Here is a 230,686-nt window from a genome sequence, read left to right on the forward strand (position 1 = left end):
ATCATCTGCTCGGACAAAACCGGAACCCTAACCCAGAATAAAATGACGGTCGTCAAGCATTTTACCGCGGAGCCCTTGGGCGACGAGGCGCCGATCGAAATGATCAAGACGTTCGTGTTGTGTTCCGATGCCACTTACGAGAACGGCCAAGGGACCGGCGACCCGACGGAGATTGCCTTAGTCGCTTTCGGCGAACAGCACGGACTTTCGAAGAAATCGCTGGAGGCCGAATACAAACGGATCTCCGAGAAGCCGTTTGATTCGGACCGCAAGCTGATGTCCACGCTTAACCAGACGCGGGAGGGCTATCGCGTCCATACGAAAGGGGCAATTGACCAGCTGCTGCGGATTTCGAACAGCGCCGTGGTGAACGGGGAGGTCGTGCCGCTGACGGAGGAGCTGAAGCAACGCTTCATTGCAGCCGCCGAAGCGATGTCGGACGACGCGCTCCGGGTGCTGGGCGCTGCCTATAAGGATACGGACCGCATTCTGCCGCCGGAGGAAATGGAGCAGGATCTGACGATCCTTGGTTTCGTTGGCATGATCGATCCGCCGCGGTCCGAAGTGAAGGATTCGATCCGCGAGGCGAAAGCGGCGGGCATCACTCCGGTGATGATCACGGGCGACCATCGCAACACCGCTGTGGCCATCGCCAAAGAGCTGGAGATTGCCAGCTCCCTCGAGCAGAGCATGACCGGGGCGGAAATCGACGAGCTGTCGGAAGAGGCGTTTGCTGAGAAAATCAACGGCATCCGCGTATTTGCCCGCGTCTCGCCCGAGCATAAGGTGAAGATCGTCAAGGCCTTTAAGGCGAAGGGCAACATCGTCTCGATGACTGGGGATGGCGTCAACGACGCCCCTTCGCTGAAGACGGCGGACATCGGCGTGGCCATGGGGATTACCGGCACCGATGTGTCGAAGGGCGCCAGCGACATGATTCTGACCGACGATAATTTTACCACGATCGTCCAGGCGATTCGGGAAGGGCGGAACATCTACGCGAATATTCGCAAGACGGTGACGTTTCTACTGGCCTGCAATTTCGGGGAGATCGTGGCAATACTCGCTTCGATTCTGTTCTTCTGGCCGTTGCCGCTCCTAGCGACCCAGATCCTCTGGATCAATCTGGTCACCGATACGTTACCGGCGATTGCGCTGGGCGTTGATCCTGGCGAGAAGGACGTGATGAAGCGCAAGCCGCGCGATCCGAAGGAGAGCTTCTTTGCCGGGGGCGCGGCGTGGCAGGCGGTGCTTGGCGGGCTCTTGATCGGGTCGCTGACCTTGCTTGCATTTTACATAGGACTTCGCGAGCATGGGTATGGTTTGCGCTCCTTCGGCATTCCTGAGGATGTGATAACTTACGCGCGAACGATGGCCTTCGTCGTGCTGGCAGCGTCACAGTTGTTCTACGCTTTCTCGAAGCGTAGTGCGACCAAGTCGATCTTTACGATTGGTCTGTTCTCCAACCTGTTGCTCGTCGGAGCGGTTATCGCCGGATTGCTGCTGCAGTTCCTGTCGATCTCGATTCCGTTCCTGGCCGCAGCGTTTAAGGTGCAATATCTCAGCTTATCCGATTGGGGGCTCGTGATCCTATTGGCGTTAATCCCGCTGCTCTTGAATGAGATCATTAAGATCTTTATGCGGGCAGGTAAGGCGAGAGAGACCGCATAAATCTTCGGCTAAGTCTTAGATATGAGAATTTTGATAGAACAGAGGAGAATTTTGAATTCCCCTCCTGCCACGGTTTGATAGATGATACAAGTGAATAGACAAGAAGAACATAGGCCGCAGATGATTTGTCTGGCGGCCCTTGTTCGTTAGATCCAACCAAGGGGGGACAAAGATGGAGAATCAGGGGAAATCCTATGGAAAAGGAGCTAGAGGGCACGCGTTTTCGCTCGGCCGGAAGCTGACGGCGGCTTTTATCACGGTATCGCTGCTGGTGGGGGTCATTGCTGGAGTGGCCTACGTGTTCTTGAACCGGATGGATCAGAACTATTCCGAGCTGCTTGAGCAAAATACGGCGGCACGGGATCAAGCGGCCAAGCTGGAGATGGAGACGCAGCGTCAGAACAGTCTCTTGTTTAGTTATATCGTGGAGCCTTCGTCCGAGAAGGAACAGCTATTGACGGGAGCCAATGATGAATTGAATAGGATCATCGGCCAAATCGTAAGCGCTTCCGAAGGTGAAGAGCAGGGGGCGGTTGCTTCCTCGTTATCGGAATCCAATGCGACGTTTGCTCGCTTGCTGACGAAGGTTCGCGATTACGTACAATCGGGAAAGCCGGATTTGGCGAAAGCGGAAGCGTTGATGTGGGCGATTCCGACATCGGATACGATGATTCAAGGGGCGAGTGAATTGCGGACGCTGCAGGAGAGCGCGCTTCAGGGGAAATTGGCCGAGTTCAAGAAAGAATCGGCGATCACTTTGTGGATTTTAGTGATATGCGGGGCCATCGCGATCCTCTTCGCCGTCTTGACCGGTGTCCTGTTGTCCCGGCAAATCGTCAAACCGATGCGAGTGATGGTGAAGGGGGCCCGCGAGCTGGCAGACGGCGATTTAACCCTTGCAGAGATCGCTGTGAGAAACCGCGATGAGATTGGGGAATTGGCGGCTGCGTTTAACCATATGAGACGAAGCTGGCAGGAGATGATCCGCAATCTGGGGCGGCATGCCGGACGCGTTGCAACATCGGCGGATCAGCTGCGGCACCAGTCGGAGCAGTTCCGTGCCTCCTCCGGGGAAATTTCGGACATCATGGGCCAAATTTCGTCCGGAAGCGAGGAGCAGGTGCAAAGTGTCGAGCTGGGCGTGGCCCAAGTGACGATGATGGCTGCCGGAGCCCGGGAGATGGCAGGCCTCGCGGATGACGCCCGCCAGGAATCGGAGGCGGCGGTGCAAGAAACGCGGGCCGGCGAGGACATCGTCGCGTCAGCAGCGGCGCAGATGGCGTCGATCCAGCGGCAGATGGACGAGCTGCGCGCCTTCATCGAGCGGCTGGGCGTTCGCTCCGGCCAAATTGCGGAGGCTGCTGAGCTGATTGCCGGGATCGCCAAGCAGACGCAGATGCTGTCGCTGAACGCCTCCATCGAGGCGGCGCGGGCCGGGGAAGCCGGTAAAGGGTTCGCCGTGGTCGCCGGCGAGGTGCGCAAGCTGTCGGCGGAGACCGGGGCGGCGGCTGCAGGTGTAGCCGAGATGCTCGAAGGCGTGCGCAGCGAGATGGAGCTTGTGATTGAGGCGGGGCAAGCTGGTTCGCAGGAGGTCGCGGCCGGTATTGCCACAGTTCAGCAGGCCGGCGAGGTGTTCACGAGCATCCGTCAGGCGGTCGAGCAGGTGGCCGGCCGAATCAGCCGGGTGACCGGGCAGGCCGAGCAATTGTACTCCCAATCGGATGCTGTGGTTCAGGCGATCGCCACGATCGATCGGGTTGCGCAGCAGACCGCCAGCGGCTCCCGCGAGGTCTACGCGCACACCGAGGAGCAATACGCCGGCGTTGAAGAAATGATGGCTTCGATGGAGGGGCTCAGTCAGTTGTCTGAGGAATTGCAGGCGATGATCGGCAAGTTTAAAGTGTAAGCAGCGATATACGTACGGAGAGTGGGACACCGCCGTATCTAGGGGAAATGAAAGACATCCCGCGGCCTACCGCGGGATGTTAATGGTTAGATCGTATAGCTCACCGCTTCGATCGTCTCTGCCTTGGCGACGGCTTCCTCCAGCGTCAGGCCGGTGAAGCTTTGCGCGGGGAAATAACGCCCGCTCTTCTGGTCGTCAACAAAAGCGCCCACCACGATGCCCGGAAGTACGCTTTCCACCGAATTCGGGGCATGCGGGCCGCCCAGATCGGTCCGGCACCAGCCCGGATCGCTTAAATTAATCATCACGTCCGTGCCTTCGAGACGGGAGGCGAGATCTTTGGTGAACTTGTCGAGCGCGGCTTTGCTTGCGGCGTAGCCGGCTTGCTCCGGTTCGTTTTTGATCCCGCTGGTTGTGTTGATGACCCGGCCGAAACCGCGTTCGATCATCTTGGGAATCAATCGGTTGCAGATCGTGACGATGGAGATGAAATTAATTTGGAAGCTCTGCTCGAAATCGGAGACTGGAGTCTGCCAATAATCGGTCCGGTAAGCGATTTGAACGGCGGCGTTATTAAATACGATGTCAACCGGCGTGCCTTTGGCTTCGATTTCATCCAGCATGGCGACAACTTCCTGTTGGTTTGACAGCTCAGCTTGTACAGAGTAGACCTGGACGCCCGATGCCCGGACTTCCTGCTCCAATTGCCGGGTATGCTCCAGCTCGCGGCTATGCAGAATCAAGTTGCAGCCTTGCTCGGCCATAAACTTCGCGATTTGATACCCTATCCCGCGGCTTGCTCCGGTAATGAGCGCCCATTTGCCTTTCACATCAACCATTCGGATCCCCTCCTGTGTGCTAAAAGATGCTCGGCTGATTTCCTAACCTATTTATTTTACTAGACTTGTAAGCGGTTTACTACCATTTAACATGAATTTGACTATGGTCAATTTGGACTATATATTGGACTATATAACGAAAATCACATGCAAGATTTGGAACTCAATGCCTATCTCGAGAATGGGAGGAGATACCTGGAGCGGATAAAAAAATGTGCCAGAGGATTTTGATTTTTACCATACTACGAATAAACCAGGTGATACTAAGATGAATCGAATTCGCAATATTTCTATCCGGACCCGAATCATGGTGCTTGTCTTCTTGGCCATGTTCGTCTCCAACACCGCTCTTATTGTAACCTTATCCTATAGCCAGAGTAATGATTTCTTTAAACTGATTACCCCCTCTTTGGTATTAAAGGCATTGATCATTTTTCTTATTTTCCAAGTGGTGTCTGCGTTTATCTCCGAAGCTTTTCTAGTTCGTCCGCTCAAAGAAGGCGCGAAGCTCGCTAATTCCATGGCCGAAAATGATTTATCCACCAAAATACATACGTTTCAGCAAGGGGAAGCCGGGCAAATGATCCGCTCGATTCAGAAGGCCAGAGATAACCTGAAGCATTTGATCGCATCCATCCAATCCTCCTCCGAACGAGTGACGCTGTCTTCGGAAGAGTTAAACCGCATCATTGAGCAGGCGAATGGGCAGGTGCACGAAATTAACGAAGGCATCAAGCATTTGTTATCCGTATTTACCCAAAATGCAGAAAGCATGAAGCAAACGGCGGTTGCGATCTCCGAAATTACGAACCATTCGCAGACGACGGCAGAACTGACAAGCCGCATTGCGGAGCAAGCCCAATCGGTTATGCATTCCGCCGAAGGCGGGAAGCGTTCGGTGGAATCGATCGTGGAGGCGATTAACGAGCTCGCAGCGAATACGAAGCACGTTAACAGCGAGGTGCTTGGGCTTGAGGAACAAAGCCAGAAAATTACCGAGGTTATCAGCATCATTAAACAAATTTCCGAACAGACCCACCTGTTAGCCCTTAACGCGGCGATTGAAGCGGCCCGGGCCGGGGAAGAGGGAAGAGGGTTCGCAGTGGTAGCCGGACAAATCCGGAAATTAGCCGAGGATACGAACCGCTCCCTTCAGGAAATCAGCAGCTTAGTCGAAGATATGACGGTTCGCACTGGCAGCGTTGTGTCTGCGGTTGCCCAAACGGAAGAGAAGGTTCAGCAGGGTGTAACGCAATCGGAAAACGTGAAGCTCAATATCGAGCAAATCATCGACAATGTAGAGAACACCTTCGCCATGTTGAACGATATTTCCGATGGGGTCACCACGCAAGCAGCTGCGCTGGAGGAAATGACCGCAACGCTGGAGGATGTGAACACCACGATCGAGTCTGGCCTGCAAGTGTCCGGCGATATCCAAGATCAGCTTGGTACGCAGGAACGGATCTTCGGTGATATCGAGAAGACCTCCTGTAAGTTGGTAGAACTGTCCGAGAATATGAACGATTTGACGAAAGTGTTCAAACTATAAGAAATTAATAAAGTTTTTGATGAAAAAGAGCGTCTAATATAAGAGCCCTGCAAAACACCCTCATTTTGGGTTGAGGGCATAAGACGCTGGGGCTTCCGACTAAAATGTGGCGTAAAACAAATAAATGCAGTCCGTTTTCTCCTTTAAGAGGCGGGCTGCATTTGTTCTTTCAGCTTTACCATTCGCTTCACATTTACCACGAAAGCGGTAAGTACGGCTTGTATTCGCATGCGAAATAGACCACGGTATTTGGCCTTGGTCATCCCATGAAATCTTTTCAGTTCGGCATTCTTATGTTCAATGATCGGTCGGCGGCGAATGCGTTCTTTAAACGTATCACTGTTCTCAAATTCGATTTGTTCCTTGAAGTGCTCTGCCACGATCCGAATGGAATAGGTCTTGCTTTTCGCTCCCGGTTTCAAGCAACCTTCTCTAAGCGGGCAAGTCTTGCACCTCTCCGTATCGAAGTAAAAGACAAGTGAACGGCTTTCGCCACTTTTCTTGCTTCCTTGTACAGCTTTACGAATACTGTGCTCACCTGCCGGGCAAATCACGAAATCCGCATCCTTGTTGTATTCAAAGCCCTCTTGCCTTAGGCCCCCGTTATGTACAACTGGATTTAGTGGGACAACAGGCCGGATCTCTTTGGATTTCATCTCGGCTCAGTTATCTTTACCTGAATACGCGGTATCGACAATGACTTCATCGACTTCAATTCCGGTTGCTAGCGATTGGTTCAAGAGCTCTTTGAATTGCTTTCCGTCCTCCGAGCTTCCTCCGGTAACGGTTACGGCAGTGATCATTTCCTCTTCGGTCATGGCAATGTGTTCTTTATAGCCGAAAAAGGACTTCGTAGTGCTCTTCCAACCGAAACGCGCATCGGGGTCAATAGCCGACAAAATGCCTTTTTGGAACCAGTATTACAACTAAAGTTAAGCCGATTGAACAGGTAAGGGTTGGCGATCTGGTTCTTGCCAAGGATACAGAAACGGGAATCCAAGCTTACCAACCAGTTGAGAAACTCTTCAACAGCGAGTCTGAGGAAATATTTATTATAAAAATCGGCGATACACAGATTGATACTACTGGGAATCATCCTTTCTGGGTAAAAGGAAAAGGCTGGGTGCCAGCAGAGGATCTGCAACCGGGCGATCAATTGGAAACTGAGGACGGGGGACTTGTTTCGGTCGATGCCTTAAAGGTAAATTATAAAGACACGAAAGTTTATAACTTTACTGTAAGTGGTTTCCATACTTACTATATATCCGATTTGGGCATACTAACGCACAATCTTTTAGAAGTTTGCGAGATTCAAAATTATGCTAAAGTAAGCCCGAAAAGATTAACGACTAGAACCAGTGGTGGATCTTCCGCAATACTAGAGGCAGAAATTAAAAAGGCAACGGGGATGGACAAGCCAAACGGTTGGGCTAGTCATCATATTGTACCTCATGGAGCGACGAATAGTTTTGCCAGAGACTTGCAGAGTATTTTGAAGAAACATGACATTGACCTAAACTCCTCTGCTAACGGTGTTTACTTACCTAGGGAAAGGGGAGTTTCAACTACGGTAATAGATGGGCAGACAATGACAACCCATAATGGTGGTCATGCAATTAGTTACTATGAGTTTGTTTGGCGGAGAATTGACCCAGTACGAAATGATAAGGATAAAGTTCTCAAAGAAATAAATTATATTCGTGAGGAACTACTTAATGGTAGGTTGAAATTGGGGAATTTAAACAATTGAAAAGGTGGCTTAAAATGCGGGTTTATGAATGGAATTATAATTATAGCAAATCAATGGTGATCACTTCTGATAACGACGAGAACCATCCGATTACAGATAGTTTTGATGGAGAACCAAAACTCGATTTATGGACTCCAATAAAAGTGAGAACTGTAAGTAAGAAAAGTTACAGGGATTTTCCAGTTTATTTAAGCTCAAAACCTGTAATTTCTGCTCGTGTCAAAGAAGTCATCGAACCTTTTGTAAAAGATGAAGTTGAGTTTTTACCATTGTTACATGATGAGTTGGATTTATACATGATCAATGTGACGAAGGTATTGGACTGCGTCGATTGGAAGCGATCTGATATTAGAACATATGAAGACGGATCTTTAGCAGGATTCAATAAGTTAGTATTTGATTTTACAAAAATACCTGCAGAGACGTATATTTTTAAATTTGTTGAGCGAGCTTCTACGCTAGTATATGTCACCGAAGCCTTCAAAGACTTAATAGAAAGTCATAAGTTCAAAGGCCTGGACTTTTCTGTCGTATTCGATTCGGAATTCACCGAGGAGAAGGAGCAGGAACAGAAGCGGAATTATGAGTTGGCTCTAGAAGAAATTGAACGCAAAAAAGGAGTGGAATTCTCATACGAAGAAGCCAGAGAGCGAGTTGATAAAGGACAGGCTGTTGCTAGTGGAAAATGGAAAATGCAGCTAGATGAGAAAGGGCGATTTTGGCTTGGTGAGTTGACTTTAGATTTGACTTACCAATGGATCATGCCTATCTATACTCCTCCTATATTGCTTAGTTATTTATGGCATGAAGTAGAGAAGTCCGAGATTAAATAATTTTATGTGGAGGATTTCTATGAAACGATATTTGAGCATTTCTATATGTTTTGCACTATTTTTGTCCATCTTCTCCCCATGTACGGGGGGGATGGACGATAGCAACAGCAACAGCATCAGATTCTCCAATTACGACCCATTCACTAATTGGGAATCGACATGTAAGTGGCATATATTATGGGAATAATGGCCAGAGTTGGTTAACTTATACAACCCCAGTTATTTCCTCGGAGAAAAGGGTTTATCACGTTCTTTATCAATCGATCGATAATATGGGTAACATCGAAGATCCTAAAGAAGTTAATTTTACGATTAAGCAGGATTATTTTCCACCTGAGACGAGCGTTGAAGTGATAGGTACAAAGGGCGAGAACTCTTATTACATTAGCCCGGTGACTATCGGTTTGAATGCAGTTGACGAGCACTCCGCGATTGACTATTCGGAGTACAGTCTTGATGGAGGACAGACATGGAATCGCTATGTTCAACCCTTTCCGATAAATGATCAAGATAAGACAATCATTTATTATCGTTCTAGAGATATTGACGGTAATATTGAAAAAACGCAGAAATACAAGGTTAATATAGATTTGCTTCCGCCTTCAGCTCCTGAATTCGCAATAAGTCCGGAACTTTGGAGCAATTCTAGTTTTGTAGTAACTATTTTTGATGGGGTTGATGATCAAAGTGGTACATGGAAATCACAGTATCGGATTGAAGGTTCGGAAACCTGGCTGGACTATACAGTGTCAGTTACGGTTAGCGGTAGTAGCTTCAAGAAAATCTATGTTAGAACGGTTGATTTAAAAAGACTATACTGTATGGACTGTTAGAGCGGTTGATGAGGAGGGGAACTTTTCGGATCAAAGTATCCCGGCTTCATTGTAAATGAATTACATTAGTTGAAATTGAAATAGTTAATCAGAAAATTGTGTAGTAAAACTGGGTTGTATTCATATCATTTTGAAGAACGCTTGTATTTACAGGCGTTCTTTCTTTTATAAAAATGGTAAAAAAGTATTCAGTTAGTCATCGATTCTAGTTAGGGAGAGTGATACTGTAAATGGAGGATTCGACTTCTATTGGAGTGCTAATGAAGATAGATAAAAACCGTGCCTTGCTCACTGTTAGGTTCTCTTCAGTAGCTAGACAAAATTAGGCTTCCACAGAGGATTCTTCTTGGTCTATCGAGTTCGCTCTGGAGATCAAGGAGAGCGCATTGTTTTCGCTCGAAATGATTCACTAAGTGGAAAACTTCAAAGTGGAGTAAGTAGTAACAAATCCACTCGTTACTGATAATCGATTCCTGCTTCAAATGGCGCTATAATAAGCATGATCATACAAACTAGACAGACAGCATGGGAGAGGAGCGGCGAGGAGCATGTATGGAAATGATGGGGTACTGGATAGGCGGACACTGAAGGCGGCCTTTGACCGGACGGTTTATCAAGTGGTGGGCCACGGAAAACGGAATGTAGAGGTGCTGAAGCAGGCTTTTGCCGAGATCAGCGGCGGGGTAGACAGCGACATGTACGGTACAGGACAAGCGCTGGAAGCCTTCGAAAGGAAAATGGCTGCGGTGCTCGGCAAGGAGTCGGCTGTATTTTTTCCGAGCGGCACGATGGCGCAGCAAATTGCTTTACGGATTTGGTGCGACCGTAAGGGATCGAAACGTGTGGCCTATCATCCTTTATGCCATTTGGAAATTCATGAGGAAGACGGATTAAAGGAACTGCACGGGCTGGAGCCGATTCTCCTGGCGGATAAGGATCGGCTGATTGAGATGGAGGACGTTCGGCAACTGCCGGAGGATGTCTCGTGCCTGCTGCTGGAGCTGCCGCAGCGCGAAATCGGCGGTCAGCTGCCGCCGTTCGCGGAGCTTGAAGCCATTTCCGCCTACTGCCAGGAGCGGGGCATTAAGCTACATCTGGACGGAGCCCGACTGTTCGAAGTGTTGCCTTACTACGAAAAAACCGCCGCAGAGGTTTGCGCCCTGTTCGACAGCGTCTATATCTCGTTCTACAAAGGCATCGGCGGAATCGCCGGAGCCATATTGGCAGGGGATCCGGAGCTGACGAAGGAATCTAAGGTGTGGAAAAGACGCCATGGCGGGGATCTCATCAGCTTGTATCCTTATTTTCTGAGTGCGGATTACTACTATGAGCAGCGCATAGGAAAGATGGGGATGTATTATCGGCAAGCGCAGGAGCTCTCCAGTCTGTTTAATCAATGTCATCGGATGAAGACCGTCCCGGCGATCCCGGTGTCGAACATGTTCCATGTTCATTCGGACGTTCCCAAGGATCGATTGGAGCCCGTGCTGATTGAGGTATATCGGGAAACCGGGGTTGGCTTAACCTCTTTCGTCAAGGAGAAGGCAGATGGGGGAAGTACCTTTGAAATCAGTATCGGAGATCGCTATAGCGAGGTGCCGGAAGATCGGCTGCAGCTGGCGTTCGAGCTGCTGGATAAGAAGTTGAGAGGACTCTCGTTTTAAACCTGTATCGGTTTGAGATCAGAACACCGTAGGAAGCGACTGGATGTCGCTCCTTACGGTGTTTTTTGCATGTATGCTTCGATAATTCAAGCCTGCCCTCAAAAATGAATGCAAGAGGATGATGTATGCGCTTCCTCGAACAAGGTCGATCCCATTTTCCGACCCATTCGCCTTTTCCTCATCTTTACACTTCTTGAGGCGGGGAGTATGATTCATCCGTAGCAATTTGATATGGCGAAAATACCTGATCGCTGAGTTCTTTCTTTATTTCAGAAAGAAACGGGGGAACCAATGAAACGCGTCCAAAAGGGCGGGTTTCCGGGGTGAATCGCTTGATTTGGCCAACTTGGCCAAACTGCGTAGGGCTGCTTTCGTGCCCGAATCCGTCAGCTAACTCCGTAAGCGTCCGAAAGAGGGAATTGTCGCAGTGATCTGCTTGAACTTTTTAAAGCGGCTGCGGGAAGGTCCAACTTTCCTGCGGCCTTTTTGTGTTGTTCGCTGCAGGAATGGGAAGCCTAAAGGACTACGAGCGGATCAGGATTGAAGGCTATTTTGAGAATGAAAAGAGGATTTCATCATGGTAAGCAAACTGAAGCGGGTACTGATCGGCAGACCGATGAAAAGTACCGAAATTGAAGGAGAAAAGCTAAGCAAACTTAAGGCATTGGCCGTATTGTCGTCGGACGCGTTGTCCTCCGTGGCATACGGTACGGAGCAGATTTTGATCGTCCTGATGGCGGCGGGATTTTCCGCGCTCTGGTATTCGATCCCGATCTCGTTTGCGGTACTTGGGCTTCTGTTGATTCTGATTCTGTCGTACCGCCAGACGATTTTCTCCTATCCGACCGGGGGCGGGGCCTATATCGTGGCGATGGATAACCTGGGGCGGTCAACCGGACTGCTGGCCGGCGGCTCGCTGCTTGTTGATTATATACTGACGGTAGCTGTAAGTTCGTCAGCCGGTACAGATGCCATAACATCCGCATTCCCTATGCTGCATGATCAGCGGGTGCTGATCGCCCTCCTGATGATTACTATACTGACCATCATGAACCTGCGTGGGGTCACGGAATCGGCTTCAATGCTGGCGGTTCCGGTATATCTATTTGTGGCCTCCATCTTCGTCCTGATTGTGTCGGGACTCTACAAGTATTGGACTGGCGGGATTCATGCCAGCGCACCGGAGTTCGGGACGGCCGTATCCAACGTCAGCTTGTTCCTGCTGCTCAAGGCGTTCAGTTCGGGGTGCTCGGCCTTAACCGGGGTTGAGGCGGTGTCCAACGCCATTCCGAACTTCAAGCCGCCGGCGGAGCGGAATGCCGCAACCACGCTGGTGATGATGGGTGTCATTCTCTGCACCATGTTTATCGGTATTAGTGCGCTGGCCTATTGGTACGGAATTGCTCCGGATCCGAAGGCCACCGTAATATCTCAAATCGCTGAATCGACCTTTGGGCGCGGGATCTTGTACTACTTGATCCAGGGCATTACAGCGTTAATCCTGTTTCTGGCAGCCAATACGGCTTATTCGGCCTTCCCGCTGCTGGCGTTTATGCTCGCCAAAGATAAATACATGCCGCATGCGTTTATGGTGCGCGGTGACCGGCTTGGCTTTTCAAACGGAATTATCTTCCTGGGCGTAGCCTCGGCGCTGCTGGTTCTTGGATTCCACGGCGACACGGAAAGCCTGATTCCGCTCTATGCGGTTGGGGTATTTATTCCGTTCACCTTGTCCCAGCTGGGGATGATGGTGCGCTGGATCAAGCGCAAGCCGCAAGGTTGGGTGTTCCGGTTTACGATTAACACGATTGGCATGCTGACGACGCTGGGCATTACGCTCATCTTCATTATCACGAAGTTTTCACATGTCTGGTTCGTATTCATCTTCTTGCCGCTCGTGATGTTTATTTTCTACCAGATCCATCGACATTATATCAATATCGCCGACCAGCTTCGGATTGACATCGATAAAGACAAACCTTGCATAAAGGGCAGCACGATCGTCGTGCCGGTGGCGGGCGTTACCCGTGTCGTGATGAACTCGTTAAGCTACGCCAAATCGCTGACGGATAACGTTGTTGCGGTGTATGTCGGATTTGATGATGAGGACATCGAACGGATGGAGAAGAAGTGGGAGGAATGGAATCCGGGGGTTCGGCTCATTACGCTGCGCTCCAGCTTCCGCAGCATTATCCGGCCGCTGATGAAGTTCATTGATACCGTGGAATGGAAAACGGCGGAGACCGATCACATTACCGTCCTGATTCCTCAGTTTATTCCTCGGCACTGGTGGCAGAATATTTTGCATAATCAGTCGAGCTTGTTGCTTAGAGCTTATTTGTTTAACAAGAAAGATATCGTCATTGCGACTGTACCTTATCATTTGCAAAAATAAGCAAATTCCCCCGAAGCCGTCGCAACGGCTCGGGGGACCTTAGTTTAATTATTGAATTTGATCCAGCAGCTGATAAGCTTCCTGTTTGGTTTTCACCTGCAGCAGCTGTTCGCGGAATGCGTCATCCATCAGCTTGCGGGACAGCATTTGCAGAATTTTTAAATGCTCATTGCCTTTGTTTTCGGCAGGGACAGCGATCATAAAGATCAACTTAGCGGGCGTTCCGTCCGCGCTGCTCCAATCCACGCCTTCCGGCTTGATCCCGAATACGACTCTTGGCTTCAGCACCGCCACCGACTTCCCGTGCGGTACGGCGACGTTCATGCCGATGCCGGTAGAGCTTTCTTGCTCGCGCTTCAGAATCGCCTGCTTGAACTCAGCAGAGGAGGTCAGCACACCTTCAGCGTTCAGCTTTGCAATCATTTCGTCGATGATCCCGTCCCGTGTTGACGCGGACAGGGAAGGCTCAATCAGATCCAAACTGATGATATCCGTCAGCTTGCGAACTGTGCTTTGAGCTTCGGCAGCCGGCACGCTTACCGGGCGGACGTTCTCCGCACGTGGCGTTTCCATGGCTGGAGCCGCCTCGTCCGCAGCGCTCGCTTCGGCGAGCTGAGGCTCGACCTGTTCTTTCTTCAGCAATTTGATCATTAAGGCCGTAACGATGGAACCCGCGATGACGGCCACGAAGAACATGAGGACATTGTCAACGGCGCCAAGTACGGCAACGATTGGACCGCCGTGAGCTACGCGGTCGCCGACGCCGCCCAGCATGGCGATGACGGAACCTGTCATCGAGCCGACCATGATGCTGGGAATAACGCGCAGTGGGTCTTGCGATGCGAACGGAATCGCACCTTCGGTGATCCCGAACAAGCCCATCGTAAAGGCGGCTTTGCCGGATTCCCGTTCGGCATTATGGAACTTGCGTTTGAACAAGAACGTTGCCAGGCCCAGACCGATCGGCGGAATACAGATCGCAACGGCGATCGGACCCATGATTTGATAGTTCCCCTCCGCGATCATCGCGGAGCCGAACATGAACGCTACCTTGTTAACCGGACCACCCATGTCGAAGGAGATCATGGCGCCCAGAATCAAGGCCAGCAGAATCGAGCTGGCTCCTTGCATGCTGGCAAGCCAGTTGGTCAGCCATTCAAACACTTGGGCGATCGGGCCGCCAAGCAGGTAAATGAAGGCGAGACCTACGATCAGCGAAGAGAGAACCGGGATGATGATGATTGGCATGATTGGATTGATCGCTTTCGGCACCTTCCACTTCTTGATCCAAAGTGCAACGTAACCCGCCAGGAAACCGGCGATGATCCCGCCGATGAAGCCGGCACCGGCTTCACTTCCGTAGAAGCTGCCATTGGCGGCGATGTAACCGCCGATGATCCCGGGAGCGAGACCCGGCCGGTCGGCGATACTAAACGCGATGAACCCGGCTAGCACCGGTACCATAAACGTAAAGGACGCAGATCCCAGCTTCTCGATGGTTTTCCAGAACGAGTCTTCTGGAATTTGCAGGCCGCCCGGAGTAGGTACGCCGCCGATCGAGAGAGCGATGGCGATCAAGAGACCGCCCACGACGATAAACGGAATCATATACGAGACACCGCTCATCAGGTGGCGATAAAAGGCGTTTTGCTGCTTGGCGCCGGTCTGTTTGGCCGGCGTACCTTCATTGTTATCCTGTCCTTGGTATACCGGCACTTCTCCGCGAATCATCTGTTGGATCAGCGCCTCGGGGTTCCGTATGCCTTCCTGCACACCAACAACGAGCAGCTTCTTGCCGACGAACCGGCGTTTGTCTACCGTTTTGTCGGCCGCGATGATGATGCCGTCCGCTTGGCGGATATCTTCCTCCGTGAATTCGTTTTCCACTCCGATCGAGCCTTGGGTCTCGACCTTCATGGCAATACCTAGCTTGTCGGCGGCTTTTTGCAGATTTTCCGCCGCCATGTACGTATGGGCAATCCCGTTGGGACATGAGGTAATCGCCAGTAGTTTCATGGATGTTTCCTCCTGTAATCAAAGATCGAAATCGTTTACATGACTCATCTTATCGCAAAAGGAACGGCGGAAAAGAACTTTATATTACCGGAAGTTGCGGAAAAACTGATTTTTTTCCCTATAAGCAATTGAGCAGCTCCTCGGGAGTCCGTGCCTGCACGAGCCGCTCAACGGTTGAAGGCTGTTCGCTTAGCAAGGACAGGCGCTGGAACAGTTTTTTCGTCATCTCTTGCTCCTGCGGGGCAAGCGCCAGCATAAATACGACGGACACCTTCTCTTCCTGCCATTCCAACGGCTCTTCCAGGGTGGCAACAGCGATCCGCGAGGTGCGAATCAGCTTCGGATCGCCATGGGGGATTGCGATGCCGCCGCCGATGGTCGTGGACGAGAGCCGTTCCCGCAGCAAAGCCTGATGCGCGTAATCCGGCTCAACGAACCCCTGCTTGGCGAGCTCGTTCCCTAACAGCTCGATCAGCTCGAATCGATGGCCGATGGTCAGGCGCGGGAAGATGAGCGAAGGCTGCGTGTACATGCCCAGAATCGAGCCAGCGTGTTCGGCGTGACCGGATTCTTGGTCCAACTTGCCGATGAAGTCGGCGATCTTCTGCGTTTCGCCAGTCTCCAGCAGCGGGGATACCGTGATATAGGGGACGTTCACATTCTCCAAAGGAATTGTGGAGATGATAAAGTCAACCGAATGGTGAGCCAAATACCCGGGGAGATCGGCTTTCCGAACGGAATCCAATACATGCAGTTCGGGGAACTTCCGCTCCAGCTTGCTGCGCAAGATCTGCGACATGCCCACCCCCATATGGCAGACAGTCACGATTCGCTTCCTTCCCTCAGCCGGCTGGCTCAGCCGTTCCACAGCGGCCTGAAAATGCAGCGTCAAATAAGCGACCTCCTCTTCAGGAATGGTGAAGGGGTACCCTTCACTTAACTCTCTCGTCGCATAAATCACCATATCAAACATGTAGGGATACATTCTCTTGATATCCTGCAGCATCGGGTTCGATACGGTGAGCCCGTAGCTTAACCGGTTCAACGTTGAATATAAATGAATGCGCAGCCCTTCCATCAAAGCCTCGTCTTGGCCAAAATCCACCCAGGTCAAAGCGGACATCTTCCGGACGAGCGTCTCTGCTAAACCGCGGACCTCCGCCGTTTCCGCGGATGGATCTGCTCCGGGCTCCGCCGTTTCGATCCGCGCCCGGGATCGGATCTTCCCGCCCAGAATATGAGCGGTCAGATAAGCTACTTCATCCTCCGGGAAGCGCACGGCGAAGAAGCGCTCCAGCTTCCGGATGAAGGCTCCCGTCCAGCGGAACTCCGGCTTCCCGCGGACAAAGACCTTCTCTTGCTCGGAGAAGGTAATCGGCTGTTTCAGTTTCGTTCGTCGAATCATCAGCAACGTATGAATCAGCAGATTGTCGAACGCTTCATCCGTAAAAGCAAGCTGCGCATCAAGCTCGAGCTGCTTGAGCTCCCGAGTGACGATATCGAGCTCATGGGGAGCAAATCGATCCTTGATGAAGGCTTGGCCTGCTTCGCCGGTGAGTTGGGACAGCTTGGACAACGCCGCGCGCTTATCCCGTTCTTTCCCTTCGATCAAGACGCCGACCTTTTGCTTGGAAACGACGATCAGGTCCCATTTCGCGAGCCAATCCCGCAAAGCGTCCAAGTCTTTTTTGATCACGGTCTTACTGGTGTAGTGCTTGTCGGCCAGCTCTTGGATCGTTACCGGCTTCGTCTCCATCAAGAGCCGGTAGGCCACGGCGATCAGCCGTTCCTCCTCCGTTTCCTGTTCCTTTGGCTTGATGGACCGGGATCGGAGCAGTTCTGCGGTGATTTGGGCTTTGTCCGGCTCGGAAATGTCCAAGGCGACCCCGTATCCGGGCTTGCGGACCAGACGGGCATTTGACGATTGGGTTAAATACTGATCGATTTCATCCAGATCGTTGCGTATAGTTTTCTCCGAACAGCCAAAGTGCAAGGCAATATCCCGGATCACCAAGTGGGGCCGGGCATCGGTAAGCAGCATATGTAAAATATCCTTCTGACGGTCGTTCATCGTTTCGCGTCACCCCCTTCATATAAATTATGGGATTAGCATTTCTGGAACAGGTAGATTCGATACGGCCGGGCACCAATCCAGACATCCGCACGTACACTAACCTAGATTCACCTGAATATTGACAAGGAGGGGAATAGGTTTGATCCTACTGCCGCCACAAGATAAGAGTCAACTTGCTCAAATGACGCTGCCTCCGCTTCAAAGGGAAATCGTGCAGGCTCAAGAACGAAGCCCGGTGCCCTATCGTTACGGTTCTTTAGATGAATTGCTGTTCGAACTGGCTCTCCGCAACTCGATCGTCGATTCGGCCTTGGCGCTGAATGGAAGTGGGGCCCAATTTGCCGTCTACCGTAAATCCCGATGCAATGAGCTGTATTGGAACCGCACGGAGGAGGGAGGGTTTCGGCTAAGAAACGGAGTAGCGCCGGCGGATGCCATTCTCGACATTTACCGGAACGGTCCGCTTTATGGCTTCGAATGCTCGATGGCGATGATGATCGTGATGTATAAGGCTGTACTGGATCAGATCGGCAGTCGGGCGTTTAATACGTATTTTACCAACCTGCTTCTTTACGATTGGCAGTATGACAGTGATCTGGGTTTTCGTCAAGGAAGTTTGCGTCTGGGGCCCTATCCCGGAGATATTCTCTATTTCAAAAATCCGGACCATAATCCCGAAACCCCGGAATGGCAAGGGGAGAACGTCATTATGCTGGGCGAAGACCGCTATTATGGCCATGGCATCGGCATCCATTCTTCCGCCGGAATCATCGACGCACTTAATCGGAGAAGAATACCCGGCAGCCGGCGATCGGCGTACTTGCTTGATTTGATCATTTATCCCAATTACGATCATATCCGATCCCTGCGGGGCGTGTATGCCCGGATCGGCAGCACCGTCTATCGCCGTCGCGGCTCCCACAACGAAGCGCATCACACCAATTCCAGCCAAGCCTAAGAACAACAAGGCCTCCCGCAAATTGCAGGAGGCCTTGTTGTTTTTTGCGTTTAAGTTTAGAAGAAAAACGGGAAGAAAAATCTTCTGAAGAAGAAAAACGGATACGGCTGGCGGATAAAGCGGCGGAAGCGGCGCGGATAGCCGTAACCGTAACCAAAGCCACCGTAGGGAGGGTAACCGCCATAAGGGGAACCGAACGCGCGATCATCCATATCTCCCACCGGAACGAGCAGGTACACGTGGTCGTCGTCCATTCCGTCGATGATCCCTTCATACATTCTGCCGTCGTTGCCTTCCATTTGCATGAGGTGGTGATGATATTTTTTACACATTTCCATCATTTGTTTCTTGTGATTGTAGCCCATCGGTTCTTGGCTCGTCGGGCTTACTTGGCTTGGCGTACCGCCGTAAGGTGAATACATATTAGGCATTTCCATCCATTCCTCCTTTGTTCTTGCTGCAGTATATTCGCGGAGATGGGCATTTGTGCCGCAGGTTCGTGTCCTTCATTTTACTAGTGATCTGCTTTGTACCGGAATGCGCGCGAATATGCTAAGATGGGGATGCATTGGACCATGGACTCATCAGCACTTAGAAATGTAAACGGATTCATAGCAACCAAAGGAGGCAAGGTTGAACGATGAAACTGATCGTAACAGGAGCGGGGAAGGGACTTGGATTGGAAATCGTCGGGGAAGCATTGCGGCGCGGCCATGAGGTGGCTGCCGGCATGCGCTCGCTGGATACGAACGTGGAAGCGTTGAAGGCACGGCAGGAGGGGGCGCCAGGGAAGCTGACGCTGCTTGAGCTGGATGTCGACGAGGAAGATTCGATTGCTCAAGCGAAGGAGGCCATGGCTGCCAGATGGGGAACGGTGGACGCGCTGATCAACAACGCGGGGATCTTGCTGGCACGGGAGCAGCCGATCGAGCGATTGGAATTCGCGGCGGTGGAGAATACGTTCCGCACCAATCTGTACGGCCCGATGAAGATGGTGAAGCATTTCCTGCCGCTGCTGAAAGAGAGTGATCGGCCCTTGATTCTGAACGTATCCTCGGAGGCCGGATGTTTTGCCGGGGCATATGGCGGCGATTATCCGTATGCGTTGTCCAAGGCCGCACTCAACTATTTTACCGCTCAGCTGCGCAAGGAGCTGGTGCCGCAGGGGTTCAGCGTGTACGCCATGCATCCAGGCTGGATACGGACCCCGATGGGCGGCAGTCAGGCGCCCGGCGATCCGCGGGATTCGGCGCGGGCGATTCTCGACTTGGCCGAAGGGAAGCTGGACGCGGATACCCACGCCGTGATGATTGGTATCGACGGGAAAGCGATGCCGCTGTAATTTCAATGCGCTATAGGCCAAGAAAGGGGCTGCTCCTCCATCATCCACGATGACGGTTGGGTTAGCCCCTTCCTTGCTCCACGGGTTCTTCTTAATCCGTTTCAATCCGAATCGCTTGCGCCTGCGCCTCAATGCATAAAGCCGCCGCTTTAAAGGCATGCTCCTGTGTCATGGCAGTTTCCGTTCCGTTGAGGATATCCAAAATAAATGCGCCGAAATAAGGGTATCCCACTTTCCCGGAGCAGTCATAGTGGAATTCGCCTTCATGATTCACTAAATAGAGATGATTGCCGGAAGCTTCCCGGGCGATGTCGATGTATTTGCGAATTTCGATGTAGCCATCCGTCCCCAAGATGAGGGTGCGGCCGTCGCCCCACGTCCCCAAACCGTCGGGAGTCAGCCAATCCACCCGGAAGTAGAAGGTCGCCCCGTTATCCGCTACCAGCGTTGCATCGCCAAAGTCCTCAAATCGCGGGTATTCCTTGAACTTGTAGTTGGCCACCTTGCTATGCAGCACTTTCGCATCCTTAGCGCCTGCGTAATGCAGGAATTGCTCGATCTGATGGGACCCGATATCGCATAATATCCCGCCGTAACAGTCGGGGTCAAAGAACCATTCCGGCCGGGCCTTGGGATTAGCGCGATGCGGCCCTGTGCCAATGACCTGGACGACCCGCCCGATGGCGCCTTCCTCGATTAGCTGGCCGGCAAACACAGCGCTCTCAACATGCAGGCGTTCCCCGTAATAGATCCCCCATTTAAGACCGGTCTGTTCCGTTTTCCGTCGCGCCTGTTCGACCTGCTCCAACGTCGTAAACGCCGGTTTATCCGCAAAATAATGCTTGCCGTGCTCCATCGCCCGAAGCCCGAGTGCGCATCGTTCCGAAGGAATACAGGCTGCGGCGATCAACCGGATCTGCGGATCCTCCCAAATCTCTTCCTCGGACGCCGCTGCCTTCGCTTGCGGAAACGTATCGACAAACCGCTTCACCTTTTCCGGATCCGGGTCATACACCGCGGCGAGCTCCGCCCCGGCCTCGATCAACCCGTTGCACATTCCGTAGATATGCCCATGATCCAATCCGATCGCCGCAAAGCGAAATTCGCCTGTTCCAACTACCGGATTGGGTTTTCCTTTCGGCGCATAATTCATGCCATCTTGCTTCTTCGTCATGGCGTCTGCCCCTTTCGTGAATTAGCTGTTGCCCCCCGAGGTGATCGTATTGTCGCTGAAGTTTTCGATGCTGGTCTTCTTCTCGTAAAAATAAGTCGCGTTCTGCAATATCCCTTGCCGTGTATAAAAGGGACTATCCGGACCCAACGGCAGTTTCACCGTCTGGCCGGTACTTGCGGATTGGTAAATCGCCGTAATCAGCTCCAGCGTTCTGCGGCCTTGAATGCCATCCACCAGCACGGGTGTCCCATGCTCAATCGCATTCAGCACGTCTTGAATTTGGCCGCGATGACCTTCATACCGAAGCTCAGGTTGCTCATCGTAAGCCTGCTGAATCTTCGCTTCCAGCTCTACGTCCGGCTCAGGGAATCCGTTTGGCTTGGAAACAGAAGCCGCTACTTTCCACGGTGCAGACACACGCGCGTGCTTCCCCTGGAAAATTAACTGCTGCTCCTGGCCGTGATGCACAACGGAGCTGGTGAGCTGGGCCAGCGCCCCGTTGTCGTAGCGGGCGATGGCGATCGAGATGTCCTCCACCTCGGCATTGTCATGGGAGGTGTTGCTCATCACTGCAGTGACCTCCGCCGGCATGCCGTTCATCCATTGAAAAATATCGATATGGTGCACCGCATGGTTCAGCGTGCAGCCGCCGCCTTCCTTCTCCCAGGTGCCTCGCCACCACAGATCATAGTAACAGTGGCCTCTCCACCAATAAGAGTCGACTTGCGCGTGCACGATCGGCCCCATCAGCTTCGTGTCCAACACCTTCTTCAGCTTCATCATAGGGGTCGTGAACCGGTTCTGGGCCACGACGGATAATATTTTTCCGCTCTGCTCCGCGGCTTCGTTCATCCGATCGCATTCCTCCAGCGAGGAGGCCATCGGCTTCTCGACAATCACATGCTTGCCCGCGTTCAAAAAAGCGATCGCCGTCTCCGCGTGAGTATACGGCGGGGTGCACACGGAGACCAGGTCGATGTCGCTGCGCTGGAGCAATTCGGAATAGTTGGCATAGATGTCCGCATCCAACTGAAACTCCTCCGCCCTTTGCCGAGCTTTCTCCGGATAAATATCGCAGATCGCCACGATCCGGCACCGCTCCGGGAATTGCAAATACGCTTGAATATGGGCCGGGGATATCGCACCGGCTCCGATCACTGCTACATGGATCACTCGGGTTCCCTCCTTAGCTTGGATGTGAATCGGGCCTCTCCGAAGAACAACTCCGAAAGGCCCGATCCGTTATCTGTTACTTCTTGTAAAACTCGTCGTAAGCCGCCTGTTTCCCTTCCATGACAGCTTTGCCGCCCATGGCCATGTATTCCTCGACCTTCTGGTCATAGACCTTGTCGAATTGATCCGGTTTGGCCGTGACGATCTTCGCGAGCATTTCTTTTTCGAAATCCTCCAGAATTTTGGCATATTTGATCTCGGCATCCACCGCGATATCTACGCGAGGCAGGGTATACCCGTCATTCGTTCCGACTTGGATGCTCTTGACGGTGAAATCTTTGAAGTCGGGATCGAAGGCGTTGGCGGCAATGTTCTTGTTTGGATCCTCGGTGGAAATGTATTTGCCGTTCAGGATGATGCAGTAATCGTAATAGTTGTACAGCAGGTTCTGAGCTTCCGGCGTATTCAGCAGCACCGGCAGCCCGTCTTCGCTCATTTCGTACGAGACGCCTTCCTCGCCGTTTTGCAGCACGAGAATGTTGCTTGGGTCAGCCATCCAGTTCAAATATTTCACAGCCGCCTCTGCGTTTTTGCTTGTTGCCGGAACCATGATGTATGCGCCAATCGGGTCATACACCGGCTTTGGATGCTTCCCGTCCGGGGTAGAGAACGGATCGATCGCCTCCAGTACCGCGTCCGGATTGTTCGCTTTCAGGTTGGCATAGTACCCGTTATAAACCGGTTCATTGGTGTTTGGCGTGCCTGCCCCGGCAATGCTGTTCACAACCTGTTGGGCAAAAGCTTGGCTGAAGTCGTCGCTGAGCGCGAAGTCCGGATCGATCAGTCCTTCATTGTACATCTGGTTGAGCAGCCGGTAACCGTCCTTACTCCCCGGTTGCAGCCATCTCGGAACCGAGTACAGATCTCTATCCGTGATTTCATCCCATTTCCAGAAGGAATTGACCAACGGCATCATATGGAACACGTCGATGTAGCTGTAGGGGATGACCTTGCCACCCGTCTTGCCGGGATCCTTCTCTTTAAAAGCACGCATGGCATTCACAAATTCCTCCGTCGTTTGCGGAAGCGGAAGGTTCAGTTGATCGAGCCAGTCCTTGCGAATGAAGGTCGTGCTTTGGGCTTGAATCACGCGCAGTGCCGGGATGACGTATTGCTTCCCGTCAAATACGCCGTAGGGCAGGGAAGGCTCCAGCACCTTCTTCAAATTGGGGCCGTATTGATCGATGAGCGGTCCCAGGTCGGTTAAGCCTCCGCTTTTTACATAGTTTTGCACGGTAGGCTTGCTGTACGTGAACACAATGTCCGGAGCAGAGCCTGAGGCCATCAGGACGTTCAGCTTATCGACCTCTTCGGCGCGCGGCACCGTCACGAATTCAACGTCGATGTTGTTCGGGTCGCCAAAGCTTTTCTGGATATACTGGGTCATGAAGTTATCCGTAATTGGCGGTTCCCCAGCCGGCGTATTGTTCCGGTCAAACAGCTCCACCTTTAAGGTAATGCGTTCCCCCTTCGGTGCGGATTCCTTGGCATTGTTCGTAGCTGTGGTGTTCCCGCCGCTGTCCTTTCCGTTTCCGCTGGATGAGCTGTTGCTTCCTCCGCCGCCGCAGCCCGCCAAAGCGAAGCTTGCGGCCATGACCAGCGCCACTAAGGCGAACATCGAGGAGCGAAATGGTTTGCGCATGGTGTTGCCTCCCTTTTGATTTGGTTTAAATATAGTGACCTTCGGTATCGAGACCGAAGAGCAGCTATCAACATCGGGCTGCTTCCCGCCAGGCTAGGGCCTATCCTTTAATGGCCCCCTGCAGCATGCCGGAAATGAAATATTTCTGCAGCCAGGGGTAGACCAGCAAAATCGGCACGGTAGCAAACATAATGCTGGCTGACTGAATGCCTTGGGGAATCGGCGTCGCGGCGTTAAAGCCTTCCTGCGCCGTGGCATCGTTCACCTGGCTGTTGATGACCATCTGATAAAGTTTGAGCTGGAGCGGGTACAAATTTTTATCGTTGATGTAAAACAAAGCGTCCTGAAACATGTTCCAACGGTCCACGGCCGAATAAAGCCCGATGGTCGCAAGGATCGGCAGCTGAAGCGGCAGCACGACCTGGAGCAGAAAGCGGAAATGGCCGCAGCCATCCATCCAGGCTGAATCCTCCAGCTCATGAGGAACGCCGGAGAAGGAAGTTCTCATAATGATCAGCAGGAACGCATTAATCATCAGGGGCAAAATGAGCGACAGCGGCGAATTGAGCAGGCCCAGCTCTTTGATCAGCAAGTAATTGGGGATGATCCCCGGGTTAAAAAACATTGTGACGATGATGAGCCCAAACATCACGTTCCGGCCACTGAAGTTTCTGCGGCTTAACGCATACGCGGCCATAATGGTCATCACCAAAGCGACCGCGGTATAGACGACGACCAGAATCACCGTCAGCAACAGGGACCGCATCATGGAGATGTCCCCGAATACGGCGGAATAGGAATGGAAGTTCCAGTCGACCGGCCACAGGAACACCTCCCCGGACATAATGGCCCGGTTGCCGCTGAAGGATAAGGCAAAGATATGGATCATCGGCACGACGCAAAACAAGGCAAATAAACCGATGACCACGATGACGATTGTATCGATCACTTTATCAACCGGATTCCGGATCACGTGAGCTCCCTCCTTAGCTAGAAGATGCCTTGCTGGTTTACTTTTCGGGATATGAGTTCGGCCGTGAGCAGCAGAATCAGCCCGATGACCGATTGGAACAATCCCACGGCGGTTGCCAGCGCGAATTGCGCTGATTGAATGCCCACCGTGTACACATAGGTGCTGATCACCTGAGCGACATCCATGACGTAGCCGTTCTGCAGGGCATAAGGCTGCTCGAAGCTGATATCCGCCATATGGCCGATTTGGATAATAAACAGCACCACGATCGTGGGCTTAATCCCGGGAAGCGTAATATGCCAGATTCGTCGTAGCCGACTGGCCCCATCTACTTCAGCGGCTTCATACAGCTCTTTATTGATGCTTGTAAGCGCTGCTAAATAAAGGATCGTTCCCCAGCCCGCATAGTGCCAAACCCCGGCTCCTGTGTAGGTCAGAATCCAAAGCACCGTGTCCTCGAGGAACGGAATCGGCCGGCCGCCGAGGCTCTTGATCAACTCGTTGACACTGCCCGTATTGGTCGCGAGTAATTGAAGCACCATCCCGCCGACAATGACCCAAGAGATGAAGTGGGGTAGATACAGCAAGGTTTGGCTTACGCGTTTGTACCAATGGACCCGCAGCTCGTTCAGCATAATCGCCAGGATGATCGGAACCGGGAACGTCAGCAGAGAGAAGACGTTTAACATCAAGGTGTTGCGCAGCGCCTTATAGAACTGCGGCATCCCAAAGATCTCGCGAAATACGTCCCATCCGACCCACTCGCTGGCCCAGATCCCCTGAAAAATGTTGTAGTCCTTGAAAGCAACTACGACGCCCGCCATTGGAATGTACTTAAATACGATAAAGAACGTCATCGGCAAGAGCATCAGCAGATACAATGGCCATTGCCGCTTGAAGGCCGCCATGCTGTTCCGTCGTTTAACGGGGAGCGGGGCACGGGCCTGCCTGACTTCCGTTTGCATCGGCATCCTCCTTTCGGGTGGTAAGTTCATGGCTTGGTTGCTGCTTACTATACAACAGGGGCGGATGGCAGGAAATTCTCCTTTTTTGGGGGCTTCTTCTCTTTTTCCTGCGGGGGTTTTCACTTTTTTTATATGACTATCCTTTGTTTATTCAGGGGGGCGGAAGGAGGGTTAAGCGCCTAAAAAAATCATCCCAGAAAGGGATAACCCCTCTCTGGGATGATTGGATTTCTAAAGTGGCAGCAGCTTATGGTGTTCCGCCGTTTTGCATTTGATACGCTCGATGCTTCTCCTCGCGAACTTGCTGTCCGCCCATGGCGAGATACTCTGCGACCTCCTCGTCGTAAACGGTATCAAAGGCTTGCGGAGACGCCGTAATGACCTTTACGAAAATTTCGTCGTTCTTCTCATTTAAAGCAGCGGCATACCGAATTTCGGAAGGCAAAATCGCATGAATGCGCGGGGTTTCGATCCCGTCATTCATTCCGTACTCCACGCTCTTGCGCGTAAACTCTTCAAAGCGTTTGTTGGTCGCATTCGCTTTTAGATTCAAGCGTTCGTCCTGGCTGCTGACATATTTTCCATTTAAAATGATGCAGTAGTCAAAAAAATTAAATAACAATCGATTTACATCCTCGTTCTCCAGGGTTACCGGCACACCGTCCTCCATCCGGTAGGTCACGCCCTCCACGCCGTTCTGCAGCGTGATAATGTTCTCCGGCTGCGCCATCCAATTCAAATATTTAATCGCTGCTTCGGCGTTTTTGCTCGTTTTCGGAACCATGATGTACATGCCCGTGTTTTCCAGGATCGGCTTCCACTTCTTGCCGCTGGCGCTTGTGAAGGGATCGATTGGCGTTAGGATGGCATCGGGGTCGTTCTTTAACAGTTCAGCCAGATATCCCATATAAACCGGCTCATTCGTATTGGGGGATGCGGCTCCAACCCGGCCGTTCACCAGATCCTTCTGAAATTGCTGGGCGAATCGGTCCAAATGAAAATCGGGATCAATCAGCCCCTCGTGATACAGGCGGTTCAGGAACCGGAACGCCTCCTTGTTCCCGGGCATCGTCCAACCCGGCTCGGCGTATAAGTCCTCCTCGGTGATCTGGTCCCAATCCCAGAACGAGTATTGCAGCGGGGCGGTATGGTAATAATCGATTTGACCGTAAGGATAGATGACCTCTCCGGTCTTTTGCAACCGATTCTTTTTAAACATTTGGAGCGCCTGGTAAAACTCCTCCGTCGTCTCCGGCAGGGAGAGTCCGGCCTCCCGGAGCCAATCCTCCCGGATCAAGGTCGTCGTTCGGGCCGTCAACACCCGCCTTGCGGGAATTGCAAACTGTGTTCCTTGCCTCCGCCCATAACTCAACACCTCTTCCCCGAGGAGCTCCTTCAACCTTGAACCGTATTGGTCCAACAGAGGCGACAAATCGGTTAATTTCCCTTGGGTGTAGAAATTGTAGACGGTAGGCAGGTCATAGGTGAACACGATATCCGGCGCTTGATTTGCGGCCATTAACACCTGCAGCCTCCGGACTTCTTCCGCCCGGGGGACGGTGACAAATTCGATCTTGATCCGCTCCGGATTTCCGAAATGCTCCTGAATGTACTGCGTCATCGTATTATCGGTAATTGTGGGGGCGCCGATCGGTTTGTTGCTTCGCTCAAACAGCTCAATGCGAAGCGTTGTCCAGCCGTCATGATTGGCAGTGAATCCGTCCGAATCAAAATTTGGGAGAGGGCCGTCAGCCCAGCCCAACCGATCCGTATCCCCAAATCCGCTGCAGCCTGTCAGGACGCACAGAATAGCGATGACCGCCAGCTTCGATAACCACGACCTCAAAAGGGGCATGCGAACTCTCCTTCCTCGTTGGGAACACAGATTATAGATCTTTTACGTTGCACGGTACATATTGCGGTATTCCCCCGGCGGAATGTCCTGAAATTTCTTGAATGCGCGGTAGAAGGAATTCACGTTCTGATAACCGCTGTTGATCGCCACCGACTGGATCGAATCCTCCGTTTCCAGCAGGAGTTGCTTGGCTTGCTGCATCCGAACCTTCAAGACATAATCCACAAATTTCTCCCCAATTTCCTCTTTGAAAATAACGCTTAGCGCACTGGGCTGAAGGTTCAAATAGTCGCTGACCTGAACCAAGGAGAGACCCGGATCGGTGAAATGCGCATCGATGTAATGTTTGGCCTGCATCGCCAAGCTATGATGCCTGCGGGCTTGCCGGTCTTCCTCCACGCAGGCTTCGAACTGATTCATGAGGCTCATGAACTGTTCTTGAAATTCTGCCAGCGTCTCCGCCGTTTCGGTCAGGCTGGCGAACCGGTCTTGATAATCGCTTTTCCAGCGCGTTTGAATAGGGGAGGACATGGCCAATACAGCCTGTTCCATCCGTTTAAGGAACGCCTGTGCAAACTCCGCCATATCCCGCTTGCGAAACCGCATTTTACTAAGTTCACCAAAGACTTGGGTTAGTTTCTCCCGCCATTCGCTTTCATTCATGCGGAAGGACTGGGCGGCATAATCCAAAGCTTGCAGGTATGCATATCGGTCCAGATTCATAATGCCGGCGCTTTTCCGATTATCGATGATGGAATGGATGCCAAGCACCGTCTTCAGCTCCACATTCTCCACCGCGTTCCGATAGGAATCCGCGAGGGTATCAATCGAAGTCGAATCGGCTCCGATGCCGATCGTTAGCGTCAGCTCCAGATGCTGATGAATCCATTTTTTAAATTCCTCTGCATAAGTGATGGTCGCCTGGGTATTGTGCGGATCGGCGGTGTGATGCACGACAAAGGCGATGCGATGCGGCTCCATCCAGGCATGCCAGACAAAGGCATGATGGCTTTGTCCCAGATCGCGGAAGGCGCTTTCAATAATAAACTTCAGCAAATGCTGGTCTTTGACCTTATATTTATCCGTAAACTCGGCGTATCGGTCCAATTCGGCAACCATCACGCCTAACCGGTCATAGGGGGCGGACAGATTAAACTCGGCCAGCCGTTGCTGGAATTCTTCATCCGTAAGCACGAGATGCCCGGCTAACAGATCGTGAAACAGCCGCTGCTGCCGCAGCAAGCTGTCTTCCTTGTGCAGGTTCTCGTAGTCCAGCGACCGCTTCAAGAGATGGTCCAGCGCTATTTCGATGAAGGTGAACTCATTGTTCGCTCCTTTAATGCCCAATTCCTCGCTTTTTCGGTTCGAAAACTGGCTGACCTTTTCCATAATCGATTGAATCGGCTTGTAATGGATGTGGGTGATGATCGTAAACCCGATCAGCGCCAGCAGGATCAAGATGACCCAAATGACCATCCACGCGTTGGAGAAAAGGGCCAACCAGTTGTAGCCTTGATCATGGACCCCCTCCGAAACATAGGTCCAGCCGGTATAATCAGACTGAACTTGAATCGGGTTCATCGTCGGCGCCTTGTCCGGGGATTCCGAAGCGGCAGCGGCATCAATTAATCGAACATGGTTGTAATCGCTTTCATCAAAAGAATTAAGATATTCCATAAAAGAGCGTTGATACACGTTGACCACAAGTGCCCCGCGCATATCGTCTCCGGTATAAACAAATTTCACCAAGGAGACCACCTGCTGCGCTTCCTCTCCTTGCGGCGAATAAGCGAAAGAGCGTGGATTAAACCAGCCTGCGGATTCCTTCCTGCCGTAGTTGGCTGTCAGGAAGTCTGCATCCCCAAACGCCCGCAGCGAATAGGACCCCAAATCCGAAATGATCCGTCGTTCGGCTTCATTGTAAATGTAAATGGTGTTGGCAAAAGGCAAAGTTAAGCTTAGGTCAATCAGTTTTTTCTGCAGCAAGAAGTCACCCAATGCATCTTGTGAGGCGTTCGCGAAGTAGTCCTGAATCTCGCCGTCCATCAACACCTTGCTGACGACGTTGCGCTCGATTAGCATGAGATTCGCATCCGCGTTAAAGACGATCCGATCGAGGATCGCCTTGTTGGTTTCCAAGTATTTTCGCTCGGAAGCGTTGTTGAGGGCTAAGAAAATCACGAAGATCATGGAAGAAATGATCACGAAGAGGATCGGAGCATAGGAAAGAATCGTACGGTAATACCAGTTCATTCGCATATCCAACTCTCCTAAACCGTTTCATTTATTATAAGAGATCCCATTCATGTTGTTAATTCACAATTTATTCGAAATTCTCATTTTTTATTTGGCGCAGGTTGCACACTTCGTCGAACATTTCTGCAAACCCGCGCCGCTGCGCGGTTCTGCGAGGGACAAGCCGGGAAAATTGTACGCTCAGCTACCCAGGAGTACCTATCCAAGCGAGGCGAACCTCGATATGCTTGGATTGAAGGGGCGCTCCATGCCGCTGGACAGAATGAAATGGCTATATAGATATAATGATGAAACGAAAAAAGCGGACGGCTCGGCTGTAAATGAGAGCGCTACCAATAAAGATGGGGGGGCATCCCATGCTTCGGCATTCCCGGGTTTTCCGCAGCTTTCTGATTTCGTATGTCGCTATCCTGCTCATTCCCTGCATCGGCGGGTATATCTCGTACCGGACTTCCATCTCGGTGACGGAGTCGATCTCCATCGAGAACAGCGTCATTCAGCTGGAGAGAAGCCAAGAGCTGCTCGAGCACCGGATGGCGGAAGTGGAGGGCATGACTCGGCAGTTGGCAATCAGCCAGGAGATTAACGCCCTGATGAACGACCGAGGTACGGAGAGGGATGTGTACGGCATCTGGAAGGCGATGCGCAACGTTCTGACGTTTGGGCAAACCAACGATTTTTTGCGTAACTATTTTATATATCTGGCGAACTATAACTTAATTATCACCTCCGGATCGTCTTACCGGCCGGAGCATTATTATGAGTATTTTCATTATGATAATCTGTCGTTTGAGGAATGGGAGCAGCAGGTGTTGGGCACAACCCACCGCAGCGAAATCAAACCGCTGACTCCGTTTAGCGAACGGGACATGAAAACTTCCGTGATCACCTACATGCAATCGCTGCCTCTGGATAGTTTTAACGATACCTCACCAGCGATCGTCGTTGTGTTAATAGATCAGAAGACGATTGCCGGACTGTTATCCGGTTTAACGGAACAAAGCGGCGGGTGGGTTCATATCTACGATGCGGAGGGCAATACGATCTTCCTTCAGGGGGAAACGGTACCGGATATCGCCAAGCTGCACTCTGATCCGAAGTTTGACGAGAGCAAGACGAGCCAATTTTATGGCAGCGATCTCGTGATCACGACGCGATCCGATAAGAACGGCTGGGTTTACCAAGCCGGCATCCCACGAAGCACTCTCATGGAGAAACCCAACCAGATCAAACGGATCTCCTGGATGATTACGGGCGGCGCGATGTTAATCGGATTGCTGGTGGGCTTGTTCCTGGCTTACCGGAACAGTCTCCCCATCAACCGATTAATCGGCGTGATGAAGGAGCAGTTCGGTAAGGATGACGATACGGGGCACAACGAGTTTGATTTCCTAAGCGGGAACATTGCCGGCATGATTACGAAGAACAAACTGCTGGAGGCGGAGCTTCATCGCCAGCTTCCGCTGGTGCGCGACGCTTTCCTGAAGCGGCTGATTGCCGGGGAATTTGAATCGCGGGAGGAGATCGTCTCTGCGGCGGCGCAGGCCGACATTCCGCTCCGGCAAGGCGAAGGCTATGTTGGTATTTTGCAAATCAACGGATACGCCGGCATGGATACCGTAGAGGTGCTGAATGAGCTAAACGCCGCAAGGCTGCTGATGAAGCAGGCGATCACCGAGCTTGCAGGGCCGGTGCCGATGACCGATTTGGGGTCGGACAAAATCGTACTGCTGTTCTTCTGCGAAGCGGATCAGCTGCCAGGGCCGGCGGAGGAAGAGCGGATTACCACACTGATGGAGGAGCTTGCCCAGCATGTGTTCGCCGAATACAAAATCTCGATGCAAGCCGGATTTGGCGAAGCCTTTGCCAGCGTCACGGAGGTCGGCCAATCCTTCGATCAGGCGAAGCAGGCCCTGGAATATGCGGTTTACTTGAACAAGAAAGGCATCCTGTGGAGCCATGAAACGCAAAGCACAAACACGACCTACTATTACCCCCTCGATACGGAGCATCGCCTGATCAGCACGATCCGGGCCGGGGAGCTGGAAGAAGCCCAGAAGATTATCGATTCGATCATCGCGCAGAATTTGGAGCAACGCGAGCTGTCGGTGGAAATGAAAAACCAGCTCGTCGGGGAAATCAAGGGGACGTTCCTCAAGCTGCTGGATCAGAAAATCTTCCTGGAATCCCCGTTGTTCGAGAGCGTCAAGCAGCGAATCATTGACATCAGCCCTACTGTGCCGCTGGAGACGATTCAGCAGGATATCCATGGGATTATGGAAGAATTGTGCGGTTTTATCGCCAAGAAGAAGAAGGATTCACACGCCCAGCTGATCAAACAGATCTATCAGTATACAGCCGAATCCTATGCCGACCCGGACCTGACGCTATATCGGGTTGCGGAGTACGTGGAGCGGCCGGAGAAATACATCTCCCAGCTGTTTAAAGAAGTGACCGGGGTGAATTATTCCGATCATCTGATTAAAGTGCGGATGGACCAGGCCGCATTGCTGCTGAAGGAGAGCAACTATACCGTTGACGAAATCGCCGCCCGGGTGGGGTACAACAGCTCCCACTCGTTCCGGCGGGCATTCAAACGGTTAACGGGAGTTTCGCCCAGCGCTTACAGGCAGTCCTTTCAGGATTGATCGGGATCGGCCAGACGATTCATCCATGTTAAGTCCATAACGTACAACCGCCTAGCAGCGGCCGTACCTTCCGAATGAGGAAGGGTGCGGCCGCTGTTTTTTATTTGCGGAATCGTGGCTCCCGTACCGAAGGATGTTCCCTGAAAAACGGGAGAACTGTACGCCAAAAGACGGAAGTGTACCTGTTCAACGCCGCCAAACATGCCCTATGATCGACTCGAGAAGAAAACGCTATCATCCATCAAGGCGCTTACAAAACTTATAGGGGGAATTATTCTGGAAAAACAACTTGCTTTCCAACCGGATTACGTCCCGGACGCCAAGCGCAAGGCCAGTTACTGGCGTACCGCGCGCAGAAATATCAAGAAGCACTGGCAGCTGCATTTGCTGGTCATTCCTCCCATTTTGTTTTTTCTGATTTTTAAATACTACCCGATGCTGAATGCGGTGCTGGCGTTCAAGGACTACAACGTGATCAAAGGGATCTGGGGAAGTCCGTGGGTAGGGTTCAAGCATTTCCGACTGTTTTTTGAAAATCCGCAGTTTTGGACGCTGGTGAAGAACACGATTTTTCTCAGCGGGTATCTCATCCTCGCCGGATTTCCGATTCCGATTATTCTGGCGCTGATGATCAACGAAATTCGCGCCGGCCGCTTCAAGAAGTTCGTGCAGCTGGTTTCCTTTGCGCCGTATTTCATTTCGACGGTCGTCATGGTGTCGATGATTATGCTGTTTCTTGCGCCCCGGCTCGGCTTTGCCAATATCGCACTGAATTACTTCGGGTTTGAGTCCATCAATTTCCTGGGGGAACCGGGCATGTTCCGTTCGATTTATGTCTGGTCGGACATTTGGCAAACCGCGGGTTATAACGCCGTGATCTACTTGGCAGCTTTGGCGGGCGTCGATCCGACGTTGTACGAAGCGGCGAAGGTGGACGGGGCCTCGCGGTTCCAGAAAATTCGCCACGTCGACCTGCCGGGCATCGTACCGACCATCGTGATCATCCTGATCCTGAACGTCGGCAACGTCATGGCACTGGGCTTCGAGAAGGTGTACCTGCTGCAGAATCCGCTAAACCTGGTCAATTCCGAAATCATTGCAACCTACGTTTACCGGATCGGCCTGCTGAATGCCAACTACAGCTTCGCCACCGCGGTCGGCTTGTTTAATTCCATCATCAATCTCGTTCTGCTGCTGACCGTTAACGGTTTGGCCAAGCGGCTGACGAAGAGCAGCATCTGGTAGGAAAGGAGTTAGGGTATGGCAGCTACAGCAACCCCTAAGAGAAGAATCAAAGAATCGGCGGGAGACCGGATATTTATCGGCTTCATCTACGTGATCCTGACCCTGCTCGTCATCATTGTGCTTTATCCGCTCATCTATATCATCAGCAGCTCCATCAGCTCTCCGGCGGCCGTCACCTCGGGCCGGGTCTGGTTGTGGCCGGTGGACCTGTCGTTTAGAGGCTTTGAAGAGCTGTTCCGAAGAGGTGAGGTAATCACCGGCTATCTCAACTCGATCTTTTATACGACGGCCGGGACCCTCATCAGTGTCACGTTGACCATCATGATTGCTTATCCCTTGTCGCGCCGGTCGTTCTTCGGCCGGAACGCGCTAATGATGGTCATTACCTTTACGATGATTTTTAGCGGGGGCCTGATTCCCACCTATATGGTCGTGAAGGGGCTGGATCTGATCGATACGCGCTGGGCCCTTTTGATCCCGAATGCGATATGGGTATGGCAGGTGATCATCGCCCGTTCGTTTTTCCAGACTTCTATTCCCGAGGAGCTGCTGGAAGCGAGTGAAATCGACGGCTGCAGCGATTTGAGGTTCATCTGGAGCGTCGTACTGCCGCTGTCCAAACCCATCATTGCCGTGCTCGTGCTAATGTATGCGGTTGGGCAGTGGAACGCTTATTTCGATGCGTTGATTTACTTGAAATCGGCAGACCTGTTCCCGCTGCAGCTCATCTTGCGAAGCATCATTATCCAGAACAACAGCGGCAGCAACATGGATGCGATCGCCATGGTCGAGAAGCAGCAACTGGCTGAGTTGCTGAAATACTCACTGATTGTGGTGGCTACGCTGCCGGTATTGATTATTTATCCGTTCGTGCAGCGCTATTTTGTTCAGGGGATGCTGGTCGGTTCGGTGAAAGGCTGATCCTTGCACCTCCGAAAGTGGCAGTTGCGCCTGAAGGCGGCTGACTTCATGATAGAAGGAGGTGATGCTCTCGATAGGCACCAAGAGAGTTGCAGAAGGGAAGCGAATGACATCTATACAAAAAGGGAGCGATCAAATTTGAAAAAAATCCTGCTTAGCATGTTCATGCTGGTTCTAGCGATTACGCTGGTCCTCAGCGGCTGTTCGGGTAAAAATACAGAGAGCTCGAACAGCGCCCAAGGCAACGGCTCGCCCGGCGGCGCCGAATCTTCGAAGCCGGTGGAAATCAGCGTTTTCGCGGTTCAGGAATCGGGCATCGATATTCCGACCAACAAATTTACGAAGTATATGGAAGAGAAGTTTAACATTAAATTTAATTGGCAGATTAACCCCTCTGACGGCGCGAAGGAGAAACGCCAAATCTCGCTGGCGAGCGGCGACTATCCGGAAGCCTATCTGCTGACCCATTACATCGATGAGTTCTCCCAAGCGGACGTACTTAAATACGGACAGCAAGGGGTGTTCATTCCGCTGAATGATTTGATTGATAAATACGCCCCTAACATTAAGAAAGCCATGGAAGAAACGCCGGAAATGAAAGCGCTGTATACCGCCCCGGACGGAAACATCTACGGACTTGGCGCTTACACGGAGTGCTTCCACTGCTCTTATCCGAATAAAATGTGGGTGAATACCGAGTGGCTGAAGAAGCTGAACCTGGAGGAGCCTAAAACAACGGAAGAATTCAAAGCCATGCTGCAGGCGTTCAAAACGCAAGATCCAAACGGCAACGGCAAAGCCGACGAAGTGCCGCTCAGCGGTTCCATAGAAGATTTCGGCGTACGTATCGTGCCGTATCTGATGAACGCCTTCGTTTATGATGATGACCGTAACTACTTGAACCTGGAAAATGGGAAAGTGGTCTCGGCAGCGATCAAGCCGGAATGGAGAGAAGGTCTGGCTTACATCAAATCGCTGTATGATGAAGGGCTGATTGATCCGGGGGCCTTTACGCAAAACGCCGAAGCCTACAAGAAAATCGGGGAAAATGCGGATGCGGAAATTCTCGGTGCTGGCGCAGGGATGCATCCCGCGATTTTCGTCAACATCGATCCGGGCAACACCCGTTCCGCGCACTATAACCCGCTGGCGCCTTTGACCGGACCAAACGGGGTTTCGTACGCCACGCATGATAACGGCGGCGTCACCTCGGGAGCCAAGTTCGTCATCACAAACAAGGCGAGCGAAGAAGTTCAAATCGCATTAATCAAAGCAATCGACTACTTGTACACGCCGGAAGGGCAAACCAATGCCGCTTCCGGGTTGAAAGGCATCGACTGGACCGATCCGGAGCCTGGGGATAAGGCGCTGGGTGAAGGCGTAACCCCGATGGTCAAACAAATTCCGATGAAGGAAGGCGAAGCGCCGCGTAACGCAGGCTGGAGCGGTATGGGCCATTTCTACATGCCGAAGGAATACCGCGACACCTGGGTGCAAGGTGAAGATATCTATGCTTCGGACGGGTATGAACGCAGATTGTACAACGCCTCGCTGCTCTATCAGGGACATGAACCGAAGGAGATCTTCCCAATCTGGGCAATCTGGATTGATCCAAGCGTGATCGACGAAGCCAGCATGCTGCAAACGAACCTGAAAAATTACATCGAGCAAAGCCAGCTGCAGTTCATCACTGGCAACAAGGATCTGGACAAGGATTGGGACGCTTATGTGAAAGGTCTGAAGGATCTGAAGCTGGACCGCTATCTGGAGATCTTGCAGAAGGCTTATGATCAGTTGGCGAAATAATTGGATCCCCTCATGTCGCATGATCGCGGCTTGAATCCAGGCCGGCCTGTTGGGCCGGCGTTCCTTTTTTCTAGCTCAAAAGGGGCGTTTTCCGGCATTTTTCTTCCAAAACAGCGATAGATGGAGAGGAGCAGATGTGTTATGTTGGGCGAAGATAGGATAACGCCAGGACTAGCTTCTGAACACATGTTGGGTACGCTCCGTTCGGAGGTACCCGTGGAGGATGAACCACCTGTGACTGTGATCTCCTTAGGTTATTATGGGGCCCGGCCGGATACGCAAGAGGATACGCAGCCAGCCATGCAGATGGCGTTGGAGGAAGCCGCGCGAACGGAAGGGCCGGTTGTGCTGGAGGTGCCTTATGGCCGATATCATTTTTACCCGCAATCGGCGATCCGAGCTCCTTATCATGTCACCAATACAGCAAGTGAAGAGGAGCATTTCGATATCACGAAAACGATCGGGATACTGCTGAAAGAACAAAAGCGGTTGACCATTAGGGGGAACGGGTCCCTGTTCTTGTTCCACGGCAAGCAGACGATGCTGTTGATCGACGGCAGCGCAAATATCGTCATCCATGACCTTCACTTTGATTACGCCGTACCGACAGTGACGGAGATGACCGTGGTGCATTGCGAGCCTGAAGCGTGTTGGATGGAGGCGGTGGTGCATCCGGATTCGAGGTATGACATTCAGGAAGGCCGGCTGGCATGGGTTGGCGAGGGCTGGCGCTTTCAGTCCGGACCCATGCAGCTATGTGACCCGGCCGAAAATACAACCTGGCGGGTGGACAACTGGCTGGAGCAGGCGACGACCTCTGCGGAGGAAGTTGGCCCTGGACGGGTAAGGTTTTATTTTGACCGCACCATCCCTGAGGGGCTGGCCCCCGGCCGCGTGGTTCAGATGCGGGATGGAATCCGCGATCAAGTGGGGGTCCTTGTCCATGAAAGTGCGGATATCACGTTCTCCGGCTGCGGGTTTCATTTTATGCATGGGCTTGGGATGGTGGGGCAATTCAGCGAAAACCTCGTTTTCGAGCGTTTGGACCTGTCGCCACGGGCCGAAAGCGGCCGGACGGTGGCCGGCTTTGCGGATTTCATCCATGTGTCGGGCTGCCGGGGGCGAGTGGCAATCCGGAATTGCCGGTTTGCCGGCGCGCATGACGATGCGATCAACGTCCACGGGACATACTTGCGAATCGTCGGCCGTCCGGCGCCCAATCAGCTGCTGGTGAGGTTTATGCATCCTCAAACGTATGGGATATCCGCCTTCCGCGCCGGAGACGAGGTCGGCTTCGTTCATGCGGATACGCTGGTGACCTATGGAAGCGGCAGGGTGAGCGACGTTCTTCGGTTAAACCCCCGCGAGCTGCTGATTACGCTGGAGCAGCCTGCCCCGAGGGAGATGAGGGCGCAAGATGTGGTCGAGAACATCACCTGGTCCCCGGAGGTGGAGATCACGGGCAACCACTTCGCCCGTATTCCGACGCGCGGGGTGCTGGCTTCCACGCGGCGGCGAACCGTAATTCGCGGCAACGTATTTGAAAGAATCCGGATGAGTGCCATTCTTGTTGCTGCTGATGCGCATTCCTGGTACGAGTCGGGCGCGGTAGAGGAGATGGTCCTCGAGGACAATCGATTGATCGATTGCGGCGGTGAAGCGCATGCGGTGATCACCATTGCGCCGGAGAATCGGGAGGTGCACCCGGAGAGATCGGTTCATCGCCGGATTGCCATCGTGAACAATCGTTTCGAATCGGTGCGCGGCTTGCTGCTGTCCGCGCGCTGCGTACAGGATTTGGTGTTTCAAGGGAACACGATATCGCTGGCGTTCTCTGGGGGAATCGACCAAGGAAGTGCTATCCGGCTGGAGGCATGCCCGGATGCGGTGATCGCGGAGAATGTATTCCTCGGCGGTGACGAGCAGGCGAGAGAAACTAAGATCTGGTAGGGGAGGAAGAAAAGATGGAGCGAAACACAAAGCTGCAGTACGACAGGCCGGCCACGGTCTGGACCGAAGCGCTGCCGGTCGGAAACGGGCGCCTTGGCGCGATGATTTACGGCGGGGTGGAACGGGAAACGATCAGTCTGAACGAAGATACTTTATGGTCCGGGTATCCGCGTGATTGGAACAATCCCTCCGCCCGGCAGGTATTGCCTGAGGTGCGGAAGCTGGTCCGGGAAGGCCGTTATGAGGAGGCGGATCAACTGGGACGTCAAATGCTGGGGCCGTACACGGAATCCTATTTGCCGTTTGGCGATTTACAGCTGACGTTCGAGCACGGGGCCGCCTGCCGGAGTTACCGGCGCACGCTGGATCTGGCGGACGCCATCCACGTGACGGAATACACCGTCGGGAAAGTGAGCTATAAGCGCGAAATCTTCGCATCCCATCCCGATCGGATCATCGCCATGCGGCTGACGTGCAGCCAGCCGGGAGCACTTGCTTTTCATGCACGGCTCGACAGTCCGCTCCGCCATATTGCCGCCGTGGAAGACGGGATATTCGTGATGCGGGGGACAGCGCCGGAACGGGTGGAGCCGAACTACGTGAACGCGGATCGCCCGATCCGCTACGGCGATCCGGCCGTCTCCCCGGCGATGGCCTTTGAGGGGCGGCTGGCGGTAACGGAAACCGACGGCCGGGTCAGCGTCGACGGGGACGGTATCCGCGTTCTGGACGCCACGGAGGCCGTATTGTATTTCAGCGCCGCGACGAGCTTTGACCGGTTCGACCAAATCCCCGGGGCGGGGCGACCGGAATCGGTACCGGCGGACGTGGCGGCGGCTCGGGCCAGAGCGGACTTGACTGGTGCATTAGCCAACCGGTACCTGGAGATTCGGGCCCGGCATATCGAGGACTACCAAGCCCTGTTTAGCCGCGTCAGCTTGCGGTTAGGGGAGACGGCGGCCCCGGAAGGGTTGGACACGGAGCGGCGGATCGTAGAATACGGGGCCGCTGATCCGGGGCTGGTTGAGCTGCTGTTCCATTACGGCCGGTATTTGCTGATCGCCAGCTCCCGGCCTGGCACGCAGGCGGCTAACCTGCAGGGAATCTGGAATGCGATGACTCGGCCGCCGTGGAGCAGCAACTGGACGCTAAATATCAACGCGGAAATGAACTATTGGCCGGCCGAGGTGTGTAACCTGGCGGAATGCCACTGGCCGCTGCTGGAGATGATCGGCAACCTGGCCGAGAATGGGGCCAAAACGGCCGCCGTCAACTACGGTACCCGGGGGTGGGTCGCCCATCACAACTCGGACATCTGGGGTCAAACCGCACCCGTGGGCGATTTCGGCGGCGGCGATCCGGTCTGGGCGCTGTGGCCGATGGGCGGTGTCTGGTTGACCCAACATCTATGGGAGCATTACGTCTTTGGCGGGGACGTCGCATATTTACATGATTTTGCATACCCCATCTTGAAGGATGCTGCCTTGTTTGCTCTGGATTGGCTCATTGAAGACGAATCGGGCCATCTCGTAACTTCGCCTTCGACTTCGCCGGAGCATAAATTCCGTACGGCGAATGGAGTTGCAGCGATTAGTGAAGGATCGACGATGGACCTGTCGCTCATCTGGGAGCTGTTTACGAACTGCATCGAAGCGGCAGGTGTGCTTGGCATTGACGAGGCGTTTCGTGAGGAACTGCGGCAGGCCCGTGAGCGACTCTTGCCGCTGCAGGTTGGGAAGTACGGACAGCTGCAGGAGTGGAGCCGGGATTTCGAGGACGAGGATGTCCACCATCGGCACACGTCCCATCTGGTGGGCGTCTATCCTGGCCGCCAGCTCTCGGCAGAGGAGACGCCGGAGCTGTTCGCCGCAGCGCGGCAAGTGCTGGAGCGGCGGGGCGATGAAAGCACCGGCTGGAGCCTGGGCTGGCGGGTCGCCCTGTGGAGCCGGTTCGGCGACGGCGATCGGGCGCTGCGGCTGCTCGGCAATATGCTGCGGCTGGTGAAGGACGGCGAAACGGAGCGCTATAACCACGGCGGCGTATACGCCAGCCTGTTGGGCGCGCATCCGCCGTTCCAGATTGACGGCAACTTTGCCGCTTCGGCGGGCATCGCCGAGATGTTGCTGCAGTCGCACCTCCCTGCGCTGGTGCTGCTGCCCGCTCTGCCGCAGGCCTGGCCGGACGGCGAGGTCCGCGGCCTTCGTGCCCGCGGCGGCTTCGAGGTAAGCCTGCGCTGGGCGAACGGCAAGCTGACCGAGGCGGAGATCGTGTCGACGCTGGGCCATGCCTGCCGCGTTCGCGTGGGGCTCAGCGGGGGCGAGCCGCTGACCGTATACCACGGTGGCGTGGAGGTAGCCGTGGAACGGATCGCGGAAGGCGATATCCGATTTGAGACGGAAGCCGGGGAAACGTATCGGCTGGTCCCGGATGACCGGACGTCCTCCGGCAAGGTGGAGGGAAGGCAATGAAGGTGAACGCAGCGGAGCTTGGCGCAACCAAGCTCTGGTATGACAAGCCGGCTGCGGGTTGGTCGGAGGGCCTGCCCGTGGGCAACGGACGGATCGGCGCCATCGTCATGGCCGCGCCGGAGCGCGAGGTCTGGAACCTGACCGAGTCGACCTACTGGTCCGGCCAAGCGGATGAGACGGCATCCGCGGCGTCCGGAGGCAAAGCGGCGCTGGCCGCGATCCGCGAGCGGCTGTTCGCCGGCGACTACGCGGGCGGCGACCGGCTGGCGAAGCAAGCGCTGCAGCCGCCGAAGCGGAATTTTGGCACCCATCTGGCGATGTGCGATGTGGTGATCGAATTCGCTCCGTCCGGCGAACCCAGCGAGACCGAGACCGGGGCAGTCAACGGAGCGTGCTCCCCTTTCCGACGCGAGTTGGACTTGTCGACGGCCCTGCTGACGACAACTTCCGGCCAGCCCGGATCAACGCTGGTGCGCGAGCTGTTCGCTTCTCATGTTGACGATGTTCTCGTCTCGCGGATCTGGAGCGAAGCGGCGGGCGGCGTCTCGTTTACGCTTGGCCTTGCGGGACTGACGCCAGAGTTTGAGGTTTCGGCGTCCGGTATGGCCGCGCTGGAATTCCGCGGCAAGGCAACGGAGACGGTGCATAGCGACGGGGCTTGCGGCGTCCGGTGCCGCGGCCGCATCGAGCTCGACACCCGGGGCGGCAGCCTTTATGTTCAGAACGACCGACTGGTGGTCCGCGGCGCGGACGAAGCATGCATTTATCTGACCGTCGCCACGGATTACCGCTGCGAGTCGAGGTCATGGGAGCTGGCGCCCCGATTACAGGCTTCCTTGGCGTTATCTAAGGGTTACGATCAGCTAAAAGCAGATCATTTGGCCGATTACGAGCCGTTGTTCCGGCGGGTGTCCATCGAGCTGGGTCCGTCCGAAGAAGCGGCGAAACTGCTAACGGACCAGCGGATTCGCCTGCTGCGGCAAGGCTATAGCGATCCCCAGCTGTTCGCATTGTTCTTGCAATACGGCCGGTATTTGACGCTGGCCGGTTCGCGGGAGGATTCGCCGCTGCCCTTGCATTTGCAAGGCATTTGGAATGACGGCGAGGCATGCCGCATGGGCTGGAGCTGTGATTACCACCTCGACGTGAACACGGAGATGAACTATTATCCGACCGAGGTGGTACATCTTGGCGAGAGCCAGCAGCCTTTGACGCGTTATCTGGAGGATTTGGCCCGCGCTGGCCAAAAGACAGCTCGCGATGTATACGGTTCGCCGGGATGGGTGGCCCATGTCTTTTCCAATGTGTGGGGGTTTACCGATCCGGGCTGGGATACTTCATGGGGACTTAACGTAACTGGCGGGCTATGGCTGGCCATGCAAATGATTGAGCATTACCGGTTCGGGTTGGACCGTGTATTCCTGGAGAAGCAGGCGTATCCGGTGCTGCGCGAGGCGGCGTTGTTTTTCCTCGATTACATGACGGTGCATCCCAAATACGGCTGGCTGGTGACGGGGCCGTCGAATTCCCCGGAGAACCACTTCTACCCGGGGCGTCCGGAGGAAGGATGCTGGCAGTTGTCGATGGGCTCCACGATGGATCAGGCACTCGTACGGGAGCTGTTTACGTTCTGTTTGGAAGCGGCGGAGCTGCTGGAGGAGGATGTGGAGCTGCGCTCACGCCTGAGCTCTGCAATCCCGCTGCTGCCCCCGCTGCAGATCGGCAAAAAGGGACAGCTGCAAGAATGGCTCGAGGACTACGAGGAAGCACAGCCGGAGCATCGCCATTTGTCACACCTGTTTGCGCTGTACCCGGCGCATCAGATCACGCCGGAGGAGACGCCGGAGCTGGCAGCCGCAGCCCGGGTGACGCTGGAAAACCGCATGCAGCAGGATGAACTGGAGGATATCGAGTTTACGGCGGCGTTGTTTGGGTTGTTTTTTGCCCGGTTGTATAATGGGGACCGCGCTTTGAAGCATATTTCCCACCTGATTGGGGAGCTGTGCTTCGACAATTTGCTCAGCTATTCTAAGGCGGGGATCGCCGGGGCAGAGACGAACATTTTTGTCATCGACGGTAACTTTGGCGGTACGGCGGCGATTGCGGAAATGCTGCTGCAAAGCCGGCCGGGCGGCAACATCCGCCTTCTTCCGGCGCTTCCGGCGGCTTGGCCGACGGGACGGGTGACGGGACTGCGGGCGAAGGGCAACGCCGAGGTTGATCTCGCTTGGGAAGCGGGCCGGTTGAGCAGCGCAGTCGTGCGCACGTATTCCCCGGGTACGTTTACCTTAAGTCTTGGCGACCGCCGCGTAACCTTTGAGGCCAAAGCTGGCGGGGAGTATCGGTTTGATGGGGCGTTGACGCTTCAAAACGGATAGCTCTGGCTCTGCAACACAATCGGGGTCAATTCGGAAACGGAAAGCGGCTTTTCCTCCCGTGGCCTGCATGATATAGTTACACCATAAGCAAGCCTATGAGGGGGAAGGGTCGTGTACCGTAAGCTGGTAGCGTATTGTTTGTCCAAAAAAGGGGCCGTCGAGGAGTATCCTTTTGGCCCGGAGACGACGGTCATCAAGGTCGGGGGAAAAATGTTCGCCTTGCTGCCTGTCACGGCCGACGATGAGACCGCGAGCATCTCGCTAAAATGCGATCCCGTGATCGCCGCCAATCTCCGGGAGCAGCATGAATGCGTGAAGCCGGGGTATCATCTGAATAAAAAGCACTGGAATACGGTCACCGTGGACGGCAGCTTGTCGATGGACGAATTGCGGGCCATGATCGACCACTCGTACGATCTGGTGCTTGGCGGTTTGACGAAAGCCGCCCGCGAGGCGGTCCTGATGCGCATCGGCAAGTAATGTCGGCGCAGGAAGGCTTCGGCCGCTCCGGGGCTTATCCCTTCGGAATACGGCGGTATTCGGTTGGGGAGTACCCCATGATTTTCTTAAATAATCGCGAAAAATAATACGGGTCGGACAAGCCGACCGCACCGGCGATCTCTTTGACGCTTAAGCCGGTGAGGTCAAGGAGCTGTCCGGCCCGTTGCATTTTCAGCCGCAGAAAATATTCGATTGGCGGAAGCCCCGCCTCCCGGTTAAACAAGTAGACGAGATGCTGCTTGGACAGCCCAACCTGCTTCGCCAGTTCGGACAGCGTGAGGCTCTCTGTCAGCCGCTCGGTCATGTAGCGGACCGCTTCATCGAAATAGCGTTCGCGTTTGCGGTCCTGCGCCGACCGTTCGGCGCTGAGCCCGATGCTGCTAAGCAAGTGGCGCATGGTCTGGGCGACATGGATCTGCACGGGCAGAGAGTAGTGCTTGTCATGAAGCAGGCGGTAACACTGCTCAAAATGCTCCAACAGCTGGGCATGTACGCTCAGCGGCAGCCGGACAGGGCCGCCCTGGTCCAGGCCGTAGGTGTGAATCAACGCGTTGGTATCCTCGCCCTGCAGGTGAAACCAGTAGATACTCCAGGGTTTATCGGTCGAAGCCCCATATCGGTGCGGCTTATGCGCCGGGATCACTGCCAGCTGGCGCTCGGTCAGCGGGTAGCTTTGTTGCATTTTGCTCGCCGTCGTTCCTGAGCGGTCTGGTCTGCCATCCGTGGGTTCCTCGCTCCATTCCACCCATCCTTCGCCTTCCACACAATAGATGAAGATATGAGCGTCCGCCCCTTCCGGGCGCTCCCGATAATGATGCCGGGCATTCGGGAAAAAACCGATGTCGCTGACGAACAGCGGCCGAGTCAACGTGGAGTTGTTCAGTTCTTTCAGCATATAGTCCGGTTGAACGAACAGCTTTTGCGCCTCAAAACCGTCCGGCTTGCGAATTTGATGATCCACAGAAACGCCTCCTCATAAGAATATAGTCCATCATTCCCCGTATTTCGTCAATTGGAATTCCTTCAGCTCCGGGGTACATTGGGGTTACAACCGATTCAACCAATGAAGGGGAGGATTTGAGATGAACGTTCAACAGCGGGAGGCGTCTCCAAAGGCTGCGGTTCGAGTCTGGGAAGAAGATAAGCTGATCCCGACGTATGGGGTTGGAGAGCCGGACAAGAACCCGATGTTTTTGGAAAAACGCGTATATCAAGGCAGCTCCGGACGGGTATATCCCTATCCGGTCATCGATAAGATTTACGATGAGAAGCGGGAGGTCAGCTATCGGCTGGCGATTTTGGAAAATGAGTACGTGCGGATCGAAATCATGCCGGAACTCGGCGGACGGATCTACCGTGCGCTCGACAAGACGAACAACTACGATTTCGTTTATTGCAACCGCGTGATCAAACCAGCGCTAGTTGGCCTGGCCGGGCCGTGGATTTCCGGCGGCATCGAGTTCAACTGGCCGCAGCATCACCGGCCGAACACTTTTGGCCCGGTTGAGTACCGGCTGGAGCAGGGAGAGGACGGCAGCGCCACCGTTTGGGTCAGCGAAATTGACCGCATGTATGGCACGAAGATGACCGCCGGGTTTACACTGTACCCAGGCAAGGCGTATCTGGAGATATCCGCGCAGCTGTACAACCGGACGCCGGAGCCGCAAACGTTCCTGTGGTGGGCTAACCCGGCCGTGGCGGTAAATGATCATACGCAGTCCGTGTTTCCGCCGGACGTTACCGCCGTATTCGATCATGGCAAGCGCGACGTCTCACGGTTTCCGATTGCCACCGGCACGTACTACAAGATGGATTATTCGGAGGGCGTAGATATTTCTCGTTACAAAAACATCCCGGTCCCCACGTCCTACATGGCTTACAAATCCGACTTCAACTTCGTCGGCGGGTACGATCACGGCGTGCAAGCCGGCCTGCTGCATGTCGCCAATCACCACATTTCCCCGGGGAAGAAGCAATGGACTTGGGGGAACGGCGAATTTGGTCAGGCTTGGGACCGCAACCTGACGGACGAGGATGGCCCGTACATCGAGCTGATGACCGGGGTGTATACCGACAACCAGCCGGACTTCACCTGGCTCCAGCCGTATGAGGAGAAGTCGTTTAAGCAGTATTTTATGCCTTACAAGGACATCGGTGTTGTAAAAAATGCTTCCATCGAAGCGGCCGTTAACCTCGAAGTCGACGAGACGGCGCGGACGGCAACGGTGCTGGCGTATGCGACCTCCGATTATGCAGGGGCGGTTGTGGAGCTCAAAGGCGCACGCCGGACCTACGTATCCGACACCGTGCGGCTGTCGCCGGTTTCGACCTACAAAACCGTTGTCCCGTTGGATGAAGGCGACCAGCCTCATGACTTGCTTGTGACGGTGCGCGACAGTGAAGGGCGGCTGCTGATTTCGTATCGCCCGGCCAAGCCGTCGATTGAACAGGTGCCGGAAGCCGCCAAGCCGCTGCCGAAGCCGCAGGAGCTGAAGACAAACGAGCAGCTGTATCTGGCCGGTCTGCATCTGGAGCAGTATCGCCATGCTACGTTTGAGCCAGAGGCGTATTATTTGGAAGGCCTGAAGCGGGACGCCAGCGATATCCGCATCAACGTCGCTTATGGCACGTTGCTGCTGCGACGGGGCCGGTTTGCCGAGGCGGAGGCGCATTTCCGCACAGCGGTGAAGTCGCTGACCTGGCGCAACCCGAACCCGTACGACAGCGAAGCGCTGTACCAGCTTGGGTTGGCGCTGCAGCTGCAAGGGCGGGACGAAGAGGCGTTCGCCGCCTTCTACAAAGCCGTCTGGTCCGCCGCCTGGCAGGACAGCGGCTACTATTCACTGGCCGCGATTGCCTGCGGCCGCGGCGAATATGCGGAAGCGCTCGAGCTGGCCACGCGCTCGCTGATCCGAAACAGCCGCAACTATAAGGCGCGGCATTTGAAGGCGGCGCTGCTGCGGAAGCTCGGTCGGCCGGCGGAAGCGCTCGCCTACACGGGCGAGACGCTGGCGCTTGACCCGGCCGACTTCGGCGCCGCCAACGAGCGCTGGGCCGCGCTGCGCGCCTTGGGCGATGCGGCTGAGGCGGACGCGGTCTTGGCCGAGCTCCAGCGGTTGATGCGCGGTGACGCGCACAACGCCCTGCAGCTGGCCGCGGATTACCTCGGCTTCGGCCTGTATGACGAAGCCGTGCAGGTGCTGCAGCGGATCGTGCCGGACGCAGACACGCCGGCTTACCCGATGCTGCACTACACCTTGGCCTATGCGCATGAGCGGGCCGGCCGCAGCGAACTGGCCGCGCGTCATCGGCAGGCAGGCGCCGCCGCGCCGGCGGACTACTGCTTCCCGAACAGCCTGACGGATCTGCTCGTGCTGCAAAGCGCGATCGAGGCGAACCCGGGCGATGCGAAGGCGCATTATTACCTCGGCAACTGGATGTATGACAAAAAACGCCCGGACGAAGCGATCGCTCACTGGGAGGCGTCCCGGAAGGTGGACCCCGGGTTCCCGACCGTGCACCGCAATTTGGCGCTGGCTTATTACAATAAGCGCCAGGATGCCGACGCGGCGCGGGAAGCGCTGGAGACAGCGTTCGCACTGAACCCGGAAGATGCCCGCGTGTTTTACGAGCTGGATCAGCTCTATAAGAAGCTGGGCCGTCCGGCGGCGGAGCGGTTTGCGGCGCTGGAACGCCATCTTGCGCTCGTGGAGAAGCGCGACGATTTGTATTTAGAGTACGTCACGCTGCTAAATACGCTGAACCGCCACGACGAAGCTTTGCGGGCGCTGGAGGCCCGGAAGTTCCACCCTTGGGAAGGCGGCGAAGGCAAAGTGACCGGGCAGTACCGGTTCGCCCTCGTCGAGCTTGGGAAGCAAGCGCTGGCGGCCGGGAACGCCGAGCAGGCGATCGAGCTGCTGGAGCGTGCGCTCGTTTACCCGGAGAATCTCGGGGAAGGCAAGCTCACCGGAGCGCAGGAGAACGACATCCTGTATTACCTGGGCTGCGCGTACGAGGGGCTGGGCCGGCTTGAGGAAGCAACACCGTATTGGCAGGCCGCCTCGCAAGGGCTGGAGGAGCCGGCCGGCGCGATGTACTATAATGATCAGCCGCCGGAGATGATTTTTTATCAAGGGCTGGCTTGGCGGAAGTTAGGCGTGGAGAAGGAAGCGAAACGCCGGTTCAATAAGCTGGTGGACTATGCCGAGAAGCATTTGTTTGATGAGGTGGAATTCGACTATTTTGCCGTATCCCTCCCGGACTTTCTCGTGTTCGAGGACGACTTGAACCGGCGCAACGTCATCCACTGCCGCTTCATGCGGGGACTGGGGAAACTGGGCCTTGGCCGGCCGGAAGAAGCCGCCGAGCAGTTCGATGAGGTGCTAGCCCTAGAGCCAAGCCATCAGGGGGCGATGATCCATCGGCGGATGTGCCGAGGTAAGCAGACGTAGAAGTAGTAGATGTAGTAGATATAGAAGTAGTAGATATAGAAGTAGTAGATATAGAAGTAGTAGATGTTGCAGTAAACGTAGGAGTAGAAGTAAAAGTAAATGTAAATGTGATGTAGAAGGAGATATTGAAGTGGACGTAGAGGTAGACGTTGATGTGGGCATTAAGTAGGATTTGCAGAGGCACTTCAGTCGCTCTTCAGTCGCTCTTCAGTGGCTCTGCGCTAACGCTTGCCACAACGCTTATTTGACTTAAAATGGCGGTTTTTATTTTCTAACGCTGATCAGCGTGCTTATGGGGGCGATTGAGCCCCTTTTTACTCTAAAATGAGCAAATAAGGTGTCTGGTAAGCGTTAGATCCAACCCCCCCTTTTTTTTGCACGAATAGTGTCGGTCACAAGCGTTAGACGATCCTGCCCCCGCGTGGTAAGAGGGCAACCAGTTGCAAGAGGGCAAACTAGCTGTGGAAAGTGGACGCGAATTACGAATCACGAATAACAAATCACGCAACGCACATCGCAAGTAACAAATAACAAGCCACAAGCCCCAAGTAACAAATCACAACTAACAAGTAACAAATCACAAGTAACAAATCACAAGTAACAAATCACAAGTAACAAATCACAAGTAACAAGTAACCAATTACCAGTCAGCAGTCAAACTAATCGCAAGTAACAAATCCCGAATCACAATTCTCAAGCGAAGCAAGTCACCAGTAACAAATCAACGTTTTTACCTTGCAGCGATCCGGTTGGAGGAGGAGTAGGCGAATGAACCAATGGCGAAAGACGGCGGTGGAAGGCTGGGAAGCTTGGATAGGGGAGACCGACAGGATAGCGGTGACCGTTGTTCCGGAGCTGGGCAGCAAGGCTGTTTCGCTGCAGAATCGCAAGACGGGGCGAGAATGGCTGTGGCGGAGCGATAAACCATTGGGGAACGAAGGCTATGGCACGTTCTTTGCCTCCGGCGACGAAAGCGGCTGGGACGAAATGTTCCCGGCCATCAACGCCGGTGCTTATCCGCAGGCGCCTTGGCAAGGCCGGGCGATCCCCGATCACGGAGAGGTGTGGTCCCGGGCTTGGGAGCATCAGGCCACAAGCTCGGCCCTGACCTGTCGCATCGGCGGCGTGCAATTTCCCTATGTCCTGAAGAAAACGTATACGTTCCCGGCCGTAGACACACTTCGTATCGATTACGCCGTGACGAACCTGTCGGGTGCCCCGTTTTCCTTTCTGTGGGCGGCCCATCCCTTGCTGCAGGTACGGGAAGGCATGCAGCTGCATGTTCCGGCCGATTTAACGAACATCGAGGTCTCCTATTCCGCGGAAGGAAGGCTAGGTGCATTTGGCGACAAGCAGTCTTGGCCGCTGGCGCGCAGCGCAGCCGGAGGGCCGGTTGACCTGAGCACCGTGGAGCCCAACGCTGGCCGATTCGCGGAGAAATATTATTTCTCCGGCCGGCTCAGCACCGGGTACGCCGGCATCAGCGACCCGGCGACCGGCGAGGCGCTGATGTTCCACTTCCCAGCCGACCGAGTGCCGTATTTAGCCGTTTGGGCCAACTACGGCGGCTTCGGCGGCAACTATCACGTTGCCCTGGAACCGGCCACAGGCCGCATGGACGAACTCGCCCATGCTGTCCGCGAAGGAGAAGCCGCCGTTGTTCCGGCTCGCGGCGTGTATCGTTGGCATTTGGACATTAGCATGAAGTAATTAAGAAATTTTTTAGACTATATTCAGGACCGCAGGGGGAGCCTATATGATCAAACGTCTGTTCATGAACCAAAGTATCCGCGCCAAAATCGTCTGGAGCACCGTGTTGATATCACTTGTCCCCTTGCTGGTCCTGTCCTATCTCTTTTACCAGAACAGCACACGCTCCTTGGAGCAAGCGATGGTGCGCAGCTCAGACCAGAATGCGGAGTACTTATCCGATTACCTGAACGAGTATTTTCGCAGCTTCTCTACATCCGCCCTTCAGGTCTACGGCTTTAAGCGGGTCATCGACCTCATGGAATACGGCACCAATTACAACGTCGCCGACATCATCGACGTCCGGGAATCGCTGGCCAGCTATTACCGGCTGGCGGTGAGCAACAATGCGGACATCATCAAAATCATGGTGTACGGCAGCGATAATACGCTGCGGGACAGCTGGTCCCGTGCCGACAGTTACAACGCGATCGCCCTGAACCAGACTACGCCCCATTATGGTGACATTGTAAAGCTGCCGTTTCAACATTCCCTCATGTTTACGTATCAGGATCCCGCGATCAAGCAGGATCTTTTTGTCTATGCGTTGCCAATTTATGACCCGTTTTACCGCGAGAAATTCGGGACGTTGTTGTTCTATTGTGCTGGGCAAAGACCTGGCCAAGAAAGTCGAAACCTACAACCGGGCCCCGAACGTGATCGTGCTGCAAAACGGCAAGGGAGAAGCCTTCTATCGGACGAACCCGAATTACGACGCCGAGATCCAGCCGTATCGGCTTCCCGACGAGCTCAGCGACAGCAACGAACAGGTACTCCAGTTCACGGAGGGCCGGGAACTATTAATCAGTACATCCCTCTTGGACCATGGGAACATTGGGCTGAGTATCGTATATCCCAGCACCGAACTTGCCCATAACCGGAAAACCACGCTGAGCATTACAATCGCCGCACTTGCCCTGGTAATGCTGGTGATTGCGGCATTTTCCCTGTTGGCTCAGCAGTTCATCACAAGGCCGATTCAATATCTCGGAAAGGCGATGAAGGCCGTACGCAAGGGGAATTTCGACGTTGTCCTGCCTACGAATCGCTGGCATGATGACCTGTCCGAGCTTACCGCAAGCTTTAACTTCATGACCCGGACGATTCAGGAATTGATCGAGAAGGAGTACAAGCTGCAGCTGCGCAACAAGGAAGCGCAGTTCTTGGCCTTGCAGATGCAAATCAACCCGCATTTTCTCTACAACACGCTGCAGACGATCGGCGGCAAGGCGGTGCTGGCCGGGGATTATGAAATCCATGAGATGTGCCGGGCCTTGGGGGATATCTTCCGCTACAGCTTTTATGAGGGGAACATGGAATCGACGATTGGGGCCGAGCTGGCCCATCTAAACAATTACTTGTACATTCAGCAGTTCCGGTTCGAGGAATCCCTAAAAACCCGATTTGACGTGCAATCCGAGTTGATGGACGCCCCCATCATCCGTTTCGTGCTGCAGCCGATTCTCGAAAATATCATGGTGCATGCTTTGGGCAAAGATAGACGGAGTGCGGTTCAGATCGAGGTATCCGCGCAACGGGAAGACGGCCATATCCGGATTTCCATTTCCGACGACGGTCCCGGCATGGAACCGGACAAGCTGAAGGCCCTGCGGGCAGTCTTAGCTCGCCCCGCTTCCAAGGTGTTCTCAGGGGTATCCATCGGTCTTCGGAATGTCCATGAGCGGATCCGCCTCTTTTACGGACCCCCTTACGGTCTTGAAATTGACAGCAGCCTGGGGAAGGGGACGACGGTAAGCTTAACGATTCCTTATCCTGCAGATGTTGAACAACCTCTAAGAACAGGGGGAGACAAATGATGTATAAAGTCATGGTCGTAGATGACGAGACGCTGGGGCGTAAATCCATACGTAAAATGATCAGTGAGCTGTCGCTGGACGTCGAAGTGATTGCTGAGGCCCAAAACGGGGAAGAGGCGCTGGAGCTGATCGAAATCAGCAAGCCGCACATTGTGGTCACGGATATGAATATGCCGGTCATGGACGGTCAGCGTTTTTTGGAGGCGCTGCACGACCGGTTTGGTGATATTCGGGTCATCGTCATCAGCGGGTATTCGCAATTCGAGTATTTGAAGGCGGCGATCCGCTATCAGGCGTGTGAGTATTTGCTTAAGCCGGTATCTGTCCCGGAGCTGCGCGAATCGATGGTACAGGCCATCGAGGCGATCCGACGATACATGAGCCTGCAGCAGCAACAGAGGGAAACGCGGGAAATGCGACGGATGAAGCGCGGGGCTTTCCTGATAAATGTAACGGTGCAGCGTATCACCAATCGGGCAGATATCCTGCAGCAGGCAAGAGAGCTGCAGATGGACGCTGGCATCCGCTATCGGCTGGTCCTGATCCGGTTTCGCCAATTTTCCGAGGTGGCCCGAACTAACTTCCATGGGAATGCCGAGCTGCTCATGTTCAGCATCGATAATATTTTGCGCGAAATTCTTGGCGACGATCAAATCCCCGCTTTTATCTCGGAGGATGGCATGGGGTATTGCCTGATTGTACCGGCAAGCTCCATCGAAGGGCAAGCCTTCGCAGCATCTGAGGCAGGAGGCGACTCCGTAAGGTTCGAATGGCTGGAAGCCCTTCACGAAGCCGTTCAGCGCACGCTTAGGCTGGAGGTGCTGGCCGGGGTCAGCGGCTTATGCGAAGGGTTCGCGGAGCTGCCCGAAGCGTATCGTACCGCCGAGCGTACGCTTTTACGTCTAACGTTGCATGGGTCGGGGTTGACCGTGTCTCTGGCTGATAATCCGGAACAGCCGCGAAAAACCGAGGCCTTGCCGTCGTTTGTCGCGCAGGAGATCCGTCAGGCCTTTGCTTCCGGCAATGCCAAGGATCTTCGCAGGCTGCTGGACGAATACCAGGCGAGGGTAGACCGATCCGTCGACATCACGATCAGCCAGGTTCATCGAGAACTTGCCATCATCCGGGAGGCGGCGGTGTCGGAGATGAGAGGCATCGCTGCGGCGCATCCGCCCTTATATGATGCCGCCGCCATTACTGAAGTTACCGATCCCGCCGAGCTTCGCCGGCTTTTAACCGGATGGGCGGATGCGGCCGAGGAATATGGGGCGGACCGTCGCGAAACGGACTCCTCACAGCTGATCTGGCACATCGTCGACTACCTGGACGCTCATTACTTTGAGGACATCAGCTTGATTGATGTGGCAACCCGGTTCCACTTGGATCCCAGCTATCTCAGCAAGCTGTTCAAATCGGTAACTTCTGAGAACTTCATTGAGTACGTGACGCGCAAACGGATCGAGAAGGCCTGTGAGCTGCTTCGTTCCTCCGAACGAAAAATCAGTGAAATCTCCGAATTGATTGGATACGAAAACCAGCGTTATTTTAGTCAGGTGTTCAAAAAAAGCACCGGGCAAACCCCCTCCGAATACCGTGAAGCCCAACAATCGGGTGAAGCCGGAAACCCAAAAAATTGAACATCAGACGCACAATATATTTTATTCCGGCGCAAGCAGTGGACCGATACGATAAAAGCAGGACGAAGGGCATCGGGGCAAAAATGCGGATGCTGGCAGCGCGGCCATTCGCTCCGACTTTAATGTTATACACGAGGGGGAAGAAAATTGAAAAAGTGGATGTCGATCAGTCTCAGCATATTGATGTTAAGTTTTTTGCTCGCGGCTTGCGGCGGAGGGAATAACTCGGCTTCATCAACCGCGGAGAACGGCAGCGGAACTACGAACGCCGCTCAAGGTTCCGGCAACTCGACAGATTCCGGTGAGCCGGTGACGATCAAATTTATGCACTTCAAGAGCGATTTCACCGATCAGATTAACCAAATCGTGGAACAGTTTGAAAGTCAAAACCCAAATATCAAAGTCGAAGTGCAACCGGTAAAATACGATGACTACTATACTTTGCTGAAAACGAAGCTGGCAGGCGGGGACATCATCGACGTGTTTACCCTGAACGCCGGATTCAACACCCAGTTGTTTGCCGACGGCGGTTACTTGATGGATTTAACCGGTCAACCGTTCCTAAGCAACTTCGACGAGAATGTGGTGAAAGGCCAAGCGACGGACGGGAAAAATTACATCATGCCGCTGAACGCCAACCCGATCGCCGTGTTCTACAATAAAAAGATTTTCCGCGACCTCGGTCTTGAGGTACCCAGAACTTGGGATGCGATGATCGCCGCTGCGGAGAAAATCAAAGCTGCGGGCAAAACGCCGTTCGCTTTGGGGTGGAAGGATGCTTGGACGCTAACAATGTGGGATACCCGCGACATGCCAAGCAATTCGGCGCTGATCGGCCAACCGGACTTCTTCGAGAAGATCGAAACCGGCGAAGCCAAATTCGCCGATAATCCGGCTGTAAAAACGACGATGGAGCACGCGCTCAAGCTGTATGAGCTGGGCAACAAGGACCAGCTTGGCGTCGACTACAACGGGGCCGTGGATCTTTTTGCCAAAGGGGATGTCGGCATGATGTATATGGGTACTTGGCCGCTGCCGGACATCGAGAAGAAGAATCCGGAGCTGTACAACAATGACCTCGGCTACTTCCCGTACCCGTTCAGCAATGATGAGAATGCCAACAAGCTGGATTTCAACGCGGATGCTTCGCTGGCGATCGGCAGTAAGACGAAACATAAGGAAGCCGCTTTAAAATTCCTGGAGTTCATGAGCAGCAAGGAAGGCGGGGACGCCTGGGTGGAGAACATCAAATCGCTTAGCTACGTGAAGGGTACGTCGACGGATATCGCGCCGGCATTAAAAGACCTGCAACCGTACTTCGATAACGGTCAAACCTACGACTCCCAGCTCTATTTGGCAAAAACGACGATCGACTGGCGCTCCCAGTTCGACCAAAATCTGCAGAAATTGTTCTTTAACAAAACGACGATGGATCAAATCTTAGCCGATATGGACGATTGGGTTAGCAAAAACCACAAATAGAGCGAACTTCACGGAAGGCATGGGCGGGGGCCTGTGCCTTTCGTTGGTTTAGGAGAGGGTGAACCGATGGGAACTTTAAAACGCATGGCAAAAAATGAAATGTGGTACGTCTTGTTTATGCTGCCGGGGATCGCGCTGTTCGTGCTGGCGGTCGTGATTCCGCTGGTGATGGGTGCCCGGTATTCGTTCACGAATTGGGACGGGGTATCCGATTCCTTTGCTTCCGTAGGCTTTGAGAATTACGTGCAAGCGTTTGGCGATCCAAGCTTTTGGGATGCGCTGTGGAACACGTTTAAATATGCGATCATCCTAACGATTCTAGTAAACATCCTATCCCTGCTGTTAGCGTTGGTGCTGGATACCTTCCTGCCATTGCGCAACCTGTTTCGGACGGTCTTTTTCCTGCCAAGCGTCATCTCGATCGTGCTGGCGGGCTTCGTTTGGAGCTATAACTACAGCACGGGAATTCCGAACCTGCTCAGTCATCTGGGTCTGGAGGTGTCCAGTCCGCTGGGCAATCCGGATTACGCCCTGTTTGGCTTGATCCTGATCGCTTTGTGGCAGGGCGTCGGCTCTCCCATGATTATTTACATCGCCGGCCTGCAGGGCATACCGGGGGAACTGTTCGAAAGCGCCCGCATCGATGGAGCGGGAACCTGGAAAACGTTCCGGCATATCACACTGCCCTTGCTGGCGCCTTCCGTGACGATCAACCTGCTGCTGGTGCTCACCGGCTCGCTGAAAGTGTTTGACCTCGTTTACGTCACGACAAACGGAGGTCCCGGTTTTGCGACGGAAGTGATGTCCACTTACATCTACCGGACGTCGTTCGCCTCATTTAAGGGGGGATATGGAATGGCGCTGTCGATGATGTTTTTCCTGATACTCGTCCTCGTGACGGTCGTGCAGATGTCCATTTCCAGAAGACGGGAGGTCGAGCTGTAATGAAAGCGAACAAAGTTATCACATTCCTCCTGTTTTTGGTGCTGGCGCTCGTCTTTCTTTTCCCTCTGTATGTGGCTCTGTTGATGTCGTTTAAAACGGCGAAGCAAACGTTCGATAACTTCTACGCCTTGCCTTCCAGTCTCGATTTCGCCAATTACGTCCATGCCTGGGAGACATCGAAATTTCCTTTAGCGATTATGAACAGCTTGATCGTCACGGGGGTTTCCGTCGTACTGATCGTGCTGGTATCTGCGTTAGCCGGCTATTCCATTGCGAGAAGGAATAAGCCGTTTTACAACATCATGTTCATGGTGTTTCTGTCCGGCATGATGATTCCGTTCCAGGTCACCATGCTGCCGTTGTACAAACTCGGCAAAACCCTTGAGATGCTGAACACGCATTGGGGGATCATTCTCATCTACGGCGGGTTCGGAATTCAGACGGGCGTGCTGTTCTACGCTGCGTTCATCCGCCAAATTTCCCGCGAGATCGAGGAGGCGGCCAAAATCGACGGCTGCAGTACGCCGGGCATTTTTGCCCGAATTATTATCCCGTTGCTCAAACCGGTGACGGCGACGGTTGTCGTCTTAAACGCCTTGTACATCTGGAACGACTTCCTGCTGCCGCTATTGTATTTGCAGGATAACCAGTACCGTACGATCCCGTTGCAGCAGTATTTCTTCTTCGGACAATACAGCAGTGACTTGAACCTGGCGTTTGCTTATGCCGTCATGGGCATGATTCCGGTCATCGCGTTCTTCCTGCTGATGCAGAAGTTTATCATTAAAGGGATCGCGGCTGGCGCGGTCAAAGGCTGAGGTTACGGGACAAAGCGGGAAGAGGAGGTTATTCGTTTGGCGATTCAGGTTTTGGAAGCGGGGAAAATATTTGATATCCGCATGAAAAGCTCGTCTTATGTATTTGGCATTAACGAAAACGGGACGGTGCAGCACCTTTATTGGGGGGAGCCCGTGGAGGCTGCGGAATGCGCCGATTTGCTTCACCTCCGTCACCACAGTTCCTTCGATGCCGAGGTGAATCGGGAACGAGAGGAGTATGGAGGTTGGGGCGGTACTTTATATGCAGAGCCCTGCCTGAAGGTGAGGTTCCAAAACGGCGTCCGCGATTTGCGGCTGCGTTATGAAGGATACGAGATTGGAAGTAGCGAGCGGGGCGACCAATTGATGGTCCGCCTGAGCGACGAGTATTATCACTTGCGGGTGGAGCTGCATTACCGGGTCATTGAGGAATATGATTTAATTGAACGCTCGGCCAAGGTAGTGAACGAGGAGGGGAGGCCGATTCGCATCGATCAAGTCATGGCGGCGGCCTGGTCTGTCCCAGCCGAGCCGTCCGTCCGGCTGACGCATGTGACCGGCCGCTGGGCCGGTGAATACCAACTCCGGCGGGCCCCGCTCACCGAAGGCAAAAAGGTGCTGGAATCGCGGCAGGGCTTCACCGGTGCGCATGCCAATCCTTGGTTTGCGCTGGATGGCGGCAAGGCGGACGAGATATCCGGGAACGTTTGGTTCGGCGCGTTAAGTTGGAGCGGCAACTGGAAAATCGTCCTGGAATCCACCACCTTTGGCCATGTCCGCGTTGTCGGCGGGGTCAATGACTTCGATGGGGCGTTTACCTTGGGCCCCGGGGAGAGCTACACCTCCCCCGTGTTTACGGGGGGCTTTGTCTCCGGCGGCTTCGGAGAGATGAGCCGGAATTTGCACAACTATCAACGGGACTACGTGCTTCCCGGATCACGGGAACGAAAAGTGTTGTACAACTCCTGGGAAGCGACGGAATTCGCGGTGAACGTCCGGGAGCAAATCGAGTTGGCTAAACAGGCGGCCCGGATCGGCGCGGAGCGGTTTGTCGTCGACGATGGTTGGTTTGGCGCGCGCCACAGCGACCGGGCCGGTCTCGGCGACTGGCAGGTGAACCCTCAGAAATTCCCGAACGGACTGCAGGAGTTGATCGACGAGGTGAAACGGCTTGGCATGGATTTCGGGCTGTGGGTTGAACCCGAATCGGTCAATCCGGACAGCGAGTTGTACCGGAACCATCCCGATTGGGTCTATCAATTCCCAACGCGTGAAGGAACGCTGCTGCGCAATCAATTGATGCTGAACTTGGGCAAGCCGGAGGTCAAGGCGTTTGTGCTTGAGTTTATGACGGATCTGCTCAGTACCTACGACATCGCCTTCGTCAAATGGGATATGAACCGCACGATCACGGAGCCGGGCGCAATCCCGCTGCACGAGCACGCCGAGGAGTCGGTATGGATCAAGCACGTCAACCACTTGTACGAGATTTGGGCCGAGCTCCGGCGCCGTTTCCCGCGGGTGGAGTTCGAGACCTGCGCCGGAGGCGGTTCGCGGATCGATCTCGGCATGCTGCGGTTTGCGGACCAGGCTTGGATCAGCGACAATACGGATGCCCGGGACCGGCTGACGATCCAGGAGGGCTTCTCCTACGCCTACAGCCCCTCCGTCATGATGTGCTGGGTCACGGAGTCCCCGCACGGTATGAACGGCCGGCGGCTGCCGCTGTCGTTCCGCTTCCACAGCGCCATGCTGGGCGGGCTGGGCATCGGCGCGAACATCGCCCGCTGGTCCGAGGCGGAAATAGCCGAAGCCAGCCGTTATGTGGCGCTGTATAAAAAGGTGCGTCATCTGGTGGCTGAGGGCGATTTGTATCGGCTGGCCTCTTTTGCGGAAGGTGATGTTGCCGCATGGCAGTATGTGGCCCGAGACCGGGATGAAATCGCCGTGTTTGCCTTTCGCCAGGCACAATATTTTGGCGACGCGGAGCTGCGGCTGCGCCTGCGGGGGTTAGAGCCGGATGCACGGTATCGGGTTGCAGTGCCGGGGGAGGCACTACCCGCGGAGGCGGACAACACCGCCGATCAACGCGCGGCCCAACCCGTCGGCTCCGCCTCCGACTTGGCCGAAGACAACGTCTGGCACGGCTCCACCTTGATGCGCCTCGGCCTGCCGCTGACCTTGGCCGGCGATTACGCCAGCCGGTTTGTATACTTGCGGCGGTTATAACAGAATGATAACCGTATTTCTATAGAGTGCATAAACGCCTCCAAAGACTCGAACAACAAATCGAGGAGTTGAAGAAGCAGCACTCTGTGACCTAAATTACGTCCCTTGCCGTGGGCCATACGCTAGAATGGGGACGAAACGAATCCATATGGAGGTAGGATAGCGGATGGCCCATAACAAGGGAAGCAATCGGAGCGGCGGCGGGAAACCGGCTCCGAACAACAAGACGGCGTACAACAGGACAACCCAAGGCAAGAAGATCGCCGGTAAGGGGACGGCAGGCAAATCTGCGGGCGGAAAAGGAACAGACCGGGGGACCGCGAAATCCGGTCTGATTTTTGTGATATCGTTGATTTTGATCGGGGCCCTAGTGATCACGTTGGCTATCGTTTTCCTCAAAGATTCGGATGGTTCCGGTTTGAAGGATCTCCCGAACTACACGGAAATCAAAGGCGATTACACCGCCGAAGGCTTGAAGTATGAGAAACAGCCGCATTTGGGCGATCCGAACGCCAAGGTCAAAGTCATCGAGTTCGCTGATTTCAAATGCCCGGCCTGCAAGAAGTGGGAAGAAACTTATATGGACCAGCTGCAGCAGGACTTCATCGATACCGGTAAAATCGAGTTATTTTTCATTAATTATGCGTTTATTGACCGGGATTCGATCATGGCGGCCAGCGCGGGCGAGGCGATCGCGGCGCAGAGCAATGAGAAGTTCTGGGAGTTCAAGCGTAAGCTGTATGAACACCAAGGCGATGAGACGAAAATTTGGGCGACACCTGACTTTTTGCTGGACTTCGTGAAGAAGAATATCGAGGGGATCGACTATGATCGGTTCGCGAAGGATTTAAAAGAATATACCTACATGCTGCCGGTCAAAGAAGATTTCAAAACAGGTGGTTACTACGGGGTCAACGGAACCCCTCAATTCATGGTGAACGGGGAGCTGCTGCCAAGCGCTTCCTACGAGGAGTTGGCGGCGGCGATTGAGGCGGAGCTGGCGGAAACCGACTAATTCACGGACATAATAGGATATTCATATTAAGTCTTATGAAAAGCGACGTTGAAGTCGCTTTTTTTCGTAGCCTTCGAGTTTTTAGATAGCCAAATCGATGGATTTCCCTTAGACCCTTCGCATTGCAAAGTATAAAAGTACCAATACCGATGAAAAGAAGATACATTAATACGTTTGGGATGATCCAGGCGATGCGAAGTTTGATGGTTTTGTTCAAGAACTCCACCTCCATGTAAAAACCATTAGTCCGGGCATGTAAACAGTAAGGATATAAATTCGTTATCTTACTTTTACCATGAATAGGTTGCGATGTCTCGAGGTATCTTAACGATAGCGTTACTTCCACATCCAAAGGGCAGCAGGACAGAAAATCTTTATGAGGAAATTTGGTGAAGATCAAAGGTCAAAGAAGGTCAAATCAAAAGTCAAGCCCTAAGCGACGAGGAAAAATTCGCGAAAATCGCCCGATACAAGGCTGTTTGGGCTAAAATCACTTTTGTCACTTTGGTCGTGGAAGCATATAATGAGGATGTAAGGTCAAATAAGGTCAAACTAAAGAAAGGGGAATGAATAATCATGTTTGATTTGATTCCTTTTGGCAGACACAGGGAAGATGCGTTTGGACAGTTGGCTAAAACGTTTAATGATGTGTTCAATGATGACTTTTTTGCACCGTTTAAAAATTCGCCGCTTTCTTTCAGAACGGACATCCGTGAAACGGATCAAGCGTATCTGGTTGAAGCGGAATTGCCTGGTTTCCGAAAAGAGGACATCGAGATCGACTATGCCGCACCTTACTTGACAATCAAAGCGGTTCGTAATGAAGACCACAACATGGAGGATACGAACCATCAAATCGTTCGGAAGGAACGCCGGCACGGCGAATACGTACGCAGATTCTACGTGCAGGACATTGCTGAAGAAGATATTCGCGCGTCCTTGAAGGATGGCGTTCTGAAGCTGGAGGTGCCGAAACGGCAACCGACCCGCTCCAAACGCATCCAAATTCAAGACGGCGATTAATATAAACAGGGGCTATCCCTCCAGCAAATTTGCTGGAGAGGATAGCCTCCTTTGTGTTACATAAATCATCAGCTTCGCTCATGACGAGATGCCACAAGAGCGGCGGGATCAGCGGTGCGCTCGGCGGTGTGTTGCACAGCAGTGTACTTGGCCTCCCCGTCGTCCCGGGCGCTGCCCCAAGAAGCGCCGTCAGCACTTGTGTCTGCGCCGGAACCAGTGTCCCCCGCTTCCACGCTTTCCGCCCTAACGGCGGAGATCTTAAACTCCGGCATTCGGCTGACGGGGTGCAGGGCGTCGTTCGTCAGCCGGTTCACAGCTAAGTCGCCGCCCCAATGGAACGGGACAAACATCGTGCGCGGATGGATGTCCGCCGTCACCTTGGCGGCGACCTCCAGCGACCCGCGCCGCGTGGTCAAGCGGGCCCAGCCGTTCGGCGAGGGCGCACAGCACACCCGGGGCCGGCAGAACACCCGGCCCTCGAGGTTCGTCATCGTCTCTTCCACTTCGAGGAAGGACGTGCCGGGCAGCAGCCAATCCGCGTAGGCGGACGTCTCCGTCTCGAACAGGTCGACGACGACATGTACTGCAGCGTATGCTCCACGCCGTTCACCTGCTGCTCCAACCCCCGCGCGGTAAGAACCATTCCGCGCTTTGCCCCGGCGAATCCCCGAGCCACTTGACGGATCGTGTCCTAGGGGATCCCGGTACGTAGTCTGTGTGATGTTACGTCCAAAGCTGTCTTCTGCAAAAGCGGACTGCAGCACCTGAGCATCCTTCACTTGCACATCTGCCACGTAATAGGTGAGTTACAACCACTTCCACATGCTCGATCAAATAGCGGTCCACCAAACCATATAAAATCCCGCCAATGCCCCTAAAGAGGCACGAGGAAATAAATGGCCAGCTTCTTTTTCGAAGTGCGACGGCCGGCCCTCTTGAGATTTTCGCTCATGGGTCTTTCACTCCATTCCGTGTTGCATTGAGGTTCGCCTCAAGCCAAGATAGATAGGGCTTGGCAGCAGGCAAGACCATCATACGCCGCTAACCTGAATTGAAGCTTAATGTCCAAAGATGCCCAGCTCCCCCATTTCGGGTTACAATAGAAGAGACAGACAAGAATGACATTGATTATTCGGGAAAAAGAGGGAACCGCCTTGAGTCAAATTGCAAATTCTACCCAAGCTCCAACCGAACCGCAACCGGCGCAAACCTTAGAGCAAACTATTTCGGAGGTCGTCCGCGCGCAGCAGCAATTCGTCCGATCCGGTGCCACGCGGCCCGTAGAATTCAGGCTGCGTCAGATGGAACGTCTGAAGACCGCGATTAAACGTTATGAAACGCGCATTTTGGAAGCGCTGCAGCGAGATTTGCGCAAGCCTGAATTTGAAGGCTACAGCACGGAAGTGGGTTATGCTTACGACAGCATCCGCTACGTGATGAAGCATCTGAGGCGTTGGGCCAAGCCGGAGCGGGTTCGAACTCCGCTGGCCCATATCGGCTCCAGCAGCTACATCTATCGGGAGCCTTACGGCTCGACCTTGATCATCGGCCCGTTTAACTATCCGTTTATGCTGGTGATCGACCCGTTGATCGGAGCGATCTCTGCGGGAAACGCCGCGATCGTGAAGCCTTCGGAGTATACCCCTCATGTCTCCAGGGTGATCGCCGAGATGCTTGGCGAATATTTTGAACCCGATTACATACGAGTCATAGAGGGAGGGCCGGAGGCGACGTCTGCGCTGATCCATGCGCCGCTGGATTTTATTTTTTTCACCGGAAGTATTCGGGTTGGAAAGATCGTCATGGCGGCCGCTGCGGAGCATTTGGTGCCGGTTATCCTGGAGCTTGGCGGGAAGAGTCCTTGCATCGTGGATCAAGAGGCGGACCTCGATCTGGCTGCGCAGCGTATCGTTTGGGGCAAGTTCCTAAATACAGGTCAGACCTGCGTGGCTCCGGACTATGTACTCGTTCACGAGTCGGTGCGAGCGGAGCTGGTTGCCAAAATGAAGGCGCAGATCAAAGCCTTCTACGGTGAGGATCCAAGGCAAAGCCCTGACTACGGGCGGATCGTGAATGAGCAGCAGTGGAGCCGACTGATGGGATTGCTTGAGCCGTCCAAAGTTGTGGTTGGCGGGGACGGAGACCGTGAGGATCTGTATTTGGGGCCAACGATTATGGACAACGTCAGCTGGGAAGACTCCGTGATGCAGGAAGAGATTTTTGGACCGATTTTGCCGGTGCTGGACTATCGAGACCTAGATGTGGCGCTCCGGGAGATTGGTGAGCGGCCCAAGCCGCTGGCGTTGTACTTGTTTACGAGCAATGCCGCCACGGAACGGAAGGCGATGGAGTCCGTTTCATTTGGCGGAGGGTGCGTGAACGATACGGTCATGCATCTGGTGAGCCCGTATTTGCCCTTTGGCGGTGTCGGCTCTTCGGGGATGGGAGCCTACCACGGCCGTTACAGCTATGAAACCTTCTCTCATCGGAAAAGCGTGCTGAAAAAGTCAACGCGGGTGAACTTGAGCTTCATCTATCCGCCTTATACGGCTGGCAAGCTGAAGCTGATTCGACGTTTTTTCAAGTAGTATGCAATGGTATGAAAATTTCATGGGAGGGATGATCATGGAAATCAGTCCAAGCCGGAAATTTGCCTGGACCTGGCGGGTGAAGGAAGATCAACTGGAGGCTTATGTAGAGATGCATTTGAACCCATGGCCCGAGGTGCTGGAGGAGCATCGCAAAGCCGGGATTCGCAATTATTCGATTTTTCAGCAGGGGAATCAGTTCTTCTATTGCTTTGAATGCGATGATCCGGACGCGGCGTTCAAGTACATTGCGGCCAGCGAGGTGTGTCAGCGGTGGAATGCAATTACGTCGGGCATGGTGGAGGGTTCGTTTGACTTTAATGAGCCGCAGCCGATCGTGCCGATGCGCGAGGTATTTTACTTGAAATAGAGACGAATCGGAGGGATTCTTGAACATGAAATATCGGACATTAGGAAAAACCGGTCTCAACGTTTCCGTGGTCGGCATTGGAACTTGGCAATTCGGCGGGGAGTGGGGTTTAAACTACACGCAAGCGGAAGTGGATGCGATCTTGGATCGGGGCCGGGAGCTGGGCATCAATCTGATCGATACGGCAGAATGTTATGGCGACCATCTGTCCGAATCGTTTATCGGGGATTATCTGAGCCGGCGCAACCGGGAGGACTGGCTGATCGCCACGAAATTTGGGCATCAATTTCATGAACGGTTTACGCGGACGGACCGCTTTGATGCTGCGGCGGTACTACAACAGCTTGATGCTTCGCTGAAAGCGTTGAAGACGGACTATATCGATCTGTATCAGTTTCATTCCGGCCCGGATGCGGCGTTTGATAATGATGAACTTTGGACGCTGCTGGATAAGCAAAAACAAGCCGGGAAAATCCTCCATCTGGGCACGTCGATCGGCAGCAACGACAACCTGCATCAGACCGAAGCTTCAACGAAGGTAGGGGTGGAGGCGATTCAGGTGGTTTATAACCGGCTCGACCGCGTGCCGGAGAATCGGGTGTTCCCGTCCTGCGAGCGCCAGCAACTCGGTGTGCTTGCAAGAGTTCCTCTGGCGAGCGGTTATCTGAGCGGCAAGTATAAACCGGGCGCGGTGTTCAGCGAAACCGATGTACGCCATCGTCATGATCCGGAAAGCACCCGGCGCAAGCTGGAGGAAGTGGAAGAGATTCGGCGGAATGAAGTGCCGGAGGGTGTGGACATGGCTCAGTGGGCCTTGGCCTGGTGCCTGAAGAATCCTGTTGTCAGCACGGTGATTCCGGGCTGCAAGAACCCTGCGCAAGTGGAGGCTAATGCGGCTGCGGCGGAGCTGGAAATCTAAGAACCCCCATAAAGATCGATAAGCAGACAAAAAGTTTGCTTATCGGTCTTTTTTCATATTGACGATTGTCAAATTTAGGATTATTATGTAAACATATATTGGAAGTTTAGTAGGATATGGTGTTGCTTGATGTCATTGGATGTCGTTTGACTCCTCTGTTAGCCGAGAATCCTTTGGCTCGCAGAAGGTCGCGGAATTGGGGGGTGATAATTTTTTGATATCTACAACCACGATTCGCGCAGAACTGGAAGATTACATCAAGAGCGAAGGGACAACCCTGCACCGTTTCTCGGAATCCGCCGGGGTGAACGTCGGAACGTTAAGCGGAATTATTAACGGGAACCGGCCGATTGCCATCGGACAATTGGATCGGATTACGGCTGCGATGGGGTTGCCTGAAGGACACTTTTACGATTTATACGCAGATGAATGTTTTACTTCAACGGCTCCGCATTGGAGGAGGCTGCGGCCGTTCCTGCTGAGATGCGCCGAGTTGCAGAAGCATGACTGCATTAAACAGGTTCTAAACCGTTTGTTAGAGGATTTGAAACAAATCGCGGGCATTTTCGATACAGCCGAAATGATGTATGAACAAGGTTGGAAAGAGGCTGCGGTTATACTCTATGAAAGCGTTATCGAAAGTGAGCGATCTAGCCACTCCGAACGCTTGGCGATGAGTTACTATCGGATATTTCAAATATTTCAAACTGATACGAGAAGAGGCTTTAAAGCTGCATTGCAATTTTTACCTTACAGATATCGGTTGCCTGAAGCCTATGCTCTCGATGGTTTACTGATGCTAACTGAGATTTACGCACTGAGATTTAATTGGTCTGAAGTTGAGAATTATGCGGATGAGCTCTGTCAATTCACCGAAGCCCTTTACAACAGACGCATCTGGATGGATGAAGACTTCAAACCTAAACGTCCATTGGTCTACTATTATGGAAGAGCTTATTTAATTAAATCTAGCTCTTATGAGTACCGTGGAATGTTTGAAGAATCCAAGAAGTGGATTCCGAAGTATGCAGATTTGAGCTGGTTTGAGGGTCTCGATGAAGCGGGGAAAGCCGAAGTAGAGCAACTTAAGATGTTTGCATACGCTAACTGGATGTGCATGGATATCAAATCAGGAAATCGAGAGTTGATAGGGGAGTATGTAAAATTCCTTGAAGAGCATCCAGGTGAAATTGTTGAAGGGCTAACCACGTTAATTGAGGCGTCTAATCGACATAATTACTTTATCGATGAAATTTTAAATAAATTCTCCGATGATATTGATGATTATAGAAAAATCAAACAGACATCAAAATCGAATTACAAAGAGCCATCACTTATATTTAGACGTGCAGTTTTTTTTCAGAACTACGCACTCTATTATTTTCGAAAAGCTCTATATGAAGAAGGGATATATCATCTCTTATTCAGTATGGAGTTAAGTATATTGTTAAACAGCAAAGATCTGATAGTTAATAATATGGCATTATTTGAGTTGCATCGGAAGCACGCCTCTTTGAAACAATGCAATACTTATTCTGAGTTATGTAGAAAGGTGTGGGAAAATGAAAAAGAAAGCATTTTGGGCGGTTTCGGCTATAATTATGGTTAGCTTTTATCCGGTAGCTATGACGTTATTTTCTCACGGATGGGGTTAATTCATTTACTAATAGAAATCTATAATAAGGCTTGGCTAGATCCTACTGGCCCTATTTTAAAATTCCATTTCAAAAAATGGAATTTTTTTTGTTTCTTGCATTAGGTCTCATTATGCAATATTTGGCAACCTCTTCTAATATGTTCCTAGGGTGATAGTGATGAACAATTCTGAAAAAATCAGATTTCGGATCGAATTGGAAAGACAAGAATTAAATCGGCTCGCACAGAGATACGGAATGCGCCATGCACGGGTTCTCCATCAGTCGGTTGTTCTTGACCGCTTGTTAAATAAATATAGCCAAGTCATATATTCCAATTACCGAAGAAGGAAGCCGATCGCGTAGATGCGGCTTCTTTTCTTTGTCCGTTGGCTAATTCCTTAATTCATAATCTTTTTGATTTCCTCGATAGACAATTGGGTCATATCCGCAATTTCTTCCAGAGTGAAGCCCTTGGATAACAACCTGCGCGCGATTTGCCGGCGTTCTATGAGGGTGCCTTGTTCGATCCCTTTTTCAAATCCTTTTTCGATCCCTTGTTCTATACCTTTCTCCAGGCCTTCTTCCAACCCTTTCTCATATCCTTGACGCATCCATGCGGGCATTAATTCCATGATCACTTCACTCTCCTTTGCATATTGTTTCGCCAGCTCCCGAAGCATTTCTTCATCCTGCCGGGGATCCGGCTCGAAATATAAATCGGCGATAGACATCACTAGCGCTAGACGGGCTTGATCCAGTCTTTGGCTGAGCTGCAGCAGCATGCGCAGATAGGCTAGACGGAGCTCCCGTTCCTCCCCTTTATTGTAGCCCATTTTAGCGAGTAATGCAGCAGCCACGGGGTTGTTGGAATCAATGAATCTGCGCCAGGGTTGGTTGATGAGCTCGACTTTCAGAAACCGAAATTGGAGGATATCCTCTCCCAGAATCGACATGTTTAAGGAATTTCGCTCATTTTTACTCTCTGCGGATGTAAAGATGGCGATAGGGATGATGAGCTGGTGCTCTTTCCGGTGCCGCTCAAAGAGCCGGCTGAAGTAGATAAACATCCGTTCGTGGAAGTCTGCTTGTCGGTACGATTGAGGCTCCAGATGGATGAGGATGAAGGCATCCGTACCGATATATTTGGTTTCCAGCAGGAGATCGAGCGTACGCGCTTCTTCTCCCACCACATCCACAAGCTGCTCTTGCATAAGGAAACGGGTTTGGCTGAAGTCCAGCTGCGATTCAAGTGCAGGAAAAAACAATGCGATAAATTCCGCGAAAAACGTATGCAACAGCTTTTTAAACGCTTCGTCATGAGGGATGATTTTCTTCCCATAGTTCCCGCTTTGCGATTCCTCACCGACTTGTTGGACTAAAGATGATGTTGATACCAACAACAGGTCACACTTCCTTTCCAAACGCAAAAAAGCACACTACGCGCGCCAAGATGGACAGATGCGTAAGTGTGCTTCACTTTGCTTAAGATTCAATTAAGCCTAGTTTATCCGAAATGGGTCGTTTTGGCAATTTTTATCACCCCTGTCCATTCTTAGCGGAAGGAAGTGACCAAGCTTTGCAGCAACGTACGTACATCGTACTGGTACTGATTGATAGGGACAATCGGCTTGTTCAGTCCCAACAGGCCATACACGGCCATACGGGCCGTCCGAACAGAGTATTCTTCAGTGAAGACAACGTCGTCCGGGATTTCGCAGAATTGACCGATAAACGCTAAGTTGGTGGAGCCGTCCGGGATGACCTTTGGCCGATCGCCGATCGCTCTAGGCATGAACTGCGAGGTGATGAACGGCATCATACATGGAATACAGTTGGCGGTGGAGAGATCGCTTCCATGTCTTCTTGGAAGTGGAGATGGTGCAGCAACTCGGTGAGAATCTCCTCACCGGTACATTCGGACATTTTCTTAGGCACGTAATCGCCGGCTCGATCCGGGAATAATCCGTACCCCCAGAAGACCTTCACATGCTCCGGTTGATTGCGGAAATGCGGCTGATGGGCCAGCACGATGGACATGAACCAGCTCGAATCCTTGAAGGTAACCAGTGCGCCGGTGCCCGCCTTGTTGCGGGAGAAAGCTTCCATCCGGTCAAAAAAACGCGAGTCCTGACAAGTCACCGTAAACGACTCCCATTTGGACTCTTCGATATGGTCGGCGAAGACGGAAGGACGTCCAAGGCCCGGTTTCTTGGCGGCTATCCGCTCCCATAACTGCCAAGAGCTGCCCTTGCCGTTCAGCTTCGGCGCTGTGCTCATAGAGCCTAGGCTGTAGCTCTCCGTCATCGAGCCGTTGGTGACGATCACCAGATCGTCTTCGCCCAAATCGAGGACTTGCGGCTCGCCGTCTTTCAGATAGTGTATCCGCGTCACGGTGATCTCATCGCCTTCTCGGAAGTCCAGATCCGTAACGGTGCATTTCAGCGAAAAGTCTACGCCGTGCTTCTCCAAATACTTTTGCAGCGGGAGAATGAGGGAATCGTATTGGTTATAAGGTGTGCGGGTGACTCCTTCCAGCGTATGGATTCGCGGGAATTCATGCATAAACCGAAGCATGTATCTTTTAAACTCCACAGCGCTGTGCCAAGGCTGGAAGGCAAAGGTGGTTGCCCACATGTACCAGAAATTTGTCTTGAGAAAATGCGGGCCAAACCAGTCATTGATCCGCGCAGTGCCCAGGCTCTCTTCAGGGGCCATAATCAGCTTAACCATGGCCATCCGGTCCGTCATATCAAAGCCCATAGAGGTCACGTCTACAACCTGGCCGTCCCGGTTGACTAACCGAGCGTTGGAATGCGTCTGGTGGGCGGTATCGAAAGCGATGATCTCATCCCGCACCGAAAGTCCCGGGTGGTCTATCGAAGGGATGGAGCGCAGCAAATCCCATGTATTTTCATAAGTCTCATCATTCAGCATCCGGCCGCCGCGGATCACATATCCGCGTTCACCGTCTCCGGCACCATCGTTGCTGCCGCCTAGCACCTTCATTTCCTCCAACACATGAATATGTTGGCCGGGAAAATCGCAGTCCCGAACCAGGAACGCGGCCCCCGCCAGTGAAGCGATCCCTCCGCCAACAAAATAAACGTGATGGGTGTGACGATCTGCAGACATAACTTTCACCTCCAAAGAATGTGATGAATGGAACAATCTTAATGTAATCTGTCTTTGGAGCAAACGAAATCAACAATGAAGGGCGACTGTATAAAAAAACGACACTCCCCAAGGAGTGTCTAGGATTCCGACGGAAAAAGCCAGATTTCGCCTTGGTCAGATGGGAGCTAGACAAGGGAATCACCTGCTTTGTGGAAAAAATAGGTAGATCATCCTGTCTTTCATTATACTCCCGCTCAAGCTAGCCTTCAAAAAAATAACCTCCGCCAAATCGATAGCGGAGGTTTAGGAACATCAAGGTCCTGGGGTTAAGTCGTCTTCGACTTATTGTAAATATCGAAAGCGACGGCGAGAAGCAGGACCAGCCCTTTGATGCCTTGCTGCCAATCCACCCCAAGCCCGATCAGCGACATGCCATTGTTCATCACGCCCATGACCAGGCCGCCGATAATCGCGCCGATGACGGTACCGATGCCGCCGGAGGCAGAGGCGCCACCGATGAAGCAGGCCGCGATCGCGTCGAGCTCAAAGTTCGTCCCGGCCTTCGGCGTAGCCGAGTTGAGGCGGGCGGCGAAGATCAGGCCGGACAGTGCAGCCAGGGCGCCCATGTTGACGAAGACCCAGAACGTCACCTTTTTGGTTTTGACGCCGGAGAGTTTGGCGGCCTTCTCATTGCCTCCAAGCGCATAGATATGGCGGCCCGCCACCATTCGGTTCATAACGAACGAATAAATGACGATCAGGAAGAACAGGATGATCAAGATGTTCGGCAGCCCGTTGTAGGTTGCCAGCACAAAGGTAAATATGTTGATGATGGCAACGAGCAGTACGAGCTTCGTGACGAACACCCAAATCGGCGCGACCTCAAACTGATATTTGAGCTGGGTTCGCCGCTCCTTCCATTCCTGCCAAATGAGGAGAAGGGAGAGCGCCAGACCAAGCAGAATCGTCAGGATATGAAGGCTGCTGCCGCCAAACCAGTCGGGAATGAAGCCGGAACTGATGCGTTGGAACGATTTCGGGAATGGTGCGATCGACTGGCCGCCAAGCACGATCATCGTCAAGCCCCGGAACAGCAGCATCCCGGCTAATGTGACGATAAAGGCGGGGATTTTTACGTAAGCGACCCAAAATCCTTGCCAGGCACCGATCAGCCCGCCGATCACCAGTGAAATGATAATGGTAAGGAACGTTGGCAACTGAAAATCCACCAACATGATGGCAGCCAAAGCCCCGATAAAGGCGGCGATGGAGCCGACGGACAAATCGATATGTCCAGTGATGATCACAAGCACCATCCCGATGGCCAGCACCAAAATGTAGCTGTTTTGCAAGATCAGATTCGTAATGTTGAGCGGTTTGAGTAAGATGCCGCCCGTCAAAATTTGAAACAAGATGGTGATGAAGATTAAGGCGATAATCATGCCGTACTGACGTATGTTTTTTCGAAAAAGTTCGCTAACCGCTTGCATCGGTCTACCCCCTGCCTCGAGTCATGGATTTCATCAATACTTCCTGGGTGGCGTCCTCGCGTAGCACTTCCCCGGTGATCCGGCCTTCGCTCATGACGTAGATGCGGTCGCACATCCCGAGAATCTCCGGGAGCTCCGAGGAGATGAACAAAATGCCTTTGCCCTCGTCCGCCAGTTGATTGACGATCGAATAGATTTCATATTTGGCTCCGACATCAATGCCGCGTGTTGGCTCATCGAGAATCAAAATTTCCGGCTGGGCGAAGATCCACTTGCTGAGGACGACCTTCTGCTGATTGCCGCCGCTCAGGTTGACCGTTTGTTGCAAAATGCTGGGCGTTTTAATGTTCAGCTTGCTCCGGTACTCCTCCGCGACCAACACTTCCTCCCGTTCATTGATCACGCCGCGGCGGGACAGCTTCTTTAACGAAGCCAGCGAAATGTTGCGTTTGATGTCGTCGATCAAAATTAAGCCATACTGCTTACGGTCTTCGGTGACATAAGCGACGCCATGCTTAATCGCCTGGCTGATGTCGTTAAATCGGACCTCTTTGCCATGCAGGAACAGCTGACCTTTAATATGCCGCCCATAGGATCGGCCGAATAAGCTCATCGCCAGTTCGGTCCGGCCGGCTCCCATCAAGCCAGCGATCCCAACGATTTCTCCGCGGCGAATATTGAGGTTAATATTGTCCAGCACTTTACGATCCTCTTGTTGCGGGTGGGTTACCTCCCAACCCCGTACTTCAAAGATCACTTCACCGATCCGGGGAACCCGCTCCGGATAGCGGTGGGTGAGATCGCGGCCAACCATGCCCTTGATGATGAGATCCTCGGTCACCTGATCGGCCTTCATATCTAAGGTCTGAATCGTCCGGCCATCCCGGAGAATGGTAATCGAATCGGCAACTTTACTGATTTCGTTCAATTTGTGGGAAATGATGATGGAGGTGATGCCTTGTTTCTTCAGCTCCAGGATCAACTCCAGCAGGTTTTCGCTGTCATTTTCGTTTAGGGCGGCCGTGGGTTCGTCCAAAATTAACAGCTTGACCTGTTTGGATAAGGCTTTGGCGATTTCCACCAGCTGTTGCTTGCCGACGCCCAGCTCCAATACGCGTGTGGCCGGGGATTCGTTTAAGCCCACCCGTTTCAGCAACGCTTTGGTTTTGACCGTCGTTTCGTTCCAGTCGATCAGTCCGTGTTTGCTTTGCTCATTGCCAAGAAAAATGTTCTCCGCGATGGAGAGATAGGGGATCAGCGCCAGCTCCTGATGGATAATAACGATCCCCAGCTGCTCGCTTTCTTTGATATCTTTAAATTCGCAGACCTTGCCTTCGAACAAGATCTCGCCTTCATAAGAGCCATGCGGATAGACGCCGCTTAACACCTTCATCAATGTCGATTTGCCAGCCCCGTTCTCCCCACACAGAGCATGGATTTCCCCGGATCTGACCTTGAAGTTGACATTGCTGAGCGCCTTAACCCCCGGGAACGTCTTCGTAATGCCCCGCATTTCCAAAATCGTATTGCTCACATGCGTCACCTGGCCTTTCGCTCACGGTAAGTGCATAGCGACGGTCGCCCGAATCCGCGTCCGCCGCTATGCCGGTCACCACAAGTTAATGATGTTTAGAGTCCCAGATCTTCCTTGGAGTAGTAGCCGGTGTCGACGAGCGCCTGTTCAACATTATCCTTGTCGACCGAGACCGGTTCGAGCAGGTAAGAAGGAACAACCTTCACGCCGTTATCGTAGGTTTTCGTGTCGTTGACTTCGGCTTCCGTGCCTTCCAGAATGCTTTGGACCATGGAGACAACCTTTTTCGCCAACTCGCGCGTATCCTTGAAGACGGTTTGCGTTTGCTCCCCGGCAAGAATCGATTTGACCGATGCCAGCTCGGCATCCTGGCCAGTTACGATCGGCATCGGTTTGCTTCCGGAGCCGTAACCCACACCTTTGAGCGAGGAGAGGATGCCGATGCTGATTCCGTCATAAGGGGAAAGCACGGCGTCGATATTCTCCGTGGTATAGTGAGCGCTCAGCAAATTGTCCATGCGAGCCTGGGCGGTGGCGCCGTCCCAGCGCAGCGTGGCGATTTGTTCCATTTCGGTTTGTCCGCTGCGTACGATCAGCTTGCCGGAATCGATGTACGGCTGCAGTACGGACATAGCGCCGTCATAGAAGAAGTAGGCATTGTTGTCGTCTGGAGAGCCCCCGAACAGCTCGATATTGAAAGGGCCTTTGCCGTCCTTGAGTCCCAGCTTTTCTTCAATATAGGAAGCCTGCTGCACGCCAACCTTGAAATTATCGAAGGTTGCGTAGTAGTCGACGTACTCGCTGTTCATGATCAGCCGGTCGTAGGCGACGACTTGAATGCCTTGATCGTGGGCTTTTTGCAGTACGTCGGTTAAGGAACCACCGTCAATCGCGGCGATGACGAGGACCTTCACGCCCTTGGTAATCATATTTTCGATTTGCGACACCTGGTTTTCGATGACGTCTTCTCCGTATTGCAGATCCGTGCCATAGCCAAGAGCCTTAAACTCCTTGACCATATTGTTTCCGTCGTTCACCCAGCGTTCGGACGATTTCGTTGGCATGGCAATGCCGATCGTTCCCTTCTCACTGTTGCCCGATCCGCTGCCGCCGCCGTTTCCGCCGTTGGCGCAAGCCGCGAGGGTGAATACCATCACCAAAGCAAGTAAAATGGCCGTTACCTTCTTCAAAGTCGATTCCCCCTATACTTGAAATGAATGCGTTTACAGTTCGGAGTATAGCAAGCGAAGGGGGAGGTCGTATTTACAGTGGTTTGACTCTTTTTATAAAAATCGAACCTTTATGGAGGGGCATGACTCCAAAATAGGAGGCTGAGAGGGGGGAGATTTACTCCCCCTGAGCATCTTCATGTTCAAATGCGCCTTTGCGGTATTGCAGTGGGGAAAGGCCGGTCGCGCGCTTGAACGCCGTGCTGAAATAGTGTTGAGTTTCGTAGCCGACTTGCTCGGCGATTTCGGCTATTGTCAGCTCGGTGGCGATTAATAGGCGGCTCGCCCGACGGATGCGGAGCTGCGTCAAATAGCTGTTAAACGTGGTGCCCAGCTCCTGCTTGATCATGCGGCTTAAATAAGCCGGAGAAGTTTGCAAGGCATGCGCCATCGCTTCCAGCGTCAGCCTGCTGTCACCGAAATGCTCTAGCATATATTGCTTGGCCCGGCGAACCAGCGGGGAAATGGCGTTTTCCTTGTTTACGGCGGACTTCGCTTTCCGGTATACGGAAGGAAGCTCCAAGACGTCCCCAGCGCCCTCAGCCAAGTAAACCTCGGCAGCGATTTTTAAGTGGGTCCGCACCAAGGTTTCAATGCGGTGAAAATCGGCTTCAGCTTCCACTCCCCACAGCAGGACAACGATCAGGCCGAAGGGATCACGGAAGATCGTCTTGGGGTAGGGGGCGAGCACTTCGGCGGCGATATTCTCTACCGCAAATCCATACAGCTGCCGTTCGTCCTCTTTGAACAAAGCGGGGGAGGCGGCGGGTTCAGGCAATCGGATGACGCCCAGCCAATCCGGACAGGCGTCCGGCAGCTGCAAGAACCGCAGCTGCTCGGAGATTTCAGCGGCTGTCATGCCCCCGTCCAGCCATTGCTGGCAAAATCGCTCCCTCAGGAGCGGATAACTGCGGGAAAGCTGCCGCGAGGCCTGCTGCCATTGCTGCTGTTTGGATGCTTCTTCCTCCAGCTCTCCGCGCACCTGTCGCAGGACTTTCTCCAACTGCACGGGATTGGCGGGCTTCAGGATGTAATCCTTGACCTGAAGGCGGATCGCCTTTTGCGCGTACGCAAACTCGTCATGGCCCGTGATGATGACGATTTTACAATCCGGCAGCCGCTCACGTACCTGCTTCATTAATTCGATCCCGTCCATGATCGGCATGTTGAGATCAACCAGCATGATGTGAACGTCGTGCTGGATCGCCTTCTCTAGAGCTTCCTCGCCATCCTCCGCTTCGGCCACTACCGTAAGGCGTAAGCTCTCCCAGTCCACGCTATCACGTATTCCTTCGCGAATAATGCATTCATCATCGGCGATGAGCACCCTCCAACGAGTTTCTGAGTAGGTTCCGCTCATGATTCAATCCTCTCCCAACGGGTTTGTTCATCCCGAATGATCGGGTGGGTGACGGTTACTACGGTTCCTCGGCCTTCCTCACTTTGGATCGTCAGGCCATATTTCGGACCAAAGGTTAATGCGATCCGAGCTTGCACATTCAGCATCCCATATCCCTGTCCGCCTTCGCCTGCATTGGATGCCCCTGCCGGTTCGGAGCCCTTTTCCCGGCCATCCGCGGTGCCTGCGGACTGCAGTTCTTTTTGCAGCCGGGCCAGCTTATCCGGCGGAATGCCTTTCCCATCATCCCGGATGTTGATCACCAACATGCCGGCATCCTCGGCGGCTTCGATGACCACGCGGCCCGGCCCCCGGCGTTCCTTGATTCCATGGTAGATGGCATTTTCCACAATCGGCTGAAGGATCAGCTTCAACACATAGACACCGCGAATTTCCGGAGCGATGTGCAGCGAGTAATCGAGTTTGCTTTGATAACGGACGTGTTGAATATGCAAGTAACTGCGAACATGCTCGATTTCATCGTTCAGGGGGATGATGTCATTCCCCTTGCTAAGGCCGATTCGGAACAGCTTCGACAAGGACTCCGCCATTTCCGCGATATCCTCCGAGCCGTTGCGGCGGGCCATCCAATGAATCGTATCCAGGGTATTGTACAAAAAATGCGGCTTGATATGCGCCTGCAGGCTTCTTAGCTCCGCCTCCCGCTTCTGACGCTCCTGCAGTTCAGTCAGGGAGAGCAGTCGGTGGATCTGCTGCAGCATGGCGTTGAAACGGCGGCCAAGCAGGCCGATTTCATCGGTTCGGTCGCTCCAGTGGCGAATGGTCAGATCGCCGGACTGGGCTTTTTGCATAAAGGACGCCAGCTGCCCGATTGGCCTGGAAATCGTGTGAGCCAGATAGAAAGAGGCCGTCATCCCCAGCAAACAGACGATAAAAACAAAGCTAACCACGTAAAAACGAATTTCCTGCATTTCCGTAGCGGACTCCGCCATGGAAAAGACGCCGACCGTCGTCCAGTTTGTAAACGGCGAATGTCGGTAGATGAACTGTAAATCGCGGCCGCCCACCCGTTCTGCGTAGGTTCCTGAGCCGTCCTGACCGAGCCGCTCCAGCGGAACGCGGTTGATATAGGGGGCTGGCGGGGCATAGATCAGTTCCCCGTTGCCGTCCACCACCGTTAGATAGCCCGTTTTCCCCAAACGAACGTCCTGAGCGGTCTCGGCAATGACCCGCAGTTTGAGGTCGATTAAGACGACGCCTTTGACCTGCTGGGTTTCGGGGTCGAGAATCGCCCTTACGGCAGAGACGACTTCACTGTCCTTGTAGTTGACATGCGTAGTGACGTTGCGATCTCGCGGATGACCGATGATCTTAAAGATTCCTTTATTGCGGACCGCTTCTTGGTACCACTCTTCCCGGGTCAGGTTTTCTGCGGTGCGGGCATACATTTCGTTGCTGATATATTCGCCGCGGCTGTTGACGATTAGAATGCCCGCGACTTCCGAATACAAGGTGGTGAAGCCCTGCAGGAACTTGCGAATTTCGTAGTGATCGGTATCTACCGGTGTTGTTGTTCGTGGAGGTGTTTTGACTGACGGTGCCGATAGAACGAGTTCCGCCTCGTTGTTGTTCTCGAGAAACTGCAGCACGTCCGGGTTAAAGGAGATGAGGAACGTCATGTTTTGCAAATTCTCCACATACGTCTCCAACGACCGGTTCACTTTGCCAATTAACTGCAGCGTGTTGTTCGTAATCTGGCGTTCGATAATGCGGTCGACCGTCCAATTCGTCAGCACGCCCAGCCCGATCGAAGGAAGGATGCTGATCAACATAAAGTGGACGATTAATTTGTAGCGGATGGGCAAGTTATTCAGCGAAAAACGACGGATTTCCCAGGACCGCTTTCCATATCTATTTCGCATAGTAATCATTCACATTCTGCCGTGTGACGACGGTGATGCCGGTATCCAAACGCTGGGGAACGCGAGGGCCGGGGGGCGAAGATCCATCGGAATCGTGCTTCAACGAAAAGAGCAGCTGCAGCGACCAATATCCCATGTTCCAGGTGCCCTGGGCCATCGTGGCGGCGATATCTCCGCTTTTGACCAAGTCCAAGGTGCCCTTATCGGTGTCGAAGCTGATGATCTTCGGACTGGAGGAGGTCGGGCCAAAGGCCTTTACGGCCTCCGCAACGCCGATACCGCCGTTGGCTTCGGTGGTGAAAATGCCTGCGATTTCGGGGAAGTCGTGCAGGATTTCCTCCGCCGCTTGCCGCGAGTACAGCTCATCGCCTTTGCCGTTTTTGGTGGCGACAATGTGCATGTTGGGGAATTCCTGGGTAATGGTATCGGAAAAACCTTCGGTGCGTTCTTGATGATTTTGTTGATCCGGCACGGTGACGACGGCGACCTCCCCGCGTTCGCCGGTGAGCTCGGCCATTTTCCGCGCGGCCTCAACGCCGGCGGAATAGTTGTCGGTGCCAAGGAAGGAAAAAGCGCGGCTGCCGGGGGCGTCGGAATCGAACAAGACGACCGGAATGCCGGCGTCGACCGCTTTGTTAATCGTGGCGGTGAGTTCGGTTGGATGAATCGCGGAGATCGCGATGCCGGCCGGTTTTTTAGCAATGGCTTGCTCCAACACCGTGATTTGCTCATGAATATCGCGCTGGGTGGAGCCGCGGTATTCTACGGAGACGTTTAGCGCCTGGGCGGCGTCTTCGAAGCCTTTCAGCCCGCTTTTCCAATAGTCGATTCCCATTTGAAACGTCACCATCACGTATTTCTCATCGATGGAACCTCGGAGGCCCCCGGAATTCCATTCGTCGTTCAAACGAATCTGGGAGCGGTAATCGAGCACGTATAGCGCAAAGCAAGCGAAGAGCAGCAAGTACACCATCCAAATCTTCTTCATATGAAACCCCTTTCATAAGAAGAGTTGCCAAGTGATTCACTTTCGACAACATCATACTATCGAAATTGATAATTAGTAATTTTACAATTATAGCTCACCTTTAATCCCAAAGAAAGATCATATAAAAATTTGATCTGCAAAATCACTAACAAATATATAACAAATCATAACGGAATTAGTATATAATGAACGGTAACTTACAACTTGATGGAGGACATATGAACAAACATAGTTATCGAATCCAGCATTGGAGCTTCAAAGCGAGTGATGAGACAGAGTGGAAGCCGGCCCGCGTGCCGGGCACCGTGCATACGGATCTGCACCGCAACGGGTTGATCCCTGACCCGTTCTATGGAACTAACGAGCATGACCTGCAGTGGATTGATCGAAAAGATTGGGAATACGAAGCCTCCTTCGAATTGGATGAGGCTTGGTCCGCTTTGCCGCGGTTGGAGCTTGTCTTCGACGGCTTGGATACGTATGCCGATGTCACGGTGAACGGGACGCACGTCTTGTCGGCCGACAATATGTTCCGCGTTTGGCGAATCGATGTGAAGCCGCTGCTGCGCGAAGGCGACAATACGGTTGCCGTACGCTTCCGCTCTCCCATCGCGGAGGATTTGCCTAAGCTCGAGAAGCTGGGGTATGGCCTGCCGGCGGCGAACGACCAATCGGAGCTGGGCGGGTTAGGCGACCGCCGGGTCAGCGTGTTTGCCCGCAAAGCGCCGTATCATTACGGCTGGGATTGGGGGCCGCGCTTTGTGACCAGCGGGATTTGGCGCGAGGTGCGTCTTGAGGGCTGGAGCGGCCCGGTTATTCGCGACCTGTTTATTCGCCAAGACCGGGTCAACGTCTCGGTTGCGGTGCTTACCGCCTTGGCGGAAATTGAAACCGCTGAGCGCTGGGAAGGTCAGCTGCAGCTCACTGACGGCGAGTTGACCTGGGAACGTCCTGTGGTATTAGAGCCGGGAACGAATGTAGTAGAGGTGCCGGCGGTCATTGCGGAGCCGAAGCTGTGGTGGTGCCGGGGGCTGGGCGAACCGGCGATGTATAACTTCCATGCCAAGCTTGTGACGGACGGCGGGCAGGAAGCGGTCGCCGAAGCGTCTGTTCGAACCGGGCTGCGCGACATCCGGCTGGTTCGTGAGAAGGACGATGCAGGGGCTTGCTTCCGCTTCGAGTTAAACGGCGTGCCGGTTTTCGCCAAAGGGGCGAACCATATCCCGAACGACAGCTTTTTGACTGAAGTGACGGAGGAGCGTTATCGCCATGAAATCGCCACGGCAGCCGAAAGCGGCATGAATATGCTTCGCGTCTGGGGCGGCGGCCTTTATGAGCAGGATATTTTCTACGAGCTGTGCGATGAATACGGAATCATGGTCTGGCAGGACTTCATGTTTGCGTGCAGTATGTACCCGGGGGATTCGGAGTTTCTGGACAGCGTTACGCGGGAAGCGGAGGACAACCTCAAGCGGTTGCGGAATCATCCCTGTATCGCATTGTGGTGCGGAAACAATGAAATCGATTCGGCTTGGGCCCACTATGTCGAGGATGGGGGCTGGGGGTGGAAAAAGGATTACACCGCAGAGCAGCGTGAACAGATTTGGGCGGATTACGAGGCGATCTTCCATCGAATTCTTCCTCAGGCCGTGGAACGTCATGGCGGCGGCGTCGCCTACTTGCCGTCTTCGCCGATCCGTAAATTGACGGGGGACGCCGATCAACATGCACTTCAAGTCACCGGTGAAGGGGACGTCCATTACTGGGGGGTCTGGCATGCGGTTGAGCCGTTTGATAACTATAACCTCCGGGTAGGCCGTTTTATGAGCGAATACGGCTTTCAATCCTTTCCGGAGCTGAAATCGGTGCTGACTTACGCGCCGGAGAGCGAGCTGGCGCTGGAGTCCGAGATCATGCTGGCCCATCAGAAGAATGGCCGAGGGAACCAGTTGATCAAGGAGTACATGGACCTTTATCTGCCGGAGCCGAAGGATTTCCCTTCGTTCCTGTACATGAGTCAGGTGCTGCAGGCCGAGGCGATCCGTACGGCAATTGAAGCACATCGCCGCAACAAGCCTTACTGCATGGGGACGCTATACTGGCAGATGAACGATTGCTGGCCGGTGGCGTCCTGGGCGGGGATGGACTATTACGGACGTTGGAAGGCGCTGCAGTATGCGGTACGCCGCAGCTTCCGCGAGGTCATGCTGGCGATTTACGAGCCGGAGAATGGCCCGATCTCGGTTAGCGTGGTGTCTGATCTGCAGAAGCCGGTTACGGGCCGCTTGCGGTTGTCGCTGTATGACTTCCAGGGGGCCTTGTTGAAAGAACAGGCGTTGGAGGTTCACGCCGCTGCAGATGCGGTTGTTGAAGCTGCGGTGTTCAGTCGGGCGGAATGGTTGGAAGGCCATGATCCGCGCCAGGTCGTGCTGCATGCGGTCCTGGAGATCGAGGGGCAGGCCGTGGACAGCAAGCCTTTTTACTTCGCTTCGGCTAGAGAACTTTCGTTGCCGCAGGCGAACATTACGCTTCAAGAAGAGGCAGGCAGCGGCGGAAGCCGTTATACCCTGGTCAGCGATGTCTTGGCGCGCCAGGTATGGATTTCGGCGGAAGAAGAAGGGATTTTCTCCGATAATTACTTCGATCTAATTCCTGGCATTCCGGTAACGGTGGAGTTCCGGCGGCGGGGCGGCACAGGCAGCGCAGAGCCCTTTGTCGCGGTCCATCCCGGCAAGCTGACCGTCCGCTCCATGGCTGATTTCGTCTAAATTCGACTCTGGATTTTACCGTGTTATAATAAACAAATAGAAATTGCGTGCTATGTAAAAACACGGTAAATTCCGGAGAAAAGAGATGGAGATCATACGTAACTCAAGTAACTCAAGTCGAATTCATTTCGTCGTAACGTTCGTGCTAATTGGCATGAAGCTGTTGTTGCTGCGATATTTTTTCTATGGGAGCCTTGGGGTTCAGGGATTGCCCGGTGAATGGCTATCGGTGCTGGCGCTGATGTGTTTGGTTGAGCTGTTGACGCCGGCTAAGGTCAAATGGGGAGTGTACCTCGGATTGAACTTGATTATCTCCGTGACCCTGTTTGCGGCGACGGTATATAACGCCTACTTTGGCACGGTACCAACGTATGCGGTGCTGAGCGGGCTCAACCAGGTTCCTGAGGTCAAAGCCAGCGTTGCTTCGCTGCTAAGGCCTGAACAATTTCTATATTTCATCGATCTGCCAGTGCTGATTGCGGTTCGCATCTTTCGTACGGCTCGCAGGCGCCGGGCTTCCCGGGGATTCTATCTGGCGGGGAGCCTCAGCTTCCGTAACGACCGGCCGCGCGGCTCGTTGGCGTGGAAGGTGGGGGTGGCTTTCGTCCTGATCGTCAGCCTCATGCTGTCCGGCCTTTATATCCGCTGGGGAAAAGACATCGACAACGAGCTGGTGCGCGCCGAAAGCGTAGGTTTCTTTAACTTCCAGGTCGATGCGGCGATCCGCAAACAGGAGGAAGAGCGGATGATCGCGGAAGGTAATCTGCAGGAGACGGCGGCCAAAGTCCGGCAGCTTGAGAGCAGCTATCCTTACAAAATGGATGTTACAGGGGTACCGGCTTATTTTGGCGCAGCCCGAGGGATGAACTTGATCATCGTGCAGATGGAGTCGTTCCAGAACTTCCCGTTGAACCTGAAAATTAACGGTCAAGAAATTACGCCCGTACTTAACGGTTTAGCGAAGGAAGGCTTCTATTTCCCGCACGTGTTCCAGCAGATCGGCCCCGGCAATACGTCCGATGCCGAGTTTATGTCCAATACGTCGATCTATCCGACAGCTGCGGAGGCGATGTCGACCGGCTATGGTGATCGGGAGCTTCCCAGTCTGCCGCGCCTGCTGCAAAAATACGGGTACACGGCGAATACGTTCCACATCAATAAGGTGACATTTTGGGATCGGAACAAAATGTACCCGGCGCTGAACTTCGATAAATATTACGATAAGCCGTATTATACAAACGATCATTTTAACGATTTTGGCGCGTCCGATGAGGAAATGTACCGGGTTGGCGTCGAAAAGCTGGCCGAGCTAAAGGCGCAAGGCAATCCGTTTTACGCCCAATTCGTCACCACCTCAAGCCATAATCCGTTTGTCGTGCCGAAGGATCGCCGCCAAATCGAACTGCCGGCCGATCTAGAAGGCACGATGCTCGGGAATTATATCGAGGCGGTCAACTACACGGATTATGCGATCGGCAAGCTGATTGACGGGTTGAAGCAAACGGGTCTGTGGGACCATACGATGCTGGTGTTCTATGGGGATCACTTTGGCCTTCAGGAGAAGGACGTTCCCGCTAAGCAAATCAGTGAGAAGCTGGGGATCGCTTACGACGAGCGGATCAGCCGGTTCAACATCCCGCTGATCATTCACATCCCTGGCCAAGAACAAGGTCAAGTCGTCGAGCGCACCGGAGGCCAGGTCGATATTTTGCCGACCGTAGCCAATCTTCTCGGAATCTCGCTGGAGAATGAGGGATTTACCGTCTTCGGGCACGACTTGTTGAATTTGGACCGTAATGTGGTGGGGATGCGGTATTATCTGCCGACAGGCTCGTTCTTTAACGATGAAGTCATGTTCGTGCCGGGCGCTGGCTTTGACGACGGCACCGCGGTTTCACTGGACACACTGCAGCCTGTCACCGATATTGCGCCGTACCGCAGCGACTACGATTACATTTTGCAGCTGATGAAGCTCTCCGATGAATATGTCAAGCTCCTCCCGAAACGGGGAAAATAAACGCAACAAGGCCCTGCTGGATACCGCAAGCAATAAGCGGTGCCATAGCAGGGCCTTCGTTTTAATAAATTAGCCGAGAATTGTATACCTCGTTTTCGCGCTCTCGGCAACCAGCTCCGGCAGCTCTTGCAGCTGAAGCTCATAAACTTCACGGGTGATGCTGCCTTCGTCTAACCGTTTCTGCAGCTGTTCCTGCAGTTGGGCAATTTGCAGCTGGACAACCTGGTTCGCATCTTGGCCGTGGGATTCGGCAATATCCGCCAGCGACTGGCCTTCAAGCAAAGCGTCGTAAACCTCCCGGTCGGAGGAAGCGCCAAGCACCCGGTTCAGCTCGTCCTCCGGACGCTCCGCCTTATTGCTGAGGCTGGATTGCTTGGAGGGGTGAGCCGCATAGGTCAGGCTGGTTACAAAACTGGACATGCTGGGGTTTATCGTAATGACAAGGGCCATCGTGCCAAGAATAACGACTTTTTTAAGCTTAAATTTCATAGATTTAATTCCTCTCTTTGGTGCAAGGGATAGTATTCATCGTAATAAATGATTGTCGTGAGATCATTGATGCCTATTAGTAATACGGTTCAGGTGCCCGGCAAGTTTCAATCGTCCGGCAGCTCCCTTGGAATATAAGGTGGTGCTGGATGAAGTTGTCCCTTATAATGGAATTTATTTCACGCTGAATTTCGGAACAGAGGGGGCTGAGAGGAATGGGCGATCATATGACGGTTCGTTCGCTCAACGTGGGAAAGCCGATCGAGGTGGAGCATCAAGGCAAAACAATACGAACAGGCATATTCAAAATGCCGGTGACGGAAGCGAGGTATTTATCGTCGGTGAATTTTGCCGGTGATGAGCAAGCGGACCTTAAATTTCACGGGGGACCGGACAAGGCGGTCTGCGTTTATCCGTACGAGCGCTATGCTTATTGGGAGGAGAAGTTCGGGATCACCTTGGAACTTGGGGCATTTGGGGAAAATATCACGACCGAAGGGATGCTCGAAGACGAGATCTGCATCGGTGACCGGTTTCGTATGGGCGGCACGATGGTTCAGGTCAGCCAACCACGGCAGCCTTGCTTCAAGCTGGGCGTTAAGCATGGTTTGCCCGAGCTGCCGCAGGCGATCCAGCAAACCGGATACACCGGATATTATTTCCGGGTGCTCCAGGAAGGAGAGGTTCGGCCCTGGGATCAACTGGAGCTTGTCGAGAGGCACCCCGCAGGAGTCACGCTGGCGTTTGCCAACCGCGTAATGCACGTCGACAAAGAGGATGCCGAAGGGATCCGGCGTATTTTAGCCGTGGAGGAGTTGTCAGCCAGCTGGCGTGAACAGTTGACGGCCCGGTTGAATCGATTGGCCGGCAAATAGCGTCTTCCATTAAATCCGCTGCCCGTGATGGGAAGCGGATTTTTTTGTTCGGGGATAGGCATCCGGGAGTGAAATTTTTTTACAAGCGGCAAACATAGAAACTTTTGCTTGGCATAACACGTCAAATGGGAAGAGTTACTTTTTCTTTAGCTGTTCATTAGCATGGGGAGGATGAGATTTTTGAAAAAAATTTGGGCTTCGCTCTTAGCCGCATTGTTAATCATACCAATCTTTCAACAGACGACGGCGCAAGCGGCTACGCCAATCAGCATCTACATTGATGGCAACCGGCTGACTACAGACCAGGCCCCGGTCATCATTAGCGGACGGGTGATGTTGCCGCTCCGGGCGATTTTTGAAGCGCTGGATGCCAAGGTGAATTACAACCAGACGCTGAAAACCGTTACCGCCTACAAAGACGGCACGACCATCACGCTGAAGCTGATGTCGCGTTCGGCAACCATCAACAATGAGACGGTCTTGCTCGACGTGCCGGCGCAAAGCATCAAAGGCAGAACGATGGTGCCCGTTCGCTTCGTCAGTGAGGCGTTAGGGCAGCAAGTGGGGTGGAGCAACTCCGCCAAAATCGTTACCATCAACTCCGGCTTCGGCTCGGGCGGATCGGGTGGCTCGGATAGCGGGAGTGATCCTAGTCCGGTGGCCTACGTCACTGCCCGTGATGTGGGAAATTACGGGGATGGACGGGATTTGCAGATCAGCTTCTCGAAATCCTCGAACGAATCGCGCGTTGAACAGTATCGCGTGATGATCGTGAAAGCATCAAATGCTTCCAGCTTTAATCTGGCAGCAGCCCAAAAAGTCGGATCGGCCAATTACACGTCGTTGTCTCCGTCGGGATCCGATCTGTCCTTAACGCTGTCGGCCAGCGCACGGGACGTTGACGGGGCTGCCATTCGTGAGGATCAATCTTACGTTGCTTATGTATTGGTGATTGGCAAAGGCAACAGCGCCAATACGTTGTCGAATCCATCACCGGCCTTTACGTTGACCAATACCGTTTCCGTAGCGGCTCCATCGAACGTTAAGGTCAGCGACGTGAGCGATTACGGCGATGGCCGCGACCTGAGCGTCACCTTTACAAGAGCGCAAAATGAAAGCAACATCGCTAACTATCGCGTGTTCGTCGTTAAGACGAAGGACGCTAGCAGCTTTACACTGAGCACGGCGAACAACTTGCCGAGCTCCTACTCTACGCTCGTGTCCAAATCAGGGAGCGGTTCGACATTAACCGGCCAGCTGGCCTCTTCCGCTCGGGATACGTCCGGAGAACTGATCAAGAATGGCGTGTCCTACACGGTGTTTGTGTTATCGGTGAGCAATAATACGGGATATTCGAACAAATTGTCGTCCGGCTCCTCCGCGATCACGCTCGCGCAAGGCTCGATTATCGCACCGGTCATCACGAAGGTGGAAGACTGGAACGATTATGGCGACGGCCGTGACCTGCGGGTGAGCTTCAACCGGATCTCAGATGAAACGCGGATTAGCTCGTACCGGATCTTCGTTGTGAAAGCCAGCGACTATGCCAACTTCAGCCTGGCAAAAGCGAACCTGGTATCCAGCGCAAACTATACGCAGGTTAATAAGACTGGTTCGAATATTACGTCATATGCCTTGTCCTCCAATGCGCAGGATGTAGATGGGGCAACGATTCGCAACGGTGTCAGCTATCGGGTATTCGTTATGGCCGTGGGCACCGGAGCTTACGCAGGGACCAATACGCTGTCGTCCGCTTCGGCTGCGATTACGTTAACGAATGGCAGCGCGGTGGATATGGTATCGAACGTTACTGTCGAAGATGTGAGCGATTATGGGGACGGCCGTGACCTGCGGGTGACCTTTACCCGTGCTGCGAATGAAACGTATATTAGCAACTATCGGATCCTGGTGGTCAAAACCTCGGATGCGAATAACTTTACATTAGCCAAGGCCAACAATGTCGGCAGCGCAAACTATACGACGGTGAGTAAGAGCGGCTATACGCTCTCCACGGTTCTGAAATCGGGGGCGAGAGATGTTGACGGAGCGACGATCCGTAACGGCGTCAGCTATCGGGTGTTTGTCCTGTCGGTAGCCAGCAGCGGATATAACCTGAGCAACGCCTTGTCTTCTTACTCCTCGCCGATTACATTGTCGAACAATATGGTTAGCGCGGTTTCGAACTTGAGTGCGGCGGACGTCAGCGATTATGGGGACGGCCGTGATCTGCGGGTAACCTTTACCCGTGCTGTGAATGAAACGTATATTAGCTATTACAAGGTGTTTGTGGTGAAAGCGTCGAAGACCGGAAGCTTTAATCTGAACGCAGCCAATTCGTCGAACTACTATACGACCGTCAACAAAAACGGGGCTACCTTAAGCGTAAACCTTAACGGCGCGAAGGACACCGATGGAGAAGCGATTCGCAACGGAGTCCCTTACCGGGTGTACGTCCTGTCGGTTGCCGCAAGCGGCGGCGGATCGAACGTCCTGTCGGGATATTCCAACGAGGTTACGCTGGTGAACAGCACAGCGCTTCAGCCATTAAGCGTTTCGGCTGATGTCACAGGTAGCGGTTATTCCTACAGCGATATCGTGGTAAGCTTCAACAAACAGCCGAATGAAAGCAACGTTGAGGAATACCGCATTATGGTTGTTCCGGCAGCGAATGTGAGCAGCTTTAATCTGGAATATGCCAATACGGTGACTCTGGAAGATAACTATACGGCTGTGAAACCGAACGGACGGAACATTCAGGTTTCTTTAGGCAAGCCGAATACAGCATATGGCGTACCGTTGGATGCCAACACGACCTATCAAGTATTTGTGCTGACGGTAGCAAAATCCGGTTCAGGTATGACGAATCTGTTGTCCGGTCCTTCCGGTCAAGTGAAGCTAAAGGTTGATCCAAGCACCGTACCTGTATCTGCTGCAACGGATGTGAGCGCTGTGGTGAATGGCTCCGGCATTGAGGTGGTTTTCAGCAAACCAAGCAATGATCAAAGCATCAGCAGATATCTTGTCATTGCAGTCCCAACCTCGGGGGCTTCAGGTATCGTAGCATCCGAAAGTTACCAAGGGGCAGCTATTTCGAAGTCAGGACCTTATTCGGCTGTTTTGGATAAAGATTATCAAGGTAATCTGCTGGATTTGGAGAACAACACCTACAACGTTTACGTCATTACCGTTCCGGATATGAGCAGTTCCACCAACTATGCCATTACCGGACCCATTTCAGTAACAACGCCAGCCACACCATAAGCTATTTGTAAATAGAAAAATATTCAGAAAAGAGCGGTTCGCTTAAGGCGCCGCTCTTTTTTGCCTGCAATTTGCTATACGCCGGCGGCGGATTGACAATCTTTTCAAAATTTATGTAACATTAAGGTCAAACTAGGGAGCGGGAAGGAAACCAAATGCAGAACATCGATGAAGTGGTCAAAGCGGACGGAACGCTGGATGAAGGCAAGATCTGGCGCCGGGAACCGGTGTACCAAGGCATGAACGGCCAGTGGGTGGAGCGGATCTATATCGCCCCGGGGCAGAGCTATATTTTCAAGCCGCTGACGAACGGTGAATCGGCAGACCGGGAGGCGTGGGTGTACCGGAACGTACTGGCGGAGCTGCCTGAGATCACCGCACCGATGCTGCTTGCCGCCTCGCCGGAGGGGAGCGGCGCCAAGAGCTGGGCGATCTTCGAGAACCTCGGGCCGCTGGACCATGTCTATCGGCTGGTGTACGCCCAGGCGGCAGCCAAGCAGCTGGCCCGCTTGCACGCGGCTCCCGCGGAACAATGGCCGGGCTTGCTTGCCCAAGGCCCGAAGCCCGGCATCGCAGCCATCGCCGCAGATGTGCTGAAGCGGCGGGAAGAGGCGTCGGCTGTCCTTAGCGGACGGGGACTGCCGGATCAATGGTTGGATTCGGCAGTCGTCTCAGCGGTCCGGGACGGTCGCGGCTTCACAGCCCAACGGCAAGTGCTGTCGCACGGCGATCTGCATCAGGGCAACTACGCCGTGACAGAGGCGGGGCGCGTGGTGTTGCTCGATTGGGAGCATGCGCACCGGAGCCTCCCGTATTGGGATTTGTATCATCTGATCGACATGTCGCATCCCCGGTTTCCGAAGAGGATGTCGGCAGAGGATCGGATGCATCTGCTTGAAACCTATCTTACGGAAGCGGATAAACAGGGCACGCCATGGGTCAAGGATGTGATGATCCGGGAGTACGCTTGGTTTGCTGCGATCTTTTCGATATGGATGCTCTTGTTAATCGAAGGAGATCTGCACCGAGGCGGCGGCGTGTGGACGACGGAAGGGCTGCTGCGACAGCGGGAAGAGACGTTGGACGGCTTGGACGGATGCCTTGAACTGCTGGAGAACCATGGGTAGCATATGAACACTTACGATCTGCTAACGGACTGTAGTGACCTTATCAGCTCATTTTCGGAATATTTCCCGCTTTAACGGACCTGAAAGCCGCTATTTGGGCTATAAAGAGGTGTTTCTATCGGATTTGCCTACAATAAGGTCTCTCAAGTCCGTTGCTATGAACGTTTTTGTCAAGCCCTCGGTTTTAAATCTGCCTGAGCACGTGGCGCGAGAGCAAAAATGCGAGCGACGGTCGGCACGCTGCTATCCGTGGGTTGGTTACCACATGTTATGCCTTCGTCAGGGAGAGCCCTTGCAAGCTAGAAACGCACGTTCAGTTTCTTTCAAAACCTAGTGCAAACGGACTACGCAAATTCTCTCCTGAACCTTCGTTTGCTCCCGGGCCTCGTGCTCCGGCGTGAGCTTGTCAAGCGTCTTCCTTGACAAGCGGTGGGGTACAATTCAACACTTTTCCAAATCCTCATCGAAGATGAGGAACGCCACACGGCGAGTGTGGGGGTGCAGGGGGCAACGTCCCCTGCGTCCTTCATCGTCCAAAGGCGTTAGGAGGCTGCTGGCTGCTCCACGGTTCGAGCAACCGCCCATATGAACCCAATCAATTCCCGGGCCACCGCACCGACGGCCACATTCTTGTGCTTGTTCTTTCCAAACACAAGATGACGGTATTTGTAATGCAATCTTTCTTGCGCCTTCCAGGATAACAGCTGTACGTCGGCGGGCATACCATCTAATCGCTTAGCGAGATCCCCTTTTACGGCAGGACGGTGACGGTAACTCCAAGCGGACTCCACCAAAGTCCGTCGTAAGCGGCCATTTCCGGCTTTGGTCATGCTGCCGCGTCGAGTACTTAGGCCCGTGGAATACTCACGAGGGACCAGTCCCAAGTACGCCATCAGTTGCGCAGGGGAGCGAAAACGCGCAAAGGTTCCGATTTCAGCCGCAAGGGTAATGGCTGTAAGCAATCCAATCCCCCGTAGGGACTGAAGAGCTTGGATCAGAGAAGCCTTAGAACCGGTCGCAGCTTGCTGGACCAGTGCTTTTTCTAGGCGCCCCATGCGTTGCTCGATCTCATCCAAAGTATGAAGCATTTCGCTGAATGCCACGTGCATGGACTCATACGGGAACGTAAGCTGCCCTAACCAGACGCGATACTTCTTGGTCCAGCGACGCTTTATGGTGGCGGGTGGTTCAATCTGGTGACGAAGCAGGAATTTCAAGATCCGCTGACGAGCCCGGTGGGCATCTTCCTTGGCAGCTTCACGGGCGCGAACCAATTCCCGTAGAGCCTCATCTTCCCGTTCGGGGACGTAAACGGGAGTGAGCTCTCCTGCACGATACAAACGCGCGAGTTGCTCGGCATCCCGTCGATCTGTTTTCACTTGGTCGCCGGGGCGTTTGGGAATGAGCGATGGAGCAATGACGACACAGTGGGCCCCCATGGAGGTGATCCAGCGATAGGTTTCGTAACCTGTGGGTCCTGCCTCGTAGCAAAACGATAGCGTTTCGGCCGCTCCCAGCTCTTTGATAAGCTTGCGTAACGCTGCCGGTGTGTGGGGAATGGTTCCGTAATAGCGTGGAGCTTCCCCGCTCACATCTGCAATCGCAACCGAAATTTTTTCTTTGGATACATCTAAACCGACGAATTTTGTGGTAGACTGCATAGTATCAGCTCTCCTTTGCTATGTAGCTCTGAAATGGTTTGGGTTACACTTTCCATTTTAACCTACGAGATGTAGCAATTTGGAGGGCTGTCTTTGTTTTACGTTCATCTTAGCTAAAACCTCGTAGTCCCGAATTCGTAGCGATTAACGTCCCTCAGGTCCGTTAGCGGTTGACGAAGCAAGACATGACGTGGCAAGCACATATTACTATAACAACTAGAGGCGGGGTTAAATGAAGAAAGTCGGTTTAGTCATGCGAAAAATCCAGTTTGCGGAAGCCCAAGGCCCGCGCGTGTTTGCGGAGCGGCTGCGCGACATCGGCCGGGAGCTAGGCGTGGAGGTTGTATTTATCTCGCCGGAGCGCCATGTCAGCGGACACGATTGGCTTCCCGGCTATGAGCACGAGAAAGGCGATCTGGTCAATTACGATATCGTGCTGGACCAAATTTATTCGCAGAACATCGAGCACGTGATTTATACGGTATCCGGGTTTACTTTTCTCAAAATGTTCCTCCCCAAGAGCGTACTGTTCCCACACAGTTTCCCTGACCCGGCGTTGACTGGGTATGAGATGATGAAGCCGTTTTACGGGATCGTGGACAAGGCGATCGTACAGACGGAGTTTTTGCGGAAGCAAATGAACGACGTGTTCGGTGTGACGGATGTGGACGTGATTCCCATCGGATTTAACGAAGCGTTGGCGGAGCGGTTTTTTGACCCCTCGGCTATCGTGGAGAATCGGGTACTCTGGATCGGACGGGACGAGGAGAACCGGCGGCCGGACCTGGTGCTGGAATATGCGCGGCAAAATCCGGACAAGGACGTCGTGATGGTGTTTGGCGGGGAGCGTTATAAGGAAAGTGTGAAAAAATACAACATCCCCCACAACGTCACCCTGCGGTTTGCGTTAAGCCAGGATGAAGTGTTTTCGCTGATGAACTCGGCCAAGGTGTACTGGAGCTGCTCCCGGTTTGATACCTTTGCAATGCCGCTGACCGAAGCGCTGGCGATGGGCAAAATCGTCGTCAAGCCGGAGCATCCCTGCTATGGTCACATTAGCTCCCGTCACGCCTTTGCCGGCAACGAGAACAACTGGTTTGAACTGGTCAACATGGCGGCAGCCTCACCGCTGAAGTATTCCAGGGACAACCGGGATTACGCCTTTGAGAAGTTTTCGGCGACAGTGATGAAGAGAGGATACGAGCGGTTCTTTGGAGAGTGGCTCAAATGAGCGGGCGGACGGAAGAAACCGAGGTAGCTGATCGATTGGAGCAATTGGCCGCAAGTGGGTGGCCTCCGCGCGAGTTGGAATGGCTTGGCACTTGGCGGCTTCGGGCAAACGACGGCGTCACAACAAGAGCGAACAGTGTGCTGGCAGCCGGACCTTTTCCAGAGGGCGATTGGCTTGCCATCGTGGAGCACTTTTACCGGGAACGTGGACTGAGACCCTGCTTTCACGTCAGTGAATCTTCACCTCAAGAGTTGGATGGGCTGCTGGCCGCGGCGGGGTATGAGATCTCGATGAACTGCCTGCTGCTGGCGGCTTCTAGCCAGGATGTACTTCAGCGATCCACCGTTTACGAGGCTGACGATGTGGAGTTGGTTTATAAAGCGGGACCGGTCGAGTCATGGATGGACGCATTTCTAGGGATGGAGGGATTTCCGGAGGAACGCCGGGCCGGATATACGTCGATCTTTACAGCAATGCCCACACCTAAGGCGTTTGCGGCAATCTATGAAGCGGGTGAGCCGGTGGGCTTAGCTACCGTGGTCATTGAGGAGGGCCGGGCCGGGATCAGCAATGTTGTTGTCGATGCACGCCACCGCCGCAAGGGGATCGCCGGCCGCCTCCTGCGTGCGCTAGCGTCTTGGGCGATAGAGAACGGCGCGGAAGGTATGCACCTGCAAGTGCTGGCGAACAACGCACCGGCGTTGGAGCTCTATAATAAGCTTGGCTTTACGGTCGTGTCGGAATATCATTACAGAGTTCTCAATAGCTGATAACGGAAAGGGCAGTCGGATACCGATTGCCCTTATTTTTTTGCCTGAGCAGGAATTATCAGGGTGTAAGCGAAATTACAAACTTATGAACTATAGGCTTAGGTTCCAACATACACTTGGTATATAAATTCATCGGCCCCAAAAAGGGCTGAGATCTGTGATACGTTCGTCATCAATCGGGATTCGCAGTTTTATCCATAACCGAAGGTACACTTCGGTTATTTTCACCATTTATGTAAGCGTTTTAATTATCAAGCTCATTGAAATTAGAGCAGAAACGGAGGAGAAGGCAAATGACATTGGCAGAGCGATTGGGGTACGGGCGGGAAGCCAAACTGTTGATTGTGAATGCGGACGATTTTGGAATGTGCCATGCGGAAAATACGGCGATAACCCAACTGCTACAGGAACGGGCGGTCTCCTCGGCGACGGTCATGATCCCTTGCTCCTGGGCCAAGGAGGCGGTGGCGTGGAGCGTTGCCAATCCGGAATTCGATGTGGGGGTCCATCTGACGTTCACCAGCGAATGGAACGGATATAAGTGGGGGCCGGTCACCCGGGATGGGGACGTGCGGACATTGGTGACAGAGGAAGGTTATTTTCCCGAGGACGTTGCTCGCTTCGAATTGCAAGCCAGCCGGCCGCAAGTGCGCCTTGAGATGATTAACCAGGTGGAGACGGCGCTGGCGTTAGGCTTAGCACCTACACACCTCGATAACCACATGGGCAGTTTGTATGGATTGGCAACCGGCCATCATTTCCTTGATGTGGCGTTTGAGATTTGTGCGGATTACGGCCTGCCCTTCCGTTTGCCGCGTTCGTTGCCGCAGGTAGGGAAATTGCCGCCGGAGGCGAACGCCCTGATTCATCAGGTCACCGAGCTCGCCGATCGGATGGGCGTGATCCTCCTCGGTGATCTCATCGGTTTGCCCTTTGGCAAGCAGCCGGGCGAAACGTACGAAAGCTACAAACGCGATATGATCACCGTCCTTAAAGCGCTCCGTCCCGGTGTCTCGGAGATTATCATCCATCCGGCGCTCGCGACGGAAGAACTGAAGGCCATCCACAACGAATGGGAAAAAAGACAATGGGATTATCAACTGTTCCGTGATCCGGACATTAAGGCGGTTCTTGCGGAGGAAGGCATCGAGATGATCCGCTGGAAGGACTTGCAGGACCTTCAGAAGTCACAGCAGCGGCCCTAAGGCCGGCCGGCGGATCGAATAAAGGAGGCAGGGCGGATGATGCGAACCGCAAATCCGGGAAACCGGACGGAGCTTCAAAAGGTAGCCTACAGCTCGGGCAATCTGGCGGTAAATTTGATGTCGCAAGCTTTTGCAACCTATCTCGTCTATTATTACGTCGACGTGCTGGGCGTAAGGCCCGCCTGGATCAGCTTGGCGATGATATTTCACGGCGTGCTGAATGCCGTGCTGAACCCGCTGTTTGGCCATCTGTCCGACCGGACCCGCACCCGGTTCGGCAGACGCCTTCCCTATATCGGTTTTGGCCTGGTTCCGCTGGCCGCAGCGTTTGCGTTGCTGTGGACGCCGCCGGCGGCGGAAGGGGCGGCCTTTCCTTATTTTATAGGAACCGTAATCCTGTACGATGCTTTATTCGTCTTGGTTGTTCTGAATTACTCGGCCTTGTTCCCGGAGATGTTTCAGAGCATCAAGGACCGAGCGTATGTCTCTTCGTGGCGGCAAATGATGGGGATCGTGGGCATGATTGTAGGTGTCGCCATTCCGCCGCTCCTCTATTCACAGATCGGTTGGGGCTCCATGGGGGTTATATTTGCTGTATTGTCGGCCGTATTCCTAGCGTTATCCCTTTGGGGCAGCCGGGAACATCACGATACGGTACGTGCCACCTTCCGTTTGACCACAGCGGTTCGACATACTCTGGGAAACCGAGCGTTTGTCCTGTACGTGACCGGAAGTTTCCTGGTGCAGTTTACATTTGCGCTGCTGCCCGCCGGGATTCCGTTCTACACCAAATACGTTCTGGGCCGCGAGGAAAGCTACAACACCTTGCTGCTAGGGGGGATCTTTCTCACCGCCATTCCTTGCGTATTCCTGTGGGGACGGATCACAGCGAAATACGGCGCCCGGCAGGGGATCCTCATTGCGATGGGCTGCTATACAGCGGCGTTGCTGCCGTTCGGCTGGGTGACACAGGCAGGAGGGGCGATTGCCACCGCCGCTGCCGTCGGCATCGGATTGGCAGGGTTGCTGGTGCTGCTCGACGTCCTGTTGTCTGAGGTGATCGATGAGGATGAGCGGCGTACCGGCGCAAGACGGGAGGGCATGTACTTCGGCATGAACGGATTTATCGTGAGATGGGGAGTTTCGCTGCAGGCTGCTTGCATGGGGCTCATCCTGGAGGCGAGCGGTTACGACGCCGCATTAAACGAACAGCCGGCATCGGCCGCGATCGGCATCCGATGGATGCTTAGCGGGATACCGGCTGGAGCCTTGCTGCTGGCATGGTTATTTTTTTACTTATTCCCTTTGGGGAAGAGAACGTCGTGACCGGAGTGTATCGAGAGCCATGACGCGCATTAACTCGATTTCAGCAATCCCTCTATGGCTTCCGCGTTAAGCGGACGGCTGTAATAGTAGCCTTGAATTTGATCGCAGCCGTTTTGCTGCAGGAATTCGAACTGAGCTTTCGTCTCGACGCCCTCGGCCAGCACCGTCATGCCCAGCGATTTGCCTAACTGGATGATGGAGCGCAGCAGAGAGTTGTCGCGTTCAGAGCACGGGGTCTCCTGCACGAAGGTGCGGTCGATTTTCAGTACCTGAACCGGGAGCGATTTTAAGTAATGAATCGAGGAGTAGCCTGTCCCAAAATCGTCTACAGAGAGCGAGATGCCTTTTTGCTGCAAGGCAGTTAAGGTATCCTTGATCATCACATGATCGTTTAATAACGATTCGGTTACCTCCAGCTCCAAATACTGCGGGGCCAAACCCGTCTCGTTCAGCACTTGTTCAACGGTACGCAAGAATTGCGGATGCCGGAACTGCACTGCCGAGACATTCACCGATACCGGCAGCTTCGGATGCCCGGCATCTTGCCATCGTTTGTTCGCTTTGCACGCTTCCCGCAGGACCCATTCGCCCAATTCAACGATAAACCCATTCTCCTCGGCGATCGGAATAAAAGAGTTTGGCGGAATGTATCCCTGCACCGGATCCTTCCAACGGATCAGCGCTTCAAAGCCGGTCAGCTCTTTGGTTGAGGCATTCACCTTGGGCTGGAAGTGCAGCTCGAACTCCCCTTCCGCCAGTGCGCGGATCATTTTTTTCTCTAACGTGATTTGGGTCTTCAGCCGGTCCATCAGGTATTGATCATAGTAATGCGGGCCTTCCAGCGCTTCCTTCTTGGCTTCTTTCATCGCCATTTCCGCATGCTGCAGCAGTTGATGGATGTCGGAGCCGTCGTCCGGGTAGAGGCTGATCCCCATTCCGAAACCGACCTGGAACGCTTCGCCGGATAGGGTGTAAGGCTCTCTGAGCGCTTGGTTCAAATCTAGTGCAAGTGTATGTATGTATAATGGATCCGTTATGTTCGACACCAACACGAAAAATTCATCCGCAAAATTCCGACACATCGGGGTTCCATCCGGGAAAGAACGGCGCAGTCTTTCTGCGACTTGACGCAGCAGCTCATTGCCTTTGCTCTCGCCATGGCTTTCATTAATCAGCCGGAAACGGTTTAGGTTGATGCAAATGACGGCGGCCGTGGTATGCTCGGCTTGGGCCGAAAGCAGCTCGGCGTACATCAGTTCCTTAAAATAGTTCGAACTCATCAGGTGGGTCGCCGGATCGAAATGGGACAACTGGCGGAGCTGTTCCGTTGAAGCCTGCTGCTTCTCCACTTCCCGGGTCACGTCGAACTGAAGCCCGATGAAATAGAGAAGATGCCCCTCCGCATCCAAAATGGGACTGATGACAAATTGGTTCCAGAAGGTGCTGCCGTCCTTTTTATAGTTCTTGATCGTTACTGTAGCGGCTCCAATTTCCTTGATCGCTTTCCGAATGACGGCGAGATGTTCCTTGTTGGTCTCTTTCCCCTGAAGGAAACGGAGATTTCGGTTGAGAACTTCTTCTCGCTTGTATCCGGTAATCTTCTCAAACCCTTGATTGACATAGACCAACGGATTGTCCGGAAGATTCGGATTTGTAATGGCCAAGCCAACGCCCATCCTGTCAATGGCCTGAAGCAAGGCCGAAGCGGTGAGCATGAATTCTGGCCGGAATAGGGAGCTTATCTGGTCGTCTTCCACAATACAAAGCCTCCTCGAAATGATCCGCTGAAGAAGTAGAATAACCGACGATGTGCGTCATACGGGAGAATCCAATAAAACTTTAGCTTATGACTCCATCATACATGCGGCATGGCACCGATGGCAATCGATTTTTCCAATAAGCTGCGACGATAGACGCACATCCTTCCACCTAACTGCCAGGATTCGTAATGATAGAGAACTTGTCATTTCGAACCGGTCGGAACAGAGATTAACAGCTTAAGCAGTTGTGTCCGGTTGCTGGCCCCCACTTTTTGAAAAATGGAGCGCATATGCTTCTTAATTGTGACTTCGCTGAGAAAAAGGCGGGAGGCGATGTCACGGTTGGTCAGCCCCTCGGAGGCGAGAGCGGCAACCTCCTTCTCGCGATGGGTCAAATCCGTCCGGGCGTAAATGGCCGCCTCCGGCTTCAACTTCGGCAGACTCTCCGGGGCCGGGGATCCATCCAAGACCATCGCTTCACAGCCTCTCGGGCGTGCCTCGTCACGCAGGCCTGGAAGGGCCGGTTCGCCGTCGTTGGCGTTGTGCTCACCGAGCAGCGAAGTGAGCATCACAGGCAAGCCGTCCGTTTGCTTCCAGATGCGCTGAATTTGGTCCGGTTCAACGATTCCGCGTCCCCGCAAAAAAGCGACAACGCTGTGATAGTCCAGGTTCTTGAGCGGCATCCGATAGATGGTATATTTCCACAGCGGGCATCCCGTCCACTTGCTGGACAACGGATTCCGGCCGGTGATGATGCTGAGGCAACGGTCCTTAATTTGCGGAATAAAAAAATCACGAAACCAATCATCCATCGTCTCCAGCAGTTCATACGTATCAATAAATAAAAGCACAGCCCCCAAATTAGCTCGTTTATTGACGGCCTCGATGGCAGCTCTGATGATAAAGTCGGGATCGGATAATGAGGGGAGGGTGTCCAACAAACCGAGCTGGAACAGGATTTGCCGGCAGATTTCTTCGGGTGTGGTTTTGATTTTCGCGGCATCAAGTGTGATTACGGCTGCGCCTTGTTTTGCGGCTTGCTTCTGAAATTCCTCAGCTAGAAAGCTTTTTCCTACACCGGAGGAGCCGTAGATATTGATGATTCGCTCCATACTAGAATAGTGCTTTAGATATAACGAAAAGACCTCCAACTCCCACTCACGACCTACGATCCGGGATGGCCAACCAGGGTCCTGGTGCTCATGTTGTGTTAGCCTCATCGTTCTTCACCCCCCTCGCCATTTTATCATTTATGTTATCATAGTTCAGAATATCGCTGAATTTAAAGTTGGAATAGTGACTTTTTGTATAATTATGTCGAACTATGCTTTTCCAAAGTATACTTTGGGGTAATGTCTCATTTTCTGTCGTCATGATAAATTCGATCTTGGAGAATAAGAATTTCTTCTAGGCCAAAAGGCTTAGTGAATAAACATAGATGCGCAAGCGTTCTTCATTGATAGTTGAATTTTTTCATATAAAGAGGTGATGTCATGAGACAGGTTGATGTCAGATTGCTCGAACCCGGTGATGTCTTGGCCGAGCCAATAGTGAATCAATACGGGATGACGATGCTTGGGGCGGGAACTGCATTAACGGAGAACCTTATTGCTCGTCTGAAGAAGCTGGGGATTCAAACCGCGATCGTCCGCAACAAGGAATTGGATGGTTCCTTCCAAGAGGTCGATGTGAAGAAGCAATCTTCGATGTTGAAGTTCCAAGACCTCAAGGAGAAACGCGAGGCACGAAAGGAAATCCGGCAAATGCTGGTCCGTTTGGCTGACTCCGATCTGGGATTGGGGCGCCTGTCCACTCCTCACGTGGATGAGCAGTTTCGCCGGATGTTCCGCAACATCCTGTACGATATCACCAGTCATGAGCAAGTGCTCGACGGCTTGATTCGTCTGCAGCAAAACGATCCTTACCTGCTTGATCATTCCTTTCATGTCACGGCGTATTCCGCTATTCTTGGCATCGCGGGTCAATACTCCGGTGCGGAAATGATCGACCTTTGTGTAGGTGCGTTGCTGTTTGATATCGGAATGACGGAACTGCCGTCCCACATCATCCGGCGTCCCGGCAGCTTGACCGGAGCCGATCGTGAGGCGTTGCGGCGTCATCCGGAGGCAGGCTTCCAGATCATGTGCGAGATGGAAGGTGTATCGAGGCGTTCGGCCTTATGTGCGCTGCAGCATCATGAGCGATATAACGGGACAGGCTATCCTTCCCGCCTCAAGCATCATGAAATCGATGAATACGCCCAGATCGTGGCGATTGCCGACACTTATCACGCGTTGATCTCTCGCCGGAACTACCGACTGGCCTATACTCCCGGCGAAGCGATTGAATATTTGCTCGCTGCAGGGGATCGTTATTTCAGCCTCGAATTAATTCAGAAGTATTTACGTCATATCAGTATTTACCCCCTTTCCTCCATCGTAAAACTTAGCAGCGGCCAGTTAGGCGTCGTAACCTCTTTGGATTCCAACTTGGTACACCGACCGACGGTGAAGATCATTCGGGAAGCGGACGGTTCAGAAGTAAAATCACCTTATGAAATTGATCTCATGCGCAAAACGGACTTGGTGATTACGGAAATCATGGAGAATGACGAGGCAGGGCTGCAGTTGTCCGCAAGAGCTTAACTCTTGACAAGATGCAAAAAAAAAGCGAGCTTAGGTGGTCCCTAAGCTCGCACTTATTTTAATAGGGTTGACTACTTGACGTCGGTTACCTCGGACTGCATCATTTCCAGCTTGCGGATTATCTCCTTTTGCCACTGGCGGTCGCCCAAATGGGCGGCAAGATTGAGCAGATCCAAGTAGTCATCGATGTCCAGCCTTGTCTTTCTGCGGGCGGCTAACAATCTCATGGGCATTCTCTCCTCTTACGCTGTTGTTCGTTGGATAAACCAGGCCAGCTCCGAATTAATAATGATAATCATTATCACATAATCCTAATTTTTATTATGCACAAATCCGTATCGCTTGTAAATAGCAGTAATACCGTTTATTTTAGATTTAAACGAAAATGGTGTATGATGGATGGCCGTAACCAAAGAGGGATAAGCTAACCTCAAACGAACACCAAGCATGAATAAACGGGGGGCGTTATGGAGACAGAATCGCTGTTAAAAGTTGAGGAATTGGCAATCAAGAAATATAAAATCTTTATGCAAAGCCATCTCCGGTATATTGCTAGAGCGATGCTGGCGAGCATGTTTATCGGGTTTGGGGTGATCGTTGCGTTCAAGAGCGGGAACTTCCTCTACCTGGAGCATTCGCCGCTGACCTATCCGATGGCCGCCGCGACCTTTGGCGCTGCGATTATCCTCATCGCATACGGGGGCGGGGATCTATTTACCGGAAATACGTTCTATTATACATACGCGGCTTTAAGAAAACGGCTGAAATGGCTGGATGTCACCAAGTTATGGGTATTCAGCTACCTCGGCAATATCCTGGGCGCAGCCGCATTCGCCTTATTGATTTACTTGACCGGCTTATTTGCCGACGCTTCGGTGAATAGTTTCCTGCTGAGCGTGGTCGAACATAAAATGACTACCCCAATCACGGAATTGTTCTTCCGCGCAATTCTTTGTAACTGGCTGGTATGTCTGGCTTTTTTCATTCCGATGGCGCTCCAAGGGGATGGGGCGAAGATGTTTGCGATGATGCTGTTCGTCTTCTGCTTCTTTATCTCCGGCTACGAACATAGTATTGCGAATATGTGCACCTTTGCCATCGCTTTGGTGCTGGACCATCCCGCCACGATCTCGTTTGGCGGCGTTCTCCACAACCTGATTCCCGTGACGCTTGGCAATTTGGTTGGCGGGGTGCTGCTGATGGGCTTTATGTACTATTTTGCCAACAAGCCGTATTTGGATGCGGAGGATGCTTCCGGTACGTCGAAATAAGTACAGGTTCAGTCAGACATCTTCTCATAGGGAGGTGTCTATGGCTGCAGGTCATTGCCGAAGGCGTGGAGACGGAGCAGCAAATGGAGCATGTGCGCCGCGCGAAATGCGATATCATTCAGGGGTACTATATCAGCAAGCCGCTTCCGGAGGCGGGGGGTGCGCGATTTGCTGCGAAGCTTCCGGCCTGATCAGATGACATAAAAATAACCCGCAGACTCGTGGAATAGAGACACGATGCTGCGGGTTATTGCTTTTTGGATCAAAGACCGGCCGTTGAGCTGCTTTCTTGCACAGGAACGGGATCCGGTTCACTCAGAAACGCAGTAATCGGCATGGAGGCGGCGCCGAGTGCTGTCGATCGGATGCCTAAGTTGGCGAAGGCGACTCCGGACTTCTTCCGGTGGTAGGATAAGCTGCGGTTCTCGATGGTGCGCAGCATCGCATCCTGGATGAGGTCACCGGCTAGCGACAGACGGTTGCCGATAACGATCAGCTCCGGATTGAGGATGTTGACCAAATTGGCCAATCCAACGCCAAGCTGGGCACCGATTTCATTCAGGAGCTCTATCGCCCGGGAATCGCCGCTGTGGGCCAGTTGAATCATCTCCTCCAAGTCGGGGTGCTTATCCCCCCACAGCTTGGCGGCCCGGTCAAGCAACGCCTTCTCCGAGGCGAGCGTCTCCCAGCAGCCGCGGTTGCCACAGCGGCAGAGCGGGCCGTTCTCGGCGATGGTCATATGACCAACCTCGCCGGAGAAATTCGACGTGCCGCGGTACAGCTCGCCGCCGACGATAATGCCGGAACCGATGCCGATGCCGATGCTGAGGTAGATCAAATTTTGGGCCTCGCGTCCGGCCCCAAAGAGCTTCTCGCCAATCGCGCCGGCATTGGCCTCGTTATCAATATGAAGATTGGCCCCGAACTCGGAGGCCAGCGGTTCGTATAAATCGACCTGGTTCCAGTCCAGGTTGGGCGCGGAGATCACCCGGCTCTTGTCGTCGACGAGCCCTGGTACGCCAATGCCGATCCCAACGATCCCGTACGGGGATTCGGGCAGCTGCTCTTTAAACTGGCGGATCGTTTGGCGAATCTGTTCCAGCACGTGTTCCGGACTGAAGTCGCTAAGCGGCACCAGTTTTTCCTGAAGCACGTGGCCCTCCAGATCAACCAGCACAGCCAGTAAATCATTGACGCGGATGTCGATGCCAATGGCATACCCGGCACTACGGTTGAAGAGCAGTAATGTCGGCTTCCGCCCGCCGCTGGATTCGCCGGGGCCGATCTCGGTAACCAGATGACTGTCGATCAACTCGGAGACGAGGGACGATACGGTCGCCTTGTTCAAGCCAATCGCAGCGGAGATATCCGCACGAGACAAGGGTTGACGCTGACGAATCGTATCCAGGACGATCGTTTTATTCATTTTTTTGATCAGCTGTTGGTCGCCTGTGATTTTCATATAAACTCCCTCGTTCTACCCAAGCCTCTCGGCATGGCAAAATTGTGTCTATACGCATCATAACATAAACGTCCCAGGTAAAATCAACAACTTTGTTAGTTTACTAGACAAACTAAGTGGAACGTGATACGATCTAGGTGTAGACGGCATGCTCGCATTAGTAAATGGGCATGCTACTTAAAATCGACAGGATGTAAAGGCTTACTTAAATTAAATCTCTGGTGGGAGGAATTCGTGGTGAGTTATTTCAAGAACATTAGCAAAATTCAGTATGAAGGCGCAGGTTCCGACAATCCGCTGGCATTTAAACATTATAACGAGAATGAAGTTGTACTCGGCAAAACAATGAAGGAGCATCTGCGTTTCGCAGTAGCTTACTGGCACACGTTGACAATGAACGGCAGCGACCCTTTTGGTCAAGGCAACATGATTCGTCCTTGGGAAACGGTAAGCGGTATGGATCTGGCGAAAGCCCGTGTAGAAGTTAACTTTGAATTCCTGGAGAAACTCGGCGCTCCGTATTTTTGCTTCCATGACGTGGACGTTGCTCCAGAAGGTGCGACCCTGAAAGAATCCAATGAAAATCTGGACGTCATCGTCGCTAAAATCAAAGAAGGCATGAAGCAAACCGGCGTGAAGCTGCTTTGGAACACAGCTAACATGTTCTCCAACCCGCGTTACGTACATGGAGCTGCAACGACTTCCAATGCTGACGTCTTCGCTTATGCTGCAGCTCAAGTGAAGAAAGGTCTGGAAACCGCTGTTGAGCTGGGCGCTGAAAACTATGTATTCTGGGGCGGCCGTGAAGGTTACGAGTCCCTGCTGAACACAGATATGGCTCTGGAACTCGACAACCTGGCGAGATTCTTCCAAATGGCCATCGATTATGCAAAAGAAATCGGCTTCAAAGGTCAATTCCTGATCGAGCCGAAACCAAAAGAGCCTACGAAACACCAATACGATTTCGATGCTGCTACGACAATTGCATTCCTGCAAAAATACGGCTTGCAAGACCACTTCAAGCTGAACCTGGAAGCAAACCATGCGACGCTGGCCGGCCATACGTTTGAACACGAGCTGCGCGTAGCCCGCATCAACAACATGCTGGGTTCGATCGACGCGAACCAAGGCGATATGCTGCTCGGCTGGGATACCGACGAATTCCCAACAGACCTGTATGCCGTAACGCTGGCGATGTATGAAATCCTGAAAAACGGCGGCTTGGGCTCCGGCGGGGTGAACTTCGACGCGAAGGTAAGACGTACTTCCTTCGAACCGGAAGACCTGTTCTATGCTCATATTGCGGGTATGGACACCTTCGCGAAAGGCTTGAAAGTAGCCGGCAAAATGATCGAAGACAACTTCATCGAAAACCTGATTGAAGAACGTTATGCTAGCTTCAAATCCGGCATCGGCGCGGATATCGTGTCCGGCAAAGCAAACTTCAAAACGCTGGAAGCTTATGCTCTGGAGCACAGCCATATCGTGAACAAATCGAACCATCTCGAACTGGTGAAAGCCCGCCTGAACGAATACATTTTCGGCACGAAATAAGCGTAGAGAGACACTTGTTAAACAACCTATCCAAAAGGGGACGCCTGCCGTCCCTTTTTGTGGTATAAGGCCCCCTTTGGGGGACATGCGAAGGGAGAGTATCGCAATGAAGTATGTGATTGGCATCGATTTGGGGACCAGCTCGGTTAAGACGTTGCTCGTGAACCAAAACGGCGAGATCGCCGGGGAGGCGTCTGCAGCTTATCCGCTGATCCAAGAGCGTCCGGGGTACAGCGAACAAAATCCGGAGGAATGGGTCAAAGGGACGATTGCTTGTTTGCAGCAGCTGCTGAAGGAAAGCGGCGTAGCTGCCGAAGACATCGAGGGTGTCTCCTTCTCCGGTCAAATGCACGGCTTAGTGCTGCTTGATGAGCAGAACAACGTGCTGCGCAACGCGATTTTGTGGAACGATACCCGGACAACAAAGCAATGCCGTCAAATTGAAGCGAAGCTGGGCGACAAGCTGCTCGACATTACGCGCAACGCTGCGTTGGAAGGGTTTACGTTGCCAAAAATCCTTTGGGTGCAGGAGCATGAGCCGGAGTTGTTTGCCAAAGCCGCGCGTTTCGTACTGCCGAAGGATTATTTGCGTTACCGCATGACCGGCCAAGTGCAAATGGAAATCTCCGACGCGGCGGGAACGCTGCTGCTGAACGTGCCGGAAGGCAAGTGGAGCGAGGAGATCGCTGCCGCCTTCGGGCTTCCGGCTGGCTTCTGCCCGCCGATTGTGGGCAGCACCGAGTTTACCGGCACGCTGCTGCCGGAATTTGCCGCCGAGTCCGGCCTGGCGGCTGGCACGAAGGTGTTTGGCGGCGGCGCTGACAACGCCTGCGGCGCGGTTGGCGCAGGTATCGTCCGTAAAGGTGACGCGCTGTGCAGCGTGGGTACGTCTGGCGTGGTGCTGACCTACGAAGAAGACAAGAACAAGGATTTTGCCGGCAAGGTGCATTTCTTTAACCATGCGCATCCGGGCGCTTTTTACGCGATGGGCGTGACGCTGGCCGCAGGGTATTCCTTGAGCTGGTTCAAGGAATCGCTGGCGCCGGAGCTTAGCTTTGACGAGCTGCTGAAGCCGGTGGGCGACATTCCGCCGGGTTCGGAAGGGCTGCTGTTCACCCCGTATCTGGTCGGGGAACGCACGCCGCATGCGGACAGCGTCATTCGCGGCAGCTTCATCGGCTTGTCCGGCACGCATCGCCGGGAGCATCTGGCCCGCGCGGTAATGGAAGGCATCACCTTCTCGCTGCAGGAGTCGTTTGATCTGTTCGACGCGGCCGGCATCGAGGTTGAACGCGTGATTTCCATCGGCGGCGGCGCGAAGAATCCGGTCTGGCTGCAAATGCAGGCCGATATTTTCGGTAAGCCGGTTGTGGCGCTCAAGAACGAGCAAGGCCCGGCGATGGGCGCGGCGATGATGGCTGCTGTCGGCAGCGGCTGGTTCGGCAGCTTGAAAGAATGCGCCGATGCCTTCATCGGGTATGCGAAGACCTATGAGCCGATCCCGGCTAATGTGGAGAAGTACGCCCGCTTATTCAAGCTGTATCAGCAAGTTTATGCAGCAACCCGCTCGCTGAACGAAGGGCTGCAGGAATTCCGCGGATAAGCTTGCACAAGGATCTGCCCATAAACGCCTGTTCCCATGGGGAATAGGCGTTTTTCAATTTGGATATGGTGCTGCTGAGCCAAGAACTGCAAACCCATGCAGTGCCAAAGGCATGGTATAATTGACCTTGTGCGAGGAGGGAAGACATGTTCATCCGGAGCATCTATCGCAATTACTTCAAGAACAATTTGTTCATGAAGATTCTTTTGTTTTTTTCAGTCATCACCATCGTTACGATTATTACTTTTTCGTATTTGATGTTTATGTTTATGTCAGAGTCCGCGGTACAGAGACAACTGGACATTCAGAAGCGGGCAATCGAAAGTGTCAGCGATTACATTGGCAGCAAATACGAATCTGTACAGGCAATGGTACGGGGCATTTATCGTGACGAGGAGTTGGCCTCGAACACTTCTTTTTTCTTGGAGCATCCGTATCAGGATTACGTGAATTACCGCTTGGACCGTTTTTATACGGAAAATAATTCGTCAACCGACACCGTTCTGTATTTCCGTAACGTGGTCGACGACGATCCGGACATTCGCAGTTTGATGTTATATAGCGCAGATCTGCAACAGTTATATGTTTTTGGCAGCGATAAGCAATTTAAGATTATCCCTACCAATCAGGCCCGATCCTTCATCCCTGATGTGATGTATCAGGAGGAAGGCGTGAACGTGGGAGCCGCTAACATCTGGGTGCGCAAAACGGTGGGCCTGCCAGATCTCCCGATGTATTCGGTCCGCATCCCCATCAATAATAAGCAATCGCTTCGCAATATCGGGCAGCTCGACGTGTATTTCGATACCGACAAGGTATGGGGCAGCCTCGCGATGTACGAAGATGAACTCAAAGGATCCATCTTGGTGCTGTCCGCTGATGGCAGCGTATTATTTGATTCCTCCGGAACCTATTATGATCAGAAATACCCGTATGCCGAACAAATTAACTCTATGTACGATACCGGGGTGCTGAGTGAAGGGCTGATTGCTACTAAGCTGACGCAAAGCCAGGGAGGTTACACCGTACTCAGTACCGTTCCAAAAGAGGAGCTGGCCAAAACTTATCACGGACTCCGCAACACGATCTTTACCATCAGCTCCATTTGCATTTTGTTTGCGATCCTGATCCCGGCGCTGTTTATCAGCAATTTCGCCAAACGCACGCGAAATATTATTCGGTTTACCCGCAGAGTTCGCAACGGGGATCTCACCGCACGGATCGACGAGTTCCGGGAGGACGAGCTGGGGCAGATCTCCAAGAGCTTTAATGACATGCTGGACGAGCTGAATGTATACATCGACCGGGTGTTCAAAGCGGAGATTAAGCAGCAGCAAACCGAGCTCGTTGCGTTGCAGGCGCGGATCAATCCACACTTCCTGTACAATACGCTGGAGGTTATCCGGATGCGGGCCGTTTCCCAAGGCGCGAAAGATGTGGGTGAGATGATCTACAGCTTGTCCGTCCTGTTCAAAAGCATGGTGCAGCAAAAGAAGAACTACACCCTTAAAGACGAACTGGAAGCTTGCCGATTATATCTAGAGTTGTTCCGTATCCGTTACCGGGATCGCTTTAGCTATGAGATTCAAGCCGACCCTTCGCTTCTGGGCAAAGCGATCGTCCGTTTGTCCCTGCAGCCTATCGTGGAGAACTATATCGTCCACGGCATCCAAACCGACCAAAGCGACAACCGGATTAAGATCGAGGTGCGGGAAGACGGGGATTCGCTGGTGGCCGTGGTCAAGGATAACGGGAAGGGCATCGAACCCGACCGGCTGGCGGAAATCCACCGGGAGCTGGAGCGGGAAGAAGAAACCGGGCAAATGTTTGGACTTCGCAGCGTACATTCGCGGCTGCGTTTCCTGTACGGCCCGGACTACGGAATCAAGATCGAGAGCACGCCCGGCAGCGGGACAACCATCACAGTTCGTTTTCCGAATCGGGAAGGAATGGAGGGGGAAGATGTATAAGGTATTTATCGTCGATGACGAACCGTTCATCATCGAAGGCTTATACGATATCGTGGACTGGCCGCAGTTTGGCTTGGAAATTGTCGGACACGCAGAGAACGGCCAGCAGGCGCTGGACGCCCTTGCTACGAAGCCGGTGGATGTATTAATCACGGACATCTCCATGCCGGTCATGAACGGGTTAACGCTGATTTCCGAGGCGCGGAAGCTGCACAAGGAATTGAAGGTCATTATTTTGAGCGGATTTAACGAGTTTGATTACCTCAAAGAGGGCATGAAGCTTGGCATTGAAAACTACCTGCTGAAGCCGATTAATGTTGAGGAGCTGGAATCGACGCTGCGCAACACGGTGCAGAAGCTGGACAGCGTGGATACAAACGGACTCTACGACGCCTATGATATCCAAATCCTGAAGGACAACACGCTTTACCGCTGGCTGAACGGGCAGATGGCGGCTGCGGAATTCGAGGAGCGAGCCGAGCTGCTGGGCTTGCATTTGCAGGGGCCTTATGTTGCGGTGGCGATGCTGCGCACCGAAGGCAACTCGGCCGAAGTATTTGATCGCGCTGAACGTTACCTCAAGGCGTGGCGGGGAATCACCCTATTCCACGATGTAGATGGCGATATTGGAATCGTGGCTTCCCTTCCTGCCGGGGCAGAGGAGAAGCGGACTTTTGCCGAACTGATGGAGCATCTGTCCCTGGAATTGTCAGTCATGAACCAGACGATTCAAATGGGCGTAGGTAATGTGGGACGGTTGCCTGAAGCGGCATCTCTCAGCTATAAGCAAGCCAAGCGTGCCCTTGAATATTACTTGATTTATCCGGAACGGCGGACGATGGAATACAAGCAGCTAGAGAGTACCCGCGCCGGCGGCGTATTGGAGAGCGGCTATCCGCTAGGCTGGGACGATTACGCCAAGTTGATTTTGGCGAAGGATAAGGATGGATTAAGAAAACGGATTTGCCAAGATTTCGAGCGGTTGAAGCAGACGGAGGGCATTCGTCCCGAGGATGTGCAGAATATCGCCTTGGAACTGGTGGTCCGCTTTAAAATGGAGCTTCAGCATATTAAATATACGGAAGAGACAGACTTGTTTAAGAACACGCTTCAACGTGTCCAGCGCTGTGATTCGTTTCAAGAGCTGGTCCAAAGTCTCGTAAATTTGGCGGAGGAGACGGTTGGTTCGCTTCTACAGGATGCTAAGAATCCGGTGGTGCATCAGGTGTTGAACTACATCGACTCGCATTACGCCGACGAACTGTCGCTCAAAACGCTGGGCGCGCAATACCATATTCATCCGGTGTATCTCGGGCAGTTATTTCACAAGGAGACGGGGATGTCCTTTGCCGAGTATATTAACAAGTACCGGATCGAAAAGGCGAAGCAACAACTCAAAAATACCAATCTCAAAGTGCACGAAATCGCGCGGAGCGTGGGCTACTGGGAGATCGGTTATTTCTATAAGCAGTTCCGGAAATACGTGGGGATCTCCCCCACCGACTTTAAGGCACTGCATTAGATCGAATAGGGGAGGGTACCCTGGAGCAAGGAGATTTTTAACCACCTAAATCGGTTGGTTTTCCTTGGTTCCGGGGTATTGTCCTTTTCTTTAATTTGTACCTTAATTTTTTAAGTTTATCTTCTTTTTGTAATGGCTTTCATTCGGTAAGGTTAGGTTAGTCGAACAAAACAAAAGAGATTCAAAAGGGAGGATCAGCATGAGTAAAAGCAAAAGAAGTTTTTCTTTCGTCCTTGCCACTCTGATGGCCATGGTGCTTGTTCTGAGCGCATGCGGCGGAAGCAAGAACGCGGACAGCGGCAGCAACAGCGGAGCCGCAGCGGGCAACTCGGAGGAACCGGTTAACCTGATTTGGTACACGATCGGTACGCCTCAAAAAGACGTAGACCGCGTAATGGAAGAAGTCAGCAAGTACACCAAAGAGAAAATCAATGCAACAATTACGATGAAAATGATCGACTGGGGCGACTACGCACAAAAGATGCAAGTGAACGTCGCTTCCGGTGAACCGATGGATATCATCTTCACTTCCGCAGGTGGTTTCGACTACGTGCAAAACGCTAGAAAAGGCGCGTTCCTGCAACTGGACGAGCTGCTCGAGCAATATGGACAAGACCTGAAGAACACTATCGACCCTGCGTTCTTGGAAGGCTCCAAAGTCGACGGGCATAACTACGGGATCCCGGCGAACAAAGAACTTCCGCAACAAGAAGTATGGCGCTTCAACAAAACGTTCTTGGACAAGTATAACCTGGACATCTCGAACGTTCGTTCCTTGGAAAGCATCGAGCCATTGTTGAAAACGATTAAAGAAAATGAACCGGGCGTAACGCCGTTCGCAATGAACAAAGAATACGTTCCGTATGTTCCTTACGATTACATTATTCAAAACCTGCCGATGGCGGTAAAACTGGATACGACCGATTATAAAATCGTAAACATCCTGGAAACGCCGGAAATGCAAGAAGCTCTGAACTTGATGCACAAGTACTATAAAGCAGGTTACGTAGCTCCGGAAGCGGCTACAACTGGCTCTACCAGCGACCTGATGACTTCCGGTCAATGGTTCATGGACCGTGCACAAACCCAGCCGCTGGCGGATAACCTATGGTCTGCAAGCTACGGCTACCCTGTAGTATCTACACCGGCAAGTGACGCGATTATCACGAACACTTCCGTACAAGGTTCGATCATGGCGATCTCCGCGAACTCCGAACATCCGGAGAAAGCAATGGAATTCCTGAACCTGCTGAACACCGATCCGGTGCTGCGCAACATGGTTGACTCCGGTATCGAAGGCGTTCACTACAAGAAAATCGATGACACCCACTACGAAAACCTGGCAGAATCGAAAAACTACGACATGCCTTCGTACTCTTTGGGTAACAACATGCTCCTGTACTTGAATGCCAACGACCCAGACGACAAATGGGAGCAATTCAAGAAGTTTAACGCAGAAGGCGTGAATTCGCCAATCCTGAGCTTCAACTTCGACAGCACGAAAGTAGCTACCGAAATGGCCGCTGTACAAAACGTAAAAGAGCAATTCTGGTCCTCGTTGATGACGGGTACGGTTGATCCGGCGGAATACCTGCCAAAAGCAATCAAAAAATTCAAAGAGGCAGGCCTGGACAAGGTGATTGCTGAAGCCCAAGCTCAGCTCGATGCCTGGAGAGCTGAAAACAACAAGTAATCATTATAGAGATAGAGAGGGATCGGGCGGGTGATAGTTGCGCCCGATCCTTTTTCATTATTTTTCGACAGGAGGGGAACATCATGGCTGCATTTTTCAAAAACCTGCTTAAGAATAAAGTCATGTTATTTATGGTGTTGCCGGGTGCCGTTTGGTTTTTCTTCTTCTCGTACCTTCCGCTGGTCGGTACGATTACGGCGTTTAAGCAATACCGCTTCAGCCGTGACGGATTCTGGGCGAGTATCGCGCGGAGTGAGTGGGTAGGTTGGGAAAACTTCAAGTTCCTGTTCAGTACAAACGATGCCTTTACCATTACCCGCAACACGTTGTTATACAACCTTGCTTTTATTTTCATTGGACTCATCCTTTCCGTGGCGATGGCGATTCTGTTGTCTGAGCTGGTCGGCAAGACCATGGCCAAAGTGTATCAAACCGGGATGTTCCTGCCCTACTTCCTTTCCTGGGTTATCGTCGGCTACTTTGCGTTCAGCTTCCTGAGCATGGACCGGGGGATGATTAACCAGATTTTAGGTTGGTTTGGCGTGGAGCGAATTAACTGGTATTCGGAGCCAAAATATTGGCCTTATATTTTGATATTCGTCAACCTATGGAAAACGATCGGCTACAACAGTGTCGTTTACCTGGCTTCGATCATGGGTATCGACAAATCGCTTTATGAAGCGGCGATGATTGACGGTGCGACCAAATGGCAGCAAATCCGCAACATCACGGTTCCCCTGCTCTCCCCAATCATCATTATCATGACACTGCTGGCGGTAGGGCGGATCTTCTACGCCGACTTCGGCTTATTCTACCAAGTGCCAAGAGATTCGGGTACGCTCTATCAAGTCACGAACGTCATCGACACTTACGTATACCGCGGTCTAAAAACAACCGGGGAAATCGGCATGAGTACGGCGGCCGGTCTTTATCAATCGGTGGTAGGCTTTATTCTCGTCATGGTTTCTAACTTCATCGTGCGCAAAATGGATAAAGACAGCGCCCTATTTTAAAACAGCTGAAAGGAGTGTCAAGGTATGGCGGAGATGGCTAGAAAAAGCAAAGATTTTCATCATGTCTCTCGCGGCTGGAACGCCGTATTGCACCTGATCGCCGGTATTTTTTCGTTTATGTGTGTGTTTCCCTTTATCTTTGTTGTGATTATTTCCTTTACCGATGAGAAGACGCTGGCAACAGACGGTTACCGGCTGCTGCCGGCCAAATGGAGTCTCGAAGCTTACCGCTTCGTGTTTGAGAGCGGCGACTCGCTGCTTCGTTCGTATGGCGTAACGATCGTTGTCACGCTGGTAGGTACGATCCTTAGCTTGGCAATGATTGCGCTTTATGCTTACGCGATTTCTCGGAAGAGCTTCCGGTACCGGAGATTTTTCTCCGTATTTGCGATTGTGACCATGCTGTTTAACGGAGGGATGATTCCAACCTATATGGTGGTATCCCAACTGATGGGTCTGAAAGATACGTTGTGGGCGCTAATTTTGCCGCTTGCAATGAATGCGTTCTACATCATGATCTTACGTACGTTTTATAGTACAAGCGTTCCTGAAGCAGTTATTGAATCGGCGCGGATTGACGGTGCCGGCGATTTCTATATTTTCCTGCGGATCGTCTTGCCGCTGTCGCTCCCAGGTCTTGCTACGATCGGCTTGTTCAGCACGCTGGGTTACTGGAACGACTGGTTTAACGCACTTCTGTATATCGACAACCCGAATTTGGTGCCGCTGCAGTCGATGCTGATGCGGATCGAATCGAGTATTGCGTTTATTCAGCAAAACTCGCAGAACACTTCGCTTAGCTTGGCCGCGATGCAATCTATTCCGCAGGACACTTCGCGGATGGCGATGGTCGTGCTGGCAACGTTGCCAATTATTTTTGCATATCCGTTCTTTCAACGGTATTTTGTACAAGGACTTACGGTAGGCGCTGTCAAAGAATAAATATAGCTTCATCCAACCTTCTCGATGCTGAAAAGTGAATTTTCTAGTTTGAATCATTTTTGAACTCTTTTGGAATCAAGGAGAAAAATGAAAGGAGCGAGGTGGAGATGTTGCTATATAAAGACAGCTCGAAGCCCATCCCGGAACGAGTAGAGCATTTGCTCGGGCTGATGACATTGGAAGAAAAGGCCGGCCAGCTGGTTCAGCCCTTCGGCTGGCAGACCTATGAGCATAAAGATGGAGAGATTAAGCTGACCGAAGCGTTTAAGGAGCAGGTGAAAAACGGCGGCGTCGGTTCGTTATACGGCGTACTGCGCGCCGATCCGTGGACGGGCGTGACGCTGGAAACCGGCTTGTCGCCGCGCGAAGGTACGGAGGCGGTGAACGCCATCCAGCGGTACGCCATCGAGAACTCGCGCCTCGGCATCCCGATTCTGATCGGGGAAGAGTGCTCGCACGGCCATATGGCCATTGGCGCCACGGTGTTTCCTGTACCGCTGTCGCTCGGCAGCACCTGGAACGTGGAGCTGTATCGCGAGATGTGCCGGGCGGTGGCCCGGGAGACGCGCGCCCAGGGCGGCGCGGTCACGTATTCTCCAGTCCTCGACGTTGTGCGTGATCCCCGCTGGGGCCGGACCGAAGAATGCTTTGGCGAAGACGCTTATTTGATCAGCGAAATGGCCGTGGCTTCGGTCGAAGGCTTGCAAGGGGAGAGCTTGGACGGAGAGGACAGCGTGGCGGCTACGCTGAAGCACTTCGTCGGCTACGGCAGCTCCGAGGGCGGCCGAAATGCCGGCCCAGTCCATATGGGACGGCGCGAACTGCTGGAGGTCGACCTGCTGCCGTTCCGCAAGGCGGTGGAAGCCGGTGCGGCTTCGATCATGCCGGCCTACAACGAGATCGACGGCGTTCCATGTACGACCAATGAGGAATTGTTGGACGGCGTCCTGCGCGGCGAGTGGGGGTTTGACGGCATGGTCATCACCGACTGCGGCGCGATCGACATGCTCGCCTCCGGCCACGATGTGGCAGAGGACGGACGGGACGCGGCGATCCAAGCGATCCGCGCGGGCATCGATATGGAGATGTCCGGCGTGATGTTCGGCAAGCATCTGGTGGAGGCGGTACGGTCGGGACAGCTGGAGGAGGAAGTGCTCGATCGCGCGGTACGCCGCGTATTGACGCTGAAATTCCGCCTCGGGCTGTTTGAACGTCCGTACGCCGACCCAGAGCGGGCCGAGCGGGTGATTGGCAGCGCGGAACATGTGGAGCTGGCCCGGCAACTGGCCAGCGAAGGCGTTGTGCTGCTCAAGAACAAAGACGGCGTGCTGCCGCTGTCGGCGGACGCCGGTACCATCGCCGTTATCGGGCCGAACGCTGATGCGGGGTACAACCAGCTGGGCGACTACACCTCGCCACAGCCGCGGTCCAAGGTTACGACCGTGCTCGGCGGAATCCGCAGCAAGCTGGCTGAAACGCCGGAACGGGTGCTGTATGCGCCGGGCTGCCGGATCAACGGCAATTCCCGGGAAGGTTTTGACGTGGCGTTGTCTTGCGCGGAGAAGGCGGATACGGTGGTTATGGTCGTGGGTGGCTCAAGCGCACGGGACTTTGGCGAGGGGACCATTGACCTTCGCACCGGCGCTTCCAAAGTGACCGACAATGCGGAGAGCGACATGGATTGCGGCGAAGGCATTGACCGCATGAACCTCAGCTTATCCGGCGTACAGCTGGAGCTGATTCAAGAAATTCATAAATTGGGTAAGCCGCTCGTGGTGGTTTATATCAACGGACGGCCGATTGCCGAGCCGTGGATCGACGAGCACGCCGATGCGATCCTCGAAGCCTGGTATCCGGGGCAAGAAGGCGGGCATGCGATCGCCGACATCCTCTTCGGCGACGTGAATCCATCGGGACGTCTGACGATCTCGATTCCAAAGCATGTTGGACAGGTTCCGGTCTACTACCACGGCAAACGTTCGCGGGGCAAACGGTATCTGGAAGGCGATTCGCAGCCGCGTTATCCGTTTGGGTACGGACTGAGCTATACCGAATTCACCTATAACAATTTAAAGCTGGAGTCCGATACGATTAATAAGGACGGCTCAACGAAGGTGACGGTTGAAGTGACGAACGTCGGCGAACGTGCTGGTGCGGAAGTCATTCAACTGTATATTACCGATGTTGCAAGTAAGGTAACCCGGCCGGCGAAGGAGTTGAAAGGCTTCCGTAAAATATTCCTGCAACCGGGCGAGACCCAGACCGTGGAATTTACGGTCGGTCCAGAGCAGCTGCAATACATCGGCCAGAATTATAAACCGGTGGTGGAGCCGGGCGAATTCCGGGTGCACGTCGGCAAGAACGTAAATGATACGCTGAGCGCCAATCTCTTTGTGCGGGAGGATTAATTGATATGGAACGCATCAGACGTTTTATCCGGGAACTATCGGAAGCCCAGTGGCTGGATCAAATCCAGCTGCGCGGGTGGGAGATCACTTCTTCCGTATACCAGGTTCCCGGCAGCTACACGAAGGAAACTGAATATTCGGAGGGACAAGCCTTCGAGCGCTTCCCTAGCACGCAGGGAACCACGTATTTCTTCCGTACCCAACTGGAGATTCCGAAAGGGTGGCGCGGCGGGCAGGTGGGCCTCATCTTTGCCTCCGGCGGCGAAGGTCTGCTGCGCATCAATGGCAAATCGGCCCAGGGCCTGGACCGGAACCATATGTTCGTGACGCTTCCGCAGGAGTCGGGACAAGGCCCGCTCTCGCTGGAAATCGAGCTGTATGACCCGATCCCTGAACCGGTGGATCCGCTGAACCAACAAGCGGTGATTCAGCCGCCGATTTCGCGGATCGACAGCCGTCTGGTACTGGTGAACCGGCCGGTGCAAAGCTTGATGTATACGGCAACGGTTGTCCGCGATGCCACGGTGCTGCTGCCGGAACAGGATTTTCGGCGCACCCGCCTGATCGAGGCGCTGTATGCCGCCATGGACGGGTTCGTGGCGCTGGACAAGGAAGCGATTCGCGAGGGTGGAGCGATTACCGAGCTGGAACAGCGGCTCACCGAGCGGGTGAAGGCGATCGGCGGCAATGCCGAAGGCCTGATCCACATGGTCGGCCAGTCGCATATCGACATCGCCTGGCTGTGGCCGGTGCGGGAGACGGTGCGCAAGACGAGCCGGACGTTCTCGACGGTTGATGCGCTGATGCGCGAATACCCGGAATACCGCTACACCCAAAGCCAACCGCTGCTGTTCGCCTTCCTGAAAGAGAACGACCCCGAGTTGTACGAGCGGGTGAAGGCACGGATCAAGGAGGGGCGCTGGGAATTGGTTGGCGGCATGTGGGTAGAGCCGGATTTGAACCTGCCAAGCGGCGAATCGCTGATGCGGCAGATGCTGTACGGGCAACGTTTCTATCAGGAGGAGTTCGGCTTCACCTCGGAGATTGAATGGCTGCCAGACACGTTTGGTTATTGCGCATCATTGCCGCAAATTTTGAAGCATGGCGGGATTCGCTATTTTATGACGACCAAGCTTGGCTGGAACGACACCAACGTATTCCCGTACGACCTGTTCCATTGGGTCGGCATTGACGGCACGCCAATGCTGTCGTATCTGAACCACGGCGTAAATGAAAATACGTTGCCGAAGGACGTTCACGATCACTGGCAATCGTATCGCCAAAAAGCGGTCCATCCGGAGCAAATGCTGCTTTACGGACATGGCGACGGCGGCGGCGGGGTGACCCGTGAAATGCTGGAGTACATTCACCGCGCTGAGCTGATGGTAGGTCAGCCGGCAAGCGAATATAGCACGGCAGCGGAGTTCTTTGCTGGCATCGAAGCGGCGCAGCCGAAATTGCCGGCATGGCACGGCGACCTGTACCTTGAATTGCACCGTGGGACGTATACGACCCACGGGCGCAACAAGCGCAGCAATCGCAAAGCGGAGATCCTGTACCGCGAGGCGGAGCTATGGAACGCGTTGGCCGCTCCGGCGATGCCGAAGGATCAGCAACGCGAGGCGCAAAGAACGCTGCAGGAGGGCTGGAAGCTGATCCTGTTGAACCAGTTCCACGACATCATTCCGGGTTCGGCGATTACCGAAGCGTACGAGACATCGACGAAAGAATATGGAGAGATTTTTGAGAAAGGAAACGCCGGGCTGCGTCAGGGCCTGACGACTTTGGCTGAACGGGTATCGACCACGGGCGAAGGTACGCCGTACATCGTCTTTAACAGCCTAGGCTGGACGCGCGATGTGATCGTGTCCCTTCCGGAACAAGCTTATCGGAGCGGCGCGGTTGCTTACGACGAGCAGGGGACACGGCTTGAGCTGGATGTGCGGACGGATCTTGGCGGAGAAACCGCGGCTTGGGTCCGCGTGCCGGAGGTTCCGGCGTTTGGCTACAAGACGATTTGGCTGCGGAACGAAGCGGGAGCAGTTGCCCGAACTAAGGCGGATTCCCTGGACGGAAGCCAAGCGTTCCAAGGCGAGTGGGAAACGGAGTTCTACCGCCTGAAATTTAACGACCGCGGCGAGATCGTCAGCCTGTGGGATAAGGAAGCCGGACGGGAGATCGTGAAATCCGGGGAAAGCGCAAACCGCTTCCACTTCTATCACGACCGTCCTACGCTGTGGGATGCTTGGGACATTGACCCGCGCTATGAACAGCAACCGGCCGGCGAGGCTGTATTGCTGGAGAGCGGTCTGGTTGCAAGCGGGCCCGTCCAAGACGTACTGCGCTTCCGCTGGAGTATTGGTCAATCGGAAATCACGCAGGATCTGATTCTGTATCATCACAACAAGCGGATTGATTTCCAAACGAAGGTGAATTGGAACGAAGCTCACAAGCTGCTGAAGGTTGGGTTCCCGATCGACCTCGTTACGGACAAAGCGACTTACGAAATTCCGTTCGGGGCGCTGGAACGTCCAACACATCGCAATACGAGCTGGGAGCAGGCGCAATTTGAGGTGTGCGGACACCGGTTCGCCGACGTTTCCGAACGCGGATACGGCGTCAGCCTGCTAAATGACTGCAAATACGGCTACGACATCCAAGGCAGCACGATTCGCCTGTCGCTGCTGCGGGCGCCAAAATGGCCGGACGTGACCGCCGATCTGGGCGAGCATGAATTTACGTATTCGCTGTACCCGCACCAAGGCGACTGGCAGACTGCGCACACGGTGCGCGCGGCGGCAGAGCTCAACCATGCGCCGGCAGTATGGGCGGCTGAATCGCATGAAGGCTCGCTGCCTTCCACCGGGGCGTTGCTCGGGTTTACAGGCGAGCACGTGGTGCTCGACACGGTGAAACTGGCCGAGGACGGCGACGGCGTGATCCTGCGCCTGTACGAATCGGCAGGCGGCCGCGAACGCGTGGCGCTAAATTGGAACGAGCCGGTTTCGGCGGCGTTCCTGTCCGACGCTTTGGAGCGGGAGCTGGAGCCGATTACGCTGGCGGACGGAGGGCGGATCGAGCTCGATTTTGCCCCGTATGAAATTAAGACGCTGAAGTTGAAGTAATGGGTGAAGATGGGTTGGTGCACGTTGGCAGCGGGAAGTCAGCTCGCAAGTTAACGGGATGGTTAGCAAGATAGTCAGAAGATAGTTGACGGGAACGTTAGCTGGAATGCTAGCAGGTTAGCAGGAATGGTGGCAGGAAAGCTATCAGACTGTTAACTGGAAAAAGTACCGCTAATTCAGCCGTTTTCTTAGGATGGATGTAATTTAACTGGAATTTCTACCGTTAATTTAACGAATTTTCGCCGACTTCGGCCAATGAGGCTAAATTAACTGTACGATTTACCGTTAAATGAACGATTTAGCGGGAAACTGGTGAATTAGCAGTAGGATTTACCGTTAATTTGCAGATTGCCCGTCGCCCGCCAGCCCAACCGCCCTCAAGATCATAGAAGCGAAACGAAACGAAGCCAAATGAAATGACCTATAAAGGAGCGAGAAGACAAGCTCATGGAACAATTTAGACTCCCGAAAATACCGATGCCGCCGCTGGAATTGCCGCAATCCATTAAGGATGTACTGGCCGAGGCCGAAACGAAACTGGCGCATCGTCCGAAATTGCTGCAACTGTTCAAGAATTGTTTTCCGAACACGCTCGAGACGACAACCAAGCTGATGGACGACGGAACCACCTTCGTCATCACCGGAGACATCCCGGCTTCTTGGCTGCGCGATTCCGTGGAGCAAGTAATCCACTATGTGCCGTTCGCCAAGAACGATCCCGATTTGCAGCGGATCATCAGCGGACTGATCAAACGCCATATTCATTATGTTCATATCGATCCGTACGCGAACGCATTTAACGAGTCGGCCAACGACTGGCACTGGAATACAACTGACGTGACCGAGATGTCCCCATGGGTGTGGGAGCGCAAATTCGAAATCGACTCCTTGTGCTTCGTGGTCCGCTTGGCCTACACGTATTGGAAGGAAACGGAGCAGACCGATATTTTTGATGCCGGCTTTAAATCCGCAATGCGGAAAATCTACGAAGTGTTCAAAACCGAGCAGCATCACTTCGAGAAATCGCCATATCGCTTTACCCGCAACAACGGAATCCCTACCGATTCCTTGCGGAACAACGGAATGGGCATGCCGGTGAACTATACGGGAATGATCTGGTCGGGCTTCCGTTCCAGCGACGACGCCTGCGATTTCCATTACAACATTCCGGGCAACATGTTTGCGGTTGTGGCGCTGCGTCAAATGCAGGAATTCGCCGAGTGGGTCTTCCGCGACATGGACTTCCTGGCCGAACTGAAGGAACTGGAGTTTGAGGTTGACCACGGCATTAAGCTGTACGGGATCTACCGCCATCCGGAATTCGGTCCGATTTACGCCTACGAAACCGACGGCTTTGGCAACTACTGCTTGATGGATGACGCCGGCACGCCGGGCCTCATGTCCATTCCGTACCTGGGCTACGTTAGCGCAGACGATCCGATTTATCAAAATACACGGCGTTTTGCCCTGAGCAAAGAGAATCCGTTCTACTTCGAAGGTAAAGCAGCCAAAGGCATCGGCAGCCCGCATACACCAGAGAATTACATCTGGCATATGGCCTTGTCGATGCAGGGGCTCACCGCGCAAACGAAGGAAGAGAAGCTGGAAATGATCGCAATGCTGGAGGCGACCGACGCCGGAACCGGCTACATGCATGAAGGTTTCCACGCCGACGATCCAAATACGTTTACGCGCAAATGGTTCGCTTGGTCGAACAGCTTGTTCTCGCAGCTGGTGTACCAGGCGATGCAGGAAGGTATATTGTAACGCATCGATCTGCAAGCGGCGCTGAAAGTGTCCGTTAGGATGCGAACGCGCCCCCAATTCATATCCCACATATCTCAAAGGAGACTTGACCATGAGCAAAATTATCGGCGAACCTTTAAAAAATATCCCTTGGCAAGACAAACCGGCCGGCTCGAACGCCCCGGTATGGCGTTACTCTCAAAACCCAATCATAGAGCGTCATGCGATCCCGAACTCCAACAGCGTGTTCAACTCCGCGGTCGTGCCTTTTGAAGGCGGATTTGCCGGTGTGTTCCGCTGCGATTCGCGTTCGGTCAGCATGGATATTTTTGCAGGATTCAGTGACGACGGCATCAACTGGAAAATCAACCACGAGCCAATCCAATTCGAAGGCGACGAGGAAGTGACCAAACGGGAATACCGCTACGACCCGCGCGTCTGCAAAATCGGCGACCGCTACTACATCACCTGGTGTAACGGCTACCATGGCCCAACGATCGGTATTGCGTACACGACGGACTTCAAGACGTTCCATCAGCTGGAAAACGCCTTTTTGCCGTACAATCGCAATGGTGTGCTGTTCCCGCGCAAGATCGGTGAACGTTACGCGATGCTCAGCCGCCCAAGTGACACGGGCCACACGCCGTTTGGCGATATTTTCTACAGCGAAAGCCCAGACCTGACCTTCTGGGGCAAACATCGCTATGTGATGGGTACGATTAACGGCGATGCTTCTGCATGGCAATCGAAAAAAATCGGCCCAGGACCGGTTCCGATCGAAACCGACCAAGGCTGGCTGCTGATCTACCACGGCGTCATCAATACCTGCAACGGCTTCGTCTACCGCATGGGCTGCGCCCTGCTGGACATCGACAAACCGTGGATCGTCAAAGCGCGTTCGCGTAACTATATCCTCGGTCCAGAAGAGCTGTACGAATGCGTCGGCGACGTGCCAAACGTGACGTTCCCTTGCGCCGCTTTGACTGACGCCGAAACCGGCCGGATCGCGATCTACTACGGCTGTGCGGATACAGTTACCGGCCTGGCCTTCACTACCGTGGACGAGCTGCTGAAGTACATGGAAGAATATCCGCTGGAGACAGAAGCGTGAGGAACAAAAGCTCATCTACAAAATTACAAACCACGGAGGAAAGCGGGGGTTAGAGAAATGAGCAAGCAAAGAACGGCCCATATCATCTCCCATACGCACTGGGACCGGGAATGGTATTTGCCGTACGAGAAGCATCACGTTCGTCTGGTTGAGCTGGTGGATGCGCTGCTCGATAAGCTGGACGGCGATTCGGCGTTCCGCAGCTTTTATCTCGACGGTCAAACGATCATCATCGAAGATTACTTGCAAGTACGACCGGAGAACAAGGAGCGTCTGGAAAAATACATCCGCGAAGGCCGCATCCTCATCGGACCTTGGTACATTTTGCAGGATGCGTTCCTAACGAGCGGAGAAGCGAATATCCGCAACATGCAAATCGGCCATCAGGACGCGTTAAAATACGGTGCGCCCGCGAAGATCGGCTATTTCCCCGACACCTTCGGCCTCGTCGGGCAAATCCCGCAATTGATGTTGCAATCCGGGATTCGTAACGCCTTTTTTGGCCGCGGCGTGAAGCCGACCGGCTTCAACAATACCGTATCCGACGGCGGGTATGAGTCCTCCTTCTCAGAGCTGATCTGGGAAGGACCGGACGGCTCCAAGGTGCTGGGGATCCTGTTCGCCAACTGGTATTCCAACGGCAATGAGGTGCCGGTGGACGAAGCGGAAGCGAAGGCGTTCTGGGATCGCAAGCTGGCGGATGCGGAGAAATACGCAGCCACCGGCGAGCTGCTCTTCATGAACGGCTGCGACCATCAGCCGCTGCAACTGGACCTGCCGGAAGCGATTCGTACGGCGGAGAAGCTGTACCCGGACACGAAGTTCATCCATTCGAACTTCCCGGATTATTTGCGCGAGCTGGAAGCGGCGCTGGAAGGCCGCGAGCTGTCCACCGTCAAGGGCGAGCTGCGCAGCCAGCGCACCGACGGTTGGGGGACGCTGGTGAACACCGCCTCCTCGCGCGTGTATCTGAAGCAGATGAACCAGGTCGGCCAGGCCTTGCTGGAAAAAGTCGCCGAGCCGCTCGCCTCGATCGCGAATCTGCTCGGGAAGGATTACCCGCATCACCTGTTTACGTATGCGTGGAAAACCTTGATGCAAAACCATCCGCACGACAGCATTTGCGGATGCAGCGTAGACGAGGTTCACCGCGAGATGGTCACCCGCTTCGCGAAGAGCCGCCACGTTGCTGAGGCGCTCATCGACGACAGCAAGCGGGTGATCGCGGATGCGGTGAACACCTCCGTCTTCGCCCAGTATGGCGAAGACCCGCTGCCGCTGGTCGTGTTTAACACGACCGGCTGGAGCCGCACGGGCACAGTGTCCATCGAGCTGGACGCTGCCCGCCTGTATTTGCGCGACGGCCTCGGCCTCGAGGAGACCGGCCGCCGCATGAAGGCGGTCGACCTGTCAGGCCGCGAGCTGGTCGACGAGCAGGGGAACACGGTGCCTTGCACGGTGGAGGATCTCGGGCTGCTGTTCGGCTATGATTTGCCGGACGACAAGTTCCGTCAGCCGTACATGTGCCGCCGCGTCAAGCTGACGTTCCAGGCTTCCGATGTGGCTGCACTGGGTCTGCGCACCTATGCGTGGGTGCGCCGGAAATCGGCGGCAGCTGCCACCAAGCCGGCCTCGTTGTTCACGGGCAACCGGGTCATGGAGAACGAGAACCTGAAGGTGGAAATTGCCGAAGACGGATCGTTTACATTGACCGATAAAGCGACGGGCCAAGTGTACCGTGATCTCGGCGTCTATGAGGACACCGGCGATATCGGCAACGAGTACATGTACAAACAGCCGGAAGGCGAAAAGCCGCTGACCACGAAAGGACTGGCTGCGCAAATCCGCATCGTAGAGGACGAACCGTACCGCGCTTCCGTGGAAATTTGCCATGACTGGGAGATCCCGGCGTCCGCTGATGAGAAGCTGGACGAAGAAATGCGCGAGCTGGTTTACTATCCGCACCGCAAAGCGCAGCGCAGCAGCAAGCTGACGACGCTGAAGCTGCGTACGGTCATTTCGCTGGAGGCGGCCGGCAAAGGCGTTCACATCGAGACGACAATCCATAACACGGCGAAGGATCATCGCATCCGTGCCTTGTTCCCAACTGACCTGAAAGCATCGGTCCATCAAGTGGATTCGATGTTTGAAATCGCCGAACGGAGCATTGAACCGGCACCGGAGTGGGAAAACCCAAGCAACACCCAACATCAGCAAGCGTTCGTGGACGTGAGCGGTGAAGGGGCCGGTCTGACCGTAGCCAACCTTGGCTTAAACGAATATGAAGTGCTGCGCGACGGCCGGAACACGATCGCCGTGACGTTGCTCCGCTCTGTGGGCGAGCTCGGCGACTGGGGCTTGTTCCCGACGCCGGAAGCACAGTGCCTGGGCGTGCACACCGCCCGGATGGAACTGATTCCGCATAACGGCGACGGCATTGCGTCCGGCGCGTTTACGGAAGCTTACCAGTTCCAGATTCCGTGGACGCTCAGCCAAACGGAAATGCACGAGGGAACCTTGTCCCCGTCGTATACACCGTTCCAATGGGAAGGCCAAGAGATGGCATTCTCCTCGCTCAAAATGAACGAGACGACCGGCGACCTGCTGCTGCGTTGGTTCAACATGAGCAAGCAAGCATCAGAGCTGACGCTCGGCCTGAACATCCCACATGAGCATTTCTATAAAACAACGATTCTCGAAGAAGAAGCGGCACCGCTGGCCAAGAACGCAGCAGGCAGCTTGTCCCTGCTAGCCGGCCCATGCGAGATCGTAACCATCGGAGTTCGCCGGTAATAATCAGGGGAACGCTTGAACCTGAACCGGGAAGTTAAGGATTAAAGGTTATCCTGCCATAACTTGTTATGTTATGGCGGGGTAACCTTTTTGTTTTGTCTTTGGGGCTTTTTTACGCGATTATCCCTTTTGTTCAGAGAGGTGATAGAGAAAGAGGAAGGAGGAAGGAGGAAGGAGGATGAGGACGGCGAGTGAAGGGTGAAGGGTGAGTGGAAGGCACGAAGGAGTAGTGGAAGGCAAACGAAGGGGGAGTGAAGAAAATGGGGGACCGATGATTAGGGTAGGGTCAAAGGAAGAGTATGGTTAGGGATGAGATTAGGGATGAAGTAAGGGATGAGGTAAGGGATCAGGGAAAAGGCGAGAGTGTGGGCGATGGGGATGGGGATGGTGGTGGCAAGAGAAGGTGAGCTAGAAGTGGCCATGGTTGATCTCTAGGTGGTCACCTGATTCAATGGGATAATCATGCAAAAGCTCCCGAACAGCAAGGGGCTACACCCTCCAGCATAAACAAACTAATAAAAAATGAGGCATACCAAAGTATACCTCACCTTACTGACACAACACTGTATACGAAATCGAGCGATGTGTCCGGGGAGTTCGAGTTGAGCCTATACCTCGTCCCAGATGCGCCGGACGTTGTCGAAGGCGATGCGGGTGCCTTGGCGGCAGTCCTCCATGCCTTCGTATTCAATGGAGAGGTAGCCGTCGTAGCCGGAAGCCTTCACGATGCGCAGGATCTCCCACAGGTCGAGATCGCCCTGGCCGGCGATGGCGCCGCGCAGGTACTGGCCGCCCGAGCTGCGGAACCAGCCGGCGCCGGGGTCGCGGTTTTCGGGCCGGATGTAGAAGTCCTTGACGTGGACCATTGAGGCGTAGCCGATGTTCTTTTTCACGGCGACGACGGGGTTCTCATCAACGCAAACGAAGTTGCCGACGTCAAGCGTCGTCTTGTAGTTTGGCCGGTCGACGGCATGGATCACCGCTTGCACCCGGTCAGTGGCCTGCACGTAGTAGCCATGGTTTTCCAGGCTGGTTGTGATGCCGTACTGCGCGGCGTAATCGGCGATTTCCCGGCAGGCGTTCGCGATCCGCGGCAGGTCCTCCTGGAACCGGATAATCGAGGTGTCCTGCCGGGAGGCGACGTCATGCCGCATCAGCTTGACGCCAAGCGCATGGGCATGGTCGACCTCGCGTTTGACGCGGGCGATCTCTGCCGCATAAGCCTCTTCCGAGTCGACGATGAAGTTGGCGCCGATCGCATAGTTGGACACGACGATGCCGGCCTGTACCGCGCGCTCGCGGATCCGCTCGATGAGACCCGGATCGTCGTTGAAGTTAAACCCCAGCGGCACGATTTCGATATGCTCGCCGCCGATGTCGGCGACCCAATCGATGACCTCCAGCAGCGTCATCGATCCGGCCTGCATCGCTTGATAGAGGCTGTATGAACTGACTCCCAGTTTCATGAAAGGTCCATCTCCTTTAGTGATAGTTCCAAGCTAACGGACTCCAGAAGCGTTATTTGCCCGTTTTGGGGCGATGAATTTATTTAACGGACTGAGGAGACCTTATTTTGGCTAAATCCGATCAAATTGCCTAACGCTGGGCCTAATAAGGTCGCTGGAGTCCGTTACAGCGGGGAATTGCCAGGAAAGTGGCCAATAAGGTCATTAGGGTCCGTGCGTACAGCGGTGAGACCGGCTGCTCTCTATGTTGCGGCAACCAACTTATCCCCGGAACGACTGAATAAACTTCACCGCCTGACGGATATCCTCCTCCGGGTTGTCGCCGACTTCGCGTTCGATCGTCAGGTAGCCGGTGTAGCCGATTTCTTGCAGGGCGGCGAAATACGCCGGGAAGTCGACGCTGCCCTTGCCCAGCGGCACCTCCTCGAAGCCCACACCGGAGGCGGCCATATCGGCGATTTTCTCGTGGCTCATCGCATCGTAGCCGAGGAAGCCGTACACGTCGCGCGGATCCACCGTGCGGTGGCGAACGCCGTCCTTGACGTGCGTATGGACGATGTAGTCTTTCAGGATCTTGACGCCTTGAACCGGGTCATCCCCGGTGACCATCACCATGTTGGCCGGGTCGAAGTTGACGGAGACACCGTTGGTGCTGAGGGTGTCCAGGAAGCTTTTTAGATGGGCAGCTGGTTCAGGTCCGGTCTCGATGGCAAAATAAGCGTTCAGGCTCTTCGCATACACGCCCAGCTCCTCACAAGCCTGCTGCATCGCCGCGTAAATTGGGCTGTTGGTGTCCTCCGGCACGATGCCGATATGCGTGGTCACCACGTTGGTGCCCAGCTCAACCGCCAGATCGAGAATTCGCTTGGACTTTTCGATTTTGGCTGGGTTGGCGGCGGCATCCTGAAATCCATGGCCGGCGAGGTCGCCGCATAAGGCGGAGATTTCAAGCCCCAGGCTGTTGATGTAATCGCGCAGTTCTTTGCGCTTTGGCCCAGTTAGAACCTCCGGATCCATCTCGCCGGAAACGGCATAAATCTGTACGCCGTCGGCTCCGGCTTCTTTCGCTTTCTTTAAGCCTTCCTTCACGCCTACGCCAAAGCTGTCAACGATAATGCCAATTTTGTTATTTAGCTTCATCGTGCTCACGCCTCCTTGGGCTTCATAAGATTAAAAATGAATTTCACGGCCTTCGGCGGCCGAATCGTATATCGCGTTCAGGATTTTGATCATCTCCACGCCGTCCTCCACTGGGCTGATCGGCGGGACACCATCTAGGCAGCTGGCTACAAAGTGGTTGATTTCATTCTGGAAGGCTCCGCTAAAGTCAAAGCCTGGCGCAGTGATCTGCGGTTCGATATTCACGATCGTGTTGTGGCGCTCGGTCACCATCGACAACGTCGGTTCAATTTCGGCGCCGCCCTTGTCGCCATAGATGTTGATCAGCGCTGAATTTTGCTTGGCATGCAAGGAGAAGCTGACGTCCACGATGAGCGACGCGCCGTTCTCGAAGCGGATTAACGCATTGGCCATATCCTCAACCGTGTTGAGGGAGGCATCATAGTCCGCGGCTTGGTAAAAAGAGTAGTTCTCGATGTTCGAACGATTCCCCAGTTTCGCATAGGTGTTGCCGCTCACCGATTTGACCTTGGGCCGGCCCATCAGGTACCAGCACAGATCGATCGCGTGCACGCCGATGTCGATCAGCGGGCCGCCGCCGGAGCGCGACTTGTCGGCGAACCAGCCGCCGGGATTGCCGAGCCGACGCAGGAGGCTTGCTTTGGCGTAATAAATCTCGCCGAGGTCTCCGGCATCGATAAATTTCTTCAGCACCGCGATGTTGGAGGCATGACGCCTTACATATCCGACCTGCAGCAGGTTACCGGTCCGCTCCACGGCTTGTTGTACTTGCAGGGCCTCGTCCACAGTGATGCAGAGCGGCTTCTCGCAGAGCACCTGCTTGCCGGCCTCCAAGGCGGCGATGCTAATCGGGGCGTGGGTGTTGTTCCAAGTGCAGATGCTGACTGCCTGGACTTCCGGATTGGCGAACATATCGCGGTAATCCGTGTAAACGTGCGGGATGTCGTACTTGCTTGCCATGCTCCGAGCCCGTTCCTCGTTCACGTCACAGATTGCGAGCAGCTTGGTCCGCGGGTTGGCACGGTAGGCTTGCAGATGGGACTCGGAAATGGAACCTGTGCCGACCAGGCCGATGTTCAGTTGGCTCATTTTTCGCAGGTGCACCCTTTCGTTCTCCGCGCGAGTTTGCTACAATGAGAGCATTCATTCGCTAGGATATGTTTTATTTATTCAAATCTATATTTAGGCACCCCTAATTTAGCACAGCGATTTAAAAGGGAGAATGTTCAGGATGACAAAATATCTGGATTATATGATCAGTCCTGAGCCGATTCGTTTGTTTAATCCCGCGGTGGATGCGAGCCGGCGCAAAATCCAATCGTTATCCGTCGTTAACGCCGGTCATCTGCCCGGGCGCACGATGCAGCGTGCAGACGCAAAGTTTCGGTATTGGGCGTTTGTGGTGATCACGGGCGGGAGCGGGTATTACCAGGCCGGCAACGCGGAAAGGCAGGAGGTTACGGCAGGATCCTGGTTTTGCCTGTATCCGGACGAAACGTTTCAGTATGGTCCACACGCGGAAGGGCATTGGGACGAGTATTATTTCACGGTGGAAGGCTCAAGGGTGGAGGAATGGCTTGGCAGCTGGCTGCAACACCCCGACCAGGTCAAAAAAGCAACGATCGACGACTCCCTCATTAACCGGATGGAGCTCATGTTCATGTTGATCGACAGCGGTGTGCCGAGCAATCTCGACCGAGCTTCTCTAATGCTGGAGTCGTTCCTGTACGAGCTGGTGTCGCAGGCGGATCAGGCGGAAGCCGGAAACCGGGGTCGGTTCGTGATGAAGGTCATCGAGGACATTGCCGCTTCGCTGTATGCCGGTCCAACGCCGGAGGAGCTGGCGGCGCGGCATCATATTTCGATGTCGACGTTGCGGCGGATCGTGCACGAATATTCGGGTTATCCGCTGAATGAATTCATTCACCGACTGAAGGTGGCCGAGGCCAAGAACGTCCTGATGAACACGGAGAAAAGCGTCAAGGAAATCGGCGAATCGCTGGGGTATCAGGATACGTTTTATTTTTCGCGCGTGTTCAAGCGAATTACCGGATGTTCGCCGCGGAGTTATCGTCGCGAAGGCGGACAGTGAGTCTCTGGGCGCAGGGGTTTACACTATATGAGGAGGTTCACGGGATGAAGCTTTTTTTTCAAGGATGGGACGAGGGATTAGTTCATGGCGTAAAAGAATTGGAGGCCCAGCTCGGATTCCAAATGGACCCTTCGGGATTACCGGTGGAAGTTGTGCGCTTGTCTCCAGATGCAGGACAGTTGCGGGTCTCGCTGAGCGGCGGGAAAGGTCGGATTGAATATGTGGAGAAGATTCATTTTTTCCGCGCGTTGGGGTTGTTTGTGGAGCATGCCAAGACGAAAGAGTCGTTTGATCTAACTGAGCGGCCGAGCTTCGATTACAACGGGGCGATGCTGGACGCGTCGCGCAATGCGGTGATGCGGGTGGATGCGATCAAGCAGATGCTGCGCTATATGGCGGTCATGGGACTGAACGGGCTGATGATGTACACCGAGGACACGTACGAAGTGCCGGAACTTCCTTACTTCGGGTATATGCGGGGACGGTACACTGCGGAGGAATTGCGGGAATGCGACGATTACGCGGCGTTGTTTGGCATCGAGATGATCCCGTGCATTCAGACGCTGGGGCATTTATTTCATGCGCTGAAATGGCAGTATGCGGAGCCGCTGCGCGACCATCCGGACATCGTGCTGCCGGGTGCGCCGGCAACGTACGAATTCCTGGAGCAGGCGATTCGGGCGGCATCGGCGCCGTTCCGGTCAAAGCGGATCCATATCGGCATGGATGAAGCGTTTCAGGTGGGACTTGGCCGGTATTTGCGGGACAACGGCTTCCGCGACCGATTCGAGGTCATGAACGAGCATGTCGGGCGGGTGATGGAGATCACCGGGAAGCTGGGGCTGGAGCCGATGATCTGGAGCGACATGTATTTCAACCTGCTGTCGAACGACGTGCAGGGCGGGTTGTATAACATGGAGGCGGATTTTTCTGAGGAAAATATGGCCAAAATCCCGAAAGGCCTCCGGTTCGTTTACTGGAACTACTGGGGGACGGACGAGAACGCGTACAAAGAGGTGTTTGATAAGCACCGGCTGCTTGGGTCGGAGCCGATTTTTGCGGGAGGCATCCATATGTGGAACCTGATGGCCCCGAACCACGGCAAAACGTGGTCGTCCATGCACCCCGCGCTGCGGGCAGCCAAACAGAGCGGCCTGCGCGAGGTGTTTGCGACCGCGTGGGGCGACAACGGGAACGAGGCGAATCATTTCGTAATTTTGCCGGGGCTGCAGCTGTTTGCCGAATACGGGTACCATGACGGCGAGGTGACGGACGAGCATCTGCAGAAGCGGCTGGCCGCCTGCACGGGGCTTGATTTGTTTGGACCGCTCGAAGCGTTGAAGGGGATGGACGAAGTGCCGGAGGTCTACGAGGGGAACTATTACGGCGCGAATCCGTCGAAATTCCTGCTTTGGCAAGATCCGCTGATCGGCTTGTTCGACAAGCATGTGGAAGGCATGGAAGGGACGCTGCCGGACTATTATGCCGGCCTTGCTGAGAAATGGCGGGGTTACCTTGCAGGAGAGGGAAGCGGATGGACGGAACCGTTTACCGCGATGTTTGCCTTCTATGAAAAGCTTGCCGCCGCGCTGTCCGTAAAATCGACGCTGGGCGTGACGATCAAGCGCCTTTACGACGCCGGGGACCGGGACGGGCTGCGGCGGATCGCTGACGAGACGCTGCCGGAGCTGAGCCGTCGGGTCGAGGAGCTGCGCGTGGCGCACCGGGAGCTGTGGCTTGGAACGTACAAGCCGTTTGGCTGGGAAGTGCTCGATATCCGCTACGGCGGTGTACTGGCCCGCGCGGCATCGGCTCGCGATCGTCTGCTGGACTACGTGAACGGCCGGGTGCCGCAGCTGGAGGAGCTGGAGGCGGAGCGGTTGGTGTTCAATCAGAACAACGTGTTTGGCACGCTGGATGTGAACGGATTGTACCATCAGATTGCGACGGCGGGTTCGCTGTCGATGTAAAACACAAAACCCGATCGTAGCTAAGTGATTCTTATCTGTGATCGGGTTTGTTTTTAGCCGCCGTATTCTCTTCCGAAGGCTTCCATCTTCTCGAGGATCGGCAGTAATTTTTTTCCCCTGTCTGTAAGCGAGTACTCTACCCGTGGAGGGACTTCCGGATAAACTTCACGTTGAATGACTCCATCTTGCTCCAACTCTCGAAGCTGCTTGGTGAGAGAGCTTTGCGATAAACCGCCAAGATATTTTTTGATATCCGAATAGCGACGAGGTCCTTCTCTTAGATACCATAAAATAAAGTGTTTCCAACGTCCGGAAAGTATATATTGGGTAAAGGATATCGCGTACATATCCCTGTTTTCATCGATAAACGCTTCATCAAATCCTTCACTGCAGACCCTCATTGTATTCCCCCTAAAGGTACAAAAAGTTGTACTATGTGCATTTTTATTGCCTTCTTTGCGGATGTAGCGAAACATTTTATGATAATGTCAATGTCCTGGGACAGAACAACATTGGCCAATGTTTAGTTTATTGTATCAAATACATGTGGAGATGGATTACATGAATGAAACCATTTCATTGCTTCAGAATCATGCATCTGTGCGATCTTTTACCAATACACCTATAACCGAAGAACAGCTGGAAGCCATCTTTAAAGCAGCCAGTCAAACTTCATCTTCCAGTCTTCTTCAAACCGTTTCGATTATTCGAATCACCGATCAGGATCTGCGAAAAAAAGTGATGCAACTCAGCATGAATCAACACTATATTGAAGAAGCCGCAGAGTTTTGGATTTTCTGTGCAGATTTCAACCGGAATCATCAAATTGCCCCAGAGGTGGATATTGAATATATTGATTTTCTGTTGGTCGGTACGTTCGACGCTGGTCTGATGGCACAAAATGCTTTAACCGCAGCCGAATCCATGGGACTTGGCGGTGTATTTATCGGGGGGGTCCGAGCGAATATCGACGAATTATCTGACCAGTTGCAATTACCGAAGTATGTGATCCCTTTGGTGGGGTTATGCTTGGGTACCCCGGCAGGAGAGAAACCTGGGATGAAGCCGCGGCTGCCTCAATCCATGGTCTTGCTAGAAAATGAGTATCAACCACTGGATCGAGAGAAATTAGCCGTCTATGATGAAGCCATGTTGAAGTATTATGAGAACCGTCCGGTTACGCCTCCCTTCACCGAGAAAAAAGTCAAAGGATGGAGTGACCATATCCAAGAACATCTCCAGAGAAGTACGCTCCCTCAAATGATGGACTATTTGAACAAGCAAGGATTTGCGAAAAAATAACGGTCGAGATTTTCTACTTATGAGCGATACTTATCCAGCAGTTCGCTTAGCGTTCGCTTGATCGAATCCACCAGCTCCGGCGGTTCAAGGACGGTGGCCTCCTGACCGAGGCCAATAAAGAACGTCGCGAGGTAGGACAGCTCGCTGATCGGGAACGATCCTTCCAGCCGGCCGGAGCCGTCCTCACGGACGTGCAGCTTCAGGCGTCGGCGGACGAGCTGGCCTTCGCAGGCCTCGACGCCCAGCGGGGTGAGCTCGACCAGGCAGTCCAGCAGAGCCGGCTTGCGGCCGAGGTGCTCTTCCCAGTTGCCGAGATGGACATCGCGCAGGTCGAGCGGTTCTGGTGCGTCGGGACCCACGGCCGCCTCAGCCGAGGTGATACGGTCGCAGCGGAACAAGCGGAAATCGCGGCGCTCAAAGCAGTAGGCCGGGCAATACCATAAGCCGCCGCTGGCAAAAATGCCGACCGGCTGGATCTGGCGGCAGGTAGAGACGCTGCGGCGCGATTCGTAGTTGATGCGAAGGACTTGCTGCTGTATAGCTCCTTCCAGCAGCAAGCCTAAATACGGAAAAGCCGATTGCCGCGTTGGGGTCACGAAGTCGACCCGGTTTTTCATCTGGTCGATGCGGTCCCGAACGTCGCTGGACATATAGTGATAGAACTTGCCAAGCGCCGAAGAAGCTTCCGTTTCAAACGGAAGAAATTTGTAGTGGCGCAGCGCGTGGCTGGCGAAGAAGATCGACACCGCCTCCTCTTCGGTAAACGCGATCGGCGGCAGGACCCGCTCGTTTAGCACCTGGTACCCGCCATGCGGCCCAACCTCGGAATACAGGGGCACGCCAAGCTCGCTAAGCTCCTGCAGGTCCCGAAGGATCGTGCGGGAGGAGACGCCGAATTCTTGGGCCAGTTCCTTGACGGTGAACCTACGTTTACGGTTTACAGTCATCATCAGCTCCATGAGCCGTTTCGATTTGGACATGAGGTTGAAGCTCCATTCTTGTTTTTTAATTACGACAATAGTTGTCACTATTATGAGCTACACGGAGTACAAAGTCCAGTGAACGGACTTCACCCTGCACCAATGTGTGCGTTTTCCTATGCTATGATAAGAGGTAAGAGTTGCGTTAAAGGGATACAGAGACAAAGAGACAGGAGATGGGGACCCGTGAGCTTACGCGAAATCACTGAGCAGGAATGGCTGATGCAAGCGGAGAAGAGAAGGGAGACAGCGCAGAAGGGGAAGGAAGCCGGCAGGGAGGCTTTATTTTTCGTTACGGCTCTTTGCGGGACCTGCCAACTGGCGGAAAAAATGCTGGAGATCGTCCTGGCGTCCGGCCCCTGCATTCCGGTGTCCAAGCTGAACATCAACTATACCCCGATCCTGCGGGAACTGTGGCGGATCGCCAGCGTCCCTTGTCTGATCGTGCTCGAAGACGGTGTGCCGGTCCGGCAGGAATACGCCATGCGTTCGGTGGTGGATTTAAGCGAGTGGCTGCGGGTATAAGGGCTTTGCTTTGGGTTATAGCATTTGGAAAGCGGTAACAACGCACGACTAATTTTGCGATGAAGGTGGTTTTTCCTATGGAACTGCGGGAAGCGGTAGAGATTATCGGGCGGATTCGCCGCAATATCGGCGAGGTGGTGGTTGGGAAGGAGAACGTGGTGGATTTGTTGCTCGCCGCGTTGCTCGGGAACGGGCATGTGCTGCTGGAGGATGTGCCGGGGACCGGAAAAACGCTGCTGGCTAAAGCGCTGGCGAAATCGCTTGGCGGCGAGTTTAAGCGCATCCAATTTACACCGGACCTGCTGCCATCCGATTTGAGCGGCATAAATTTCTATAATCAGAAGACCGGCGATTTCGAGTTCCGTTCCGGGCCGGTGTTCACTCATGTGCTGCTGGCGGACGAAATTAACCGGGCGACGCCGCGGACGCAGTCCAGCTTGCTGGAGTGCATGGAGGAACGGCAGGTGACGATCGACGGAGTGACGCATGAGCTGGCGGCGCCGTTTTTCGTCATGGCTACGCAGAACCCGGTCGATCAGCAGGGAACGTTCCCGCTGCCGGAAGCCCAATTGGACCGCTTCCTGATGCGGATTGCCATGGGATATCCGACATCCGACGAGGGCGTGTCCATCCTTCGGCGCTTCAAGGAGCACCAGCCGCTGGCGGAGCTCCTTCCGGCCGCCTCGGCTGCGGAAGTGGCGGAAGCGCAGCGGTTCGCGCAGTCCGTCCGCGCGGCGGAGGACCTGCTCGCTTATATCGTGGCGATCACCGAGGCAACCCGCAAGCATCCGGAGGTCAAGCTGGGCGCGAGCCCGCGGGCGAGCATGAGCCTGCTGCGCGCCTCGCAAGGCTTTGCATTGGTTCGAGGCCGAGATTACGTGACGCCGGACGACATCAAGGCGGTGGCCGTGCCGGTGCTGGCGCATCGACTGATCCTGCGCCACAGCTTGCGCGGTGCGGACAATCCCGGTGCCGAGGTGGTGCGTCAGGCGCTGGAGCAGGTGGAGGTCCCGGCTGAAACGGTGCTGGCGGCACAGGGCAAGCAGGGGGACTGACCGATGCTGCTGCCATGGCTCCTTATCAGCGCCGTAGGAATCATCGTGTCGTTGGCGCTTGTTTATCGCTGGCGAGCGTTGAAGGGGATCCGTTATCGGCGTTATTTTACGGAACGGGCGGTGTTTGAAGGGGATACCGTCGAAATGGTCGAGGTGATCGCGAACGCCAAGCTGCTGCCGTTGCCGTGGCTTCGGCTCGAATCCAGCATCGCTGCCGGCCTGACGTTTGGGCGGCAGAGCAACTTGAATATCCATGCCGGCGAGATCTATCAGAACCACAGCAGCTTATTCCACCTGCGGCCGTACCGGCAAATCACCCGGAGCCACCAAGTAATCTGCTCGCGCCGGGGATGGTATCGGCTGGAATCGGCCACGATGACGACGGGCGATCCGTTTGGGATGAACGCCAAGGTCAAGCGGTTCCCGCTGGACCTCGAACTGCTGGTGTACCCGCGAATTCTGGAGCTGCAGGAGCTGCCGTTGCCTAATCACAGCTGGCTGGGGGAGCTGCCCGTCCGGCGTTGGATCGTGGAGGATCCGTTCCTGACAGCGGGCACCCGCGAGTACCGGGCCGGCGACCCGCTTAGCAGCATCAACTGGAAGGCGACGGCCCGCACCGGCGAGCTGCAGGTGCATCAACGCGATTACACGGCCGACCATCGGATGATGATTTGCCTGAACCTGGAGACCAGCGATTCGATGTGGAAGACGGTCATCGAACCGGAGCGCATCGAGCTGGGGATCCGTTACGCAGCGACCGTGGCCGAGCATGCGCTCCGCAGCGGCCTGGCGGCGGGCTTCGCCTGCAATGCGTGCCTGGCGGACGGGCCAAGGGAGCCGATCCGGATCGCACCGTATGCCTCCGCCGACCAGTTCACCTTGCTGCTTGAGACGCTGGCCCGGATGGTGCTGGACAAAACCGTCTCGATGATCCGACTGCTGGAAATCGAGCTGGAGGCGGGGACGACCGATACCGACTATCTGATCATCTCCTGCCACCGGGGCGAGAAGCTGGTGGAAACCGCCGAACTGCTGCGGCAAAACGGCAACGGCGTGGAGTGGATGGACATCCCAGCGGTGGTGTAAGAGCCGCCAGACCTAATAGAAGAAGCGCCGGTCAGGAATCCGGCGCTTCTTCTATTAATTTTGCCGTCAGCAGCAATCGTTCCGGGGCTGGCCCGACGTAGGTAAACGGGTAGCAGGTAATCAACGTCAGCAGCGGTTCGGTGGAGGCTTGCACCGCATTGGCATCGTCCTCGTCGACGATTCTCCGGCCCGTCACTTCATAGATAAAGTTACCGGCGGCGGTCTCTACCTCGATCCGATCCCCTGCCTTCAGCTTGCCGATGTTGCGGAAGACGGTATCCCGATGGCCGGCGAGGACGCTGTTGCCGTCTTCTCCTGGGAGCGGGGTGCCAGTTACATGCCCGACCCCCAGTTTGAGGGGGCCGTTCCCCGTTCCCTCCAGGATCGCATAGCGCTGATCGAGAGAAGGAAAGGCGATCTTGCCGAGAAGCTCGCCATCCTCGGCGATCCGCGCAGGCGCGGCGGCCTTTCCGTCGCCGCCGGTCTGCTGGAGCTTGCTGGCCAAGGCCGGGGACAGCGGGTTTTCGTCCGCTGACCGCACCGCGCGTTCGCTGTCCGTTTCCCGCTGCAGTTCATCCCATTGCCGCAAGGCTTGCTGCGCTTCCAGCGGGGCCTGGATCACCTGATAGATGGAGTACGCCAATACAACCAAGGAGCAGGAAAATACCAGCCATGCGGACATTCGTAATAATGAACGTTTGCGTCGCATCGGTTACTCCCGTCTTGACTTGCGGAGGAACATGCCGGTGCCGACCGTAGCAAACAAGCTGATCAGAATCAGGTTATACCACGGATTCGCCGTTTGCGGCAGCTCCTCGATCATGCCTGACCCGCCATCGCCTGGTCCTGGCCCTGGATCGGACGACTGCGGTTGAGGTGACTCCTCCGGCTGTGGCTGAGGCTGCGGCAGAGCGGGATTTTCCGGTTGCTCCGGCGTGGAAGGATCATGCTCCTCCCCTGAAGGGTTGCCCGAAGGCTCCTCGGTGGGTTGGCCCGGATTCGTTCCAGGGTTGCTTGGAGGATTGCCGTTATTCCCCGGCGTTGGATCATTGGGCTGATTCGGCCCCTCGCCCGGCGGATTGGAACCGCCGCCCCCGCCGTTGGAAGGCTCCTCGGCATAGGCGGAGAAGGCGAACGCGATCGTTGCTGCTTTGCCTTGATATTCGTTGCCGGCCTCTTCCGGGAATTTCACGCTTAAATCCAGCTCGTTCTCTCCACCGGCTGCAAGCCGTCCTAACGCGATTTCTTGTTGCTGCAGATGCAGCGCGCCGTCATAAATCACGGTGTCCCCGTCCTTTACCGTCAGCTGAAGGACATCGAAGAACTCGGTGTCCCCCGAGACAAAACGCGTCCGCACCTTGTAATCAAAAGCGATGCTGCCGTCATTCGCGACCGTAAACGTCCGTTCAACCCGGTCTCCGGGCTTTAAATTGGTCATCGGCAGCTCGCTGCTGAGCTCCGTTCCGATCCGCAGCTTCAAGGTATCTGCGGCGCTGGCCTGTCCTGCATGCCATACCACCCCGACGAGGATGGACGCAGCGTAAATGGCCGCAGCGTATTTGCGGAAGCTCCGATACCTCACCCTTTTCAATCGTCCCCATCCTTTCCCTTCCTTGCGATGTAGCCCTCTCAGACTGAGGGAGGCGTTCAATTCGTGCCGAGAGCTATCGCTATTCGTTGAAATGTTCGTTATAACGAACTAATACTTATGCTTATTATATCTCATTTTCCATAAATGGGAAGGGGGAAATCAGGCTGCTCGATTCATCTCACCTACAGGGGCTGTCGGGATCTGCGTACAAACCGCATCCAGTCGCGTCCCGCCCGGAAAATCTCCTTTAATCCCGGCGACCGTATAAGGTAGTACGGGGTGACCCGGCCTCCCCAATTGGTTTTGGAATAGGCGACCGTCGGGAGATTGGCCCCAGCGAAATCAAATTCGGCGAAGCCCAGGTCAGATAAATCCTGAAGGGCGAAGCTTTGCGACTGCTGAACCACGCCGAGGTTCAGATGTTCCGTTTTGCTGGCTGCGATCCAGCCGAAGGCACGGCGGCCATCCAACGATACAACTACACTGGTGCTGACCGGCTCTCCATTCGGCGCATAACAGACATAGGCGCGGAAGGCTTGATCCCCGAGCAGACTTTGGGCCAGCTCAAGATCCTGCTGCGTGAGATGGTGGCTGAAGCCCTGCCGCGTTTCCGTGCCCTGCAAGCACTGATATACCTCGGCCATGTCCTGCGTCAGCGCCGTCCAGTAGCCGGCGGCGGTCGCTTTTTTGATTTTTGCCCGGATTTCCGTGCTGGCCTGGTCTATCTCGTAGGGGAGCTCCACGATGTATGTATATTTCACCTCGGCGATAAAACCGCTCCATACAAACGGACGAATATCGGCAATACCAGGTGGAAAGACGAAGCTCGCGCTGCGCTGGACCTTCCGCAAATCCGGAATCATCGCTTTGGCCACCTCGTGCCATTGCCGGGTCAGCTTATACGGCTTATCTGTCGGCGTCGGGTGAAAGACGAAGGGGTGGTAAGGATTCAAGGGCGGTAAATACAAGTGGCCTCTCCGGTTGAAAAATAACAATCCCTCCCCCCGCGCTGGCGAATTAGGAGCTTCCCAACGGGCCAGGTGTGCGCGGCAGCCCCATTTTCGCGTGTGAAATTCCGCCCATTTTTCCACTTCATTACGATCATCCATACGATTACCTCTGGTTTCATTATTAAAGGCAGACCATGCCTTACTGCCAACCTATGATCTCGTCCATGAGAATATGTGAAAAAGGCGCGCAGCGCAGATCAAGGCAACTGCCGCTCCCTCCATAAAGACTTGGCATTATATATATCAACCAACTCAAAGGAGGTGAGATCATGATTGTAGTAACGAATTTTGGTGCAAAAGGCAACGGAGTGACGGACGACACCGCGGCGATTCAGAAAGCGTTCAACCAGGCGGCGGCTACCGGGGATACGGTTTATTTTCCCAAGGGGGTTTACCTGGTCAATCCGGCCAAAACGTTAAAAGTTGGCGGGAACACCACCGTGAAGGGCGACGGACATACCTCGATCATCCGTGCAGCGTCCAGCAGCTTTGGTTGGGAACTGATGCGGGTGTCGGGGAGTAACATCCTGTTGACTGGAATTGTCCTGGACGGCAATCGGCGGGTGAACCGGGTGCTTACGATCGCCGGGGGAAGTTCGCGGGTGAACGTCCAAGGGCTGCTCGTCCAAGGGGCGACTCATAGCAGTGACCGGCGCAGCGAGTATAATACGGGCGTTGTGTCAGGCATCGTGGTGTTGGGGAACACTGAATCGATTATGATCCAGGGAACCGAGGTTGCGGACGTTATCGCTCGGAACATGGGCGCAGCCGGTCTTGTCGCTCGGGGGATTTATGTCACCACGACCTGGGGCAGCAAGGAACGGGCCGCTCGGCAAGTCTCGATCACCGGCTGTTATATTCATCAGATTGGGCCAGCGGACGACGGAGACGGGATTTATTATGAGGACCCGGCCATGGAGGAGAACCGCGCCTCGGGGGTTGGCAGCTCGATTGTCGGTAACCGCTTTGATGAATGTGCTAAACGGGCGGTGAAGGTGTTTGCGAAAGGCGTCACGATCCGCGGCAATACGATCAACAACCCGTATCGAAACAACAACTATTATAAGGGGGCGGATCAGGGCCGCTTAGCCCCGGATATGTATTCGGCGATCAGCATCTATGGCGGGGATTGCGTTGTGGAAGGGAACCAAATCGCAGGGGGCGGCAGCTTCTATGCCGCCATCGAGGTTGGGGCCGGACCGGTCGTCGACAACGTGACCATTCAAGGGAATTCCGTCACCATGGGCAGCCAAAGCGAGATCAAAGGCACGACCGCGATCCGGCTTGGAAATATCCGCGATTTCGTCATTCGGGGCAATACGTTAAATCACGGAGAACGCGGGATCTGGACCTGGCAAAATGCGGAGAATGGGCGGATTGAAAGCAACGTTATCCGGATGCTGAAGGGCGGCGGGATTGACCTGACGACGTATCTGCGCGGGTACACGCAAAAGAACATCGTCTGCACGGGGAACCAAATTACGGCGTCCACCTTTAAAGTGAAAACCTCTTCGTCAACCAATTCGAATGTGGTGGCTCGATAGAGGATCCTTCTGCACGGAGGGATTTTTTTAAAAATAAGCTACTAAACCAGCAAAAACCTGAATATAAAACGGTATAGCAATCAACTTGGTAGACGGTAGAAGCCATCGCTTGACCCGAAAGAGGTGAGAACATTGGCGGAGGAAGCGGGCATTTTGGTTGTTTCGCTCGACTTCGAGTTATATTGGGGTGTTCGCGACCTTTATACCAAAGCGGAGTATGGAGCGAAATGGTTGCGAGAGAGGGAATGGATTCCTCGCATGTTAGAGTTGTTCCGGACGTCCGGCGTTCATGCGACGTGGGCCACGGTGGGGCTGTTGTTTTTCGAAAATCGACGTGAACTGTTGGCCGGGCTGCCGAAGCTCAAACCTAGTTATGCCGACAACAGACTGTCCCCTTACGCCGAGATTGAAGCCGGTGCGGTTGGGGACGGGGAAGCCGAGGACCCTTCTTCCTTTGCCGCAACGCTGATCGAGCGAATCCGCCAGACTCCGGGTCAAGCGATTGGCTCCCATACGTTTTCCCATTATTACTGCAGCGAGAAAGGCCAAACCGCAGACGAGTTTTACAGCGACCTGCAGGCAAACGTAGCCATAGCCGAACAAAAGGGGATATCCCTTCAAAGCCTGGTGCTTCCGCGCAACCAGCTGCGCCGCCGGTATCTGCACCAACTGCCGGAGCTCGGGTTCAAGACGTACCGGGGGAATCCCCGACATTCGCTGTACCGCGGCGGCTATTCGACGTCCGATTCCTGGTTCCGCCGGGCGCTGCGGCTGGCAGACAGCTACTTGAACCTGACTGGGCACCACACTTACTCCGTGGACTCGATCTCACCTCGGCTGCCGATCGATCTGCCGGCAAGCTTCTTCTTCCGGACCCCGCCGGGGTTGCTTCGGCGGCTTGATCCGCTTCGATTGAAGCGGATCAAGGACGGAATGACCCAGGCTGCCCGGCAGGGGCAAGTGTATCATCTCTGGCTTCATCCTTACAACGCGGCGGACGAGGAATTATTCCGCTCGCTGGAAGCGGTAATCCGCCATTATCGCTATTTGGCCGAGCAATACGGAATGATCAGCCTGAATATGGAGGAGCTTGGAGAACGAGTGTTAGCGGGAGCAGGGAAACTGGCAGCGGCAATCCCGGAGGAAGCCGCGGGATTTACTGAGAACCGAAGCTTGCAGGTATTAATCGAATGAGGTGAACGACTATGGATATGGTAGATGTGTGGAATGCCGTTCGACGACATCTTCTCGCTTTTTCCCTCGTCATCGCGGCATGCGTCGGACTGGCTGTGCTTCTGAACGAAGTGGTGACTCCCTCCTACCGGGCGAATGTGAGTCTGGTCGCCAATATCGCCTCGAATCCGGAATCGAGTACATACAACGAGTTTCTAGCCAGCCAAATGCTGACCAAAACGTATGAGGATACGATTCAAAGCCGCTATATCGCCTCCGAGGTCAAGAAGCAAGTCTCCACTCCTGACACGGTCATTCAATTGCTGAAAAAGATCAAGGTCCGCACCGATCCGGGGACATTGGTCATCATGCTGTCCTATACGGGAGACGACCCGAAGCAGACTGTCGCGATCGCCAACGCCTTCGCCGAAACGTTTATCGCCAAATCCAAGGAGATTGTGGCCGCAGCTAACGTTTCGATTCTGGATTACGCCAGCCTGGAGGAGACCAAGAAGCCGGTCAGCCCGCGTAAAGCGCTGAACATCGCGCTCGCCGGCTTCGTAGGCTTGTTCGGGGGACTCAGCCTGGCGCTGATCCTGGATGCCTGCCATATCCGCAACAAGAGAAACCGCCAAGCGCGGCGACCCTTGCCGGAGGATTACTCGGAGCTTAGCGACGCCCTGGTTCGGATTGAGAAGAAATATATAGGGAGGGCCGCCAAATGATGAATTTCGCCATCGCGGGCTGCGGACATATTGCTTACAAGCATGTCGACGCGATTGAAAAAACGGAAGGAGCCCGCCTGGTCGCCATATGCGATCCAAATCCGGACCGGCTCAAGGAACTGCGGGCGGTCACGTCGTCTACGGCCTATCCGGACCTGGGCACGATGCTGGCGAGGCAGCCGGAGATTGACGCGGTTTGCATCTGCACGCCCAGCGGGCTGCACGCGCCGCTGGCGCTTGAGGCGCTCCGGGAGGGCAAGCATCTCGTGCTGGAGAAGCCGGTGACGTTAAGCCTGACGGAGGCGGAGCAGCTGCGGGAAGCTGTTCGCGTGAGCGGCGTCAAGGCGACGGTCGTTCATCCGAACCGCTATCGGCCGGCGATGCAGGCACTCCGGGCGGCGTTGGCGGAGCACCGGTTCGGTAAGCTGAGCCACGTCAACATGACCCTCCGCTGGAACCGGAGCCAAGCCTATTATGATCAAGCGGCTTGGCGCGGCACGAAGGCGATGGACGGCGGGGTGCTGCTCAATCAGGCGATTCATGGCCTGGACTTGCTCCAGTGGTTGTTTGGTCCGGTTGCGGAGGTCAAATCGTTGACGGCTACGCGGATCAAGCAGATCGAAGCGGAGGATGTCGCCATTGCCGCGATCCGGCTCGACAGCGGCGCGCTGGGCGTGATCGAAGCTGCGACCACGGTGTACGGGCATAATCTCGAGGAAAGTATCTGGGTGTTCGGCGAGGAAGGATATGCCGTGATTGGCGGCAAGACGGCCAACTGGATCCGGCATTGGGTCTGCGCGTCGATGTCGCGGGAAGAGACGGAGGCGCTGATTCGCCGAGTGGACGAGGATCCTTACGGTGAGCCGGGGCACCAGTGCATCATCGCCGATCTGGTCCGGGCCGTTCAGGAGGACCGGGAACCGGAAATTACGCTGGAGGACGGCATTCGCGCCGTCAAGCTGGCACTGGACATGACCGGCGGGGGCAGCGGCGAACCCGCTCATACCCGCGGATAGGAAGGATACGGTACATATGCATAGTGGAATGCAGAGCCGGTGGGTGCAGAACACGGAGAATCCCGGGGACGGGCAAGCCGAGCTGCTGCGCAAGTTAAAGGACAAAACCGCGGTGATCGGCGTGATCGGATTGGGGTATGTCGGTTTGCCGCTGGCCGTTGAAAAAGCGAAGGCCGGCTACAGCGTCATCGGTTTTGACGTACAGAGCCAAAAGATCGAGATGCTAAATCGCGGCCATAATTACATAGGTGATGTCGTAGACGAGGATTTACGCGAAATGGTGAAGGACGGGCGGCTGAGGGCTACCTCGGATTACGCGTTTTTGCGTGAAGTGGATGCTGTGGCGATTTGCGTTCCGACCCCGCTTGATATTTATCAGCAGCCGGATACGAGTTATGTCGAGAACTCCACGCGGGAAATCGCCCGGTTTCTCCACCCGGGGATGCTGGTCGTGTTGGAGAGCACCACGTACCCTGGAACGACAGAGGAGCTGGTGCGGCCGATCCTCGAAGCGACTAGGCTGCGCTGTGGCATTGATTTTTTCCTGGCGTATTCTCCAGAGCGGGTGGACCCCGGGAACAAGACGTACAATACGAAAAATACTCCCAAGGTGGTCGGCGGCGTCACTGCCGCTTGCTCGGAGGTGGCCGAGACACTGTATCGCGAGGTGCTGAACGGCGACGTGCACGTTGTATCCAGTCCGGCCGTGGCGGAAATGGAGAAGATTTATGAAAACACGTTCCGCCATATCAACATCGCCCTGGCGAATGAAATGGCCGTTCTCTGCAGCCGCATGGGGATCAACGTATGGGAAGTGATCGACGCGGCGAAATCCAAGCCCTATGGATTTATGGCCTTTTATCCGGGGCCGGGGCTTGGCGGGCATTGCATCCCGGTGGATCCGTTTTATCTGACCTGGAAGGCGCGGGAATACGGGTACCATACCCGCTTGATTGAGTTGGCGGGAGAGATCAACAATGCGATGCCGGAATTCGTTGTGCGGCGGATCGGCGACATCTTAAACAACGACCGCAAGTCGCTGAGCGGCTCAACCGTCTATTTGCTGGGCGTTGCTTACAAGAAGGACATCGACGATTACCGCGAATCACCGGTGCTGAAGATGATCGGGTTGCTGGAGGAGCGCGGCGCCACCGTATGGACGAGCGATACGCATATTACGGAGTTTAAGTATCAAGGCCTGACTTATACGTGCGAGGAGCTGACCGAACAGCGGCTGCGAGCAGCGGATATTGCGGTGATCACAACGGATCATTCGGGATTTGACTATGAGCTGATCGGGCGCGCCAGCCGCTGCCTGCTGGATACACGAAACGCCATGAAGGATCAGGTCAAGCCGGATCGGTATTACTTGCTGTAACTCACCCATTAATCTGATGAGGAGCAAATAACCATGGATGCAATGATTCATGAAACTGCCGTAGTGGATCCGGGAGCGCAAATTGGGGAAGGGACAAGGATCTGGCATTTTACCCACGTGTCGTCCAGTGCGGTGATTGGCGGCCGAAGCAGCCTGGGGCAAAACGTCTACGTTGCAGACCGCGTCCGCATCGGCAACGGGGTGAAGATCCAAAACAACGTCTCTGTCTATGAGGGCGTCATTTTGGAGGACGAGGTGTTTTGCGGGCCAAGCATGGTCTTTACGAATGTGCGGACGCCGCGCGCGGCGTTTCCGCGCAATCGCAGCGAGGATTATCTCAAGACGCGGGTCGGACGCGGTGCTTCTATCGGGGCGAATGCCACCGTCGTATGCGGGGTTACGATCGGGGAGTGGGCTCTGATCGCGGCGGGGGCCGTCGTCACCCGCGATGTGCCGCCCTATGCGCTGATTGCGGGAGTGCCTGGCCGGCGTATCGGCTGGGTGTGCCGCTGCGGCAAAACGCTGGGCTTTAGCGGCGGGATTGGACGGTGCGGCGACTGCGGCCGGGAATACCAGCTGGAGCAGGATGCCGTAGCGATCATAAAGGAAGGGTGAGCGGGTATGGAACCATTACAAACCGGGCAACAAGCGAGCGGTGCTGCGGGAAGCCCGAAGGAAGCGGGCAGCATCGCCACAGCTCAAGGAAAGCAAGCAGCCATCCCCTTGCTGGATCTGAAGCGGGAGGTTGCAGAGCTGAAGCCGCAGCTGATGCAGGCGATCGAAAAAGTGCTGGACAAAGCGGCGTTTATTATGGGCAGCGAGGTCAAGCGGCTGGAACAGGAGCTGGCCGAGTACCTGGGGACAAAGCATGCGATCACGCTGAACTCCGGTACGGACGCGCTGGTGATCGCGTTGCTTGCTGCCTGGATCGGCCACGGAGACGAGGTGATTACGACTCCGTTTACGTTTTTCGCTACGGCGGAGGCGATCAGTCGCGTAGGGGCAGAGCCGGTATTCGTCGATGTGGATCCGCTGACGTATAACCTGGATCTGGATAGCCTGGAGGCGGCCATCACGCCGCGCACCAAGGCGATCATCCCTGTGCACCTGTTTGGCCGCCCGCTGGATATGGAACGATTGATGCTGCTGGCTAGGCGCTGCGGGCTGATCGTCATTGAGGATACGGCTCAGGCGTTTGGCGCTGAGACGGGAGGGCGGAAGGCCGGGACGATTGGAGATATGGGATGCTACTCCTTCTTCCCATCCAAGAACCTGGGAGCCTACGGGGACGGCGGCCTGCTGGTTACGGACGACCCTGGGTTGGCCGAAGCCGCAGCCATGCTCCGGACGCACGGCTCGAAGCGCAAATATTACAACGAGCGGGTGGGCTTTAATTCCCGGCTGGATGAGATCCAGGCGGCGATCCTGCGGGTGAAGCTGCCCTATATTGAGACATGGAACGAGGGCCGCCGGCAGGCTGCCGCGCGTTACCGCGAGCTGCTGCAGGACATCCCCGGGCTGGTGCTTCCAGGCGAGGTTCCGTCCGGCGACAAGCAGGTGTTCCATCAATATACGGTGAGGGTGCTGAACGGACGGCGGGACGCCCTCCAGGCAGGACTGGCTGAAGCCGGAATCAGCAGTTACGTGTATTACCCGCTGCCGCTCCATCGGCTTCCTGTCTACGTAGGCCACAACCTGGTCTTTCCGTTGGCGGAGCAGCTGTCGCAAGAGGTGTTGTCGCTGCCGATTTGGCCGCAAATCAGCGCAGAAGTGCAGGAACACATTGCCGGGCAGGTTCGCAGGCTGATGGGCTAATTTATTTTTCAAAGGACGATTATGCCAAACATGATAAGAAAATTTAACTTCCAATTTATCCGCCATCTTAGACAGCTTGGGGAACTGCTGCGGCTCCAAAACGTGCCCGCCCTGCTGTGGAAACTCAAGAACGACGGGTTCCTGAAGAACGTAGCCGTGCTGGCCAGCGGAACGGTTGTCAGCCAGGTGATCGTGATGGCGACGCTGCCGGTGTTGACGCGCCTTTACTCGCCAACTGAATACGGGACGTACTCGATGTACCTGTCGATTATCGGGATCTTGCTGATGGTGATTTCGTTCTCCTACGAAAATGCCATTACGCTGCCGGAAGACGACCGTACCGCCTCCAACGTGCTCAGTCTGTCCCTGCGCATCTGTATCGGGGTCAGCATTGCCAGCGGCATCGGGATTCATATCCTGGAGGAACCGCTGTCGGCTTGGCTGCACGAATCTTATTTGACGCACTATTATCTGTTCTTTATCGTCAGCTTGTTCGGAGCCGGGTTCTATCAAATCCTGAACTACTGGTCGATCCGCAAAAAATACTTTAAGCAGCTGGCGCGAACGAAATATACGCAAAGCCTGAGCCAAGTATCCTCGCAGATTGGTTTGAGCTTGTTCCACCTCGGGCCGTTAGGGCTGATCATTGGGGATATCATCGGCCGATTTGGCGGATTGCTGCCGCAGTGGAAGCTCTGGCGCCGAGATGTCAAAAGCCAGGCCATCACCTCGGATTGGGCTGACTTGAAGGAGAGCGCCTACCGATACCGGCGGTTTCCGTTCCTGTCGATGGCCGCCGGGCTGCTGAACAGCGTTGTCCTCTACGTACCTACCATCCTGCTCGCTTCGTTCTACGGCCCGCAGGTGGCCGGCTGGTTCGCGCTTTGCCAGCGGATTCTCGGCTCACCGATGACGCTGATCATGACCTCCGTTCGCAACGTGTACTTGGCGGAATCCGCCGACTCCATGATCAACCATCCCCACAAACTGTATCCCTTATTCCGCAAAACGGTACGCAACGTCTTTCTGTTCGGCGCCTTGGTTATTTTTATCATCGTTGGGGTAGGTCCCTACCTATTCTCGTTCCTGTTTGGCGAAGAGTGGGCCCGGTCAGGCAGCTTTATCCGCATTCTCTCGATGATGTACTTAAGTCAGTTTGTCGCCAATTCCGTTGGATCCACGATCGACGTGATGGAACGGCAGGATCTGCATTTGTACCGGGAGATCATTCGGACGGTGCTCATTTTGGGCTCTTTGTATTTCGCCTGGCATACGCACCAGTCGGCCGAAATGGCCATCGGGCTGTTCAGCGCTGCATCTACGTTGGGGTACGCGCTGCATCTGGGGCTGTCGTGGCATTCGGTGCGGAAGTACCGGGGGGCAGAGGACAAGGCGGAGGATACGCTAGAAACCGTTGAAATCATTGCAGCCGAAGCTGCTGCGGACAGATCACTACTGGGCAAGGAGCGAGGTTAACGGGATGCTGACGATTTATTCGCCTCCAGCAAGGGCGGCCGAGAGAGAATACATCTACCGCGTGATTTTGGGCGAGTTCCTTGGTCTGGACTATACCATCATTTACCGGGACGGAGAGCATGTTGAATTGACCTGGGCATCGGGAACGGCTGCAGAACGAGAGGGGGAGGCAGCCTCTAGCAGACTCCTCCGCATGCCGGACGTGCTTCTGAAGACGCCCGACCGGATATGGCTGACCTCCGCTTCCTTGCCGAAGCTGCCGCTGGATCGGTTCAAGAAACCAACAAGAGGAACGGGGGAAGAACTGCTGCCGGTTATCTATGGCAAAAAAGGACGGACAGGCGCTTACATCGAGCCGTTAAACGAAGAGGGCGAGGAAGGCTGCTATCTTGGCGTGGATGTGTTCGGCAGCTGTTTGTTTATGCTGACGAGGTATGAAGAGATTGCGGTCCAGGAGCGAGACGGGCACGGCCGGTTTCCGGGATACCGTTCTCTCGCCTGGCGCGAGTCCTTCCTGCATCGCCCGATCGTCAATGAATACGTGGAGCTGTTGTGGGAACTGCTGCACGGGCTGTGGCCGGAGCTGGCCCGCAGGAAGCGAGAGGCGGCGATTTACCTGAGTCATGACGTGGATTATCCGTTCTACGTTTACGGCCGCAGCCGACTGCGGATGATCCGCGAAGTGATGATGGACGCTGTTCGCCGCCGGGATCTTGATTCGGCCCGTAAGAAAGCCGGGGTGCTTCTTCGATCCCGACGAGCACTGGACCAGGATCCGTTCAACACGTTTGGCTGGTTGATGGAGCTAAGCGAACAAGCCGGGCTGCGCAGCGCCTTTTATTTCATCACCGAGGAGCATCAAGACAAATCCGGGATTGACGGCAACTATTCCATCGACGACCCGGCGATCCAGCAGCTTCTGCAGGAAATCCATGCCCGGGGGCATGAGATCGGGCTGCATCCGGGGTACTATACGTTTTTGAATCCCGCACGGACCCGCAGACAATTTGAGAAGCTGCGGGAAATTGCTGAAGCTGGTGGCATTCATCAGGTAGCTTGGGGCGGGCGCCAGCACTATTTGCGCTGGCAGGCGCCGGACACATGGCAATTCTGGGAGGATGCCGGACTGGACTATGACGGCACGCTTGGATATGCGGACCAGGCGGGCTTCCGCTGCGGGGTTTGTTATGAATTTCCGGTGTTTAATCTAAAGACCCGGCGGGAGCTGGCATTGCGTGAGCGTCCACTCATCGTGATGGACCAAACCATCCTGCACCCAGAGTATATGGGGCTCACCCTCGAACAAGCCTATGAAACGATCCGCTGGCTATACCTGGAATGCCGGAAGTACAATGGCGACTTCACGCTGCTGTGGCACAACAGCCAGCTCGTGAAATCGTCGGATCGCTGGCTTTACCGCAAGGTGGTACTGGAGCTGCTCGGGTCAACGCAGCCGTAAGGGGGAGAATGCGTGAGAATCGCCTATTTGATTCATTGGAACGAAGGGCCGGAGAGCGGCGTATTCAAAAAAATCATCAGCCAAGCACGAACCTGGCAAGCGCTAGGCCATGAAACGGCGCTGTTTCTGTTCAGCCGGGATACGGCCGCGGCTTGGACGGAAGCGGAAAGCTGCGGGCTGCCTGTCTTTCGCGTAACGTATCGCGGCAGGTTGGGCCGGGCCCCCCGATTTAAAGCGTTAACTGCCCGAGTGCGCGCCTGGAAGCCGGACGTCATCTACCACCGCTATGATTTGTATTATCCCTCCTTGCCTCGGCTGCTCCGGGATCACCCGTCCGTGCTGGAGATTAACACGGATGATCTTGCGGAGCTGGAGTTGGAAAGCGGCGGGCTTGGGCTCCGCCGCATGTATCACTTGCTGACGCGCCGCTTCGTCTTGAGAGCCGCCGGAGGATTTGTGTTCGTCAGCGGGGAGTTGGCTGAAACAGCGAGCTTCCGGCGGTACGTGAAGAACGATTATGTGGTGATCGGCAACGGTATCCCGTTGGATCAGTTTGGAGCAACCGCTGTGGAGGATGCGGCGAATCACTCGGACTCTGATCCAGTGCGGTTTGTGTTTATCAGTTCGCCGGGCCAAGCCTGGCAGGGCTTGGACGAGATCGCCCGGCTGGCCGCCGTTAAGTCGGACTGGCAGTTTGACATCATCGGTCCGGAGCGCGGCGAGCTGGAGGAGGCTGGCCTGCAGGTGCCGGTGAACATGGCGTTTCACGGCCAGTTGACACGTGATCGTTATCAGCCGCTGCTCGATCAGGCCGATATCGCCATCGGAACGCTGGCGCTGTATCGCAAAGGCATGAAGGAAGCCTCGCCGCTGAAGGTCCGCGAATATTTGGCCAACGGCCTGCCGGTGATCGCGGCCTACCGGGAGACGGATTTTCCGGAGCCGGTCCCCATCTTTCTCCAACTGCCGGGCGAGCCGGCGAACATGATCCGCCATCTCTCTGAGATTGAACGCTTTGTCCGCGAATGGCGGGGGCGGCGGGTGGAACGGGAGCAGGTGCGTCACTTGGACGTCGCCTTTAAAGAGGCGGCGCGGGTGGCTTATATGCGGCGGATTGCTGGGCGGCAGGAAGGAGGGGGCTGAGGATGGTCGAGACCAGTCTGATATGGATCGGATTGCTGGTTGCGGCCGTCATATTTTTTAACCTTCAGTGCCTATTGTCATTAATAATGAAAGTGGACGCCGCCTACCTGTTTGCGTTTTGCATCTATTTCGATTTCTTTGCCTACTTCTACAAGCTGGCCGTTCCCGGGGAATCGTTAATCCTGTTAGTTGGAGCGCCGCTGCTGCCGGTGGGTGCCGCTCTGCTGCTTAAACCGTCAATTGTCCTGGAGACGCTGCGGGATCAAGGGATTTGGCTTTGGGCGATTTTTCTCGGCTATGCCCTCATCTCGCTGACCTGGGCTCCGGCTGAATCCAACGGATTCATGAAGGAAATTATTCTGTTGGCGCATGGCGTTGTTCCGGCGCTGTATATCTATCTCGTCTATCGAAAATACGGCCGGTTTTCCTGGAGCATCGTCGCCTGGGCCGGCTTGGCTTACGCGGTGTTGCATCTGCTGCTAGGCGAGTACAACGAAGAATATCCCGGACGGTTAACGCTTCCTGGCGGAAATCCGATCTTTAACGCCCGGACATCGCTGATTACGGCAACGGTATGCCTTTGGGCGCCGCGGATTCCGCTGCCGCTCAGGCTTCTGTCGCTGGGCGTCGCGCTGGCTTCGGCGCTGGCCACGCAGTCTCGGGGGCCGCTGGCGGCTTTTCTGCTCGCCAACGCGCTGTATTTGGGCGTATGGTTCATCCGTCAATTCCGGGTGCGGAAGCTAAGGAAACTGTCGCGTTTCACTGTGCCGCTGCTGTTTCTGGCGATCGTAGCGGGTGGAGTCGCATCGGCTTATGCGGAGCAATTGGAGGATTGGGTGGAAAACAGCCGGTTTATGGTCCTGTTCGACCGAAATCAGCTGCAGGGCGACGATAACTATATCGGCCGGTTGGACTTGCAGACAAGGGCCTTGGAGAAGCTGGAGTCCACTCCGTTTCTCGGGGCCGGGCTAGGCAGCGTCACGCCTCCCTTAGCCCGGGATTTTCCGCATAATCTGGTGCTGGAAATCGCAGCTGAAGGGGGATTTGTGGGGTTAACATTATGGACATTCGCCCTGCTGTTCTCTTTAGGGGCGGCTTGCCAACGTGCGCCGGTGCTGGCCATCCTGCTGGTTCAGTCGGTGGGTTACTCCCTGCTCAGCGGGGACTTTGGTTACAACTACGAATACGTGGTGATGGCCGTGACAGGATTGGCGCTGCTGCCGGTCAAGCAACGGGAAGGAGTGGGGATCCAACGTGAAGCTCTTATTTGTGATCACCGGATTTGATTATGCGGGAGCGGAAAACCAAGTGCTGCTGCTGTGCCGCGAACTGCGGGCCAGAGACTGCGAGGTCCGTCTGGTGACGATGATACCGCCGGTGGCGTACTTGGAGGAGCTTAAGGAGCTGGGGATTGAAGTTGTCAGCCTCGGCATGAAAAAAGGGGTACCGGACCCTCGGGCGATCTGCCGGCTTACCAGCTTGATTCGGCGGATGCGGCCCGATGTGGTCCATAGCCATCTGGTGCATGCGAATATTTTGGCGCGTGTCACGCGGTTGTTTGTGCGCATTCCGTTTTTGGTCTGCACTGCCCACAACGTCAACGAAGGGGGCTGGCGGCGGGAGCTGCTGTACCGGCTTACCGATCCGCTGGGGGACCTGCTGACCAATGTCAGCCAGGAAGCGGTGCGCATATATACTGAGCGCAGAATCGCGCCAGCCCGTAAAACCCGGTTGATGGAAAATGGCATCGATCTCAGCCGCTTCGCCGAGGATCCCCGACAACGCCGGCAGTTGCGGGCAGAGCTGGGGGTGGAGCAAGGGGGCGCATGTGAGGCGGAGGAACGCGGGGAGGAAGTCCGGGCCGGAACAGGTGGAGAAGGTGAACAAGCCGTTGTGGAGAGCGCGGGGCTTCCGCAGGAGCCGTTTGTCTGGCTGGCTGCCGGACGTTTCGTCCCGGAGAAGGATTACCCGGCTATGCTGCTAGCCTATGCCGAAGCGCGGCAGCGCTTTGCGAACAGCGTGCTGTGGATCGCCGGAATCGGACCGGAACGGCCGCGGATCGAACAGCTGGCGGCGGAGCTGGGCTTATCGGCATACGTGCGCATCCTCGGCATTCGTACGGACATGCCGGCCCTGATGCAAGCCGCTGATGGATTTGTCCTGTCCTCGAAATGGGAAGGGTTGCCGATCGTACTGCTGGAGGCTTGCGCCAGCCGGCTGCCGATCGTTGCTACCGCCGTAGGCGGCAATGCCGAGGTGGTGCTGGACGGCGTAAATGGCCACCTGGTACCGGCGGCGGAGCCGGCCGCGCTGGCTCGTGCGATGGAGCAGGTGATGGCCCTGCCGCCGGAGGAGCGGCGAGCCATGGGGCAGCGCGGTTGGGAACACGCTGCGGCCCATTATGACATTTCCCGTGTCACCGGGAAATGGATTGAGCTTTACGAGCAGGCATCCGGCCGGAAGCTGCCTTCTGCCCGAATGTTGTCCAAGGAGGCGCATAAAGGATGACGCAAACGCGAAAAGCCGCTTATATCGCAACGGTATACGCCCATTTGGCGGCGTTCCATCTGCCTTTTATGCGCGATCTGCGGGTTGCCGGGTTTACCGTTCATGCCTACGCCGCCCCGGATCACGGCCGGGAAGAGGTGGACGCCGCGGGGTTTACGTGCCGGGACCTGCCGTTTAGCCGCAATCCACTGGCCCCCGGGAACGTTCGAGCCTTGCGGGAGCTCGTGGACTGGCTCAAACGGGAGCGATATGACCTGATTCATGTGCATACGCCCAACGCAAGTGTGGTCTGCCGGGTGGCCGCCTTAATGGCAGGCCGTCCGTATCCTAAAGTCGTTTACACCGCGCACGGTTTTCATTTTTATACCGGAGCTCCTTGGTTGAACTGGCTGTTGTATTACCCGCTGGAGCGGCTCTTATCCCGGTGGACCGATATTCTCGTGACGATCAACCGGGAGGATGCCCGGCGGGCGGCCGCCTTTCCGGTGCGTGGCCGCAGCGTCTACGTCCCCGGGGTTGGCGTAGATCTGACTTTATATTCGGACGCGGCCTTGGGGGATGGAAATCGCGAGCAGCAACGCCGCGAGTTGGGCTTAGCCCCGGACGATTTCGCCGTGCTCTGCATTGCGGAGCTGAACCGCAACAAAAATCAAGCGCAGCTGATTGAAGCGATCGCGGAGCTTCGGCGCCGAGGCGTCCCGGCCGTGCTGCTGCTGGCCGGGGTTGGCCGGGAGGAAGCGCGGTATCGGCAGCTCGCCGCGGCAGAGGCCGTGCGCTTCCTCGGCTATCGCCGCGACGTGCCGCAGCTGCTGCAAGCAGCGGACGTCCTGGCGCTCGCGTCGCGGCGTGAGGGCCTGCCCAAGGCGCTGCTGGAGGGGCTGGCCGCCGGCAAGCCGTTGGTGGCCACGGCGGTGCGCGGCAGCCGCGATCTCGTCGCCCCCGGCCGCAACGGCTACCTCGTTCCGGTTGGGGACGTGCAGGCCACCGCCGAGGCGCTCGAGCGGCTGCAGCAGGACGCCGGGCTGCGGCAGCGCATGGGCGAGTACGGCCGCAAGCTGGCGCGGCTGTACGATTTGGAGCAAATTCGCCGCGACGTGGCGGCGATGTATACGCAGCTTGGGGTGCACAAGCGGGCAGAAGCTTGGGAGGATCAGCCGCGCTTGGAAGACGCGGAGGGGGAAGGGATTTATGATCAAGCTGTTTCGGAATAATGGGATGAAGGCGGTGCTTCTCCTTCTTGATCTGCTGGCGATATATGCCAGCTACTGGCTTGCTGCCGGACTGCTGCCGCAAGGGAGCTGGAGCCAGCCCGGTGTGCTGGGGGATTCATCATTCGGTAGCGCCCCATGGTTAGGGATGTTAACGGTGATGACGTATTATTTTTTTAACTTATACGATTTGGCAGGACGGCGGAAGCCGGCGCAATTTCTATGGAATTTACTGCTGGCCCAGTTATTCGTCGCCGCGGAGCTGATCGTGTTCAGCTATGCGAGCAAATGGTTGAGCTTGCCTCCGCGTCTGTTGCTCTTTACATTTGCCGCCCAGTTGCTGTTATCGTTTGGCCTTCGGTTGCTGTTGTTTTACATCCAGAGCAAAGGATTTACCCGCAAAAAGACGTTGGCCGTGGTCAGCGCTGAAGCTCCTGGTGAAGAAGCGCTGCGCGGCATGTTGGAACAGGGCAAGCCCTGGTTCCGCGTTGAGCGGATTGTACGCGCGGACAGTGGAGAGGCGGGCGAAGCACTGCCGGAGCAGGCATGGGAAGGGATGGAGACGTTGCTCATCGGTCCAGGGTTGACTCCCGAAACGAAGGCAGCATGGGTTCAGGCCGCAGGGAAAAGAAATATGGAAGTGGTCATCGTTCCCGATTTTTACGAGCTGTATCTCGCCGATGCCGAGCCGCAACAAATTGGCGATTTGCTGGTGTATTCGCTGATACCGCCGCAGTTGACGCTGCCGGAGCGCCTGTTCAAGCGCCTTTTTGATCTGACGGTATTTTCGGTTTTGCTGCTTGCCGCATCCCCCGTGATGCTTGCGATGTTCCTCCTCATCCCGCTGACGTCGCGAGGGAAGGCGCTGTATGTTCAGGAGCGCATCGGGCTGCATGAAAAGCCGTTCTCGTTGTACAAGTTCCGCAGCATGGTGGATGGAGCAGAAGCCGCAACCGGCCCGGTGCTGGCCGGGCGGAACGATGCCCGGGTGACCCGGCTGGGCCAGTGGATGCGCGCCACCCGGATCGACGAGCTGCCGCAGCTGTTCAACGTGCTGCTTGGTCATATGAGCTTGGTAGGGCCGCGGCCGGAGCGGGCGTTTTTTATTAACCGGTTTAAAGAGGAACTGCCGCATTACACGTATCGGCTGATGGTGAAGCCGGGGTTAACGGGATATGCCCAAGTGATGGCAGGGTATGCCACCACACCGTCCGACAAGCTGCGTTATGACTTGATGTACATCAAAAGATATTCGCTGCTGCTCGATCTGAAGATCCTGTTCCAGACGATCCGGGTCGTGCTTCAACGGGAGCAAGCCAAAGGCGTGGAGGCAGGCGCAGCGGCAACGTCCACGGCAGCGGGAAAGGATAGCGAAAATGCCTCCACCGGCCTCCAAATCTAATGAATTACTTGGCCGTATTGTCCGCCAGCGTTCCTGCTCCCGATGCCAGCGCTGCCCTAGCTTGCTCCGACAAGCGGATAGGGGTTTCCGCGCCGGTAATTACGTTATCGGCAATGTGGAAGCTGCCGATTTGGTCGAGGCGGATCCCGCTTGAATCGGGGAAGGGCTGGCCTTCGCCGTTTTCGATGACGTTGCGCTCAATGACGACGCCGCCAGCCGAGCCAACGTTGGCCTCAATCGCAGCATAGAAGCTGCCGCTTCCCCCGATGGTATTGTCGGACACGGTTACATCGCCGGCATATACGGATATGGCAGAGTACATGTCCTGCGGCAGCGGGTCCTTGGGCGTAACGAGATAGCGGTTATCTCCGGAGTAGGAGTTGAGGATCCGGTTATTTTTGACGACAACGCCTGGGGCGGAGATTTTGATGCCGCGTTTGGCGGTGTGGTGGAGGATGTTCCCGGAGATGACAGAATCCGATCGCGGCGAAGAAGCAGGCGGCTGATCAAAATAGATTCCGTCCGCATCCTCTCGCGGGGTAATATAAGAAATCAGGTTGCCTGTAATGCTGACGCGGCGGGCGATCGTGCGCCCCGGTTCGCTCCAGGCCATAATCCCCCGCGCGACGGGGGCGATTTCTCGCGCGGAGATTCCGGTGATCGTGCAGCCGAGGATATTGATGTCCAGAGTGTTGCCGTAGATCATAATGCCGGCGACGACGGTAGTGGACAACGGGTGCTGCGGATCGGCCGGCTGGTTCAAGTCCTGGATCGTACTATTCACAATTTGCACGTTCGATGATCCGCTGTGCACGCCGATCCCGCGGGTCAGCCGTGAACCGCCGTCGATCACGATGCCGTCGATGCGGACCTTGCGCCCCTGGACGGAGACGGCCTCAAAGCCGTATCGGGCTCCGCTGATCGCACGGAATTTCAGGACAGGCCGGCCCAGCCCGCGGAGGGTGACGCCGCTGCGGATCGGCAGCGGCTCGTCCAGAGCGAGCAGATACGTGCCAGGGGGGACGAGGACGGTCGTGTTATGACCGGTGGCCGCCGCTTGCCGAAGCACGCGCAAAAAAACAGCCGTATCATCTGTGAGGCCGTCGCCTTTGGCGCCGGCCTCCTTTACGTTGAAGGTGGGAGCGGGAAAGGGGGAGTTCGCCTCCCAACGCAGCAGCAAGGCCCAACTCAAGCCCAAAATCAACAGTGCAAGGAGCAGCCACCGGCTCTGACGCCGGCGCGGATCACCGCCGCCTCGCTTCGGGCGAAGCGGGCCGTTTGGATGTGGCCAGAGAGATTTTTTACTCATTGGGCTCATCCCCCAGAAGCTGACGGGACATCTCGGACCAGGCCGTCATATTCGGAATCCAGTAGTACAGTTCAGCGCCGACCAACGGGTCCTTCGCTTTGCCGCTGCTCCCCGGAAACTGCACAAAATACATCTCCTCGGGATCAATGCTGCGAACCATCCAGGCCAAGCTCAGCATATCGGCATCGGTCAGATTGGTGTCCAAAATGTCTTCCTTCACTTGCCGGATCAGCTCGGGCAGACGGGTCAGGTTATCCGGAACGAGCAGCCTGCGGGCAATCGCCTGCACGACCAGCGCCTGATTTCGCTGCCGGGCGTTGTCGCCGTCTTCCAGCGATTTGCGCTCGCGGACGAAATCGAGAGCCGTTTCGCCGTTCCAGTGCTGTTCTCCTGCAGGCAAAGTCCAATAATTGTAGGTCAGCTTAACGGGAGCCTCCAATTTAACGTCGATGCCGCCGATCGTATCCACGAAATGCTCAAACCCGCTGAAGTTGGTTTTGACGTAATAGTTGATGGTGCAGCGGCATAAATTGCTGACGGCCTGAATTGCGGCGAGGGTGCCGGCGTGGCTGCCTTTGCCGCGGGCTTCCGCCATGGCATGGGCATGGTTGATCTTGGTCAGTCCAATGCCGGGAAGGTTGACCTGGGTATCGCGCGGAATGGATACAAGGTTGACGGTATTGTCCTCCGGATTGACGTGGGCGAGCAACAGCACATCGGTGCGCGAAGCTTCCTCTGCCCGAGCGTCAGTGGCGAGCAGCAGCAGGTTAAAGCTGCCCCGGGCTCCGCGAATCTCCTCTGACGAAGGGGCCGCACCGGCTTTTCCTGCCGTTCCATTATCAATAACACCAGTTTGCCCAGAGCTTGAAGCTTCGTCGCCGATGCCTTCCTCCGTATCCGACAGTACATCTCTACCGGTACGCTCCGGCGTAGCCAATACCGGGATCTCGGTGCCCCGAAAATGCCGTGAAGGCTCGTATTTCAAATAGGCGGTCAGCAGTCCGAAAGCCGCAAGGAGCAGAAGAATTACCGGGATTGCCACTTTTTTGGGGATTTTGAATTTCATTCGTTTTTCCACTCCGTCTCTAGCGATTCGAGTAGATCTCGTGAAAGGGTTTCATAGCAGTATATTCGTGGAAACTGAACCGTATGCTCGGAATGAAGGAATCTGCCAAGCCAGCGTCAGAGTGCGCGAATGCGTGCAAAAATGACGAAATTCCAGCATTTTACCAAGTCTATTTCGGACTAGACCTACATAAGGTGGTGGAAATGGGGCGAATGCCGATATTTTTTTAGGGAATAGGGGAGTCGAGCCGATGAAAGTGCTAGTCACGGGGGGAGCGGGGTTTATTGGGCGCCACACAGTCAAGCGGCTGGTGGAAGAGGGGGAGCAGGTGGTGGTGGTCGATACCGGGTTGCCCGGGAATCTAAGGAAAAAAGATGAGTTGGTTACATACTACGCGACGGACATTATGTCCGATGAATTGGAGTTGATCTTTGCCGAGGAACGACCGGATGCCGTTATTCACCTTGCAGCCCAAACCAGTGTCCGTCGCTCCTTGCAAAACCCAACGGCCGACGCCGAGACGAATATCCTGGGGACGATCCAACTGCTGGAGCAATGCATTCGTTTCGGAGTGCGGCGGATTGTCTTTGCGTCATCGGCCGCGGTGTACGGGAATCCAGACCATTTGCCGATCAAAGAGTCGCAACGACCGGAGCCTTTGTCTTTTTACGGTGTGTCGAAACGGGTTTCCGAGATGTATATCCAATCGTTTAGCGAGCGCTACGGGCTGGAGTATTCGATCCTTCGGTATGCCAATGTTTATGGGATACGGGAGCGGCGTACCGGTGAGGATGGAGTGCTGACCGCGTTCGTCGAACGACTGATTGCGGGCCTTCCTCTGGAGGTGTACGGAGATGGCTCGCAGACGCGGGATTTCGTCTATGTGAAGGATATCGCAGAGGCGAACGTGCAGGCGCTGCGATGCGCAGGCAGTCAGATTATAAATGTCAGCAGCGGGCGCGGTATCTCTATTCTGGAGGCGTTGGGGGTCTTATCGGAGATATCCGGCCGCCATGTGCTGCCGCAATTCCGTCCCGCCCAGCCGGGGGATATTGACCAGAGTGTGCTTGATAACGGCAAAGTTCGGGAGATCCTCTGGTGGGAGCCGCGATATTCGCTATATAATGGATTAGTAGAGATGATGGAATTCGAAATGGAAGCGAGAAAAAATCCACTGCTCATCCAGCGAACCAACTACAGTGAACCATCGGTCTTCTTTTTTGGGGGGAGCCTCGGATAAACGACGCCCGCAGCCCCCTCCTCTGTGATATGATGAATCTAGAAGAAGGAGAGCTTTTCGTTCGGATAGGTGTCGGAATAGGGTCCGGAGCCGGCCATCGGAGGAACATATCGGGAGGGATGACGGGATGAACGACAAGGGCGAATACGCAGACCCGCATCAAAATGAATCCGCTTACCTGGTGCAGGCTCTGCGATTTGGCCTCACCTGCCTGATGGAATACGTGCTGCTGCTGCCGGCATGGATCTTGTTCGCGTCGTTCCTTCGGCCGCCGGAGCTTCCGGTCGCGGGACTTGGCCTGCTGCCGTTGCTCTCGCTGGCCGGCGTCCTGCTTGGCACCCGGCTGCGTAAGCTGTGGCAGCGCGGGGCTGCGGCCCTCGCCTTTGGCGCGGTGTATACCGCGGCCGCCTTCGCTTGGGCGGGGGGCGCGAGCGCGCTTGGCTTCGGTAACGCCGCATCGGCCGGCCAGACGCCCGCGCTAGCCTCCACCGTCGTTGCGCTGTTGCAAACGGTGGCGCTGTTTGCCGCCGGGGTGTTTTGCTCGCTGCAAGGGCTGACGGTTCGGAATCGCCAGCGCCATTTTCGGCTGTACTGGGTTGGGCTTGGCCTCTATTTCTTAGCGGGAATCTTCTTCCCGCGAATCGAAGCGCTTCAAGCGACGGTCCCGCTCATCACCTGGGCCGGCGTAATCAACTTGGCCACGGCTCTGTTCGTGACGAACCATCAGTTTCTGTGCTACAGTTCGCAATCCGGTGACTCGGGAGAGCGGCTGCCTGCTGGTCTCCGCCGCCATAACCGCTTATTTGTCGGCGTGATCGTTGTTGCCGCTTTGTTGCTGGCGGCCGGCGTTGGTCGCTGGATCGGCAGCCTGCTGTGGAGATTGCTTCAAGCGATCGTGCGTTGGTTAACCCGTCCGCAGGAGCCTGTGCTTCCGCCGACGGAAGAGCCGGAAGCGGTAACTCCGCCGCAGGAGCCGATGCTGCCAGCGGAACCCCAAGAACCGGGGTTGCTGTCGGAAATTTTGAACTATGCGTTTTATGTGTTTGGCGGCTTGCTCCTGGCGGCACTGCTGGGCTTCGTCCTGTATTGGCTGTATAAGAACGCCGGGGGTTACTGGCGCAAAGCGATCAGTCGCCTGCTCAACTTGCTGCGCCGGGAAAGCGCCGCGCCGGAGCCAGCTGCTTACCGCGACGAGGAGACGAGTTTATTGACTTGGGAATCGGCACTGCAAGGCTGGCGCAGGATTGGCGCCCGCCTGCTGCGTACCGGGAAGCCAGCCGAACGTTGGGAGGACATGAGGGATAACCGAGAGCGCGTCCGCTTTTTGTACCGACTATTTTTGCGGAAGGAACGTCAGCGGGGGGTCTCGCTCAAGCCCTATTTGACCCCAAAGGAATTGGTGGAAGAGATCAAGCTGGAAGCTGCAGTTGATCCGTTGCTCCAACTGTACTATGAAACGAGGTATGGGGAAGAGCTGCCGGGAGACGAGGAGGTGGCGGAGCTGCGGCGGCGCCTTGCGCGGTAAGGCGAAGCAGGTGTGCTCCGGATCGACCTAGCGGTTAGACGCAAAAAACGCGAGCCTGCAGAGATTTACTCTGCTTGCTCGCGTTCTTTTTTTCATTAGGAACTGTGTTTGACGATTTCGAGTTTCTTAAAGCGATGCGGTTCCTTCTCCAGCAATGTGAAGGTTAAATCCTCATGCTCCAGCGTGTCTCCGACATCCATAGACGGGTTTCTGCCGTAGAGCCAGCCGCCAATGGTATCCACTTCCTCCGTGCTCAGGTCGGTTAGCAGCACTTCGTTGATCTGATTCACCGTCACCGTGCCGAGGGCAACCACATGCGATTCGTCGAGCTGGACGATCGGATCTTCCTCTTCTTTATCGAATTCGTCGCGGATTTCCCCGACAAGCTCCTCGAGAATATCCTCCAGTGTAACCAGACCAGCGGTTCCTCCGTATTCGTCGATCAGGATCGCCATATGGGTGCCTTCCTTCTGCATCTTCTTCAGCAACTCATTCACTGGAGTTACTTCGGAGACGGCCATCACCGGCTGCAGCAAAGCGGAAAAATCCAGATTTGGATTGTGATCATAAGCCAAGAAGAACTGTTTCGTATTTACGATTCCGATGACGTTATCCTTGCTGCCATCAACAACCGGAAAACGGGTGTATTGCTGTTCCCGGATGATCTCCAAGTTCTCCTGCCGCGTCTTGTCCGTATATAAACACACCATATCGGTGCGAGGTACCATGATTTCCTTGGCGAGCAAATTATCAAATGCGAATATCCGATTCACGTAGCCAAATTCGCTTTGGTTAATTTTGCCGCTTTCGAAGCTCTCGTTAATGATGATCTGCAGTTCTTCCTCCGAGTGCGCTTCCTCATGTTCGGAGGCCGGCTTAATGCCAAACATGCGCACGAGCTGGTTGGCCGAACCGTTTAGGGCCCAGATGAAAGGGCGCATGACTTTCGTAAAAAGAATCAAAGGTTTGGCTGTAATCATGGCAATTTCTTCGGCTTTGCGGATTGCCACGGTCTTAGGGGCCAACTCACCCACAACAACGTGAAAATACGTGATGACGACAAACGCGATAATAAACGAAAGCGCGCTGCCAACAGTCTCAGGTACTTTCAGGCTATGGAACAATGGATGCAGCATGCGCTCCACCGTTGGTTCACCCAGCCATCCGAGTCCCAGCGCGGTGATCGTAATTCCGAGCTGGCAAGCCGATAAAAATCCGTCCAGGTTGGAGGTGACCTGCTTGACGGCGACGGCACCCTTCCGTCCTTCCGCCACAAACTGGTCGACCCGGCTGCCCCGGACCCGAACGATCGCAAATTCTACCGCGACGAAAAACGCCGTTAACGCGATAAGAATGACGACCAAAACCACATTTAAAACCAAATACCTGTCACTGTCCATTCGATGCATCTACTCCTCGATAATTTAATATAATGGCGTGAATCTTATCACTATTATACAATAAACTCTCCCGTTCATGCGAACCCGCTCGCGGGGCGGATTAGGTGTTAATGTTCGTGTTTTTAGCAGTCGTTGTGAAAAAATCCACGTTATTTTCTTTTGTTTTGGTAAAAAACACGAATATTAAATTTAAATTAGGCTTGACTTATCCGTTTATCCCGCTTATACTCAGGTTGTTCCAAAACACAAACAAGTCCATAGATTAAAGAACAAGTTCGTATATCCTCAATAATATGGATTGAGGGTCTCTACAAGGAACCATAAATTCCTGACTACGAATAGGGTGCATTCGCATACCTATGAGAGGTCAGGAATTTTTTGGTTTATGATGTGAATGATAATCATCTCAGGAGGATACAGATGAGCAAATACGATGTCATTGTAGTGGGAGCCGGCCCTGCCGGGATTTTCGCCTGTTACGAACTGACCCGGAAAGCGCCGCATTGGAAGGTGCTTCTGGTGGACAAGGGGCATGATATCTACCGCCGCCGTTGCCCAATCTTGGAAGAGAAGATTACGCTTTGCCCGCCTGCGGCCGGGCGCAAGGAGTTTGCCGGATGCTTGCCGGCCTGCTCGATCACGGCTGGATTTGGCGGTGCCGGAGCCTACAGCGACGGGAAATTTAATATCACGACGGAATTCGGCGGTTGGCTGAGCGATTATATCGCGCCGTCCAAGGTGCTGGATTTGATTAAATATGTCGATGCGATCAACTTGGAGCACGGGGCGACAACCACCATCACCGATCCGATGACGGAAGCGGTCCGACAGATCGAACAACGCGGATACGCCGCCGGGCTCAAGCTGTTGCGGGCGCAGGTGCGGCACCTGGGGACCGAGCAGAATCTGGAAATCCTGAAATCGATCTACGAATATCTCAACACGCGCATTGATATGCTGTTCAAGGCAGAAGTCGAAGACCTGATCACGGAAAAAATCGATGGAAGCCACCAAGTCCGCGGGATCACACTGAAGAACGGCGAAACGTACGAAGCCGATCTGGTGATGGTAGCTCCAGGCCGGGACGGTTCCGCTTGGTTGACCGAGATCCTTAAGAAACGCCGTCTGAAGATGACGAACAATCAGGTGGACGTTGGCGTTCGTGTGGAAACTTCCGATGTGGTGATGCGGGAGATCAACGAGCATTTGTATGAGGGCAAGTTTATTTTTAATACATCGGTTGGCACGCGAGTGCGCACGTTCTGCAGCAATCCTTCCGGACATGTCGTCGTCGAGAACCACAGCGGCGTGATGGCGGCCAACGGTCATTCCTTCAAAGATCCGGCGCTTGGTTCGCAGAATACCAACTTCGCGCTGCTCGTATCGCATCGGTTTACCGAACCGTTTGATAAACCAAACGAGTATGCGCGGGAAATTTGCCAGCGGGCCAACGATTTGTCGAGCGGCGGGGTCATCGTGCAAAAATACGGCGATATCCTGCGCGGACGCCGCTCCACAGCTGCGCGGATTGCCGAAGGCTTCCTGGAGCCAACGCTCAAGGAAGCGGTGCCGGGCGATCTCGGCCTGGTATTGCCGTACAATACGATGAAGAGCCTGATCGAGATGGTCGAGGCGCTCGATAAAGTGACGCCGGGGATTGCTTCGGAGCATACGTTGTTCTACGGGGTGGAGGCGAAGTTCTATTCGGCCCGTCCGAAGCTGAGCGAATCGCTGGAAACGGAGATCAGCGGCTTGTTCTGCGGCGGTGACGGCGCGGGGATTACCCGCGGCTTAGCCCAGGCGGGAGCGGCCGGAGTATGGATCGCCCGCGGAATGATCGAGAAAGCGGGAGTGTAAGGAGCACATAAGATTACGGGTACAGTCCTTGAAACGGGGGCAGTGCCCGTTTTTTGTTCTTCGTGAATCGTTGATGTTCATGCTTTGGCGGATTGATTTTACATAATTTTAATCGACAGGAAATAATGTTCAATTTTAAAATAAGTATGATGAGGAGGTAGTCCAATAAAAATCAAGCGCATGGGGAGGAATCGATGATTTATGGGTAAGGGCAAGGCGAACGCTTGGCGCAAGAAATGGTTAGGTTTCTTATTAGCCGGCGCATTGGTCGTAACCGGTCTGCCGGGATGGGCACCACAGGCGGCAGCCCAGCCTGCCGATTTAACGGTCGATGTATCGCGGGCCGGGGCAGGCGCGCAGCTTAACGCAGCATCGAACAGCGGAGAGGCCTTGCTGCAGATCGCTGCCGCTCCGCTCAGCGTCGCTGAAGCGATCGCCAAGGGGAACAGCGGCGAAGCTGTGGAAGTGGCCGGCATCATTGTGGGCCATGCGACGGGATCGCTTACTGCGGATTTTGAAGCGCCCTTCGGCAACGATTTTAACTTCCTGATTGCCGATACGGCCGGGGAACAGGACAAAACGAAGCTCATCGACGTACAGATTCCTTCCGGCTTCAGAGCCGAGTTCGGCCTGCAAAGCAACCCGGATTTGATCGGGAAGTCGGTGATCGTATCGGGGTCGCTGGCGGCGTACAACAATTTTGCTGGATTAAAAAGCGTAACCGCGATTTCATTATGGGACCAGCCGGGAGATCCGGGTGAAGATCCTGGAGAAGAGCCTGGCGAGGATCCCGGTGAGGACCCTGGTCAAGATCCGGATCCGGGCGACATCCCGCAGCTTCCGGACGGCACCGGCAAAAAGGTGCTGTTTGACAACGCCCACGGCCAAACCGCCGGCGCAGCGGATTGGGTTATCGATGGCGGGTTTTCCGACTTTGCCGATGGGCTGCGGGCGGCCGGTTTTACGGTAGAGTCGCTGGAACGCCCGATGCCGTATACGTTTGGGGAAACGGCCATTACCTACGAGGCATTAGAGCCTTATGACGTCTTTGTGATTCCTGAAGCGAACATTCCGTTTAAGGCAGCTGAGCAGGAGGCTTTGGAGCAGTACGTGGAAAATGGCGGCGCCGTATTTTTCATCTCCGACCATTATAATGCTGACCGTAACAAGAACCGCTGGGACGCCTCAGAGGTATTTAACGGCTATCGCCGCGGGGCATACGAAAATCCAGCCAAAGGGATGACGGCTGAAGAGGCCAATTCTCCAGCGATGCATGGGGTGAGCAGCTCCGACTGGTTAGCTGACAACTTTGGCGTTCGCTTCCGCTATAACGCCTTGGGCGACGTCAATGCAACGGATATCGTCAGCCCGTCGCAATCTTTTGGTATCACGGCGGGAGTGGAAGCTGTCGCCACGCATGCCGGGTCAACCGTAGCGATTCTCGATCCGAACAAAGCCAAAGGGCTTGTCTATGTCCCGACTGGCGTTCCGGCATGGGGCAATGCCGTTGACGAAGGCGTCTATAATGGCGGCGGTCGGGCGGAAGGCCCTTATGCGGCGATCGCCAAGCTGGGTCTCGGTAAAGCCGCTTTTATCGGTGACTCTTCGCCGGTTGAAGACGCAACCCCGAAGTATGTACGGGAAGAAAACGGCCAAAAGAAAACGACCTATGACGGCTTCAAGGAAGTGGACGACGGCTTGTTCCTGGTGCAAACGGTGAAATGGCTGGCGCATGACGAGAGCTACACCTCTTTTGATCAGGTGCCGGGACTGGTGCTGGATACGCCAACTGCGCTGGACGCAGATGAGGAGCCGGCCGCCACCACCGAACCGCAGCCAGAGCCGTGGGCGCAGCCGGCCCCCGGATATAAATGGTATGATCCGGCTACGTTTAAGCCGGGTTCGTACGGCTCGTCGCAAGCACCGGAAACGGAGCCAACGTTTGCCTTCGTCCATCAAGCACAGCTGCCAAGCCAGCAGGAATTCCAAATCCGCGTGACCGCAGACGGCTTAACGCCGGGACAGACGGTGTCCGATTTGCGGGTAGGCATCTATTTGGCCGGCGGTGAACAGATCGCCCGGTTCAAGAATGCGGACGGCAGCTGGTCGGATTACAATTACAGCCCGGCGTTTTCGTTGACGGGCGATGCCCTGGGGCATGCATCCAAGGATTTGACCGTGCAACTGAAGCCGGGGGTAACGGCCTCAAGCGCTAACTTACGTTTGAAAAAAGGCAGCGCGAATGAACTCACGAAGCAGGTCGAGATCGCGAATGTGGATGCCGAGCCGTTGCCAGGCGATCATCCGACGGTGCCGGAGCTGGGCACAATTGCCGCAGCACGTGAGGCGGCGGAAGGGACGGTCGTCACGGTTCAGGGAGTGATTACTTCCGAACCGGGTGTGTTTGGCGGTCAAGGCTTCTATTTGCAGGATGAAACGGGAGGCATTTACGTCTTCCAAACAGCAGCGGGTTATCATGCCGGTGACCTTATCCGTATCAGCGCAACCCGTACGTTGTACAACGGGGAAGTTGAGCTGGAGAATCCGGTGCTGATCGAGAAGCTGGGGACAGCTCCGCTGCCGCAGCCGCAGGTTCAGGATGCGGTGACGGAGGCGAATCAAGGACAGATGATCACCTTGACCAACGTAGTGGTGCAGGATGTCGTTGCTGCGACTCCGGCGGGTTCTCTTGAATTTAATGCCGTCCGCGATGACGGTAGTTCGACCCGAGTACGGTTTGATGGTAGAACCGGAGTGACGATGGATTCCTTTTTGGCGCTGTACCCTGAAGGTACCCGCGTGAATATCAGCGGTATCGCCTCGGTATACCGAGGGACCTACCAGCTGAAGCCGCTTGCCTTGGCTCATGTCGTACCAAGCGCGACCGAGGCGGATTTAACGGCTCCGGTGACGGAGCGCGATGTCGCCGGGGTTGAGGGGGCGGACGTTTATAATCCGATGGAAGTCACGGTAGCTTTGTACGCAGAGGATCAAGGCGGCAGCGGTTTGGAACGGACTGAGTATCGGGTGAACGGCGGGGAGTGGATTCAGTATGCTGAGCCTTTTACACTGTCAAACGACGGGAAGTATACGATCGAATACCGCTCCGTGGATCGGGCAGGTAACGAGGAAGCGCCGAAGACCCTGTATATTAATGTAGATCGTCTGGCACCAGAAGTGACGTTTACAGGGGATTACCAAGTGCTCCAAGTTGCCCCAAGTGTTCCTTTCAACATCGCCGTAAATGACGCGGTCAGCGGGCCGAAATCAACGGCTTACCGGCTTGACGGACGCAGCATCACGGGCGTAGCCGAAATCGTTCCCTTCTCTTTATCGGTTGGAACGCACAAGCTGACGGTCCAAGCAACGGATGCGGCGGGACATACTGAGTCGGTCGAATTTACGTTCCAGGTTACGATCAATATCGCGCATTTGGATGAGCTGGTGGATTTGGGCAAAGATCACGGCTATTTCTTGACCCATGGCACGGCCGCCAGCCTGCAAGCCCAAATCACCTCGCTGCAAAAGGCCAAAACCCCGCTGGAGCGCGATATCAGGCTCAAGGCGCTGAAGATCACGATCAGCGTCCAAAGCGGATTAACCATGAAGCAGAGCTTCGCGAATCTGATGCTGGAGGATTTGGAGTATATCGGGGGAGAGGCGGCTTAAGCTGTAAATCATGGTTTATGAAAGAGTCGCTCAGGATGGAGTACATGCCTGAGCGACTTTTTTGCCTTCGTTCGTTAAAAAAACCAGGCTTGCCAAGAATGAAAGCGTTTTGTATAATGAGTTATGCAACCGGTTGCAGATTAAGGAGAGATCAATCGTGTCTAAGATAACTATTCAAGAAATTGCGATTTTGGCGGGTGTTAACAAGGCGACCGTATCCCGGGTGATCAACGGGAATCGGAACATTTCCGAGAAAACTCGGAAGAAAGTCGAAGACATCATGAAGCAGTATAACTATGTCCCCAACTCCATTGCGCGCGGATTGGCGACGAAGAAGACGTTTACGGTCGGCTTTTGTTTTGATTACACCAATAAACAGGCCTATGCTAACCCGTATTTTTACAAAGTCCTTCAAGGGATTGAAGAGGTCGTATACAATCACGATCACATGTTTCTGATGATGAGCGATCATGATGGGAAGAACGGCAGATCAACATTCGAGCGGGTGGTGGTTGAGCGCCGGGTTGACGGTGTCATTATCCCCAATACGCTGCTTAATGAGCGGAATTATGAATTGCTAACCAAACATGACATGCCGTTTGTCGTATCCGGCGAAAATACGCTGAAGCAAGCGGACGCACCTTGGGTAGATATCGATAATGTTCAGGCTGGTCGGATTCTGACCGAGCATCTAATCGATTTGGGCTGTCGCAACATCATGATTTATGCCGGCGGATCAGCCGCCAAGAGGGACAAATTTCTGGGTGATCGCCTGAACGGCTACCATGAAGCGATGCGTCAACACCACTTGGAACCTCAAGTGATCGAGCATGCCGATTTTTTGAAAAAGCTTTACGATTCCCCTCGCTCTGGATCGGAAGCGCAACGGCCCGATGCTCTGATCTGCTGTACGCATGAACAGCTTTTCGAAATCTTGGACTGGGAGAACGGTAATCCTCTCTTGGCCGAGCTGGCTTTAGCTACATTTGACAGCTTTCCGATGTCCAAATACTTGAAATACCCGGTGCATTTCGTAGAAATCGATCTGGAAATGATGGGGAAGCAAGCGGCGCAAATGCTGTTTTCGCGGATGAATAAAGAATCGGGGGTACCGCCGTTTATCTCGATTCCAACGCAAATCGGTAAATGATCGAACAAACTAAACATAATGAGGTAATAAGTTGATGACCCAATATTTGTATCACGATCCGGTAGTAGATGCTACCCTAATTTCTCTGAATGAATTGGAAGTTCGCCTAAAGCTCCCTGCTGATGCGAATCAAGTCACGCTAAACTATTGGAATAAATATAAGCCGGAGTATGGTATTCGGAAGCAAGCGATGACGTTATGGGCGGAATCGGGGGAATTTAAGTACTATCGCACGATATTGACGGGTATGGAATCTCGCATTCGGTACCTTCAATATAAATTCGAGTTTGCTGCAAAGGGGGAATCCTACTGGCTGGGTGCTGAGGGATTATGTAAGACGGAAGGAACCAGAGGCAGCTATTCGTATGCCTATGCGGGAGATCGCGACATGGTGAACTCTCCGGAATGGATTGGGAACCGTGTATGGTATCAAATCTTCCCTGAACGTTTCTGTAACGGTGATCCCGAGAATGATCCGGAATCTGTGGAACCTTGGGGGAGCGTGCCAACGCGGGACAATTATATGGGAGGTGATCTTCAAGGAATCATCAAGCAATTGGATTACCTGAGCGGGCTTGGCATTAATGCGCTGTACTTAAATCCGATATTTGCGGCTACGTCGAACCACAAATATGACACCGTGGATTACTTTCAAATCGATCCGCAATTCGGGACGGTACAAGATCTGCAAGAGCTTGTCCAAAAATGCCACGAACGCGATATCAAGGTGATTCTCGACCTGGTAATCAATCATTGCGGGTTCTATCATCCATATTTTCAGGACGTCGTGAAAAAAGGAGAAGCTTCGGTATATAAAGATTGGTTCTATATTAACCGGTACCCGGTTCACCGAAGCGAAGACGGTTACGATTCTGTAGGTTATTATCAATGGATGCCTAAGCTGCGGACATCGAATCCCGAAGTTCAGCAGTACGTATACGATATCGTTTCCTTTTGGCAGAAGGAGACGGGCATCGACGGCTGGAGAATCGATGTCGCAGATGAGGTGGAAATCAGCTTTTTGCGGGAGCTGAAATCCTGTGTCAAGAAATTAAATCCTAACGCTATCATTATTGCAGAAATCTGGGATGATGCCAAGCGCCTGATGGCGTCTGGCGGCGTGGACAGCGTGATGAACTATGAGCTGCGAACGATTCTGTTCGATTACTGTCTGGATCGTTCCATCCTGCTTGCGGAGTTCCATTCCAGACTTGTGAGTTTACTCCATCGTTATTCCTTGGCTGAACTAAATCAAATGTTTAACCTGCTAGGAAGCCATGACACGGAACGAATCTTGACGCGTTGCGGGAAGGATGAAAGCAAACTACAGCAACTGCTGGCCCTTCAATTCTTCCTGCCGGGGAATCCTACCGTTTATTACGGGGACGAACTGGGAATGACCGGGGAGAATGACCCAGGCTGCCGCGGGAGCATGCCTTGGCAGCTCGTCGAGGCCGAACCGCAGTTGTTAAGAGAGTTCCGCACCTGGATTCGGCGTAAAACAACCGATCCGGTACTGCAGCACGGCAACACGGAGCTTAGATACCGGGAAGACTCGGAGTGTTACGTCATTCGGCGCTACACCGAAACCAAAGAAGCGGTGCTTTTAATCAATTTTTCGCAGGACCGGCAAGCTTTGGACGTCGTGATGAAGCAGTTTGACTTGATTGGCGCTTATACAATGGATCATTCGCAGGATACCGGGAACTTGCCTGAATTCATCGGTCCCGGAGATACGATTCTTTTCCAAAAACAGAATTAAGGAGATCAATCTATGATAAATAAATGGAGCAAGTTATTGCCGATTTTACTCGCCGTGACCTTGGTTTTGGCGGGCTGCGGTTCCAAGGGGAACCAAAAGACGGCGAACGGGACAAGCTCGGATGCGAAGCCGGGCAAGGAGGTCACTATAACGTTCTGGCACCACTATAGTACTGCATCTCCGGAAGAGAAGACGTTAAAAGAGGTGCTTATTCCGAAATTTGAGGAGGAAAATCCCGGGATTAAAGTTAACCCTGTTGCCTTTACTTGGGAAGACCTGCATAAGAAGCTGCAGATCAGCGGCAGCGCTGGCGATTTGCCGGACGTAGCCCGGCTGGACATTATCTGGGTGCCGGAGTTCCAGAAAAGCGGATTGCTGCAACAGTTAGACGAATTTGAAGATTTTGACGAGGTTGCCGGCAGCTTGCTGGAAGGCCCGCTGTCTACAGCGAAGGTAGGCGATCACTATTACGGACTTCCTCTCAATACGAATACCAAGGTGTTGTTCTGGAACAAGGAGATGCTGTCGCAAAGCGGTGTAGAGCAAGCGCCTGAAACCACGGAACAGTTTTTTGAGGCTTTGGGTAAAATCAAAAGTAAGTATGAAAAAAGCTGGGGATTCGGTGAACCGGCCCTTCAAGGCTGGAACGTCTTACCGTGGATTTGGAGCAACGGTGGGGATGTACTCTCGCCTGACTTCACAACGGCTGACGGTTATTTGAATAGCCCAGCTTCGGTAGAAATTTTGACGAAACTTAAAAACGCCTACAACGCCGGTCAAATTTCCGGATTTAAGCCGGGAGATGTAGCGGTTACGGAAGGTCATGCGAGCGGAAGCTATGCCATGATGGCGGAAGGCCCGTGGGCGGTTGCTCAGTTCCAATCGCAATTCCCTGATTTCGACGTCGAAATGGCTTCTTTTCCGGCGGGATCGGCGGGCTCCATTCAGGTGTTGGGCGGAGAGGATATCGGGATCTTTAGTAAAGACAAGCAGGAGGAATCCTGGAAATTCGTGAAGTTCATGGTGTCGGAAGAGGCTCAGATCGAGATGGGCAAGATCGGACAAATTCCGGTTAACCTCGCCTCAATGGAGAATGCCGATGTCAAGGCGATCGATTATTATCCACCGTTTCTTGAACAGTTGAAGACGGCTAAAGCTCGCCCGCCGGTTAGTGCTTGGCCGCAAATCGACGGCGTGATTAATGATGCGATGAGTAAAATTTTCATGACGGATGCGGATGTAAAAACGGAGCTGGATGCGGCAGTCCGTGCCATCGATGCTTTGTTGAAGGAGTAGTCCATTATCAGGAGAGCGTTTTCCGTACGGGAGGCGCTCCCTTTTACGAAGGAGTCAACATGACATGCGCAAAAAAAACGGAGCAGCCGGATACTTGTTCTTTTTGCCCGGATTTTTATTTTTTGCCTTATTTATTCTCTACCCGTTGATCCGGAATTTGATCTACAGCTTTTATGATTTTCGGCTCACGAACATAAATCATCTTGAATTTGTGGGATGGGATAACTATAAGCATGTGTTCGGGGATGAAGTGTTCTGGATTTCGATACGAAATATTTTTATCTACGGGATCATTTCTGTACCCGGCCAAATGATTTTGGGTTTTCTGGTCGCCTATGCACTTTATCAGAATCGCCCCGGTACCAAGACGTTTCGGGTGCTTTACTTCTTGCCGGTCATTACGTCTTGGGTCGTTGCCTCGTTAATATTTAAATACGTTTTTGCCGATCAGGGCTTTTTGAATTATGCCATTACGGATATCCTTCATCTGACGGACCGGACGATCAGTTGGTTAAGTGAACCGGGAAAAGCCTTGATCGTGATCGGAGCCCTTGGGATCTGGAAAGGGGTTGGCTGGGCGATGGTTATCTACATGGCCGCGCTGCAAGGGGTACCCAAAGATCAATATGAAGCGGCTTCTTTAGACGGCTGCAATGCGTGGAACCAGATCCGTTATATCACGCTGCCATCGATTCGAAACACGACGTTTTTTATCCAAATGATGTTAATTATCGGTGCGTTTAATGTGTTTACATCCGTGTACCTCATTACCAATGGCGGACCGTTGCATCAGACCGAAGTGATGTTGACGAGAATGTATCAGAAGGCGTTCTCCGAATATGATCTGGGTTACGCATCGGCGTTATCCTATGTCTTTGCGGTGATCATTGCTGGATTAACGGCTGTGCAGTTCCGTCTGAACAAACAGGAATAGGGGGCGAACCATATGCGCTCGCTGAAAACATTTTGCATCTACGCCCTGCTTGTCGCGGGCGGACTGATATCCATTTACCCTTTAGTGTATATGCTGCTAACCGCTCTCAAACCCATGACGCTGTTATTTGAGTTTCCGCCTCGCTTTTTGCCTTCGGAAATGACCTGGTCCAATTTTAGAGAAGCGTGGGGAAGTCAAAATTTCGCGTTATATTTGTTGAATAGCTTGCTGGTGACCTTGGCTAGCTTTGCGCTTATCTTTCTGCTGTCTTCCATGTTAGCCTTTGCCTACTCGCGGTTTGACTTTAAGGGAAAAAGCCTAAGCTTTGCAATTATTATGGGAGGCTTGGTCATCCCAAGTTTGACGTTGCTGATTCCCCAGTTTGTCCTGATTCGTCAGTTGGGTTTATTCGATTCACGGTGGGGGCTTATCGTTGTCTACGCCGCAGGTGCCATTCCGTTTACAACTTTCTTGCTTAAAGGCTTTTTCGATTCCATAACCCGTGACATTGATGAGTCGGTGGAGATGGAAGGGGGCGGCGCCTGGACGTTATTCGCTTCCATCATTTTGCCTCTCTCCAAGCCGGCATTTGTTCCAGCCACGATCTTTAACGCGCTGACCGTGTGGGAAGAGTTCCCCTGGGCACTAACCATCATCAATGATCCACTGAAAAGAACGTTACCGATTGCCCTGGCCAATTTCCAAGGGCAATATACGACGCAATGGGGCATCGTGTTCGCAGGTTCGTTGATCGCTGTTGTCCCGATTATCTTACTGTTTCTGCTGCTGCAGCGGTACTTTATCGCTGGCATGACGGCCGGAGCGGTAAAGGGGTAAACCAAGCGACCGCAAGTGTAATTCCACCTTTTGTGCAAACGATTGACCAAGTCTTAGCACCGGTGATATAATCCAGCACATACAGGAAAGTAAACGTTTACGTTAGGGCGCAAAAAAGGTTCTACATTGGACGCAGATGTTTTTTTCAGAGAACGGAAAGAGAAGCATTGGCTAATGGGAACCAACAGGGCGCACGTTGTCATGAATATTTGAAACCGCCTGATGGGGAAGATGATTACAGGTTCCTGCCACCAGCCTGCGGAACGTTTCGGGGAAAAGCGACCATATGATGAATGAGCATAGAAGGTGCGGGGATTTGGCGCATGGACAACATTGTTGACGGGAATTGTCTGCACCGGGCACAGTGACTTAACCCTTACCTAGAGCTTGGGGAAATTCCTCGGACCTATACGGAAGACGTGCTGCCGAATTTGACGGGATTGGAGTGAGGACGTTGTCAGTACAAAAAGAATTCCACGGCACCATCGATTACGGAGATGTGGCGGTCACCGGGGGAATCTCGGTATTTGACGCGAAGTTTGACGAGCTGTATGTATACGATGGTGATGATTTAGGAGCGGTGTATACCCCGGAACAAACTCGTTTTCGCTTGTGGGCCCCCACCGCCTCCGAAGCCAAAGTCATTCTGTACGAAACCGAGGACGGGACGCCGGTAAATGAGCTGCCCATGAAGCGGGATGTGCAAGGAACGTGGACCTTAACGGTACCGGAAGATTGCGGGGGGTTATTCTACACGTATCGTGTGAAGGTTGGGGAGCAGTGGAACGAGGCAGTTGATCCTTACGCGAAAGCGGTGGGCGTGAACGGGAAAAAAGCGGCGATCCTTGACCTGCGCAGCACCAATCCGGAAGGATGGGAGAACGATCAAAAGCCTCCGCTGGCTTCGCCGACGGATGCGGTGATTTATGAGCTGCATGTTCGAGATCTGTCGATTCACCCGAGAAGCGGCATCCGCGAAAAGGGGAAGTTCCTCGGCTTAACCGAGGAAGGTACTCGCGGGCCGAACGGCATTCCAACGGGGCTCGACCATATTGCCGGACTTGGCGTGACGCATGTGCAACTGCTGCCGATCTTTGATTACTCGCAGGAAAGCGTGGATGAAAGCCGCCTGGATGAACCCCATTACAACTGGGGGTACGATCCTCAGAATTATAATGTGCCGGAAGGCTCTTACTCGACGGACCCGTATAACCCAGCCGCACGGATCCTTGAGCTGAAACGTCTCATCCAAACGCTGCACGCTCGCGGACTTCGAGTGATTATGGATGTGGTGTACAATCACGTTTATGACGGGTATCTGATTCATTTCACCAAGCTCGTGCCGGGTTATTATTTGCGGTACAAGTCGGATCGGACGTTCTCGGACGGGGCATTTTGCGGCAATGAGTGCGCTTCGGAACGGCCGATGATGAGAAAATATATGATTGAGTCGATCCTGCACTGGGTGCGGGAATACCATATTGACGGGTTCCGCTTTGATTTGATGGGACTGATCGACATCGAAACGATGAATGAAATCCGCCGGCGGTTGGACGAGATCGATCCGACGATCCTGACGATCGGCGAAGGCTGGATGATGGAGACGGTGCTTTCCAAGGAGCGTCGGGCCAACCAGGACAACGCCGGGAAGCTGCCGGGCATCGGTATGTTTAACGACGGGCTGAGGGACTCGGTAAAAGGGGATATTTTTATCTTTGACCGCAAAGGCTTTATTAGCGCCGGCGACGGCTTCGAGGACGGGGTGAAGCGCGGCGTGGCCGGGGGAATTAACTATGACGGAGGCCAGCTCCGGCAGTTTGCGGTGGAACCGGTTCAATCGGTGAACTATGTGGAGTGCCATGATAACCATACGTTATGGGACAAAATCGAGCTGTCCACGCCGGGCGTTTCGGACGACGAACGCCGGGCGATGCACCGGCTCGCCTCCGCGATCGTGCTGACGAGCCAGGGCATCCCGTTCCTCCACGCCGGTCAAGAATTTATGCGCACGAAGGGCGGCGTGGAGAACAGCTATAAATCGCCGATCGAGGTCAACTGGCTCGATTGGGAGCGCTGCGCTGCGCATCAGGACGACGTGTCCTATATGCGCAGCCTGATCGCCTTGCGCAAGGCGCATCCCGCGTTCCGCCTGAAGACGGCGGACGAGATCCGCGCGCATTTGCGCTTTGAGGCAGCGCCGCCGCACGCCGTGGCGTTTACGCTGCGCGACCACGCGGGTGGCGATCCAGACCGCCACCTGTACGTGCTCTACAACGCGAACCCGGGCGCGTTGTCGCTGGAGCTGCCCGCCCTCGGACCGTGGGAGGTCCGGTTCGGGGGCGAGCACGTGCTCGCGCTGGAAGCGGGCGCGAGCGCTGAGGCTGCAGCGGCGGCGCACGCTGCAGCAGGGGGGCCTCCAGCCGGCGGGGCACGGCTGGAGGTGCGCGGGGTCGGCGTCGTCGTACTCGCCGTCCCGCGGTAACCGCGCAAGGGCAAGGGGCGTGAGCCCCGTTGCCCTTGGTTTAGCGCCGCGGCCGGGTGAGGATCGGCCGGGCGCTAGCGGGCTACGCGGAAATAAGGGTATTTTTGACCCTTATTTCCGCGTAGCCGCCCCATTTGAACAAAATAGCGGTATTTGATGGCCTTATTCTCCCGCAGGAGCCCCCAAATGGGGCTTTTTGCTCCTGCCGGACCGAAATAAGGCCATTTTTTACCGCTATTTGTTCAAATGAAGCTCAATCGCCGGAAATAAGGGAACTTATTACCGTTATTATTCCCTGGGGCCCCCGCAACGCCGGGCGCCCCCAAAAACCAACCCCCACGGCAAAGCCATGGGGGTTGGTTCAATAAATTCAGCTCAGCGCCGAAGGCTCCAGGCGCTTCGCTTGCACTTGGCTGTTCGCATCGACCGTGTAGCTTTGGTCGTAAATGCGGATCGCTGCTGGAGTATCCGATTCGTTCGAGACGATGATGCTGTCAGCGGTTGCGTTGACTTTCAGCCGGGCGCCGCGGAACATCACCTTAAACGAGAACGAGGTCCAGTGCGACGGGATGAACGGCCGCAGCACCAGCTCGCCCTCCCGGACGCGCAGGCCGCCGAAGCCTTGCACGATCGCCATCCAGGTGCCGGCCATACTGGTGATATGGCAGCCGTCTTCGGTGTCGTTATTGTAGTTGTCGAGGTCCAGACGCGCGGTGCGCAGGTACATCTCGTAAGCCTTCTCCTGATACCCGAGCTCGCAGGCGAGAATCGCATGCACGCAAGGGGAGAGGGAGGACTCGTGAACGGTCATCGGCTCGTAGAAGTCGAAGTTACGTTTCTTCGTATCCAGGTCGTAACGGTCGCTCAAGAAATACAAGCCTTGCAACACATCCGCCTGCTTAATGAAGCACGAGCGCAAAATCCGGTCCCACGACCAGTTCTGGTTCAGCGGCAGCTGCTTCGGATCCAGTTCCTTCACCGGCATCAGTTCTTTATCAAGGAAGCCGTCCTGCTGCAAGAACACGCCGCGCTCCTCATCGTACGGATAGTACATGTTGTCGATGATGTGCTGCCATTGCTTCGTTTCCGACTCCTGAAGCCCCAGCTTCTCCACCAGCGCTGCATAGTGCGCGGCATCTTGGACTTTGAGCTCGGCCAGCACTTCCAGCGTGTATTCGAGCGTCCAGGCGGCAATCCGGTTCGTGTACCAGTTGTTGTTGACGTTGTTCTCGTATTCGTTAGGGCCGGTTACGCCGAGCATGACGTATTTGCCCTTGGCTTGTGAGAAGTTCACGCGCTCTTCCCAGAAGCGGGAGATTTCCACCAGCACTTCCAGGCCATACTCGCCCAAATATGCTTTATCCCCTGTATAGTTAACGTAGTTATAAATCGCATAAGCGATCGCCCCGTTCCGATGGATCTCTTCAAACGTGATTTCCCACTCGTTGTGGCATTCCTCGCCGTTCATCGTCACCATCGGATAGAGCGCGCCTTTGGTGAAGCCAAGCTTGCGGGCGTTCTCCTTCGCTTTCTCCAGATGCTTATAGCGGTAAATCAGCAAATTGCGAGCGATATCCGACTCCGCCGTGCTGAGGTAGAATGGCAAGCAATAGGCTTCCGTATCCCAGTAGGTGCTGCCGCCGTATTTTTCCCCGGTGAAGCCTTTAGGCCCGATGTTCAGTCGGTCGTCCTCGCCGCTGTAGGTTTGGTTTAATTGAAAAATATTAAAGCGAATCGCCTGCTGCGCCGCAACGTCGCCTTCGATGATGATGTCGCTCATTTCCCATTTCTTCGCCCAGGCTTCAGCTTGCTCGCGCTTCAGGGCATCGAAACCGGCTTCTTTCGCGGAGTGCAGCGCGGCCTTGCCGGCTTTCACCAACTCGCCAAGCCCATGATCGCGGGAGGTGACATTGGCAACATACTTATACAACGTTACCGTCTCACCGGAGACCGCTGCCACGGCCACTTCGGCGGAGACGAACTTCTCCTGCTCGTGGAACGCAGGGGCCAGCTCCAGGCGTTTCCCGCCTTGTTCCACGTCAAACGCCATCACCGAGGTGACGTGGAAGTCGAGCTTTTTCGTCTTTACGGTTAAGTAGGAGACGTCGGTACCGGCCGATTTTTCCACCTCAAGCCAGAATTTCTCCTCATAGTTGGAGTCCTTATTCATCACGTCTCCGTCCAGGTAAGGCGCAAAACGCAGTTCTCCGTTGAAGTTGAGCGGCGTTACCGCGTAGCGGATCGCCCCGATCTCATGACGTACGATGCTGACGAATCGCAGCGCTTCCACAGCCAGCTCTTTGCCGTCCTTCATCACGGCGGTAAAGCGGCGGTAGAGGTAACCTTCCTTCATGTTTAGCTCACGGACGAAATCCTTCACCTGACATTCGGCCAAATCCAGCGCTACGCCGTCCACAAATACGTTAATGCCAATCCAGTTGGTGCTGTTCAGCACTTTGGCAAAATACTCCGGATAGCCGTTCTTCCACCAGCCCACCCGGGTTTTGTCCGGATAATACACGCCGGCCATGTAGCTGCCTTGCAGGGAAGGGCCGCTGTACTGCTCCTCAAAATTCGCGCGTTGGCCCATATAACCGTTGCCGATGCTAAAAATACTTTCCGAAATTTCATGATTCGCCGGATCAAACGATTCTTCCAGGATGGACCAGGGATCCACTTTCAAATACTGTTTCACGCTAACCGCTCCTTTAGTCATTTCGAATAGATTATTATGCAAAAAAAGAACGAGAGGTATTCGCCGCACGCGGCCCGCACAAATTAAAGCAAGGCGAGCTGTGCTTCCTGCGAAGCTGCCCTAGGGCCCTAGTGTTGACTGCGCTTATTTCGCGGCTAATTGCTGCAGCATGGCGACCGAAACGTCGCCCAGCGAGGAGACCACCCGATCCGCCTTGCCCAGCGTATCCGGCGAACCGATGCCAATGCAGCGCATGCCCGCACGGCGGGCCGCTTCAATTCCGGCCTCCGCATCCTCGAACACGACGCACGCTTCGGGGGCAACGCCCAGCTCCGCAGCGCCAAGCAGGAAAACTTCCGGATCGGGCTTGGCGCTGGAGGTGCGAGTGCCGTCGATGATCGCGTCAAAGTACGGGGTAAGCCCGGTATTCCGCAAAATGATCGGGGCGTTCTTGCTCGCTGATCCTAGCGCGGTCTTCAATCCGTTTTCCCGGCACTGCTGCAAGAACTCCAGCGCTCCCGGCAGAATTTCCGACGCGTCCATTTGGGAGATGTACTCGACATACCAGTTATTTTTGCGTTCAGCCAGCTCCTGCTTGACGTTGTCTTCCAGTTGAAGGCCGCCCACGCTAAGCAAGATGTCGAGCGAGGCCATGCGGCTGACGCCTTTCAGCTTCTCATTGTCCTGTTCGGTAAATTCGAAGCCGAGCTCGGCGGCCAGCCGTTTCCAGGCGAGATAGTGGTATTTCGCGGTATCCACGAGCACGCCGTCGAGATCAAATAAACAAGCTTGAATGGGATTCATAACGAACCTCCTCTATGGTGGATTTAGCGCAAACGTTTGAACAAAGCGTGAAAAATAAAGGAAGCGTGAGCTTCCGTTTATTTTTTCTCCAATGTCTAATGCAACCTGTTGCCTCAAGGCTTCTTGGGAACCGAATACATGGACGACTCACGAACCATCAGCCGATGCGGAATAATTTGCCGTTTCGGATACACCTTGTCGCCGTTGTTCTGAACCGCTTGGATCAGCACTTGCGAAGCCGTATAGCCCAGATTGTAAATGCCGATATCCATGCTGCTCAGCGGCGGCGTTGAAAGCTCGGACAACGGAATATTGTTGAAGCTGACCAGGCATAAGTCTTCAGGTACCTTGTACTTCAGCTCATGCAGGCCGCGGAGCACGCCAAACGCTACGACGTCATCGATCATGACCAAGGCCGTCGGACGGTTCGGTAGATTCATGAAGAACGACATGGCCCGATAGCCGCTGTCCTGCAAAAACTCACCTTCGACAATCCATTCGGGCCGGCACTCTAAGCCTGCATCTCTGAGCGCATCCTGATAGCCTTTCAACCGGTCTTTGGAAACAACGAGCTCCGGCGGTCCGCTGACGAACCCGATCCGTTCGTGTCCTAACGCGATCAAATGCTTTGTGGCGTCGTACGACGCCTGGATATTATCGTTATCCACCGTTAAAATATCAGGATATTCCTCGCTGCGCCCGATGAGTACAAAGGGATGACCGCCTTTATGGAGAAATTCGATCACGGGATCGTTCTGCCGGGAATACAGTAAGATGACCCCGTCCACCCGGCGTCCGTTCAGCAGTCTGGAGACGCTTTCGACTTCTTCTTTCTCATTGGCTCCGGAGCTGATCAGCACGTCATAACCCAGGCGGCTGGCTTGGGTCACAATGCCGCGGATCAGTTCCATGAAGAAGAAGTTGGAGAACAATTCCTCGGCGGACTTTGGCAGCAGGATGCAAATGCTATTTGTCGTTTTGGAGACCAGACTCTTGGCCATAATGTTGGGATGATAGCCAAGCTGGTCCATAATGAGCTTTACTTTACGCGAGGTTTCCTCGCTGATTCTGGGATGATTGGACAGCACCCGGGACACGGTAGAGGGCGATACTCCGGCCTTTTTGGCAACATCCTTGATGGTGACAGCCATAAAAAACCTCCTCTGTGGAACCGTTTGCTTTACACTGTAATATTAATCTAAAGAAATCTGAAAGTAAATAGAGAATCTAGGGATAACCCCGTATAACACCGCTGAAAGCTCCTCATATTCTCATCGAAAATGGGCATTCAATGCAGGAAAATCAAGAGATTTTTGCGCAAACGTTTTACTCTTAAAAAAGAATTCGGCCGGCCCATTTTCTCATCGAGTTAGGGCCGACCGCAGGTATAAAAAGCAGTTTGTAGATTATGCTTGCGTTAATACTGCATAACCGTATGCTGGTAGCTTAACGGCAAGTTTGCCGTCCGCCGTGTTGTAGGTTTGCCCGCTGAAGGTGTCGCGCCACATTTTCCCATCCGCAGGGATCGTAAAGGTCTGTCCGGCATCGTAGTTGTTGAGCAGGACAAGTACTTTCTCCCCGTTCAGTACGCGTTCATAAGCCAGCTTCGAGCCGCCCTTCTCGGCGAGCAGGAATTTCAGGCTGCCGGTGCGCAGCGGAGCCAGCTGCTTGCGAACCTTGATCAGCTTCTGATAAAACGCAAACAAATCGCGATCCTGGCGTTTAGGATCCCACTCCATACATTTGCGGCAATCCGGATCCGGTCCGCCGTCGAGACCAACTTCGTCGCCATAGTAAATGCAAGGCGTTCCGCTGTACGTAAATTGGAACAGGGCGGCCAGCTTCATTTTGGCTTTGTTGCCATCGCATAGTGTGAGCAAGCGCGGCGTGTCATGGCTGTCCAGCAGATTAAACGCCACTTCGCTTGCTTGGAGCGGATAACGGGACAGCTGCTTGCCGATCGCATTCGCGAAGCCCTCGGCATCCAACGTGCCGCGTACGACGAAGTCCAGCACCGCTTCGGTGAACGGATAGTTCATCACGGCATCAAATTGGTCCCCTTGCAGCCAAGCCGAGGACTCATGCCAGATTTCGCCCAAGATGTAGGCATCCGGGTTGGCCGCCTTCACGACTTTACGGAAATCGCGCCAGAAGGCATGGTCTACTTCGTTGGCAACGTCCAGCCGCCAGCCGTCGATGCCCACTTCCTTAATCCAGAATTCAGCGACTTTCAGCAAGTATTCTTTTACTTCCGGATTTTCCGTGTTCAGCTTAGGCATCAGCGGCTCGAAAGCAAACGTATCGTAACTAGGCACGCCGTCCTTCACTTGCAGCGGATACTCGCGCACATGGAACCAGTCTTTGTAACGGGATTTCTCGCCTTTCTCCATCACGTCAACGAAAGGGGCGAAGGTTCTGCCGGAGTGGTTAAATACGGCGTCGAAGAGCACCTTGATCCCGCGCTCATGGCAGGCTTGAACCAGCTTCTTGACCGTAGCGATATCGCCGAAATGCGGATCGATCTTCATATAGTCGGCCGTATCGTATTTATGGTTGGTTGTCGCTTCGAACAACGGGGTAAAATAGATACCCGTAATGCCAAGCTCGCTTAAATGATCGAGGTGATCAATGACGCCTTGCAAATCCCCGCCAAAGAAGTTATCGCGCTCCGGTTTGCCGCCCCAAGGCAATACGCCCTTCGGATCGTTGCTTGGGTCGCCGTTGGCGAAGCGTTCAGGGAAGATTTGATAGAAGATGGCATCCTTCACCCATGCCGGCGGCGTAAAGACGTCAACCGGATTGATGAACGGGAATTCGAACAGCCGCTCAGGGCCAGATGGACGCTCTTTCGTAAACTCGCTTTCCGTCATCCAGATCTGCTCGTCGCCGGACTTCAGCAGAAAGCCGTATCTCGTTCGGCGCAGCGGCGGTTGGTAGGTACATTCCCAATAGTCGAACATCTCGTCGCTGATCATCAGGGTCATCGGAATCAGTTCTTTACTTTGATCCCACATGTATTTGTCCCCCACAAAGGCATAGACCTCAGTGAGATCGTTCTTCTTGGCGCGCAAGCGCAGATGAAGCGTTTTGTGGTCGTAAGCATAAGTCCAGTTCAGCTTAGGGCGATGATAGACCGCTTCAAGTAACATGATGAATCCCTCCTAGTGGATTGTGGACAGCTTTGTCCGCCAGGCCCCCGTATCCACTTGCTTTGGAAGCAAAAAAAGCACATCCAAGCCGGAGAAACGGGCCGAGGATGTACCTTTCGATAACAGTGCCTTCAAATTGTGTAACCGAACGGCAAAGCTAGTATTGCTCTCATTGATCCGGATTATAACACTGTTCAAACCATTGCACAAGACGGGAGAAAGTAATGTTCAGGGGAAAGCAGACGATAGATGATAACCTAACGATGAAATAGGAGATTGTGCTGATAAATCGTGAAAATTTTGCGCAAATATGCAATGTTCACTTGGCGCACAACAAAGTTGGGAATATATAAAAAGTGCGAATATTAGAGAAAACGTAAGAAAAACAGAGGAAGAGGATGATTAACCCGCGTTTATTCTCTGTGCAAACGTTTTTACAACTTCATAGGTATGATGTATCATGAGTTCATGGATAAAGCGCTTTCGGGCGGGAAATACTAAACTATCCCAGGAAGAAGTCGTGGAGGAAAAATAGTTTCAAGTATTTTCTGAAAACGTTTGCGCATCACGTCTTTATAATTATAGGAGGGGTTATAGTCATGAAGTTCAAAAAGGCATTGACCTTGATCGCGGCGCTGTCCTTGGTTGTTTCGATCACGGCTTGCGGAGCGGGCAACAACGGCGGCAACAACGGAAGTGCAAATGCTCCGGCGAATCAGACTGAAAATACGGGGAATACCGGTGCCGGGGAGAACGCTTCCGCTGATGCGATCGTTCCGGAAGAGGGCGCTGAGCTGCTCATTTGGGATAGTAAAGAAGAGAAAGTGTTCACTGAAGAAATCGCGAAGCAATTCACCGAAAAATACGGCGTACCTGTAAAAATTGAAGAAGTATCGCCAACCGACCAAATCGGGAAATTGACGCAAGACGGACCGTCCGGTCTGGCGGCCGACGTGCTGATCGTCCCTCATGACCACTTGGGGAACGCAGCGACTTCCGGCTTGATCCTGCCGAACGATGTATTCGCCGAAGAAACGACGAAGAACAATACAGAAGCCTCCATTCAAGGTGCAACCTATGACGACGTTCTGTACGGTTATCCAAGAGCTGCCGAAACGATGGCTTTGTATTACAATAAATCGCTCGTTCCGGAACCGCCTAAAGACTTTAAAGACGTTCTGGAATTCAGCAAAACGTTTACCGACAAATCCAAAAACAAATACGGCATCATGTGGGAAGTCGGCAACATGTACTTCAACTATCCGTTTATTGCGAGCACCGGCGGTTACTTGTTCGGCGATAACGGTACGAACCCAGACGACATCGGTTTGGCTAACGATGGCGCGATCGAAAGCTTGAAAGTGTTCCAAAGCTTGAAAGAAGCTCTGCCGATCAACAGCGGCGACATCAACCCGGACATCAAACGCAGCTTGTTTAACGAAGGCGACGTGGCAATGGACATCAACGGTCCTTGGGAATTGGCAGGATACAAAGCCGCTCTCGGCGACAACCTGGGTCTTGCTCTATATCCTTCCGTCAACGGCAAAACAGCGATCACCTTCTCCGGTATTAAAATTTGGGTCGTAAACTCCTTCACGAAATACCCGAATGCAGCTAAACTGTTCGCTCATTTCGCTTCCACGAAAGATGCTCAGTTGCTGCTGAACGAAAAAGTCGGCGCCGTACCGACGAACCTGGAAGCGCTGGAAACCGATCAAATCAAAAACGATCCTTTCGTTTCCGTCTTTGCTGAGCAAGCGAAGAACTCCCAGCCGATGCCTTCCATTCCGGAAATGGCTAACGTTTGGGCTCCTGTTAACGCTGCGCTTCCGGAAATCTGGAACAACAATGCAGATCCAAAAGCCGCGATGGAAAATGCCGTGACACAAATTCGGGATTTGAACCAAGGGGCAACGGAGTAAGGCAGAACGAACTGTCACCCAGTGAGGGAAGGTTGAGCCCGCCGCTGATAGCGGCGGGTCATCCTTAATTTCCCAAGGGAGAGGAGAAGGAAGGGAAATGGACCGACACCAACATCGGGATCGGGCGACGCTTTTGTCGATACTGTGCATGGGCCTAGGACAACTCTACAATCGACAATATATCAAAGGGTTGTTGTTCGTCCTTTTTGAAGCATTTAGCGTGATCTATTTGATCCGAAACTTAGGGTTTGCGCTCTGGGGAATCGTTACGCTTGGTGAAACGCCAAGAACCGGAGCCAATATGAACGGAAGCTGGGATCATTCGATCTTCATCATGATTCAAAGCTTGATTACGCTGCTGTTTGTGGCGGTTTTTATTATCGTTTATGTGATGAACGTCCGCGATGCTCGCGCCATCGGGCTCGAACGGGACAAAGGCAAGACACCGAATAACTTTAAGCAAACGGTACGTTATATCCTGGATTACAAGTTCGCTGTTGCATTTTTGAGCATTCCCGCCCTCGGGATTTTATTTTTTACCGTAATGCCGATTCTGTTCATGATTCTGCTTGCGTTCACCAACTATTCGGCGCCGAAGCACATCCCGCCGGCCATGCTGGTCGATTGGGTTGGCTTCGAAACCTTTAAAAATTTGGTGGCACTCAAAACCTGGAGCCATACCTTTTACGGCGTATTGACCTGGACGATTATCTGGGCGATTTTGTCCACGGTAACGACTTATTTCGGTGGTATGCTTGTCGCCTTACTTATTAATCAAAAGGGCATTCGCTTCAAAGGGCTATGGAGAACGATTTTAATTCTTCCTTACGCTATTCCGCAGCTGATTTCGCTGCTTGTCATGAGAAATATGTTTAACGGTCAGTTTGGTCCAATCAACCAATATCTTAGTTATTTCGGTCTGGGCGGGCTGCCGTGGTTAACCGACCCGTTCTGGGCGAAAGTGACGGTTATCGTCGTTAACATGTGGGTGGGGATTCCGGTCTCCATGCTGCTGATTCTGGGCGTGCTGACGACGATTCCAAAGGATTTGTACGAAGCAGCGGAAGTGGATGGAGCTACCGGGTTCCAGAAATTTAAGATCGTCACGCTGCCGATGATTCTGTTCACGACCGCACCAACGCTGATTACCCAATTTGCCGGTAACATCAACAACTTTAACGCCATCTTCCTGTTAACGGGCGGCGATCCGGTGAAGGGCGATTATCAGTATGCCGGGGCGACCGACCTCCTGGTAACGTGGCTGTACAAGCTGACGTTGAACCAAAACAAATACAACATGGCCTCTGCGATCGGGATCATCATTTTCATCATTATCGCTTCGTTCTCGATTTACAACTACCGCAGAACCAAGTCGTTTAAAGAGGAGGATATGATCCAATGAGCAGACGGAAAATACGAAACGCGATTCGTCTGGGCGCCAGCTACATTGTGCTGATCCTGCTGTGCATTGCCGCCGTCTACCCTGTGCTTTGGGTCGTCTTCGGTTCGCTGCGGCCGGGTAAATCGCTTTACAGCAAAACGTTGATTCCGGAAAAATTTACGTTTGATCATTATCACGAACTATTTACATCCAAAACCTATCTGTTTGGCACCTGGTACCTGAATACGTTGAAAATTGCTGTCTGCTCCATGATTCTGGGCGTGCTGCTGACGCTGCTTACGAGCTATGCGCTCTCCCGGTTCCGGTTCCGCGGACGCAAAACGGCGCTTTCCGGCCTGCTCGTGCTTGGGATGTTCCCGGGATTCATGAGCATGATCGCCATCTATCTGCTGCTGCGGGAGATGCAGCTGCTGGATACGCATTTGGCTCTGATCATCGTATATGCGGCTGGGGCTCCGCTGGGCGGTACGTTTATCGCCAAGGGTTTCCTCGATACAATTCCGCGATCGCTGGATGAAGCGGCGCGGATCGACGGAGCGAGCAACTTCCTGATCTTCCGGCGCATCATTCTGCCGTTGTCCAAGCCGATGCTGACATATATGGCGTTAACCCAATTTGTCGGTCCCTGGGTTGACTTCATCTTTGCCCGGCTCGTCCTGCGGACGAAGGAAAATTGGACGCTGGCCGTCGGGATGTGGGATATGGTCAGCAGCAATCAGAACAGCAACTTTACGCTGTTTGCCGCAGGGGCGGTTCTGATCGCGCTTCCGATCACGATCCTGTTTATGTTCCTGCAGCGGCTGCTTGTTGACGGCTTAACTTCGGGCGCCAGCAAAGGATAATGCAGCTAGAGTTGATCAACACCTGGGTATAGCCTCAGTCAAAGCGGGGCTATACCCTTTTTATACATAAAACAAAAGGGGATGCGGAAATGAAGAAGCTTCGCGGTGGGCGGCACTGGAATTCCGTGGGCCTAAAGATGTTTGTGATCGTATTTGCGGCAGTCGTGGTGTTGTCGGTGGTGCTGGGGTTCAGCTCTTACCGGGCGTCCAGGGAGATCATCCGGGAGCAAGTGGCTTCCGCCTCCACTCAGGCGGTGGAGCAGGCAGCGGACAAGCTCGACTTCCTGTTCGAACAATATGAGGCTACGTCGCGGCAATTGGCCGTTGATCAGACGCTGCGGAGCGATCTGGAGACGGTGAACCAGCCGGGAATCGGAACCGTTGTGAAGACGCAAGCCGAGGACCGGATCCGCAAGAAGCTTGACGCGTTGAAGAGTGCCGATGAACGTCTTCAGGGAGTGCGTCTTGTTTCTAAGGACTTGGAAGACGTGAAGTCGTACAAATCTTCAGGGGTCAGTTCGGTGCGTACGGATGAGGCGGTGGAAATCCGGGTGAAGGAGGTATTGGAAGCAACCGGCGAGCCCGTGTGGTTCCCGGCGTTACAGAAGGGCTTCTTTAACGCTTATACCGAGCCGACGATCACGATGGCCCGCTTGCTGCGGAATATCAATCACCCGGAGGCTGAGTACATCCTGCTGTTTGAGATTAAGGCGCAGGCTCTGGGGGATATTTTGGGCAACCTGCAAATCGGGAAAACCGGTCAGGTGCGGGTACTTACCGCCGATAACCGGATTGTCCATGCGAACGATTCCGCTCTCCTGGAGACGGAATCCATAATTAAGGTAGATGCCAAACGGGCGGAATCGGGGGAAAGCTCGTTCCAGGCGCCAGACGAGCAAGGAGTTCAGCAACTGGTCGTGTTCCGGCCGCTGAAAACGGTCGACTGGCGGATTGTTGGATATGCTCCGGAGAGCGACTTTTTGAGTGCGACGGATCGGCTGCTTGTCGTCATGTTGTTCGTGCTTCTGGGCGCCGTGGTCGTTGCGGCTCTGATCGGCTATTTCCTGGTGCGCATGGTCGGCCGGCCCTTGGAGCAGCTGTGCCGATTAATGGAGGAAGGCGAACGCGGAAATTTGCAGGTGCGTACCAACTTTAAAGGGCATGACGAGATCGGTCGGCTGGGACACAGCTTCAACCGGATGCTGGAGCAAATTTCACGGCTGGTGGACCGGACAAATGATTCCGCCGTGGAGCTGCTGGCTACGGCGGAGAATCTGACGAAGGCATCGCGCGATACGTCGCAGACCGCCGCCGAGATTGCGCAGGCGACCGGAGAAATCGCCGCCGGAGCTGAAAGCTTGGCCGTGGAGGCGGACAAGGGCACCGAGACAGCGGAGCAGATTGGCAATCAAATGAGCCGGGTGGCTCGTCTGAACGCAGCGATGGACGATTCGGCCGGACGTGTCATCGAGGTCAGCCGCAATGGGGAAGCGCATATGGAGGAACTGGTGGAGAAGACGGAAGCCGTGTCGCGGATGACGGCGCGGTTAGAGGAGAATTCGGCGAAGCTCAGCCGAAGCACCCAATCGATCCGCTCGATCCTTGCCCCTATGGTGGAGATGACCAAGCAAACGAACATTTTGTCGTTAAATGCTTCGATCGAAGCGTCCCGTGCCGGGGCAGCCGGCAAAGGTTTTATGGTCATTGCCGGGGAGATCCGCGAGCTGGCAGCCGCTTCGGGGGAATCGATCCAAACCGTATCGGCGATCACCGAGGAAATCCAGGAGGCAATAGGACAAACGGTGGAGGTGTTGACGGGAATTGCGCCGCTGTTTGCGGCACAAACCGAGGCCGTCAAAGAAGCAGCCGGCATCTTCCAGAACGTTAAAGGGGAGATGGAGCGGTTCGTGACGGAGATCCGAAGCTCGTCGGCCTCCGTTCAGGAGCTGTTGCAATCGCAAGCGACCCTGCAGGATTTTGTGGACACGGTCAGCTCGGTTGTGGAGCAAACCAGCGCCTCCACCGAAGAGGTAGCCTCTATGTCTCAAGAGCAGCATCGGGTCAGCGCCGAGTTGGTTGAACTGTCGGCTCGTCTGGAGGAACTGGCGGGGCAACTGCAGCGTTCGCTCAGCGCGTTCCAGGGTGAAGGCGCGGCGAGTCATTAATTGTCTGTCGTGTTTTCGTGTCGCTAGCGGACTCAAATGCCGTTATATCCGCTGATCAGCGGGATCCTCGAAAACTAACGGACCCAGGAGCCGCTATTTGCTGCTTGGATAGCTCCAAACGCTAGTTTTAGCCCGAATAACGTCACTGGAGTCCATTAGTTTTTGAAATATGCGAAAAATGAGCAAATAACGTCCATACAGTCCGTTACATTTAAAAAGGCCCTGCAGCTGTTTGTTAGCTGGCAGGGCCTTTTACTATTCTAATACCGCTGTTGAATACGCAGGCAGCGTCAGCGTATTGCCGCTGAGGCTGGCGCCTTCGCCTGTTTCCGCCAACAGCTTGGTGAAGCTCTTGCCGTCTGCTTGATTCGGATCCAAGGAGACCGTGAGCTCTTGACCGGTTAAGTTGTGAGCGACGAGCACCGCCTGGTCTTCTGTCAAGCGAACAAACGCGGTGATTCCCGGCTGATCCGTTGTATATTCCTGGATTGCTCCGTCCCTTAGCGCCGGAATATCGTTGCGCATCCGGATCAACTGGCGATAATGCGACAGCAGGGAGGCGGAGTCGCCGGTTTGCTCGCTTACGCTGAGGCCCTTGATGCCGGCATTGTTTTTGGCGGGCTCCCAGGTCGTTTGGCCTTCGCTGTCGTCCGGCGTCCAACGCATCGGCTCGCGAATCAGCTCGTCAGGCTTCGCCCCAAACATGCCAATTTCCTCGCCGTAATAGATGTACGGATTGCCGGGAAGCGTGAGCAGCAGGCTCGCGGCCATCTTCGCGTGCGGCACATCTCCCTCCAGCTGGGTCATGACCCGGTTCTGGTCATGGTTGGTCAAGAACGTAGCGTCGACGAAGTTGCCGCCGGATTTTTCATTGTACAGCTTATACGTGCGCTCCAGCGTAAAAGGAATGTTCGCGTCCTTTTCGTTCTTGACGCTGCTGAGGATCGTTTCGGCCAGGCTGAAGTTAAACCCGGAATCCAAGGCTTTGTCCAGATAGGAGGAGATCAGCGCTGCGGAAGGATCCCAGATCTCGCCAACGAGATAGGCGTCCGGCTTGACTTCGCTGAGCCCGCTGCGGAACTCCTGCCACCAAGCCACATTTTTGTTCGTGGTTTCTTGGCTCTTGTCGGTCAGCAAATCCTCGTAGATATGCTTCGCTGCATCCAGGCGGAACCCATCCACGCCTTGCTCCAGCCAGAATTGTCCGATCTCGATCATTTCTTTCCGTACTTCCGGGTTATCGAGGTTGAGATCCGGCATCCCGTCCCAGAAGATTCCGAGGTAATGGCCGCCGTTCAGGCTATGCCAAGGGTTGCCGCTTCCGGCGGCACTGGTGCCGGACACAGCACGGCCTTGATCCTCGGCCCAAACGTACCAATCCCGGTACGGGCTGTTTGGATCGGCAGCTGATTGGGTGAACCACGGATGCTCTTTGCTGGTATGATTGACGACCAGATCCATAATGACCTTTATCCCGCGCTTATGGGCCTCATTCAAAAACGTACGGAAGTCGTCCATCGTCCCGTAATCCGGATTGATGTCCCTGTAGTTGGTGACGTCATAACCGTGATAGCTTGGCGAAGGATTAATCGGCATCAGCCAGATGCCGCCAATCCCCAGGTCGGTATCCGTATCCGGGTTCCCATCATTTAAGTAGTCGAGCTTGCTGATCAGCCCCTTGAAATCCCCAATGCCGTCGCCGTCCGAGTCGGCAAAGGAACGGACAAAAATTTCATAAAAAACCGTAGAGGGTTGGGAATCCACCGCATTAGGTGCAGCGGCTTTCCCGCCTTCAGGGGGGTTCGGGCTTGTGGCTGCTGTATAGTTGGAATTCCCTTTTGGTTCCGAGGCGGTGCTCTTACTGCCCGGTGTATCGGTACAGCCGGCAAGCAGCATCGGCAGCAGCACCAAGAGCAGGATCAGGATCCGAAGCAGGTGCGGGGGAAGCAACGGGACAGCGCTTCCATTTCGCCGCAGCTTCGTTCGCTGAAGAAGACTTGGGGTTTGCATCGAACATCTTCCTTTCGCAAAAGTACCTTTATTTCACCATCATACCTGAGCAACAAGAAAAATAAAACGTTTGCACAAGGAGAATTTAAGGAAATTTCAGTTAATATAAGTAAATTACATAATTATTAAGACGAAATCATTAGTTATCTCCATATTAATTAGATAATCGCCTGTTCTTATAATTGTTATTGAACAAAACCATGAAAATTTAGATTGGTATCCGTAAAAATGAATCTAATTTATCCCAATTATGCAATATATCAGTATGCAAACGTTAGAATTTGAGATGTGGGGATGAGGCAAAGTCTTACTGTGTGGAGCAGGGACAACCTTTGTAATTTAGTGACAAGCTGTGTGAAAGTTAATCCTATCAAAATACTTGTATATGTGTTATCATACGATTTGTAATTCGCAACTCGGCGTTTGCCTATCAAGGTGCGAACACGAATTTAAGGACATATTCAGGGGGAGATCAGGTTATGGATACCTTGCGTATTATCATTAATGTAGCCGTTATGCTCGTGCTGATCGGCGTTCTGATTTGGATGCAGAAGAAGCACATATCCTTTACCAAGCGGGTGTTTACCGGACTGGGGCTTGGGCTCGTGTTTGGAGTTATCCTGCAGGTGTCCTACGGCGCCGGCTCTGAGGTTATCGCGAAATCAACCGACTGGTTTAACCTGGCTGGGCGTGGTTACGTCGGGCTACTGCAGATGGTTGTTATTCCGCTGATCATGGTTTCGATTATTTCGGCAATCATGAATTTGAAGGGGAAACAAAACTTAGGTAAAATGAGCGGTCTGATCATCGCGGTATTGCTGATTACGACGGCGATTGCGGCCAGCGTCAGCATCGTGACCAGCTTGAGCTTCGATCTGAAGGCAATTGAAATCGAGGCAGGCGAACGGGAGCAGGCGCGCGGGGCGGCACTTGAAGACCGGCTGGGCACAGTGGAAGATAAGACAATTCCGCAGCAGGTGCTCGACTTCATTCCTACCAATCCGTTTGCGGATATGACCGGTGCGCGGAGCACCTCGACTTTGGCGGTCGTGATTTTCTCGGCATTTATCGGGGTAGCGGTACTTGGACTCGATAAGAAAAAGCCTGAGCAGGCGGATACGTTCCGCAAAATGGTCGAAGCGGTTTACACCGTTGTGATGCGGATCGTTACGTTGGTTCTGCGCTTGACGCCTTATGGGATTTTGGCGTTGATCACGAACGTCGCTGCTACGACCAACGCCGAAGAGATTTTGAAGCTGATCAAGTTCGTGGGAGCTTCGTATGTGGCGCTGATCGTGATGTTCATCATTCACCTGATTCTGTTGGCCGCCTTTGGCTACAATCCAATTCAGTATGTACGTAAAGTGTTCCCGACGCTGGTATTTGCGTTTACCTCGCGTTCGAGTGCGGCAACGATTCCGTTGAACGTGGAGACGCAAACGAAACGTCTGGGCGTTCCAGAAGGAATCGCCAACTTGTCGGCTTCGTTTGGTGCAACGATCGGACAAAACGGCTGCGCCGGGATTTACCCAGCAATGCTGGCTGTTATGATCGCTCCGACCGTTGGGATCAACCCGATGAGCTGGGACTTTATCCTGACGTTGATCCTGGTTGTAACGATCAGTTCGTTTGGGGTTGCCGGCGTTGGCGGCGGGGCTACGTTCGCTTCGCTGATCGTTCTGTCGACAATGAACCTGCCGGTTGCTTTGGCGGGTCTCTTGATCTCCGTCGAGCCGCTGATCGATATGGGCCGGACGGCGCTGAACGTCAACGATTCGATCACCGCTGGCGTAATCACCGGCAAGATTCTGGGCGAGAACGACACCGAGGCGTTCAAACGCGACGTGGACTTGGACGCTGTGACTGCTTAATACATCGCATGGGAAATGCAAACGAAAACCGCTGGGCGTATGCCCGGCGGTTTTTCTGTGTAGGGTACCTATGTCAGCCGCACGCTTCTCATGATTATCCCGTTGCATCAGGGGGGGGCGGGGATCACCTCACTCAATCCTTCCATTTCTGAACGAAAGGGATAATCATGGAAAGAGGAGCCAGAGGGGGGCACGAAGGTCACGAGGGTCATGAGATAGCGTTGGCCCTGTGAGTCCCCCTCAGTTAATAACAAAATATTTTTCCTCGAACTTGATCTCCGACGGTTTCTCGGGAGTTGCGGGGGAAGAAGCTGCACCGTTGATGGTTACTTTGTTGTTCCCGTTAATATGAAGCGCACCGTTCGTATAGATGTGGCCTGTTAAGGCCGAGGGGGCAGTCCCGTTGTTCACATTGACCGAACCCGCAGCGAATAAGGAAAATTGATTGCTGCCGTTTAAATTATTGATGTTGGAGGCTCCTGTGAGATAGATGTTTTGGGCGAACAGCGTACCGCTGGTATTCAAGGAGCTTCCATAAAAATCGCCGGTGATGTTCACCGTAGGTTCGCTGTTAAAGTTGGTGGTTCCGTTCACTTTAATTAAGCTGCCTTGCAATTTCATATTGTTTCCGTTGTTGATCAACAAATCCCCGCTAATGTAAATGATCCCGCTGGCCACGATAGACGAATTGGCTTCCATCGTAACCCCGCCTTTTACCCAGAGGTCGCCGTCCACCTTTAAAGCAACGTTGGGCATCAATTTGATCGCATTTAATACGGTTGATTTCGTGAACTGGGTGCTAGTTCGAACCTCGAAGTCCAGTTGTGTCGCCGGGGTTGCAAAAAGGGCCGATTTCGTCGTCTTCAGGTCCTGATCGAGCTGATTCACGATGGAGGTGATATCTAATCTTTTTGGCGGAGTTAGACTCGATCCCGGCAAGGTAGGGGATACAAGGACACCGTTAATGTGGGACTGGTTGTTGGCTACTGCTCCAGCCGAATAGACATTCCCGTTGATCGTCGTTCCGTTCAAAGCCGTGGACCCAAAGCTAACTACGGCGTACTCGCCCGTTCCGGTTCCCGGAGAAGGGTCGGTAGGAGTGAAGGCGAGCGTAATCTCCACCTTTCGCCGGAAGGTTTGCGTGATTTTGTCCGATACCCCATCGGCTCTGACAACGGCAACGTACCGCTGGTTTTCGGTGTCCAAGGTGACTGTCTCAGCCTCTACATAGGGGGCGGCAGCGGCTTGCACGTCTTCCAACGTCACTTTGTCCCTATCGCTCAGCGCCATCACGGCCGCCCGCAAATCGGAAAGCTTGATCAGCAGCTTCGTTTCGCCGTCGGCTTGGGCGGAGACGATATCTTCGGAGACGTTGACCATCCCTTGAGAATTCGTTACCGACTGCACGACCAGCGTGCCGATCACGAGCAGCATGGCAACTAAGAGCAGCACAGAGATTAAAGCATAACCTTGCTCTTGGCGGATTGTGGCTAGTCCTCGTTTTGTCATCCACACGCACCTCACGAAATCAGTTTGATGGAAACGAACAGATAGATTGGCTCGACCTTGGGCTCATTCTTTAGCGCCACTTGAAGGTTCACCCACAGATCGTTAGGGCCTTTGGAAAAAGTGGTGCCGGTTAAATCCAACCTCTCGTCGCTGAAACGTTCGCCGTTGAGGAGAAGCTGTCCCCCGACAAGCTGAAAGCGGAGCGTCTGGGTCGTTTCCGTCAGCGCATCGGTGACCACTTCCGCTTGAAATTGCGTAAAGGTGCCCGAGCCCGAAATGGACACGGCGTTTCTCAGCTTGGTCTGAAGGGCTGAACTGAGCGTGATCGCTTCGTTCCGAAGCTGGGTTTCATGGTTAACCCGTCCAAAAGCGAACAGCGATGTGGTCAGCACGGTAGACACCAGGACGACCAGCAATCCGGATAAAGCCAAGGCGGCCAGCAGCTCCACCAGCGTAATTCCGTCTTCCCGGCGAATCAGCCGCAATCGATGCTTCATGACGAGCCCCCTCCGGCGATTGCGTAGTTTTTCTTCACAGCCCCGGTTATCGAGACTTTGTGTCTATATTCGCCTGCGCCCTGGGATGGGTCAGGCTGCCAATAGGCTGTTACGGTGATGTACAGAATGTCAGGATGGGAAGGATAGTCCGAATGATGGCTGCTCACCTCGGTTTCTAGCAAATAGATTCCGCGAGTGATATTCGGCAGCGTTCCCGGGGATCGGCTAGCCCAAGTCTGCAGCTGCGAAAACCCCATCGCTTGCACCTCGTGCAGTCGGGCGTTCGCCAGATGGGTTGCGGATAAACGCTGATTCGTAAGTCTGCTCTGCGATGCACTGTTCGAGAAATAAGATAACAAAGCTAAGCAGACGACGGAGAGAATCACTAACGCCAGGGCTACCTCAAGTAAGGTCAGACCGTCTTCCCGCGCAAATGCCCGGAGAAGAGGTGATTTTTTTTGTCTATAGGCAGGTTCCATGACCGTCCCCTCGCTTTCAAAACGGGATACATATGCAGAGTGTTGTTAATCGATAGAGAGTTCTGTCGACCTATGTAATCTAGGTATATTTTACTACAAAAATGATAGCATCGTTTTAGTGAAAGGTATATAATCGGTATTAAATTACTACGATTTATTTTTCTGGAACTATTTTTGTTTGCTATAAATAGGACAATAGAACTATTAATTAAATCGCATGAAAACTCCAACAGGGATGAGGTGAACCATGTACACGATCAAGAAAAGGTTGGGTGAACTTCTGCTGGAATCCGGAATCATCACGGAGCAGCAGCTGCAAGCCGCTTTGGAGGAACAGCAGCGCACCAGAAAAAAGCTTGGTGACGTGTTGTTAGCACAAGGCGTCTTGACGGAGCACCAGCTCATCGAGGTGTTGGAATTTCAGCTGGGTATTCCTCATGTCACACTATCCAGGTTTCAAATTGATACGAAATTAAGCCAGGTCATTCCGGAGCAAATGGCCAGACGGTATCAAGTGCTTCCGATCCGCGTAGACGGACGTAAACTCATGGTTGCAATGGCCGATCCTTTGGATCTGTTTATCATCGACGACCTCAGAATGAGCACCGGCTTTACGATCGAACCGGCGATTATTTCGCGGGGCGAGCTGCAGCGGGGCATTGCCCGGTTGTATGGTCTGCAGGACTCCATGAATGAAATGATCAAGGATCTTGGGGCCGGCACCGCTCAAATTGAAGTTGAAGATGCGGTGATTCAGGGTGAGGAATCGCCTGTCGTCCGGCTGGTGCAGCAAATGATTGAGCAGGCGGTGCGCCTTGGCGCCAGCGACATTCACGTCGATCCGATGGAGACCCAACTGGCGATCCGTTATCGGATTGATGGACAGCTGCGCAATGAGCGGACGATTCCGAAGTCGATGCAAGGCGTCATCATCGCCAGGCTGAAGATTCTCGGCAACCTGAACATCGCTGAACGGCGGTTACCGCAGGATGGCCGGATCAAAATGCTGGTGGATGGCCAAACGATCGATATCCGTTTGTCGTCGCTGCCAACCGTCCATGGAGAAAAAATCGTCATGCGGCTGCTCGACCTTGCCGAAGGCGTGAAGGGCTTGGACAAGCTGGGCATGACGGAGCAGACGTTAAGCCTGTTCCGGCGCATGATTGAGAAGCAGCACGGCATGGTTCTGCTGACCGGGCCAACGGGGAGCGGGAAGACGACGACCTTGTATTCGGCCCTGCAGCACTTGAACCGGGAAGAAACGAATATCATTACGGTCGAAGATCCGGTGGAGTACACGCTGGACGGCGTGAACCAAATGCAGGTTCATCCGGCTGCCGGATTGACGTTTGCCAGGGGGTTGCGCTCCATCCTGCGTCAGGATCCCAACATTATCATGGTGGGGGAAATCCGCGATCTGGAAACGGCGGAGATTGCAATTCGTGCTTCTTTAACCGGGCATCTCGTATTTTCGACTTTACATACCAATGATGCGGTGAGTACGGTCGTCCGGCTGCGTGACATGGGGATCGAGCCGTACTTGATCGCCTCGTCGCTAATCGGGATCGTGGCCCAGAGGCTGGTGCGCTGCATCTGCCCGGACTGCAAAACGGCCTATACGCCAGATCGGCAGGAAATGATTTATCTGGAGCGTCTCGGCATTCAAACGGACAAGCTGTACCGCGGCAACGGCTGCGGCACCTGCGGCAAAACCGGCTACCGTGGCCGGATGGCGGTGCATGAAGCGCTGCTGATCAGCGACGACCTGCGCACGGCGATTGTGGAAGGCCGCTCAATTCATGAGCTGCGCCGGATGGCGAAGGAGCAAGGGATGACGCCGTTGTTTGCCGACGGGATCCAGAAAGCGCTGGAGGGACAAACCACCTTGCAGGAAATCATCCGTGAAGTGGAAGAGGGAGAGCGATGAATCAAGGACCGATCGTGACGGACGGGACGTTTAACGGACTGTTGAAGCAGGCGTTTGATGCCGGCGCCTCCGATTTGCACGTGACGGTGAATTCGCCTCCGGTGCTGCGCATCGATGGAGCGCTTCGCGCCCTGGACGGAGAGCTGCTCTCGCCGTCCATGCTGGAGCAGATCGTGCAAGAGCTGATGAGCCCGGCGCAGTATAAGAAATTCACGGAGTTCGGGGAGCTGGATTTCTCTTACGGCGTGCCGGGCCTCTCCCGGTTTCGCATCAATGTCTTCCGGCAGCGGGGCTCGATCAGCATCGCGGCCAGGGTCATTTCGCCTTCGATCCCGCCCTTCGAAACGTTAAATTTGCCGCCGGTGCTGTTGAAGCTGGCGCAGAAGCCGCAAGGGTTGTTTCTGGTTACCGGCCCGACGGGAAGCGGCAAATCAACGACGTTGGCTTCGTTGATTGACCATATTAATCATACCCAGCGCAAGCATATCGTAACGCTGGAGGATCCGATCGAATACTTGCACCGCCACGACAAGTCGATCATTAATCAGCGGGAGGTGGGGCTGGATACGTTGTCTTTTGATAACGGACTGCGGGCTGCGCTTCGTCAAGATCCGGATATCATCTTGGTTGGCGAGATGCGCGATCCGGAGACGATTCGGACGGCCATCACGGCGGCCGAAACCGGTCATCTCGTCTTTGCCACCTTACATACGGCGGACGCTCCGCAAACGATCGATCGGATCATTGATGCTTTTCCACCGGCCCAGCAGGGGCAGATCCGGATTCAGCTGGCTTCGGTGTTGCTGGCAATCCTATCGCAGCGGCTGCTTCCGTCCCGCAGCGGGAAAGGGCGGGTGTGCGCGACGGAATTGCTGCTCAATCCGCCGGCGGTCGGCAACCTGATCCGGACGGAGAAGGTGCACCAAATTCGAAGCGTGATGCAGACAAGCTCCCAGCTTGGGATGCACACGCTGGAGATGAGTCTGCGTGAGCTGCTGCGGCAAGGGGCCATTGATGAGGCTGCAGCCCGGCCATACCTAGCGGAAAGCCCTCATTAATTCACGAGGTTAAGTAAACAGCAGATGTGTGAAGCGGAAGGACAGATGGAAGATGCCCCAGTACGTATATCAGGGCAAGGATGTGGTGGGGAAGCGATGCAAAGGGGCTCTGCAAGCCCCGGATCGGCCAACCGCGCTTGCCGAACTCAAGAGGCAGCAAATCGTAGTAACGGGTCTGCGTGAGCAGCGCGAGACGGTGTGGAATAAAGAGTTTTACCTGGGCAGCCCGGTGAAGAACGAGCAGTTCGTCGTGTTTTGCCGGCAGTTTGCCACGATGATTAAGGCGGGAATCTCGATCGTGGAGGCGACCGCGATCTTAGCGGAGCAATCGGAAAGCAAACCGCTGAAGAAGACGCTGGCTGAAGTAACCGCCGAGCTCCGTAAGGGCAATACGCTCTCCGGGGCGGTCGCGGCGTACCCGCGGATTTTTCCGTCGATCTTTGTACATATGGTTCGCGCAGGGGAAGAGGCAGGCAGCATGGAAGAGACGCTGGAGCGGCTTGCGGTGTATTTTGAAAAAGCGCATGTCACGCGGGAGAAAGTGAAGTCCGCGATGACCTATCCGCTGATCGTCAGCGTGATGGCCGTGTTTGTGATTATCTTCCTGTTGAAATTTATGATTCCCCGCTTTCAAGCGATGTTCGCTGAATTAGGCGGTGATTTGCCCGCGATTACGAGGTTTACGCTTACCCTCAGCCGCAGTGTGGAACAGCATTGGATCGTATGGCTGCTGGCCGCTTTGGCGGCGGTTGCTGTGGTCTACCTGCTCTTGAAGTGGGAGCGAGGGGCGTATGCTTGGGATTATATCAAGCTCAAAGTCCCCGTGTTCGGGATGCTCAATCGGAAAAGCGCGATCGCCCAGATGACGCGGACGTTGTCTTCGTTGTTTGCCAGCGCGGTGCCGGTGCTTCAAGCCTTGGCGATCGTAGAGAAGGCCGTCGGCAACAGGGTGATCGGAGCGACGCTGCAGGAATGCCAGGCATCGCTGCGCCAAGGACGGCCGCTGTCAGAGCCGCTGCGCCAGTCGTGGGTGTTTCCGCCGCTGGTCACCCAGATGATTCGGGTTGGTGAGGAGACCGGTTCGATCGATGCGATGCTGGGCAAGGTGGCCGATTTTTATGAACGGGACGTTGAGAACACGGTGGACAAGCTGAAGCAGCTGATCGAGCCGGCGATGATTTTGCTGCTGGCTGGCGTGGTTGGCTTTATCATTGCTTCGGTAATGATCCCGATGCTTAGTATTTATCAAAGTATCAGCTGAATTGGGTTGAGCTCACGAAGTGAAGCAAATTATTTTAGGAGGTTAATTATTATGACAGCACTTATCCAACGGATTCAACGATTGCGCAAGGAAGAGAAGGGGATTACGCTCGTCGAGTTGCTGGCCGTTATCGTCATTATCGGGGTGATCGCTGCAATCGCGGTGCCTTTGATTTCCGGGTTGTTGAACGATACGAAGGAGAATGCCAGAACAGCAACGGCAAACCAGCTGTATGAAGCGGCGAGATTGAGATCGATTACGAAAAACAACGGGGAAGTTACAGGGACGCATAAGCTGTCCGACTTGGTTAGTGAAAAATACATCCAGAGCGGAATTACAGATCCCAAAACCGGGGCGGCATTAGGCGACAATACTTCCGTAAATCTGGACAATTGGAATACGGAGAATGCTGTAGTCACGTTGATCATCGGCAGTGATAGCGTCAGTTTTAAAACCTCTGAATTAAAAGCAGGTAAGAAGCTTGCTTCTTCTACAGACTGAAGCGGATGGACGCGAATATGATCCTGACGGCGCTGAATGTTGCCGGTGGGCTGGCCCTGGGGCCGGTCCTGGCGTGGTACGGGCGCCGGCTGGTGGCGAAGCGCGGGCTGCTGCGCGCAAGCAGCAGCCAAGCCGCAGGCCCGGCAGCGGGCGAAGCGGCCGCCGCCCTTGGGACGGCGGCGCTGTTCGCGCTGATGCACCTGCAATTCGGTGCATCGGGCGCATGGGCGCTCGGCCTGCTGCTGAGCGCGCTGGCCGTGCTGTGCGCGGTCACTGACCTGACCGCGCATATTATCCCCAACGGCGCCGTCCTAGGCTTCGGCGCCGTGCTGCTCGTCGCCGCCCCGCTGGCGGGCGGCGTGCCGTTGTGGAGCCAAGCGCTGGGCGCGCTTGGCGGCGGCGGTCTGCTGCTGCTGATCGCCCTCCTCACCTCCGGGAAAGGGATGGGGATGGGCGACGTGAAGCTGCTGACCGTCTTTGGCTGGGTCGTCGGCTTTCCCGGCGTGCTCCTGGCCTTGTTTCTGGCCAGCGCAGCCGGCGCGGCCGCCGGACTGCTGCAGCTGGCGTGGGGCCGCAGAAGACGCGGCCAGACGCTGGCGTTTGGTCCCTTTTTGGCAATCGGCACCCTGGTGGTTTACATGTATGGAAAGGAGATCATCCATTGGTATCTGCAAAACGTCATTCCTTTTTACTAAACCGGCGGTCGGCCCACATTGGGATTACGATCGATGAGGATGGAATCCGTTTCGTCAAATTTGACGCCAAACGTGGCATCGTAGAACGGGCCGGCTTGCTGCCGGTGGATGCCGAACTGAACGAGGACGGGGTTCCCGACGTGTCCGGCTTCACCGAGATGGTGAAGCGCTGGGCGAACCGCCGGGGACTAGCCGGGAAGAAAGTTCGTCTAGCGGCGCCCACCTCCCAATCGTTTATCCGCTTGCTCCAGGTCCCGAAGGTGAGCAAAAGGCAGCAACGCCGCGTGACCGAACTGGAGATCGAAGGCAGCATTCGCCTGCCGTTTGAGGATCCGGTGATTGACTACCATTGGATCGAGGAGCGCGAGGAGGGGGAGGCGCTGCTCACGTTTGTGGCCGCCGTGCCGCGTCCGATCATTCAAGAGATGGTGTCTTCACTGGAACAAGCTGGACTTCGTCTGGAAGCGGTCGATTTGGCGGCCATTGCGCTGTCGCGCATCCTTCGGCAGCAGCGCCTGCTAGGGGAATCCGGCAATGTGATGGCGATTAATTTCAAAGCCAAAGAAGCGGAGGTCTATACCTACCACCAGGGGTTGCCTGATTTCGTGCGCACGTTTCCCTTGGAGCCGATGTCCGGGGACAAGCTGAATACGTGGCGGTATGGGGAGATCGTCTCCTCGGTGACCCGGATCATGAATTTCTATGAGTATACGCTGCATGAAGGGCATGAACGCGTGCAAGGCATCGTGATTGCCGGCGCCGCGCCGGACAAGCCGGAGATCGTGCGCCAGCTGTCGGCGGCTTTTGATCAGGTGAGCGTGTCCGAAGTGGACTTGTCCCCGTATTTTGCTGGACAGGAAATCGCCGACCAAGGCAGCTATGCGATTGCCCTTGGCCTCGCCATGAAGGGAGCGGAAGGCCGATGATCGATATCAATTTGCTCCCTCCCAAGCCGCGTCCGGCTTCCTCTGGAGTCCTTCTCCCGCTCTTGTTGCTGCTCGCCGGGCTTGGGCTTTGCGCTTACTTTGGGTATGCCTTTTGGGGCGTTCACGAGACGGCTGCTGAATTAACTACGAGAATCGCCGAAACGGAACGGCAGCAGGCGGAGTTGCAAAGCGAACTGCAAAGCTTGGGGACTGCGGGAATCGGAGCGGCGGGCATCGAGTTGATCGAGAAGCTAAGTGGACAGCGGCCGGATGTGAAGGCGCTCATCACCAGCCTGGAAGCCCCGCTTCCCGCTGGGGGCACGTTGGAAACGGTACGCTTTCAAGAGACCGTACTCACTTGGACGTGCCGATTCGCCAGCTTAAGTGAAGCTAGTGCCTATTCCACCGCGCTGCGTAAACAGCCGGAACTAAGCGGCGAGCTGATTCAATCGGTGAAAGAGCTGCCGGGGCGGGGGTATATCGGCACATTTGAGCTGAAGCCGGGAACGGGAACGGCGGAACAGGCAGGTGACGGCGAATGAATACGGAACATCGCTCCGGATCGGCCGGAGCCCGCTGGATGCTGGTTGCTGCGCTGGTGCTGCTAGCGGCGGGATCGTTTTATTTCTTCGGATACCGGCCGGAGATGGAGAAATCGGCGAACCTGGCGTCCGACCACGAAGCCAAACAATTATTTCTGCAAAAAACACAGGCGATTGTTGAGGCCAAACGGGCAGATGCAGCAGCATCGGACGCTTTGGCCGATACGGCCAAGCGGGAGGCAGCGGTACCGGAGGAGCCCGACCGGGAAGGGATTTTGCTAGACCTGGAACGAGCGGCCAAGTCCTCCGGCGTACAGATTCGGGAGGTTGTCTTCGAAGGGCCGGAAAGCGGCGGGTCCTTTGCGGTTTCCGCTGATGCCGCGGCCGTAGATAATTCCTTGTCTCTGGACGGAAGTGTGTCCATTTTGAACAGTCTGCCCGCAGGTTCATCGTCGACAGACGGCGTTCCTTCTGCATTGGGGGCTTCCGGATTGTTAAATGAAGCGGAGCTCAGTACGGCGGGGTTCACCGTGATGTCGCTGCAGCTTCAGCTCCGGGGGAGCTTGGCGGAAGTCAAAAACTTCGCCGTAGCTCTGCAGAAAGCCGACCGGCTCTATATCGTCGACTCCTTTGAATATGGAAGAGAAGAAGAGGTGGAGAGCAAAACGGCGGTGTTCCGGCTGTTGGCATTGTACCGGTAACTCAGGAAATCAGAGCTCTTTACGTTTGAATTAAGCATTCCGGCGGTGTGCTGGGGTGCTTTTTTTTCTATTTCCAACGATTCCTTGATACTTTTTGGTATGTTTCCCGTATAAATAACTATAATGCTGAAAGGTGGTGCAACAGGGGGATGGAAATGTGGGCGATTTGGCTCATCGTCGCCGGAATCTTATTGGTACTTGAGATGATGACGATGACTTTTTACCTGCTATGGCTCTGCATCGGTTCGCTGGTTGCGGTAGTTGTAGCTTTGGTGGCCCCCGAAGCTTACTTCTGGCAGGTCGCTTTGGGCTGTCTGGTCGCCGTAGTCCTGACGGTGTTTACGAAGCCGCTTTCCAGAAAATTTCGCACAGCAAAAGGATTTAAGGATATCGGTACCGAACTGGTAGGGAAGCAAGGCGTCGTTGTGGAATCGATTGAACCCGGTCAATACGGCATCGTGAAGGTTGGGGGAGATTCGTGGAGCGCGAAGGCCTCCGTCCCGATCGGCAGGGATGAGAAGGTTCGGGTGCTGGCGCGAAGCAGTACAATTATCGAAGTAGAAAGATGGGAGGAAATTACTTAATGCAATGGGCAATTATTGCGGTCATTGTGGTCGTTGTTGTCGTATTTGTCTCACTGACAGTCAAAATCGTACCGCAGCAACGGGTGGGTGTCGTTGAACGGCTCGGTAAATTTAACCGTTTGCTGACGCCGGGTCTGAACGTCCTGATCCCGATCATCGACCAGGTGCGGACGTATCACGATTTGCGGATTCAACAGACGAATGTGCCGCCGCAAACCGTCATCACCAAAGATAACGTACAGGTGCAGATCGACACGATTATTTTCTATCAGGTTGTAAATCCGGAACAAGCAACGTACGGCATTTCTGATTTTGTGTACGGGGTGCGTAACATTACAACAGCTACGCTGCGTCAGATCATCGGTAAAATGGAACTGGACGAAACGTTGTCCGGTCGGGAGAAGATTTCAACCGATATCCGGACGGCGCTTGATGAAGCGACCGAGAAGTGGGGCGTGCGGATCGAACGGGTAGAAGTCCTCGACATCCGGCCGCCGGTCGATATCCAAGAAGCGATGGACAAACAAATGAAGGCCGAGCGGAACAAACGGGCCATCGTGCTTGAGGCCGAAGCCGCCAAGCAGGATATGATCCTGCGTGCGGAAGGTGACAAGCAAAGTAAGATTCTGAAAGCGGAAGGCGACAAGGAAGCGCGTATTCGCGAAGCCGAAGGCTTCCGCCAAGCCCAGGAGCTGGAGGCGCTGGGTCAAGCAAAAGCGATCGAGTCGATTGCCGCCGCCGAAAAGACGCGGATCGAAATGCTGCGCGACGCTGCTTTAACCGAAGCCGTCCTGGCGTACCAGTCCTTCGAAGCGTTGAAGGAAGTGGCCAAGGGACCGGCCAACAAGGTATTTCTCCCATCGAATGCGATCGAAACGCTGGGAAGCCTCGGCGCGATCGGCGAAGTGTTCAAAGCTGGCAAGGACGGCAAATCATAAGCTTTCAAATGAAGAAGCCCGGCAAGAGATTGTTCTTGCCGGGCTCTTTTTCATGCTTAACTCGATCGGCGCTCTCTCGGTCGGTTCCTCTATATATGAACGGCTCAGGAATGCCGGTTCGACAATTGCGCCTTCAGACGTTCCAGCTCTTCGTTGACGGCGGCGGACTGGGTTGTGCCTGCATCCGCGACACCGGCCGTTCTCCCGTAGCTGGCGGAGACTTCTTGCTGAGCTTCCCAGCTCAGGATCTTCTCCTCCATGCGCTCGAAGCCCCGCGCGGCTGCGCCGCTTTCGATGCCGCGGCTAAAGTTCGGCCGTTCGGTCTCGGCTTTGACTTGTACCTTGCGGGCACGGGCTGCCAGCTCGTTACGTTTCTCCTTCAAGCGGGCAAACTCCGCTTTGCCTTCCGCGATGCGAATCTCCAGCTCAGCGACGCGGTCACGGGCCTCCTGCGCTTCTTTGGCGTACAGCTGCGCTTGCTCCTCGTAACGGATTTTCTCCGCAGCCGCATGGCGCGCCGTCACTTCATCGCCTTGCTCCAGAGCGGTCAAAGCCCGAATTTCACTTTGCTTGGCCAGATGCGCGATATCTGCGCTTTTTCGCTCCTGAACGGTCGCGGTCATTTGCTGCTCCTTCAACAGTTTCTCAGCGGCGGCGATGTCGTCCTCCAGGTTGCGTAAGTATTGGCCGGTCATCAGGACCGGATCCTCCAGTTTGTTTAACACTTCATGAATGGAAGCCTTGGCCAGATTGGCGATACGATCAAATACGCTGCTCATTGGAATCTCTCCTTTAGGGTTAATAGAGTTTGGGAACTTTCACAGATCAAAACGGGGAAAACGGATCATCGTAGCTGTAGCTGCCGATCGGTTCCTTGGGAACGATGAGGCTTGCGATCAGGTACAGGGCTACGACGGTGCCAAAGCTGAAGAATACCGCAACGACGGCGATCAGCCGCACGACCGTGGAGTCAACCCCAAGCCATTGGGCGAGCCCGCCGCACAGGCCGCTCAGTTGCTTATCCGTTGCCGAACGATACAGTTTTCTCATGGTCAACCACTCGCTTTCATTTATTTTTAAGTCAATAGGATCATGGGGACTGAGTCTCGATTGAACGAATGTGTTATCCGTTGTTCATGTCTTCATTCTACCGGGAATGGCGGCAGGGCATAACGGGCTGGGGACGGTTTGTGAACTGGACCTTGGTCGGGCCGGTTCCTCGTCTGGAAGTCGGGGCAGGGGCTTGGGCGCGGGAGGGATTCTGGCAAGTGAAATGAAAAAAAGCTTGACGTCACGCCTATGTAAGCGCTTATTGCGGGAAGTGGACGTTTTCGTTATAGTGTTGTGCATAAGGGAGGGGCGCCGATGTTTTTTTCGCTACGCAATCGGCTGATTGCCGTATTTGTCGTCTTATTGGTCATTTCCTTCTGCGTCATGTTCCTGATCAGCTATAACAAGTCCAGCGCGATCTTGCGCTCTGACAGCGAAACGGCGGCATTGGAAAAAATGACGGCCTACACCGCACTCATCAACTCCACGATTGGCCAAATCTACGATTTCTCCTCAGTGATCTATAACAGTGACATCACGAACGACTGGAGCGAATTCGTCTCCGATCCCACGCAGTCCGAAGGGCAGAAGATGCTGAAAAATATCCAGCTCAGCAAATTTTTGACGCGGACGGTGAACAACTATTCCATCATCGCCACCGCCTCGATTTATCGCAAAGACGGGCTGTATGTCGGTCTGGACAACCAGATCTTGCAGGACCCGTCGTTTTTGGAGACGGACTGGTATCGAAATTTTTACGAGTCTGAGCAGCATTGGGCCCCGGCGGCGGTGGATCCGTTTGAACCGGTGCGTTTGAAGGAGCATGAGGTCATCAGCTTCCTGATCCCGATCGGGACGTTCAGCGTTTCCCAAGCTACCGCCATCATGAAGGTGAACGTTCGCGCTGAATACTTCAAGGACCCGCTCAGCCAGGTGCATCTCGGAACCCATGGTACGATTTTTTTGCTTAGCGGCGAAGGTGAACCGCTGTTAGGCCAGCCGTTATCAGATTTCAGCGAACCGGTCCTGAACAAGCTGGGGGAGATCCGGGAGCGGGGGCCGCGGGAAGGCGTATTTTATGCCAAACCTCAGGGCGAGGACATGATCTACGTCTATAAAAAACTGCAATTTAACGATTGGATGCTCGTTGGGGCGGTCTCGGAAAATGAACTGCTGGCCAACCTGATCAATCTGAAATCAGGGATTTTGGTGGCGACCGGGACACTGTTGGTGTTCGCTGTCCTTGCGGCCGTCTGGATTTCCTACAGCATTACCAAACCGCTGGGCGGCTTGGTGGCAGCGATGCGGCTTGTCCAGCGCGGGGAGTTCGCCCAGGCGGAGCAGCGTATTCCTGAGCGGCAGCAGGTGAACCATGAGGTCGGGTTCGTGACGGCCACGTTCCGTAACATGATTGTACGGCTGCGCGCCCATTTGAAAAGCGAGTTTGAATTGAAGCTGCGCCGGCAACAGGCGGAATATCGGGCGCTGCTGATGCAGATTAATCCGCATTTTTTGTTTAACACGTTGGAGTTACTCAGCAGTCTGGTGATCCAGAGGCGAACGGATGATGCAGTTGACGTTATCGAATCGCTAGGCAAAATGCTGCGCTTCTCGCTGAATGCCAAAAGCGATCTGATCCCGTTGCGTGACGAAGTGACGTATACCGAATCTTTCGCTGCGATTCTGCACCATCGGTTTGCGGAACAGCTGGATTTGACGCTGGAGAACGCGGTGCCGGACCGTCCGGTGTATATCGTGAAGTTTATTTTGCAGCCGCTTGTGGAAAATGCCGTGAAATACAGTCAGGTCAAAAACGACGTTGCCGTTGTGCGCATCCGGATTTGGGAGGAGGATCAACGGCTGCTCTTGCAGGTGGCCGACAACGGAGTTGGCATGGAGCCGGACTTGGTGCGGCAGCTGAACGAGGAGTACCAGCATTCCCAACTGGAGCAGGTATTAAGCACCGGCGGGAGACAGATCGGCTTGCGGAATATTTTGGCTCGGTGTGCGCTTTATTATGGAGCTGGCTTTGCGTTTTCGATTCAATCGGCGTCCGGGGAAGGGACGACGATCACACTGAGTTTGCCGATAGGGGAGGGAAATGCGGATGTATAACGTGCTGCTGGTTGATGATGAACGGGAGATTCGTCAAGGACTAAGGCTAAAAATCGATTGGCAGCAGCTGGGCCTCCAGATCGCCGGGGAAGCGGGGAATGGTCAGGAGGCGCTGGAGTGGCTTCAGACCGGGGACTGCGACATTATCATTACCGATATGCGCATGCCGATCATGGACGGGGTGGAGCTGCTCGAAAGCTGTTCCCGGCAATATCCGGATATTCGTCTGATCGTGCTGACGGGATATGACGATTTTCAGTATGCCCATGCGGCGATCAAAAATCGCGCCAGCGACCTGCTGCTCAAGCCGGTGACGCGGAGCGAACTGGCCGGAGCCTTGGGCAGGGTCGCTTCTGAGCTGGACCAGGAGCGCTCGGCGCAGTCGGAGCGGAAGCTGGCGGAATGGAAGCTGTCCCGCTACTTGGAGGAAATGAAGGAGCAATTTATTCAGAGCGTGATCCGAGCTTATCCAGGCAACAGCCACCTGTGGCCGGAACGGGTTCGGTTGTTTGACTTAAATGAACTGGCGGAGCAACCGGTGCGTTTTGTGGCGATCGGGTTACCGCCGGCACCGGAAGAAGCGCCGGAGGAATCCGGCCTGCGTCTGCCGTTTGAGCTGCTTTGCCGCGAGCTGGCGGGTACAACCGGTTCTGCTCCCGGTATCCCGGTCTTTCGGGAAGCGAAGCATCCTGACTTGCTGTTTGCCATCGTGCCGGGCGACACGGCCGCTGTGCAAAGCTTCTCCAGCCAAGTGGCTGATATTGTCCGCAGCTATTTGAAACAGAAGGCGCTGGTGATGGCCGGCGAACCCGTGCAAGGTCTGGAGGCATGGCGGGAGGGGTACCTTTCCTCCGTGCTGGCCTGGTATATGAGCCGGCACACGCAGCAAGCCGGAGCGGAGCCTACGCGGGGCCCGGCGGATCCGGCACAGCTGGCGGCCCAGGACAAGCTGAAGCTGCTGCAGCGGCATTTGGCCGACGGCCGCAAGGCAGCGTTTGAGAAGCTGGTGGAGGAGGAGCTCGCCGCCGCGCTGGCGTTCTCGCACCCGCAGTTTATCAAGCTGATTTTCCAATGCTGCTTGGCCATCGAAGCGGCAGCGGATGCCATGGGGCTTGCGCTGCGGGAGAAGGACGAGATCTGGTTGGATCCGGAGCGAGTATGGGGGCTCGGCACCGTATCCAAAGCCTGCGGGTTCCTGTATGGGCTGGCGGAGCCGCTGTTTTCGCTGAAGAAGGGGGACAGCACGAGGGAGGAGCCCTCCATCGTGGAAGCGATGAAGGAAATGATCGAGCTGAATTACATGAACGATCTGAACCTGTCGCAAATCGCCGAGCAGTACCACTATAACCTGTCCTATTTGTCCGATCTGTTTAAAACAAAAACCGGCAAATCCTTTCTCCAATACCTGACCGATGTACGCATGAACAAAGCGGTGCAGCTGCTTGACGAAACCCCGCTGTCCTTAAGCGATATCGCGGAGCTGACGGGCTTCTCCAATGCCAGCTACTTCAGCACGAAATTCAAGAAGGTATTTGGCATCAGTCCGTCCGAGTACCGGCAGAAGGATAAGAACATCTAAAAAAAGTAAAAGTCCAACGCCCAAAGAAATTGGATTCTTCTCCTTTTTTGTATGCGCTACCATTTAATCAGCAAGACCATTCTCATGAAGGGGGAAGGAAGAGATGAAGAAGACGAAGGCGATGTTGTTGGCCAGTTTGTTTCTTGTTACGGCCATCTTGGTCTCGGCGTGCGGCTCCGGTAACAACAATGCCGGGAGTGTAACTACGGGGAATACGAACCAGCCGTCGGAGGCAGGAGGCGCCGCCAGCGAGGAGCAAGTTGAGCTTCGCGTCATGTGGTGGGGGGACCAAACCCGGGCTGACATTACCACGGCCATGCTGAAGAAGTTCGAGGAGAAACACCCGAACATCAAGGTGATCCCCGAGTTTTCTCCTTTTGATGGATATTTCGATAAGCTGAATACGCAGCTGGCATCGGGGACGGCCCCGGACCTGTTTACGTTAGGGAGCAATATCTTGGAATATGCCACACGGGATGTACTGCTGGATATCACTCCGTACGTCGGCAATGAAGTCGATACCAGCAAAATTTCGCCGCAGCTCATCAACGTGAATACGTTTGATGGTAAGCTGCGGGGGATCTCGATTGGGGCGAACTCGACAGCGATTCTCGCGAATACGGCGCTGTTTGAGAAAGCCGGTCTTCCTTTGCCGACGAAGGAATGGACTTGGGACGATTTTATCAAGATCAATGAACAGATTGCGGCTACCGGTAAAGACATTTACGGCTCTTACGATTATTCCGGCGAGATGGACCAGTTTGGGGTATACCTGACTCAGCGGGACAAGATGATCTACAATGAGCCGGAGAAGAAGCTGGGCTTCGAGGCGGCGGACGTCGCCGAGTGGTTCACGCTCTGGGAAGGCATGCGCAAAGCCGGCAGCATCGTTACGCCGGAGCTGCAAATTTCGGCCGATCCGGACGATACAAGCATGTCCCTGGTGACGAAAGGCCAAGTGGCGATGCAGTTTATTCCGACGAACCAGTTTGCTGATTTCCAAAAAATGTCCCAGGATAAGCTGACGCTCATCCCGGTTCCGATGGGACCAAACGGCAGCATGATCTCCGTTCAATCGAGCCAGAACATCGTGGGTTATGCCAATACCAAGCATCCGAAGGAAGTAGCGATGCTGATGGACTTCTGGGTGAACGATCCGGACGCAGCCAAAATCCTTGGCAACAACCGCGGCGTGCCAGTCTCCTCGGAGATGCGGGCCGTACTGAAGGCGGAGGCTTCCGAAACGGATAAAGTGGTATACGATTACCTGGATATCGTGGCGGTGGATGATGTCGACCTGTTGTACAACGTTCCGGGCTCCAACGAGTTTAAGCAAGAGCTGCTGAAAGCCAGCCAGAACGTGGCATTCGGACGGATGGACATCGCGAAGGCAGCAGAAGATTTTTATGCACAGGGACAAAAAATCTTACAGGCAAACTTAAGTGCAACGACAAATTAACCGGCCTGTCACACGAAAGAGGGGATCCGTTGGGTTCCCCTTTTTCTGAACCCAAGGAATGATGGTTACGGAGGTGTTTACTTATGGATTCGGTGACAGGTGTGGCAACCCAAACGATGGTAAAGCCAAAACGACGTCGATCCCTGAAACGGAACTTGACGGGTTATTTGTTTCTGCTGCCCTGGTTGATTGGATTTTTTTGCATGGCGATTGGGCCGATTCTGGCTTCGCTGTATTTGTCCTTTACGAACTATAACATGTTGAAAGCGCCCGCTTGGATTGGGCTTCAGAATTTTACGGAGATGTTTACGGGAGATGCCACGTTTACCCATTCGTTGAAGCTGACATTTCAATACGTGTTCCTCTCCGTTCCTCTGCGGTTGGTGTTCGCACTGGCGGTCGCGATTATTTTGAATAAAGGGTTACGGCTGCTTGGCCTATATCGGACCGTCTATTACATCCCTTCGTTGTTAGGGGGGAGCGTGGCGATTGCGGTGGTTTGGAAAAAAATCTTCTCCGGTGACGGGTTGTTTAACCGGTTCCTCGGGATTTTTCATATTGATGCCCCCGATTGGGTGGCCAATCCGAGCTACATTATTTATTCCATCGTCGCGCTGTCGGTTTGGCAATTTGGCTCGTCGATGGTGATTTTCCTGGCGGGACTGAAGCAGATCCCGGGGGAAATCTACGAGGCTGCGGCGGTGGACGGCATCAGCCGGACGCGTCAGTTTCTGCGGATCACGCTGCCGCTGTTGTCGCCGGTTATCCTGTTTAACCTGGTGATGAACATGATCAGCTCGTTCCAGGTGTTTACCTCCGGGTACATTATCGGGGACGGTCATGGCGGGCCGATCGACTCGACGATGTTCTACTCGCTGTACCTGTATTTGAAGGGGTTCTCTTACTTTAATATGGGTTACGCCTCGGCTATGGCTTGGGTGATGCTGGTGATTATCGGTATTTTTACGGCGATCGTGTTCGCTTCCTCCAAGTATTGGGTTTATTACGGCGACGGCAAGGACGAAAGGGGCTGAGAGAGATGGTGTTGAGGCTAAGCTTAAGCAAACTGTGGAGACACGTGGTGGTGATCGTGATCGGGACGATCATGATTTATCCGGTGTTGTGGATGATCAGCAGCTCGTTCAAGCCAAACGCGGAAATCTTCTCGGACATGGGATTGTGGCCGGATTCCTTCACGTTCTCCAATTACGTTAACGGCTGGCGGGGGATTCAGGGGTATTCATTTGGGCATTTCCTGATCAATTCCTTTATTATTGCGGCGCTGGCGGTGATTGGCAACGTAATCTCCTGCTCGCTGGCGGCCTTTGCCTTTGCGCGTTTGAATTTTGCGGGTCAGAAATTCTGGTTCAGCATGATGCTGATGACGCTGATGCTGCCGTTTCAAGTGACGCTCATTCCGCAATATATTCTGTTCCACACGTTTGGATGGGTGAATACGTTTCTTCCGCTCGTTGTGCCGAAGTTTTTTGCATTGGATGCGTTTTTCGTGCTGCTGATGGTGCAGTTTATTCGCGGGTTACCGATGGAATTGGACGAAAGCGCCCGGATCGACGGCTGTGGACCTTGGCAGATATACTTGCGGATCATTATGCCGCTGTGCGTACCGGCGGTGATTACAACGTCGATCTTTACGTTCTACTGGACGTGGGACGACTTCTTTGGGCAAATGATTTACCTGAACAGTCCTAAGCTGTTTACGGTAATGATCGGTTTGCGCTCGTTAATTGACTCCACCAGCACGTCGAACTGGGGCTCGTTGATGGCGATGTCGACGGTGGCGGTTGCGCCGGTCATCGTGATCTTCCTGATCTTCCAGCGTTATATCGTCGAAGGAATCTCGACGACGGGGCTGAAGTAAGCTGACAGGACGGTGAACTGTACACGACTTCTAGGAGGGATTGGTTATGACCTTGGCGTTATCGGACATCCATATTCGGGATCCGTTCCTCCTGCCGATGCCGGCGGAAGGCAAATATTATATGTACGGCACGATCGGAGAGACGTGCTGGAAGGGCAAACCGCGCGGGTTTGACGTTTGCGTGAGCACGGATTTGGCGGCATGGGAAGGTCCTTACCCGGCGTTCCGCCCGGAGCCGGATTTCTGGTCGGACTTCAACTACTGGGCGCCGGAGGTGCATGAGTGGCAGGGGCGCTACTACATGTTCGCCACCTTCAAGGCAGACGGCCGATGCCGGGGCACGCAAACGCTGGTGGCGGACAGCCCGCTGGGCCCGTTCCAGCCGCTTGGGGACGGGCCGTTGACGCCGCGCGATTGGGAGTGCTTGGACGGGACATTTTACGTCGACCCGCAGGGCGAGCCCTGGATGGTGTTCTGCCATGAATGGGTACAGGTGCAGGATGGGGAGATTTGCGCGGTGCGTCTAAGCCGCGAGCTGGACCGGGCGGTGTCTGAGCCTGTGCTATTGTTCCGGGCTTCGGAGGCACCATGGGCCGAAGGGATTCGCGGCGGGGCCAATTACGTCACGGACGGCCCCTTCCTGTACCGCGCTGATAACGGCGAGCTGCTGCTGCTCTGGTCCAGCTTTAGCGACGGCGGCTACACGATCGGCTGCGCTCGTCAAGCTGGTGGAGACATTACCGGCCCGTGGGTGCAGGACACAGAGCCGTTGTATAAACGGGATGGCGGCCACGGGATGGTGTTCCGCACGTTCGCGGGCGAGCTGCGACTGGCGATTCATACGCCAAACGACAGCCCCAATGAACGTCCGATCTTCATCCCGGTGACGGAGCAGGACGGGCGATTATACGCGCATCCGAAAGAAGTGCAGAGATAGGTGAGGTGGGACAGATGGGGGAAATGGGAGAGATGGGCGTGTTGGAGCGGTTGCGCAAGATGGAGGTTGCGTCAGCTGTAAGCGGAGAAGGTTTGCGTAAGAGCACGGATCAAGCCGTGCTGGAGGAGTTTGCCGCTTCGGGCGTCAAATTCGCGGCGAACGAAGGGAGCCCGCTGGAGCGGGTCTATTACGCCGGCGTGCGCAAGCTGCTCGATTGCATCGTGCCGTCGGTGAGCGGCGTGCCGGTGCTGCATGAAGGCGGCGTGTACCTCGGCACTTGGCTGGAGAGCACCGGCACGATCAATGCCGAGCTGCTCAGCCGCTTTGTGCCATCGGTGGCGCAGGCGACCTTCACCTTGTTTGCCGATTACCAACGCTCCGATGGCCTCATGCCCTACAAGGTGACCGGCTCGGGACCGGCATACCGGCAAATCCAGATGGTCACGCCGCTGGCCCGCTCGGTATGGAACCACTACCGCCTGAACGGCCGGGCGGACCGGGAGTTCCTGGACAAGATGTACCGCGCCATGGAGCGGCACGACGCCTGGCTGGCCGCGTTCCGTGATACGCGGGGGACGGGCTGCGTGGAGGCGTTTTGCACGTTCGATACGGGGCATGATCTATCTCCGCGCTTCTGGCATGTGCCGGATACGTCGCATCTGGGCGACCCGCGCCGGTACGATCCGGACTCGCCGGTGCTGCCGTTTTTGGCGCCGGATCTGACGGCTAACGTCTACTGTCAACGGCGTTATTTGGCGGCCATCGCCGCGGAGCTGAGGGCGGCAGCAGGACCGGAGTGGGCAGCTAAAGCGGAGGCGAGCCTGTCCAGCCTGATGAAGCATTGCTATGATGCGGAAGACGGGTTCTTCTACGACGTCGACGCGAGCGGACAGTTCGTCCGCATCCAGTCTGACGTGCTGCTGCGCGTATTGGCTTGCGAGGTGGGGGACGGGGAATTTTTCGCTTCGTCGCTGCGACGATATTTGCTGAATACGCGGAAGTTTTTTGCCAAGTATCCCTTCACTTCGATTGCCATGGACGACCCGCGGTTTGATCCGTCGTCGGCCTACAACACCTGGGCGGGGACGACAAACTTCCTTAGCTTAATCCGTGCTCCGCATGCGTTTGAGTACCACGGGCGGCATGTGGAGCTAACCTGGGTACTGCAGCCGATTCTGTCGGCGATGGCCCGCATGGAGCGTTTCGCCCAGTGCCTCAGCCCTTGGACGGGAGAGGAAGGCTTCACCGAGACCTACTCCCCTGCGATTTTGTGTCTGCTCGACTATGTGGAGCGGTTGTGCGGCATCCTGCCGACGCCGGAGGAAGAGCTGTGGTTCACCGGGCTGCTGCCTTATCCGATGGATCACGGGGAAGTACCGGCCGAGGAAACCGCGTATGCCCGGAAAGTGGACGGCACGGTATTCGAGCTGGTCAATACGCGTGAAGGCAGCACCGTATACCGGGACGGGGAGCCGTACTGCCGGTTTCCCTACGGGACCCGTCTCGTCACCGATCGACGCGGTGAGCCTAAAGCGCTCATCGGGATGAGCGTTCGGACGGTGGAGGGTCTGCTGGAATTTGGGGGCCGAGCTTATCCGGTAAACCTCGGCGGGAACGAGGTTTGGCGATTGAATCGGGATAGCGCGGTTTCTAGTCCCGGATCAGGGCCAAAGTCAGCTTCTGCTGAAGCTTTGGCAGGTCCCGGTGTCGTTCTACCTACGTATCATTAGACAACCCCCTGCACGTTTCCCGAAAAAACGCCATAAACTTATGAAGATTGCATATATTTCAGATGCCTGTCGCATAACAATAAATAGGCGTAAAGCAGGCGCAACTTCGGGAAGTTTCGCTTGAGAATTCGGAGGGGAGTGCAGGGAATGCGCATTGCTGTCATTCAGGGAAGTGCAAGGAATGGAGGGAACACGGAGGAACTGACGCGGCTGGTTTTAGAGGGGTTACCCTATACGAATATCATCCTGCGGGAGAAAGAAATCAAACCGATCCACGATCAACGGCACGACGAAGGCGGCTTCGATCCCGTGGACGATGATTACGACGAGCTGATCCTGCAGGTGCTGGAGCATGATATTTTGATCTTCGCCACGCCGGTATATTGGTACGGGCCATCCGGCTTGATGAAGAACTTCATCGATCGCTGGTCGCAAAGCTTGCGCGATGTCCGTTTCAACTTTAAAGAGCGGATGGCGGCCAAAACAGCCTATGCCGTCGTGGTCGGCGGCGATAATCCGCGGATCAAAGCGCTGCCGCTCATTCAACAGCTGCAGTACACGTTTGATTTCGTGGGGTTACCGTTTGCCGGTTATGTGATCGGCAAAGCCAGCAGACCGGGCGAGATCTTCAAGGACGCCCGGGCGATCCGCGAGGCTGCGGCGCTAAACGCCGAGCTGCGAAAAGCCGAGCCGTTGGCGGTGAATCGTTCCTAATCTTTACTTTCATAGACAGATGGAAGACCGACGTGCGGTTGCATTTGCAGCGGCACGTTTTTCTTATGCTCCCTTTGTCGAAGATAGGTAGGAACCTATGCAGCCGCCCTCTTTTTCATGATTATCCCGTTGAATCAGGCAGTAGAGAAAGAGAAATCGTTGTTACGAAAAAGCGCTTTGTCTGAGGAGAATAGCCTGCTTTGAAGCAGTCGAGAGCTAAGTCCTTACTTAATCGTAAAAAACCTAAGATAGCCCTAGGAATACGACCTAGGAGTATGACCAATATGGCAGATTGAAGCTGAGGCAAGAAGGCAAGTTACAAAAGTTAAAGGAAGTAATAGATCGTCCAGAATTGAAAGTGAAATTCAGATTGAAGAGGACAAGAAGTTCAAGTCCAGATCCAGATTATAAAGACAAGTTTAATGCCCCGAGCGTTTCAATTTACGCCGCTGTTGCAAGGAACGGCTTCCGATGGCGTGCGTTCTGGTGGCGTGCGATTAACTGTCGGTAAGGGATCGCAGGAATGGACAAGCACATCTGTAGCAGGTTCTGGCGCATCTCTTCCTCGGAACAGGACATGCGCAGGTGACGGCGGACGGTGTACTCATTCAAATACGCCTGCAAATGTGTTAACCCCAAGGCGACATACGTGCGTCTGATCGAGTCCCTTGCTTGTCTCACGACTCTCCGTAAGGGCAGATACATCCGATAAACGAAAGGGAACCACCGCTTGGTTGAGGTATGGACGTCTACATGTTTGTTGATGAACGCGACGAGATCGCACCGGGTAGCCCATTGCTCGCTTCCTCTTTTATGTGATACCAGTTGGATCTTCACTCGCCCGGGTTCACCAGACTCAGTTACCGTGCAACCGGCGACGACTGCGGTGGCATAAGGTTGAGAAACTGGATGAAAACGGTTGGGATCCGTTCCATACTGATCGCGGTTCACCTTTACCTCTCCAGAAAGCAGATTTCGGGCATCACATTCGCTGAGGCTATGGCGGATTTTGTGCAGCATGAGCCAAGCGGTCTTGTAGGTAACTTGGATTACCTGACTCAAACGGAGCGCCGAGATGCCGTCGGGAAGCAGGAACAGCTCCAAGGCTTGAAACCACTTTACCAGGGGCAGATGAGTTCTTTCAAATATGGTGCCAACCAAAGGCGAGGCTTGATAGCTGCATCTTCCACATTCAAACAAAGGAAGGCGACGGGAGGACACGCGGGTACATTCGGTAAAAGCGCAGCGCGGGCAGACGAAGCCGTTTGGCCACTTCATAGCGATGATCGCCTCGATGCAGTCGGCCTCACTTTGAAAACGGCTGCTGATAGATTGAAGCTCCGGATTCATACCTAATTCCAAGTCCGATCCCTCCAATTCAAATTCCTCTAGTTCACTAAATACGCACGTACGTTCTCTTTTTTTGTCATTATATCAAACATATGTTCGTTAATCAAGAAAAAAATCCCAGATAACCATCTTATCTTCGTAAAAATCGGAATGATCAGCTCCACGGGCCACCTCATTTCAATCCCGTTCATGGATTTCCCAATTCTGAGCAAAGGGGATAATCGTGCAAAGAGACTAGAAGAGATCCCGCATTCTGAACAAAAGGGATATTCGTGCAATGAGGTGCAGTAAGAGGATCCCTTTTCTCGATCCCCATTCTGATTAAAAGGGATAATGGTGCAAAGAGGTAGCTAGAAGACTCTCTTCCTAGATCCCCCAATTCTGAGCAAAGGGGATAATCGTGCAAAGAGGCGCAGCGAGAGGATCCCTTTATCGATCTCGCTATGGGGTGCTTTTTTATACAGGCCTAACAATGCAGGATTATAGTAGGGGAATGTTTAATATTAATTTTAAATAAATGCCTGGGAGGATGATCCTTTTGAGCGATATTATTAATTTTGCGCATCGCGGAGCTGCGGGGTATTACCCGGAGAACACGATGCTGGCTTTTGCCAAAGCGCTGGAGCTCGGGGCGACCGGTATCGAAACGGACGTGCAGATGACGCGCGACGGGGAGCTGGTCTTGATCCATGACGAGACGTTGCAGCGGACGGCAGGAACGCCGGAGTGGGTGAAGGATTTGACTTTGGCCGAAATCAAGCAACGGGAGGCGGGCTCCTGGTTCCACGAGGATTTTGCGGGCGAACGCATTCCGACGCTGGAGGAGCTGCTGGACCTAGTTCGGAACACGGACACGATCGTCAACCTCGAGCTGAAAACCGGCGTCGTCTTGTACCCCGGCATCGAGCAAAAGGTACTGGATACGGTACGCCGCTTTGGCTTAAGCGAACGGATCATCATTTCCAGCTTTAATCACTATTCTCTGGTCGAATGCAAAAAACTGGCTCCAGACATCCGTACCGGCATTTTGTACATGGAAGGCTTGTATGAACCGTGGGGTTATGCGAAGCGGGTGGGCGCGGAGGCGCTCCACGCTTACCAATATGCGCTGACGCCGGAGCTGGTGGCGGAAGCTAAGGCAAACGGAGTGGTTTATCATCCGTTTACGGTAAACGATTCGAAGCTGATGCAGGCGCTGATCGCGGCAGGCGTGGCCGGTATCATTACCGATTACCCGGACCGCTTGGCAGAACTGCTGGCCAAATAAGGAGCGTGAACGGATGAGAAAAACATGGCTGCTGGGTCTCGGTTTTTTTAGCATTAGCTTGACCTGGGCGCTGTACAATGCGTTTGTTCCGCTGTTTTTGGACGACTATTTGAAGAGCGCCGCGATGATCGGGTTTATGATGACGATCGATAATTATTTCGCCATTGTATTGCAGCCATGGATTGGACACCGCAGTGATAAGACGAATACCCGATACGGACGGCGGATGCCTTATCTGCTGATCGGCATGCCGTTAGGTGCTGTGTTTGCGGCTTTGATCCCTTGGCATACCGGGTTTGTGACGCTTGTTTTGTTCATGGTGTTAATGAATTTGTCGATGAGCTTGTTCCGCGCGCCGACGGTTGCACTTATGCCTGACATTACGCCGGAGCCGCAGCGGACCAAAGCAAACGGCATTATCAACTTCATGGGCGGCATCGGCTCAGTGCTGGCCTTTGGCATCGGCTCTCAGCTCTACGGGATCGGCTCGTATATGCCGTTTCTGTTTGCCGGAGTTGTTATGTTAATTTGTTTGTTCGTACTGAAGACGGTTATCCGTGAACCAGCGGCAGCGTTCGTGACGGGGTTCGCCGGGAACAACGCGGCCGGAGAGAACCCGAAACCGCAGATTCGCATCAAGGACCAGCTTGACAAGACGACGGTACTGATTTTGGGGGCCATCTTCTTCTGGTTTGTGGCCTATCAAGGCGTTGAGGCATTGTTCACGTTGTATGGTACCAAGCAGATTGGGATGAGCGATGCTGAAGCTTCTTTTTCGTTGACGTTCTTCTCGCTTGCGTTCCTGTTATTTGCTTTGCCAAGCGGTTGGCTGGGAGCTCGTTATGGGAAAAAAGCGATCATCTCCACCGGAGTTGCCGGATTGTTTGTTGTCTTCGGCGTCATGATTTTCGTTGATTCCGTCCTGTGGCTGCGGCTGCTGCTTATTGTCGGGGGCATTTTCTGGGCGTGCATCAACATCAACTCTTACCCGTGGGTTGTCTCCACCGGGCGGGAGGAGAGCATCGGGACGCGTACGGGGATCTATTATTTCGTTTCGTCCCTGGCCGCGATTACGTCGCCTCCGCTGCTCGGCTGGGTGATCGACGTGTTTGGTTATCCGGCGCTGTTCATCAGCGCATCCGTGGGGATGCTGCTGGCGCTGTGCTGCCTGTTCGGTATCCCCCGGGAGCAGCAGCGCTCAGGTAAGGAGCCGTTCGATCAGGCGCCCATCGGCATGAAATAAATTGATATCTCTGTGATGTAAAAAACAGCGGGGGTCCCAGCGCGGCGAAGCGTTTGGGAGACCCGCTGTTTTTTTGTGTCAAGCGTGCTTGCGTCTGGCGCGTAAAGCCAGCCCTAAAGCGACCAGCGATACGAGCAGCGCGCAAGCCGAAAGTACAAGGGCCGTCGTGCCGGCCGAGGAACCACTGCCACTGTCGTTGGACAGGGGCGCGGAGGAGGCTTCGGTGTCTGAACCGTTCGATTCCGTAGTATTGGCTGCAGCACCTTCATTGGCGCTGCCGTGATCATGCCCGGCGTCCTCCGTGGTGCCTGCCCCGGCATCCGCTCCGCCGTGGGAACCGGCACTATCCGCGGCACCTTCCGCGGCGCTCACCACCGTCAGCGAATGGGGCCGATCGGTACCTTCCGCGCCGGTCCATTCCACGACGCTGCCGTCGCTGTAATATTGGAAGGCGTCCCAGGCCAGTTCCGCGGGTTCGCCGGGATTTTGCGCGACGAATTCAAACTGCTGGAACTCGCCGGGGCCGATGCCAGCGCCTTCGGCCGTCCAGGTGACGGCCGTGACCGTTCCATCTTCCGCGATCGTCAGTTCTACGCTCCAGTCCGGTAAGGGACGGTACTGTTTGAAGGCGACGCCTTCTGGGATCTTTAGCGCGACTTTCACCGTGTTGACGTCTTTTTCAACAGGTACTTTCAGGCTGTAGGTTTCCCAGGCTCCCGGGGCGGATTGGCTTGGCTTAACCGTTACGTGTGCTCCGGCCGTGGCGGTGAAGAAAGCGAAAGTCAGGACCCACACAATAGCGGAACCGGCTGCGTAACGCCAAAACGTTTTTTTCAAATTAAATATTGGATTCAACATGGCTAAATCTCCTTTGATCGTAGTTTGATAACCTCTCTACGGATTTCCTATTACCAGCTCTGTATCGTAATCGTAACTGTCCAGTGAACTCGTCAAAATATGGACGTGTACGTTCCAACGGCCGCCCATCGTAATCAATTCGCTCACCTCGGGAGGGGAGCCGCCGGGGAAGAGGATTTCTATTGTGCCCATATCCATCTCCTTTGACGTCAACTCCAGCGTCACTTGGTCCACATCGTTGCGGGGTTGTCCATCCGGACCCAGCACGTTCACCTGAAAGGTGTTGGTGCCTGCGACGTTTGGAGTTACGCGGATCGTGACCTTTGTCCCGTCATCCAGTTGATGGGTCAGAGCAGCGGGACCGGGGAATGCAGCAGCCGTGGGCAAGTTCGCCAGGACAGCAGCTAATAGAAGGACAGCCAGTCCAGTCCCCAATTCGGTCCATACGCCGGCGGTGCTCAGCGGCTTTCTTGCCTGTCTTCCGCGCAGGAAGGACCAACCTCCGAGCAGCAGGCAGATCAGGGTCAGGGCAATTTTGGCCAACAGTACAAGACCATACGTCGTATGCGTAAGCGAGTACAGCGTTGGCACGTGCAGCAAGCTCCCATACTCGCCAGAGAGTAACAGGATGGCTACCATAATGAAGGCGAGTATGGAAAAACGCCGAACCGTCTGCCAAGACAGGGGAAGTTGCGACGGTGCAGAATGCCGGGCCTCTTCTTTTTTAGCGGATGGCTGAGTTGCTGCCGGAAGCAAAAACGCTAAAGCGCCAACACCGCCCAACCAGATCAACGATGAGGCCAAGTGCAGGAAGTCCGCCGTTATGGCAGGTCCTCGCAGGTCTGCCGTGGCAGCATGTCCGATGAATGCCTTGGAGAGCAGCAGCCCCAAGCCAAACAGCATGGCTCCAAGCAACGGAAGCTGAGGCGGCCGGGTGCTTCTGCTGGCGTGCAGCAGGTACAGCGTCCACAAGAGCAAGCCTCCCAGCAACAAGAGCTGAACCTTCCAGACCTCCCCGAAGGTTGTATACACCAGCGTTTGCCGCCAAAGCGCCGGATCAAACGCTTCTCTCCATCCCCCGCCTGCATCGTCAGCGGTTTGTTGCGGCAAACTAAGCAGAATGCCGGCGGAGGAAGCGATCAGCCCGCTCAGCCACATGACTCGGCTGCGCCGCTTCAAACGTTCGGGCCAGGCATTGTCCAGACGGGGAAGAAGCCACGCATGAAAGACGACCGCCCCAAGATAGCCCGCCATTCCGCCATAAAATAACCAGCGGACAATCAGCAGGCTCCAGCCCGGGAACGAGCTGCCACTATCCGTCGTTGGATGGACCGGGGGCCCGCTCTCCATGCCCTGATCGCCGCGCCCGATCTGAAACGGAATCGTTCCGGAGATGGCGTGTCCATCGCCGGAAACCACGTTCCATTTTGCCGTATACAGCCCCTCCGGCAAATTCGGCTGCAAGGAGACGGTCAGCCGGGACGGCTTCTGGGGATCGATTTCCGCTTCTCCATCCGTTACGTCATCTCCGTTTGGACCGATGACCTCGAGTTTATGGAAGCCTGCCTCAATAGGTTCATTAAACTCGATGACGATCATCTCAGGGGACGTATCTAATGTCTCGTTTGCCGCCGGATTGGAAGAAACGACATACGCGTGGGCAAAAGCAGAAGTTGGCGCTAGTACGAGAAGGATGATGCAAGCGGCAACCGCGAAACATGTCCATTTACGAAGAAATATTTTCAATCGAATTCATCCTCAATTCAGATAGTCTATGAGCTTCCTCACAATGATTACCATTTTACATGGATTAATTACGCCTGAGTATGACTAGAATGGGCCATATCGCGCCCTAATCTCTGTCTAATTGTGTCTGATTTGTGAAGCTCGGCTAGCCAAGATTTGCATAAAACGTAAAAAGATTTGCACAAATATGCAGAATGTTTAAACAAAAACACTAACCTTGCATGTAAACTATTTAAAAAATGATTAGGGTCAATTACAATGGGGGTTAGTCTATGGGTTATGACGAGTTTGACCATAATGAAGGGGGATATTAAGTGGCAACAATTAATGTCGGTATCGTAGGTTACGGAAATTTGGGACGGGGCGTGGAAATGGCGCTGAAACAGAATCCCGATTTTCAACTGAAAGCGATTTTTTCGCGCAGACAACCGGACGAGGTGGCAGCCGCTAGCGGCGTGGTTCATATTTCCGAAATTGAAAAATATAAAGGTGAAATCGACGTAATGATCTTGTGCGGCGGGTCGGCTACAGATCTGCCGGAGCAAGGGCCGCAATTGGCGGCGATGTTTAATACTGTCGATAGCTTTGATACGCATGCGAGAATTCCGGAATACTTTGCGAAAGTCAACGAAGCAGCGGAGAAAGCAGGAACGGTCAGCGTCATTTCGACCGGATGGGATCCTGGCTTGTTCTCGCTGAACCGGCTTCTGGCCGAATCGGTGCTGCCGGAAGGAAAAGACTACACGTTCTGGGGCAAAGGCGTCAGCCAAGGGCACTCCGATGCGATTCGCCGCGTGGCGGGCGTGAAGAACGGCGTTCAGTATACGATTCCGGTTGAGGCGGCGGTTGAGCGTGTGCGCCAAGGCGAAAATCCAGAATTGTCCACTCGCGAAAAACACCTACGCGAATGCTTCGTCGTTGCGGAGGAAGGGGCGGATCTGGCGAAGATTGAGCAGGAGATCAAGTCGATGCCAAACTATTTTGCGGATTACGACACAATTGTTCACTTCATTAGTGAGGAAGAATTGAAGGCGAACCACTCCGCGATGCCGCACGGCGGTATGGTGCTACGCAGCGGCCGGACCGGCGCAAACAGCACGCAGCTGATCGAGTTCAGCCTGAAGCTGGACAGCAATCCAGAATTTACGGCTAGCGTGCTGGTTGCATACGCCCGCGCAGCGTACAAGCTATCGCAAGCTGGAGAGTCGGGGGCGAAAACAGTCTTCGATATTCCGTTCGGCCTGTTGTCGCCGAAATCGCCGGAGCAACTGCGTAAAGAGCTGTTGTAGGCAGAAGATTCCGCATACAGCGGGCGCGGCTTCATTTGGTTCGTCTATCTATGCGATAAATAGCATAAATATTGAGGTAAGAGGTTGTCCTGAAGGCAAGGGAAGTTTTGCTTAGGGGCAGCCTCTTTGTTTGTTTGGTCTCAATCAAAAATGTCACGAAAACGTCACATTCTCCCTTGATATCAAGGGGAGATGTGGGGGTGTGAAGCAAAACGTAACACGAAATATTGTGAACCGAATCACAAAATACGGATTATCTATGACAATTCTGCGAACTCTGGTAGGCTGAGACCGCATTGTGAACAATTATCAAAATCGCCGATTTTTCCGGATAATGGCCGAAAATCGTCTTAAATCAACTTTTCATGCGATGTAAAGGATAAAAGTCACACTATATAATGTAATAATTTTACATAATTAACATTCTATATGAATTGTTATTCAATCCCCCCTTTCCTAACATAAAAGTAGCTGATCGAACGAAGCCATTCCCGAAGCCTTGGGGGATGGTGTTCACAATGAAGAAAGGGGTATCGGTATCCTATGAAAAGGAAAGGGTTGCTGTTAGCTTTATTTTCAGCCCTTCTTGTCCTCCTGACCGGGTGTAATCAGTTGACGGTGTTAGACCCGAAAGGTCCGGTGGCCAAGACCCAATCACAAGTCATCATTTTTTCGATTGTAACGATGGCCTTTATTTTGCTGGTCGTTTACACGCTGTACATCTATATGTTAACGAAATATCGTGCTTCCAAAGCAGCGCCGGACTACGAACCGCCGCATGTGGAAGGCAGCAAATGGCTGGAAATCACTTGGATTACGATTCCGATCATTATCGTAGCGGTGCTGTCGGTTGTGACCGTCCGCAGTACGTCGGCTGTAGAAAAAGTGCCGAAAGGCTATGAGGATCAAAAGCCGCTCGTGATTTACGCCGCTTCCTCCAACTGGAAATGGCATTTTAGCTATCCGGAGGAAGGGATCGAGACCGTTAACTATGTGAACTTCCCAACGAACCGTCCAGTGGAGTTCCGGTTGTATTCGTACGGACCGATTACGAGCTTCTGGATTCCGCAGCTGGCGGGACAGAAATACGCGATGAGCGATATGGTGAATACGCTGAACATCGTTGCCGAGCATGAAGGCTCGTATATGGGCAAGAACTCCAACTTCTCCGGTGAGGGCTTCGCACACATGGAATTTGAAGCGCTGGCCATGGCGCCTTCGGAATATGACAAATGGGTCAAAGAAGTGAAGGACACCGCTCCTGAGCTGACCGAGTCGGAGTTCGACAAGTTGCTGGAGACCGCGCATGTTGGCCGCCAAACGTACAGCTCGACCCATCTGGACTTCCGTCCTGCACCGGAAGGGGAGAACGCCGGCCATAATCATGGCGGCGAGAACGGAAGCGAGGAGATGGACCACTCGACGATGGACCACTCCGACATGGACATGACGGAAGAATCTAGCGGACACGAAGCGCATAACTAATCAACGGGAAGGGAGTACCTGAACATGAAATGGGACGAATTTTTCGTCACGGGTGAGCCGATGATCTATGGCGCGATGGTCAGCATCGTTGTTGTATCGCTGGCGATAGTCATCGGTTTAACCTATTTTAAGAAATGGGGCTGGCTGTGGCGCGAATGGTTAACGACCGTCGACCACAAGCGGATAGGCATCATGTATATCATCTCCGCACTGCTGATGCTCTTCCGCGGCGGCGTGGATGCGCTGCTCATGCGGGCGCAGCTGGCGGTACCGGAGAACGGACTGCTGGATGCGCAGCACTATAACGAAATTTTTACGACACACGGGGTCATTATGATCCTGTTTATGGCGATGCCGTTTGTTGTCGGGTTGATGAACGTCGTAATCCCGCTGCAAATCGGCGCGCGTGACGTAGCATTCCCGCGTTTGAATGCCGTCAGCTTCTGGCTGTTTTTCGCTGGGGCGATGTTGTTTAATATCTCTTTCGTCATCGGGGGTTCCCCGGATGCCGGTTGGACGGCGTATTTCCCGCTGGCCAGCGTTGAGTTCAGCCCGAGCGTAGGTAACAACTATTACTCGATTGCGATTCAAATTGCAGGGATTGGGACACTGATGACCGCAGTGAACTTCCTGGTAACGATCCTGAAAATGCGCGCACCAGGTATGACGTTGATGAAAATGCCGATGTTTACCTGGTCGATCCTCATTACGAACATCATTATTTTGTTTGCGTTCCCGGTATTAACCGTGGCGCTGGCACTGATGATGTTCGACCGCCTGTTTGGTACGCAGTTCTTTACGATGGCCAACGGCGGGATGGATATGCTCTGGGCCAACCTGTTCTGGGTATGGGGCCATCCGGAGGTTTATATCGTTATTTTGCCGGCCTTCGGGATTTACAGTGAAGTCATTTCGACGTTCTCACGCAAAAACTTGTACGGCTATAAATCCATGGTATGGAGTATGATCGTTATTTCGCTGCTATCTTTTATCGTATGGGCGCACCACTTCTATACGATGGGTCACGGCGTCATGGTCAACGGGATCTTCTCGATTACGACGATGGCGATCGCCGTTCCAACCGGGGTTAAAATCTTCAACTGGCTGTTTACGCTGCAAAAAGGGCGCATCGAATTTACAACGCCAATGCTGTATTCCCTCGCCTTTATTCCGATCTTTACGATCGGTGGGGTGACCGGGGTCATGCTGGCGATGGCGAGCGCCGACTATCAATACCATAATACGATGTTCCTGGTGGCGCATTTCCACTATGTGCTGATTCCAGGTACCGTATTCGCGGTGATCGCAGGGTTCTATTACTGGTTCCCGAAATTGTTCGGTTTCCGGCTCAACGAGCGTCAAGGCAAGCTGGCCTTCTGGATTATTGCCATTAGCTTTAACGTGACCTTCATGCCGTTGTTCTTCCTTGGTTTGAAAGGGATGACCCGGCGGATGTATACCTATTCGGAAAGCACAGGCTTTGGTCCGCTGAACCTGATCGCTTCGATCGGTGCGGTGGGGCTCGCCATCGGGTTTATCGTGCTGGTGTACAACATTTACTGGAGCTTCCGTTATGCGGAGCGGGACAAAACCGGCGATCCTTGGAACGCACGTACGCTGGAATGGAGCACGCATTCTCCGGTGCCGGAGTACAACTTTGCGGTTGTGCCTAAAGTGGATTCGCTCGATCCGTTCTGGAAAGCGAAGAAAACGGGTAAATCGCTGTATACGGATAAAATCGAAGAGATTCATATGCCGAACAACAGCGGTCAACCGTTTATCCTGGGTGTGATTTTCTTTTTCTTCGGATTCTTTATGGTCTTTAGCTGGTGGGTACCGGCGATTATCGCCGGCCTGGGGATTCTCGTCATGCTGGCGGTACGTTCGTTCGAACGCGACCACGGCCGACATATTCCGGTCAGCGAAATCATCAAAACCGAGCAGGCTTTGGCCAATCGGTTGGACACGGATGCAGGATTGCGGGGTGAACACGCATGAAGGTAGATCATACTTTGCCTTTGGAATATCAAACGGAAGAGAACAGTAACCGGGTTCTTGGGTTCTGGCTGTTCCTGGGCGCGGAAATCGTGCTCTTCGCCACGCTGTTCTCGGTGTATCTGACGCTGTGGAACCGGACCGGCAGCGGCCCGAACGGAGCGGAAATCTTCGAAATCGGACCGGTGCTGGGCGAAACGTTCTTGCTGTTGACCAGCAGCTTTACCTGCGGCTTGGCGGTACACAGTATGCGTCTGGGGCTGAGAAAACCGTTTATGGCGTTCTTCGCCATCACGCTGCTGCTGGGCCTCGGGTTCCTTGGTATCGAGATTACCGAATTCGTTACGTACGTTCATGAAGGCGCAACGATGCAAACCAGTGCGTTCCTGTCGAGCTTGTTCGTCCTGCTGGGGACGCACGGCGCCCACGTAACGCTGGGGCTGCTGTGGGGCAGCGGGCTGATGATTCAGGTGAAACGCGAAGGGTTTACCCATGATACGGCGAACAAATCGTTTATTTTCTCGCTGTACTGGCACTTCCTGGACGTGGTCTGGATCTTCATCTTCAGCTTTGTATACTTGAAAGGACTGATGTGACATGAAAAAACTGTTCCCGATTCAACACGTCATGGGATATGTGTTCTCACTGATCCTTTCTGCTGTAGCGCTGTCGGTGGTATTCTGGGATATGTCGTTTGCCGTTGGCATGACGATCCTGCTTGTCTGCGCGGCCGTACAGATGTCGGTGCAGCTGTTCATGTTCATGCACATCGGCGAGAACCGCAGTAAAGGTGCATTGTATGCTAACCTCGTATACGCCCTGTTCGTCGGGCTAGTGACCGTGTTTGGTACCTTGCTGACGATGATTTGGGGTTACCAATAAGAGCACAGTCGAATATCAGAAAAAGAAACCCGTTGTCACGTATGTGGCAGCGGGTTTTTTGGCGTTAGCGGGGGAAGCTAGGATAGAAGAGTCGTTAACGCTAACGGACCGTAGCGCCGTTAAATGATGTTGGTTGGCGTTGACGGAGGGCTAGCGGACTTCACGGCCGTTATTTTGCGGATTTTGCGAAGGGTGGGCCCTCTTACGTGTCAATAAGGTCCACAGGGTCCGTTAGTGCGGGAAATGAGCCGGGAAATGACAGATAAGGTCTTTGAGGTCCGTTATGTTGGAAAAAAAGTTGAACGGAGACTCTTTACATACCCCATGGGGGTATATTATAATGAGCGTACCACAGCAAACCACGTTGGTTTGGAAAGGAGTCATGTATGGCGAAGGTCGAGGGACAGGAACATTTGGCGTCCGCACACTGCGAGGAGCATGGCGGGCATCATAGCGTATCGGAAACGGAGAATGGCAAGCCGGTACGGCGCAGCCACCATTCTGAAGCGATGAAGAGCAACCTGATCAGCCGATTGAACCGGATTGAAGGGCAAATCCGCGGAATCAAAGGGCTGATCGAGAGAGATACTTACTGTGACGATGTGCTGAACCAGATCGCCGCCGTGCAATCTGCGCTGAACAGCGTGGGCCGGCTGCTGCTGGAGGGACACATGAAGAGCTGCGTGATCGAGCGAATTCAAGCAGGTGAGACCGAAGTGCTCGACGAGCTGCTAGTCACGGTCAACAAGCTGATGAAATAACGGCGGAACCCCTGGGGGTACGCTGCAAGATGAAGCCATTATTAAACTCATGGGAGGAATTGTTCATGCAAAATATTACGTTAAACGTTGAAGGTATGTCCTGCAATCATTGTGTCAAATCGGTAGAAGGAGCCATCGCCGGGCTGGGCGCTACAGGGAAAGTGGATCTGGCCGCGAAGAAGGTGGAAGTGACTTTCGATGAAACGAAAGTGACGGTTGAACAAATCAAAGAAGCGATTGAGGATCAAGGATACGACGTCGTTTGATCCGAAGCCTTTTTCACGGACCTATAAGACGTGCGAGCGAATTAGCCGTGCGTCTTAAGGGACGGGGAGTGGGATGTGGAAGTATTTTTATTTGCCCTTGATATACCCCTATGGGGTATGAAATATGCGGGTTTTGAGATGGAGGATTGTCATGGAAAAAGCATTGCCTGCCGCCGGCGCGAATCACGACCAAACGACGTTGCAAATTACCGGGATGACCTGCGCTGCCTGTGCGGCACGGATCGAGAAGGGGTTAAACCGGCTGCCCGGCGTGAAACAAGCCAACGTCAATCTGGCGCTTGAAACGGCGCAAGTGCGGTATGAGCCGGGGACGGTCTCGATCGAGCAGATCATCGATAAGGTAAGCCAGTTGGGCTACGGTGCGGTGTTGAAGCCGTCGGAGAAGGAGTCCGGGGATATCCGCGCGCGGGAAATCCGGAAGCAAAGAAATAAGCTGATCGTGTCGGCAGTGCTCGCGTTCCCGCTGCTGTGGGCGATGGCCGGGCATTTTTCCTTCACCTCATGGATCTGGACGCCGGAGCTGTTTATGAACCCGTGGTTCCAGCTCGTGCTGGCGACGCCGGTGCAATTTATGATCGGCTGGGGCTTTTACGTCGGGGCGTACAAAGCGCTGCGCAGCCGCAGCGCTAACATGGACGTATTGGTCGCGCTCGGTACGTCGGCGGCGTATTTTTACAGTCTGTATTTGAGCTTGGAGTCTTTGTCGATGCCTCACGGGCATACCCCCCAGCTGTATTATGAAACGAGCTCGATCCTGATTACGTTGATCCTGCTCGGCAAATGGTTTGAGGCGTTAGCCAAAGGCCGCTCCTCCCAAGCGATCAAAACGTTGATGGGGCTGCAGGCCAAAACGGCGCTGATCCTCAAAGACGGCGTTGAAACGGTGGTACCGATCGAAGCGGTTGTCCCGGGGGACGTATTGATCGTCAAACCGGGCGAAAAGATCCCGGTTGATGGGGTAGTCATCGGCGGCGTCTCGTCCGTCGATGAATCGATGTTAACTGGGGAGAGTATCCCGGTGGAGAAGAAGGAAGGCGACACGGTCATCGGCGCGACCGTCAACAAACATGGCGTGCTGCGCGTGCAAGCGGCCAAGGTTGGCAGCGAAACCGCGCTGGCGCAAATCATCCGCGTTGTAGAAGAAGCACAAGGCTCGAAAGCGCCAATTCAGCGGGTAGCGGATGTGATTTCCGGGATTTTTGTCCCGATTGTGGTTGGGATCGCTGTAGTTACGTTCTTGGTGTGGTTTTTCTTCGTGGCGCCGGGCAGCTTCGCCGTGGCGCTGGAAAAGGCGATCGCCGTGCTGGTCATCGCATGCCCTTGCGCGTTGGGGCTGGCGACGCCAACGTCGATTATGGCCGGGTCCGGACGGGCCGCGGAGTACGGCATCCTGTTTAAGGGCGGCGAGCACCTCGAGGCCGCCCAAGGGCTGCAAGCGATCGTGCTGGATAAGACCGGCACGATCACGCGGGGGCAGCCGGAGCTGCGGGAAGTCGTCCCGGCCGAAGGCTGGGACGACGCGGCATTGCTCCGGCTCGTCGGCGCCGCCGAGCGCGGCTCCGAGCATCCGCTGGCGGATGCTCTGGTGGCCGGGGCGCGGGCGCGCGCCCTGGATCTGCCCGAGGCAACCGCCTTTGAGGCGGTGCCCGGGCATGGGATTACGGCGGTCGTCGAGGACCGCCGGGTGCTCGCCGGCACGCGCCGCCTGATGGCGCGTGAAGGCGTCGACGTCTCCGCCGCGGAGGCCGGCATGGCCGCGCTGGAAGCGGCCGGCCAAACCGTGCTGCTCGTGGCGGTCGACGGCGTCTACGCCGGCATGGTCGCCGTGAGCGACACCGTGAAGGAGACGTCCAAGGCCGCAGTAGCGCGGCTGAAGGAGATGGGCCTTCACGTGGTGATGATCACCGGCGACAACGTGCGCACCGCCCAGGCGATCGCCGCCGAGGTCGGGATCGACGAGGTGCTGGCCGAGGTGCTCCCGGAAGGCAAAGCCGCCGAGGTGAAAAAGCTCCAGGCCCGCGGCCTGAAGACGGCGATGGTTGGAGACGGCATTAACGACGCTCCGGCACTTGCCGTGGCCGACGTAGGCATCGCCATCGGCACGGGCACCGACGTGGCCATGGAGGCCGCCGACGTCACGCTGATGCGCGGCGACCTGGAGGGCGTGCCGGATGCGATCGCTATGAGCAAGCGCACGATGGGCAATATCAAGCAGAACTTGTTCTGGGCGCTCGCCTACAATACGATCGGCATTCCTGTAGCCGCTGCGGGCTTTCTGGCTCCGTGGCTGGCCGGGGCTGCGATGGCGCTTAGTTCTGTCTCCGTTGTGCTGAACGCGCTGCGTTTGCAGCGGGTGAAGCTGTAACTATACAATGCCAAACGAAACGAGCCTTCCAGGCCGTAAGGTTCCGGATTTTGTTCCGGTCTTGCGAGGGAAGGCTCGTTTTTTTGATGTAGATTCTATTTTTTTGGATGGGTGAG

The 230,686-nt window shown here is 54.3% G+C and carries 172 protein-coding genes, 2 pseudogenes and 2 riboswitches (2 of these 176 only partly in view); of the genes and pseudogenes, 121 read left to right on the forward strand and 53 right to left on the reverse strand.

What is annotated here, in order from left to right:
• Nucleotides 1–1,671, forward strand: partial view of a calcium-translocating P-type ATPase, PMCA-type gene (locus U9M73_RS19580; RefSeq protein WP_009223818.1) — the 3' portion only. 963 nt of this gene lie to the left of the window's left edge; only the last 1,671 of its 2,634 coding nucleotides appear in the window; its start codon lies beyond the left edge, outside the window; the stop codon is at nucleotides 1,669–1,671.
• 172 nt (nucleotides 1,672–1,843) lie between these two features.
• Nucleotides 1,844–3,577, forward strand: coding sequence for a methyl-accepting chemotaxis protein (locus U9M73_RS19585; protein WP_323078676.1), 1,734 nt, complete (start codon nucleotides 1,844–1,846; stop codon nucleotides 3,575–3,577).
• 86 nt (nucleotides 3,578–3,663) lie between these two features.
• On the opposite strand, the gene U9M73_RS19590 is transcribed toward U9M73_RS19585, so the two are convergent.
• Nucleotides 3,664–4,416, reverse strand: coding sequence for an SDR family NAD(P)-dependent oxidoreductase (locus tag U9M73_RS19590; protein ID WP_260070094.1), 753 nt, complete (start codon nucleotides 4,414–4,416; stop codon nucleotides 3,664–3,666).
• Nucleotides 4,417–4,684: 268 nt separating this feature from the next.
• Here U9M73_RS19590 and U9M73_RS19595 point away from each other — a divergent pair, with 268 nt between their 5' ends.
• Entirely contained in the window at nucleotides 4,685–5,965 is a 1,281-nt protein-coding gene (locus U9M73_RS19595; protein WP_323078678.1) for a methyl-accepting chemotaxis protein, read from the forward strand.
• Between the two features lie 143 nt (nucleotides 5,966–6,108).
• Here U9M73_RS19595 and U9M73_RS19600 read toward each other — a convergent pair.
• Nucleotides 6,109–6,876: pseudogene (locus tag U9M73_RS19600) on the reverse strand (transposase); the annotation flags it as partial.
• A gap of 29 nt (nucleotides 6,877–6,905) precedes the next feature.
• On the opposite strand from U9M73_RS19600, the gene U9M73_RS19605 reads away from it, so the two are divergent.
• The 5 genes from U9M73_RS19605 (at nucleotide 6,906) to U9M73_RS19625 (ending at nucleotide 13,440) form a co-directional block, all read left to right on the forward strand.
• Entirely contained in the window at nucleotides 6,906–7,715 is an 810-nt protein-coding gene (locus tag U9M73_RS19605) for a polymorphic toxin-type HINT domain-containing protein (RefSeq protein ID WP_323079172.1), read from the forward strand.
• A gap of 14 nt (nucleotides 7,716–7,729) precedes the next feature.
• Nucleotides 7,730–8,548: an imm11 family protein gene (locus U9M73_RS19610; RefSeq protein ID WP_323078679.1), complete on the forward strand. Its 819-nt coding sequence runs from the start codon at nucleotides 7,730–7,732 to the stop codon at nucleotides 8,546–8,548.
• Between the two features lie 272 nt (nucleotides 8,549–8,820).
• Nucleotides 8,821–9,381 (forward strand): OmpL47-type beta-barrel domain-containing protein, encoded by a 561-nt coding sequence (locus tag U9M73_RS19615; RefSeq protein WP_323078682.1) that lies wholly within the window; start codon nucleotides 8,821–8,823, stop codon nucleotides 9,379–9,381.
• Nucleotides 9,382–9,929: 548 nt separating this feature from the next.
• Nucleotides 9,930–11,045: a threonine aldolase family protein gene (locus U9M73_RS19620; protein WP_009223824.1), complete on the forward strand. Its 1,116-nt coding sequence runs from the start codon at nucleotides 9,930–9,932 to the stop codon at nucleotides 11,043–11,045.
• A 239-nt stretch (nucleotides 11,046–11,284) separates the two neighbouring features.
• Nucleotides 11,285–11,465: riboswitch (cyclic di-AMP (ydaO/yuaA leader) on the forward strand.
• A 157-nt stretch (nucleotides 11,466–11,622) separates the two neighbouring features.
• Nucleotides 11,623–13,440 carry an APC family permease gene (locus U9M73_RS19625; protein ID WP_323078685.1) on the forward strand — a complete coding sequence of 606 codons (1,818 nt, stop codon included), beginning with the start codon at nucleotides 11,623–11,625 and terminating at the stop codon, nucleotides 13,438–13,440.
• A 48-nt stretch (nucleotides 13,441–13,488) separates the two neighbouring features.
• On the opposite strand, the gene U9M73_RS19630 is transcribed toward U9M73_RS19625, so the two are convergent.
• Nucleotides 13,489–15,456 carry a fructose-specific PTS transporter subunit EIIC gene (locus U9M73_RS19630; protein WP_009223826.1) on the reverse strand — a complete coding sequence of 656 codons (1,968 nt, stop codon included), beginning with the start codon at nucleotides 15,454–15,456 and terminating at the stop codon, nucleotides 13,489–13,491.
• 118 nt (nucleotides 15,457–15,574) lie between these two features.
• Complete coding sequence (locus U9M73_RS19635; RefSeq protein ID WP_323078687.1) at nucleotides 15,575–17,527, reverse strand: BglG family transcription antiterminator; 1,953 nt, start codon at nucleotides 17,525–17,527, stop codon at nucleotides 15,575–15,577.
• Nucleotides 17,528–17,669: 142 nt separating this feature from the next.
• Here U9M73_RS19635 and U9M73_RS19640 point away from each other — a divergent pair, with 142 nt between their 5' ends.
• Complete coding sequence (locus U9M73_RS19640; protein ID WP_323078690.1) at nucleotides 17,670–18,488, forward strand: protein-glutamine gamma-glutamyltransferase; 819 nt, start codon at nucleotides 17,670–17,672, stop codon at nucleotides 18,486–18,488.
• Nucleotides 18,489–18,544: 56 nt separating this feature from the next.
• Here U9M73_RS19640 and U9M73_RS19645 read toward each other — a convergent pair whose 3' ends face one another.
• Nucleotides 18,545–18,925 (reverse strand): hypothetical protein, encoded by a 381-nt coding sequence (locus U9M73_RS19645; RefSeq protein WP_009223829.1) that lies wholly within the window; start codon nucleotides 18,923–18,925, stop codon nucleotides 18,545–18,547.
• Nucleotides 18,926–19,128: 203 nt separating this feature from the next.
• Between U9M73_RS19645 and U9M73_RS19650 the strand changes: the two genes are divergently transcribed.
• The gene (locus U9M73_RS19650) at nucleotides 19,129–19,830 is read left to right on the forward strand and encodes an SDR family NAD(P)-dependent oxidoreductase (protein WP_323078691.1); all 702 of its coding nucleotides are present in this window, start codon (nucleotides 19,129–19,131) and stop codon (nucleotides 19,828–19,830) included.
• 91 nt (nucleotides 19,831–19,921) lie between these two features.
• On the opposite strand, the gene U9M73_RS19655 is transcribed toward U9M73_RS19650, so the two are convergent.
• The 7 genes from U9M73_RS19655 to U9M73_RS19685 form a co-directional block, all read right to left on the reverse strand.
• Nucleotides 19,922–21,004 (reverse strand): Gfo/Idh/MocA family protein, encoded by a 1,083-nt coding sequence (locus tag U9M73_RS19655; RefSeq protein ID WP_323078692.1) that lies wholly within the window; start codon nucleotides 21,002–21,004, stop codon nucleotides 19,922–19,924.
• Nucleotides 21,005–21,025: 21 nt separating this feature from the next.
• Nucleotides 21,026–22,177, reverse strand: coding sequence for a Gfo/Idh/MocA family protein (locus tag U9M73_RS19660; protein ID WP_009223832.1), 1,152 nt, complete (start codon nucleotides 22,175–22,177; stop codon nucleotides 21,026–21,028).
• Nucleotides 22,178–22,253: 76 nt separating this feature from the next.
• On the reverse strand, nucleotides 22,254–23,879 hold the full coding sequence (locus U9M73_RS19665) for an extracellular solute-binding protein (RefSeq protein WP_009223833.1): 1,626 nt from the start codon (nucleotides 23,877–23,879) through the stop codon (nucleotides 22,254–22,256).
• A 100-nt stretch (nucleotides 23,880–23,979) separates the two neighbouring features.
• The gene (locus U9M73_RS19670) at nucleotides 23,980–24,852 is read right to left on the reverse strand and encodes a carbohydrate ABC transporter permease (RefSeq protein WP_323078694.1); all 873 of its coding nucleotides are present in this window, start codon (nucleotides 24,850–24,852) and stop codon (nucleotides 23,980–23,982) included.
• Between the two features lie 17 nt (nucleotides 24,853–24,869).
• Nucleotides 24,870–25,817: an ABC transporter permease gene (locus U9M73_RS19675; RefSeq protein WP_009223835.1), complete on the reverse strand. Its 948-nt coding sequence runs from the start codon at nucleotides 25,815–25,817 to the stop codon at nucleotides 24,870–24,872.
• Nucleotides 25,818–26,064: 247 nt separating this feature from the next.
• Nucleotides 26,065–27,672, reverse strand: coding sequence for an extracellular solute-binding protein (locus U9M73_RS19680; RefSeq protein WP_323078696.1), 1,608 nt, complete (start codon nucleotides 27,670–27,672; stop codon nucleotides 26,065–26,067).
• A 42-nt stretch (nucleotides 27,673–27,714) separates the two neighbouring features.
• Nucleotides 27,715–29,931: a helix-turn-helix domain-containing protein gene (locus U9M73_RS19685; RefSeq protein ID WP_323078698.1), complete on the reverse strand. Its 2,217-nt coding sequence runs from the start codon at nucleotides 29,929–29,931 to the stop codon at nucleotides 27,715–27,717.
• A gap of 353 nt (nucleotides 29,932–30,284) precedes the next feature.
• Between U9M73_RS19685 and U9M73_RS19690 the strand changes: the two genes are divergently transcribed.
• The 8 genes from U9M73_RS19690 (at nucleotide 30,285) to U9M73_RS19725 (ending at nucleotide 43,824) form a co-directional block, all read left to right on the forward strand.
• Entirely contained in the window at nucleotides 30,285–32,576 is a 2,292-nt protein-coding gene (locus U9M73_RS19690; protein ID WP_323078700.1) for a helix-turn-helix domain-containing protein, read from the forward strand.
• A gap of 201 nt (nucleotides 32,577–32,777) precedes the next feature.
• Entirely contained in the window at nucleotides 32,778–33,821 is a 1,044-nt protein-coding gene (locus tag U9M73_RS19695; protein ID WP_323078701.1) for an ABC transporter permease, read from the forward strand.
• Between the two features lie 15 nt (nucleotides 33,822–33,836).
• The gene (locus U9M73_RS19700) at nucleotides 33,837–34,742 is read left to right on the forward strand and encodes a carbohydrate ABC transporter permease (protein ID WP_323078702.1); all 906 of its coding nucleotides are present in this window, start codon (nucleotides 33,837–33,839) and stop codon (nucleotides 34,740–34,742) included.
• Nucleotides 34,743–34,880: 138 nt separating this feature from the next.
• Nucleotides 34,881–36,548, forward strand: a complete 1,668-nt coding sequence (locus tag U9M73_RS19705) for an ABC transporter substrate-binding protein (protein ID WP_323078705.1) — start codon at nucleotides 34,881–34,883, stop codon at nucleotides 36,546–36,548.
• A gap of 234 nt (nucleotides 36,549–36,782) precedes the next feature.
• Nucleotides 36,783–38,498: a right-handed parallel beta-helix repeat-containing protein gene (locus U9M73_RS19710; RefSeq protein WP_198136165.1), complete on the forward strand. Its 1,716-nt coding sequence runs from the start codon at nucleotides 36,783–36,785 to the stop codon at nucleotides 38,496–38,498.
• A 14-nt stretch (nucleotides 38,499–38,512) separates the two neighbouring features.
• Nucleotides 38,513–40,966: a glycoside hydrolase family 95 protein gene (locus tag U9M73_RS19715; protein WP_323078707.1), complete on the forward strand. Its 2,454-nt coding sequence runs from the start codon at nucleotides 38,513–38,515 to the stop codon at nucleotides 40,964–40,966.
• Nucleotides 40,963–43,344 (forward strand): glycoside hydrolase family 95 protein, encoded by a 2,382-nt coding sequence (locus U9M73_RS19720; RefSeq protein WP_323078710.1) that lies wholly within the window; start codon nucleotides 40,963–40,965, stop codon nucleotides 43,342–43,344. Before U9M73_RS19715 ends, U9M73_RS19720 begins: the two co-directional genes overlap by 4 nt.
• Before the next feature lie 111 nt (nucleotides 43,345–43,455).
• A complete protein-coding gene (locus tag U9M73_RS19725) occupies nucleotides 43,456–43,824 on the forward strand; it encodes an MmcQ/YjbR family DNA-binding protein (RefSeq protein WP_009223843.1) in 369 nt (122 codons plus the stop codon).
• Between the two features lie 34 nt (nucleotides 43,825–43,858).
• Here U9M73_RS19725 and U9M73_RS19730 read toward each other — a convergent pair whose 3' ends face one another.
• Nucleotides 43,859–44,806 carry an AraC family transcriptional regulator gene (locus tag U9M73_RS19730; RefSeq protein WP_323078711.1) on the reverse strand — a complete coding sequence of 316 codons (948 nt, stop codon included), beginning with the start codon at nucleotides 44,804–44,806 and terminating at the stop codon, nucleotides 43,859–43,861.
• A 121-nt stretch (nucleotides 44,807–44,927) separates the two neighbouring features.
• Between U9M73_RS19730 and U9M73_RS19735 the strand changes: the two genes are divergently transcribed.
• The 11 genes from U9M73_RS19735 to U9M73_RS19785 all read left to right on the forward strand — a co-directional run bounded on the left by U9M73_RS19735 (nucleotide 44,928) and on the right by U9M73_RS19785 (nucleotide 61,011).
• On the forward strand, nucleotides 44,928–48,296 hold the full coding sequence (locus U9M73_RS19735; RefSeq protein ID WP_323078712.1) for a DUF5107 domain-containing protein: 3,369 nt from the start codon (nucleotides 44,928–44,930) through the stop codon (nucleotides 48,294–48,296).
• A gap of 768 nt (nucleotides 48,297–49,064) precedes the next feature.
• Nucleotides 49,065–50,006, forward strand: coding sequence for an aldose epimerase family protein (locus U9M73_RS19740; RefSeq protein WP_323078714.1), 942 nt, complete (start codon nucleotides 49,065–49,067; stop codon nucleotides 50,004–50,006).
• A 46-nt stretch (nucleotides 50,007–50,052) separates the two neighbouring features.
• The gene (locus tag U9M73_RS19745) at nucleotides 50,053–50,922 is read left to right on the forward strand and encodes a hypothetical protein (RefSeq protein WP_323078716.1); all 870 of its coding nucleotides are present in this window, start codon (nucleotides 50,053–50,055) and stop codon (nucleotides 50,920–50,922) included.
• The gene (locus U9M73_RS19750; protein ID WP_323078718.1) at nucleotides 50,864–51,862 is read left to right on the forward strand and encodes a sensor histidine kinase; all 999 of its coding nucleotides are present in this window, start codon (nucleotides 50,864–50,866) and stop codon (nucleotides 51,860–51,862) included. Before U9M73_RS19745 ends, U9M73_RS19750 begins: the two co-directional genes overlap by 59 nt.
• Nucleotides 51,859–53,499: a response regulator gene (locus U9M73_RS19755; protein WP_323078721.1), complete on the forward strand. Its 1,641-nt coding sequence runs from the start codon at nucleotides 51,859–51,861 to the stop codon at nucleotides 53,497–53,499. Before U9M73_RS19750 ends, U9M73_RS19755 begins: the two co-directional genes overlap by 4 nt.
• A gap of 147 nt (nucleotides 53,500–53,646) precedes the next feature.
• Nucleotides 53,647–54,981, forward strand: coding sequence for an ABC transporter substrate-binding protein (locus tag U9M73_RS19760; protein WP_009223850.1), 1,335 nt, complete (start codon nucleotides 53,647–53,649; stop codon nucleotides 54,979–54,981).
• A gap of 66 nt (nucleotides 54,982–55,047) precedes the next feature.
• The gene (locus tag U9M73_RS19765; RefSeq protein WP_260070076.1) at nucleotides 55,048–55,926 is read left to right on the forward strand and encodes a carbohydrate ABC transporter permease; all 879 of its coding nucleotides are present in this window, start codon (nucleotides 55,048–55,050) and stop codon (nucleotides 55,924–55,926) included.
• The gene (locus tag U9M73_RS19770; protein WP_260070075.1) at nucleotides 55,926–56,744 is read left to right on the forward strand and encodes a carbohydrate ABC transporter permease; all 819 of its coding nucleotides are present in this window, start codon (nucleotides 55,926–55,928) and stop codon (nucleotides 56,742–56,744) included. The genes U9M73_RS19765 and U9M73_RS19770 overlap by 1 nt, the downstream gene beginning before the upstream one ends.
• Nucleotides 56,745–56,780: 36 nt before the next feature.
• Nucleotides 56,781–58,973: an alpha-galactosidase gene (locus U9M73_RS19775; RefSeq protein ID WP_323078725.1), complete on the forward strand. Its 2,193-nt coding sequence runs from the start codon at nucleotides 56,781–56,783 to the stop codon at nucleotides 58,971–58,973.
• A gap of 166 nt (nucleotides 58,974–59,139) precedes the next feature.
• Nucleotides 59,140–59,988 (forward strand): DsbA family protein, encoded by an 849-nt coding sequence (locus tag U9M73_RS19780; protein WP_323078728.1) that lies wholly within the window; start codon nucleotides 59,140–59,142, stop codon nucleotides 59,986–59,988.
• 576 nt (nucleotides 59,989–60,564) lie between these two features.
• Nucleotides 60,565–61,011 carry an Hsp20/alpha crystallin family protein gene (locus U9M73_RS19785; RefSeq protein WP_009223855.1) on the forward strand — a complete coding sequence of 149 codons (447 nt, stop codon included), beginning with the start codon at nucleotides 60,565–60,567 and terminating at the stop codon, nucleotides 61,009–61,011.
• Between the two features lie 68 nt (nucleotides 61,012–61,079).
• Here U9M73_RS19785 and U9M73_RS19790 read toward each other — a convergent pair whose 3' ends face one another.
• Complete coding sequence (locus U9M73_RS19790) at nucleotides 61,080–61,790, reverse strand: molybdopterin dinucleotide binding domain-containing protein (protein WP_323078731.1); 711 nt, start codon at nucleotides 61,788–61,790, stop codon at nucleotides 61,080–61,082.
• Between the two features lie 375 nt (nucleotides 61,791–62,165).
• Here U9M73_RS19790 and U9M73_RS19795 point away from each other — a divergent pair, with 375 nt between their 5' ends.
• The 5 genes from U9M73_RS19795 to U9M73_RS19815 all read left to right on the forward strand — a co-directional run bounded on the left by U9M73_RS19795 (nucleotide 62,166) and on the right by U9M73_RS19815 (nucleotide 66,888).
• Complete coding sequence (locus tag U9M73_RS19795; protein ID WP_323078733.1) at nucleotides 62,166–63,599, forward strand: aldehyde dehydrogenase; 1,434 nt, start codon at nucleotides 62,166–62,168, stop codon at nucleotides 63,597–63,599.
• Between the two features lie 37 nt (nucleotides 63,600–63,636).
• Nucleotides 63,637–63,969: an L-rhamnose mutarotase gene (locus U9M73_RS19800; RefSeq protein WP_260071602.1), complete on the forward strand. Its 333-nt coding sequence runs from the start codon at nucleotides 63,637–63,639 to the stop codon at nucleotides 63,967–63,969.
• Nucleotides 63,970–63,994: 25 nt separating this feature from the next.
• Nucleotides 63,995–64,888 (forward strand): aldo/keto reductase, encoded by an 894-nt coding sequence (locus tag U9M73_RS19805; protein ID WP_036644378.1) that lies wholly within the window; start codon nucleotides 63,995–63,997, stop codon nucleotides 64,886–64,888.
• 196 nt (nucleotides 64,889–65,084) lie between these two features.
• Entirely contained in the window at nucleotides 65,085–66,497 is a 1,413-nt protein-coding gene (locus U9M73_RS19810) for a helix-turn-helix transcriptional regulator (RefSeq protein ID WP_323078734.1), read from the forward strand.
• 205 nt (nucleotides 66,498–66,702) lie between these two features.
• Entirely contained in the window at nucleotides 66,703–66,888 is a 186-nt protein-coding gene (locus U9M73_RS19815; protein WP_009223862.1) for an aspartyl-phosphate phosphatase Spo0E family protein, read from the forward strand.
• 35 nt (nucleotides 66,889–66,923) lie between these two features.
• Here U9M73_RS19815 and U9M73_RS19820 read toward each other — a convergent pair whose 3' ends face one another.
• The 8 genes and pseudogenes from U9M73_RS19820 to U9M73_RS19855 all read right to left on the reverse strand — a co-directional run bounded on the left by U9M73_RS19820 (nucleotide 66,924) and on the right by U9M73_RS19855 (nucleotide 78,162).
• Nucleotides 66,924–67,925: an Rpn family recombination-promoting nuclease/putative transposase gene (locus U9M73_RS19820; RefSeq protein WP_323078736.1), complete on the reverse strand. Its 1,002-nt coding sequence runs from the start codon at nucleotides 67,923–67,925 to the stop codon at nucleotides 66,924–66,926.
• 152 nt (nucleotides 67,926–68,077) lie between these two features.
• A pseudogene (locus U9M73_RS19825) lies at nucleotides 68,078–69,657 on the reverse strand (oleate hydratase).
• Between the two features lie 308 nt (nucleotides 69,658–69,965).
• Nucleotides 69,966–71,129 carry a multiple monosaccharide ABC transporter permease gene (gene mmsB, locus U9M73_RS19830; RefSeq protein ID WP_009223865.1) on the reverse strand — a complete coding sequence of 388 codons (1,164 nt, stop codon included), beginning with the start codon at nucleotides 71,127–71,129 and terminating at the stop codon, nucleotides 69,966–69,968.
• 4 nt (nucleotides 71,130–71,133) lie between these two features.
• The gene (mmsA, locus tag U9M73_RS19835; RefSeq protein WP_323078737.1) at nucleotides 71,134–72,663 is read right to left on the reverse strand and encodes a multiple monosaccharide ABC transporter ATP-binding protein; all 1,530 of its coding nucleotides are present in this window, start codon (nucleotides 72,661–72,663) and stop codon (nucleotides 71,134–71,136) included.
• Nucleotides 72,664–72,758: 95 nt separating this feature from the next.
• On the reverse strand, nucleotides 72,759–73,817 hold the full coding sequence (gene chvE / locus U9M73_RS19840; RefSeq protein WP_198136170.1) for a multiple monosaccharide ABC transporter substrate-binding protein: 1,059 nt from the start codon (nucleotides 73,815–73,817) through the stop codon (nucleotides 72,759–72,761).
• Nucleotides 73,818–74,010: 193 nt separating this feature from the next.
• Complete coding sequence (locus U9M73_RS19845; protein WP_323078739.1) at nucleotides 74,011–75,252, reverse strand: response regulator; 1,242 nt, start codon at nucleotides 75,250–75,252, stop codon at nucleotides 74,011–74,013.
• Nucleotides 75,249–77,174, reverse strand: coding sequence for a cache domain-containing sensor histidine kinase (locus U9M73_RS19850; RefSeq protein WP_260071611.1), 1,926 nt, complete (start codon nucleotides 77,172–77,174; stop codon nucleotides 75,249–75,251). Before U9M73_RS19850 ends, U9M73_RS19845 begins: the two co-directional genes overlap by 4 nt.
• Nucleotides 77,164–78,162: a substrate-binding domain-containing protein gene (locus U9M73_RS19855; RefSeq protein ID WP_009223870.1), complete on the reverse strand. Its 999-nt coding sequence runs from the start codon at nucleotides 78,160–78,162 to the stop codon at nucleotides 77,164–77,166. Before U9M73_RS19855 ends, U9M73_RS19850 begins: the two co-directional genes overlap by 11 nt.
• Nucleotides 78,163–78,380: 218 nt before the next feature.
• Between U9M73_RS19855 and U9M73_RS19860 the strand changes: the two genes are divergently transcribed.
• Together U9M73_RS19860 and U9M73_RS19865 are read left to right on the forward strand one after the other, a co-directional pair.
• Nucleotides 78,381–80,930 carry a beta-mannosidase gene (locus tag U9M73_RS19860; protein WP_323078742.1) on the forward strand — a complete coding sequence of 850 codons (2,550 nt, stop codon included), beginning with the start codon at nucleotides 78,381–78,383 and terminating at the stop codon, nucleotides 80,928–80,930.
• A gap of 85 nt (nucleotides 80,931–81,015) precedes the next feature.
• A complete protein-coding gene (locus U9M73_RS19865; RefSeq protein WP_323078744.1) occupies nucleotides 81,016–82,947 on the forward strand; it encodes an LTA synthase family protein in 1,932 nt (643 codons plus the stop codon).
• A gap of 69 nt (nucleotides 82,948–83,016) precedes the next feature.
• Here U9M73_RS19865 and U9M73_RS19870 read toward each other — a convergent pair whose 3' ends face one another.
• The gene (locus U9M73_RS19870; protein ID WP_260071608.1) at nucleotides 83,017–83,436 is read right to left on the reverse strand and encodes a hypothetical protein; all 420 of its coding nucleotides are present in this window, start codon (nucleotides 83,434–83,436) and stop codon (nucleotides 83,017–83,019) included.
• Between the two features lie 215 nt (nucleotides 83,437–83,651).
• Here U9M73_RS19870 and U9M73_RS19875 point away from each other — a divergent pair, with 215 nt between their 5' ends.
• From U9M73_RS19875 to U9M73_RS19885, 3 genes are all read left to right on the forward strand, one after another.
• The gene (locus U9M73_RS19875) at nucleotides 83,652–84,311 is read left to right on the forward strand and encodes an MOSC domain-containing protein (RefSeq protein ID WP_323078747.1); all 660 of its coding nucleotides are present in this window, start codon (nucleotides 83,652–83,654) and stop codon (nucleotides 84,309–84,311) included.
• Nucleotides 84,312–84,482: 171 nt separating this feature from the next.
• A complete protein-coding gene (locus tag U9M73_RS19880; RefSeq protein WP_323078748.1) occupies nucleotides 84,483–87,572 on the forward strand; it encodes a copper amine oxidase N-terminal domain-containing protein in 3,090 nt (1,029 codons plus the stop codon).
• A gap of 155 nt (nucleotides 87,573–87,727) precedes the next feature.
• A complete protein-coding gene (locus U9M73_RS19885; protein WP_323078750.1) occupies nucleotides 87,728–88,699 on the forward strand; it encodes an aminoglycoside phosphotransferase family protein in 972 nt (323 codons plus the stop codon).
• A gap of 542 nt (nucleotides 88,700–89,241) precedes the next feature.
• Here U9M73_RS19885 and U9M73_RS19890 read toward each other — a convergent pair.
• The gene (locus U9M73_RS19890; protein ID WP_323076132.1) at nucleotides 89,242–90,360 is read right to left on the reverse strand and encodes an IS110 family RNA-guided transposase; all 1,119 of its coding nucleotides are present in this window, start codon (nucleotides 90,358–90,360) and stop codon (nucleotides 89,242–89,244) included.
• Between the two features lie 232 nt (nucleotides 90,361–90,592).
• On the opposite strand from U9M73_RS19890, the gene U9M73_RS19895 reads away from it, so the two are divergent.
• From U9M73_RS19895 to U9M73_RS19910, 4 genes are all read left to right on the forward strand, one after another.
• Nucleotides 90,593–91,591 (forward strand): glycosyltransferase, encoded by a 999-nt coding sequence (locus tag U9M73_RS19895; RefSeq protein WP_323078754.1) that lies wholly within the window; start codon nucleotides 90,593–90,595, stop codon nucleotides 91,589–91,591.
• A complete protein-coding gene (locus U9M73_RS19900; RefSeq protein ID WP_323078757.1) occupies nucleotides 91,588–92,361 on the forward strand; it encodes a GNAT family N-acetyltransferase in 774 nt (257 codons plus the stop codon). The genes U9M73_RS19895 and U9M73_RS19900 overlap by 4 nt, the downstream gene beginning before the upstream one ends.
• 293 nt (nucleotides 92,362–92,654) lie before the next feature.
• On the forward strand, nucleotides 92,655–93,566 hold the full coding sequence (locus U9M73_RS19905) for a polysaccharide deacetylase family protein (protein ID WP_323078761.1): 912 nt from the start codon (nucleotides 92,655–92,657) through the stop codon (nucleotides 93,564–93,566).
• A 36-nt stretch (nucleotides 93,567–93,602) separates the two neighbouring features.
• A complete protein-coding gene (locus U9M73_RS19910) occupies nucleotides 93,603–94,892 on the forward strand; it encodes an MFS transporter (RefSeq protein WP_009223886.1) in 1,290 nt (429 codons plus the stop codon).
• Nucleotides 94,893–94,921: 29 nt separating this feature from the next.
• Here U9M73_RS19910 and U9M73_RS19915 read toward each other — a convergent pair whose 3' ends face one another.
• Together U9M73_RS19915 and U9M73_RS19920 are read right to left on the reverse strand one after the other, a co-directional pair.
• Nucleotides 94,922–96,649, reverse strand: a complete 1,728-nt coding sequence (locus tag U9M73_RS19915) for a putative bifunctional diguanylate cyclase/phosphodiesterase (RefSeq protein WP_009223887.1) — start codon at nucleotides 96,647–96,649, stop codon at nucleotides 94,922–94,924.
• Between the two features lie 206 nt (nucleotides 96,650–96,855).
• Nucleotides 96,856–97,872 carry a LuxR C-terminal-related transcriptional regulator gene (locus tag U9M73_RS19920; RefSeq protein WP_323078763.1) on the reverse strand — a complete coding sequence of 339 codons (1,017 nt, stop codon included), beginning with the start codon at nucleotides 97,870–97,872 and terminating at the stop codon, nucleotides 96,856–96,858.
• A 273-nt stretch (nucleotides 97,873–98,145) separates the two neighbouring features.
• Here U9M73_RS19920 and U9M73_RS19925 point away from each other — a divergent pair, with 273 nt between their 5' ends.
• A complete protein-coding gene (locus U9M73_RS19925) occupies nucleotides 98,146–99,297 on the forward strand; it encodes an HD-GYP domain-containing protein (RefSeq protein ID WP_260071530.1) in 1,152 nt (383 codons plus the stop codon).
• Between the two features lie 71 nt (nucleotides 99,298–99,368).
• Here the strand turns inward: U9M73_RS19925 and U9M73_RS19930 are convergent, their stop codons facing one another.
• On the reverse strand, nucleotides 99,369–99,524 hold the full coding sequence (locus U9M73_RS19930) for a hypothetical protein (protein ID WP_198136168.1): 156 nt from the start codon (nucleotides 99,522–99,524) through the stop codon (nucleotides 99,369–99,371).
• Between the two features lie 240 nt (nucleotides 99,525–99,764).
• Here U9M73_RS19930 and U9M73_RS19935 point away from each other — a divergent pair, with 240 nt between their 5' ends.
• Together U9M73_RS19935 and U9M73_RS19940 are read left to right on the forward strand one after the other, a co-directional pair.
• Nucleotides 99,765–100,568, forward strand: coding sequence for a formate/nitrite transporter family protein (locus U9M73_RS19935; RefSeq protein ID WP_323078766.1), 804 nt, complete (start codon nucleotides 99,765–99,767; stop codon nucleotides 100,566–100,568).
• Between the two features lie 53 nt (nucleotides 100,569–100,621).
• Nucleotides 100,622–100,759 carry an EAL domain-containing protein gene (locus U9M73_RS19940; protein ID WP_260071538.1) on the forward strand — a complete coding sequence of 46 codons (138 nt, stop codon included), beginning with the start codon at nucleotides 100,622–100,624 and terminating at the stop codon, nucleotides 100,757–100,759.
• 71 nt (nucleotides 100,760–100,830) lie between these two features.
• On the opposite strand, the gene U9M73_RS19945 is transcribed toward U9M73_RS19940, so the two are convergent.
• Nucleotides 100,831–102,030 carry an ROK family protein gene (locus U9M73_RS19945; protein ID WP_323078768.1) on the reverse strand — a complete coding sequence of 400 codons (1,200 nt, stop codon included), beginning with the start codon at nucleotides 102,028–102,030 and terminating at the stop codon, nucleotides 100,831–100,833.
• A gap of 237 nt (nucleotides 102,031–102,267) precedes the next feature.
• Between U9M73_RS19945 and xylA the strand changes: the two genes are divergently transcribed.
• The 12 genes from xylA to U9M73_RS20005 all read left to right on the forward strand — a co-directional run bounded on the left by xylA (nucleotide 102,268) and on the right by U9M73_RS20005 (nucleotide 123,510).
• Nucleotides 102,268–103,584 carry a xylose isomerase gene (xylA, locus tag U9M73_RS19950; RefSeq protein ID WP_036644393.1) on the forward strand — a complete coding sequence of 439 codons (1,317 nt, stop codon included), beginning with the start codon at nucleotides 102,268–102,270 and terminating at the stop codon, nucleotides 103,582–103,584.
• A gap of 106 nt (nucleotides 103,585–103,690) precedes the next feature.
• Entirely contained in the window at nucleotides 103,691–105,187 is a 1,497-nt protein-coding gene (xylB, locus tag U9M73_RS19955; protein WP_260071531.1) for a xylulokinase, read from the forward strand.
• A gap of 146 nt (nucleotides 105,188–105,333) precedes the next feature.
• Nucleotides 105,334–107,157: a sensor histidine kinase gene (locus U9M73_RS19960; protein WP_323078774.1), complete on the forward strand. Its 1,824-nt coding sequence runs from the start codon at nucleotides 105,334–105,336 to the stop codon at nucleotides 107,155–107,157.
• Complete coding sequence (locus tag U9M73_RS19965) at nucleotides 107,150–108,679, forward strand: response regulator transcription factor (protein WP_323078776.1); 1,530 nt, start codon at nucleotides 107,150–107,152, stop codon at nucleotides 108,677–108,679. The genes U9M73_RS19960 and U9M73_RS19965 overlap by 8 nt, the downstream gene beginning before the upstream one ends.
• A 199-nt stretch (nucleotides 108,680–108,878) precedes the next feature.
• Nucleotides 108,879–110,372: an ABC transporter substrate-binding protein gene (locus U9M73_RS19970; protein WP_009223898.1), complete on the forward strand. Its 1,494-nt coding sequence runs from the start codon at nucleotides 108,879–108,881 to the stop codon at nucleotides 110,370–110,372.
• Between the two features lie 83 nt (nucleotides 110,373–110,455).
• Nucleotides 110,456–111,385: an ABC transporter permease gene (locus tag U9M73_RS19975; protein WP_009223899.1), complete on the forward strand. Its 930-nt coding sequence runs from the start codon at nucleotides 110,456–110,458 to the stop codon at nucleotides 111,383–111,385.
• 24 nt (nucleotides 111,386–111,409) lie between these two features.
• Nucleotides 111,410–112,327 carry a carbohydrate ABC transporter permease gene (locus tag U9M73_RS19980; protein ID WP_009223900.1) on the forward strand — a complete coding sequence of 306 codons (918 nt, stop codon included), beginning with the start codon at nucleotides 111,410–111,412 and terminating at the stop codon, nucleotides 112,325–112,327.
• Between the two features lie 107 nt (nucleotides 112,328–112,434).
• Nucleotides 112,435–114,735, forward strand: a complete 2,301-nt coding sequence (locus U9M73_RS19985; protein WP_323078779.1) for a glycoside hydrolase family 3 N-terminal domain-containing protein — start codon at nucleotides 112,435–112,437, stop codon at nucleotides 114,733–114,735.
• Nucleotides 114,736–114,740: 5 nt separating this feature from the next.
• Nucleotides 114,741–117,860: an alpha-mannosidase gene (locus U9M73_RS19990; protein ID WP_323078780.1), complete on the forward strand. Its 3,120-nt coding sequence runs from the start codon at nucleotides 114,741–114,743 to the stop codon at nucleotides 117,858–117,860.
• 447 nt (nucleotides 117,861–118,307) lie between these two features.
• A complete protein-coding gene (locus U9M73_RS19995) occupies nucleotides 118,308–119,627 on the forward strand; it encodes a glycoside hydrolase family 125 protein (RefSeq protein WP_036644398.1) in 1,320 nt (439 codons plus the stop codon).
• Between the two features lie 91 nt (nucleotides 119,628–119,718).
• Nucleotides 119,719–120,717, forward strand: coding sequence for a glycoside hydrolase family 130 protein (locus tag U9M73_RS20000; protein WP_009223904.1), 999 nt, complete (start codon nucleotides 119,719–119,721; stop codon nucleotides 120,715–120,717).
• 57 nt (nucleotides 120,718–120,774) lie between these two features.
• Nucleotides 120,775–123,510: an alpha-mannosidase gene (locus U9M73_RS20005; RefSeq protein ID WP_323078782.1), complete on the forward strand. Its 2,736-nt coding sequence runs from the start codon at nucleotides 120,775–120,777 to the stop codon at nucleotides 123,508–123,510.
• A 608-nt stretch (nucleotides 123,511–124,118) separates the two neighbouring features.
• Here the strand turns inward: U9M73_RS20005 and U9M73_RS20010 are convergent.
• The 3 genes from U9M73_RS20010 to U9M73_RS20020 form a co-directional block, all read right to left on the reverse strand.
• The gene (locus U9M73_RS20010) at nucleotides 124,119–124,976 is read right to left on the reverse strand and encodes a sugar phosphate isomerase/epimerase family protein (protein WP_009223906.1); all 858 of its coding nucleotides are present in this window, start codon (nucleotides 124,974–124,976) and stop codon (nucleotides 124,119–124,121) included.
• Between the two features lie 261 nt (nucleotides 124,977–125,237).
• Entirely contained in the window at nucleotides 125,238–126,116 is an 879-nt protein-coding gene (locus U9M73_RS20015; RefSeq protein WP_036644399.1) for a sugar phosphate isomerase/epimerase family protein, read from the reverse strand.
• 30 nt (nucleotides 126,117–126,146) lie between these two features.
• On the reverse strand, nucleotides 126,147–127,205 hold the full coding sequence (locus U9M73_RS20020) for a Gfo/Idh/MocA family protein (protein ID WP_323078788.1): 1,059 nt from the start codon (nucleotides 127,203–127,205) through the stop codon (nucleotides 126,147–126,149).
• Nucleotides 127,206–127,347: 142 nt separating this feature from the next.
• Between U9M73_RS20020 and U9M73_RS20025 the strand changes: the two genes are divergently transcribed.
• Both U9M73_RS20025 and U9M73_RS20030 read left to right on the forward strand, forming a co-directional pair.
• The gene (locus U9M73_RS20025) at nucleotides 127,348–128,208 is read left to right on the forward strand and encodes a helix-turn-helix domain-containing protein (RefSeq protein WP_009223909.1); all 861 of its coding nucleotides are present in this window, start codon (nucleotides 127,348–127,350) and stop codon (nucleotides 128,206–128,208) included.
• A gap of 44 nt (nucleotides 128,209–128,252) precedes the next feature.
• Nucleotides 128,253–130,178: a beta-N-acetylhexosaminidase gene (locus U9M73_RS20030; RefSeq protein WP_323078791.1), complete on the forward strand. Its 1,926-nt coding sequence runs from the start codon at nucleotides 128,253–128,255 to the stop codon at nucleotides 130,176–130,178.
• 53 nt (nucleotides 130,179–130,231) lie between these two features.
• Here U9M73_RS20030 and U9M73_RS20035 read toward each other — a convergent pair whose 3' ends face one another.
• On the reverse strand, nucleotides 130,232–130,579 hold the full coding sequence (locus tag U9M73_RS20035; RefSeq protein WP_311202264.1) for a winged helix-turn-helix transcriptional regulator: 348 nt from the start codon (nucleotides 130,577–130,579) through the stop codon (nucleotides 130,232–130,234).
• Nucleotides 130,580–130,739: 160 nt separating this feature from the next.
• Here U9M73_RS20035 and nfsA point away from each other — a divergent pair, with 160 nt between their 5' ends.
• Nucleotides 130,740–131,480 (forward strand): oxygen-insensitive NADPH nitroreductase, encoded by a 741-nt coding sequence (gene nfsA / locus U9M73_RS20040; protein WP_323078797.1) that lies wholly within the window; start codon nucleotides 130,740–130,742, stop codon nucleotides 131,478–131,480.
• Between the two features lie 17 nt (nucleotides 131,481–131,497).
• Here the strand turns inward: nfsA and U9M73_RS20045 are convergent, their stop codons facing one another.
• Nucleotides 131,498–132,460, reverse strand: a complete 963-nt coding sequence (locus U9M73_RS20045; protein WP_009223913.1) for a helix-turn-helix transcriptional regulator — start codon at nucleotides 132,458–132,460, stop codon at nucleotides 131,498–131,500.
• Nucleotides 132,461–132,646: 186 nt separating this feature from the next.
• Here U9M73_RS20045 and U9M73_RS20050 point away from each other — a divergent pair, with 186 nt between their 5' ends.
• The 3 genes from U9M73_RS20050 (at nucleotide 132,647) to U9M73_RS20060 (ending at nucleotide 135,126) form a co-directional block, all read left to right on the forward strand.
• Nucleotides 132,647–132,985: a thioredoxin family protein gene (locus U9M73_RS20050; RefSeq protein WP_311202263.1), complete on the forward strand. Its 339-nt coding sequence runs from the start codon at nucleotides 132,647–132,649 to the stop codon at nucleotides 132,983–132,985.
• Between the two features lie 77 nt (nucleotides 132,986–133,062).
• Nucleotides 133,063–134,040: an AAA family ATPase gene (locus U9M73_RS20055; RefSeq protein WP_323078800.1), complete on the forward strand. Its 978-nt coding sequence runs from the start codon at nucleotides 133,063–133,065 to the stop codon at nucleotides 134,038–134,040.
• A 3-nt stretch (nucleotides 134,041–134,043) separates the two neighbouring features.
• Nucleotides 134,044–135,126: a DUF58 domain-containing protein gene (locus U9M73_RS20060; RefSeq protein ID WP_323078801.1), complete on the forward strand. Its 1,083-nt coding sequence runs from the start codon at nucleotides 134,044–134,046 to the stop codon at nucleotides 135,124–135,126.
• A 31-nt stretch (nucleotides 135,127–135,157) separates the two neighbouring features.
• Here U9M73_RS20060 and U9M73_RS20065 read toward each other — a convergent pair whose 3' ends face one another.
• The 3 genes from U9M73_RS20065 to U9M73_RS20075 all read right to left on the reverse strand — a co-directional run bounded on the left by U9M73_RS20065 (nucleotide 135,158) and on the right by U9M73_RS20075 (nucleotide 137,826).
• Entirely contained in the window at nucleotides 135,158–135,835 is a 678-nt protein-coding gene (locus tag U9M73_RS20065) for a sortase (protein WP_009223917.1), read from the reverse strand.
• Nucleotides 135,836–135,838: 3 nt separating this feature from the next.
• The gene (locus tag U9M73_RS20070; protein WP_323078803.1) at nucleotides 135,839–136,717 is read right to left on the reverse strand and encodes a hypothetical protein; all 879 of its coding nucleotides are present in this window, start codon (nucleotides 136,715–136,717) and stop codon (nucleotides 135,839–135,841) included.
• Nucleotides 136,718–136,899: 182 nt separating this feature from the next.
• Entirely contained in the window at nucleotides 136,900–137,826 is a 927-nt protein-coding gene (locus U9M73_RS20075) for a GNAT family N-acetyltransferase (protein WP_260070524.1), read from the reverse strand.
• Between the two features lie 170 nt (nucleotides 137,827–137,996).
• Between U9M73_RS20075 and U9M73_RS20080 the strand changes: the two genes are divergently transcribed.
• The 14 genes from U9M73_RS20080 (at nucleotide 137,997) to U9M73_RS20145 (ending at nucleotide 154,574) form a co-directional block, all read left to right on the forward strand.
• Entirely contained in the window at nucleotides 137,997–139,271 is a 1,275-nt protein-coding gene (locus U9M73_RS20080; RefSeq protein WP_323078808.1) for a glycosyl hydrolase family 28-related protein, read from the forward strand.
• A gap of 132 nt (nucleotides 139,272–139,403) precedes the next feature.
• Nucleotides 139,404–140,465 carry a polysaccharide deacetylase family protein gene (locus U9M73_RS20085; protein WP_323078810.1) on the forward strand — a complete coding sequence of 354 codons (1,062 nt, stop codon included), beginning with the start codon at nucleotides 139,404–139,406 and terminating at the stop codon, nucleotides 140,463–140,465.
• Nucleotides 140,466–140,476: 11 nt separating this feature from the next.
• Nucleotides 140,477–141,169 (forward strand): YveK family protein, encoded by a 693-nt coding sequence (locus tag U9M73_RS20090; protein ID WP_323078812.1) that lies wholly within the window; start codon nucleotides 140,477–140,479, stop codon nucleotides 141,167–141,169.
• Nucleotides 141,166–142,185 (forward strand): Gfo/Idh/MocA family protein, encoded by a 1,020-nt coding sequence (locus U9M73_RS20095; RefSeq protein ID WP_260070520.1) that lies wholly within the window; start codon nucleotides 141,166–141,168, stop codon nucleotides 142,183–142,185. The genes U9M73_RS20090 and U9M73_RS20095 overlap by 4 nt, the downstream gene beginning before the upstream one ends.
• A gap of 28 nt (nucleotides 142,186–142,213) precedes the next feature.
• Nucleotides 142,214–143,563, forward strand: a complete 1,350-nt coding sequence (locus U9M73_RS20100; protein WP_323079173.1) for a nucleotide sugar dehydrogenase — start codon at nucleotides 142,214–142,216, stop codon at nucleotides 143,561–143,563.
• Between the two features lie 33 nt (nucleotides 143,564–143,596).
• Nucleotides 143,597–144,178: an acyltransferase gene (locus U9M73_RS20105; protein WP_323078814.1), complete on the forward strand. Its 582-nt coding sequence runs from the start codon at nucleotides 143,597–143,599 to the stop codon at nucleotides 144,176–144,178.
• Nucleotides 144,179–144,331: 153 nt separating this feature from the next.
• Nucleotides 144,332–145,378 (forward strand): DegT/DnrJ/EryC1/StrS family aminotransferase, encoded by a 1,047-nt coding sequence (locus tag U9M73_RS20110; protein WP_323079175.1) that lies wholly within the window; start codon nucleotides 144,332–144,334, stop codon nucleotides 145,376–145,378.
• 30 nt (nucleotides 145,379–145,408) lie between these two features.
• Nucleotides 145,409–146,854, forward strand: a complete 1,446-nt coding sequence (locus U9M73_RS20115; protein ID WP_260070518.1) for a lipopolysaccharide biosynthesis protein — start codon at nucleotides 145,409–145,411, stop codon at nucleotides 146,852–146,854.
• The gene (locus U9M73_RS20120) at nucleotides 146,793–148,313 is read left to right on the forward strand and encodes a polysaccharide deacetylase family protein (RefSeq protein WP_260070517.1); all 1,521 of its coding nucleotides are present in this window, start codon (nucleotides 146,793–146,795) and stop codon (nucleotides 148,311–148,313) included. Before U9M73_RS20115 ends, U9M73_RS20120 begins: the two co-directional genes overlap by 62 nt.
• Nucleotides 148,314–148,325: 12 nt before the next feature.
• Nucleotides 148,326–149,456 carry a glycosyltransferase gene (locus U9M73_RS20125; protein WP_323078817.1) on the forward strand — a complete coding sequence of 377 codons (1,131 nt, stop codon included), beginning with the start codon at nucleotides 148,326–148,328 and terminating at the stop codon, nucleotides 149,454–149,456.
• A gap of 2 nt (nucleotides 149,457–149,458) precedes the next feature.
• Nucleotides 149,459–150,742: an O-antigen ligase family protein gene (locus U9M73_RS20130; protein WP_323078819.1), complete on the forward strand. Its 1,284-nt coding sequence runs from the start codon at nucleotides 149,459–149,461 to the stop codon at nucleotides 150,740–150,742.
• Nucleotides 150,711–151,964: a glycosyltransferase gene (locus tag U9M73_RS20135; RefSeq protein WP_323078821.1), complete on the forward strand. Its 1,254-nt coding sequence runs from the start codon at nucleotides 150,711–150,713 to the stop codon at nucleotides 151,962–151,964. Before U9M73_RS20130 ends, U9M73_RS20135 begins: the two co-directional genes overlap by 32 nt.
• Nucleotides 151,961–153,175 (forward strand): glycosyltransferase family 4 protein, encoded by a 1,215-nt coding sequence (locus U9M73_RS20140; protein WP_323078823.1) that lies wholly within the window; start codon nucleotides 151,961–151,963, stop codon nucleotides 153,173–153,175. The genes U9M73_RS20135 and U9M73_RS20140 overlap by 4 nt, the downstream gene beginning before the upstream one ends.
• A complete protein-coding gene (locus U9M73_RS20145) occupies nucleotides 153,153–154,574 on the forward strand; it encodes a sugar transferase (RefSeq protein ID WP_260070512.1) in 1,422 nt (473 codons plus the stop codon). Before U9M73_RS20140 ends, U9M73_RS20145 begins: the two co-directional genes overlap by 23 nt.
• A gap of 4 nt (nucleotides 154,575–154,578) precedes the next feature.
• Here U9M73_RS20145 and U9M73_RS20150 read toward each other — a convergent pair whose 3' ends face one another.
• Nucleotides 154,579–155,883 (reverse strand): right-handed parallel beta-helix repeat-containing protein, encoded by a 1,305-nt coding sequence (locus U9M73_RS20150; protein WP_323078828.1) that lies wholly within the window; start codon nucleotides 155,881–155,883, stop codon nucleotides 154,579–154,581.
• Nucleotides 155,876–156,949: an LCP family protein gene (locus U9M73_RS20155; protein ID WP_323078831.1), complete on the reverse strand. Its 1,074-nt coding sequence runs from the start codon at nucleotides 156,947–156,949 to the stop codon at nucleotides 155,876–155,878. The genes U9M73_RS20150 and U9M73_RS20155 overlap by 8 nt, the downstream gene beginning before the upstream one ends.
• Nucleotides 156,950–157,199: 250 nt before the next feature.
• Between U9M73_RS20155 and U9M73_RS20160 the strand changes: the two genes are divergently transcribed.
• Nucleotides 157,200–158,189, forward strand: a complete 990-nt coding sequence (locus U9M73_RS20160; RefSeq protein ID WP_323078832.1) for an NAD-dependent epimerase/dehydratase family protein — start codon at nucleotides 157,200–157,202, stop codon at nucleotides 158,187–158,189.
• 127 nt (nucleotides 158,190–158,316) lie between these two features.
• Nucleotides 158,317–159,714 carry a DUF4129 domain-containing protein gene (locus U9M73_RS20165; protein WP_009223921.1) on the forward strand — a complete coding sequence of 466 codons (1,398 nt, stop codon included), beginning with the start codon at nucleotides 158,317–158,319 and terminating at the stop codon, nucleotides 159,712–159,714.
• Between the two features lie 95 nt (nucleotides 159,715–159,809).
• On the opposite strand, the gene U9M73_RS20170 is transcribed toward U9M73_RS20165, so the two are convergent.
• A complete protein-coding gene (locus tag U9M73_RS20170) occupies nucleotides 159,810–161,114 on the reverse strand; it encodes a hemolysin family protein (protein WP_323078836.1) in 1,305 nt (434 codons plus the stop codon).
• Nucleotides 161,115–161,369: 255 nt separating this feature from the next.
• Nucleotides 161,370–161,469: riboswitch (purine riboswitch) on the forward strand.
• A gap of 65 nt (nucleotides 161,470–161,534) precedes the next feature.
• Between U9M73_RS20170 and U9M73_RS20175 the strand changes: the two genes are divergently transcribed.
• The 8 genes from U9M73_RS20175 to pulA all read left to right on the forward strand — a co-directional run bounded on the left by U9M73_RS20175 (nucleotide 161,535) and on the right by pulA (nucleotide 175,101).
• Nucleotides 161,535–162,971, forward strand: coding sequence for an NAD(P)/FAD-dependent oxidoreductase (locus U9M73_RS20175; RefSeq protein ID WP_009223923.1), 1,437 nt, complete (start codon nucleotides 161,535–161,537; stop codon nucleotides 162,969–162,971).
• Nucleotides 162,972–163,172: 201 nt separating this feature from the next.
• Complete coding sequence (locus tag U9M73_RS20180; protein ID WP_323078839.1) at nucleotides 163,173–166,640, forward strand: DUF6359 domain-containing protein; 3,468 nt, start codon at nucleotides 163,173–163,175, stop codon at nucleotides 166,638–166,640.
• A gap of 157 nt (nucleotides 166,641–166,797) precedes the next feature.
• A complete protein-coding gene (locus U9M73_RS20185; RefSeq protein WP_260070507.1) occupies nucleotides 166,798–167,790 on the forward strand; it encodes a LacI family DNA-binding transcriptional regulator in 993 nt (330 codons plus the stop codon).
• Nucleotides 167,791–167,824: 34 nt separating this feature from the next.
• The gene (locus U9M73_RS20190; protein WP_260070506.1) at nucleotides 167,825–169,552 is read left to right on the forward strand and encodes a glycoside hydrolase family 13 protein; all 1,728 of its coding nucleotides are present in this window, start codon (nucleotides 167,825–167,827) and stop codon (nucleotides 169,550–169,552) included.
• 12 nt (nucleotides 169,553–169,564) lie between these two features.
• Entirely contained in the window at nucleotides 169,565–170,848 is a 1,284-nt protein-coding gene (locus U9M73_RS20195; RefSeq protein ID WP_323078842.1) for an extracellular solute-binding protein, read from the forward strand.
• A gap of 64 nt (nucleotides 170,849–170,912) precedes the next feature.
• Nucleotides 170,913–171,782, forward strand: a complete 870-nt coding sequence (locus tag U9M73_RS20200; protein WP_323078845.1) for a carbohydrate ABC transporter permease — start codon at nucleotides 170,913–170,915, stop codon at nucleotides 171,780–171,782.
• A gap of 12 nt (nucleotides 171,783–171,794) precedes the next feature.
• Nucleotides 171,795–172,619 (forward strand): carbohydrate ABC transporter permease, encoded by an 825-nt coding sequence (locus tag U9M73_RS20205; protein WP_323078847.1) that lies wholly within the window; start codon nucleotides 171,795–171,797, stop codon nucleotides 172,617–172,619.
• A 454-nt stretch (nucleotides 172,620–173,073) separates the two neighbouring features.
• Nucleotides 173,074–175,101 (forward strand): type I pullulanase, encoded by a 2,028-nt coding sequence (pulA, locus tag U9M73_RS20210; RefSeq protein WP_323078849.1) that lies wholly within the window; start codon nucleotides 173,074–173,076, stop codon nucleotides 175,099–175,101.
• A 370-nt stretch (nucleotides 175,102–175,471) separates the two neighbouring features.
• Here pulA and U9M73_RS20215 read toward each other — a convergent pair whose 3' ends face one another.
• The 4 genes from U9M73_RS20215 to U9M73_RS20230 all read right to left on the reverse strand — a co-directional run bounded on the left by U9M73_RS20215 (nucleotide 175,472) and on the right by U9M73_RS20230 (nucleotide 181,749).
• Entirely contained in the window at nucleotides 175,472–177,796 is a 2,325-nt protein-coding gene (locus U9M73_RS20215) for a glycoside hydrolase family 65 protein (protein WP_260070501.1), read from the reverse strand.
• A 144-nt stretch (nucleotides 177,797–177,940) separates the two neighbouring features.
• The gene (gene pgmB, locus U9M73_RS20220; protein ID WP_260070500.1) at nucleotides 177,941–178,600 is read right to left on the reverse strand and encodes a beta-phosphoglucomutase; all 660 of its coding nucleotides are present in this window, start codon (nucleotides 178,598–178,600) and stop codon (nucleotides 177,941–177,943) included.
• A gap of 113 nt (nucleotides 178,601–178,713) precedes the next feature.
• The gene (locus U9M73_RS20225) at nucleotides 178,714–179,751 is read right to left on the reverse strand and encodes a LacI family DNA-binding transcriptional regulator (protein WP_260070499.1); all 1,038 of its coding nucleotides are present in this window, start codon (nucleotides 179,749–179,751) and stop codon (nucleotides 178,714–178,716) included.
• 255 nt (nucleotides 179,752–180,006) lie between these two features.
• Nucleotides 180,007–181,749 carry an alpha-glycosidase gene (locus U9M73_RS20230; RefSeq protein WP_323078855.1) on the reverse strand — a complete coding sequence of 581 codons (1,743 nt, stop codon included), beginning with the start codon at nucleotides 181,747–181,749 and terminating at the stop codon, nucleotides 180,007–180,009.
• 599 nt (nucleotides 181,750–182,348) lie between these two features.
• Here U9M73_RS20230 and U9M73_RS20235 point away from each other — a divergent pair.
• From U9M73_RS20235 to U9M73_RS20250, 4 genes are all read left to right on the forward strand, one after another.
• Nucleotides 182,349–183,671 carry a sugar ABC transporter substrate-binding protein gene (locus tag U9M73_RS20235; RefSeq protein WP_323078857.1) on the forward strand — a complete coding sequence of 441 codons (1,323 nt, stop codon included), beginning with the start codon at nucleotides 182,349–182,351 and terminating at the stop codon, nucleotides 183,669–183,671.
• Between the two features lie 97 nt (nucleotides 183,672–183,768).
• Entirely contained in the window at nucleotides 183,769–185,073 is a 1,305-nt protein-coding gene (locus U9M73_RS20240; RefSeq protein ID WP_009223936.1) for a carbohydrate ABC transporter permease, read from the forward strand.
• Nucleotides 185,070–185,915: a sugar ABC transporter permease gene (locus U9M73_RS20245; protein WP_009223937.1), complete on the forward strand. Its 846-nt coding sequence runs from the start codon at nucleotides 185,070–185,072 to the stop codon at nucleotides 185,913–185,915. The genes U9M73_RS20240 and U9M73_RS20245 overlap by 4 nt, the downstream gene beginning before the upstream one ends.
• Nucleotides 185,916–186,004: 89 nt before the next feature.
• Nucleotides 186,005–188,080, forward strand: a complete 2,076-nt coding sequence (locus tag U9M73_RS20250) for a methyl-accepting chemotaxis protein (RefSeq protein WP_323078862.1) — start codon at nucleotides 186,005–186,007, stop codon at nucleotides 188,078–188,080.
• A gap of 255 nt (nucleotides 188,081–188,335) precedes the next feature.
• On the opposite strand, the gene U9M73_RS20255 is transcribed toward U9M73_RS20250, so the two are convergent.
• Nucleotides 188,336–190,090 (reverse strand): alpha-amylase family glycosyl hydrolase, encoded by a 1,755-nt coding sequence (locus U9M73_RS20255; protein ID WP_323078864.1) that lies wholly within the window; start codon nucleotides 190,088–190,090, stop codon nucleotides 188,336–188,338.
• 479 nt (nucleotides 190,091–190,569) lie between these two features.
• On the opposite strand from U9M73_RS20255, the gene U9M73_RS20260 reads away from it, so the two are divergent.
• Nucleotides 190,570–191,961 carry an L-cystine transporter gene (locus U9M73_RS20260; protein ID WP_028539820.1) on the forward strand — a complete coding sequence of 464 codons (1,392 nt, stop codon included), beginning with the start codon at nucleotides 190,570–190,572 and terminating at the stop codon, nucleotides 191,959–191,961.
• Nucleotides 191,962–192,201: 240 nt separating this feature from the next.
• Here U9M73_RS20260 and U9M73_RS20265 read toward each other — a convergent pair whose 3' ends face one another.
• The 3 genes from U9M73_RS20265 to U9M73_RS20275 are packed head-to-tail and all read right to left on the reverse strand — an operon-like array spanning nucleotide 192,202 to nucleotide 194,446.
• Nucleotides 192,202–193,470: a hypothetical protein gene (locus U9M73_RS20265; RefSeq protein ID WP_323078867.1), complete on the reverse strand. Its 1,269-nt coding sequence runs from the start codon at nucleotides 193,468–193,470 to the stop codon at nucleotides 192,202–192,204.
• 11 nt (nucleotides 193,471–193,481) lie between these two features.
• Nucleotides 193,482–193,967: a prepilin-type N-terminal cleavage/methylation domain-containing protein gene (locus U9M73_RS20270; protein ID WP_009223942.1), complete on the reverse strand. Its 486-nt coding sequence runs from the start codon at nucleotides 193,965–193,967 to the stop codon at nucleotides 193,482–193,484.
• On the reverse strand, nucleotides 193,964–194,446 hold the full coding sequence (locus U9M73_RS20275) for a type IV pilus modification PilV family protein (protein WP_028539823.1): 483 nt from the start codon (nucleotides 194,444–194,446) through the stop codon (nucleotides 193,964–193,966). The genes U9M73_RS20270 and U9M73_RS20275 overlap by 4 nt, the downstream gene beginning before the upstream one ends.
• A gap of 247 nt (nucleotides 194,447–194,693) precedes the next feature.
• Between U9M73_RS20275 and U9M73_RS20280 the strand changes: the two genes are divergently transcribed.
• The 10 genes from U9M73_RS20280 (at nucleotide 194,694) to U9M73_RS20325 (ending at nucleotide 203,579) form a co-directional block, all read left to right on the forward strand.
• Nucleotides 194,694–196,373, forward strand: a complete 1,680-nt coding sequence (locus U9M73_RS20280; RefSeq protein WP_323078870.1) for a GspE/PulE family protein — start codon at nucleotides 194,694–194,696, stop codon at nucleotides 196,371–196,373.
• Nucleotides 196,370–197,431: a type IV pilus twitching motility protein PilT gene (locus U9M73_RS20285; protein WP_009223945.1), complete on the forward strand. Its 1,062-nt coding sequence runs from the start codon at nucleotides 196,370–196,372 to the stop codon at nucleotides 197,429–197,431. Before U9M73_RS20280 ends, U9M73_RS20285 begins: the two co-directional genes overlap by 4 nt.
• Nucleotides 197,432–197,483: 52 nt before the next feature.
• Nucleotides 197,484–198,692 carry a type II secretion system F family protein gene (locus tag U9M73_RS20290; RefSeq protein ID WP_036644415.1) on the forward strand — a complete coding sequence of 403 codons (1,209 nt, stop codon included), beginning with the start codon at nucleotides 197,484–197,486 and terminating at the stop codon, nucleotides 198,690–198,692.
• Nucleotides 198,693–198,743: 51 nt separating this feature from the next.
• Nucleotides 198,744–199,193: a prepilin-type N-terminal cleavage/methylation domain-containing protein gene (locus tag U9M73_RS20295; protein ID WP_009223947.1), complete on the forward strand. Its 450-nt coding sequence runs from the start codon at nucleotides 198,744–198,746 to the stop codon at nucleotides 199,191–199,193.
• A gap of 17 nt (nucleotides 199,194–199,210) precedes the next feature.
• The gene (locus tag U9M73_RS20300) at nucleotides 199,211–199,888 is read left to right on the forward strand and encodes a prepilin peptidase (RefSeq protein WP_051417100.1); all 678 of its coding nucleotides are present in this window, start codon (nucleotides 199,211–199,213) and stop codon (nucleotides 199,886–199,888) included.
• Nucleotides 199,855–200,814 (forward strand): type IV pilus biogenesis protein PilM, encoded by a 960-nt coding sequence (gene pilM, locus U9M73_RS20305; RefSeq protein WP_009223949.1) that lies wholly within the window; start codon nucleotides 199,855–199,857, stop codon nucleotides 200,812–200,814. Before U9M73_RS20300 ends, pilM begins: the two co-directional genes overlap by 34 nt.
• Entirely contained in the window at nucleotides 200,811–201,356 is a 546-nt protein-coding gene (locus U9M73_RS20310; protein ID WP_323078880.1) for a hypothetical protein, read from the forward strand. The genes pilM and U9M73_RS20310 overlap by 4 nt, the downstream gene beginning before the upstream one ends.
• Nucleotides 201,353–202,057: a hypothetical protein gene (locus U9M73_RS20315; RefSeq protein WP_323078881.1), complete on the forward strand. Its 705-nt coding sequence runs from the start codon at nucleotides 201,353–201,355 to the stop codon at nucleotides 202,055–202,057. The genes U9M73_RS20310 and U9M73_RS20315 overlap by 4 nt, the downstream gene beginning before the upstream one ends.
• Nucleotides 202,058–202,206: 149 nt before the next feature.
• Entirely contained in the window at nucleotides 202,207–202,641 is a 435-nt protein-coding gene (locus U9M73_RS20320) for an NfeD family protein (protein ID WP_028539829.1), read from the forward strand.
• Nucleotides 202,641–203,579 carry an SPFH domain-containing protein gene (locus U9M73_RS20325; RefSeq protein ID WP_260070485.1) on the forward strand — a complete coding sequence of 313 codons (939 nt, stop codon included), beginning with the start codon at nucleotides 202,641–202,643 and terminating at the stop codon, nucleotides 203,577–203,579. The genes U9M73_RS20320 and U9M73_RS20325 overlap by 1 nt, the downstream gene beginning before the upstream one ends.
• A gap of 104 nt (nucleotides 203,580–203,683) precedes the next feature.
• On the opposite strand, the gene U9M73_RS20330 is transcribed toward U9M73_RS20325, so the two are convergent.
• Complete coding sequence (locus tag U9M73_RS20330) at nucleotides 203,684–204,358, reverse strand: PspA/IM30 family protein (protein ID WP_009223954.1); 675 nt, start codon at nucleotides 204,356–204,358, stop codon at nucleotides 203,684–203,686.
• 46 nt (nucleotides 204,359–204,404) lie between these two features.
• Complete coding sequence (locus U9M73_RS20335; protein WP_260070484.1) at nucleotides 204,405–204,629, reverse strand: PspC domain-containing protein; 225 nt, start codon at nucleotides 204,627–204,629, stop codon at nucleotides 204,405–204,407.
• A 315-nt stretch (nucleotides 204,630–204,944) separates the two neighbouring features.
• Between U9M73_RS20335 and U9M73_RS20340 the strand changes: the two genes are divergently transcribed.
• The 8 genes from U9M73_RS20340 to U9M73_RS20375 all read left to right on the forward strand — a co-directional run bounded on the left by U9M73_RS20340 (nucleotide 204,945) and on the right by U9M73_RS20375 (nucleotide 215,042).
• A complete protein-coding gene (locus U9M73_RS20340; RefSeq protein WP_323078882.1) occupies nucleotides 204,945–206,744 on the forward strand; it encodes a cache domain-containing sensor histidine kinase in 1,800 nt (599 codons plus the stop codon).
• Nucleotides 206,737–208,323, forward strand: a complete 1,587-nt coding sequence (locus U9M73_RS20345; protein ID WP_323078883.1) for a response regulator transcription factor — start codon at nucleotides 206,737–206,739, stop codon at nucleotides 208,321–208,323. Before U9M73_RS20340 ends, U9M73_RS20345 begins: the two co-directional genes overlap by 8 nt.
• Before the next feature lie 103 nt (nucleotides 208,324–208,426).
• On the forward strand, nucleotides 208,427–209,782 hold the full coding sequence (locus U9M73_RS20350) for an ABC transporter substrate-binding protein (protein ID WP_009223959.1): 1,356 nt from the start codon (nucleotides 208,427–208,429) through the stop codon (nucleotides 209,780–209,782).
• Nucleotides 209,783–209,865: 83 nt separating this feature from the next.
• A complete protein-coding gene (locus U9M73_RS20355; RefSeq protein WP_009223960.1) occupies nucleotides 209,866–210,816 on the forward strand; it encodes a carbohydrate ABC transporter permease in 951 nt (316 codons plus the stop codon).
• Nucleotides 210,817–210,821: 5 nt separating this feature from the next.
• Nucleotides 210,822–211,661, forward strand: coding sequence for a carbohydrate ABC transporter permease (locus U9M73_RS20360; protein WP_036644429.1), 840 nt, complete (start codon nucleotides 210,822–210,824; stop codon nucleotides 211,659–211,661).
• Between the two features lie 46 nt (nucleotides 211,662–211,707).
• Nucleotides 211,708–212,598, forward strand: a complete 891-nt coding sequence (locus U9M73_RS20365) for a glycoside hydrolase family 43 protein (protein WP_009223962.1) — start codon at nucleotides 211,708–211,710, stop codon at nucleotides 212,596–212,598.
• 14 nt (nucleotides 212,599–212,612) lie between these two features.
• On the forward strand, nucleotides 212,613–214,328 hold the full coding sequence (locus tag U9M73_RS20370) for an MGH1-like glycoside hydrolase domain-containing protein (protein WP_407673962.1): 1,716 nt from the start codon (nucleotides 212,613–212,615) through the stop codon (nucleotides 214,326–214,328).
• 147 nt (nucleotides 214,329–214,475) lie between these two features.
• Nucleotides 214,476–215,042, forward strand: coding sequence for a flavodoxin family protein (locus U9M73_RS20375; protein ID WP_009223964.1), 567 nt, complete (start codon nucleotides 214,476–214,478; stop codon nucleotides 215,040–215,042).
• 441 nt (nucleotides 215,043–215,483) lie between these two features.
• On the opposite strand, the gene U9M73_RS20380 is transcribed toward U9M73_RS20375, so the two are convergent.
• Complete coding sequence (locus U9M73_RS20380; protein ID WP_009223965.1) at nucleotides 215,484–216,404, reverse strand: transposase; 921 nt, start codon at nucleotides 216,402–216,404, stop codon at nucleotides 215,484–215,486.
• Between the two features lie 526 nt (nucleotides 216,405–216,930).
• Here U9M73_RS20380 and U9M73_RS20385 point away from each other — a divergent pair.
• Entirely contained in the window at nucleotides 216,931–217,659 is a 729-nt protein-coding gene (locus tag U9M73_RS20385) for a glycerophosphodiester phosphodiesterase (RefSeq protein ID WP_036644434.1), read from the forward strand.
• 13 nt (nucleotides 217,660–217,672) lie between these two features.
• On the forward strand, nucleotides 217,673–218,902 hold the full coding sequence (locus U9M73_RS20390; RefSeq protein WP_323078885.1) for an SLC45 family MFS transporter: 1,230 nt from the start codon (nucleotides 217,673–217,675) through the stop codon (nucleotides 218,900–218,902).
• 78 nt (nucleotides 218,903–218,980) lie between these two features.
• On the opposite strand, the gene U9M73_RS20395 is transcribed toward U9M73_RS20390, so the two are convergent.
• Both U9M73_RS20395 and U9M73_RS20400 read right to left on the reverse strand, forming a co-directional pair.
• A complete protein-coding gene (locus U9M73_RS20395) occupies nucleotides 218,981–219,760 on the reverse strand; it encodes a YcnI family copper-binding membrane protein (protein WP_323078886.1) in 780 nt (259 codons plus the stop codon).
• Nucleotides 219,761–219,796: 36 nt separating this feature from the next.
• On the reverse strand, nucleotides 219,797–221,506 hold the full coding sequence (locus U9M73_RS20400) for a copper resistance CopC/CopD family protein (RefSeq protein ID WP_323078888.1): 1,710 nt from the start codon (nucleotides 221,504–221,506) through the stop codon (nucleotides 219,797–219,799).
• 314 nt (nucleotides 221,507–221,820) lie between these two features.
• Here U9M73_RS20400 and U9M73_RS20405 point away from each other — a divergent pair, with 314 nt between their 5' ends.
• From U9M73_RS20405 to U9M73_RS20440, 8 genes are all read left to right on the forward strand, one after another.
• Complete coding sequence (locus U9M73_RS20405) at nucleotides 221,821–222,795, forward strand: diaminopimelate dehydrogenase (RefSeq protein ID WP_009223970.1); 975 nt, start codon at nucleotides 221,821–221,823, stop codon at nucleotides 222,793–222,795.
• A 543-nt stretch (nucleotides 222,796–223,338) separates the two neighbouring features.
• Complete coding sequence (qoxA, locus tag U9M73_RS20410) at nucleotides 223,339–224,280, forward strand: cytochrome aa3 quinol oxidase subunit II (protein WP_323078889.1); 942 nt, start codon at nucleotides 223,339–223,341, stop codon at nucleotides 224,278–224,280.
• 24 nt (nucleotides 224,281–224,304) lie between these two features.
• Nucleotides 224,305–226,278: a cytochrome aa3 quinol oxidase subunit I gene (gene qoxB / locus U9M73_RS20415; RefSeq protein ID WP_009223972.1), complete on the forward strand. Its 1,974-nt coding sequence runs from the start codon at nucleotides 224,305–224,307 to the stop codon at nucleotides 226,276–226,278.
• On the forward strand, nucleotides 226,275–226,871 hold the full coding sequence (gene qoxC, locus U9M73_RS20420; RefSeq protein WP_009223973.1) for a cytochrome aa3 quinol oxidase subunit III: 597 nt from the start codon (nucleotides 226,275–226,277) through the stop codon (nucleotides 226,869–226,871). Before qoxB ends, qoxC begins: the two co-directional genes overlap by 4 nt.
• 1 nt (nucleotide 226,872) lies before the next feature.
• On the forward strand, nucleotides 226,873–227,157 hold the full coding sequence (qoxD, locus tag U9M73_RS20425) for a cytochrome aa3 quinol oxidase subunit IV (protein WP_009223974.1): 285 nt from the start codon (nucleotides 226,873–226,875) through the stop codon (nucleotides 227,155–227,157).
• Nucleotides 227,158–227,543: 386 nt separating this feature from the next.
• Nucleotides 227,544–227,918 (forward strand): metal-sensitive transcriptional regulator, encoded by a 375-nt coding sequence (locus U9M73_RS20430; RefSeq protein WP_009223975.1) that lies wholly within the window; start codon nucleotides 227,544–227,546, stop codon nucleotides 227,916–227,918.
• 65 nt (nucleotides 227,919–227,983) lie between these two features.
• Nucleotides 227,984–228,184, forward strand: a complete 201-nt coding sequence (copZ, locus tag U9M73_RS20435) for a copper chaperone CopZ (protein WP_036644441.1) — start codon at nucleotides 227,984–227,986, stop codon at nucleotides 228,182–228,184.
• Between the two features lie 151 nt (nucleotides 228,185–228,335).
• Entirely contained in the window at nucleotides 228,336–230,570 is a 2,235-nt protein-coding gene (locus U9M73_RS20440) for a heavy metal translocating P-type ATPase (protein ID WP_260071791.1), read from the forward strand.
• Nucleotides 230,571–230,665: 95 nt separating this feature from the next.
• On the opposite strand, the gene U9M73_RS20445 is transcribed toward U9M73_RS20440, so the two are convergent.
• On the reverse strand, nucleotides 230,666–230,686 hold the end of the coding sequence (locus U9M73_RS20445; RefSeq protein ID WP_323078891.1) for a hypothetical protein. The gene runs 597 nt beyond the window's last position; only the last 21 of its 618 coding nucleotides appear in the window; the start codon falls outside the window, past its right edge; it ends in the stop codon at nucleotides 230,666–230,668.

It is taken from the genome of Paenibacillus phoenicis (assembly GCF_034718895.1).
Taxonomy (GTDB): Bacteria; Bacillota; Bacilli; order Paenibacillales; family Paenibacillaceae; genus Fontibacillus; species Fontibacillus phoenicis.

Excerpts from the sequence above, each read along its gene's own strand:
- U9M73_RS19585 (WP_323078676.1), top strand. The coding sequence starts at position 1,844 with ATGGAGAATCAGGGGAAATCCTATGGAAAAGGAGCTAGAGGGCACGCG.
- U9M73_RS19590 (WP_260070094.1), bottom strand. The coding sequence starts at position 4,416 with ATGGTTGATGTGAAAGGCAAATGGGCGCTCATTACCGGAGCAAGCCGC.
- U9M73_RS19595 (WP_323078678.1), top strand. The coding sequence starts at position 4,685 with ATGAATCGAATTCGCAATATTTCTATCCGGACCCGAATCATGGTGCTT.
- U9M73_RS19610 (WP_323078679.1), top strand. The coding sequence starts at position 7,730 with ATGCGGGTTTATGAATGGAATTATAATTATAGCAAATCAATGGTGATC.
- U9M73_RS19615 (WP_323078682.1), top strand. The coding sequence starts at position 8,821 with ATGGGTAACATCGAAGATCCTAAAGAAGTTAATTTTACGATTAAGCAG.
- U9M73_RS19620 (WP_009223824.1), top strand. The coding sequence starts at position 9,930 with ATGTATGGAAATGATGGGGTACTGGATAGGCGGACACTGAAGGCGGCC.
- U9M73_RS19625 (WP_323078685.1), top strand. The coding sequence starts at position 11,623 with ATGGTAAGCAAACTGAAGCGGGTACTGATCGGCAGACCGATGAAAAGT.
- U9M73_RS19630 (WP_009223826.1), bottom strand. The coding sequence starts at position 15,456 with ATGAAACTACTGGCGATTACCTCATGTCCCAACGGGATTGCCCATACG.
- U9M73_RS19635 (WP_323078687.1), bottom strand. The coding sequence starts at position 17,527 with ATGAACGACCGTCAGAAGGATATTTTACATATGCTGCTTACCGATGCC.
- U9M73_RS19645 (WP_009223829.1), bottom strand. The coding sequence starts at position 18,925 with ATGGAAATGCCTAATATGTATTCACCTTACGGCGGTACGCCAAGCCAA.
- U9M73_RS19650 (WP_323078691.1), top strand. The coding sequence starts at position 19,129 with ATGAAACTGATCGTAACAGGAGCGGGGAAGGGACTTGGATTGGAAATC.
- U9M73_RS19655 (WP_323078692.1), bottom strand. The coding sequence starts at position 21,004 with ATGACGAAGAAGCAAGATGGCATGAATTATGCGCCGAAAGGAAAACCC.
- U9M73_RS19665 (WP_009223833.1), bottom strand. The coding sequence starts at position 23,879 with ATGCGCAAACCATTTCGCTCCTCGATGTTCGCCTTAGTGGCGCTGGTC.
- U9M73_RS19675 (WP_009223835.1), bottom strand. The coding sequence starts at position 25,817 with ATGCAAACGGAAGTCAGGCAGGCCCGTGCCCCGCTCCCCGTTAAACGA.
- U9M73_RS19680 (WP_323078696.1), bottom strand. The coding sequence starts at position 27,672 with ATGCCCCTTTTGAGGTCGTGGTTATCGAAGCTGGCGGTCATCGCTATT.
- U9M73_RS19685 (WP_323078698.1), bottom strand. The coding sequence starts at position 29,931 with ATGCGAATGAACTGGTATTACCGTACGATTCTTTCCTATGCTCCGATC.
- U9M73_RS19690 (WP_323078700.1), top strand. The coding sequence starts at position 30,285 with ATGCTTCGGCATTCCCGGGTTTTCCGCAGCTTTCTGATTTCGTATGTC.
- U9M73_RS19695 (WP_323078701.1), top strand. The coding sequence starts at position 32,778 with ATGCCCTATGATCGACTCGAGAAGAAAACGCTATCATCCATCAAGGCG.
- U9M73_RS19700 (WP_323078702.1), top strand. The coding sequence starts at position 33,837 with ATGGCAGCTACAGCAACCCCTAAGAGAAGAATCAAAGAATCGGCGGGA.
- U9M73_RS19715 (WP_323078707.1), top strand. The coding sequence starts at position 38,513 with ATGGAGCGAAACACAAAGCTGCAGTACGACAGGCCGGCCACGGTCTGG.
- U9M73_RS19720 (WP_323078710.1), top strand. The coding sequence starts at position 40,963 with ATGAAGGTGAACGCAGCGGAGCTTGGCGCAACCAAGCTCTGGTATGAC.
- U9M73_RS19735 (WP_323078712.1), top strand. The coding sequence starts at position 44,928 with ATGAACGTTCAACAGCGGGAGGCGTCTCCAAAGGCTGCGGTTCGAGTC.
- U9M73_RS19740 (WP_323078714.1), top strand. The coding sequence starts at position 49,065 with ATGAACCAATGGCGAAAGACGGCGGTGGAAGGCTGGGAAGCTTGGATA.
- U9M73_RS19745 (WP_323078716.1), top strand. The coding sequence starts at position 50,053 with ATGATCAAACGTCTGTTCATGAACCAAAGTATCCGCGCCAAAATCGTC.
- U9M73_RS19755 (WP_323078721.1), top strand. The coding sequence starts at position 51,859 with ATGATGTATAAAGTCATGGTCGTAGATGACGAGACGCTGGGGCGTAAA.
- U9M73_RS19765 (WP_260070076.1), top strand. The coding sequence starts at position 55,048 with ATGGGAACTTTAAAACGCATGGCAAAAAATGAAATGTGGTACGTCTTG.
- U9M73_RS19770 (WP_260070075.1), top strand. The coding sequence starts at position 55,926 with ATGAAAGCGAACAAAGTTATCACATTCCTCCTGTTTTTGGTGCTGGCG.
- U9M73_RS19780 (WP_323078728.1), top strand. The coding sequence starts at position 59,140 with ATGGCCCATAACAAGGGAAGCAATCGGAGCGGCGGCGGGAAACCGGCT.
- U9M73_RS19785 (WP_009223855.1), top strand. The coding sequence starts at position 60,565 with ATGTTTGATTTGATTCCTTTTGGCAGACACAGGGAAGATGCGTTTGGA.
- U9M73_RS19800 (WP_260071602.1), top strand. The coding sequence starts at position 63,637 with ATGGAAATCAGTCCAAGCCGGAAATTTGCCTGGACCTGGCGGGTGAAG.
- U9M73_RS19805 (WP_036644378.1), top strand. The coding sequence starts at position 63,995 with ATGAAATATCGGACATTAGGAAAAACCGGTCTCAACGTTTCCGTGGTC.
- U9M73_RS19815 (WP_009223862.1), top strand. The coding sequence starts at position 66,703 with ATGAACAATTCTGAAAAAATCAGATTTCGGATCGAATTGGAAAGACAA.
- mmsB (WP_009223865.1), bottom strand. The coding sequence starts at position 71,129 with ATGCAAGCGGTTAGCGAACTTTTTCGAAAAAACATACGTCAGTACGGC.
- chvE (WP_198136170.1), bottom strand. The coding sequence starts at position 73,817 with ATGGTATTCACCCTCGCGGCTTGCGCCAACGGCGGAAACGGCGGCGGC.
- U9M73_RS19845 (WP_323078739.1), bottom strand. The coding sequence starts at position 75,252 with ATGAGCGGAACCTACTCAGAAACTCGTTGGAGGGTGCTCATCGCCGAT.
- U9M73_RS19850 (WP_260071611.1), bottom strand. The coding sequence starts at position 77,174 with ATGCGAAATAGATATGGAAAGCGGTCCTGGGAAATCCGTCGTTTTTCG.
- U9M73_RS19855 (WP_009223870.1), bottom strand. The coding sequence starts at position 78,162 with ATGAAGAAGATTTGGATGGTGTACTTGCTGCTCTTCGCTTGCTTTGCG.
- U9M73_RS19860 (WP_323078742.1), top strand. The coding sequence starts at position 78,381 with ATGAACAAACATAGTTATCGAATCCAGCATTGGAGCTTCAAAGCGAGT.
- U9M73_RS19865 (WP_323078744.1), top strand. The coding sequence starts at position 81,016 with ATGGAGATCATACGTAACTCAAGTAACTCAAGTCGAATTCATTTCGTC.
- U9M73_RS19870 (WP_260071608.1), bottom strand. The coding sequence starts at position 83,436 with ATGAAATTTAAGCTTAAAAAAGTCGTTATTCTTGGCACGATGGCCCTT.
- U9M73_RS19875 (WP_323078747.1), top strand. The coding sequence starts at position 83,652 with ATGGGCGATCATATGACGGTTCGTTCGCTCAACGTGGGAAAGCCGATC.
- U9M73_RS19880 (WP_323078748.1), top strand. The coding sequence starts at position 84,483 with ATGAGATTTTTGAAAAAAATTTGGGCTTCGCTCTTAGCCGCATTGTTA.
- U9M73_RS19885 (WP_323078750.1), top strand. The coding sequence starts at position 87,728 with ATGCAGAACATCGATGAAGTGGTCAAAGCGGACGGAACGCTGGATGAA.
- U9M73_RS19890 (WP_323076132.1), bottom strand. The coding sequence starts at position 90,360 with ATGCAGTCTACCACAAAATTCGTCGGTTTAGATGTATCCAAAGAAAAA.
- U9M73_RS19895 (WP_323078754.1), top strand. The coding sequence starts at position 90,593 with ATGAAGAAAGTCGGTTTAGTCATGCGAAAAATCCAGTTTGCGGAAGCC.
- U9M73_RS19900 (WP_323078757.1), top strand. The coding sequence starts at position 91,588 with ATGAGCGGGCGGACGGAAGAAACCGAGGTAGCTGATCGATTGGAGCAA.
- U9M73_RS19905 (WP_323078761.1), top strand. The coding sequence starts at position 92,655 with ATGACATTGGCAGAGCGATTGGGGTACGGGCGGGAAGCCAAACTGTTG.
- U9M73_RS19910 (WP_009223886.1), top strand. The coding sequence starts at position 93,603 with ATGATGCGAACCGCAAATCCGGGAAACCGGACGGAGCTTCAAAAGGTA.
- U9M73_RS19920 (WP_323078763.1), bottom strand. The coding sequence starts at position 97,872 with ATGAGGCTAACACAACATGAGCACCAGGACCCTGGTTGGCCATCCCGG.
- U9M73_RS19925 (WP_260071530.1), top strand. The coding sequence starts at position 98,146 with ATGAGACAGGTTGATGTCAGATTGCTCGAACCCGGTGATGTCTTGGCC.
- U9M73_RS19930 (WP_198136168.1), bottom strand. The coding sequence starts at position 99,524 with ATGAGATTGTTAGCCGCCCGCAGAAAGACAAGGCTGGACATCGATGAC.
- U9M73_RS19935 (WP_323078766.1), top strand. The coding sequence starts at position 99,765 with ATGGAGACAGAATCGCTGTTAAAAGTTGAGGAATTGGCAATCAAGAAA.
- U9M73_RS19945 (WP_323078768.1), bottom strand. The coding sequence starts at position 102,030 with ATGAAAATCACAGGCGACCAACAGCTGATCAAAAAAATGAATAAAACG.
- xylB (WP_260071531.1), top strand. The coding sequence starts at position 103,691 with ATGAAGTATGTGATTGGCATCGATTTGGGGACCAGCTCGGTTAAGACG.
- U9M73_RS19960 (WP_323078774.1), top strand. The coding sequence starts at position 105,334 with ATGTTCATCCGGAGCATCTATCGCAATTACTTCAAGAACAATTTGTTC.
- U9M73_RS19965 (WP_323078776.1), top strand. The coding sequence starts at position 107,150 with ATGTATAAGGTATTTATCGTCGATGACGAACCGTTCATCATCGAAGGC.
- U9M73_RS19970 (WP_009223898.1), top strand. The coding sequence starts at position 108,879 with ATGAGTAAAAGCAAAAGAAGTTTTTCTTTCGTCCTTGCCACTCTGATG.
- U9M73_RS19975 (WP_009223899.1), top strand. The coding sequence starts at position 110,456 with ATGGCTGCATTTTTCAAAAACCTGCTTAAGAATAAAGTCATGTTATTT.
- U9M73_RS19980 (WP_009223900.1), top strand. The coding sequence starts at position 111,410 with ATGGCGGAGATGGCTAGAAAAAGCAAAGATTTTCATCATGTCTCTCGC.
- U9M73_RS19985 (WP_323078779.1), top strand. The coding sequence starts at position 112,435 with ATGTTGCTATATAAAGACAGCTCGAAGCCCATCCCGGAACGAGTAGAG.
- U9M73_RS19990 (WP_323078780.1), top strand. The coding sequence starts at position 114,741 with ATGGAACGCATCAGACGTTTTATCCGGGAACTATCGGAAGCCCAGTGG.
- U9M73_RS19995 (WP_036644398.1), top strand. The coding sequence starts at position 118,308 with ATGGAACAATTTAGACTCCCGAAAATACCGATGCCGCCGCTGGAATTG.
- U9M73_RS20000 (WP_009223904.1), top strand. The coding sequence starts at position 119,719 with ATGAGCAAAATTATCGGCGAACCTTTAAAAAATATCCCTTGGCAAGAC.
- U9M73_RS20005 (WP_323078782.1), top strand. The coding sequence starts at position 120,775 with ATGAGCAAGCAAAGAACGGCCCATATCATCTCCCATACGCACTGGGAC.
- U9M73_RS20010 (WP_009223906.1), bottom strand. The coding sequence starts at position 124,976 with ATGAAACTGGGAGTCAGTTCATACAGCCTCTATCAAGCGATGCAGGCC.
- U9M73_RS20015 (WP_036644399.1), bottom strand. The coding sequence starts at position 126,116 with ATGAAGCTAAATAACAAAATTGGCATTATCGTTGACAGCTTTGGCGTA.
- U9M73_RS20020 (WP_323078788.1), bottom strand. The coding sequence starts at position 127,205 with ATGAGCCAACTGAACATCGGCCTGGTCGGCACAGGTTCCATTTCCGAG.
- U9M73_RS20025 (WP_009223909.1), top strand. The coding sequence starts at position 127,348 with ATGACAAAATATCTGGATTATATGATCAGTCCTGAGCCGATTCGTTTG.
- U9M73_RS20030 (WP_323078791.1), top strand. The coding sequence starts at position 128,253 with ATGAAGCTTTTTTTTCAAGGATGGGACGAGGGATTAGTTCATGGCGTA.
- U9M73_RS20035 (WP_311202264.1), bottom strand. The coding sequence starts at position 130,579 with ATGAGGGTCTGCAGTGAAGGATTTGATGAAGCGTTTATCGATGAAAAC.
- nfsA (WP_323078797.1), top strand. The coding sequence starts at position 130,740 with ATGAATGAAACCATTTCATTGCTTCAGAATCATGCATCTGTGCGATCT.
- U9M73_RS20045 (WP_009223913.1), bottom strand. The coding sequence starts at position 132,460 with ATGTCCAAATCGAAACGGCTCATGGAGCTGATGATGACTGTAAACCGT.
- U9M73_RS20055 (WP_323078800.1), top strand. The coding sequence starts at position 133,063 with ATGGAACTGCGGGAAGCGGTAGAGATTATCGGGCGGATTCGCCGCAAT.
- U9M73_RS20060 (WP_323078801.1), top strand. The coding sequence starts at position 134,044 with ATGCTGCTGCCATGGCTCCTTATCAGCGCCGTAGGAATCATCGTGTCG.
- U9M73_RS20065 (WP_009223917.1), bottom strand. The coding sequence starts at position 135,835 with ATGCGACGCAAACGTTCATTATTACGAATGTCCGCATGGCTGGTATTT.
- U9M73_RS20075 (WP_260070524.1), bottom strand. The coding sequence starts at position 137,826 with ATGGATGATCGTAATGAAGTGGAAAAATGGGCGGAATTTCACACGCGA.
- U9M73_RS20080 (WP_323078808.1), top strand. The coding sequence starts at position 137,997 with ATGATTGTAGTAACGAATTTTGGTGCAAAAGGCAACGGAGTGACGGAC.
- U9M73_RS20090 (WP_323078812.1), top strand. The coding sequence starts at position 140,477 with ATGGATATGGTAGATGTGTGGAATGCCGTTCGACGACATCTTCTCGCT.
- U9M73_RS20095 (WP_260070520.1), top strand. The coding sequence starts at position 141,166 with ATGATGAATTTCGCCATCGCGGGCTGCGGACATATTGCTTACAAGCAT.
- U9M73_RS20100 (WP_323079173.1), top strand. The coding sequence starts at position 142,214 with ATGCAGAGCCGGTGGGTGCAGAACACGGAGAATCCCGGGGACGGGCAA.
- U9M73_RS20105 (WP_323078814.1), top strand. The coding sequence starts at position 143,597 with ATGGATGCAATGATTCATGAAACTGCCGTAGTGGATCCGGGAGCGCAA.
- U9M73_RS20110 (WP_323079175.1), top strand. The coding sequence starts at position 144,332 with ATGCAGGCGATCGAAAAAGTGCTGGACAAAGCGGCGTTTATTATGGGC.
- U9M73_RS20115 (WP_260070518.1), top strand. The coding sequence starts at position 145,409 with ATGATAAGAAAATTTAACTTCCAATTTATCCGCCATCTTAGACAGCTT.
- U9M73_RS20130 (WP_323078819.1), top strand. The coding sequence starts at position 149,459 with ATGGTCGAGACCAGTCTGATATGGATCGGATTGCTGGTTGCGGCCGTC.
- U9M73_RS20140 (WP_323078823.1), top strand. The coding sequence starts at position 151,961 with ATGACGCAAACGCGAAAAGCCGCTTATATCGCAACGGTATACGCCCAT.
- U9M73_RS20145 (WP_260070512.1), top strand. The coding sequence starts at position 153,153 with ATGATCAAGCTGTTTCGGAATAATGGGATGAAGGCGGTGCTTCTCCTT.
- U9M73_RS20150 (WP_323078828.1), bottom strand. The coding sequence starts at position 155,883 with ATGAGTAAAAAATCTCTCTGGCCACATCCAAACGGCCCGCTTCGCCCG.
- U9M73_RS20155 (WP_323078831.1), bottom strand. The coding sequence starts at position 156,949 with ATGAAATTCAAAATCCCCAAAAAAGTGGCAATCCCGGTAATTCTTCTG.
- U9M73_RS20160 (WP_323078832.1), top strand. The coding sequence starts at position 157,200 with ATGAAAGTGCTAGTCACGGGGGGAGCGGGGTTTATTGGGCGCCACACA.
- U9M73_RS20165 (WP_009223921.1), top strand. The coding sequence starts at position 158,317 with ATGAACGACAAGGGCGAATACGCAGACCCGCATCAAAATGAATCCGCT.
- U9M73_RS20170 (WP_323078836.1), bottom strand. The coding sequence starts at position 161,114 with ATGGACAGTGACAGGTATTTGGTTTTAAATGTGGTTTTGGTCGTCATT.
- U9M73_RS20175 (WP_009223923.1), top strand. The coding sequence starts at position 161,535 with ATGAGCAAATACGATGTCATTGTAGTGGGAGCCGGCCCTGCCGGGATT.
- U9M73_RS20180 (WP_323078839.1), top strand. The coding sequence starts at position 163,173 with ATGGGTAAGGGCAAGGCGAACGCTTGGCGCAAGAAATGGTTAGGTTTC.
- U9M73_RS20190 (WP_260070506.1), top strand. The coding sequence starts at position 167,825 with ATGACCCAATATTTGTATCACGATCCGGTAGTAGATGCTACCCTAATT.
- U9M73_RS20195 (WP_323078842.1), top strand. The coding sequence starts at position 169,565 with ATGATAAATAAATGGAGCAAGTTATTGCCGATTTTACTCGCCGTGACC.
- U9M73_RS20200 (WP_323078845.1), top strand. The coding sequence starts at position 170,913 with ATGCGCAAAAAAAACGGAGCAGCCGGATACTTGTTCTTTTTGCCCGGA.
- U9M73_RS20205 (WP_323078847.1), top strand. The coding sequence starts at position 171,795 with ATGCGCTCGCTGAAAACATTTTGCATCTACGCCCTGCTTGTCGCGGGC.
- pgmB (WP_260070500.1), bottom strand. The coding sequence starts at position 178,600 with ATGAATCCCATTCAAGCTTGTTTATTTGATCTCGACGGCGTGCTCGTG.
- U9M73_RS20225 (WP_260070499.1), bottom strand. The coding sequence starts at position 179,751 with ATGGCTGTCACCATCAAGGATGTTGCCAAAAAGGCCGGAGTATCGCCC.
- U9M73_RS20230 (WP_323078855.1), bottom strand. The coding sequence starts at position 181,749 with ATGTTACTTGAAGCGGTCTATCATCGCCCTAAGCTGAACTGGACTTAT.
- U9M73_RS20235 (WP_323078857.1), top strand. The coding sequence starts at position 182,349 with ATGAAGTTCAAAAAGGCATTGACCTTGATCGCGGCGCTGTCCTTGGTT.
- U9M73_RS20240 (WP_009223936.1), top strand. The coding sequence starts at position 183,769 with ATGGACCGACACCAACATCGGGATCGGGCGACGCTTTTGTCGATACTG.
- U9M73_RS20245 (WP_009223937.1), top strand. The coding sequence starts at position 185,070 with ATGAGCAGACGGAAAATACGAAACGCGATTCGTCTGGGCGCCAGCTAC.
- U9M73_RS20250 (WP_323078862.1), top strand. The coding sequence starts at position 186,005 with ATGAAGAAGCTTCGCGGTGGGCGGCACTGGAATTCCGTGGGCCTAAAG.
- U9M73_RS20255 (WP_323078864.1), bottom strand. The coding sequence starts at position 190,090 with ATGCAAACCCCAAGTCTTCTTCAGCGAACGAAGCTGCGGCGAAATGGA.
- U9M73_RS20260 (WP_028539820.1), top strand. The coding sequence starts at position 190,570 with ATGGATACCTTGCGTATTATCATTAATGTAGCCGTTATGCTCGTGCTG.
- U9M73_RS20265 (WP_323078867.1), bottom strand. The coding sequence starts at position 193,470 with ATGACAAAACGAGGACTAGCCACAATCCGCCAAGAGCAAGGTTATGCT.
- U9M73_RS20270 (WP_009223942.1), bottom strand. The coding sequence starts at position 193,967 with ATGAAGCATCGATTGCGGCTGATTCGCCGGGAAGACGGAATTACGCTG.
- U9M73_RS20275 (WP_028539823.1), bottom strand. The coding sequence starts at position 194,446 with ATGGAACCTGCCTATAGACAAAAAAAATCACCTCTTCTCCGGGCATTT.
- U9M73_RS20280 (WP_323078870.1), top strand. The coding sequence starts at position 194,694 with ATGTACACGATCAAGAAAAGGTTGGGTGAACTTCTGCTGGAATCCGGA.
- U9M73_RS20285 (WP_009223945.1), top strand. The coding sequence starts at position 196,370 with ATGAATCAAGGACCGATCGTGACGGACGGGACGTTTAACGGACTGTTG.
- U9M73_RS20290 (WP_036644415.1), top strand. The coding sequence starts at position 197,484 with ATGCCCCAGTACGTATATCAGGGCAAGGATGTGGTGGGGAAGCGATGC.
- U9M73_RS20295 (WP_009223947.1), top strand. The coding sequence starts at position 198,744 with ATGACAGCACTTATCCAACGGATTCAACGATTGCGCAAGGAAGAGAAG.
- U9M73_RS20300 (WP_051417100.1), top strand. The coding sequence starts at position 199,211 with ATGATCCTGACGGCGCTGAATGTTGCCGGTGGGCTGGCCCTGGGGCCG.
- U9M73_RS20310 (WP_323078880.1), top strand. The coding sequence starts at position 200,811 with ATGATCGATATCAATTTGCTCCCTCCCAAGCCGCGTCCGGCTTCCTCT.
- U9M73_RS20315 (WP_323078881.1), top strand. The coding sequence starts at position 201,353 with ATGAATACGGAACATCGCTCCGGATCGGCCGGAGCCCGCTGGATGCTG.
- U9M73_RS20320 (WP_028539829.1), top strand. The coding sequence starts at position 202,207 with ATGGAAATGTGGGCGATTTGGCTCATCGTCGCCGGAATCTTATTGGTA.
- U9M73_RS20325 (WP_260070485.1), top strand. The coding sequence starts at position 202,641 with ATGCAATGGGCAATTATTGCGGTCATTGTGGTCGTTGTTGTCGTATTT.
- U9M73_RS20330 (WP_009223954.1), bottom strand. The coding sequence starts at position 204,358 with ATGAGCAGCGTATTTGATCGTATCGCCAATCTGGCCAAGGCTTCCATT.
- U9M73_RS20335 (WP_260070484.1), bottom strand. The coding sequence starts at position 204,629 with ATGAGAAAACTGTATCGTTCGGCAACGGATAAGCAACTGAGCGGCCTG.
- U9M73_RS20340 (WP_323078882.1), top strand. The coding sequence starts at position 204,945 with ATGTTTTTTTCGCTACGCAATCGGCTGATTGCCGTATTTGTCGTCTTA.
- U9M73_RS20345 (WP_323078883.1), top strand. The coding sequence starts at position 206,737 with ATGTATAACGTGCTGCTGGTTGATGATGAACGGGAGATTCGTCAAGGA.
- U9M73_RS20350 (WP_009223959.1), top strand. The coding sequence starts at position 208,427 with ATGAAGAAGACGAAGGCGATGTTGTTGGCCAGTTTGTTTCTTGTTACG.
- U9M73_RS20355 (WP_009223960.1), top strand. The coding sequence starts at position 209,866 with ATGGATTCGGTGACAGGTGTGGCAACCCAAACGATGGTAAAGCCAAAA.
- U9M73_RS20360 (WP_036644429.1), top strand. The coding sequence starts at position 210,822 with ATGGTGTTGAGGCTAAGCTTAAGCAAACTGTGGAGACACGTGGTGGTG.
- U9M73_RS20365 (WP_009223962.1), top strand. The coding sequence starts at position 211,708 with ATGACCTTGGCGTTATCGGACATCCATATTCGGGATCCGTTCCTCCTG.
- U9M73_RS20370 (WP_407673962.1), top strand. The coding sequence starts at position 212,613 with ATGGGGGAAATGGGAGAGATGGGCGTGTTGGAGCGGTTGCGCAAGATG.
- U9M73_RS20375 (WP_009223964.1), top strand. The coding sequence starts at position 214,476 with ATGCGCATTGCTGTCATTCAGGGAAGTGCAAGGAATGGAGGGAACACG.
- U9M73_RS20390 (WP_323078885.1), top strand. The coding sequence starts at position 217,673 with ATGAGAAAAACATGGCTGCTGGGTCTCGGTTTTTTTAGCATTAGCTTG.
- U9M73_RS20395 (WP_323078886.1), bottom strand. The coding sequence starts at position 219,760 with ATGTTGAATCCAATATTTAATTTGAAAAAAACGTTTTGGCGTTACGCA.
- qoxA (WP_323078889.1), top strand. The coding sequence starts at position 223,339 with ATGAAAAGGAAAGGGTTGCTGTTAGCTTTATTTTCAGCCCTTCTTGTC.
- qoxB (WP_009223972.1), top strand. The coding sequence starts at position 224,305 with ATGAAATGGGACGAATTTTTCGTCACGGGTGAGCCGATGATCTATGGC.
- qoxC (WP_009223973.1), top strand. The coding sequence starts at position 226,275 with ATGAAGGTAGATCATACTTTGCCTTTGGAATATCAAACGGAAGAGAAC.
- qoxD (WP_009223974.1), top strand. The coding sequence starts at position 226,873 with ATGAAAAAACTGTTCCCGATTCAACACGTCATGGGATATGTGTTCTCA.
- U9M73_RS20430 (WP_009223975.1), top strand. The coding sequence starts at position 227,544 with ATGGCGAAGGTCGAGGGACAGGAACATTTGGCGTCCGCACACTGCGAG.
- copZ (WP_036644441.1), top strand. The coding sequence starts at position 227,984 with ATGCAAAATATTACGTTAAACGTTGAAGGTATGTCCTGCAATCATTGT.
- U9M73_RS20440 (WP_260071791.1), top strand. The coding sequence starts at position 228,336 with ATGGAAAAAGCATTGCCTGCCGCCGGCGCGAATCACGACCAAACGACG.